206 protein-coding genes, 2 pseudogenes and 2 riboswitches (2 of these 210 running past the window's edge) are annotated in these 230,686 nt (G+C 37.0%); of the genes and pseudogenes, 169 read left to right on the plus strand and 39 right to left on the minus strand.

Translation table 11 applies throughout. The features are described 5' to 3' along the window. On the plus strand, positions 1 to 867 hold the final stretch of the coding sequence (gene lon / locus QBE53_01450; GenBank protein ID WZL81790.1) for an endopeptidase La. It extends 1,452 nt beyond the left edge of the window; only the last 867 of its 2,319 coding nucleotides appear in the window; its start codon lies beyond the left edge, outside the window; the stop codon is at positions 865 to 867. A gap of 17 nt (positions 868 to 884) precedes the next feature. Continuing rightward, positions 885 to 1,475 (plus strand): ribosome biogenesis GTP-binding protein YihA/YsxC, encoded by a 591-nt coding sequence (gene yihA, locus QBE53_01455; protein WZL81791.1) that lies wholly within the window; start codon positions 885 to 887, stop codon positions 1,473 to 1,475. Here the strand turns inward: yihA and QBE53_01460 are convergent. Next, entirely contained in the window at positions 1,446 to 1,973 is a 528-nt protein-coding gene (locus tag QBE53_01460; protein WZL81792.1) for a DUF4364 family protein, read from the minus strand. The two genes, yihA and QBE53_01460, sit on opposite strands and share 30 nt — an antisense overlap. A 32-nt stretch (positions 1,974 to 2,005) precedes the next feature. After that, positions 2,006 to 3,154 carry an NADP-dependent malic enzyme gene (locus QBE53_01465; GenBank protein WZL81793.1) on the minus strand — a complete coding sequence of 383 codons (1,149 nt, stop codon included), beginning with the start codon at positions 3,152 to 3,154 and terminating at the stop codon, positions 2,006 to 2,008. A 185-nt stretch (positions 3,155 to 3,339) separates the two neighbouring features. On the opposite strand from QBE53_01465, the gene QBE53_01470 reads away from it, so the two are divergent. Further along, complete coding sequence (locus QBE53_01470) at positions 3,340 to 4,464, plus strand: glycosyltransferase family 4 protein (GenBank protein ID WZL81794.1); 1,125 nt, start codon at positions 3,340 to 3,342, stop codon at positions 4,462 to 4,464. Positions 4,465 to 4,547: 83 nt separating this feature from the next. Here the strand turns inward: QBE53_01470 and QBE53_01475 are convergent, their stop codons facing one another. Together QBE53_01475 and QBE53_01480 are read right to left on the minus strand one after the other, a co-directional pair. Continuing rightward, a complete protein-coding gene (locus tag QBE53_01475; protein WZL81795.1) occupies positions 4,548 to 5,636 on the minus strand; it encodes an HD-GYP domain-containing protein in 1,089 nt (362 codons plus the stop codon). Between the two features lie 93 nt (positions 5,637 to 5,729). Further along, positions 5,730 to 6,284, minus strand: a complete 555-nt coding sequence (locus QBE53_01480; protein WZL81796.1) for an ECF transporter S component — start codon at positions 6,282 to 6,284, stop codon at positions 5,730 to 5,732. A 135-nt stretch (positions 6,285 to 6,419) separates the two neighbouring features. Further along, positions 6,420 to 6,535, minus strand: a riboswitch (FMN riboswitch). A 149-nt stretch (positions 6,536 to 6,684) separates the two neighbouring features. Here QBE53_01480 and QBE53_01485 point away from each other — a divergent pair. The 9 genes from QBE53_01485 (at position 6,685) to QBE53_01525 (ending at position 18,266) form a co-directional block, all read left to right on the plus strand. Continuing rightward, positions 6,685 to 9,549, plus strand: coding sequence for a phosphodiester glycosidase family protein (locus tag QBE53_01485; protein WZL81797.1), 2,865 nt, complete (start codon positions 6,685 to 6,687; stop codon positions 9,547 to 9,549). Between the two features lie 9 nt (positions 9,550 to 9,558). Further along, on the plus strand, positions 9,559 to 10,986 hold the full coding sequence (locus tag QBE53_01490; protein ID WZL81798.1) for a lipopolysaccharide biosynthesis protein: 1,428 nt from the start codon (positions 9,559 to 9,561) through the stop codon (positions 10,984 to 10,986). 14 nt (positions 10,987 to 11,000) lie between these two features. Further along, positions 11,001 to 11,519 (plus strand): DapH/DapD/GlmU-related protein, encoded by a 519-nt coding sequence (locus tag QBE53_01495; GenBank protein ID WZL81799.1) that lies wholly within the window; start codon positions 11,001 to 11,003, stop codon positions 11,517 to 11,519. Positions 11,520 to 11,584: 65 nt separating this feature from the next. After that, positions 11,585 to 12,049, plus strand: coding sequence for a DUF4330 domain-containing protein (locus QBE53_01500; protein WZL81800.1), 465 nt, complete (start codon positions 11,585 to 11,587; stop codon positions 12,047 to 12,049). 22 nt (positions 12,050 to 12,071) lie between these two features. Then, the gene (locus QBE53_01505) at positions 12,072 to 12,566 is read left to right on the plus strand and encodes a DUF4330 family protein (protein ID WZL81801.1); all 495 of its coding nucleotides are present in this window, start codon (positions 12,072 to 12,074) and stop codon (positions 12,564 to 12,566) included. 12 nt (positions 12,567 to 12,578) lie between these two features. Then, positions 12,579 to 14,084: an O-antigen ligase family protein gene (locus tag QBE53_01510; protein WZL81802.1), complete on the plus strand. Its 1,506-nt coding sequence runs from the start codon at positions 12,579 to 12,581 to the stop codon at positions 14,082 to 14,084. Continuing rightward, the gene (locus QBE53_01515; protein ID WZL81803.1) at positions 14,071 to 15,330 is read left to right on the plus strand and encodes a glycosyltransferase; all 1,260 of its coding nucleotides are present in this window, start codon (positions 14,071 to 14,073) and stop codon (positions 15,328 to 15,330) included. Before QBE53_01510 ends, QBE53_01515 begins: the two co-directional genes overlap by 14 nt. Positions 15,331 to 15,343: 13 nt before the next feature. Continuing rightward, the gene (gene csaB, locus QBE53_01520; protein ID WZL81804.1) at positions 15,344 to 16,429 is read left to right on the plus strand and encodes a polysaccharide pyruvyl transferase CsaB; all 1,086 of its coding nucleotides are present in this window, start codon (positions 15,344 to 15,346) and stop codon (positions 16,427 to 16,429) included. A gap of 28 nt (positions 16,430 to 16,457) precedes the next feature. Continuing rightward, a complete protein-coding gene (locus QBE53_01525; GenBank protein ID WZL81805.1) occupies positions 16,458 to 18,266 on the plus strand; it encodes a heme NO-binding domain-containing protein in 1,809 nt (602 codons plus the stop codon). Between the two features lie 83 nt (positions 18,267 to 18,349). On the opposite strand, the gene QBE53_01530 is transcribed toward QBE53_01525, so the two are convergent. Beyond that, positions 18,350 to 19,612, minus strand: coding sequence for an ectonucleotide pyrophosphatase/phosphodiesterase (locus QBE53_01530; GenBank protein WZL81806.1), 1,263 nt, complete (start codon positions 19,610 to 19,612; stop codon positions 18,350 to 18,352). 117 nt (positions 19,613 to 19,729) lie between these two features. On the opposite strand from QBE53_01530, the gene QBE53_01535 reads away from it, so the two are divergent. From QBE53_01535 to QBE53_01555, 5 genes are all read left to right on the plus strand, one after another. Further along, positions 19,730 to 20,605 carry a Spo0B domain-containing protein gene (locus QBE53_01535; GenBank protein WZL81807.1) on the plus strand — a complete coding sequence of 292 codons (876 nt, stop codon included), beginning with the start codon at positions 19,730 to 19,732 and terminating at the stop codon, positions 20,603 to 20,605. Between the two features lie 98 nt (positions 20,606 to 20,703). Beyond that, positions 20,704 to 21,156, plus strand: a complete 453-nt coding sequence (locus tag QBE53_01540) for an NfeD family protein (protein WZL81808.1) — start codon at positions 20,704 to 20,706, stop codon at positions 21,154 to 21,156. 11 nt (positions 21,157 to 21,167) lie between these two features. Continuing rightward, positions 21,168 to 22,166: a flotillin-like protein FloA gene (gene floA / locus QBE53_01545; GenBank protein ID WZL81809.1), complete on the plus strand. Its 999-nt coding sequence runs from the start codon at positions 21,168 to 21,170 to the stop codon at positions 22,164 to 22,166. Positions 22,167 to 22,178: 12 nt separating this feature from the next. Then, positions 22,179 to 22,343, plus strand: coding sequence for a hypothetical protein (locus QBE53_01550; GenBank protein ID WZL81810.1), 165 nt, complete (start codon positions 22,179 to 22,181; stop codon positions 22,341 to 22,343). Positions 22,344 to 22,349: 6 nt separating this feature from the next. After that, on the plus strand, positions 22,350 to 23,081 hold the full coding sequence (locus QBE53_01555) for a LytTR family DNA-binding domain-containing protein (protein WZL81811.1): 732 nt from the start codon (positions 22,350 to 22,352) through the stop codon (positions 23,079 to 23,081). Between the two features lie 131 nt (positions 23,082 to 23,212). On the opposite strand, the gene dapB is transcribed toward QBE53_01555, so the two are convergent. After that, a complete protein-coding gene (gene dapB / locus QBE53_01560) occupies positions 23,213 to 23,968 on the minus strand; it encodes a 4-hydroxy-tetrahydrodipicolinate reductase (protein WZL81812.1) in 756 nt (251 codons plus the stop codon). Further along, positions 23,965 to 24,855, minus strand: a complete 891-nt coding sequence (gene dapA, locus QBE53_01565; protein WZL81813.1) for a 4-hydroxy-tetrahydrodipicolinate synthase — start codon at positions 24,853 to 24,855, stop codon at positions 23,965 to 23,967. Before dapA ends, dapB begins: the two co-directional genes overlap by 4 nt. A 74-nt stretch (positions 24,856 to 24,929) precedes the next feature. Beyond that, positions 24,930 to 25,107, minus strand: a riboswitch (Lysine riboswitch). Positions 25,108 to 25,252: 145 nt separating this feature from the next. Between dapA and QBE53_01570 the strand changes: the two genes are divergently transcribed. Continuing rightward, positions 25,253 to 26,473 (plus strand): sensor domain-containing diguanylate cyclase, encoded by a 1,221-nt coding sequence (locus tag QBE53_01570; GenBank protein ID WZL81814.1) that lies wholly within the window; start codon positions 25,253 to 25,255, stop codon positions 26,471 to 26,473. Positions 26,474 to 26,498: 25 nt separating this feature from the next. Beyond that, positions 26,499 to 27,008 carry a lecithin retinol acyltransferase family protein gene (locus QBE53_01575; GenBank protein WZL81815.1) on the plus strand — a complete coding sequence of 170 codons (510 nt, stop codon included), beginning with the start codon at positions 26,499 to 26,501 and terminating at the stop codon, positions 27,006 to 27,008. 100 nt (positions 27,009 to 27,108) lie between these two features. On the opposite strand, the gene metH is transcribed toward QBE53_01575, so the two are convergent. Continuing rightward, complete coding sequence (gene metH, locus QBE53_01580) at positions 27,109 to 30,759, minus strand: methionine synthase (GenBank protein ID WZL81816.1); 3,651 nt, start codon at positions 30,757 to 30,759, stop codon at positions 27,109 to 27,111. Between the two features lie 192 nt (positions 30,760 to 30,951). Here metH and QBE53_01585 point away from each other — a divergent pair, with 192 nt between their 5' ends. Further along, entirely contained in the window at positions 30,952 to 31,869 is a 918-nt protein-coding gene (locus QBE53_01585; GenBank protein ID WZL81817.1) for a methylenetetrahydrofolate reductase, read from the plus strand. Positions 31,870 to 31,917: 48 nt separating this feature from the next. On the opposite strand, the gene htpG is transcribed toward QBE53_01585, so the two are convergent. Continuing rightward, positions 31,918 to 33,801 (minus strand): molecular chaperone HtpG, encoded by a 1,884-nt coding sequence (gene htpG, locus QBE53_01590; GenBank protein WZL81818.1) that lies wholly within the window; start codon positions 33,799 to 33,801, stop codon positions 31,918 to 31,920. An 80-nt stretch (positions 33,802 to 33,881) separates the two neighbouring features. Beyond that, positions 33,882 to 34,382 (minus strand): DUF5721 family protein, encoded by a 501-nt coding sequence (locus tag QBE53_01595; protein WZL81819.1) that lies wholly within the window; start codon positions 34,380 to 34,382, stop codon positions 33,882 to 33,884. Between the two features lie 364 nt (positions 34,383 to 34,746). Between QBE53_01595 and QBE53_01600 the strand changes: the two genes are divergently transcribed. The 8 genes from QBE53_01600 (at position 34,747) to QBE53_01635 (ending at position 43,472) form a co-directional block, all read left to right on the plus strand. After that, the gene (locus QBE53_01600) at positions 34,747 to 36,717 is read left to right on the plus strand and encodes an endonuclease MutS2 (GenBank protein WZL81820.1); all 1,971 of its coding nucleotides are present in this window, start codon (positions 34,747 to 34,749) and stop codon (positions 36,715 to 36,717) included. An 80-nt stretch (positions 36,718 to 36,797) separates the two neighbouring features. After that, complete coding sequence (locus QBE53_01605; protein WZL81821.1) at positions 36,798 to 37,748, plus strand: hypothetical protein; 951 nt, start codon at positions 36,798 to 36,800, stop codon at positions 37,746 to 37,748. 44 nt (positions 37,749 to 37,792) lie between these two features. After that, the gene (locus QBE53_01610) at positions 37,793 to 39,085 is read left to right on the plus strand and encodes a M18 family aminopeptidase (GenBank protein ID WZL81822.1); all 1,293 of its coding nucleotides are present in this window, start codon (positions 37,793 to 37,795) and stop codon (positions 39,083 to 39,085) included. Positions 39,086 to 39,200: 115 nt separating this feature from the next. Next, positions 39,201 to 40,040, plus strand: a complete 840-nt coding sequence (locus tag QBE53_01615) for a DegV family protein (GenBank protein WZL81823.1) — start codon at positions 39,201 to 39,203, stop codon at positions 40,038 to 40,040. Between the two features lie 229 nt (positions 40,041 to 40,269). Continuing rightward, the gene (locus QBE53_01620) at positions 40,270 to 40,986 is read left to right on the plus strand and encodes a phosphatase (protein WZL81824.1); all 717 of its coding nucleotides are present in this window, start codon (positions 40,270 to 40,272) and stop codon (positions 40,984 to 40,986) included. Between the two features lie 48 nt (positions 40,987 to 41,034). Next, positions 41,035 to 41,334, plus strand: coding sequence for a YerC/YecD family TrpR-related protein (locus QBE53_01625; GenBank protein WZL81825.1), 300 nt, complete (start codon positions 41,035 to 41,037; stop codon positions 41,332 to 41,334). An 84-nt stretch (positions 41,335 to 41,418) separates the two neighbouring features. After that, the gene (locus QBE53_01630; protein ID WZL81826.1) at positions 41,419 to 42,096 is read left to right on the plus strand and encodes a response regulator transcription factor; all 678 of its coding nucleotides are present in this window, start codon (positions 41,419 to 41,421) and stop codon (positions 42,094 to 42,096) included. Then, positions 42,093 to 43,472, plus strand: coding sequence for a HAMP domain-containing sensor histidine kinase (locus QBE53_01635; GenBank protein ID WZL81827.1), 1,380 nt, complete (start codon positions 42,093 to 42,095; stop codon positions 43,470 to 43,472). The genes QBE53_01630 and QBE53_01635 overlap by 4 nt, the downstream gene beginning before the upstream one ends. Here QBE53_01635 and QBE53_01640 read toward each other — a convergent pair. Both QBE53_01640 and QBE53_01645 read right to left on the minus strand, forming a co-directional pair. After that, on the minus strand, positions 43,469 to 43,768 hold the full coding sequence (locus tag QBE53_01640) for a hypothetical protein (protein ID WZL81828.1): 300 nt from the start codon (positions 43,766 to 43,768) through the stop codon (positions 43,469 to 43,471). The two genes, QBE53_01635 and QBE53_01640, sit on opposite strands and share 4 nt — an antisense overlap. An 80-nt stretch (positions 43,769 to 43,848) precedes the next feature. Next, positions 43,849 to 44,109, minus strand: coding sequence for a DUF1836 domain-containing protein (locus QBE53_01645; GenBank protein ID WZL81829.1), 261 nt, complete (start codon positions 44,107 to 44,109; stop codon positions 43,849 to 43,851). A 158-nt stretch (positions 44,110 to 44,267) separates the two neighbouring features. On the opposite strand from QBE53_01645, the gene pcrA reads away from it, so the two are divergent. The 17 genes and pseudogenes from pcrA to QBE53_01730 all read left to right on the plus strand — a co-directional run bounded on the left by pcrA (position 44,268) and on the right by QBE53_01730 (position 63,098). Beyond that, positions 44,268 to 46,502: a DNA helicase PcrA gene (gene pcrA, locus QBE53_01650; GenBank protein ID WZL81830.1), complete on the plus strand. Its 2,235-nt coding sequence runs from the start codon at positions 44,268 to 44,270 to the stop codon at positions 46,500 to 46,502. 106 nt (positions 46,503 to 46,608) lie between these two features. After that, a complete protein-coding gene (locus tag QBE53_01655; protein ID WZL81831.1) occupies positions 46,609 to 46,950 on the plus strand; it encodes a hypothetical protein in 342 nt (113 codons plus the stop codon). A gap of 85 nt (positions 46,951 to 47,035) precedes the next feature. After that, entirely contained in the window at positions 47,036 to 48,403 is a 1,368-nt protein-coding gene (gene rlmD, locus QBE53_01660) for a 23S rRNA (uracil(1939)-C(5))-methyltransferase RlmD (protein WZL81832.1), read from the plus strand. Positions 48,404 to 48,414: 11 nt separating this feature from the next. Next, on the plus strand, positions 48,415 to 49,170 hold the full coding sequence (locus tag QBE53_01665) for a hypothetical protein (GenBank protein ID WZL81833.1): 756 nt from the start codon (positions 48,415 to 48,417) through the stop codon (positions 49,168 to 49,170). A gap of 178 nt (positions 49,171 to 49,348) precedes the next feature. Next, positions 49,349 to 50,593, plus strand: a complete 1,245-nt coding sequence (locus tag QBE53_01670; GenBank protein ID WZL81834.1) for a recombinase family protein — start codon at positions 49,349 to 49,351, stop codon at positions 50,591 to 50,593. A gap of 289 nt (positions 50,594 to 50,882) precedes the next feature. Continuing rightward, positions 50,883 to 51,122, plus strand: coding sequence for a single-stranded DNA-binding protein (locus QBE53_01675; GenBank protein WZL81835.1), 240 nt, complete (start codon positions 50,883 to 50,885; stop codon positions 51,120 to 51,122). Between the two features lie 23 nt (positions 51,123 to 51,145). After that, a complete protein-coding gene (locus QBE53_01680) occupies positions 51,146 to 51,943 on the plus strand; it encodes an abortive infection family protein (GenBank protein WZL81836.1) in 798 nt (265 codons plus the stop codon). 4 nt (positions 51,944 to 51,947) lie between these two features. Further along, the gene (locus tag QBE53_01685) at positions 51,948 to 53,234 is read left to right on the plus strand and encodes a hypothetical protein (protein WZL81837.1); all 1,287 of its coding nucleotides are present in this window, start codon (positions 51,948 to 51,950) and stop codon (positions 53,232 to 53,234) included. 19 nt (positions 53,235 to 53,253) lie between these two features. Further along, a complete protein-coding gene (locus QBE53_01690; GenBank protein WZL81838.1) occupies positions 53,254 to 54,987 on the plus strand; it encodes an AAA family ATPase in 1,734 nt (577 codons plus the stop codon). Continuing rightward, positions 54,975 to 56,519 (plus strand): UvrD-helicase domain-containing protein, encoded by a 1,545-nt coding sequence (locus QBE53_01695; protein ID WZL81839.1) that lies wholly within the window; start codon positions 54,975 to 54,977, stop codon positions 56,517 to 56,519. The genes QBE53_01690 and QBE53_01695 overlap by 13 nt, the downstream gene beginning before the upstream one ends. 180 nt (positions 56,520 to 56,699) lie before the next feature. Further along, complete coding sequence (locus tag QBE53_01700) at positions 56,700 to 56,972, plus strand: hypothetical protein (protein ID WZL81840.1); 273 nt, start codon at positions 56,700 to 56,702, stop codon at positions 56,970 to 56,972. Between the two features lie 96 nt (positions 56,973 to 57,068). After that, a complete protein-coding gene (locus QBE53_01705) occupies positions 57,069 to 58,427 on the plus strand; it encodes a hypothetical protein (protein WZL81841.1) in 1,359 nt (452 codons plus the stop codon). Positions 58,428 to 58,772: 345 nt separating this feature from the next. Further along, a complete protein-coding gene (locus QBE53_01710) occupies positions 58,773 to 59,243 on the plus strand; it encodes an NUDIX domain-containing protein (protein ID WZL81842.1) in 471 nt (156 codons plus the stop codon). An 11-nt stretch (positions 59,244 to 59,254) separates the two neighbouring features. Beyond that, positions 59,255 to 60,067 carry a hypothetical protein gene (locus tag QBE53_01715; GenBank protein ID WZL81843.1) on the plus strand — a complete coding sequence of 271 codons (813 nt, stop codon included), beginning with the start codon at positions 59,255 to 59,257 and terminating at the stop codon, positions 60,065 to 60,067. Between the two features lie 561 nt (positions 60,068 to 60,628). Further along, a pseudogene (locus QBE53_01720) lies at positions 60,629 to 61,213 on the plus strand (UPF0236 family protein). Positions 61,214 to 61,386: 173 nt separating this feature from the next. Next, complete coding sequence (locus tag QBE53_01725; GenBank protein WZL81844.1) at positions 61,387 to 62,034, plus strand: helix-turn-helix domain containing protein; 648 nt, start codon at positions 61,387 to 61,389, stop codon at positions 62,032 to 62,034. Positions 62,035 to 62,114: 80 nt separating this feature from the next. Continuing rightward, the gene (locus QBE53_01730; GenBank protein WZL81845.1) at positions 62,115 to 63,098 is read left to right on the plus strand and encodes an alpha/beta hydrolase; all 984 of its coding nucleotides are present in this window, start codon (positions 62,115 to 62,117) and stop codon (positions 63,096 to 63,098) included. A 496-nt stretch (positions 63,099 to 63,594) separates the two neighbouring features. On the opposite strand, the gene istA is transcribed toward QBE53_01730, so the two are convergent. Next, positions 63,595 to 65,142, minus strand: coding sequence for an IS21 family transposase (gene istA, locus QBE53_01735; protein ID WZL81846.1), 1,548 nt, complete (start codon positions 65,140 to 65,142; stop codon positions 63,595 to 63,597). A 506-nt stretch (positions 65,143 to 65,648) separates the two neighbouring features. Between istA and QBE53_01740 the strand changes: the two genes are divergently transcribed. The 10 genes from QBE53_01740 to QBE53_01785 all read left to right on the plus strand — a co-directional run bounded on the left by QBE53_01740 (position 65,649) and on the right by QBE53_01785 (position 75,231). Then, positions 65,649 to 67,505, plus strand: a complete 1,857-nt coding sequence (locus tag QBE53_01740; GenBank protein WZL81847.1) for a P-loop NTPase fold protein — start codon at positions 65,649 to 65,651, stop codon at positions 67,503 to 67,505. A 202-nt stretch (positions 67,506 to 67,707) separates the two neighbouring features. Next, positions 67,708 to 68,160, plus strand: a complete 453-nt coding sequence (locus QBE53_01745) for a hypothetical protein (protein ID WZL81848.1) — start codon at positions 67,708 to 67,710, stop codon at positions 68,158 to 68,160. Positions 68,161 to 68,668: 508 nt separating this feature from the next. Continuing rightward, positions 68,669 to 68,866 (plus strand): AraC family transcriptional regulator, encoded by a 198-nt coding sequence (locus QBE53_01750; GenBank protein ID WZL81849.1) that lies wholly within the window; start codon positions 68,669 to 68,671, stop codon positions 68,864 to 68,866. Then, entirely contained in the window at positions 68,850 to 69,350 is a 501-nt protein-coding gene (locus tag QBE53_01755) for a transposase (protein WZL81850.1), read from the plus strand. The genes QBE53_01750 and QBE53_01755 overlap by 17 nt, the downstream gene beginning before the upstream one ends. Further along, a complete protein-coding gene (locus tag QBE53_01760) occupies positions 69,347 to 70,414 on the plus strand; it encodes an IS3 family transposase (GenBank protein ID WZL81851.1) in 1,068 nt (355 codons plus the stop codon). The genes QBE53_01755 and QBE53_01760 overlap by 4 nt, the downstream gene beginning before the upstream one ends. A 38-nt stretch (positions 70,415 to 70,452) precedes the next feature. Beyond that, positions 70,453 to 70,851: a hypothetical protein gene (locus QBE53_01765; protein ID WZL81852.1), complete on the plus strand. Its 399-nt coding sequence runs from the start codon at positions 70,453 to 70,455 to the stop codon at positions 70,849 to 70,851. Between the two features lie 102 nt (positions 70,852 to 70,953). Then, positions 70,954 to 72,057 carry a linear amide C-N hydrolase gene (locus QBE53_01770; GenBank protein WZL81853.1) on the plus strand — a complete coding sequence of 368 codons (1,104 nt, stop codon included), beginning with the start codon at positions 70,954 to 70,956 and terminating at the stop codon, positions 72,055 to 72,057. Positions 72,058 to 72,173: 116 nt separating this feature from the next. After that, a complete protein-coding gene (locus QBE53_01775; GenBank protein WZL81854.1) occupies positions 72,174 to 73,322 on the plus strand; it encodes an HlyD family efflux transporter periplasmic adaptor subunit in 1,149 nt (382 codons plus the stop codon). Further along, entirely contained in the window at positions 73,315 to 74,112 is a 798-nt protein-coding gene (locus QBE53_01780) for an ABC transporter ATP-binding protein (protein WZL81855.1), read from the plus strand. Before QBE53_01775 ends, QBE53_01780 begins: the two co-directional genes overlap by 8 nt. 3 nt (positions 74,113 to 74,115) lie before the next feature. Then, on the plus strand, positions 74,116 to 75,231 hold the full coding sequence (locus QBE53_01785; protein WZL81856.1) for an ABC transporter permease: 1,116 nt from the start codon (positions 74,116 to 74,118) through the stop codon (positions 75,229 to 75,231). Here the strand turns inward: QBE53_01785 and QBE53_01790 are convergent. Then, positions 75,228 to 76,079, minus strand: coding sequence for an S-layer homology domain-containing protein (locus QBE53_01790; GenBank protein ID WZL81857.1), 852 nt, complete (start codon positions 76,077 to 76,079; stop codon positions 75,228 to 75,230). The two genes, QBE53_01785 and QBE53_01790, sit on opposite strands and share 4 nt — an antisense overlap. 125 nt (positions 76,080 to 76,204) lie before the next feature. On the opposite strand from QBE53_01790, the gene ybaK reads away from it, so the two are divergent. From ybaK to QBE53_01815, 5 genes are all read left to right on the plus strand, one after another. Further along, positions 76,205 to 76,705, plus strand: a complete 501-nt coding sequence (gene ybaK, locus QBE53_01795; GenBank protein WZL81858.1) for a Cys-tRNA(Pro) deacylase — start codon at positions 76,205 to 76,207, stop codon at positions 76,703 to 76,705. After that, complete coding sequence (locus QBE53_01800; protein ID WZL81859.1) at positions 76,702 to 77,406, plus strand: alpha/beta fold hydrolase; 705 nt, start codon at positions 76,702 to 76,704, stop codon at positions 77,404 to 77,406. The genes ybaK and QBE53_01800 overlap by 4 nt, the downstream gene beginning before the upstream one ends. A gap of 16 nt (positions 77,407 to 77,422) precedes the next feature. Beyond that, positions 77,423 to 77,710 carry a DUF4491 family protein gene (locus QBE53_01805; protein ID WZL81860.1) on the plus strand — a complete coding sequence of 96 codons (288 nt, stop codon included), beginning with the start codon at positions 77,423 to 77,425 and terminating at the stop codon, positions 77,708 to 77,710. 124 nt (positions 77,711 to 77,834) lie between these two features. Continuing rightward, positions 77,835 to 79,412 (plus strand): hypothetical protein, encoded by a 1,578-nt coding sequence (locus QBE53_01810; protein ID WZL81861.1) that lies wholly within the window; start codon positions 77,835 to 77,837, stop codon positions 79,410 to 79,412. A gap of 226 nt (positions 79,413 to 79,638) precedes the next feature. Beyond that, positions 79,639 to 80,556 carry a BsuPI-related putative proteinase inhibitor gene (locus QBE53_01815; protein WZL81862.1) on the plus strand — a complete coding sequence of 306 codons (918 nt, stop codon included), beginning with the start codon at positions 79,639 to 79,641 and terminating at the stop codon, positions 80,554 to 80,556. Between the two features lie 136 nt (positions 80,557 to 80,692). Here QBE53_01815 and QBE53_01820 read toward each other — a convergent pair whose 3' ends face one another. Beyond that, positions 80,693 to 81,559: an aldo/keto reductase gene (locus tag QBE53_01820; GenBank protein ID WZL81863.1), complete on the minus strand. Its 867-nt coding sequence runs from the start codon at positions 81,557 to 81,559 to the stop codon at positions 80,693 to 80,695. 160 nt (positions 81,560 to 81,719) lie between these two features. On the opposite strand from QBE53_01820, the gene QBE53_01825 reads away from it, so the two are divergent. After that, positions 81,720 to 82,325: a Crp/Fnr family transcriptional regulator gene (locus QBE53_01825; protein ID WZL81864.1), complete on the plus strand. Its 606-nt coding sequence runs from the start codon at positions 81,720 to 81,722 to the stop codon at positions 82,323 to 82,325. Here QBE53_01825 and QBE53_01830 read toward each other — a convergent pair. After that, positions 82,300 to 82,953 carry a DUF4386 domain-containing protein gene (locus QBE53_01830; GenBank protein WZL81865.1) on the minus strand — a complete coding sequence of 218 codons (654 nt, stop codon included), beginning with the start codon at positions 82,951 to 82,953 and terminating at the stop codon, positions 82,300 to 82,302. The genes QBE53_01825 and QBE53_01830 overlap by 26 nt on opposite strands. 241 nt (positions 82,954 to 83,194) lie before the next feature. On the opposite strand from QBE53_01830, the gene QBE53_01835 reads away from it, so the two are divergent. From QBE53_01835 to QBE53_01900, 14 genes are all read left to right on the plus strand, one after another. Beyond that, positions 83,195 to 83,887, plus strand: coding sequence for an MBL fold metallo-hydrolase (locus QBE53_01835; protein WZL81866.1), 693 nt, complete (start codon positions 83,195 to 83,197; stop codon positions 83,885 to 83,887). 173 nt (positions 83,888 to 84,060) lie between these two features. After that, entirely contained in the window at positions 84,061 to 84,309 is a 249-nt protein-coding gene (locus QBE53_01840) for a helix-turn-helix transcriptional regulator (GenBank protein ID WZL81867.1), read from the plus strand. Continuing rightward, positions 84,296 to 84,763 carry a peptide deformylase gene (gene def, locus QBE53_01845; GenBank protein ID WZL81868.1) on the plus strand — a complete coding sequence of 156 codons (468 nt, stop codon included), beginning with the start codon at positions 84,296 to 84,298 and terminating at the stop codon, positions 84,761 to 84,763. Before QBE53_01840 ends, def begins: the two co-directional genes overlap by 14 nt. A gap of 22 nt (positions 84,764 to 84,785) precedes the next feature. Then, positions 84,786 to 85,427 (plus strand): lactate utilization protein, encoded by a 642-nt coding sequence (locus tag QBE53_01850; protein WZL81869.1) that lies wholly within the window; start codon positions 84,786 to 84,788, stop codon positions 85,425 to 85,427. 202 nt (positions 85,428 to 85,629) lie between these two features. Then, positions 85,630 to 85,899, plus strand: a complete 270-nt coding sequence (locus QBE53_01855; protein ID WZL81870.1) for a CD3324 family protein — start codon at positions 85,630 to 85,632, stop codon at positions 85,897 to 85,899. A gap of 138 nt (positions 85,900 to 86,037) precedes the next feature. Beyond that, positions 86,038 to 86,451, plus strand: a complete 414-nt coding sequence (locus QBE53_01860) for a RidA family protein (protein ID WZL81871.1) — start codon at positions 86,038 to 86,040, stop codon at positions 86,449 to 86,451. A gap of 187 nt (positions 86,452 to 86,638) precedes the next feature. After that, positions 86,639 to 87,229, plus strand: a complete 591-nt coding sequence (locus QBE53_01865; protein WZL81872.1) for a TetR/AcrR family transcriptional regulator — start codon at positions 86,639 to 86,641, stop codon at positions 87,227 to 87,229. A 25-nt stretch (positions 87,230 to 87,254) separates the two neighbouring features. After that, positions 87,255 to 87,872: a hypothetical protein gene (locus tag QBE53_01870; GenBank protein WZL81873.1), complete on the plus strand. Its 618-nt coding sequence runs from the start codon at positions 87,255 to 87,257 to the stop codon at positions 87,870 to 87,872. Positions 87,873 to 87,935: 63 nt separating this feature from the next. Then, on the plus strand, positions 87,936 to 89,180 hold the full coding sequence (locus QBE53_01875) for an amidohydrolase family protein (GenBank protein WZL81874.1): 1,245 nt from the start codon (positions 87,936 to 87,938) through the stop codon (positions 89,178 to 89,180). A gap of 66 nt (positions 89,181 to 89,246) precedes the next feature. Then, positions 89,247 to 91,160, plus strand: a complete 1,914-nt coding sequence (locus tag QBE53_01880) for an endonuclease NucS (protein ID WZL81875.1) — start codon at positions 89,247 to 89,249, stop codon at positions 91,158 to 91,160. A 115-nt stretch (positions 91,161 to 91,275) separates the two neighbouring features. Next, complete coding sequence (locus QBE53_01885; protein ID WZL81876.1) at positions 91,276 to 91,998, plus strand: LytTR family DNA-binding domain-containing protein; 723 nt, start codon at positions 91,276 to 91,278, stop codon at positions 91,996 to 91,998. Beyond that, complete coding sequence (locus QBE53_01890; GenBank protein WZL81877.1) at positions 91,995 to 93,341, plus strand: GHKL domain-containing protein; 1,347 nt, start codon at positions 91,995 to 91,997, stop codon at positions 93,339 to 93,341. Before QBE53_01885 ends, QBE53_01890 begins: the two co-directional genes overlap by 4 nt. Before the next feature lie 230 nt (positions 93,342 to 93,571). After that, the gene (locus tag QBE53_01895) at positions 93,572 to 98,449 is read left to right on the plus strand and encodes an S-layer homology domain-containing protein (protein ID WZL81878.1); all 4,878 of its coding nucleotides are present in this window, start codon (positions 93,572 to 93,574) and stop codon (positions 98,447 to 98,449) included. A gap of 233 nt (positions 98,450 to 98,682) precedes the next feature. Beyond that, a complete protein-coding gene (locus tag QBE53_01900) occupies positions 98,683 to 100,197 on the plus strand; it encodes a diguanylate cyclase (GenBank protein WZL81879.1) in 1,515 nt (504 codons plus the stop codon). 5 nt (positions 100,198 to 100,202) lie between these two features. On the opposite strand, the gene QBE53_01905 is transcribed toward QBE53_01900, so the two are convergent. After that, on the minus strand, positions 100,203 to 101,522 hold the full coding sequence (locus QBE53_01905; protein ID WZL81880.1) for an MATE family efflux transporter: 1,320 nt from the start codon (positions 101,520 to 101,522) through the stop codon (positions 100,203 to 100,205). A gap of 110 nt (positions 101,523 to 101,632) precedes the next feature. Between QBE53_01905 and QBE53_01910 the strand changes: the two genes are divergently transcribed. The 4 genes from QBE53_01910 (at position 101,633) to QBE53_01925 (ending at position 105,250) form a co-directional block, all read left to right on the plus strand. Further along, positions 101,633 to 102,400 carry a helix-turn-helix domain-containing protein gene (locus QBE53_01910; protein WZL81881.1) on the plus strand — a complete coding sequence of 256 codons (768 nt, stop codon included), beginning with the start codon at positions 101,633 to 101,635 and terminating at the stop codon, positions 102,398 to 102,400. Between the two features lie 53 nt (positions 102,401 to 102,453). Next, entirely contained in the window at positions 102,454 to 103,032 is a 579-nt protein-coding gene (locus tag QBE53_01915) for a hypothetical protein (GenBank protein WZL81882.1), read from the plus strand. 166 nt (positions 103,033 to 103,198) lie between these two features. Beyond that, positions 103,199 to 104,476 carry an MATE family efflux transporter gene (locus QBE53_01920; protein WZL83251.1) on the plus strand — a complete coding sequence of 426 codons (1,278 nt, stop codon included), beginning with the start codon at positions 103,199 to 103,201 and terminating at the stop codon, positions 104,474 to 104,476. Between the two features lie 123 nt (positions 104,477 to 104,599). Then, the gene (locus QBE53_01925) at positions 104,600 to 105,250 is read left to right on the plus strand and encodes an N-acetyltransferase (protein ID WZL81883.1); all 651 of its coding nucleotides are present in this window, start codon (positions 104,600 to 104,602) and stop codon (positions 105,248 to 105,250) included. Here the strand turns inward: QBE53_01925 and QBE53_01930 are convergent. Further along, positions 105,241 to 106,011: a MerR family transcriptional regulator gene (locus tag QBE53_01930; GenBank protein ID WZL81884.1), complete on the minus strand. Its 771-nt coding sequence runs from the start codon at positions 106,009 to 106,011 to the stop codon at positions 105,241 to 105,243. The two genes, QBE53_01925 and QBE53_01930, sit on opposite strands and share 10 nt — an antisense overlap. Before the next feature lie 12 nt (positions 106,012 to 106,023). Between QBE53_01930 and QBE53_01935 the strand changes: the two are divergent. From QBE53_01935 to QBE53_01975, 9 genes and pseudogenes are all read left to right on the plus strand, one after another. After that, a pseudogene (locus QBE53_01935) lies at positions 106,024 to 106,910 on the plus strand (transposase). A 306-nt stretch (positions 106,911 to 107,216) separates the two neighbouring features. Then, the gene (locus QBE53_01940; protein ID WZL81885.1) at positions 107,217 to 107,945 is read left to right on the plus strand and encodes a helix-turn-helix domain-containing protein; all 729 of its coding nucleotides are present in this window, start codon (positions 107,217 to 107,219) and stop codon (positions 107,943 to 107,945) included. 49 nt (positions 107,946 to 107,994) lie between these two features. Beyond that, entirely contained in the window at positions 107,995 to 109,557 is a 1,563-nt protein-coding gene (locus tag QBE53_01945; GenBank protein ID WZL81886.1) for a hypothetical protein, read from the plus strand. Positions 109,558 to 109,561: 4 nt separating this feature from the next. Further along, positions 109,562 to 110,749, plus strand: a complete 1,188-nt coding sequence (locus QBE53_01950) for an ABC transporter substrate-binding protein (GenBank protein ID WZL81887.1) — start codon at positions 109,562 to 109,564, stop codon at positions 110,747 to 110,749. A 214-nt stretch (positions 110,750 to 110,963) separates the two neighbouring features. Then, the gene (locus QBE53_01955; GenBank protein WZL81888.1) at positions 110,964 to 112,451 is read left to right on the plus strand and encodes a histidine kinase; all 1,488 of its coding nucleotides are present in this window, start codon (positions 110,964 to 110,966) and stop codon (positions 112,449 to 112,451) included. A 116-nt stretch (positions 112,452 to 112,567) separates the two neighbouring features. After that, entirely contained in the window at positions 112,568 to 116,977 is a 4,410-nt protein-coding gene (locus QBE53_01960) for an S-layer homology domain-containing protein (protein ID WZL81889.1), read from the plus strand. A gap of 176 nt (positions 116,978 to 117,153) precedes the next feature. Further along, a complete protein-coding gene (locus tag QBE53_01965; GenBank protein WZL81890.1) occupies positions 117,154 to 117,627 on the plus strand; it encodes a flavodoxin in 474 nt (157 codons plus the stop codon). A gap of 37 nt (positions 117,628 to 117,664) precedes the next feature. Next, positions 117,665 to 118,429: a MerR family transcriptional regulator gene (locus tag QBE53_01970; GenBank protein WZL81891.1), complete on the plus strand. Its 765-nt coding sequence runs from the start codon at positions 117,665 to 117,667 to the stop codon at positions 118,427 to 118,429. An 89-nt stretch (positions 118,430 to 118,518) separates the two neighbouring features. Then, positions 118,519 to 119,508: a MerR family transcriptional regulator gene (locus QBE53_01975; GenBank protein WZL81892.1), complete on the plus strand. Its 990-nt coding sequence runs from the start codon at positions 118,519 to 118,521 to the stop codon at positions 119,506 to 119,508. A gap of 116 nt (positions 119,509 to 119,624) precedes the next feature. Here QBE53_01975 and QBE53_01980 read toward each other — a convergent pair whose 3' ends face one another. Beyond that, positions 119,625 to 120,290, minus strand: a complete 666-nt coding sequence (locus QBE53_01980; protein ID WZL81893.1) for a DJ-1/PfpI family protein — start codon at positions 120,288 to 120,290, stop codon at positions 119,625 to 119,627. Between the two features lie 152 nt (positions 120,291 to 120,442). On the opposite strand from QBE53_01980, the gene QBE53_01985 reads away from it, so the two are divergent. Next, on the plus strand, positions 120,443 to 121,039 hold the full coding sequence (locus QBE53_01985) for a TetR/AcrR family transcriptional regulator (protein ID WZL81894.1): 597 nt from the start codon (positions 120,443 to 120,445) through the stop codon (positions 121,037 to 121,039). A 19-nt stretch (positions 121,040 to 121,058) separates the two neighbouring features. Continuing rightward, positions 121,059 to 122,405: an amidohydrolase family protein gene (locus QBE53_01990; protein ID WZL81895.1), complete on the plus strand. Its 1,347-nt coding sequence runs from the start codon at positions 121,059 to 121,061 to the stop codon at positions 122,403 to 122,405. Between the two features lie 25 nt (positions 122,406 to 122,430). Here the strand turns inward: QBE53_01990 and QBE53_01995 are convergent, their stop codons facing one another. After that, on the minus strand, positions 122,431 to 123,123 hold the full coding sequence (locus tag QBE53_01995; protein ID WZL81896.1) for a Crp/Fnr family transcriptional regulator: 693 nt from the start codon (positions 123,121 to 123,123) through the stop codon (positions 122,431 to 122,433). A gap of 156 nt (positions 123,124 to 123,279) precedes the next feature. On the opposite strand from QBE53_01995, the gene QBE53_02000 reads away from it, so the two are divergent. The 5 genes from QBE53_02000 to QBE53_02020 all read left to right on the plus strand — a co-directional run bounded on the left by QBE53_02000 (position 123,280) and on the right by QBE53_02020 (position 131,425). Continuing rightward, positions 123,280 to 127,275, plus strand: coding sequence for an acyl-CoA dehydratase activase (locus QBE53_02000; GenBank protein ID WZL81897.1), 3,996 nt, complete (start codon positions 123,280 to 123,282; stop codon positions 127,273 to 127,275). A 14-nt stretch (positions 127,276 to 127,289) separates the two neighbouring features. Then, positions 127,290 to 127,916 carry a class I SAM-dependent methyltransferase gene (locus QBE53_02005; protein WZL81898.1) on the plus strand — a complete coding sequence of 209 codons (627 nt, stop codon included), beginning with the start codon at positions 127,290 to 127,292 and terminating at the stop codon, positions 127,914 to 127,916. A gap of 205 nt (positions 127,917 to 128,121) precedes the next feature. After that, complete coding sequence (locus QBE53_02010; protein ID WZL81899.1) at positions 128,122 to 128,952, plus strand: MerR family transcriptional regulator; 831 nt, start codon at positions 128,122 to 128,124, stop codon at positions 128,950 to 128,952. A gap of 99 nt (positions 128,953 to 129,051) precedes the next feature. Beyond that, on the plus strand, positions 129,052 to 130,089 hold the full coding sequence (locus QBE53_02015; protein ID WZL83252.1) for a dihydrodipicolinate reductase: 1,038 nt from the start codon (positions 129,052 to 129,054) through the stop codon (positions 130,087 to 130,089). A gap of 85 nt (positions 130,090 to 130,174) precedes the next feature. Beyond that, a complete protein-coding gene (locus QBE53_02020) occupies positions 130,175 to 131,425 on the plus strand; it encodes a serpin family protein (GenBank protein ID WZL81900.1) in 1,251 nt (416 codons plus the stop codon). Positions 131,426 to 131,459: 34 nt separating this feature from the next. Here QBE53_02020 and QBE53_02025 read toward each other — a convergent pair whose 3' ends face one another. Beyond that, on the minus strand, positions 131,460 to 132,194 hold the full coding sequence (locus QBE53_02025; GenBank protein ID WZL81901.1) for an AraC family transcriptional regulator: 735 nt from the start codon (positions 132,192 to 132,194) through the stop codon (positions 131,460 to 131,462). Positions 132,195 to 132,408: 214 nt separating this feature from the next. Here QBE53_02025 and QBE53_02030 point away from each other — a divergent pair, with 214 nt between their 5' ends. The 30 genes from QBE53_02030 to QBE53_02175 all read left to right on the plus strand — a co-directional run bounded on the left by QBE53_02030 (position 132,409) and on the right by QBE53_02175 (position 163,738). Beyond that, a complete protein-coding gene (locus QBE53_02030) occupies positions 132,409 to 133,491 on the plus strand; it encodes a siderophore ABC transporter substrate-binding protein (GenBank protein ID WZL81902.1) in 1,083 nt (360 codons plus the stop codon). A gap of 19 nt (positions 133,492 to 133,510) precedes the next feature. Further along, a complete protein-coding gene (locus QBE53_02035; protein WZL81903.1) occupies positions 133,511 to 134,467 on the plus strand; it encodes an iron chelate uptake ABC transporter family permease subunit in 957 nt (318 codons plus the stop codon). Then, positions 134,464 to 135,495: an iron chelate uptake ABC transporter family permease subunit gene (locus tag QBE53_02040; GenBank protein ID WZL81904.1), complete on the plus strand. Its 1,032-nt coding sequence runs from the start codon at positions 134,464 to 134,466 to the stop codon at positions 135,493 to 135,495. Before QBE53_02035 ends, QBE53_02040 begins: the two co-directional genes overlap by 4 nt. Continuing rightward, complete coding sequence (locus tag QBE53_02045) at positions 135,492 to 136,244, plus strand: ATP-binding cassette domain-containing protein (protein ID WZL81905.1); 753 nt, start codon at positions 135,492 to 135,494, stop codon at positions 136,242 to 136,244. Before QBE53_02040 ends, QBE53_02045 begins: the two co-directional genes overlap by 4 nt. After that, positions 136,210 to 136,521, plus strand: coding sequence for an ABC transporter permease (locus QBE53_02050; protein WZL81906.1), 312 nt, complete (start codon positions 136,210 to 136,212; stop codon positions 136,519 to 136,521). Before QBE53_02045 ends, QBE53_02050 begins: the two co-directional genes overlap by 35 nt. A 92-nt stretch (positions 136,522 to 136,613) precedes the next feature. After that, the gene (locus tag QBE53_02055) at positions 136,614 to 137,261 is read left to right on the plus strand and encodes a TetR/AcrR family transcriptional regulator (protein WZL81907.1); all 648 of its coding nucleotides are present in this window, start codon (positions 136,614 to 136,616) and stop codon (positions 137,259 to 137,261) included. Between the two features lie 102 nt (positions 137,262 to 137,363). Next, the gene (locus tag QBE53_02060) at positions 137,364 to 137,639 is read left to right on the plus strand and encodes a hypothetical protein (protein WZL81908.1); all 276 of its coding nucleotides are present in this window, start codon (positions 137,364 to 137,366) and stop codon (positions 137,637 to 137,639) included. Positions 137,640 to 137,729: 90 nt separating this feature from the next. Beyond that, positions 137,730 to 138,323, plus strand: coding sequence for a TetR/AcrR family transcriptional regulator (locus QBE53_02065; protein ID WZL81909.1), 594 nt, complete (start codon positions 137,730 to 137,732; stop codon positions 138,321 to 138,323). Next, a complete protein-coding gene (locus QBE53_02070) occupies positions 138,323 to 139,342 on the plus strand; it encodes a serine hydrolase (protein ID WZL81910.1) in 1,020 nt (339 codons plus the stop codon). Before QBE53_02065 ends, QBE53_02070 begins: the two co-directional genes overlap by 1 nt. 113 nt (positions 139,343 to 139,455) lie before the next feature. Beyond that, positions 139,456 to 139,818 carry a BlaI/MecI/CopY family transcriptional regulator gene (locus QBE53_02075; GenBank protein ID WZL81911.1) on the plus strand — a complete coding sequence of 121 codons (363 nt, stop codon included), beginning with the start codon at positions 139,456 to 139,458 and terminating at the stop codon, positions 139,816 to 139,818. Positions 139,819 to 139,822: 4 nt separating this feature from the next. Continuing rightward, entirely contained in the window at positions 139,823 to 141,217 is a 1,395-nt protein-coding gene (locus QBE53_02080; GenBank protein WZL81912.1) for a M56 family metallopeptidase, read from the plus strand. Positions 141,218 to 141,319: 102 nt separating this feature from the next. Further along, positions 141,320 to 142,513, plus strand: a complete 1,194-nt coding sequence (locus QBE53_02085) for a GGDEF domain-containing protein (protein ID WZL81913.1) — start codon at positions 141,320 to 141,322, stop codon at positions 142,511 to 142,513. Positions 142,514 to 142,538: 25 nt separating this feature from the next. Beyond that, entirely contained in the window at positions 142,539 to 142,964 is a 426-nt protein-coding gene (locus QBE53_02090) for a GFA family protein (GenBank protein ID WZL81914.1), read from the plus strand. 2 nt (positions 142,965 to 142,966) lie between these two features. Then, positions 142,967 to 143,896 carry a cation diffusion facilitator family transporter gene (locus QBE53_02095; GenBank protein WZL81915.1) on the plus strand — a complete coding sequence of 310 codons (930 nt, stop codon included), beginning with the start codon at positions 142,967 to 142,969 and terminating at the stop codon, positions 143,894 to 143,896. A gap of 18 nt (positions 143,897 to 143,914) precedes the next feature. Continuing rightward, positions 143,915 to 144,481: a DNA-3-methyladenine glycosylase I gene (locus tag QBE53_02100; protein ID WZL81916.1), complete on the plus strand. Its 567-nt coding sequence runs from the start codon at positions 143,915 to 143,917 to the stop codon at positions 144,479 to 144,481. A gap of 202 nt (positions 144,482 to 144,683) precedes the next feature. Then, positions 144,684 to 146,696, plus strand: coding sequence for a methyl-accepting chemotaxis protein (locus QBE53_02105; protein WZL81917.1), 2,013 nt, complete (start codon positions 144,684 to 144,686; stop codon positions 146,694 to 146,696). A gap of 142 nt (positions 146,697 to 146,838) precedes the next feature. Then, positions 146,839 to 147,417: a TetR/AcrR family transcriptional regulator gene (locus tag QBE53_02110; GenBank protein WZL81918.1), complete on the plus strand. Its 579-nt coding sequence runs from the start codon at positions 146,839 to 146,841 to the stop codon at positions 147,415 to 147,417. Further along, entirely contained in the window at positions 147,414 to 147,872 is a 459-nt protein-coding gene (locus QBE53_02115) for a DUF1801 domain-containing protein (protein ID WZL81919.1), read from the plus strand. Before QBE53_02110 ends, QBE53_02115 begins: the two co-directional genes overlap by 4 nt. 172 nt (positions 147,873 to 148,044) lie before the next feature. Then, the gene (locus QBE53_02120) at positions 148,045 to 149,697 is read left to right on the plus strand and encodes a right-handed parallel beta-helix repeat-containing protein (GenBank protein WZL81920.1); all 1,653 of its coding nucleotides are present in this window, start codon (positions 148,045 to 148,047) and stop codon (positions 149,695 to 149,697) included. A 194-nt stretch (positions 149,698 to 149,891) separates the two neighbouring features. Next, positions 149,892 to 151,166 (plus strand): hypothetical protein, encoded by a 1,275-nt coding sequence (locus QBE53_02125; GenBank protein ID WZL81921.1) that lies wholly within the window; start codon positions 149,892 to 149,894, stop codon positions 151,164 to 151,166. 84 nt (positions 151,167 to 151,250) lie between these two features. Next, positions 151,251 to 152,147, plus strand: coding sequence for a sugar ABC transporter permease (locus QBE53_02130; GenBank protein ID WZL81922.1), 897 nt, complete (start codon positions 151,251 to 151,253; stop codon positions 152,145 to 152,147). Then, complete coding sequence (locus QBE53_02135) at positions 152,144 to 152,968, plus strand: carbohydrate ABC transporter permease (protein WZL81923.1); 825 nt, start codon at positions 152,144 to 152,146, stop codon at positions 152,966 to 152,968. Before QBE53_02130 ends, QBE53_02135 begins: the two co-directional genes overlap by 4 nt. Before the next feature lie 43 nt (positions 152,969 to 153,011). Beyond that, positions 153,012 to 156,056 carry a glycoside hydrolase family 2 TIM barrel-domain containing protein gene (locus QBE53_02140; GenBank protein ID WZL81924.1) on the plus strand — a complete coding sequence of 1,015 codons (3,045 nt, stop codon included), beginning with the start codon at positions 153,012 to 153,014 and terminating at the stop codon, positions 156,054 to 156,056. 9 nt (positions 156,057 to 156,065) lie between these two features. Next, positions 156,066 to 158,387, plus strand: a complete 2,322-nt coding sequence (locus tag QBE53_02145) for a glycosyl hydrolase family 65 protein (GenBank protein WZL81925.1) — start codon at positions 156,066 to 156,068, stop codon at positions 158,385 to 158,387. Beyond that, complete coding sequence (locus tag QBE53_02150) at positions 158,388 to 159,284, plus strand: DMT family transporter (protein ID WZL81926.1); 897 nt, start codon at positions 158,388 to 158,390, stop codon at positions 159,282 to 159,284. It abuts the gene before it with no gap. Position 159,285: 1 nt separating this feature from the next. Further along, on the plus strand, positions 159,286 to 160,206 hold the full coding sequence (locus tag QBE53_02155; GenBank protein ID WZL81927.1) for an AraC family transcriptional regulator: 921 nt from the start codon (positions 159,286 to 159,288) through the stop codon (positions 160,204 to 160,206). Between the two features lie 79 nt (positions 160,207 to 160,285). Next, positions 160,286 to 160,435: a hypothetical protein gene (locus tag QBE53_02160; protein ID WZL81928.1), complete on the plus strand. Its 150-nt coding sequence runs from the start codon at positions 160,286 to 160,288 to the stop codon at positions 160,433 to 160,435. 231 nt (positions 160,436 to 160,666) lie between these two features. Then, positions 160,667 to 161,983: a hemolysin family protein gene (locus tag QBE53_02165; GenBank protein ID WZL81929.1), complete on the plus strand. Its 1,317-nt coding sequence runs from the start codon at positions 160,667 to 160,669 to the stop codon at positions 161,981 to 161,983. Positions 161,984 to 162,000: 17 nt separating this feature from the next. After that, positions 162,001 to 163,140, plus strand: coding sequence for a diguanylate cyclase (locus tag QBE53_02170; protein WZL81930.1), 1,140 nt, complete (start codon positions 162,001 to 162,003; stop codon positions 163,138 to 163,140). Then, positions 163,100 to 163,738, plus strand: a complete 639-nt coding sequence (locus tag QBE53_02175) for a hypothetical protein (GenBank protein WZL81931.1) — start codon at positions 163,100 to 163,102, stop codon at positions 163,736 to 163,738. Before QBE53_02170 ends, QBE53_02175 begins: the two co-directional genes overlap by 41 nt. Here QBE53_02175 and QBE53_02180 read toward each other — a convergent pair. Genes QBE53_02180 through QBE53_02190 form a run of 3 tightly spaced genes read right to left on the minus strand, consistent with a single transcriptional unit; the run spans position 163,724 to position 166,382 of the window. Further along, complete coding sequence (locus QBE53_02180) at positions 163,724 to 165,076, minus strand: sodium:alanine symporter family protein (GenBank protein ID WZL81932.1); 1,353 nt, start codon at positions 165,074 to 165,076, stop codon at positions 163,724 to 163,726. The genes QBE53_02175 and QBE53_02180 overlap by 15 nt on opposite strands. An 11-nt stretch (positions 165,077 to 165,087) precedes the next feature. Next, positions 165,088 to 166,044: a hypothetical protein gene (locus QBE53_02185; GenBank protein ID WZL81933.1), complete on the minus strand. Its 957-nt coding sequence runs from the start codon at positions 166,042 to 166,044 to the stop codon at positions 165,088 to 165,090. After that, entirely contained in the window at positions 166,041 to 166,382 is a 342-nt protein-coding gene (locus tag QBE53_02190) for a helix-turn-helix transcriptional regulator (protein WZL81934.1), read from the minus strand. Before QBE53_02190 ends, QBE53_02185 begins: the two co-directional genes overlap by 4 nt. A gap of 264 nt (positions 166,383 to 166,646) precedes the next feature. Here QBE53_02190 and QBE53_02195 point away from each other — a divergent pair, with 264 nt between their 5' ends. Beyond that, a complete protein-coding gene (locus tag QBE53_02195; protein ID WZL81935.1) occupies positions 166,647 to 167,492 on the plus strand; it encodes a nitroreductase family protein in 846 nt (281 codons plus the stop codon). Here QBE53_02195 and QBE53_02200 read toward each other — a convergent pair. After that, positions 167,489 to 168,502 carry a YeiH family protein gene (locus tag QBE53_02200; protein ID WZL81936.1) on the minus strand — a complete coding sequence of 338 codons (1,014 nt, stop codon included), beginning with the start codon at positions 168,500 to 168,502 and terminating at the stop codon, positions 167,489 to 167,491. The genes QBE53_02195 and QBE53_02200 overlap by 4 nt on opposite strands. 134 nt (positions 168,503 to 168,636) lie before the next feature. Between QBE53_02200 and QBE53_02205 the strand changes: the two genes are divergently transcribed. After that, positions 168,637 to 169,533, plus strand: coding sequence for a LysR family transcriptional regulator (locus tag QBE53_02205; protein ID WZL81937.1), 897 nt, complete (start codon positions 168,637 to 168,639; stop codon positions 169,531 to 169,533). Here QBE53_02205 and QBE53_02210 read toward each other — a convergent pair. The 3 genes from QBE53_02210 to QBE53_02220 form a co-directional block, all read right to left on the minus strand. Further along, positions 169,508 to 170,251, minus strand: a complete 744-nt coding sequence (locus tag QBE53_02210) for an ABC transporter permease (protein ID WZL81938.1) — start codon at positions 170,249 to 170,251, stop codon at positions 169,508 to 169,510. The genes QBE53_02205 and QBE53_02210 overlap by 26 nt on opposite strands. Continuing rightward, positions 170,248 to 170,973 carry an ABC transporter ATP-binding protein gene (locus QBE53_02215; GenBank protein WZL81939.1) on the minus strand — a complete coding sequence of 242 codons (726 nt, stop codon included), beginning with the start codon at positions 170,971 to 170,973 and terminating at the stop codon, positions 170,248 to 170,250. The genes QBE53_02210 and QBE53_02215 overlap by 4 nt, the downstream gene beginning before the upstream one ends. A gap of 84 nt (positions 170,974 to 171,057) precedes the next feature. Beyond that, the gene (locus tag QBE53_02220) at positions 171,058 to 171,801 is read right to left on the minus strand and encodes a MerR family transcriptional regulator (protein ID WZL81940.1); all 744 of its coding nucleotides are present in this window, start codon (positions 171,799 to 171,801) and stop codon (positions 171,058 to 171,060) included. A gap of 108 nt (positions 171,802 to 171,909) precedes the next feature. Here QBE53_02220 and QBE53_02225 point away from each other — a divergent pair, with 108 nt between their 5' ends. The 7 genes from QBE53_02225 (at position 171,910) to QBE53_02255 (ending at position 180,739) form a co-directional block, all read left to right on the plus strand. Next, positions 171,910 to 173,490 (plus strand): response regulator, encoded by a 1,581-nt coding sequence (locus QBE53_02225; GenBank protein WZL81941.1) that lies wholly within the window; start codon positions 171,910 to 171,912, stop codon positions 173,488 to 173,490. Between the two features lie 119 nt (positions 173,491 to 173,609). Next, positions 173,610 to 174,707 (plus strand): TRAP transporter substrate-binding protein, encoded by a 1,098-nt coding sequence (locus QBE53_02230; GenBank protein WZL81942.1) that lies wholly within the window; start codon positions 173,610 to 173,612, stop codon positions 174,705 to 174,707. Between the two features lie 79 nt (positions 174,708 to 174,786). Then, positions 174,787 to 175,314 (plus strand): TRAP transporter small permease, encoded by a 528-nt coding sequence (locus QBE53_02235; protein ID WZL81943.1) that lies wholly within the window; start codon positions 174,787 to 174,789, stop codon positions 175,312 to 175,314. Further along, on the plus strand, positions 175,311 to 176,603 hold the full coding sequence (locus QBE53_02240) for a TRAP transporter large permease (protein ID WZL81944.1): 1,293 nt from the start codon (positions 175,311 to 175,313) through the stop codon (positions 176,601 to 176,603). The genes QBE53_02235 and QBE53_02240 overlap by 4 nt, the downstream gene beginning before the upstream one ends. 8 nt (positions 176,604 to 176,611) lie before the next feature. Beyond that, a complete protein-coding gene (locus tag QBE53_02245) occupies positions 176,612 to 177,079 on the plus strand; it encodes a YcxB family protein (protein WZL81945.1) in 468 nt (155 codons plus the stop codon). 117 nt (positions 177,080 to 177,196) lie between these two features. Continuing rightward, positions 177,197 to 178,624: an extracellular solute-binding protein gene (locus QBE53_02250; protein ID WZL81946.1), complete on the plus strand. Its 1,428-nt coding sequence runs from the start codon at positions 177,197 to 177,199 to the stop codon at positions 178,622 to 178,624. A 12-nt stretch (positions 178,625 to 178,636) separates the two neighbouring features. Further along, entirely contained in the window at positions 178,637 to 180,739 is a 2,103-nt protein-coding gene (locus QBE53_02255) for a diguanylate cyclase (GenBank protein WZL81947.1), read from the plus strand. A gap of 1 nt (position 180,740) precedes the next feature. Here the strand turns inward: QBE53_02255 and QBE53_02260 are convergent, their stop codons facing one another. From QBE53_02260 to QBE53_02270, 3 genes are read right to left on the minus strand one after another with little or no spacing between them, the layout of a single operon-like run. Further along, positions 180,741 to 180,995 carry an iron-only hydrogenase system regulator gene (locus QBE53_02260; protein ID WZL81948.1) on the minus strand — a complete coding sequence of 85 codons (255 nt, stop codon included), beginning with the start codon at positions 180,993 to 180,995 and terminating at the stop codon, positions 180,741 to 180,743. Between the two features lie 12 nt (positions 180,996 to 181,007). After that, a complete protein-coding gene (locus tag QBE53_02265) occupies positions 181,008 to 181,343 on the minus strand; it encodes an AzlD domain-containing protein (protein ID WZL81949.1) in 336 nt (111 codons plus the stop codon). Beyond that, complete coding sequence (locus QBE53_02270) at positions 181,334 to 182,041, minus strand: AzlC family ABC transporter permease (GenBank protein WZL81950.1); 708 nt, start codon at positions 182,039 to 182,041, stop codon at positions 181,334 to 181,336. Before QBE53_02270 ends, QBE53_02265 begins: the two co-directional genes overlap by 10 nt. Positions 182,042 to 182,227: 186 nt before the next feature. On the opposite strand from QBE53_02270, the gene QBE53_02275 reads away from it, so the two are divergent. The 7 genes from QBE53_02275 to QBE53_02305 all read left to right on the plus strand — a co-directional run bounded on the left by QBE53_02275 (position 182,228) and on the right by QBE53_02305 (position 191,451). Further along, on the plus strand, positions 182,228 to 184,018 hold the full coding sequence (locus QBE53_02275; protein ID WZL81951.1) for a DegV family protein: 1,791 nt from the start codon (positions 182,228 to 182,230) through the stop codon (positions 184,016 to 184,018). Further along, positions 184,018 to 184,785 carry a DUF1295 domain-containing protein gene (locus QBE53_02280; GenBank protein ID WZL81952.1) on the plus strand — a complete coding sequence of 256 codons (768 nt, stop codon included), beginning with the start codon at positions 184,018 to 184,020 and terminating at the stop codon, positions 184,783 to 184,785. Before QBE53_02275 ends, QBE53_02280 begins: the two co-directional genes overlap by 1 nt. A 36-nt stretch (positions 184,786 to 184,821) precedes the next feature. Then, on the plus strand, positions 184,822 to 185,082 hold the full coding sequence (locus tag QBE53_02285; GenBank protein WZL81953.1) for a hypothetical protein: 261 nt from the start codon (positions 184,822 to 184,824) through the stop codon (positions 185,080 to 185,082). Continuing rightward, positions 185,079 to 186,047, plus strand: a complete 969-nt coding sequence (locus QBE53_02290; protein ID WZL81954.1) for a DUF523 and DUF1722 domain-containing protein — start codon at positions 185,079 to 185,081, stop codon at positions 186,045 to 186,047. Before QBE53_02285 ends, QBE53_02290 begins: the two co-directional genes overlap by 4 nt. A 133-nt stretch (positions 186,048 to 186,180) precedes the next feature. Beyond that, positions 186,181 to 188,205: a glycosyl hydrolase 115 family protein gene (locus tag QBE53_02295; GenBank protein ID WZL81955.1), complete on the plus strand. Its 2,025-nt coding sequence runs from the start codon at positions 186,181 to 186,183 to the stop codon at positions 188,203 to 188,205. Next, positions 188,199 to 190,358, plus strand: a complete 2,160-nt coding sequence (gnpA, locus tag QBE53_02300) for a 1,3-beta-galactosyl-N-acetylhexosamine phosphorylase (protein ID WZL81956.1) — start codon at positions 188,199 to 188,201, stop codon at positions 190,356 to 190,358. Before QBE53_02295 ends, gnpA begins: the two co-directional genes overlap by 7 nt. Before the next feature lie 16 nt (positions 190,359 to 190,374). Then, the gene (locus QBE53_02305) at positions 190,375 to 191,451 is read left to right on the plus strand and encodes a glycoside hydrolase family 88 protein (GenBank protein WZL81957.1); all 1,077 of its coding nucleotides are present in this window, start codon (positions 190,375 to 190,377) and stop codon (positions 191,449 to 191,451) included. A 95-nt stretch (positions 191,452 to 191,546) separates the two neighbouring features. Here the strand turns inward: QBE53_02305 and QBE53_02310 are convergent, their stop codons facing one another. Beyond that, positions 191,547 to 192,923, minus strand: coding sequence for an alpha-glucosidase/alpha-galactosidase (locus QBE53_02310; GenBank protein WZL81958.1), 1,377 nt, complete (start codon positions 192,921 to 192,923; stop codon positions 191,547 to 191,549). Between the two features lie 137 nt (positions 192,924 to 193,060). Here QBE53_02310 and QBE53_02315 point away from each other — a divergent pair, with 137 nt between their 5' ends. The 3 genes from QBE53_02315 (at position 193,061) to QBE53_02325 (ending at position 194,829) form a co-directional block, all read left to right on the plus strand. Then, positions 193,061 to 193,927 (plus strand): AraC family transcriptional regulator, encoded by an 867-nt coding sequence (locus QBE53_02315; GenBank protein ID WZL81959.1) that lies wholly within the window; start codon positions 193,061 to 193,063, stop codon positions 193,925 to 193,927. A 77-nt stretch (positions 193,928 to 194,004) separates the two neighbouring features. Further along, positions 194,005 to 194,349 carry a cytochrome b5 domain-containing protein gene (locus QBE53_02320; protein WZL81960.1) on the plus strand — a complete coding sequence of 115 codons (345 nt, stop codon included), beginning with the start codon at positions 194,005 to 194,007 and terminating at the stop codon, positions 194,347 to 194,349. Between the two features lie 15 nt (positions 194,350 to 194,364). Then, a complete protein-coding gene (locus QBE53_02325; protein ID WZL81961.1) occupies positions 194,365 to 194,829 on the plus strand; it encodes a hypothetical protein in 465 nt (154 codons plus the stop codon). Between the two features lie 36 nt (positions 194,830 to 194,865). On the opposite strand, the gene QBE53_02330 is transcribed toward QBE53_02325, so the two are convergent. After that, the gene (locus QBE53_02330; GenBank protein ID WZL81962.1) at positions 194,866 to 195,513 is read right to left on the minus strand and encodes a hypothetical protein; all 648 of its coding nucleotides are present in this window, start codon (positions 195,511 to 195,513) and stop codon (positions 194,866 to 194,868) included. Positions 195,514 to 195,609: 96 nt separating this feature from the next. Between QBE53_02330 and QBE53_02335 the strand changes: the two genes are divergently transcribed. Beyond that, entirely contained in the window at positions 195,610 to 196,734 is a 1,125-nt protein-coding gene (locus tag QBE53_02335) for an aminotransferase class V-fold PLP-dependent enzyme (GenBank protein WZL81963.1), read from the plus strand. Beyond that, positions 196,727 to 197,548 (plus strand): ATP-binding protein, encoded by an 822-nt coding sequence (locus tag QBE53_02340; GenBank protein ID WZL81964.1) that lies wholly within the window; start codon positions 196,727 to 196,729, stop codon positions 197,546 to 197,548. The genes QBE53_02335 and QBE53_02340 overlap by 8 nt, the downstream gene beginning before the upstream one ends. On the opposite strand, the gene QBE53_02345 is transcribed toward QBE53_02340, so the two are convergent. Further along, positions 197,545 to 198,135 (minus strand): hypothetical protein, encoded by a 591-nt coding sequence (locus QBE53_02345; GenBank protein ID WZL81965.1) that lies wholly within the window; start codon positions 198,133 to 198,135, stop codon positions 197,545 to 197,547. The two genes, QBE53_02340 and QBE53_02345, sit on opposite strands and share 4 nt — an antisense overlap. A 115-nt stretch (positions 198,136 to 198,250) precedes the next feature. Continuing rightward, positions 198,251 to 200,089 (minus strand): ATP-dependent zinc metalloprotease FtsH, encoded by a 1,839-nt coding sequence (ftsH, locus tag QBE53_02350; protein ID WZL83253.1) that lies wholly within the window; start codon positions 200,087 to 200,089, stop codon positions 198,251 to 198,253. A 176-nt stretch (positions 200,090 to 200,265) separates the two neighbouring features. Between ftsH and QBE53_02355 the strand changes: the two genes are divergently transcribed. Beyond that, the gene (locus tag QBE53_02355; protein ID WZL81966.1) at positions 200,266 to 201,153 is read left to right on the plus strand and encodes a patatin family protein; all 888 of its coding nucleotides are present in this window, start codon (positions 200,266 to 200,268) and stop codon (positions 201,151 to 201,153) included. On the opposite strand, the gene QBE53_02360 is transcribed toward QBE53_02355, so the two are convergent. Continuing rightward, entirely contained in the window at positions 201,114 to 202,313 is a 1,200-nt protein-coding gene (locus tag QBE53_02360; GenBank protein ID WZL81967.1) for an MFS transporter, read from the minus strand. The genes QBE53_02355 and QBE53_02360 overlap by 40 nt on opposite strands. 53 nt (positions 202,314 to 202,366) lie before the next feature. Beyond that, entirely contained in the window at positions 202,367 to 203,191 is an 825-nt protein-coding gene (locus QBE53_02365) for a PHP domain-containing protein (protein ID WZL81968.1), read from the minus strand. Between the two features lie 184 nt (positions 203,192 to 203,375). Between QBE53_02365 and QBE53_02370 the strand changes: the two genes are divergently transcribed. The 4 genes from QBE53_02370 to pyk all read left to right on the plus strand — a co-directional run bounded on the left by QBE53_02370 (position 203,376) and on the right by pyk (position 207,820). Continuing rightward, the gene (locus tag QBE53_02370; GenBank protein WZL81969.1) at positions 203,376 to 204,746 is read left to right on the plus strand and encodes a PTS transporter subunit IIC; all 1,371 of its coding nucleotides are present in this window, start codon (positions 203,376 to 203,378) and stop codon (positions 204,744 to 204,746) included. A gap of 259 nt (positions 204,747 to 205,005) precedes the next feature. Further along, on the plus strand, positions 205,006 to 205,275 hold the full coding sequence (locus tag QBE53_02375) for a hypothetical protein (protein ID WZL81970.1): 270 nt from the start codon (positions 205,006 to 205,008) through the stop codon (positions 205,273 to 205,275). Positions 205,276 to 205,288: 13 nt separating this feature from the next. Continuing rightward, positions 205,289 to 206,224 (plus strand): stalk domain-containing protein, encoded by a 936-nt coding sequence (locus QBE53_02380; GenBank protein WZL81971.1) that lies wholly within the window; start codon positions 205,289 to 205,291, stop codon positions 206,222 to 206,224. Between the two features lie 165 nt (positions 206,225 to 206,389). After that, positions 206,390 to 207,820, plus strand: a complete 1,431-nt coding sequence (pyk, locus tag QBE53_02385; GenBank protein WZL81972.1) for a pyruvate kinase — start codon at positions 206,390 to 206,392, stop codon at positions 207,818 to 207,820. Between the two features lie 124 nt (positions 207,821 to 207,944). Here pyk and QBE53_02390 read toward each other — a convergent pair whose 3' ends face one another. Together QBE53_02390 and QBE53_02395 are read right to left on the minus strand one after the other, a co-directional pair. Further along, complete coding sequence (locus QBE53_02390) at positions 207,945 to 209,252, minus strand: D-alanyl-D-alanine carboxypeptidase (GenBank protein WZL81973.1); 1,308 nt, start codon at positions 209,250 to 209,252, stop codon at positions 207,945 to 207,947. A gap of 94 nt (positions 209,253 to 209,346) precedes the next feature. Next, positions 209,347 to 211,086: a DUF4153 domain-containing protein gene (locus QBE53_02395; protein ID WZL81974.1), complete on the minus strand. Its 1,740-nt coding sequence runs from the start codon at positions 211,084 to 211,086 to the stop codon at positions 209,347 to 209,349. A gap of 210 nt (positions 211,087 to 211,296) precedes the next feature. Here QBE53_02395 and QBE53_02400 point away from each other — a divergent pair, with 210 nt between their 5' ends. The 18 genes from QBE53_02400 to QBE53_02485 all read left to right on the plus strand — a co-directional run. Further along, a complete protein-coding gene (locus QBE53_02400) occupies positions 211,297 to 213,387 on the plus strand; it encodes a beta-galactosidase (protein ID WZL81975.1) in 2,091 nt (696 codons plus the stop codon). Positions 213,388 to 213,447: 60 nt separating this feature from the next. Continuing rightward, positions 213,448 to 214,017: a hypothetical protein gene (locus QBE53_02405; protein ID WZL81976.1), complete on the plus strand. Its 570-nt coding sequence runs from the start codon at positions 213,448 to 213,450 to the stop codon at positions 214,015 to 214,017. Between the two features lie 29 nt (positions 214,018 to 214,046). Then, on the plus strand, positions 214,047 to 214,988 hold the full coding sequence (locus QBE53_02410; protein WZL81977.1) for an alpha/beta hydrolase: 942 nt from the start codon (positions 214,047 to 214,049) through the stop codon (positions 214,986 to 214,988). A gap of 15 nt (positions 214,989 to 215,003) precedes the next feature. Continuing rightward, entirely contained in the window at positions 215,004 to 216,296 is a 1,293-nt protein-coding gene (locus QBE53_02415; protein ID WZL81978.1) for a hypothetical protein, read from the plus strand. Positions 216,297 to 216,316: 20 nt separating this feature from the next. Beyond that, positions 216,317 to 217,063, plus strand: coding sequence for a zinc ribbon domain-containing protein (locus QBE53_02420; protein WZL81979.1), 747 nt, complete (start codon positions 216,317 to 216,319; stop codon positions 217,061 to 217,063). A gap of 112 nt (positions 217,064 to 217,175) precedes the next feature. Next, positions 217,176 to 218,369: a tryptophan synthase subunit beta gene (trpB, locus tag QBE53_02425; protein ID WZL81980.1), complete on the plus strand. Its 1,194-nt coding sequence runs from the start codon at positions 217,176 to 217,178 to the stop codon at positions 218,367 to 218,369. Between the two features lie 46 nt (positions 218,370 to 218,415). After that, positions 218,416 to 218,985, plus strand: coding sequence for a glycerol-3-phosphate responsive antiterminator (locus QBE53_02430; GenBank protein ID WZL81981.1), 570 nt, complete (start codon positions 218,416 to 218,418; stop codon positions 218,983 to 218,985). Between the two features lie 99 nt (positions 218,986 to 219,084). Further along, a complete protein-coding gene (locus QBE53_02435) occupies positions 219,085 to 220,104 on the plus strand; it encodes a LacI family DNA-binding transcriptional regulator (GenBank protein ID WZL81982.1) in 1,020 nt (339 codons plus the stop codon). A 171-nt stretch (positions 220,105 to 220,275) separates the two neighbouring features. Further along, positions 220,276 to 221,601, plus strand: coding sequence for an ABC transporter substrate-binding protein (locus QBE53_02440; protein WZL81983.1), 1,326 nt, complete (start codon positions 220,276 to 220,278; stop codon positions 221,599 to 221,601). Positions 221,602 to 221,693: 92 nt separating this feature from the next. Further along, the gene (locus QBE53_02445) at positions 221,694 to 222,734 is read left to right on the plus strand and encodes a sugar ABC transporter permease (protein WZL81984.1); all 1,041 of its coding nucleotides are present in this window, start codon (positions 221,694 to 221,696) and stop codon (positions 222,732 to 222,734) included. Further along, complete coding sequence (locus QBE53_02450; protein WZL81985.1) at positions 222,734 to 223,591, plus strand: carbohydrate ABC transporter permease; 858 nt, start codon at positions 222,734 to 222,736, stop codon at positions 223,589 to 223,591. Before QBE53_02445 ends, QBE53_02450 begins: the two co-directional genes overlap by 1 nt. A gap of 18 nt (positions 223,592 to 223,609) precedes the next feature. After that, positions 223,610 to 225,286, plus strand: a complete 1,677-nt coding sequence (locus QBE53_02455) for an alpha-glucosidase (protein ID WZL81986.1) — start codon at positions 223,610 to 223,612, stop codon at positions 225,284 to 225,286. A gap of 78 nt (positions 225,287 to 225,364) precedes the next feature. Then, complete coding sequence (locus QBE53_02460; GenBank protein WZL81987.1) at positions 225,365 to 225,757, plus strand: DUF2177 family protein; 393 nt, start codon at positions 225,365 to 225,367, stop codon at positions 225,755 to 225,757. Positions 225,758 to 225,860: 103 nt separating this feature from the next. Beyond that, on the plus strand, positions 225,861 to 226,709 hold the full coding sequence (locus QBE53_02465; protein WZL81988.1) for a transporter substrate-binding domain-containing protein: 849 nt from the start codon (positions 225,861 to 225,863) through the stop codon (positions 226,707 to 226,709). A 9-nt stretch (positions 226,710 to 226,718) separates the two neighbouring features. Beyond that, a complete protein-coding gene (locus tag QBE53_02470; protein ID WZL81989.1) occupies positions 226,719 to 227,429 on the plus strand; it encodes an amino acid ABC transporter permease in 711 nt (236 codons plus the stop codon). Further along, positions 227,413 to 228,237, plus strand: coding sequence for an amino acid ABC transporter ATP-binding protein (locus tag QBE53_02475; protein ID WZL81990.1), 825 nt, complete (start codon positions 227,413 to 227,415; stop codon positions 228,235 to 228,237). Before QBE53_02470 ends, QBE53_02475 begins: the two co-directional genes overlap by 17 nt. 63 nt (positions 228,238 to 228,300) lie before the next feature. Further along, positions 228,301 to 230,607 (plus strand): S-layer homology domain-containing protein, encoded by a 2,307-nt coding sequence (locus QBE53_02480; protein WZL81991.1) that lies wholly within the window; start codon positions 228,301 to 228,303, stop codon positions 230,605 to 230,607. Positions 230,608 to 230,628: 21 nt separating this feature from the next. Beyond that, positions 230,629 to 230,686 carry the 5' end (the start) of an NYN domain-containing protein gene (locus QBE53_02485; GenBank protein WZL81992.1) on the plus strand. It continues 689 nt past the right edge of the window, so only the first 58 of its 747 coding nucleotides appear in the window; the start codon lies at positions 230,629 to 230,631; its stop codon lies beyond the right edge, outside the window.

Genomic DNA, 230,686 nt, shown 5'->3' on the forward strand with positions numbered 1-230,686 from the left:
GAGATTATCGAGGTATCTAGTTATACGGAAAATGAAAAATATCATATTGCCAAGCAATACCTTATTCCCAAGCAACTTGAAAAACATGGGTTAAAGAAAAGTCAGTTAAAAATAAAAGATGAAGCACTTCGTCGTGTGATTAATGAATATACTCGTGAATCGGGCGTACGACAATTGGAGCGACGCATTGGAGAAATATGTCGAAAAGCTGCAAAAATATTTTTAATGGATCAAAAAAAGTCGCTAACGGTTAGCGAAAAAAATATTGAAAATTATTTGGGGATTCCAAAATTTTCTTATGAGATGAAACTTGATGAACCGCAGATTGGGGTTGCTAGAGGACTTGCATGGACAGAAATGGGTGGTGACACGCTTTCTATTGAAGTTACAGTCATGCCGGGAAAAGGGAAGTTCCAAATTACGGGGCGTATTGGAGACGTGATGAAAGAATCGGCGTCTGCAGCGGTAAGTTATATACGTTCAAAGAGCATGGCATTTGATTTGCCAAAAGACTTTTATGAAACAAAAGATATTCATATACATATTCCCGAAGGAGCCGTACCAAAAGATGGACCTTCTGCTGGGATTACCTTGGTCACAGCGATTATTTCTGCGTTAACAAATACGCCGATTCGTAATGATATTGCTATGACAGGGGAAGTGACACTGCGTGGACGAGTTTTAGCCATTGGCGGATTAAAAGAAAAGATTCTTGCCGCAAAACGTGCGGGTATATATGAAGTGATTGTCCCGAATGATAACCGTAGAAATGTATCTGAATTGGATAAAGAAGTTATTGATAATATGACAATTCATTATGTAAAACAAGTCGATGAAGTGATTCAATTGGCATTTGCAGTTAAGTAAGAAGAGAAGGAGTTAGCATGAACGTACAAAATGTATATTTAGAAGCTGTTGGCGTGAAGTTTGAACAGTATCCAACCAGTGGTCTTCCAGAAATCGCTTTTGCAGGAAAATCCAATGTGGGTAAATCGTCATTGCTCAATGGATTGATTAACCGAAAAAAACTGGCAAGAACATCTGCACAGCCAGGTAAGACACAAACTATTAATTTTTATAATGTTGAAGAACAATTATATTTAGTTGACTTACCAGGGTATGGATATGCAAGAGTATCAAAAGCTGATCGAGAACGATGGGCGAAGGTTATTGAAGACTATCTTCATAAACGTGAGACGCTAAAGCAAGTGGTGCTATTAGTTGATGGAAGACATACCCCAAGTGCCAATGATCAGATGATGATGGATTGGATAAAAAGCTTTGGATATGAACCTTTGGTTATTGCAACAAAAATGGATAAACTTAAGCGTAGCCAACATAGCAAAGCAGTTAAAACCATAGCAAATACCCTTAATATTAAACCGGGAAATGTTTTGTCTTTTTCAGCAATAACCAAAGATGGAAAAGAAAAAATATGGGATGTTCTAAGTCAAATCATCCAAGAGAGTGTTTAGGATAATTTTGTAAAGCACATGACTTTCTTCTTTCCACTGATCACAGATTTTGACGGCATAATCCTTATCAAAGACATTCATTGTCAAATCGATAAGGGTTTTGCCGTTTTCTTTTGCCACAAGGTGGACAAGATAGTCGCCATCCTTTTCAGGGATATACTCAGAGGCAATTTCTAGATGCTCTTTGATATCGTATTTTTTTTCTTTAAAATACGCATCAATATCATCTTTAATCGACTCGGAGATGCGGTTTTCAAAAAAGCCAAGCGTTGTAATACCTTCGTTAGAGATTTCATAACTTGTTGATTTTGATGTCGTAATCGTTCGAATCAAATCGCTCTCAACAAGCTGATGTAGATATTCTTGAAAAGAAAAATAATTCGTATAACCTTTATCTATAATAAATTCTGATAACTGAGTATTCGTCAACGGAAGCTCAATTCTTTTTAGCATGTAAAGTATGATTAACTTATTTGTACTTAGTTCATGATTAATCATTGGTAACCTCCTAACTCGAATGTCATATTATCTTAAATACATTTTTTTACAGCTTCTGCAACAGCGCTTGCAACACCTTTGGCAAAGGGCTCAGGAAGAATGTTTTCTTCATGGAGTTCTTCAAGTGGAATCATATCTGCAATAGCGTTTGCGGCAGCGATTTTCATTTCTTCAGTAATTTGCTTGCCACGACCTTCAAGAATACCTTTGAATATTCCGGGGAATACAAGAACATTATTGACTTGGTTTGGATAGTCAGAACGTCCTGTTCCAATAACTCGAGCACCTGCTTCTTTTGCAAGCTCAGGCATGATTTCAGGCGTTGGATTTGCCATGGCAAATACGATGCTATCTGGACGCATGGAGCGAATCATGTCTTGGGAGACAATGCCTGGAGCGGATACACCGATAAATACATCGCTTCCATTTAAAGCGTCGGATAAAGAACCGCGTAAATTCTCAGGATTGGTGGATTGGGAGATTTCTTTTTGTGCCCAGTTAAGCCATGGTTCTTCTTTGTTGACGATTCCTTCTTTATCAACCATGATAAGATTTGTCACACCGGCACGTAACAAAAGTTTACCTATTGCAATACCAGCAGAGCCGCAGCCATTGATAACAACTTTAACTGCTGCAATATCTTTTTGAGTCAACTTTAAAGCATTTAATATTCCGGCAAGAACAACAATTGCAGTACCATGTTGATCGTCATGGAATACAGGAATATCCAATGTTTCTTTTAATCGGCGTTCGATTTCAAAGCACCTGGGAGCGCTAATATCTTCAATGTTAATACCGCCAAATGTTGGAGCAAGATATGTAATCGTTTTGACAATCTCATCCACATCCTGGGTATCCAGACAGATCGGGATAGCATTCACATTGGCAAACTCTTTAAATAAAACTGCCTTACCTTCCATAACAGGCATAGCAGCTTCGGGACCAATATTACCTAATCCTAGAACTGCAGATCCATCAGAGATTACGGCAACCGTATTGGCTTTCATAGTGTATTTGTAGGCGTTTTCTTTATTTGCATGTATTGCTTGACAAGGAGCAGCAACACCCGGAGTATACGCAACGGATAAGTCTTCTCGTGAGTTGACTTTTGACTTTGCTTGAACTTCTAACTTGCCTTGCCATTGTTCATGTAACTGAAGTGATTTTTCTTCTATAGACATATTACCCACCATTTCCTTATTTTCTTTTGTATACTGTATATTTTATCAGATAATCATATAAAAGTGAAGCGACAAAAACAGGCTTTTGTTGTCAATTCAATCGCTTGATTGACAGTCTGTTTGATGCAAGTTATAATGATAAGGCATTCTAATGATTTGAAAAAGGATATCGGAAGGAAAAAGCTATGCGCGTATTGCATTTAATCAGTGGTGGAGACACAGGTGGAGCAAAGACACATGTCATCACGTTACTTCAGGAATTAAAACAAAAGATTGATATAGAATTAGTTTGCTTGTCAGAAGGTGTTTTTTTTGAAGAAGCAAAAAAATCAGGGATTAAGGCAAAACTTTTTGAACAAAAGTCGAGACTGGACTATACGTCTATCCGTGAACTAGTACAATATCTTCAAAGTCAGAACTTTGATCTTTTGCATTGCCATGGAGCAAGGGCTAATTTTGTGAGCAATTATATCCGAAAACGCGTGGATATTCCAATTGTAACAACAATTCATAGTGATTATCGTTTGGATTTTGAAAACCAACTCTACAAAAAAATCATTTTCACATATTTGAATCGTATAAGTCTAAAAAAGATGGACTTTTTTTTAACGGTGACAGATACCTTCAAAAAAATGATGAGTTCAGAAGGTTTTTCAGAAGATAGAATGTATACCATATATAATGGTGTGAAGCCACAACATTGGATAAAATCATATTCTAAGCAGACCTCAGCAACCTTAACCTTTGGTTGTGCGACACGATTGGTACCAATCAAGGGGACGGATGTATTATTAGAGGCGGCAAATATATGCAAAGAAGAAGGATATTCCTTTAAAATATTGATTGCTGGACATGGTGAAAAAAAATATACAGAACGATTGCATAGTTATGTTGAAGAACACGAACTAAAGACACATGTCGAGTTTTTAGGATTTGTTAAGGATATGCAGTCTTTTTATGAAAAGATTGATGTCAATATTTTACCATCCTATACAGAAAGCTTTCCTTATGCCCTTTTAGAAGGGGGAGAACGCGCAATTGCTACAATTGCATCTCGAGCAGGGGGCATTGTTGAAATGATTGAAGATGACGTCACAGGTAAATTGTTTGATGTAGGAGATGCAAAGACATTGGCGACAATTATGATGGATATGATTAATCGACAATACGACTTGGAAAAATTAGGGCTACAGTTTCGGGAAAAGATTCATCAATCTTTTTCGGATGCGGCAATGGCGAACCGACATGTTGAGATTTATACCAATATATTAGAGCGAGTACATAAAAACCCTTTAAATAAAGAAGCATAAATAAAAAAGCATAATAAAAAAGCGTTAGTATATGAGTGTAGACTCAATACTGACGCTTTTATTGTATATAAGCTTCGTCCGTATTACAAAATTTCGTCGATGGTGATGTGAGGTTCAAACATCAAATCGACCATTTGATCATTGATTTGAATAATTGGACGTGATGGTGATTGATTATGTATAAACACAATGCGTGCACGTTCGCCGGTAGATAGGAGAACGTCTTTTCCCAAATAATGATGGGCGATATTTTCTAAAAAGACAAAGAGAAGATTGGTGTCAAGTAATCCATAAGATTCTTGTTCAAACATCTGAATGACTTTAAAGGGCGAATATTTATCGTGATAGGAACGCTGAGATGTCATCGCATCATAGATGTCGACAATACCTATAATCTTAGCAAACAGAGGTATTTGTTCATCTTTTAATCCAAGTGGATATCCTGAACCGTCTATTTTTTCATGATGTAGTAGGACACCATTTTTAATGTCATCATTGATATCATAGTCACGGATAATATCATACCCAAAATTCGTATGTTTCTTGATGGATTCAAACTCATCAACAGTGAGCTTGCCGGGTTTATTTAGAATATCAGGACTAATATTTAATTTACCGATATCGTGTAAAAAACCGGATATGGTCAAATCCTTAATCTCCTTATCAGACAAACCAAGCCATCCACCAAAGATATTAGCTAACATCGCCGTATTTAAGCTATGGGTAAAGGTATAGTCGTCTTCATTGCGCAAGTGATAGAGATAATTAAACAAATCACTTTTGGTACGTAAGGACTTAATTAGTGTGGTGCTAATATCATAGAGTTCATTCTCGTCAATATCTTCACCCAATAAGACATCATTTAGTTTTTCCTGTGTCAATGCCTGTTGTAATAAATACTCTGTCTTAAACTCCTGAAAGTTTTTGGTCTTGCGATAAGAGATATTTATTGGGCGATTATCCTCTGGGGGAGCTTTTTCGAGAAAGGGTTGAGCAGTATCCTCATAAATTACAATAGAAGGTAATTGATAGAGGCGTATGCGAAATAAATGCTTTTCATCAATTAAAGTATCTGCCGGGATTAACAATAATCCTTTTGGTGTATATAAGTCTTCAGCTAGAACCATACCAGGCTGTAGCTGGTTAGTTGTAAGTTGTAGTTTTGTCTTCATAATTCCCCACCTTGCATAAAGTTAGATTAACAATCATTATACTACAGACATTATAACACAAATTGGTGCAAGGTGGGACTACTTCTTAATGGATTATATAAAATGCTTATAGATAGGTTTCATAGCAAGATGTAGAAGGTAAGTCACGAGAGAGACAACAATAGCTTTGATGATATTAAATGGAAGAAAGATGGCAAGAACGGTATCCCAACGCATTGAAAAAGTCAATGAACTGCCAAAATATAAAGGTAAGATAACAAATAAGTTGGCAATACATGCAACAGCAACCATAGAAAGTGAACCGGTTACAAGACCAAAAAACAGCCCTTTATTGCTTTTAGTTTTTTTGAAAAGTATAGATGCGGGAACGACAAATGCAATACCAACAATTAGATTGGCAAGTTCACCAATACCTGCAGTTCGGGTAATGATTAAAGCCTTTAATAGGTTTTTAACCAATTGTATGGCCGCAGCTGCAAGAGGACCCATAGTAATACCGCCAATCATTGCAATAACATCACTAAAGTCCATTTTTAGATATTCAGCAAAACCAATGTAGAATTCAAGAAGCATGATAATGAAAGCCAACGCACTAAAAACGCCAATGCGCACAATGTAACGAGTTTTTTGATTTGAAAATGAGTACATAATAATTCTCCTTTAGAGGGTGGCGAATACTTCTATAAGATTTTCCTAGAGCAAAAACAATGAGGTATAGCCTCGTTAGCAATAAAAAAAACCTCGAAAAAAATTCGAGGCATCGTTAATAAAATAATCGATCTATTCTTACTTCTATCATCCAGACTGTACTGTCGGTCTTGGAATTGCACCAAGTCAACCAAAAAGGTTCGCGGACTATCACCGCCGGTCGGGAATTTCACCCTGCCCCGAAGTATTCATTTAATTGTTTACAGTTCAAGTATACAAGAGAAAAAAAAACTTGTCAATAAAATTTTAATGGTTTGTTTGGTTGATATTTTTCTAAGTTAGGTTATAATTGTACATGATATGTAAAAAGTGAGATAAATAGAGAGTTTGAGGTTAATTTATGAAGTTTAAATTTAAAATAAAAAAGATAATGAGCTATGCAGTGATTTTTTCGGCATTATTAGGTTCTGTGAGTGTTCCGATACAGGCAAATGTTCTTATTGATGAGATTGTTCAGCGCGAGACGGTGACAAAAGGATTAACATATGAATATAAATCAAAATTCACTCAAGCAGGGTGGGTTGATTTGCATGTACTTAAAATGGATTTAGCGGAGGAACAGGTTGCACTGGATATTTTGCAATCGAGTGAAGCTTTTGGAAAAAAAGAAACACTGCATGCACTAGCAACAAAAAGTGAGCAAAATGTTGTGGCAGGTATTAATGCGTCATTTTTTAATATGGCAGGATCATCGAGTGAGCCGGTAGGGGTTATCTATGAAGACGGCTATTCTTATGCGATGCATAATTATAATACCTCCAAAAAAGGTGTTGCTTCACTGCTCCAATACGAAAGCGGAAGAGTGCTTTTTGATTTTTTTGATACAAGTTTTAAGGTGACGACAGATCAAGGACAAAACCTTTATGTTGAAGGTATTAATAAAATTGTCATTGGTAAGTCGCCGGTTATCTATAACCGAAACTTTGGAGCTACGACACAACAAATTGATCAAAGTGCCAATTTATATAAAATTGTTGTACAAGACAATCAAGTCAGCCAAATTATTGGTGCAAAAGAACCCGCACAAATTCCAATGATGGAACAGGGGTATGTTATTGCAATCCCTGAAGCGCTTCTAGCCGAAGCGGAATACTTAAAAATGTTTGAAGTGGGGACAGGGGTTGAATTTATTGTACATTCTACGATTAATACAGAGGAGCTTAAATTAGCGATTAGTGGTTCGGGTAAGGTGCTTGAGAATGGTCAGTATAGTTCAGAAGGGCATATTATAAGTAAGGATGCGCGTCAACCAAGGTCGGTTCTTGGAGTGACAGCGGATGGACGCTACCTGATTGCCATGAGTATTGATGGAAGAGGTACAAGTATCGGGGCGACACATGCAGAGGTTGCCAGCTATTTAAGAGAATACAATGTTACGGATGCGATACAGCTTGATGGAGGAGGAAGTACAACCTTAGTGAGTCGAGAGGTGGGACATACAGACCTTCGAGTTAAAAACACAGTATCTGGTGGCGCGCAGCGAAAGATATTAAACGGACTTGGCTTTGTGAGTCTAGCGCAAACCGGTCCTGTAAAGTCGATTAAAATAATACAATCGGATGAACGTATCTTTAAAAACAATCCGGTACAATTAGAAGTCATAGGTTTTGATGAGAATTATAATCCAGTGGAAATCAACTATCGCAACCTGGCATGGAGCGTTGATGGAATCCAAGGAAATTGGCAGACGAATACGTTTATTCCAACCGTAGGCGGTGATGGAACGATTTCTTGTTACTACGAAGGGTTAATGGCAACGTCGGAGATTGAAAGTTTGGATGCGCCAATTGATATTGAAGTTTCCCCAAAAATTCTTTCTTTGGACCATAATCAAAGTGGCGAATTTAATGTCTATGGAACCGACAAAAGTGGTTATCAAGGGCGTATTCATAACACAGATGTAACATATACAATTGAGGATAACCAAGGCGTAGGTGAGTTTCGTGATGGAAAATTTTACACGACTTCAAAAAATGGAATTGCAAAAGTGACAGTGTCTATGGGTGAACAAAGTACAACTGCGTATATTGTTGTAGGAAATGAATATAGCTCGATAGCTGCATTTGAAAGTATGCAATATTATCCACGTAGTTATCCTGAAGAAAATGTACAGGGCGAGATATTTATAGAAACCGAGAATACGGTAGATACAGATAAAGCCTATCGTTTTAACTATAGCTTTTCAAAATCATCTCAAGCACAGGCTTTTTATATGATGATGAATAATTTCTATTTAAATAAACCAACGGAGACGATTAGTCTATGGCTAAATGGAAATAACAGTGAGCATATGTTTAGAGGAAATATTATTGACGCTGTTGGCGGGCAGTATACAATTACGTTTTCTCATGCCATTAACTGGACGGGCTGGCAAGAGGTTGAGGCAGAGATTCCAGCAGGTGTCCAGTTCCCTATCCAGTTAGATCGCTTATATGTGGTTGCATTACAATCTAGTGAACCTTATCAAGGAACCCTTGTGATAGACCAATTAAGCGCAATGACAACGGTGGATACAAGTAATCTACGCTTTGATGAAGATGGATTCATCAATGATCCACTCATGGCAAAAATCAAGCCGCAAGACAGTTTCGAAATTAAGTTGTTTGGTCCGACATCATTTAAAAACCGATTGTTAGATACGGTTATTTCGTCTAAGGTATATGAAGAGATGAATCAAGCAGATTACGGTGTCTTTGCCGGAAGCTCAGATGTGGATACATCCCGTTTGACAGGAAATTACTCCATTTGGAAAAACATGTATTCTGAAAAAGTTGTGGATAAGACAAAAATCATTACATTAGGAACAGCAAGTGGTGGATTGCGCACAACGGATTACACACAATATAGTAAATTAAAGCAAACGCTCGCAAGAACGAGTGAAAACTCCATTATTATTATTGGAAGTAAAAATCCCTTAACAAGTTTTACGGATGAAAAAGAAGGTGAATTTTTACATAATATATTCAAAGAATATATGGAAAAAACAGGCAAGCAGATTTTTTATGTCAATGCAAGTGGATATACAACCGATGTTACGATTAAAGACGGTGTGCGCTATATTGACACAAGTGGCTTGTGGTATAAAGTCCAAGACCGATATGTGGACTTGAATAAGATGTTATATCAAGTGCGCTTCTTTGTAGAAGGCAGCGATGTATCATATATGATTGAGCCGATTTTTCCGGCAGTAAAAATTAACGAGTAAGGGGATTCCATGAGATTACGGATTCAGAATTTTTTTAACTCCAGTGTGGGGTACTTACCATTTAAAATCATCGAAGGCATTTTTGGCATTGTCAGCTTGTCGCTATACTCTCATTTGCTTTTGCCACACGAATACGGGCTATACGGTATTATTAATAATACCGTTATGCTCACGTATTTGCTGGCTTTTGGATGGTTTTATTTTGTTGCTATGCGATTTATTGGAGAAATCGATAATCTGGATGAACGAAAAACATTTTTTTCCAATATGTTGTCGTTACAAGGACGCATCTATGGCCTGTTAATATTGATATACTTAGGCTTATCGATGATTTTGATTTACGGATTTTCATTTAATCCCTGGTTGCTGGTTGTATATGTGGTTTTCTTTGTGGGATATATGTTTAATCAATTTTATATTAATCTCTTATTATATGTTCACATGCGTTTTTTGAATGTTGTTCTTGTCGTATTGGCAGCAGTATTAAAACCAATGCTGGTCTATGGATTTTACAAATCAGGGATTGATACAATCTATATCTTATTTTTGGGACATGGTGTAGTCGATATTACGCTAGGACTTATCGCCTTTTACTATATTCGTCCATATCGATATTTTTCAAAAAATAGCATCAAAAAAGAGCAGTTTAAAGAGTACTTGCGATATGGTTTCCCATTAATTGGCTTAACACTAACTATGTATGTGTTAAATATTTCAGACCGATATATTCTTCGGTTTTTTTATTCGGAGTATGTAGTTGGTCTATATGTTCCTAATTATGCGATTGCTTCATCGACATTTTTAATGATTGCCTATGGACTGTCGCGAGGGTTTTATCCTAAACTTTTAACGGCATGGGGAAAAGAATCTAAAAAAGAAGCAGGACGTATTCTTTCGTTTGGTATCAAAACATATATTTTACTTGGACTTCCGGCGGCAACGGGAATGCTGCTTTTATCAAAAGATATTGGACAGATTATTATTGCCAAAGAGTATGAAGCAGGATATGCGGTCATAGGAATTGTTGCTTTTGGAATGTTTTTTCTTAATTTAGCCGACTATATGAATAAAGAATGGGAGCTGAGTAAAAACACTCGACCTATTTTTATTAACAGTTTGATTGCAGCGGTGGTGAATTTAGGATTGAACTTGATACTTATTCCAAAGTATGGGCTCATTATGGCAGCCCATACCACGCTGGTTGCTTCCATCATTTACTTTGTTGCAAGTGGTGTTCGACGCAAAAAAATTCTTGAAGTGGTGATAGAAAAAAAATATCTATTTTCTGTGATTTTTGCTAATTTAGTGATGAGTATTTGTGTTATAATAAGTGCAGTGTTGCCACTTCAAGGATATGTGCTTATTGTTGCTAAAGCGATGATTGGTATTGTAAGTTACTTTGCAGCATGGTTTTTAATGAAAAAAATACTACGATGAAAAAGGTGATAACAATGAAAACGGTAGCGCTTGTTCTGTACTATCTTGTAGGAAAGCACTTGCCAAAATCTCAAGGCAAACTTGGTGCAATCAGTCAAGCCATTCGCTATTTTTTATGCAAATATATTTTTGATCAAATAGGTGCACAGGTAAATATAGAAAAGAATGTCTTCTTTGGTTCGGGTAGAGATATCTCAATCGGAGAGCAATCGGGTATTGGGGTTAATGCTTGGGTGCAGGGACCACTACACATAGGCAAGTATGTTATGATGGGACCGGATGTACTGATTTATACTAAAAATCATGAGTATGCCCGCACAGATATTCCGATGATTCACCAAGGCGATACAGAGCCTTTACCCGTAGTGATTGAAGATGATGTATGGATTGGTGCTCGAGTAATTATTCTACCGGGGGTAACCGTTGGTACAGGAAGTATTGTCGGTGCCGGATCGGTAGTTACAAAAGACATTGAACCTTATTCCATTGTTGGTGGGGTTCCTGCAAAAGTGATAAAAAAAAGAGAGATGTAAATGAATTAGGTGTTAAAATGACCGATGTCGTTTTGGCACCTAATCCATGAATGGAAAGGGATTATATGAAAAAAAAATTGAATTACATTGATGGGTTAATTATTGTATTGGTGTTGGCAGTGATTGCAGGTGGAGTGTGGTATTTAACAAAAGACGATGCAGAAAGTGGCATTATTACACGTAAGACAGAAGTTGTCTATAAGGCAGAGGCAAAAAACCTTATTGACAGCACCGTAGAACAGATTCAGATTGGTGATAAGTTAGTGGCAATGGGCTCAGTTCAAGATGCAGAAATTATTGATATACAATATCGAGATGCCTATGTTGTGGAAGCTGTCGATGGTCAATTAGTACCCATAGTCCAAGCAGGGTTAAAAGATATCGTTGTTACCATTAAAGGAAAAGCCAATCAATATGGACCTTATATTGATTTGGGTGGTCAAGAAATAAAAGCAGGTTCAAAATATTACATAAAAACAGATGTGTTTGAGGCCTATGGTAATGTGGTCGAAGTAACATCAATCAATTAGAGAAGATAGGAAAGGCAGGCAGATGAAGATGATTAACAAACAAGGAAAAGTAGCGGGCAAAATTCATATCTTTGATATTCTTATATTACTTGTAATATTATTGGTTGGTATTACTGCATTTGAGCGTTTGACGGATAATGAATTGATTAGCTTTAGTCAGGAAGAAGACGTAAAAATTAAGTACGAGGTTGTGTTTACTGAATATAGTCAAGATTATTTTACATCTGTGGCTGTAGGCGACCAACTAGCCGAAGATAAAAAATATTTGGATGCAAAAGTGACCAATATTTTGATTGAAGACCGTATGATTACCCGTGTCGATAATGAGGGAAAAGCTATCTCAGCACCTGACCCAATCAAAAAAAAGGTGACCATTGAAGTGGAAGCAACGGCAACATATGAAAACCCTATATATAAAATAGGCAAGCAAGAACTTAGAGAAGGGTTGCCACATTTTTTCGTAACACAAAAGTGTAATCTTTCAGGAGTTATCTCTCAATTGCAACGAATAGAATAGAAGGTGTTAATCATGAATAGTATACGTAAAAAAATATATGAAAGCTATTTTTATGCCGTCATTCTAGGGATTTGCCGATGGGCGACAGCTTCAGTTTTTTTTCGTCCAACACAGTATAAAGGACATAAGAAAAAAGTGGAAGCCGTTTATAACTCTTGGTTTGCTCGAGTATTGATGAGCATAGATAGTGGATTTGAAAAAATAGCTAAACCTTTTCGTAAAGCTTTTTTCGACAGTTTTTTCATGAAAATCATTCGTCGTATTGATGCGTTTAGTCGAGAAAGTGTTCTATGGAAAGTTGCAGGACAATTTAACTTGGTCTACCTTCTTGTACTATATATTTATATAGACAAGTTTATGCGAACTTACCTCGTTGGACTGTCAAGTATTTGGGATGAAGTGCTGATGTTAGTTTTTATTGGCTGGATTCTGATACGACGGGTTTTATTTAACCAACGGTATCGCTTTAGCGATATTGACTTACCGCTTTTAAGCTTTATTGGGATATACTTGACAGTAATGTTTCTTTATTCCCCGGAACTGAATGTGGGTATAGAAGGCTTACGAGCTGTCGTTCAATACATGTTCTGGTTCTTTCTTGTATTACAGCTATTGGATAGTCAAGTGGTCATTCAGCGTACAGTGTGGCTTCTGACAGTAAGTACAGGGTTACTAGGTCTACATGGTACATATCAATATATTACAGGCGCTGAGATGCTTGGTAACTGGGTGGATAGTAGTGAAACTATTACAACACGGGCGTACTCCATAGTAGGGGGCCCTAACGCCTTGGCGAGTGTTTTGGTTCTTGGGATTCCAATTGCTATTGGCCTATTTGTAGCAGAAAAAGACGTTATAAAGAAAATAATTTTTATGTTATCGGCATTGTTTATGGGAACAGGATTGATTTTTACATTTTCCCGTGGTGCATGGATTGCAACATTTTTAGCGGTTGTACTTTTGTTTGTCTTTATTGGCAAGCGTCTTTTGGTTCCGATAATTACCTTATTATTAGCCGTAGTTTTATTAGTGGATAATGTATGGAATCGTATTAGCATGCTGTTTACAAAAGAGTATGTGAGTAAAGCGTCAGAAGGCGGACGAATATATCGATGGACAACTGGATTAGCAGAATGGTCGGAAAGTAAAATCATTGGGCTAGGAATCGGACGTTATGGTGGTGCAGTAGCGACAAATCATGGACTGGCACCATTTTATATGGACAATTATTATCTAAAGACATTAACTGAATCAGGTCTTGTGGGTTTGATATCGTTTATTTTATTGCAGATACATACAATGCTGCAGTGTTTTTGGTATATCAAAGGAATGGACAAGCCGTACAATCGTGTTGTTTCCTTAAGTATTTTTTCAGGAATGCTTGGGGTTTTGATGCATAATGGTGTCGAAAACATTTTTGAATCACCGTTTATGGTAAGCTTCTTTTGGATGTGCGCTGCCATCATTGTCGCGACATTTAAACTAGAACATAGGGGGACATCAAATGAAGAAGATTAAGACATTATTTATTGCAAATATTTTTCCGCCAATGGGTGGATCTGGCGTTCAACGCTCAACCAAATTTGTCAAATACTTTAAAGGGCTTGAGATTGAACCTATCGTTTTAACTCGAGAATGTGATCAAGAGCAAGATGTGACACTTTTTGAAGATGTGCCTAATGATACAAAAATTATACGAACAAAAGCATATGATTTTACTCAATGGCCTCAACCCTTCGCATTGTTTGGAAAAGTCATTGCACGTAAGATTTTAATCCCAGATGCAGATTATGTGTGGTACAAAAAAAGCCTTCAACGTGCAATCGAATTAATTAAAGAGGAAAAAATAGAGTGTATCTATTCAACATCGTATCCATATAGTGATCATCTCTTAGCCAGAGATATAAAGCGTCACTTTCCAAAGATTCCTTGGATTGCAGATTTTCGTGATGAATGGTCGATGAATCCATACATTATTGATAAAAAATACAGTCAATATCGTACACGTCGTGAAAAAGCCATGGAAGAAAGTGTGGCAAAAGAGTGTGATTACTTTATTGCAAATACGCGTATCATGCATGAAAACTTTTTAAGTATGTATCCATACCTTGATAAAAAATCGACGATTATCACCAATGGATTTGATGAAGAGGATTTCTCACATATTGACAAAGAGTATCAAAGACAAGAAAAATTTCGTATAGTTCATCCGGGTGTAATCTATGGTAATAGAAAAATAGATAAAATACTTAAGGCGATGAAAGAGTTAATCGATGAAAAAATTGTAGACAAAAAAGATGTTGAATTTAAGTTTATTGGTGATATAAAAAAGGATGTAATTCTTGAAGAGGGCAAACGCTTTGGACTGGACGATGTTATGATCTGTCCGGGGTATATGAGTCATAAAGAGACGATCTTGGAACTCAATAAAGCCGAAGTGTTGCTACTGATTCTTCGTGAAGGTGAAGGCGGCAGAAATATCGCTCCTGGAAAAATCTACGAATATATTAATTCAAACCGACCGATATTAGCCTTGGCGCCCAAAGATGGAGTGGCAGCGGAAATCGTTGACAAGACCAATACAGGTATTGTGTGTGCAACCACAGATGTTGCAGAGATAAAAAAAGGGCTGGAAAAGCTCTATAAAGGTTGGAAAAATAATGAATTTCATATTCGACCGAATTATGATATAATTAACAATTATAGTCGAAAAACGCTTACACAGCGACTATCAGAAGTTATTCGTACAGTTGTAGAACAATGAAAGGGTCAGTAGAATGAAAAAAGTCTTAGTAGCAGGATATTATGGATATCAAAATTCAGGAGATGATGCGATACTGCATTCAATATGTAATGATATCTTGGCGTTAGATATTGAGACATCCATCACTGTACTGTCCAATCAACCACAACTAACGATGCGCGAATATCCTGTGTTTTCGGTGAATCGTTTTAATTTTCACGATGTATTAAGAGAAATCCGTTCCTGTGATGTTCTCGTTATGGGTGGTGGAAGCTTGATTCAAGATGCGACAAGTACTCGATCGTTGTATTATTATCTTTTCCTCATTTGGAGTGCAAAGCTACATAATAAGGCAGTTATGTTATATGGCAATGGCATTGGCCCGATTCATCATTGGTATAATAAACCGGTGTCACGATATATCTTGAATAAAGTAGATATTATTACCCTTAGAGAACACCTTTCAAAAGAAGTGTTAACGAAGTTAGGCGTCAAGCGCCCCCGGATTCAAATTACAGCAGATCCGGTGTTTAACCTTGAAATTAGTCAGAATAATGGATATAAAGATATATATGATTCTGAAAAGATTCCTAAGGACAAGCCTCTTGTTGGTGTTATGTTTCGAAGCTGGATGTATGAAGAGTCCTACACAAAAAAAATGGCAAAAATATGTGATGCGATTGTTGAAAAGTATGACTATCATATTGTCTTTGTACCTATGAAGCATCCGGCGGATTTGGTCATCTCGCTTGAAATACTTAAAAAAATGAAACACCCAGGAACGGTCATAGAAAATCGTTATAACGAAGAACAAATGATTCGGTTAATGGGAGACTTGGATCTGATTTTGAGCATGCGTTTACATGCTTTGATTTATGGTGCACTTAATAATGTGCCAATGTTAGGATTCAATTACGATCCTAAGGTAGAATACTATGCAGAAGAGTTAAAAATCAGCTACGTAAAAAGTATGCGCCATATACGTGTCAATCAAGTTATGAAGCAGATTGATGACATTATTTCAAATAAGGATTCATATAAAGCGCATCTTAGTGAACAAGTTAAGAAACTCAAACTTCAGGCCAAAGAAAACCGAAAGTATTTACATGATTTATTATAATAAAGACATACAATATACGAGGTGAATTATGAAAGGAACAGTTGTAAACACATGGATCAAAACCTGTAAAAAAGTCTATGACACTGAACACGTACATGCAGCATTAAAGTCTGTTGATTTTAAAGAAGATGTTGTTTTTTCTCCTTTAGTTGACGTGGAAGATGAACGCGTCTTTAAATTTGTAGAACACATGGCAGGTAATACAGGAAAAGAAGTTGCCAATGTCTGGAACGATATTGGGGTTGATAATATCCAAGCTTTTAAAAATGATTACCCAGCTTTTTTCAGACCGGATAATGCATTTCAATTTTTAAGTTTAATGAATGATGTACATCAAATTGTTATTAAGCGTGTCTCAGGTGCAAAACCTCCAATACTCGATATGGAACCTATAGGTGGCTCAAAGGCACGATTTACGTATCGATCAAAGCGAGGAATGTTTGACTACTTTTTAGGACTCATGGAAGGGGTTCAAAAAGAGTTTGGGGAGACCATTCAGATTAAGGAGCTTAATCGAACAACAACTGAACTTGAACTTGAATTGACGTTTGAATATACCATTGAAATACGAAAAAATTATCGAATAAACACATTGTTCTCTTTTGGATTTATCCGTAGTACCAATGTAAAAAGTGCCATTTTATCAATGTTGCTTGGAGCAGCGGTGTTGTTTCCGCTTGCCGGCATCACTCAGATGATGAATATTGGCGGAGCCGGGATTGCAGTAGGTGCCATCGGAGTATTTACCTACATATCAAATAAAGTGATGAACCGACCGCTCAATCAGATGAACAAGGAGATATCCAGGTTGCAACAGCATAACTTTGGGGCGAGAACCAAAGTAAAGTCAGCAGATCAATATGATGATTTGTTTAACAGTGTTAACCAATTTAAAGACATTGTGTCCAAAGACTTTGTAGGCTTTAATAATATGGCGGATGAGATGACAACATTTACCAATGCGTTATTAGATATTTCTAATAGTATGTCCCATACTTCAGACGACATATCTGATGTTGTCGAACAGTTAGCCAATGCTGCAGGTAGCCAAGCAGAAGAGACGGAAAAATCCATTTATATGCTGAATGATAATATTCAGGAAGTGAAAAAGATTGCAGCTGAAGAAAATAAAAATAAAGATGAATTAGAAACATCTGTAGCCAAAATTGAATCAAGCTTTAAAAATGTTGAAAAGACAGCGAATGAGATTGATGATGTATTAGAGAAGTTTAAAGTCGTTAAAGAAAATGGTCTTAAACTTATGGGAAGTGCCAAAGACATCACGAATATTGTTAGTCTGGTTTCTGCGATTTCTCAACAGACAAATCTGTTGGCCCTTAATGCATCTATAGAAGCTGCTAGAGCTGGAGAAGCCGGAAAAGGTTTTGCAGTAGTTGCAGAAGAAGTTCGAAAGCTATCCGAAGAAACCAACAGTGCCGTTGAGAAGATCAACAACAGCTTAGGTGTGTTTGTCGGAGAAATTGAAGCCTTAGTAGATGATGTGGATGACCAATACGTAGTCCTTGAAAAAGAAAACGGACAATTATCAACAGCGGTCAATGAATCAAGTGATGCAAACACCACCATACAAGCCGTTGCACGAAATATGGTTCAGACATCGAAAAAACTGGAAAAAGAGACAGAATCTATTTCAGATGTATTTACCAATATTGAATCGCTTGCAGCAATTGCAGAGGAAAACTCTGCTTCGGCACAGCAAGTGAGCTCCAACGTGACGTCCTACACAGAACAGATTAAGAGCTTGTCAGATCAAATCAATGAATTCAAAGAATTGACGAAAGAATTTAGTGAAGAATTAACAACGTACCATATATAGAAAAAAATATATTCGTGATACGTCAAATGGCTGCTGCAAGTTGATTGCAACAGCCATTTCATTGTTTTTATATAGCAAAGCACTTATTTAATAAGTAATTCATCTAAAACACGTCCATCGACATCTGGAAGGGCAACTTTAAGCAACTTGGCAAATGTCGGGGCTTCATCAACAAGATGTGCATGATCCAAGACAGCGCCTGAACGAATATCTGGACCCATAGCCAAGAATAATGTTTTTAGATTCTCATGCTCAGGTAAAAATCCATGATCACTTCGATAACAATTGGGAAGCTGCTCTCTTGGCACTACAATTTGGTTGAGTGTATGATTTCTAAAGATATAACCGTCCTTTGCTTCAAGTATAAATGAATAGGGACCATCAAGATGATGGCTTGCAATAATTTCTTCACGCGTAAAAAAATGTTTGATGGGGGAATTGTTCATTTCGACAAAATCAGATAAGACTTGTTGGACACGGGAATACAAGGTCGTATTTGTCGGATTTTTAAGCTGTATCTGAACACTTCCACCAGCAGAATTTGCGTAGACATCATTTGATAAGCCTTCTTTTTTAAAGAGGGTGTTTAAAAAGATGACATGGCTAAAATCATTACCCCCGTGGTCGCCGAGAAGTACAATATTGGTCGTGTTATAAAGACCAGCAGATTTTAGCGCTTCTATGAGTCTACCAAGTCGCTGGTCCATTTTATCTAGAACATGGTACGCCTCGTCTGAAAAGACACCATGCACATGTCGGATTGAGTCAAGTTCAGTAAAATGGATACCCATTAAATGTGGCTTTTTTTGAACAATAATATCCGTACTTGTAGCTTCGATAAAGTCATCAAGTTGGGGCTGGCTTTTTCCATTGAGCAGATGTCGGTGCTTTAAGACAAGGGGTAACATCGACATGCTACCATTTTTTAGATAAAGCGAGAACATACTTTTTCCATGGTCAGACCAAATCTCAGGAATATTATAGTCAATTGCCGATTTGGCATTAGCCATCACCGGCCAAAGAACCGAAGCTGTCTTTAAGCGCTTTCGTTTTGCAGCATCAAAAAGAGTCGGGACCTGAATAGACTTTTTATGCCAATGCCATTCTTGACGTAACGGATCCTTTGGATTTGCGATTTCATTATGATAAATCCCATGGCGATAAGGATAGGTTCCTGTTATAATTGAAGTATGGCAACAATAAGTAAGCGAAGGATAAATCGATTCCACAGATTTGATATAGCTACCATGCTCCATAAAGTATTTGAAATTCGTTAAGGTACGAAGGTAGGATAAATCTTTTGCATTTAAAGCATCTAGAGATATAATTAATAAATTATTGATCATAATTTCCTCCTATACAAGTTGGGTTTCTTTAATTATACTATAGATATAGTAACGGAACAAATAACAATAAAGCATATGACACCATATATAAGTTACAGTAACAAGGAGATTAAGCCAATGATGAGAAAACGCAACCTTATTCAACAAATGAATCGGTTTATTTTATTAAGACAGATGATATACTTGATTCTTTTTTTAGGAATCATTAGTGGGTTAGTTTATTATATACTTGTACAATATCATATTATTAAGAGCCAAAAGACAATTGAACCGATTGTTATTATCAGTGCAATCTTTGTGTTGGCATTGATTAACGGGTTTTTACTCCTAAGAGATGGAAGCTTATATCGTCGCTTTATTTTTAATACGGAAAGTAGAGAGCATGCGTTTACGCATGTTGAAAAGCTCAATCAAGATTTGCGTGCACAACGCCATGATTTTCTCAATCATATTCAAGTGCTCTATAGCCTGATGGAGTTAGAAGAATATGAAGAAACACGTACGTATTTGAATCACCTCTATGGAGATATTATTAAGGTGGGCTCAAGAATTAAAACAGAAAGTGTCTCGGTGAATGCACTTTTACAAGCAAAGTCCAATGAAGCAGAAAAAAAAGGGATACAATTTCAAATCCTTCTTAAATCCCAGTTATCCAATATACCTATCGGAGAGTGGGAGCTATGCCGTATCCTTGGCAATCTTATTGACAATGCATTTGATGCATTAGATAATTCGAATAAACCCAATAAAACGGTAACGATTCAAATTTATGAGGCCATAAAATCTATTGAAATACGTGTCCGAAATAATGGACCCTTTATTCCGGAACACATGCGCCATAAGATTTTTGAGGCAGGCTTTAGCAGTAAGGGAGAAAAAGAAGAACGGGGTATGGGACTTTATATCGTTAACGATTTGTTGGAAAATCAAGGGCATAGTATTGTATTAGAACAAGAAGGAGACGTCTGTTTTCATATTTCATTAAAAAAGTGATGTTTTAATCCGGTTTTTGATGTTTTGAGGCAGGATGAGTTGTAATTTATTCTAAAAGGCGTATGATGAAGCTATAGATGTAAATTAGGAGGTGCATTATGGAGTGGATAGCAATAATTCTTATAGTTATAGGAATTCTATTATTAGTTGCAGAAATCTTTATTCCTAGTTTTGGTATTACCGGTGCATTAGGAATTGTACTAATTATCGTTGGGGTGATTATAACTGCAGAAACCTTTATGGCAGGCATCATTATATTTGCAGTGATTATTGGCGTTGCAATGGTCTTGATGATTCTGGCGTATAAATTGGTTTCAACAAAGGGAAGTCCTTTTGTGCTAACAGAAAATCTTCATGAAGATACACCAGAAAATCTTGAGTATTTTAAAGGAAAAAAAGGCGTGGCGATAACCCCGTTAAGACCTTCGGGAACAGGAGACTTTGATGGTGTACGACTCGATGTGCTAACCAAAGGCGAATTTATTGAAAAAGGCACAAGTATCCTTGTAGATGAAGTTGCAGGCAAACGTATCTTTGTTAAAAAAGTTTAGGAGGGTTTTATATGAGAATATTTACATTGGGAGTGGCTAATCTGCCTCAGGAATTAGGAACATTGGTTATTGTTGGTTTGGTTGTATTAATCCTTGCTATTTTCTTTAGTGTCATACCAATCCGTTTATGGATAGCGGCTATTGCATCCAATGCAAAAGTAGGGATTATTACACTGATTGGAATGAAGTTACGTCGTGTAAAACCATCCAATATTGTACTACCGCTTATCCGTGCAACCAAAGCAGGTTTAGATGTATCTATTAATCAATTAGAATCCCATTATCTTTCGGGAGGGAAAGTAGGGCGAGTTGTTGACGCGCTTATTGCAGCTCACCGAGCGAAGCTAGAATTAAGCTTTGAACGTGCAGCGGCCATTGACCTTGCAGGAAGAGATGTACTAGAGGCGGTACGCATGAGCGTTAAGCCAAAAATCATTGAAACACCGGCAGTTATCGCAGTGGCAAAAGATGGTATAGAAGTTAAAGCTATTGCACGAGTAACCGTTCGCGCAAACCTTGATCGCCTCGTGGGTGGTGCAGGTGAAGAGACAGTGATTGCGCGTGTTGGTGAAGGTATTGTAACAACAGTAGGTAGTGCCGAAAGTCATAAAGAAGTTTTAGAAAATCCGGATTCAATATCGGAGCGTGTTCTTAGCAAAGGACTGGATTCAGGAACGGCATTTGAGATTTTATCCATTGATATTGCAGATATTGACTTAGGTAAGAATATCGGTGCCCGCCTTCAAATCGAGCAGGCTGAAGCTGACAAGCAAATTGCACAGGCACGCGCAGAAAAACGACGCGCCATAGCTATTGCCCAAGAACAAGAAATGCGAGCACGGGTTGAAGAGATGCGTGCAAAAGTTGTCGAAGCAGAAGCAAAGATTCCGTTAGCGATTGCCAAAGCATTTGAAAATGGACAATTGGGTATCATGGATTATTATCGAATGGAGAACATTAAGTCGGATACTGCAATGCGAGAAGCCATTAGCGAAGGCAGTGAAGAATAGGTGGTGCATACCATGAAAAAAAGATCTGAGGAGTATAAGCATTATTCAGAGGTGGATTATAACCAGGAACAAAAGAAAAAAGTATTGAAGCATCCCCTTTTAAAAGGCGCTTCAAAAAAAGATCTAAAACGCGGAATAATATATAGTGAAGTATTAGGAAAGCCGAAAGGTTGGTAGTTGACAATGAAAGTATTAATTGCAGATGATGACAAAAGCATGCGCTTTGTTCTTCGAAAAGCGTTAGAAAAACATGAGGATATCAATGTTGCATGTGAAGTAGATAGTGGAAGTAAAGCTGTGGTAGCCTTTGAAAATGAAAAATTCGATGCTGTTTTTTTAGATGTAGATATGCCGGAGCTTGACGGTATTGAAGCGGCAAAAATGATATTGGATATTCAACCAAAGTGCATCATTGTTTTTGTCACCGCATATGAAAGGTATATGCAGGATGCATTTGAACTATATGCGTTCGATTATATGGTCAAACCGTTTAAGTTAGAACGGTTGACACAAACGATTAATCGAATGCGCCATTTTATTAGTGAGATGGATGAAGTAAAGCAAGAAAAAGTTGAAGCCATTAACAATGATCTACTCCTCAAAGTCCATGATGGGATGGTCGTCATACGTCCTGAAGAGATTCTCATGATTGAACGTGAGAATAGATGCTCGGTTATTGTTACAGCAAAAGAACATTATAGTATAAACAAATCCCTGGCTGAACTTGAATCTATTTTACCGGAAGATGAATTTTTACGCACGCATAAATCCTACATTGTACGTTTGGATAAAATAGAAAAATTAAATGTATATGGTCGATGGACTTATGTGGTTAAATTAAAAGGAACGAAGAAAGACGCTTTGTTGACCAAAGAAAAAGCAAAAATTCTTGAAACAATTTTTAATCCACTATAAGTTGAGTGCGTGACAAAAAGCTTTCTGTCAAAAAAATAAAAATCAAAAAAGCAGATGCATGTACAGCTTTGGCTGCAGCATCTGCTTTTAATATGGCTTTTAATATGGCATCCCATAAAATAATATGAGAATTATTCGATAACATCGCCCATGGAGTACATTCCTTTTGGTTGATGGGCAAGGTATTTGGCTGCGTTAACGGCGCCAACGGCGAAAATTTCCTTGGATTGAGCAATATGGTTAATTTCAAAAACTTCATCTTTGCCGGCAAAGATTACTTGATGCTCACCAACAATGGTCCCACCACGTAGAGCATGTATTCCGATTTCTTTTTTTGGACGCTTGATGCGTTCTTGACTACGATCATAGGTATAGCTATATTTTTCATCAAGAACTTCATTGATGGAATCAGCAATATAAAGTGCTGTGCCGCTTGGGGCATCCACCTTTTGATTATGATGCTTTTCAATAATTTCAATGTCAAAATTTGCACCTGTAAGCACCTGGGTAGCCTTCTTGACTAAGTTTGCCATTAGATTGATACCAAGGGACATATTGGCTGAAAAAAGAATAGGGATCTTTAATGCTGCTTGGTGGACAAAGGCAACCTGTTCTTCATTAAGGCCGGTAGTACAGACAACGACACCGATGTTTTTGTCAATGGCTGCAGTTAACATTGGGATGACAGCTGGAGCGACGGAAAAGTCAATCACGACATCAGCATCAACATCGCAAGCCTCTAACGAGCTAAACACCGGATAGTCAAAATGCTTTGTAGTGTCTAAATCAATTCCTGCAACAAGTTGTGTACCCGGGTCATCAGCAACGAGTTTTGAAATGGTATGCCCCATCTGTCCGTTGCATCCATGCATAATAACTTTTATCATTCTTGCACCTCAATTCCATAATCAAGGAGGGCTTGCTTTAATAAAGCTTTATTGCTTGGTGCCATTTCGTATAAGGGCAGTCGACATGGACCAACTTCCATTCCCATCATATTCATAGCTTCTTTTACGGGGATAGGATTGGTTTCGGAAAAAAGGTTGGTAATAATAGAATGTAAGGATAATTGCGTGTGTAAGCTTTCTTCTAAGCGACAATTAAGATAATGCTCTACAATATCATGTGTTTGCTTTGGCAGAATGTTGGCTACTACAGAGACAACACCTTTACCACCTAGGCTAAGAAGGGGAAGGATTTGATCGTCATTACCAGAGTATAAGTCTAGCTTGCCTTCAAGCTCGGCTACAACATTCATAACATGACCGATATCACCACTGGCCTCTTTTAGAGCCACAATATTTTCAAATTGAGTCAGTTCTTTTAGGGTGCTTGCTTCAATATTCATTCCGGTGCGGCTAGGGACATTATATAACATAATCGGAATGTTTACGCTATTGGCAATGGCCCCAAAATGTGCGACAAGTCCGCGTTGAGTTGTTTTATTATAATAAGGTGTAACTTGTAATAAACCATCAGCACCTAAACGCTCGGCTTCTTTGGATAGATAAATCCCGTGTTGGGTATCGTTGCTTCCGGTTCCTGCAATAACAGGAACACGCTTATTGGTTACCTCAACAGCAGCGCGTATACATGCGAGATGTTCCTCATCATTCATTGTAGAAGCTTCACCGGTAGTTCCACAGATAATTATGGCATCAGTACCTTCGCTGATTTGCCAATCAATAAGTTTGTGAAGCTTGTCAAAGTTAACAGAATAATCTTCATTAAAGGGTGTAACGATAGCGACCCCTGAACCTGTAAATAAAGTCATAGTATCCTCCTTCATAAAAAAAAGTCAGCATGTGCTGACTGTGCGTTACCATAATCGAATTATTGGTGTAACGATACACAGGTAGCACTCCATCTTGTGTACAAGATGACAGTTAGTAAGCTTTTAACTTAAAAACCAGGATCTAAAGTCACAGGACTATATTCCTTCGGCATATTTACCTTTCAGAAAATATCAAAAATACCTGTGTATCTCCATTATCCTACTGATTAAACATGCACCTCTACCAACAAATAGTTGATGTTCTTATATCAACAATAGAATAACACTACTAGAAATAAAAGTCAATTAGATCTTTTCTTTAATAATTATAGCATATTTCTTTGAAATATCACTAGGTATATAGTAAAATGATAGAGAAGAATTGAGGTGATATTCGATGAAGCTTAAGCGTATTTTTGGTATTATTATAATATTGATTATATGTCAACTATTATTAAGTTATTATATCTATGAATATACAATGTTTGAGCATCCGACAGGAAAATTTTTCCTCATCTTTGTGACGAATTGGATATTGATTATTTATGCGGTCGGATATATATTTAGGGATTATACCAATCTGTTTTTAACATTAAGACGATTTGATCGGAATTTGGATACAACCACAATACTCTATGAGCTTCTTAAGGAACTTGCGGGAATTGAAAATAAAGAAGAGATTTATGATAAAATACTGGAAGCGGCGTTAAAATCCATACCCTCGGGAAAGATGGGCTCAATTTTATTAAAGCATGATGAATACTATGTATTTGAAACGTCCAAAGGATTTAATCATGAATATCTTGAGCTGATTCAACTTCGAGCCGAAGAGACGGGTCTATATAAATTGACAGATGGCAAGATGGATAAAACGGTAGTGATTAAGGACATACATCAACTTAATCAAGGATATATGGATAGCGTTCAGATTGAGTTATTAAAAAAAGCCGGAACGGATAAAGTGAATTCCTCTATTACAGCGCCAATCAAATTGCGCCAGCATGTCATTGGGATGATTAGCTTGGATTCAACAGATCATAATGCTTTTGATCGTAGTGATATTGAGATATTGGAACTGTTTGCCTTTGAAGTATCCAAGTTTGTCCAAATGTATGAAACAATGGAGTTAAATCTTGTTATGTCCCGTTATGATGAACTGACCAATATATGTAATCGTAGATATGGACGTGAACAGCTAAAACGTCTAATGAAAGCAAAGACCCCATTTGTCTTGGTTTCAATTGATTTAAATAACTTGAAAGCGGTTAATGATATGTATGGTCATGATGTCGGTGATGCATTGATTCAAAGTTTTGTAAAAAACACAAAAATTTTTATTAGTAAGGATGATATTATCTCAAGATATGGTGGAGATGAATTCATTATCATTTTTCCAAAGCACACACCGCTAGAAGTAAGGGTGATACTGGATGATTTGAAGCATTATTTAAAGAATCAATCGATTATGAACGAAGGTCCGCCTATCAGTGTTAGTTTTAGCTATGGCCTTGTCGAATATCCGAGTGAGACCATTAATTATGATGAGTTGTTAAAAATAGCGGATGATCGGATGTACAATAATAAACGAGAGAAAAAAGAGTATACTAACTTACACTAGATACTTTTGACTATGAGGAGAAGACATGTTTGGTGACATAATATATGTGGAGCGTAAGCCGTTATTGTGGAAGTCTGTTGAAAAACGGGCAAATCCAAATTCGAAAAGAATCGATTATATCATTTTTCGTACAGCAAAGTATCGTCATTATGGGATTGATATTGGATATGGACGAGTAGTCCATTTTCAAGGCGATAGTTTTTGGAGCCGACATGAATGTCGGGTGATTGAAAGTTCAATGGAAGAATTTTTAAAAGATGGAACGCTAGGGCATGTGGCGAATTTAGAATATTCTTTTTCAAGAGATGAAGTTGTGCGAAGAGCGTTAAATCATGTGGGTTCAGATTTTGGCGGATACAGTATTAAGGATAATAATTGTGAACATTTTGCAAGATGGTGTGCGACGGGAGTTCGTAGTGCAAGACAGTCCATTTTATATAATTATTTTCCTGCATCAGAGATTATCTTTTTGCGAACACTTGCTGTGGGTAACTATATGGGACGTATACTTTTAAAAAATTTTTTTAATGAATAAGCATAATCTAAAACAGGTACAGTAAGGAGCTTGATTTGAATTCTCCTGACGGTACCTGTTTTTTATATAAAGGTCTATAGTATTTTATGATGGGCTTAGTTTATGCTTTTTCATAGCGAATACGTGTACGAATCTGTTTTTCAGCGTCTTCCACAGAGATGCCTTTTCTTTGTGCATAACTTGTTACTTGATCCTTGCCGATGTGGAAAAGATCATAATATCTGGAGCGTGGGTGAGCAAAGTAGAGACCGCTAACACTTGCACCAGGAACCATCATATAGCTTTCGGTTAATGTCACTTGGCTATTTTTATCTGCATGAAGCCACTCAAAAAGTGTCAGCTTTTCAGAATGATCGATAAGGGAAGGATAGCCAAAGGCTGGTCGTATTCCTTGATATTTGGCCTGTAGGAGATCTTCTTTGCTTAAAACTTCATCTGCAGCATATCCCCAATAATGCTTTCGAACGTCTTCGTGAAGCTTCTCGGCAAAGGCCTCAGCTAGGCGGTCTGCAAGAACACGAACAAGTAAGCTGTTATAATCATCGTGGTGCTCATGATAAGTCTGAACTAGTTTTTCGACACCAATACCTGCGGTGACGATAAAGCCACCGATGTAATCGGTTATACCGGCAGATGAGGGAGCGATAAAGTCCGAGAGGCAAAGATGCGCAGAATTCTCCTTTTGCTGACGATAATTATGTAAACAATAATCACCATCGGGTGTGGTGATGATGATATCATCACCTTTAGCATAGGCGGGATGAATACCTAGAACACCCTCAGCAGTTAAACTTTGGTCGATTGTTAATTGATCAAGGAGTTTTAGTGCATCATCATATAATTTTTTAGCCTCTTTCCCGATAGTTGGATCTTCGAGGATATCCGGAAAGCGCTTTTTCATTTCCCAGGCGGTAAAGAAAAATGTCCAATCAATATATGGGATTAGTTCCGGTATTGTAGCTTGTATTTTTTTGATTCCGATAAAATTAGGTTTATGTATAGTTGAGTCATCAAAGCAAAGCGCTTCTTTTAATGCTACGGCTTCATTGTAATCGAGTAATTTGGATACATGTTTTTTAGATACTTGGCTGACACGGTCGTACTCTTCATACATGGAATCTACAAAAGCTTTATGATGCTGCTGGTCCTGAAGCTTTTTAGCTGCTTCTACACCTTTGGTGGCATCTTGAGAATATACAACAGGGTGGCTATAATTGGGCGCAATTTTAAGAGCTGTATGTAGCATAGATGTCGTTGCACCACCAATTAGTAGGGGAATGGAAAAATTATTTTCTTCCATCATTTTTGCCATTGTTGCCATCTCATCAAGTGATGGGGTGATGAGTCCACTTAATCCAATCATGTCCACATTTTCTTTTATGGCTGTCGCGATGATTTGTTCAGGTGGAACCATAATGCCAAGGTCAATGACTTCAAAGTTATTGCATTCAAGTACGACGCTAACAATATTTTTTCCGATATCATGGACATCGCCTTTGACGGTTGCCATAAGTACTTTTCCGGCACTGGTTGACGCACCTTTTACATTTTCTTCTTTAATAAACGGGAGTAAATAGGCGACAGCTTTTTTCATGACACGAGCGCTTTTAACGACCTGGGGAAGGAACATTTTCCCGCTGCCAAATAAGTCGCCGACAATACTCATGCCATCCATCAAAGGTCCTTCGATGATGGAGATAGCATTGGGAAGTTCTTGCCTTGCCTGAGCCAAATCCTCATCAATATAGGTGGTAATTCCTTTGATCAAGGCAGTGCTTAAGCGTTCGGTTACGGGTAGGGTTCGCCATGTGTCAACAGCTTTTTCCTTAGTTTCAGACCCTTGTGTCGTAAGGGTGGCAGCATAATCTAGTAAAGCATCGGTAGCATCTTTTTGGCGATCAAAAAGAACATCTTCGACTTTACTTAAAAGTTGTGGATCAATATCATCATAGATTTGGATCATTCCCGGATTGAGAATAGCCATATCCAGACCCGCTTGAATGGCGTGGAATAAAAAGGCAGAGTGCATAGCTTCACGAATGACGTTATTACCTCTAAATGAAAAAGAGAGATTGCTTAGTCCACCGCTGGTTTTGGCGTAGGGGAGATTTTTTTTGATCCATCTTACGGCATCAATAAATTCAATGGCATAACGATTGTGTTCAGTAATTCCTGTAGCAATGGCCAAGATATTGACGTCAAAGATAATGTCTGCCGGGTTAAAGCCTAGACGATTAACGAGAAGGTCATAAGCGCGCTTAGCAATCTGAATCTTACGTTCAAAGCTATCGGCTTGCCCGTGTTCATCAAAAGCCATAACAACAACAGCAGCTCCAAATGCTTGAATGATACCGGCTTGATATAAAAATTCGTCTTCGCCATTTTTTAAACTGATTGAGTTGACAATGGGTTTACCTTGAATGGATTTGAGTCCTTCTTCGATGATTTCCCATTTTGATGAATCAATCATAACAGGGACACGGCTGATATCAGGTTCAGATGCAATAAGTTTGAGAAAGGTTGCCATCTCTTTTTTACCATCGAGTAGTCCATCATCAAAGTTGACGTCGATAATTTGGGCGCCGTTTTCTACTTGATGTCTGGCGATGTCTAAAGCTTCTTCATATTTTTGTTCGCGAATTAAGCGGGCAAATTTTCTTGAGCCAGCGACATTGGTACGCTCACCAATATTAATAAAGTTGAGTTGTGCATCGATAGTTAGTTCTTCTAATCCGGCGATACGGGTTTTAATGGACGGTTTTTTAGGAACTCGGGGGGCATAGTTTTTGAGCAAATCAGCAATAGCCCTAATGTGCGATGGCGTGGTTCCACAACATCCTCCAACGATGTTTAACGCATCGGCTTTAGCTAATTGATGTATAAATTCAGCTGTTTGTTCAGGCAATTCATCATAGGCCCCTAATTGATTTGGAAGTCCGGCGTTGGGGTGGATGCTGACATAGAGTGGCGTGATTTTTGCCAGTTCTTTGACATATGGAATTAAGTCTTTTGCCCCAAAGGCACAGTTTAAACCGATGCTGATAACATTTTTGTTTTGCATTGAAGCGTGAAAAGCGGATAAGGTTTGACCGGAGAGGGTACGTCCGCTTTTATCAGTTAGGGTTCCGGAGAGCATAATGGGAAGTTCAATACCTCGTGCATGAAAGACTTCATCACAGGCCATGAGTGCAGCGCGGGCATTGTGGGTGTCAAAAATCGTCTCGATAAGTAAGAGGTCTACTCCACCATCAACTAAGCCTTCGATTTGAGTGATGTAAGATTGTTTGACATCATCAAAATGAACACTTCGATAGCTAGGATCTTCAACTTTTGGGGACATGGATAAGGACTTATTCATCGGACCGATGCTTCCCGCGACAAAACAGGTTCTAGAGTTGGTTTTATAATAGGCTGTGAGGGTATCTTTTGCTAGTTTTGCGGCTTCATAATTAAGCTCATAGGCGAGTGCTTCAGTATCATAATCGCTCTGTGAGATTGAAGTTGAATTAAAGGTATTGGTCTCAATAATATCGGCACCAGCGTTAAGATAGCTTAGGTGAATGTCTTTTATAATATCGGGGCGCGTCAAGACAAGAATATCATTGTTCCCTTTTAGATTGACAGGGTGATCTATAAAACGCGCTCCGCGATAGTCGGCTTCATCAAGTTTATAGTTTTGAATTTCCGTTCCCATAGCGCCATCTAATATAAGAATACGCTGACGGAGTGTGTTTAGAAAAGTTGTCATCATATCTGCCTCCTTTGATTGTATTATATAATAAAGCATATCCACAAGAATAGCAATATTTATCCGACAAAAAGGATTCATGTTAGGCAATCGATAGAACAAATGACAAATATAGCTTGATGTTGATGTGGGTTATCATTTATACTAAGAGCAGATGTTTAGACGATAAAGTAGTTTAATTAGGAAGGGAAAGCGATGAAAAACAAAATAAACAACAAGGAATTTGGAATGTTAACCTATGGAATTACGCCGCCTAAAGCACATCATTCTCACGAAAAAATTCAAGAGATTGCCGCGCGTCAAATCAAGCGGATAGAGCAGCTGAATGTGGATGCGCTAGTTATCTATGATATACAAGACGAAAGTGATAGAACGGATGAGAAGCGAATCTTTGACTTTATCGAAACGGTTGATCCATCAATATATGCCAATGAGTATCTCAAAGTGCTTAAGATGCCAAAAATTGTCTATCGCTGTGTTGGAAACTATGACAAAAAAGATTTTGTCCGATGGCTCAATTCAGGAGAAGATCAATATAGTGTATTTGTAGGGACGGCTTCCAAAAGTCAAGCGATTACTATATCTCTTGGAGAAGCCTATGAAGAAGCTCAACAAACAGAAAAGTCCCCACTACTAGGAGGTGTAGTCATACCGGAACGTCATTTTGAACGACGTGATGAACCCAAGCGCTTGGCAAGAAAAGTAGAACAAGGGTGTGAGTATTTTATCTCACAATGTGTATATGATGCATCTATAAGCAAAGCATTTTTGCGAGATTACAAAAAGTATTTTGAGGAAAATAATTTAGATATTAAACCGATTATTTTTACACTGACGCCATGCGGCTCGCCAAAGACACTGCAATTTATAAAGTGGTTAGGGATTCGAGTGCCAAAGTGGGTTGAAGATGACTTGCTTGGGGCCAAAGATATGCTTGATCAATCCTTAAACCTTATTGAAGCTTTTTTCGCAGAATTATCAGTATATGCAAAAGAGCTAGGAATACCAGTGGGATGTAATGTAGAAAGTGTATCCATTCGTAAAGTGGAGATTGAAGCATCAATAAAATTGGCAAAAGATATTCGTGAATATATTAATCGAAAAAAAATGTAGTGCGCTTTTAAAAGCGCACTACATTTTTTTAAAAAGTATTATAACAACTTAAATAAGTTTTTCAAGGATTTTGTTGCTACGTGTGATGAATGCGGACATCTTTTCAGGATCTAATGTCTTATGGCTAATCATAGCTAAATCATAGAGTTGCTCGCAGAAAAGTTTAACATCATCGTCTTTTGTACTATCATCTTTATGTTCAAGAATATATTGAACCAAAGTATTATTTTTATTCAGTACAAGTGTCTCTTCGGTAGGTAAGTCACCCATGCCCATACCCATCATACCATACATTTTAGTCATATCCTGCATGCGTCGAGACTCTTCTGCCAGTAAAATCATGGCAGAGATGTCCTTGGACTTTAAGGTTTCGACTTGAATTTTCATATCGTCTTTGGACAAGGCTTTTTTGAAGACACCTTCAAGAGCTTCTTGAAGTTCTTTAGCTTCTTCTTCAGTATGTGTATCTTCACCTTTTAATGTATCTGTTAGGTCAGCATCTATACGTGCAAACTTAACATCTGTGTTTTTCATTTCCATCGTACTAATAAAGGGTTGATCAATGGAGTGATCCATGATAACTGCATCCATCTCATGGGATTTGAACATATTGACATATTGAGATTGGATTACTTTATCGGTGACATAATATACCTTGTTCTCATGTTTTTCTTTATTGGCTTCTAAGTATTCAGGAAGCGTAGTGAATTTATCATAGATAGTTTTGTATAGGATGATATCCTTTGTTTTTTCGTAGAATTTTTCATCGCGTAGGCAACCAAATTTGATAAATGGATGAATATCGTTCCAGTACCCTTCATAGGCTTCACGTTCTTTTTTGAAGATACTATTCAGTTTATCAGCTACTTTTTTAGCAATATAGTCGCTGATTTTCTTGACAAACCCATCGTTTTGCAAGAAGCTTCGAGAGACGTTAAGAGGAAGGTCAGGACAATCAATAACACCTTTTAACAATAGTAAGAATTCAGGAATGACTTCTTTGATATTATCTGCAATAAAGACCTGGCTGTTAAAGAGCTTAATTTGTCCTTCCATTGTGTCAAATTCATTGCCAAGACGTGGAAAATATAAAATCCCTTTGAGACGGAATGGATAGTCCATGTTTAAATGAATCCAAAACAGCGGCTCTTTGTAATCAAGAAATGTCTTACGATAAAACTCCTTATATTCTTCGTCTTCGCATTCGCTGGCTTTTTTTAGATACAGTGGTGCAGGGTCGTTTAACATTTTGGGTTCATCAGCGATAATGTTCCCATCGTCATCTTTTTTGGGCTCTTCATGGATATCAGTTAAGTAGATAGGATAAGGCATAAAAGAACAGTATTTTTCAATAGTTGTACGTAGTGTCCAGCTGTTTAAAAATTCTTTGCCTTCATCACTTATGTGAAGAACAATCTCTGTACCAATCTCAGACTTAGTTCCTTCTTCAAGTTCGAACTCTGTTCCACCATCACATGTCCAGTGAATAGGTTTTGCACCGTCTTGATAGGATAGAGAGTGGATTTCAACAGTTTGTGCAACCATAAAGGCAGAATAGAAACCAAGACCAAAGTGTCCAATAATCTGGTCTTTGTTTTCTTTGTCCTTATATGTATTAATAAAGTCTTCAGCACCGGAAAAAGCGATTTGGTTGATATACTTTTTAACTTCTTCATCCGTCATACCAATACCGGAATCTTTAATCGTAATGGTTTTTGCTTTGCTATCTAAGAGAACATCAATTTTAAAGTCGTGTCCTTCGGGAATGCTGTATTCGCCCATTCCATCAAGTTTTCTCATCTTGGTCATAGCATCACTGGCATTGGAGATGAGTTCACGCATAAAAATATCGTGATCGGAATAAAGCCATTTTTTTATAATCGGAAAAATGTTCTCACTATGAATGGATAAACTACCTTTTTCTTTGCTCATAATAACCTCCTGTAGATTAAAATTCTACATATATGATAACGCGAGAAAAACAAAAAGTCAATAGAAAATTAGCACTCGATTTAATCGAGTGCTAACAGGGTGGAGATGCCTTGCTTTTTAAAGAAGCGAAGCATTGAATCATCAAAGTACTGTTCAGCTGTTTTGTCAAGCGTGAAGGAAGCATAGTTCGTTCCGGTAATAATGCGAATCTTATTATCTTCATAATTGAGGGTAAAGATAAAACCTCCAATCGCTTGGGATTCATTAAAACGAATTCTTTCCAGTGTTGAATGGACAGCATTTGGATGTAGGGAAAAGGTGATTTTCATTGAAGTAGGAGGCTTTTGACCGCGAATCAGGTTAAAAGCGTGGGCTTTAAAATCCTTCCACCGGATATGCGTCAGTTCGTTTAATCGATCAGGGTCATCTGTATCTAAAAAGTCTTTGCGCACCTGACCGTCAACGTGCACTTTAAAAAGTTGCACAAGTTCAAAAGAGACGCATAGGAATTCGTCAAAGACCTCTTCTTTTAATAATTTTTGCATAACCTGTTTTGTATCTTCTAAAATAAAACTAATCACTTTATGACCATCCTTTATTATTTGCTTTGTTCTTACATTATAGTATGAATTTTTGGATGTGGCAATGTTATCGGAGAAAGGTTTTTCTTGACAGCGGTGCTAAAATCCGATATCCTAAGGATATAATTTAATTTAAAGAAAGTAAGAGGACTTTTTATGTATGTGTCTTATTCTTTTGAATAAGAATTGAATAATTTTTGCAACAGGTAACCAGACAGCGACAAGGTCGCTTTGTTCTTGTGTGCAAAATTACATACATATATAATTTCGGTTTTACATATACTATTTGAGGCTCGTAGATTGTATCTATGGGCCTTTGTGTGTTTTTTTGCGCGCGATTTATTTATTCGTGGAGGTAGAAAAGATGAATAAAGCAATGCTAGAAACACTTGAATTTTATAAAATACTCGAAAACATCGAAGGCTTTGCGATTGCTGATGAAGCAAAAGCTATCATTCGAAAGATTACGCCAACAACAGATTATGAGCGTATCGAGCAACAGATGGAAGAGACGACGCAGGCACGCAACATTTTAAATGCATCGACATCAATTCCTTTATTAGGCAATAATCATATTGAACAGCTTCTTATCAAGGTAGAAAAAAACGGTATTTTACAACCGGAAGAACTTGAAAGTATGTACCATATGATGGTGACAACGGACAAGATGAAGCGATTTATGCAAGAGCAACAGTTTTTGGCGCCGACGATTACAGCGTATGCTTTGAGCATGTATGAGTATAAGGAGATAAAAGAAGAAATCAATCGATGTATTTATCAACATCGTGTGGATGATAAAGCGAGTCCAAACCTTGGAAAAATCCGAAAGCAAAAGCAGATTGTCGAAGGACGTATGAAGACAAAGCTTGAGACAATGACTAGCTCAGCGAAGATAAAAAAATATCTACAAGATAATACGGTAACCATGAAAAACAATCGATATGTTCTTCAAGTAAAAGCCAATTATAAGCAGATGATTCCAGGAACAATCGTTGAAAAATCAACGACGGGATCGACTTATTTTGTTGAACCGATAGCGATTAGTCGATACCAAGAGGAGCTACAGCAGCTTGTGGTTGAAGAAGAGCAGGAGATTTATCAGATTTTAGCGTATTTAACTGCATTGATCTATGAGCAGATGGTAGGTATCAAAATCACACTTGAGACATTTATTACCTATGACGTTATTTTTGCAAAGGCAAAATATAGTCAATCCATTAATGCAAGGAGTGTAAAGTTAAATACGGATAACCGTATTCATATTGTTCAGGGACGTCATCCTCTTTTGGGACATGAAGCGGTAGCACTTGACTTTGACATTGGTGTAGGTTATCAAGGACTGGTTATCACCGGTCCAAACACAGGCGGGAAAACAGTAGCGCTAAAAACAGTAGGACTTTTTACAGCGATGGTGCAATCAGGAATTCATGTACCGGTGGATGAAGGAAGTGAATTTGCGATATACGGACAAATCCTTGTTGATATTGGTGATGGTCAAAGTATTGAGCAATCTTTGAGTACATTTTCGGCACATATTCAGCAAATCATCCGAATTCTCAAATCGGCAAATCCGTATAGCCTCGTTATCTTAGATGAGATTGGCTCAGGAACAGACCCTGTAGAAGGTGAGGGCTTAGCCATAGCTATACTAGAGAAGCTCTACGAACAAGGTGCTACTATTTTAGCAACGAGCCATTATGGCCAAGTTAAAACGTTTGCCAAAGAACATGTAGGATTTATCAATGGCAAGATGGACTTTGATGTAGTCTCTCTTCAACCGACGTATCAGTTAATTATGGGAGAGGCAGGAGAAAGTAATGCTTTTGTCATAGCGCTAAGGCTTGGCATGGAAGAACAGTTAATTCAACGTGCACACATAAAGACGTATAACAAACCATATCAACGTTTTGAAAGCCATAACATCAGTGCGCCCAAGCAAATAGTAACAGGAATAAAAGCTAAAAAACCAAAAACAATCAAAGCGATAGATGCTAAAGTGACAGAGGACGATAATAAGAGACTAGCTTCACAAGAGAATATACAAATACGTCCCTATCAGCAAGGAGATCAGGTAGAGATTGCATCTATGCATGCCAAAGGTATTGTATATGAACAAGAAAATCATAAACAAGAAGTTACCGTGTTGGTTAAGGATAAAAAAGTAACCCTGCATCGACGGATGTTAACGCTTAAAATAGCAGCAGAACAACTATACCCAGAAGGTTATGATTTTGACATTCTATTCAAGTCAAAAGCATATCGCAAAAATAATAAATTAATGAGTCGAAAATATGTAAAGAACCAAAGTTATGAAATTGACCCGAATGACTTATAGTCGAGGAACACAATTCCCATATGTACGAGAATCTGTTATGATATAGGGTATAACGAATGTATGGATATGGGAGGATTACCATGATGAATTTAGCTAAACTCAATGATAAAATCCGGACACTTCAACACGAAATTGAAGGCAACAAAGTGTTGATTGATCGGCTTCATAGTGCAAAAAAATCACTCAAAGAGCGCGAAGATGAAAAAAAACATATTGAACAACGACTGAAAAAAGAAGAAAAAGATGTAGCGATGCTAAAAGGTTTAAGCTTTGCCAATCTTTGGCATACGCTAGTCAATAACAAGACGGAGCGTATGCATGAGGAAGAAAAAGATGTTCTTAAAGTTAAACAAGAACTTGATCGTATTGATGCCGAAATCATCGCAGAGCAAGAAGAGATTCAGCGCGTAGAAGGACAAGTCCAATCCTTGGATCAGCTTGAAGATGGCTATAAAGCCCTTATTCAAGAAAAAAAGACAGCACTAGAAAATAGCGGTAGTGATGTATGGGAAAAAATAGAAATGATTGAACATCAAGTTGAAGAAATTTTACATCAGATAAAAGAACTTGGGGAGGCGCTACATGAAGGAGAAAAAGCGCTAAGTCAATCCGATGATATATTAAGTTCCTTACAATCGGCGGCAAATTGGGGAACATATGACATGTTTGGTGGCGGAATGCTTGCAACGATGGCAAAACGTAGTCACATGGATGAAGCACAGAAAAAAATATATACATTCCAAAACACCCTGCGACGCTATAATCAAGAGTTGCAAGATGTGGGAGAGGCATATTTGGAAGCGTTTTCACATGATGGATTTTTACGATTTGCCGATTGGTTTTTTGATGGATTCTTTGTGGATTGGACGGTGCAAAGTGAGATCAATCAAGCCAAAGATCAAGTAAGTCAGACCAAACAGGCAATTTGCAATCTCCAACAACAGCTGAATCAGCAATTTCAAGAGTGTGAAAAGAAAATGGAGCGGCTATTACGTGAAGAAGAAGCACTTGTTGTTAATGCAGAAGAATAATGTTAGAATAGGTGTGCATTAGTAAGATTAAGGAAGGTGGAATTATGGATAAAATACAAGATTATTTTGAATTTATGAAATCTGCGACGACAGCAGTACAAAGTATAGATACAGTAAAACAAAGGTTTAATGCCAAGGGTTTTACTGAAATTAAACTGGAAGACTTATGGATGCTAGAACCAGGCAAAAAATACTATGTGTCACCTTATCCATCCATGATGATTGCATTTACCATGGGAAAAGCTCGATTTATAACCAAAGGCTTCAACATTATTGCCGCACATACAGATAATCCGGCGCTTCGTATTAAACCTGAACCGGAAGTGGTTGAAGAAGGGATGCTTACCCTTAATGTTGAAAAGTATGGAGGTCCGATATTAAATACATGGTTTGATCGTCCCCTTTCAATTGCAGGACGAGTAGCAGTAAAAAGCGAAGAGATTTTAAAACCGAACATACTGCATGTGGACTTAAAGCGTCCGATTATGACCTTGCCTAATATTGCAATACATATGAATAAGACGGTCAACAAAGGACAAGAGATTAAGATACAAAAAGAGATGCAACCTTTACTAACGAATTTAGTTGAAGAGCAAGTAGGTAAAGATTATCTATTGAATATTATCGCAGATGAGTTAAATATTCATCCTTCTGAGATTCTGGATATGGACCTTTTTGTCTATTGTGCAGAAGAAGGCATTGTTGTAGGGGCAAATGAAGAATATATCTCATGCCCTCGTATTGATGATTTGGCCATGGTCTATGCGGCAATGGAAGCGCTTATTGAATCCGATCACCATGAAGGCATTAACATGGCTGTCTTTTTTGATCATGAAGAGATTGGAAGTATGACGAAGCAAGGCGCAGATTCTATGTTGCTTGCTACGGTTATAGAGCGTATTCGTATGGGTATGAATCGAACCCAAGAACAGTTTTCAAGACAGACCATGGAAAGCTTTGTCATATCAGCGGATGGAGCACATGGATTACATCCAAATTATAAGGAAAAAAATGATATAACCAATAAACCAATTATCAACGGAGGAATTGCCATTAAGATTAGTGGGAATAAATCGTATGCATCTGATGTAGAGTCTATTGCCGCTTTTCAACAACTATGCGACTATGCAGGCGTCAAATATCAAAAATTTATTAATCACTCAGATGAAGCCGGAGGAAAAACACTGGGACCATTATTGACACAATATATGCCGGTGCATGTTGTAGATGTTGGAGTACCTATGCTTGCAATGCACTCAACACGTGAGCTTATGGGTAGGGAAGACTTCTTAGACACCCTTGAGATTTTCAAAAGTTTTTATAAAATGCACGACTAAATATCAAATATGTATGGGAATGATAATTGCGTTGCATCACTTTGAAGCGTATGCTATAATATATGGTAATTAATACTACATCTCGATTTGCGAGAAAGAGAAGGAGATAAACTTCATGAAATACAAAATTATAGGTGATAGCTCATGTGATATAAGTGATGCAATGCGTCAAGAGATGAGTATAGAGTTGGTTCCGCTGACGCTCGAAGTGGATGGCGTACGTTATGTGGATGATGATACTTTGGATGTGGCTTATTATATGCAAAAAGCAAATGCCAGTTCCACAGTACCAAAATCTTCTTGTCCATCTCCCGATGATTACATGCAGGCGATGGCGGGGGAAGAAGATGGCGTGTTCGTTATCACTTTAAGTTCAGAATTAAGTGGAAGCTATGGCAGTGCAATGCTAGCAAAAACAATGGTTCAAGAAAAAAATCCTGAAAAGAAAATTCATATTATCAATAGTCGAAGTGCATGTTCTGGTGAGGCGCTACTCGCACTAAAGCTCTATGAATGTACTCAATCAAACATGGAGTTTGAAGATATTGTAGAGGAGATAGAAGCGTTTCGTGATGCGATGCAGACCGTTTTTGTACTTGAACGTATTGATCATTTGCAAAAAGCAGGACGTATGTCAAAAATGAAAGCAACGATTGCCAATATGCTTCATATCAAGTTGATTCTTCGTGCAACAGACAAAGGTGAGATTGACCTTGTGTCACAGGCAAGAGGAACAAAAAAAGCCATAGATAAAATGATCAAATCCATTGGAGAAATTGGAACGGTAACCAAAGATAAGGTTGTTGTCATCGCCCATTGCCAGGCTCAAGAACGTGGTGAGCAGGTTAGAGAAAAAGTCCAAGAGCTTTATGAGTTTAAGGAAGTCATTCTTGTGGCGATGCGAGGGTTAAGTTCTAATTATGCTAATATTGGTGGAATTGTAATAGCCTATTAAAAAAGAGTCAAGCAAAAGAACGTATGTGATAATAGAGAAAAAGATGTGTGCAATACATTGCATTCATCTTTTTTTGTTCTGTAATGGGGAACTTTACATGAACATTCACCTATACATTATAGGGCATATTTCCTTTCTTGCTTTCTTAAGGAAGTAAGGGTATAATGTGGGTGTGACTTTTGAGAAGTAAAGAGTTAATGTGATTATTAATAGAAAGGTAAGGAATTCATTGAAGATATATTTTGACGTACATACGCACACGACAGCAAGTGGACATGCTTATAGCTCACTTGAAGAAAACATACGTGTTGCCAAAGAAAAAGGATTGACCTACTATGGTGTGTCGGACCATGCACCGATGATGCCGGGGTCAACGCATTTGTTTTATTTTCAAAATCTAAAGGTATTGCCACGCAAGATGTATGGTGTTAATATCTTACGTGGTGTAGAAGCCAATATCATTGATGAGGATGGACGTATTGATATGCTGCCTTCTGGGTTAGAACATCTAGACTATGTTATTGCAAGTCTACATCCGCCATGCATTGATTATGGAACGATAGAAGCCAATACCAATGCCATCATTGGTGCCATTAAGAATCCAAAAGTAAATATCATCGGTCACCCGGATGATAGCCGATATCCCTTGGATTATGAAAAAATCGTTAAAGCAGCTAAAGAGTACAAAGTCATGCTTGAGATTAATAATAGCTCTTTGGTTCCGGGAAGTTTTCGTGCGGGAGCTAAGGAGAATGTACAGACCATCTTAAAGTGGGCAAAAGTATATCAGGTTCCGGTTATCTTAAGCTCAGATGCCCATGTGTCATGTGACGTAGGAAATTTTGACTATGCGTTAGAGGCGATTGAAGAAGCAGAGTTCCCAGAAGAACTTGTGATTAACACAAATGTTGACCTGTTTTTAAACTATATCGCTTTACGTTATTAATTTAATGTGATAAAATTTAGGTATAACCTTATTTAAAGGAGAATAGATATGAGCAAAAAGATAAAATCCGAGGAAGTCGATCTTCTATTTCAATCTGTCCTTGCACTAGAGACGATTGAAGAATGCTATTTGTTTTTTGAAGATGTATGCACAGTCAATGAATTACATTCATTAGCACAACGTCTTCAGGTGGCAAAAATGTTAAGAGGACAACATACATATTTAGAGATAGCAGAAAAAACCGGAGCTTCAACAGCAACAATTAGTCGAGTGAATCGCTCACTTAACTATGGGAATGACGGATATGATATGGTCTTTCAACGTATAAACATCGAAGAACAAGAGTAAGAAGGACATATTTTGACAGACTAATTCATGACGAGTTAGTCTGTTTTTGAGTTTAATGAAGAAAAAAGCGAGGAGGTCGTAAGCATGTACAGTATTAATCTCTTATTTGTAGAAGATGATGAGCGAATCCGAGAAATTGTACGCAAATATTTTGAAAAAGAGTCATTTCATCTGTATGAAGCGGGAACAGGAAAACAAGCACAGCAATTATTAGAAGAACAAGACTTTCATTTGATTATTTTAGATGTCATGTTACCGGATACAGATGGTTGGTCGCTACTTAAGGGGATTCGAAGAGAAAAAGATGTTCCTGTAATTATGCTTACGGCGCGTAGCGAGGAAGAGGACAAGCTATTTGGGTTTGAGCTTGGCGCAGATGACTATATCACAAAGCCTTTTAGTACACGCTTACTCTTAGCAAGGGTCAAAGCAGTACTTAAGCGCAATAATATTCAATCGGTTCATCATGAGATTCAGATAAATGGTATACGCATGAATAAAGACTATCGACAGGTCTATGTCGGTGATCAAAAACTGGATTTGACTCCTATTGAGTATAGTCTCTTAATGTATTTTATGGATAACTTAAATATTGCCCTAAGCCGAAATCAAATCTTAAATCATGTTTGGGGATATGATTATTTTGGTGATGAGCGCACGGTAGATACGCATGTCAAACGGTTGCGAAAAAAACTGCTTACTCAAAGCGATTGTATTGAAACGATTCGTGGACATGGATATAGGATGGTGAAGGACGAATGAAAAGATCAATAGCCAGGCAGATATTTATGGTTTTTTTAGGATTTGTTATCGCCTTATTTATTTTTTCAGGGATAGCGATACGTTTTTTTCTTCCAAACTATTACCGCAATCAAAAAATGAATGAACTGGAATCTTATACCCAGATGATTATTGAAGCCAAAGACCAGAATAAAGCGCTAGAAGAAATCATTGTTCTGTTTGATCAAATGCGCCAAGAGATTGGTGGAGAGGTATATACGATTGATGGGAAAGGGCAGGCAAGCGACATGTTTCGCCGGGGATTAGGACGCAATCGTCCAACGCTTGAACATAACTATACATGGGAAGAAGATATTCTCAGTGAAACCTATGAGAATAAGCTAGGCGTTCGCATCTATGCCTTTGGTATCATATATGATAATCAACGCCTTGTGTATGAAGTATCCATCACTTCCCTTGAAGAAGCAGTACATGTAATGATGCAGTTTTTTGTCTACTTGTTTGTCATTGGATTGATGATAAGTGTGATTGGAGCGTTTTTTATCTCAAGGCAGATCTCTAAACCCATACAAGAATTAAATGCGCTGGCACTACAAATGAAAGATAAAAAGGTGCATGATGTGATACTGTCGACGCGAGAAGATGAAATCGGTCAGCTCAATCAGTCCCTTATGCTGATGTATCAAGAACTGTTGTCCAATATTCAGCGCCTGGAGTCTGAACTGACAAAAGAACGCGCAGTAGAAAAAATGAAAAAGCAGTTTTTAGCGCAGGCAACCCATGAATTAAAAACCCCGATTTCAGTGATTCGTGGTTATGCAGAACTGGTATATGATGGAATATATAAAGACGAGGAAGAACGAGACCACTATATAACCAGTATCTATAATGAGACAGAAGCTATTAGCGGATTGATTAATGAGATTTTAGATTTTTCTAAAATGGAAAATGGATTTTTTAAGATTTATCCAAGTGCAGTGGATACAAGTGCTTGGGCAGACCATATTATAAAAACATATGAAGAATATATTAAAATCCATGGTTTAGAGGTGGTCTGTGAGATGCGCCTTAATCATGACATGATAGACATAGACACAAACCGCATGGAGCAAGTCATAAAGAACCTTATTGCAAATGCGGTTGAACATGCGAAATCAAAGGTCATTATAACATTTGCATGGGTCAATCAGCGACTCTATATTGCTGTAGAAAATGATGGTCCACCGATTGCATCTGAAGATATGCCCTATATTTTTGACAGCTTTTACAAACGTTCCGGAAAAAAATCAGGGACAGGATTAGGACTTGCAATTGTCAAACAAATTGTTCTTCTCCATCATGGAGATTATCGCGTCGAAAACACGGAAGAAGGCGTTCGATTTACTGTGGTTATCTAGGACTTTTTCTTCGTCTTTTGGGGTGCCTCTTCTTTGAGATAGTCATCAATTAATGAAGTAATCATGTGCTTTTGGGCAGAGGCCTGTATGGTAAATAGATAGGAGGTTGCAAAGATAGAGAGCAGTTTACGCTGTTTTTCATCCTTGACATCTTTAAAGAGGTCTTGTGCAACCTTGACGGTCTCTGTCGTGTGGTTTTCAAAAAGTGAAAAATGGGCAGCTTCGGTTGCTACAATCGCATCATGAAGCTCCTTCAAATTATCAAACCCTTCGGGTTTTTTTGTCTCTTCAGACATAAACATGTCTTGAATTGGAGTTAAGAGCTCCTTAATATCTCCAATAGATAAAATCGGTTTGAGGTAGTATATAAACAGCATCAAGATAATATGATCATTGGTATATTTTTTTTGTTGGTTGGTGGCAATAAGTTATACTTACTATAGTTGTTAATCATTGTCTTGGTGAGTATCTTATCTTCGGAAGAACGCTTGAATAATCCCAAGTGTTCGTTCATAAACGTGGTCACTTGATCCATATACAAATCGATATTTGGAATATCTGCAGAAGAGATACGGTCAAAATCTTGAATCATTTTTAGTTGATCTATGATATAATCATCGAAATTTTTCTTTTCCATGATGGGCCTCCCCGGATGGTCATTATAAAAATAAACGTCGTATCTCTATATTATATAGTAATAAATACTAGATGTAAACAGAAAAAGTCAGTGTAGAATATCTGTTCGTCTTATGTTATGATATGGGGTAGAATACTCCACAAAGGGAAGGTGCACTTATGGATAAATACGCAACACTGAATGAACCGCAACGTCAGGCGGTGATGCATACGGATGGTCCATTGCTTTTATTAGCAGGAGCAGGATCAGGAAAAACACGTGTATTGACACATCGTATTGCATACTTAATTGAAGAAAAACATGTATTGCCATGGAAAATTATGGCGATTACGTTTACCAATAAAGCAGCCAAAGAAATGCGAGAGCGTGTGGACCGTCTCATTGGAGAGGGCGGTCAAGACGTCTGGGTGAGCACGTTTCACTCCTCATGTGTTCGCATCCTTCGTCGATATATCGATGAGATTGATTATGATCGTAATTTTAGTATTTATGATACCGACGATGCTAAAAAATTGATTCGTGAGATTATGAAAGAATATAATATTGACCCCAAGTATTTTAAGGAGTCTATGATCTTATCAGAAATCAGTAGTGCCAAAAACCAGCTTATCGGTCCCAAGGCTTTTCAAAAACAAGCCGAAGGCGATATGCGTAAGGAAGTCATTAGTCGTGTCTATAAGGAATATCAACAACGTTTGGTAAAAAATAACGCGTTGGATTTTGATGACCTCTTGTGTAAAACCGTTGAACTTTTTGAACAGCGACCGAAAGTCTTAGAATATTACCACAACTTGTTTAGCTACATCATGGTGGATGAGTACCAAGATACTAATGGTGTTCAGTTTCGCCTCGTAAAACTACTGGCGGATAAGCATAAGAATCTTTGTGTGGTAGGAGATGATGATCAATCGATTTATCGTTTTCGAGGGGCAGATATTCGTAACATACTGGATTTTGAATCTGTATATAAAGATGCAAAAGTTATTCGCTTAGAGCAAAACTATCGATCAACCAAGAATATCTTGGAAGCAGCAAATGAAGTGATTCGTAATAATCGAAAACGTAAGGCAAAGAAGTTATGGACGGATAATCCGGACGGGGAAAGAATCCATCATGTTCAGGTTAATTCAGAATCCGAAGAAGCTAGGTTCATTACCGATACGATTGTGCATGGAATTGAAGACGAAGGACATGAGTATTATCATTATGCCATTCTCTATCGAACCAATGCTCAGTCCCGATTATTGGAGGAAGGTCTGGTGCGTTCAGGGATTCCTTATCGATTAGTTGGCGGAGTATCATTTTATCAGCGAAAAGAGATCAAAGACATTATTGCATATCTTAAAGTGTTAAATAACAGCACAGATGAAATAGCAGCAAAACGAATTATTAATGTTCCTAAGCGAGGCATCGGTAATACCACGGTTGAACGCATTCAAGAATATGTCAGTATCAGCGGTCAGTCCTTTATGGAAGGGGTTAACGATATTGAGAGTATTCCTAATATTAGTCGAGGTAAGAAAAATGTCGCAGAATTTGCCTTGATGATGCATGAACTAAAGATTTTGGCAGATCAAGGAAAGCTTAAGCGCCTAATGGAAGAGCTACTAGAGCGTACAGGATATATCGAAAGTCTTAAGGCAGATGATCCTCTAAAAGCAGAAGAACGTTCAGATAATATCGGTGAACTGGTCTCAAAGCTGTATACTTATATAGAAGAAACTGAAGCGGCAGGGGAAGAACCAACCCTTAATGCCTTCCTGGAAGATGTTGCCCTGGTTGCAGATATTGACCAAATGGAAGATGATGATAATAAAGTTATCTTAATGACCTTACATAGTGCAAAAGGACTAGAGTTTCCTATTGTGTTTATGGCGGGAATGGAAGATGGATTGTTCCCAAGTTACATGAGTATGAACTCCGGGCTTGAAGAGGATATTGAAGAAGAGCGTCGTCTATGTTATGTAGGAATTACACGTGCCCAAGATAAGCTCTATATGACCAGCGCACGTTCTAGAATGCTCTATGGAAATACCAACTATAACCCGGTCTCCCGATTTGTCGCAGAGATTCCAAAAGAACTGCTTGATAGCAATGCGGTCTCAGGTCAAAGCGACCTAGAGAGTCAAGGTATATATAATCCTATTGAAGAACGTGCTCGCCGTAAGGCAAGTTTTAAAGAGAAACCTTACAACATGGAATCTAAGATTCCGGCACCGGAAGGCGTCGTCTTAGATTATGATGCCGGAGATTTAGTTAAGCATCCAAAATACGGCATCGGCCAGGTAAAATTGATTGAAGCTGGTGGTGCAGATTATCAAGTTACGGTGAACTTTCCAAGCCATGGTAAGAAAAAGCTGATTGCTAGTTTTGCCGGTTTAAAAAAAATATAGATAAGGTCTGTTAAAAGTTTCAACTTATGATATAATAAACATATGTATGACAAAGTAAGGAAATGTTTTTGTGGAATACAAAAAATGAGAAGGGACGTGAAGAGGAATGATGGATTTTATGAAAAAAGATGACTTAGTGAGTTTAAAGCAAGTCGAAGATTTTCTACAAAGATTCGGCAAGAAGGCAGATGTTCAAGAGAAGAGAGCAAAGACTTGGTTAATCATCAGTATAGCGATCCTTGTGTTAGCGGTTGCAGCCGTAGTCGTGTATAAGGTATTCTTCTATGAGAGCGACGACTTTGATGATTTTGATGAATATGATGACGATTTTGACGACATGGATTATGATGATGATTATGACGATTTTGATGACTTTGAAGACGAAGATGACTTCGTTGATGATCTAGAAGAAGATCTAGAAGAAGCACAAGACGATGTAGAAAAGTAATCATATGAATACACAAAGAACTGCTCGAAGGAGCAGTTCTTTTAAATGTAACAGTAAGTGCTATAGAGGGAGGAATGACAATTCAATGAAAAAAAAGCAAGAATTTGTAGGTGTTGTAGAGAAAGTTGACTTTCCCAATAAAGGGTATGTCAAAGTAGATGAAGAAACGGTTATCGTAAAGAATGTAATCCCCGGACAAAAGGTGCGTGGGATTACGACAAAACGACGTAATGGCAAATTCTTGGGGAGACTTTTAGAAACGGTTCAACCAGCACCTGATGCAGTTGAGGCGCCTTGTCCGGTTTTTGGAGAATGTGGAGGATGCCTCTACCAATCCATGCCTTATGAAAAACAATTGCAACTTAAGGAGACACAAGTACGCCAGATGATTGAAAAGGTGACCGGACCTCTTGAAGAACGCTATGAAGGCATTGTGGCAAGTCCTGAGATATTTGGCTATCGTAACAAGATGGAGTACTCCTTTGGCGATACACAAAAAGACGGTCCCCTTGTCTTAGGCATGCATAAGCGTGGAAGTACCTATGATATCAGTCCTGCCGGTGAGTGCCAAATCGTACATGAAGACTTTAATAAGATTCTTAATTATACGGTTGAACGCTTCCGCCAAGATAATCTAACCTATTATCATAAGCGTAGCCATGAAGGTTACCTGCGTTACCTTCTAGTTCGACGAGGCGTCAATACACAAGAGATTATGGTAAACCTTGTCACCTCCTCCCAGCTAGATTATGACCTAAAGCCTTGGATAGACGGTCTAGTTCAATTAGCTGAAGAGGACTTAGACCATGCCTTGGTATCTGTGGTTCATACCGTATCTGATACTTTGTCCGACGCAGTAAAGCCGGAAGATGTACACTTACTCCATGGGCGAGACTTTATCTATGAAGAGCTTCTGGGACTGCGCTTTAAGATCTCTCCCTTTAGCTTTTTCCAGACGAATTCACTCGGGGCTGAGAAGCTCTATGATGTTGTCCGCCATTATATTGGTGAGACGAAGGATAAGATTGTCTTTGACCTATATTCCGGCACCGGAACCATTACGCAACTCTTAGCTCCTGTTGCTCAAAAGGCTGTCGGAGTCGAGATTGTTGAAGAAGCGGTAGAGGCTGCTAAGGAAAATGCAGAACTTAATCAACTGTCTAACTGCGAATTTATCGCAGGTGATGTCCTAGCAGCCCTTGATGACTTAACAGACAAACCGGACTTAATCGTCTTAGACCCACCAAGGGATGGCATTCATCCAAAGGCTCTTCCTAAGATTATCGACTTTGGTGTAGATACCATGGTTTATGTTAGTTGTAAACCCACATCCTTAGCTAGAGACCTTGTAGTCCTACAAGAAGCCGGATATGTGGTTCAGAAGATGACCTTAGTTGATTTATTTCCGCATACGTATCATTGTGAGGTTGTGTGCCTGTTGCAAAGACAATGAAGGAGGAAAAAATGTTTACAGAAAAAGAACACAATTTAGCAAATGAAGCATCCTTAACGGCATCTTTGTTAGGAAATGGGTTGAATGCACTAAGAAAAGCCGATTTATATAACAAGGGACTCTACTACCAGGCGTTCTTTTCACTTTCTATTGGTATTGAAAGATTGTTAAAAATTATCATCATTAATAAATATAGAGCGAATCATGATGAGGTTTTTCCTACTGATATTAATCCCCGAGTATTTGGACATGATCTTATAAAACTTTGTGAGTATATTGGTATTAAATTTGAAAGTAATCCTTTGCATATTAAAATGGTTACATTTTTAAATGATTTTGCAAAAAAATCACGTTATTATAATATAGATAGTATGATGAATACAAATGTAAAATATGATGATCCGCTTTCTGATTGGTACTTATTATCTGAGGATATTTTAAATTCTTCAAAGAAGAAAAATATTATCCAAAATAAACAGGAATTCGCAAATATAATAGACTCCGTCAGCCTTATTAGATTTAATGATTTGCAGGGTAATGAAATAACAAATGCAATGGGGCTATTAGATGAATTTGAATCAAGGAATATAATTCAATCTTATTCTGTTCAATTTATGTTTGAGATTATTACTAAACTAGTAGATGAAATTAGAATATTGGAAACCCAAAAATATATGATGCCTGTATTGTCCGAATTTTTCACATTGTACCATAAATACTGGAAACCATATGAAATCAGAAAAAAGAAAGACTGGCTTAGAGTATAGATTTTTAGCCAAGGAACTACCAGCTACATACGACATCATTATTGTCTACTCAAGGCATTGCGAGGTTGTATGCCTGTTGCAACGTTCTGAGAGATAAAATAGAATAAAAATTAGTGAAAGCCGTGAGTTGAAATCAGCTCACGGCTTTTTTGCACCCTATATTAGAAAAGGGATTGATATGAAAAAACTTAAAAGGATAGAACCTACCAAAGGAGAAAATAAAAAGTTGAAGGTTGCTGCGTATTGTAGGGTTAGTACAAAATTTGAAAGCCAGCAAAGTAGCATTGATTTACAAATATCTAATTATAAAACGATCATACAAAGTAATCCTCACTGGGAATACGCAGGAGTTTATTTTGATTATGGCAGTGGACTAAGGCAAAAAGGTCGTTCTAATTTGGAGAACATGATAAATAAGGCTTGTTCTGGTGAAATTGATTACATTCTTACCAAATCTCTCAGTAGATTATCTAGGAATGTTTTAGATACATTAATTATCATAAGAAAATTAAAAGAAAGGGGCATTAATATGTATTTTGAAAATGAAAACCTAAACTCAATTGAAGATGAAGCAGAATTTGCAATCACTCTTAGTGGCGTTCTAGCTCAGGAAGAAATCAGAAATCTTAGCGAAAATATTCAATGGGGCTATCAAAGGAAGTTTGAAAAAGGGGACATATTTACCAAGTATAAAAATTTTATGGGTTACAAATGTGAAAACGGCAATTTAGTTATTGTACCTGAGCAAGCAGAAGCCGTGAAAACAATATTTAATCTATATTTAGATGGAATGACATTACAGCAGATAAAAGAGCAGTTAGAAAGCCAGCAAATCAAAACTGCTACGGGAAAAGATATTTGGGCAACTTATGTTATCCAGAAGATGCTTAAAAATGAGAAGCATAAAGGGTGTACCATGTTTCAGAAAACTTATACTGAAGATTATATTACTGGAAAAAGAAAAGTGAATCATGGAGAGAGGGCAAAATATTATATAGAAGATACGCATCCTGCTATTGTATCAAAAGATATATTTAATAGAGTACAAGAGGAAATGAAACGTCGCGAAAGAATTGTGCGTTATGATGATGGAAGTATAGAAGTGTCAAAGAGCAAATTTAATAGCAAGTACATACTAGGCAATTTATTAGTATGTGGGGATTGTGGTGCATCCTATCGTAGAAGAACGGAACGTGGCAAAGTGTTATGGAGATGTGCTACAAGAATTGAAAAGGGCAAAGATAAGTGTGGATTATCCCCTACGATAAATGAAGAATGGTTAAAAGAACAGCTCTCAGAGCTGATTTGTGATGGCACTTATGATGAAAGTCTAGTGAAGAGTAAGGTTGATAGAATTGAAGTTTATGATGGACATATTTTAGTTAAAGGATATGCTGGGGAAAGTATAAAGGTTTGTTTATAGTGAAACAAGAAACTGGAGATAAAATTCTCAGGAATCGTGGTAAACCAAGAAGTGGACTACTATGAATAGTAAAATAGGAGTAGGGTGTCTTCCCTGCTCCTATGAACGAAAGGCCAAAACTAAAGCTGTCGATATAGTTGAGGGTTTTAGTTTTGGCATTACATTATTTTTAAACATACTGTAAAATTATGTATAAACCACTGATTTACTGTTGAATATTGTTTGGAAAAGATATACAATTATACCAACAATGTTGTTTTTATTGTTGTTCTATTTAGGAGGTATAATTGTGCTGTCAGTTAATGAATTATTAGATATTGCAAAGCGTGAAATTATAAACCTCAAGGCCGGTGAGATTTTCCTTGTTCGTGATTTATTTAAAGGTTACCAATGGAATAGAATTTCTCGTAGCGACCGACTCCTCCTGGGCACCTTATTTCTCAACTATATCAAAAGTAATGATATAAGCGTTGTCCCGATTGAAAAGACTTCATCTGGGCAGCAGAGATATAAATGTCTTTACAAATAATTGCCGTTGGGAGGAATTATAATATGTCTAAAATTACTCAAATTGAAAAAGGGATTTTTATGAAGCTGTTTAACAGAAGTGGCTATGTATTAGATTTTTCTACAAATGATTTTGATGTGTTTACATTAGAAAGTGTTGGCATTGCGTTATGCGAAACTTACAAACAATCTAAAGGTAAATCGTTAATGGCTTATATTAGTGAAGCAGCAGAAGATGATATTATAAAATTATTAAAAGATTTATTAGAATATTATGAAGCACATTTTGAATATGAAATTGAAAATGATGATGACTATTCAAAAGTATATAAGCGATGTAAAGATATAATGGAACGTCTCTTATATAATAAAAGTCCGCTTACCCCTGTTGCAGTGAATTTGAAAGAGAAATTCTCAAGTGAATATCTTTCTACACAAATTGATTTAATGTTAAAAATGCAGTCTGAAAATCCAACAGAAGCAATTGGAAAAACTAAGGAATTGGTTGAAAGCTGTTGTAAAACAATCCTCGATGAAAATGAAATTGAATGGGATAAGAACTGGGATGTAGGACAGTTGACTGGTGAAACAGTTAAGCTTCTTAAACTTATGCCTAAAGATATACCTGATACGGCACCTGCAGCTAATGAGATGAAAGCTATTTTAGGAAACTTACGTGGGATAGCTACAAACTTGGCGGCACTACGTAATCCGTATGGCAGTGGACATGGTAAAAGTGCAACTTACAAAGGTCTTGAAGAACGCCATGCCAAACTTGCTGTAGGTAGTAGTATCACTCTGGTTAGTTTCCTTTGGGATACTCATGAGAGGAGATGTATTTAAAGCAGTGGAGCGAATTAGTGAAATAACCAAACGTGATATCCTTGATTTATTTCAAAATGGAATTGAACGTGATATAGACATATTGTTTGAAACAGAAAAAGCTACCTATTGCTATTATGGACGGCTTGAAGAAATTGAATTTTTGGAAAGATTATATGATTTAAATAGTATACCTAGTTTAGATTCGAGATTTTCAGATGCAAAAGGTGATATTTGGCAACACACAGTAAATAATGACGACTATCCTTTTTGCTGGGTTTTCGAAGATGAGCGCTTTGAATTAAAAGACGGAAGTGATGAAAAATACTTGAAATTTATCTGTGAGATATTTCATCCTGCTGTTAGGTATGAAAAAGGATATTGGAAAGAATTTCTTGATGAAATTAATAAATTATTGCAAAATGACGGGTATGAAATTTATACTGAAAAAAAGATATCTAACCGTGATATCTATGGGTGGAGAGTGTTTAATCCTAAAGAAAACAAATTATTTATTCCATACTCACTGCGTAATCAAAAAGGTTTAAAAAATAAAAAAATATCTATTAAAATGATTGCAAGGAATCAAATCTATCAGTTATTAGAAAAATACAATAATACTTATCGAGAAACAAATGAAACTGGTTGGAACTATGATATTACAACTAGTGAAGAAGTTTTTAATGATATTCGTCAGTTTTATATACCTAAATGTTATAATGAAAAAAACCAGTACATAGAAACTTCCAACCTAGAAGAGTTTGTGCTCCACAGTTCCCCGTATTGTGTGATAGATATGATAGAGTTTTTCGAGAAATATAATTCTGACTCTGATTTTGAAGTGCAAGTTAATGCAATATTAAGGCTAAATAATATTGATTTAAAGCTTATCAACGGTAAATTTGAAAGTTTATTTAATAGTCAATTAGAAAGCGTTATGATAGCACCAATACAAGAAACTGGACTGAAAGAGTTAATTCAAGAATCTACAAAATATTATGATGATGGTAATGTCAAAATTGCGGTTGAAAAGCTTTGGGACGCTTTTGAAAGGTTAAAGACATATTATTTTCCGACTTTAGATAAAAAGAAATCTACAAATAAAATTATTAAGGATATTGCTGGCGATAAAAAACCATATATTGATGTATTTGAAAAAGAATTTTTTGAACTTACTGCGATAGGAAATAACTTTAGAATTCGTCATCATGAAACTAACAAAATAGATATAGAAGACAATAGGCATTATGATTATTTCTATAAGCGTTGCCTGTCGTTGGTTTCACTTGCAATTCAATATTTGTGCGATTAACTGTTTGGAGGAAAACATAATGGAACTAAAACATCTTATTATAAAGAATTTTAGAAACTTTGAAAATCTGAATATAGATTTATCAAATAGAAACATTATTTTTGGTCTTAATGATATAGGAAAAAGTAATTTTTTAGCAGCATTACGTTTCCTACTTGACCGTAATTTTCGTAAAAATGGATTTATAGATTCAGATTTTTACAATAAAGACATAACCAAAGAAATTATAATTACACTTGAAGTAAAAGTTTCTGATGAAGAAGATGACGAAGATAGCAAAAAAATATTTAAAATGATGAAGGGTGCTATTGATTCTAAATCCGATAGAGTATTTTTTCAACTTAAAACTACTTTTGATAGCGAGAAATCCGTAGGAGAACCAACGATGTTTTGGGGAATAGATGTTAATAATCTTGAGGATATTCCAAGTAGACAGTCATATTTTGAAATTGATAAGTACATCAATGTTATATATATAGATTCATCAATTAGGCTTGAAAGTACCTTTAAACAATATTCTAGGGAGATATTTAGAAAAGAATCGTCTTTAGAAGCTGATGAACGTAAAAAATTAGTTAATAATATAGATAAATTGAACTCATGTGTATCTAAACTAAATGCAATTAAAGGACTTAAATCTGATTTGGTTAAAGAGTATAAGAAATTTCGAAATGAAAAGGGGTTTAAAATAGCAATTAAATCTGAAATTGAGATTGATAATCTACATGATAAATTGACTCCATTTATATTGGATGATGAATGCAAAACATATCCTACTGCCGGTGATGGTCGAAAAAAAATATTATCTTACACATTATTAACACTTGAAAACAGAAGAAAAGAAGATGAAATGATAAATGTGTTTCTTGTTGAAGAATTGGAAAATCATTTACATAGATCTATGCAATTGTCTCTTTCATATGAAATTTTTTCGGATAATCTATTTAAGTATTTGTTTTTAACAACACATTCATCTCTTATTGTAAGTCAGATGGATCAAGTAAATCTAATTAAATTAGTTAAAGAATGTGCCGTTGTTGGTAAGTCATTTGCATACTTTGTTCCAAGTGATTATAAAAAATTAAAACAAAAACTTAATCAGAATTTAGCAGAAGCGATTTATGCTGATGTTGTTCTTTTAGTAGAAGGACCATCTGAAAAAACATTATTTGAAAGAATTTTGTACGATAAATGTGAGAGATATGAAAGCCTTGGTGGATATATTCTCGAAGTTGAAGGTATTAATTTTAAAGAGTATTATGATGTGTTAATTGCTTTAGGAATAGATGTGATTATAAGAACTGATAATGATTTGAAATTGTATGAAAAAACAAGTAAAGCAAATCTTTTAGGGGTAAATAGATGTTTGAATTTATTAGGAAAAGAAAAGAAATCTAATATTATTATAGATAATGTTTCAAATTATAAAACAAATATATCTATACAAATCGATAAAAAAAGAGAAATTTTTGACCAAAAATATCCTAATATGATTAAAAACTTTACGAAGAAGAATATTTACTTATCACGGGTAGACTTAGAAAATGATTTATACGAAGCTATACCTAATGTAATGGATAATTTGTCAAAAGAAAATAATAGTTCCATGACTGGAGTTGATTATCTTCAAACAGCCAAACTGAAAAATATGATTAAATTATGTCAAAAATTAAATAAACAAAACGTTAATTCTATATATAACCATGATAGGTTTGAGTGCTTGAGAAAGCTGGTGGAATTATGTTGCCAGTAGATAAAGAAACCAGAGAAAAAATTTTAGACTGTAAAGGTAATATTGTTATTAGTGCTAGTGCAGGAACTGGTAAAACTTATACAACAGTAGCAAGAATATTAAGGGATATAGAGAACAACAAAACCTTTAGAACCTTTGCTGCAATTACTTTTACTAGGAAAGCGGCTAAAGAAATTGCAAACCGTCTTGGAATAAATCGAGCTGATGGTTTTGTGGGTACTAATGATAATTTTGTCTGGACTGAAATCATTCAACCCTTTATGTATGATGTTTATGGCCGTGATTTTAAAAAGAAAATAAATCCAGATTATGGCGATGCAAACCAAATAGAAACTTTTGATGAAGGCATTGAGAAAATTCGTGAAACTGGCTTTATGTGTAAATTTAATGATAATCACGAGAACTTTGCCTTTCAGTTGGCATTAGATATATTAAAAAAATCCCACTCAGCTAGTAGATATATGAAATCAAAATATTTTAGGATATATATTGATGAATATCAAGATAGTGATATAGATATGCATTCATTTTTTATTTATCTAAGTGATGAATTAAAAATACCATTGTTTGTAGTAGGTGATATTAAGCAATCAATATACGGGTGGCGTGGGGCATATTGTGATGGATTTAAAAGTTTCTTTGATAAAGATGGCTTTAATTTATTTAAGCTGTGGCATAATTTTAGGTCTAATAAGGCGATACAGAATTACTCAAATATTTTTATGGAATCAGTTAGAGAACAATATACTAAAATTAACTTTAACGAGGAAGTTATTTTATATCAGTATAATAATCAAAATAATGCGTGTAGCTACATAAAAAAGTGGATCGATGCAGGTAAAAAATGTGCGATACTTAGCTTTAGTAATGCCGATGCAAAATCTTGGAGTGATTTTTTAAATCAAGCTGGGGTTAATTTTGTTTATGTTCCACAAGCGCCTCTTGATGATACAAAACTTGAAAGTGAACATATTTGGATTGCTAGAGGAATTGCCAACTATGTGATGGCAAAGAGATATAGCGAGTATGATTTCAAAGATGAAATTCCAATTCCAGATAATTATAAAATATCAATACTAAAAAGTAAATTAATGAATATTAGCGACAATATAGGAAAAAATGAGGATTTTTTCAAGGCAAGTTACGAATTGTACTCATATCTTAGCTACGATGAGGTAACAGAGAAAGTAAAAAATGAAGTAGAAAAACTTTATGAGACAGTAACCGATGAAGAATATATACCAAGCTACAATTCCGATAGTTATTTATTAACCTCCGGAACTATACATTCATCTAAAGGTTTAGAATTTAGTCAAGTAATTATAAATGCAGGTAATTACAACTTCAACAATGATGGTATAAAATATTTGCATTATGTTGCTGTGTCAAGACCTGAAGATAGACTGTTAGTTTTAGCTGAGCGAGGATATTATGCAAGAAGGTATTTAGGATACATAGATGAAGCAATTAGTGATTTAAACAAAATCGGAAATGAAGTTGTTAGAGATGACATTATAAGTTTAGTAAAATAAAAAATTTATAGCTGCAAAATAAAATTGAATCAAATAATTGTGCCGAATAAAGCTTTCAAGTAGCAATTATTTGAAAGTTTTATTGTGCACGATTTTTACCAATTATTAAAAATATACATATGAAGAATCTGAAATAATCCGTATTGCTCGTGAAGCATATGAGGAAGAAGAACGTAGAAATTGTTTGTTGAAGTTCAAAAAACAATTGAGTTAACAAACGTTGCTTCGAATTATGATACTGCATGCAAAATAAGAGCTTATATTGCTGCTGTTGAAGCAAGTATAACAAAAGAAACTTTAGATGATCAAACGGTCCAGTGGATCGATTGGGCTAAGAAAAAAGCTGATTGTTATGATCCTACTGTAGCTAGAAATGATGAGTATTTTGGAAAGCGTGAACACAAAAAAAGTGAAAATGAAAAGGCTCTGAAAAAAAGTGGCTACAGGTGGTAATACAAGTCCATATTATGTTCATTTAAGTCACACGTAGGTAAATAGTAATTGTGTGTTAAAATACAGGAAGAGATAACTTTAAGGGAGAAAAAGTTAATGAAACTACTAATTGAAGAATGGGCCGAAAATAATCTAAATGACAATGCATTTGAAATGATGAAAGAAGCAGTTATGTGTTATAAAATAGGTGTCTATAGAGCCGCATATCTAATGTCATATTTAGCCTTTAAGTTGACGATAAGAGAAAGGTTGCTTTCATCAAACTCAAAACCTGATAGCATAAGTGAGGCATCTTGGAATGATGAAGTTATATCAGTTTTAAGAAATGATGATAAATGGGAAGATTGCATTAATAAAATGGTAAACACCGCTCCTGATAACAACAAAACATGTTTAGGTAAAATTTTTAAGTTTTCAAACAGAGAAAAGGTAAAGAATAATTATGAAACATGGAAATACATACGACATAGTTGTGCACATGGAAAAGAAGAGAATATTTCATCTGCTACTGTAGAACAGTTTTGGAATTATATGCAAAATGATTTATCAGAGTATTATCTATTGGGAGGTGAAAAATATTTAGCTGATGAGTTATACCGAACTTATAAATATTTCTATTCTCTAAAGCAAATGCACTTAAATAATTTATTAAAGGATATTTCTTCTGTTTATAAGGGAGATGCAAAAAAATGTTTTAATACTTTATATACAAAAGAAAAAACATGCTTAACTACAAAACAAAATAATGTTGAGTTTTGGCATGTAGTTTTCTCTTATCCTGATGAAAATATTTCAGATGGTTTTATTGATTTATTATATGAGCATGATGAGTATTTCTTAGATTGGTATATTAAATATCCTAAATTACTTTACATAATGATAAGTAGATACAAGACATTTATTCAAGAACGATTAGCTCAAATTTTGGAAAAAGGGTATTATATTGAACAATATCAATTTTGGAATATTCTTTGTGATATCTTGCAAATTGACAATAACTTAATAGATCTATATAAAATAACTTCAGACTATAATAAATTGAAAATGATAGAAACAATTAATTCCTTAGAACAATCAAAAATTAATATTCTGGAGAAGTATAAAGTATTTAATTTATTGCTTTATAATGCTGGAAAGGATTTGTTTAATAATGATAGTACAGCACAGTGGGAGTATTATTCTTGGAGTAGTGGAAAAGATGACACTTATATTATTAAGTGCTTTGATTATATTGACTGGGATATGGATTTAATCGAAAAAATGGAGAATAGTTTTGATTATCTAAAAGAAAATGTTAAAAGCAGATCAAATTTTGATTCAAGGCATAATGGAAATATACGGATTGAAACTTATGAAAAAATCATAAAAAATAGTAAAGATAAAATAGAAGAAACATGTAAAAACAGCAATATTGAGTTAGAAAGATTTCAAAATATAAATGAGTTACTTAAATAAGCCGATAAAAACCGCACTTTCAAATATTATGAAACAAAATGTTAAATGGAAGAGGTATGAATAACTTTTTTAAAAAGAAAGGTGCCGCCAAGAAACCACCAGCTCCCCACGACATTATTATTGTCTACTCAAGGCACGTTGAAACGATAATTCTGATGACAAATTGTGGTTTGGAAGACGAAAAATAGGGTTTGACCACAACATGCTGTGGTTTTGGAGCAGTTTTCGGGCTTGAAAACGGACAAAAAAGTACCGTTTTTGAGCCTTAAAAAATGGTGAAAATATAGATGACATAGGGTGTTTTGGTTAATTAGAAAGAAATTAAGTATGATGGAGGTATATATTATGGCAAGGAAAGATTATTATAATTGTGAATTGGCTCCGGAGGTGAACTCAATTGTTGCAGCGGCATCAGCTGTATTAACAAATAAAAATGGTGATATATTGTTGCATAAACGGAGAGATAATTATCAGTGGTCTCTTATTGGAGGAGGTATGGAATATGGAGAAAGTATCAGCCAAACCATATTAAGAGAAATAGAAGAGGAAACAGGTTATAAGGCTAATATTGATAAAGTTATAGGAATATATAGCAACCCAAGACATGTAATAGCTTATTCAGATGGCGAAGTTCGCCAGCAGTTTTCAATATGCTTTCATTGTGTTATAGATGGTGGTAATAAAAAAATAAGCAATGAATCAATAGAACTTAGGTTTTTTAATAGAAATGAAATCGAAACGCTAGAAATACATGAATCTCAAAGAACTAGGATTGAAGATTATTATGAAAATAGAGAAAGAGCGTTTATTCGTTAGGGGAAATTTGGATGAATAGAAAAGTAGGAAAAGAACTGTTAGTTTATATAATCATATTTTTGCTTAGTATACTAATTTTGATATATGGAGCCAAGAACAATAACACTATAACAGGTACAGTTGCAATTAATGTAGGAACATCTATATTGGCATCAGTTTTTATATACTTTATATTAAATTTTTTTATTGGGGATCCGTTGAAACCAATTGTTAGCAGTATGAAAGAGATTAAAATGGGATTAACTGATACTATAACATTATTAGGACAAGCATCTAAAACAGGATTAGTTGGTATATGGAGCAATAGATCGGATCTAGAAACTAAATATTGGATTGAAATTTTAAAAGAATCTAAAGGTGATATTGATATTCTTTGTTATGCAATGGCATTTCTTCCAGAACATTCTGATTTTAATTCTTTGATTAGTGAAAAAATAAATCTTGGATATAGTGTTAGAATTTTATTAGGTAATCCATGTGGAAATAATATAAAATCCAGAACAATAGAAGAGAAAAATGAAGGGAGTATTTCTTCACGAATAGAAACCTCAAGACAAAGACTAAAACAGATACAAAATTTTGATAAAATACAAATCAAATATCATGATACTCCACTGTATGCTTCTATTTATAGGTTTGGGGATACTATCTTAGTAACGCCGCAATTGTATGGTACTAGAGGGGCAAAAGCACCTCTTTTGAAAGTGCAAAAAAATGATACAGACTCCTCATTATATGAATCTTACTCTACATATTTTAAATTAGTATGGGATAATGCTATTAGTGAAAATAATATACAAAATTATAATAAATCTGAAAAATAGATTTATTAATTAAAGTATTATTTTTTTATGCTCGTATTTAATAAATGAAAATTTGCAAGTAATAAACAATAATTAATAGGCTAAGCCTTAGGTCAACTTAAGACCTATAGTGACCTGACCCCAATCTTCATACCATAACTTATGTTAGTTTTTGATACTATTGAGTGGTACAAATATGGTATTCGCAATGTAGGTTCTGTTTATGAGTCTTTGATGGAGCGAGAATTTCTAACAATCAATAATAAAACTGGCAAATACGAGCTTACAAATCACGGTAAAGCTGAACTTGAAGAGATATGCCTATGTACCATATATGCATAGGCACAGCAAATATACTACATTTACCGTGTGGGATTTAAATCGATTGTTGGGTACTGATGATAAAAGTAATATTACTTTTCAGGAGTGTATAAAAAAAGTGAAGATATTTGGTTGGAAGTGCTTGAATACATCGATACTGTTTATGATGAAGACTATCTCAAAATATTTATATTATGGGAGATGGAGCTTCTTGGATAAAATCAGGAGACGATGTTTTAGGAGCAAAGTGGCTGTTTTGTATTAGACAAATTTCACTTGAATCAATCGATTATGAAAGCAGTTGGACACTTGGGAGATTCCGTGTCAGATGCAGGAACAGCAGTCTATGATGGAATTAGTATGGAGGATTTTGATGTAGTAGAAAATGTGTTTAGAATAGCTGCATTTTATGCCGAAAGTGATGCAAAAAAGGAGCAGGTTAGAAAAACAAAAGTATATATTAAAAATCATTGGGAAGCAATTATTAGGCCGAATAATGATGAGGCAGCACGAATGGGATGTAGTGCTGAAGGACAAGTGAGTCATATTTTATCGAGCAGATTGAGTAGTCGTCCATTAGGTTGGTCAGAAAAAGTAGCCTCTCAAATGGCGAGATTAAGAGCCTATTCAGCAAATAAGGGAAATATATATGATCTACTAAAATATCGTGAAGAAAAGCAAATGAGAGTTCCTCAAGAAGAAATAAGAGAAGAGTTTGATCGAAGATTCAAGAAAAAACAAAAGACATACACAGATGTATGGAATCATAATACAGCAGCTGGAAGTATAGGTAAGACGGATGGTATGTATTACTTGATGAAAAAACTAAGAGGTATCTGCGGATAAAATATGATATACAAGACCAAGATTAATTCTTATAAATCATACAGAGGGATAGTTCTATCTTTCTTTTTCCGACGATAAATTAACGCGACCAAAGATATTTGGGAAATTGACACAGTGGATAATAAATGCTAATATAGAGATAACATACATGTGTATGTATTGGAGGTGATGAAGTGCCACGCTATGATCCATGCCAAAAGACTAAGCAAGATATATTGGAAACTGCTATGCGTCTATTTTCAGAAAAAGGATTAGAAAATGTTAGTGTGGAAGATGTAGTGAAAGAACTAGGTGTCACAAGGGGTGCATTTTACCACTATTTTAAATCACGAGAAGAATTAATTGCAGGCGTTATGTATAAGTCTTTTCATGATAATAACCCATTTCATACGGTAAGCCAACGGAAAGACTTAAATGCACTTGAAAAACTACATTTTATAATTAAGTTAGACTTTCTTCCTCGCTTAGAGCAAAGCGATAGCATGAGAGCGCAAATGAAGAAGATGTCAAATAATCCTGTTGTATTTAAGAACGAAATACTCTCTCAAGTAAATATCATGTCTATATATATTGAAAGGCTATTAATCGAGGGCAATGAGGACGGCTCTATGTATGTTGCATATCCCAAACAAGCAGCACAAACGATTGCACTTTTAGTTTCTTCATGGTTAAGTCCTTATGTATTTGAGGTATCTTATGAAGAATATGTTGATAAGATTTCATTTTTTCAGCAACTTGGCGAATTGCTAGGTGTGCCTTTTATGGATGATGAAATAAAAGAACTTTTTTTAACGCTCGGTAAACAAGAGTTATTAAAATAATTTACTGCCCTTAAAAAGGCAGTAAATTTTGACACATATACATACATACGTATGTATCAAGAATGGAAAGGGAGACAAATATGAAAACATCTAGAATGCAAGATATTAATGGTAAAGTTTATTCCAATAACATTTCTGAAATCTGCCAAATACCGATAGGTGGGGTATCTCAGTATTTGATGATACGTGGTCAAGATAGTGCAAAACCTGTATTGTTATTTGTTCACGGTGGTCCAGGGCAAGCAGAAATAGGTTATATTAGAAATTACCAAAAGGATTTAGAAAAACACTTTGTCGTTGTGAGGTGGGATCAAAGAGGTGCAGGAATGTCTTATTCTAAAAAAATCTCTAAGGATACATTCAATATAGAAACATTTATCTCTGATTTGAACGAAGTCACGGATTACTTGATTGGGAAATTAAATTGTGGAAAAATCATCTTAGCAGGTCATTCATGGGGTACAATCATTGCAACTTATGCAGTAAAAAATAATCCCAACAAATATTCAGCATATATTGGAATTGGGCAGCATGTTAATTCTGAGGAAGCGGAAAAAATAGCATACCAATACACAAAAGAACAAGCGATTTATCAACATAATAAAAAAGTGATTGGTATGCTTGAACAAATAGGAAAACCACCATATTCCCCTAAAGAAATGTACATACGTGCAGTTTGTCAGGCAAAAATAGGTGGCGTTTTCAGGACGAAGCCAACTAAAAGTATGGGCATGTCATTAATCCTCTCTAAAGAGTATTCGTTGCGTCATAAAATCCACTATCAAAAGGCATGTCTATTATCAGCAAATCTGTTAGTTGATGAAATAAGCAAGGTGAATTTATTAGATATGGTGAAAAGATTGGAGGTACCAGTTCTTTTTATTGCGGGTAGATATGATTATATAACACCAACCATTTTAGTTGAGCAATTTTATAAAAAGTTAGATGCGCCTATGAAAGAACTAATAATTTTTAAAAATTCTGCACACTTACCTCAACTTGAAGAGGTTGAACAGTTTGTTGAAATTTTAGCTAATTCAAAACTAATTCATGGAGAACATTAATTGGGAGGAATTTATGAAACAAGAGTGTTGGTTATTATCAGAAGTTTAGCTTCAAATTCTTGAAACCATATATTTTACAGGTTTTCTAGTTGCTTTCAAAAATGTCACAAGTTCGGTGCATTTTCGTTTGTTTTATGCCACCATTGTATAAAACTGGAGTAATGAAAATGAGAAAGAATTATTTTGCAAAGATAGTAAAATATATGAAGAAAGCAGCGTTGTATTATCCACGATAGGTCAAGGTGTAAAATTGGTTGTGGATTACGAATAGTTAAGACTAGGTGAAGATCACGCCACTAAAGATGAAGGAGAACTAACAGCAACAAAAAGATTGATAAAAAGCGTATCAGAGAATCATAAATCATTAATAGATGTTATTTGGGGAGGGGGAAGTTCTCCCCAATTTTAGCGGAATTGATGAAGTGGAAAGTAAAAAATGATGGAAAGTAAAGATGTGTGAGATAGTAAGGTGATTTTAGTTTCAAAAGCTAAAGTTCTACTTATGTAGCTCACTTTTTTTATATTTGTAATCAACAAGGTTCCCATTGACCAATCCATACTTGCTTTGAATAATTGTATTGTCTGCGATATAGTTTTCCGTCAATCGATTTATAACGCCATTCAATAATGTCTGCAAATGAGTTCTGGATTTCTTAAGTTGTAGCAAAAAAATCATGATTGATATATATACCATAACGTGCTGCTTCATATTTTCTTTAACAACCTCATTTGCGAAGGCCATATCCTTTTCAATAAGACAATATTTGAGGAAATATAAAGCCTCACGTAAGTTATCTTTATCAAGTGTCGCTACGTAGGTTTGCCAGTGTTGTGGTAACAGCTTGTAAAAGCCACTATATTTTAAAGCCCGTAGACGTTTGGCTATGGTATTTATGAAATCTATCCAATGAGTATACTTCTTATCTTTTTCAAAGGAACGTACATGCTTCGTGATTTCACGGTAATGCAAGTCATAGATAACAAGTTCATTGGCGTAGAATTTAACAATAACGTGTTCACCAACGTGTTGGGGTGAAACAGAGTATTCATTAGAATCAACTTTGATATGACCGTTTTTATATACTCTGTATTTTACTTCCTTTGAATAATCAAAGGGAGTAAGGTTGGTATCATGCATTAGCTTTTTTTCCTGAATTAGAAGCGATGCTAATGTTGATGCATGTATTTTATAATGATAACGCTGATTATCTTTATCACAACGTTTTAAAAGATGTTGATTGTAATCATTGATATCATTAATAACCGGTTCAGGTATGAATAGATTGTTTCTGAAGTAACCGACTTTGTTTTCGACAGATCCTTTTTCATTCCCTGAATAAGGATTACAAAAGACAATGTCAAAACCATGATGAACAGCAAAGGCATGAAACCTCGGATTAGGAATAACATTTCCGTTGACATCTTTCTGCCGTAGGCAGGCAGCTGCCATCTGGTCAAACCAGATGCGTTTGGGTACTTTTCCGATATGTTCAAAGATTTTTTCCATACTTTGGCAAACGGCTTCCATGGTTTCACTGAAGGTAACTTGGCAAAACCCAGCATTGCTTGCCGGAAAAGTCATTACGAACTCGTGGGCTTTGATGAGTTTGCCGTCTTTATAGACATCAATCTCACCAAAATCAACTTGAGCTTCACCACCTGGATGATTAAGGTCTAAGAAGCATTCTTTTTCGGTATAAATATTGGCTTTTTCCTCAGCAACAATGTATCGCATGGTTCTTTCGGTTACAAGGCATAAATCAGGCACTTCTTGAATGGCTCTATCGTAGATACGTTTTGCCGTATGACGTTGTTTCTTACGTTTATTCTTGTCCTCCAGAAGAATCTGACGGACAAAGGGTCTAATCAGATCCGACTTACGCTCCTTAGTTCGTGCGTATTTTGGAGGGTTAAAATCCTCCATTTCAAGGTGTTTAGTGATGGTGTTTCTGGCATGATTTGTACGTTTATGGATTTCTTCTACAGAAAGTCCTTTATCAAAGTACAGTTTTCGTATATAATCTATTTGAGTAATTGTCAGCACGTCCTCTCGCTCTTTCCAAGTATGTGGTGTACTTAAAAGGATATTTGATTGTGAATGTACTGGCAATTACTTTTTAATTTGTTTTGCCGAAATATTCAAATCTATTTTACCAAAAACAGGCGGTGTGCTGTATACTATTAGAGATAATCAAATACAACCATATAATCAATATTTATCAGATTTATATAAAGTTAATAGACTACGAAAAAGTGGTGCGCATACTGGTGTACTTAGAAAAACTGATGCAGATGAAATAAGGGGAATCTTTTTTGATAACAGTTTACTAGATTTACTTAGATAGATTATTGTGTAAACGACTACCAAAGTGGGGCTAAAAGTTCAAGAAATGGAGCTGCCGCCAAGGAACCACCAGCTAGCTATTTGTATTAGTGGAATTTCACTATTATATAAGAAAGTCTGAAAAAGTTAAGAAGCTATTGATATGGGGCAGTATTTAAAATGTCATAATAAAAAGAACCGGTTGGATCATAGTGAAAGGTTAAATTATGAGTAAAAAGTATTCATTAAGTTCATATAGAGGTAATAATCTTATAGAACCAATAACAGAGGAGCAAACGGCTTTCTTCTTTGTGTCCGAAAGTATTAAAAAACAGATTTGTAAATTACAAAGTCTCATAAAAGAGGATGCGTATGGTTGCTATTTAATATCGGGTATGAAAGGTATTGGAAAAACAAGTTTTATTAACACTACTTTATCAAACTTAGAAAATCCAATATTCAAAAAATCTTATGTTACAATCAAATTAAAATCCACTCGTGTGACTGATGTTGATAAATTATTCTTACTACTGATTAAAGAGTTGCTACTTGTTTCAGCTAATAAAAATAGCAATATAAATGTTTTTTATAACAATATAAGAAAAATAGAACTTGTTTGTTCTGGAAACTTGCAAATTCATTTGGAAGGAGAGGTTGCAACTGTACTTAATGGAGGAGTTTCAAGTTCTTTTACAAAAGAAGAACAAGTTGGAGTTGATGTAACTGGAGCATTTAAATTCCCATTAATTGGGAAATTAATACGTGGACAAAAAAGTAACAATTTTGCTAAGACTGAATCAAAATTAAATACGAAAAGTAAAATTGAATGCGATATGCGAGAAGATCCACATGAATTATTTAGAGAATTATTAAATGAGTTTGAAAGTTTGGGTATCAGATTAATTTTTGTTTTTGATGAAGTAGACAAGTGTAGAGCAACGTTTTTAGATGAAATATTTAATGAATATAAAGATTTATTAACTAATTTCAAGATTTTCAGTATATTCCTAACAGATGAAAAAATGTATAAAGCTTACTTGCAATCAAAAGACAGTTTAATATTTACTTATTTTATAAAAGCTTTCTATTTATCAAATATGTCATATGAAGAAACACTAAGGTATTGTTTTGGACAACATTGTGAGGAAGAGTTATGTAATGCTGATGCACTTTATTATATTTCTCTTGGAAATACAAGAATAATAAATATAAATTATAAAACACATTATAAACTTGATTTACATGATTCTGCAGGTATTGCTTTATTATATAAGGCAAGATTGTTTCATCACATAGTAGAGAGCATTCGATATGAATTAGATTTTGATGATATAAAAATGTTTAAAATAGATATGCTCAAAATGGAGGTTAAACAACTTATCGAATTTCTCTTTGATATAAAAGAATGTGATATAACTACAGCTACTGATTATTTTGATAATATCAGAAAAAACAATTATCCTAGGGCAAACGAAATATTAGAATGTATTAGAAATTATAAAGATAGCTTGGAACTGAAAATGGTTAAATTCCAGAATGATAGAATAATCATAGAGTATGATAAAAGTATGCATTTACATAATTCGGGGGAGAGCCTAATTGTACATGATTATAATTCAAATAAAGAGCTAACAGAAAATAATAGAATAGGAATCAAAAGCTTTTACCCTTTTTATGAGAGATGGATGGATATTTACACAAACGGTGCAGGTGGTGAAATTCATCTGGTTAAGTTAGGGGATAATGAGCCGGCGGCATATGAAGAAGCGATGGAGCATTTAATAATTTCAAATTGTTTTAATATTAATAAAATAATTTGGCTAAAAAGAGTACGAGATGGAGGAAAAACATGGTATACAGATGAAGAGTATTCACTTTTGGTTATAATTGATTCTGGCATAGGTAGAAGATATGCTTTTTACAATGAGGCTGGGTCATACTCAAGTGAAGAAAGCAGGCGTATTACCGATTTGCTAAAAAAGATAAAGGATTTAGGCATGAATTATACTGAAAAAACTTTTTCTAATGGAGAAACTTCTGAGCAAGTTTTACAACAGATTACAGCCAGTTTAGATGAGTTTTAAGCTTTCTTTATTCCATACAACTGATAACAATTAGTTCTTAATATACCCTCCGCCAAGGAATCAACAGCTACCTATGACATCTTTATTGTCTACTCAAGGCATGTGGAATCCATAATCCTATTGAATCGGAAAAACAGCTAAGAATGACTAGAAAGTAATATGCAATAATTAAGATTTAGCAATATATAGGATGATGATGATTATGAAGATGTTTATTCGTATAATAAAAGCTTTTCTTGTATTTATACTGTTAGTAATAATCAGCAATGCTGAGATTTGGATTAAGCTGAATCCTGCGACGGTTGCGAATAAAACTTCTATTTTGATGTTTTCATTAATATCTGTACTATGTATGTTAATAGGATTTATTATTACTATTGATGCTGAAAAACTTATATCAAATAAAAGAGTTAAAATAGATAAAACAATATTAATTCTTTCAATTATTATTATAGTTATCTCTTTGATTCCAACCCCGTGGTTGTTTATTTATGTACCCTATCTTACAAGTGATGGTATTTTAAAGATTTTTTTAAAAATAATAGAAACTACAAGGGGCGTTACAGTATTGAGTGTTATTGGTGGTGTTTTATTATCTAGGTCAATACAACCAAGAATAAACAGCGAAAACTTGGATGGAAAATTGAATGACTAGCAGATTATAGGTCGTTCAAAAATTGGCAATATCTTGAACTAAGGGGGCCTGGGAAACATACAATAAAGTCACTGTATTCTTATGAGAAAAAAATTGGCCGTTATTGATCATCGCATACGTGAGACTTCTAGTGAAAAAATTGAAGGAAGTAATCTTTGAACCGAAGTTTAAATACGACTATCTGAAAAAGTTGTACGCATACTCGTGCAAGAAGAAGGCGGAATGGTTTAGAAGACCTAAAAGAATAAATACAGTTCCTACAAGAGTAAAATAGCCCCAGATGAATTTAAGGCATTGAATGTACAGAGGACATTCAATGCCTTTTATGTTCACGGAAATATGGAAAGTTGCAACGCTGTAACCTTTGATTTTAGTGAAGTTTAAGTGAATTTGTGACTGCTTTAGTTTCAGTAAAAATAGCGAAAATCAGCACAAAAAAGACAAAGGTATTGTTGTTTGATATAATGATAATGCGTTAAAAAACTTGTTATAGGAGTAGGGGGTATTTATGAATTACTTTCAACTAATTCAAAGCTTCAACCAGCAATTGATTCAGAATATTAATGAGGATATATCGATTGATGACTTGATTGCAGATCAATATATTTCAAAATATCACTTTTATAGAATATTTAAGGCTATAATGGGATTCTCAGTAGGAGATTACATATTAAGGATTCGAATCTATTATGCTGCCAAGATATAGTAAAGAGTTCAAAGACAACATCATTAAGCAAATGTTACCCCCCATTAGTAAATCCGTTTCCGATATTCATAAAGAAACCGGTGTATCAGAACAATCACTGTACAAATGGAAAAAGCAACTTAAAGCTGACGGAAAAGCCACTCCATCCGGAAAATCTACTTCCGAAGACTGGTCTTCAGAAGATAAATTCATGATTGTTCTTGAAACAGCTCGTATGAATGAGGCAGAATTAGCAGCCTATTGTCGCCAAAAAGGCTTATACATTGAGCAAATCAAAGATTGGAAAGATGCCTGTTTGAGTGCCAACGGCGGTGTTGCTCAAGAAGCTAAACAACTTAAACAAGAAGTTAGCAACTCGAAAAAAGAAATCAACAAACTCAACAAAGACCTTCGTCGTAAAGAAGCAGCTTTAGCTGAAACAGCTGCTTTATTGGTACTTAGAAAAAAGGCCGATGCGATCTGGGGGGACAAAGAGGACGAATGATTCCGGCTTCAGATCGCAAATCAGCTATTAAACTGATTGATGAAGCAATAGCAAGTGGTGCAAGACAGTATACAGCATGTGCTGAATTAAATATCCACGAGCGAACTTACACAAGATGGAAAAATCCGACTACTCCCTTAGAAGATCAACGTCCACTAACTATTCGTCCAGAACCTCATAACAAGATAGCACCAGAAGTACATCAAGAAATCTTGACGGTATCCAACTCTGATCATTATAAAGGTTTATCGCCACATCAAATCGTTCCAAAGTTACTCGATGAAGAAGAACGTTATATTGCTTCCGAATCAACGATGTACCGTGTTTTAAGAAAAGCTGATATGATTCATCATCGTGGCAGGACAAAGTCGCCGGAACGAAGAAAAGCATCAACGCACAAGGCAACCGGCCCCAACCAAGTATGGATGTGGGACATCACCTGGCTTCCGGGTGCTGTTAAAGGCTTTTATTTCTATCTCTATCTTATCTTAGACTTATATAGCCGAAAGATAGTAGGATGGGAAATCTGGCCGGAAGAATCTTCTGAAAATGCAAGTGTTCTTGTGAAGAAAACGGTACTATCAGAAGGTTGTTCGGTAAGAAGCGAACCACTCGTATTGCATTCAGACAATGGTAGCCCGATGAAAGGTGCTTCATTGCTTGAAACATTAAACAAACTGGGGATTACATCCTCAAAAAGCAGACCCAGAGTCAGCAATGATAATCCATATGCTGAGTCCGTTTTTCGAACCTGTAAATATCGTCCCGGTTATCCTTATAAAGGTTTTGAAACTATTGAAGGTGCACGTGAATGGGTACTCAAATTTGTAAGGTATTACAATCACGAACATCGCCATAGCGGAATCAAACACTTAACGCCGATTCAACGCCATAATGGATTAGAGGATCAGATTTTAAGTAAGAGAACGGCTATTTATGAAGCTATGAAACAAAAATATCCCGAACGATGGTCACGAAACATAAGAGACTGGTTTCTAGATAAAACTGTTTGGTTAAATCCATCTTCGGATGAGGAAAATGTACAATTGACCGAAGCAAAATAAATATTAGGAAAAGTGACAATAACCTTGACATCTACCGCTTGATTGAAGGTGTAAGGTTTAATTTCGATGAAGTTATTTATCGAATATGTCATATTATTGATAGCGATGTTCAACCATCTACGTTTAAAGAATTTATCGGAGTAGCTATTGATTTCCATAGTTTTAATAATGATACGATTGATTTGCCTATGGGTATGATGTGTCTAGAGATGAGGGAAGGTAATTGGATTAAATACGCCCATAAAGGTGCTATTTTGGAGGAGTCTAAGGAACATATCGTGGACACATACACTTACTATTGTAAACATCGATTTGCATTTTCTTCATTCAAATTAACGAAGAGTCGCTTCTTCGAGGTCTATGATATGAAGTATTTCTTTGGAATCAATCATCCTAAAACGCAAATAGATTTGTACTTTGAAGTAGAAAGCAAATAGCAATAGGCGTCAAAATAAAACATGATTTAGATGATAAGATAGATTCATATTTAATTGGCAATTATAAGTCATTAAGGTAGTTTTATTATAGGAGGTAGATCGATGTGCACGTCAATAAAATTAAGAAAAAATAGTGAAATTATATTAGGACAGAATTATGATTTTTATTATGGACATGGTCTTATACTGACAAATAATCCATTTGTCAGTAAAGCAGCCTTAACAGAAGAATGTTCAATAGAAAATCTATTTACCGAAGAAAATAGAGGGGGTAGGTGGAAATCAAAATACGGGAGTGTGACGTTTAATCAATTTGGAAGAGAGCTTCCAACGTGTGGCATTAATGAAGCTGGACTGAGCATAACATCGATGTGGCATAACTCAGTTCAAAAGCCAAGTGTTGCATTGGAAAAACCTTTAATTTCTGAATTACAGTGGATACAAATGCAGCTAGATCTATATGCCACTATTGAGGAAGTCGAAAGTGGGTTATCCCAATATGCCTATTTTGTATCTATGTATCCCATGCATTATCATATAGTAGATAGAACAGGCGAATCAGCAATTGTTGAAATGATAAATGGGAAACTTCAAGTGATAAAAGATACGGATATTACAGCTTGTGGGAATGCAGGAATAAATGAGTCTATTGAATACGTTAAAAGGCAGCAAATTAAAAGACCTAAAGACATTCCATTGGTAGAACCAATATTAGATCGTGTTACAAAGGCTATAGCCATGTCGAATGAATTTAATAAATCGGATACAGATAAAGATATCCGGTTAAAAGCATTTGAGATATTAGATTGCGTTGCATTGAATGTTGGATTCAATGATTTGTTTCGCTGGATTGGAAAGAGAATACCACCATCGCGAACCTTTTTACAAATAGTGTTTGATTTGACAAATATGAAGGTTATCTTTAAGTCTTTAGTCAAAAAGAATAGTACGTATAGAGAATTGTCGATAAAAGATATAAATTTTTTAGAGACAGAATCTGTACTCGTATATGATGTTGACCAATTAGGTGAAGGCTCTATTTTGAATCAAATGGAGACTTACACAAAAAAGGCAAATGAAAAAATAGTTAGGAAAACCTACATGCCGGTTATAAAAGATTTTCCTATTGAGGTACAGGAGGAAATCATATGTTTTCCAGAGTTGTATTTGAGTGAAAAAAATAAACAAAACCAAAATACTATGTAAGTAAAAGGCGTAAGATTAAATTCTATTTGGCTAATTGTACGTGTAAGCGGTATAATAAATATATAGAATACACGCATAAGAATGAAAGTTGATGAATATCTGAAAGGAGACCTGCTATGAAAAATAAGCTTCCGATACTCCTAATAATCATTGTAGGTATTGGCATCTACTATTTCTTAACCGTACTATATAGACCGGAAGATAATTCGCTGTATTATGGTGAAGCAATTGGTAACAACTATACAATTCAAGCAACAGCTAGCGGCACTTTAGAGGAATTATACATTGATGAAGGGGATAAGGTACAAGCAAGGGATTTGATTGCAATAATCAATCATGATAACTTGGACCAAGAGCTTATCCAAGCAGATACGGCTATAGCATCGGCCATGTTGACTTTAGAACAAGTCCAAGCACCTGCCAGAGAAGAGAATCTCTCAATATTAGAAGATTCTGTAGATACATATGCAACAAACAATGCCATGGTTTATCAATCTGTTCAAGCTGCAAAAGCAGCCAAAACTGCTGCAGAGCTTGCATTAGAACAAGCTCAAGTGACATATGACCGATTATATGAACAGTATGCGTCTGTACGTCAACTTTACCAAGAAGGGGTAGTGGCTAAGACAGAGTTACAGGACGTGGAATCAGAAATAGAGTATGCACAGCTTAATATTGAAAAATGGGAGCAAAATATTCAGCAGTCTCAAGCGGAAATTAACCGTTTGAGCCAACAATATGCGTTAAACCGAATCGGTGAAGATAGTGCTAAACAGAACTTATCCATAGCTCAAAACGGTGGTGATCAGTTTGCAATAGATTCTGCCCGTTTAGCTTTAGATAAAGCACTGCAAAATAAAGACGCATTAGAAATCCAGTTAAAAGATTATGCGGTTCATAGTTATCATTTTGGCCAGATAGAATCTATTAACTATGACGTGGGAGAATTTGTAACAATAGGGGCTATTCTAGCGACATATTATAATCCTAATGAACTCCACATGAACCTCTATGTGAATGAAGAAGATTTAAGTCTTATATCAGTAGGGCAATTATTGCCTTTAACCCTTACGTCTACCGGTGCAACTTACACCGGACAAATCCAAACCATTGGTCATGAAGCGATGTATACACCCATGAATATCGTAACGGAACAAGACTATCAGCGGCTTGTCTTTAGGGTCGATGTTAAAATTCTTGAGAGTGAAAGCATTCGACCGGGGATGCTCTTATCAGTAGGTTTGGAAGGTGATTTTATTGACTGATTTTATTGTTGACATTAAGGGGTTGGACAAACGATTCGGAGACATTCATGCAGTAAAAAATATTAGTTTTTCTATAAAAAAAGGAGAAATATTTGGTCTCTTAGGTCCAAACGGTTCAGGTAAATCAACGACCATTCGAATGTTATGTGGTGTTATTACTCCTAGTTCCGGACAAGGGACCCTTTTTGGTTATGATTTGAAAAAAGATATTGAAGCGATAAAAAACAATATCGGATATATGTCCCAGCAATTTGGTCTATATGGTGATTTAACGGTTAAAGAAAATTTGACTTTTTACGGTCGTATATTTGGAATGCGTAAGCAAGCGATTGCTAATGAAACCAAGCGCTTGATTCAATTAGCAGAGATAAGCGGAAAAGAAGACGCCTTGGCTAAAACCCTCTCAGGTGGGCAAAAGCAACGTTTGGCCTTATCTTGTGCCCTTATCCATCATCCAAAGCTTCTTGTTTTAGATGAGCCAACAGCCGGCGTTGATCCTGTATCGAGAAGACAGTTTTGGAAAACCATAGTAGAGTTATCCGCTCAAGGTGTAACGGTGTTTATTACCACCCATTATATGGATGAAGCAGAAGTATGTGACCGCATCGGATTCATATATGGTGGTGAGCTAATCGATATTGACACACCCAAAGCCTTCTATGAAAAGTCAGGTTTTGATAATTTAGAAGATGTTTTTATTGCCCATGAACTTTCTGACCAAGACATTAACCAATTGATGTCTTATAAAGAAATGAAATCATCACTCAGAGATAAAAAAAAGGGGGAGTAATCCATGTCCAACTTCCGATTTTATCGCATGCTCACGGTAACAAAAAAAGAGTTTATACATATAAAAAGAGATAAACCCAGTATGATTATCTCTTTTATCTTGCCGATTATGATGTTGATGATTTTTGGCTTTGCCGTTAATACGGATGTAACGGATGTTGAATTAGGTATCTATGACCCGTCAGGCACCTACGAAAGCAAGATGCTCATTGATGCGTTTATACATGCGGATTATTTTATTGATACCATGCGGTTAACATCTGTCGGTCGCTTAGAAGAAGCGATTGAAAAAGGGGATATTAAGGTCGGCTTAATTTTACCCAAAGATTTTGCTACGTCCATTTTGCGAGGAGAAGAGGCAAATATTCAAATTCTTGTCGATGGTTCAGATCCTACCATTGCAAGAACAGCCATACAATATGCCCTTCTCATTAGCAACCATTATAATCTAAATCTTAAGACGTCGATACGTCAAGCCGGTGTTAAAGCTTCCCCCATGGTTTTATATAACCCCACACTTGAAAGTGCCAAGTTTAATATCCCGGGTGTTGTCGGGCTAATTCTTCAAAATATCACCATTATTCTAACCGCCTTAGCCATGGTAAGGGAGAAGGAACTTGGAACCATTGAACAGCTTATTATGACTCCGGTGACGTCCTTTGAACTCATTATGGGAAAATTGATTCCTTATATCATCATTGGTATATATGACTTTGTCATTGTTATGATATTAAGTCGGCTGGTGTTTGGCGTCTTGGTTGCCGGAAGCTTTTTAGAACTGTCTTTATTGGGACTCATCTTTTTAATTGGGGCCTTATCCATGGGCATGCTAGTCTCGACTATAGCAAAAAACCAAGGACAAGCCATACAGGCAACTTTGGCATTTCTATTGCCTAGTGTCCTCTTATCGGGATTTATGTTTCCAAGACAATCCATGCCTCGATTTATTCAATATATCAGTGCTACATTTCCGATTACACATTTTCTGATTATTTTGCGGGGCATCATTATTAAAGGTGTTTCTATCACTTATTTATGGTCGGCAACAGTGGCTATGCTCTGCATCATTTTTGTACTTATTGGAATCACAACAGTAAGCTTTAATAAAAGATTGGATTAATCATCATCGTGCTCGTCATCGTCGTCATACATATCATCATCGTATTCGTCATACATATCGTCATCTATTACAAGATTATCAGATAAGGAATGTTCCTCATATTCCTGAACGTGGTCAAGGCTACGTTCAAGCATAATAATGGCCATTTCATCGGTAGCGACTAGTTGGGGTGAAAAATGATGTTCATCCGTTCCTTTTATGATTTGATAGTGATGTGTAAAATGAACAGCTTCTTTTGCCCAATCGGAGATGCTATCCATATCATCATAAGGCGTTTGTTCACTTTGTATGGTCATATCCCCATATACAGCGGTGAGAGTTCGATAGATAAAGGTTGCTATTTCTTGACGCGTAACAAGGCCATCCGGATTAAAATGTCCGTTACCGATACCAGAGGTTATGCCTAATGCATAGGACTTTAATACATTTTCATCTTGAGTATCCGTAAATGGGGAAGCAAAATCCAGTGGAACTATTTCGCCGGTTTCCATTTCATAGAAATGGACGGCAAGGGTAGCATATTCTAATCGGGTCAGAGGGCTACTTAAATCGCCTGTTAAAGTTTCAGGTATCAGTCCTTGTTCTAATGCGTCTTCTAGTTCAGACTCTGCCCAGGCTGAATAATTATTGAGAGAAGATATATTATCGACCACAGGGTCAGGTGTCGGAATAGGTGTTGGCTCGGGCACTGGCTCAGGAGTTGGAACAGGCTCAGGTTTTGGGGCAGGAGTTGATGTAGCAGCTGAGACCACATCAACGGAAGGAATTAGTTCAGGGACAAGTTTCGAGGGCAAAGCGCTTAATGTAAGACTAAGTATAAAAGCAAAGGTTAATAGAATTTTTTTCATAAAGAAGCCTCCTTTTCATATATTCATATTATAGCATATGTAACATTTGTACACGTAATTTATTATTTGTGATATGATACATACAGCGTTTTCTAGAAATTATACAAAATCTGGAGGAATACATAATGGCAAAAAACAATAAAACAAATGCAATGCGCATTTTAGACCGATATAAGATTCAATATGAGGTGCATGAATATACTGTTGTCGATGGTAAGACAGATGGCGTGACAGTAGCAACAACAGTAGGTATAGATCCTGCAATTGTCTTTAAGACCTTGGTTACCAAAGGCAATAGTGGAGATTATTACGTGTATGTTGTACCGGTAGGTGAATCCCTTGATTTAAAAAAAGCCGCCAAGGCAGCTGGAGAAAAAAAGGTTGAGATGATTGCGCAAAAAGACTTGCTCAAAACAACGGGTTATATCCATGGAGGGTGTTCTCCTATAGGAATGAAGAAAAGCTTTAAAACCTTTATTCATGTAAGTGCATCCCATAGTGGGCGAATTGTATGTAGTGGAGGGCGTATTGGGATGCAGGTTGATTTATTACTTGAAGACCTGATGAAAGTGGTTGAGAGTGAATTGGTGGATATAGTAAAGGAAAGAAAAGAGGAAGTGCAGTGAAAAAAAAATCGGTAAAAAAAATAGTCCTCGGGCTCATCGTATTTTTTGTTTTACTAGGCTTTGGAGCCATTATTTATGTCAATGATTATTATGCGGCTAGTGACTATGTAGAGGTTCTTATGGAAGAAAATAATTCAAGAATCACTAGACAAGGGCAATATATATCTATACAACCGCAAGGCATATCGGATGAGAAGGTGGGGATGATCTTTTATCCTGGTGGAAAAGTGGAAGCAATTGCTTATATGCCTCTTTTACTGCAATTGGCAGATCGAGGAATAAGATCAGTTTTAGTTGAAATGCCGGGAAACTTAGCTGTCTTAGATATGAATGCGGCCAATGATGTCTTTGGTATGTATGAAGATATTGACCAGTGGTATATTGCAGGTCATTCTCTTGGCGGAGCTATGGCTAGTCAATATATGGAGAAAAATCATCAAAAAGTGCAAGGAATGATTTTGCTTGGAGCGTATCCTGTCAATAATGCGCCCGTTGATTCCTTAGTAATATATGGAACCCATGACTTGCTTTTGGATCTTGAACAAATAAAAAGAGCTGATGAAATCTATGAAATAAAAGACGGTAACCATGCTTATTTTGGTGATTACGGAGAGCAAGAAGATGATGGAAAAGCAAAGATTAGTCATGAGCAACAACAAAAAGAAACCGTTAATCGTATAATGGAGTTTATTGAGAGATAGCAATTAAGGAGGCGTTATGAAATTTCAAGGTTTAGTAATTGGAGCAGTGGCTTTTCTAATTATTGGGATTTTTCATCCCATTGTTATTAAAACGGAATATTATATGGGTAAAAAAGCATGGCCACTTTTTTTAATTGTAGGTTTGGCATTAATTGTTGCTTCCTTGTTTGTGGATAGTATAGTGATAGCTTCTATTTTAGGTATTACTGGTTTTTCTTCTCTTTGGAGTATCCATGAACTTATCGAACAAGAGGAACGTGTTCGCAAGGGCTGGTTCCCGAGCAATCCAAATAATAAAAGATAAGTGCGCTAAAATAAAAGATTTATTATTTTGTTTGAAGAATAACAGGACTATGTTATAATGTGAGTTGTAATTAAAATAGAATGATGTAAAAAGACATCTAGAAAAGACAAGGGAGACTATTTTTATGAAGTTTAGAAGAATGAAAAGAATGATTAGCATTTTATTAGTTACTATTTTAACAATGAGTGTTTTTGCAGGATGTGCCAGAGAAGAATTATCTTTTTATAATTTGTACAAAGACCTGAATGAATTAGTGCTTTCAAAGCCGGTACGTAGTGAAGGAAAAGTTTCTTTTTCTTTGGATACACTTCCACAAGAAATGCTTGAAAGTGGTATGGACGATTCAGAAATAGAAGTTATTAATGCTGTTATAGCGTTTACTAATGATAATAGTTTTGTATATACTATGGACTCCGATGTTAAAAACAACAAAACGGTAGCCCAATTTGACTTGAGTTCAAATAACGCTGACGAATCTATTCCTTTAATGACAGTGATAAGAAATGTGGATACAACATATGTAAAGTTAGATGATTATATTCAGGCGATAAAGGATGTATTTTCAAGTTTTGTAACAGAAGAAGAAATGATACAATTGAATGATGAGTTTGATTCGGTGTTTGGCGGTATAGAATATATCAGTATATCCGATGAGGAATTGATTACATTTTATGCTAATTTACTTGGTTCTACTTCAGGAAGTTCAGTAGAAGGTGAGTTAATAGCTGAACAGTTCAAAGGGCAGTTAGATGCTGGTGCAAGACAAAAACAATCAGAAGCATATTCACGTTTTGTTGATCAGATGCTTGAAGAAGTATATAGCGACTATTCCATGGATATCGTTGAAAAAGAAGATGATAAATATTCCATAACGTTTGATGCGGATAATCTTGGAGATACAGTTATTGGATTTTTGGATTACAGTTTAGAAAATAGCGAAGACTTAGTCGATGCTATATCAGAATATATACTTGAATTAAGCGATGAAGAATATAGTCTCTTAGTCGGTGTGTATGCAATGGATATGATGAACAAAGAACTTTTGGTTGATGAGCTCAAAGATGCTTCAGAAGACTTTATTGATAATAAAGACCAATACAAAGATGACTTAGAAGAAGCCTTAGTTTTATATAATAGTATGATGAAAGCATATATTGAAGGGTCTATGTTGACATTTACAATAGGCGAGGAAGATGATGTTTTCACACGTGACACAATGCTTAAAGTGCAAGTGAATGATATCGTCGATGAAAGTGTGACCTTTGATGCAACGATGACAATCAATGAATCATTTGAAGAGATCGATTCATTTGATGTAGAAGTACCGACAGATAATGTAGTTACATTTACTGAGTATTTGGATCGAATGCCAAAGTCAATGCAAATCTATGTTGATTATGATATGTATGTAATGATGAATATTAGCCAAGGTCAACTTAGTGACACCGGATTAATAGATACAATTATTAAAGACGGGTCCTCATATTTACCGACACGAATGATTGCAGAAAAATTTGGTGAAACCATTGAATGGGATAATGAAGTGAAAAAACCTTATCTTCTTAGAGATGGAGAAAAGCTTTATATTAATGAATTCATAATTGAAGACGGTGTGTCTTATGTGAAGGTTAGAGAATTTGAAAACTTTGGTTATACCATTGGTTGGGATGGCGATGCAAGGTTAATAACGATTGAAAAATAAATAGTATAAAGATAGAAGCACCGCTACTTAGTTATGATCTGATGAGTAGTGGTGCTTTTTTAATCTAGTGGGAAAGTCCTGCTAATAGCAAAATTCGTTTTTTAGTTTTCGGTTTCATTTTGTAATCGGAAAACTGCCGGAAACACCTGGAACAAATCCGTTCAAGAATACGTCAAATGTATATAACAGTGATAGATAAAAGAGTGTAAACAAAGGAGGAAAGTATATGTTAACAAAAAAAATAAGTCTTCCACTTGCTTTGATGATATTATTAACAGGGATTCAGGTACCTATAAACGGACAAGAATTTTTTAGCGATATTCAGGATCACGTCTATCAAGAGGCAATCCAACAGTTATATATGGAAGGGTATGTGGAAGGTGTAGGCAATGGTATGTACAGGCCGGATGATTTCTTAACCAATGCACAGGCGATTCAACTGGCAGTGAATGTTTTTGACCTTAACTTAGACCGCTTCCGTTTTATAAAAGAGCCGTTGGCAAGCGATTATTTTTTAGAAGCGGATAATGATGCCTGGTATGCCAAAGCTTTTGTCATTATCGGAGCCAATGGTGTGGCGGTTGATAGGGCACTCAAGCCAAATGAACCGATACGTCCCATGGAGTTTGAACGATTATTTAGGCTAGAAGGTGGACCTCAAGTAGACGAGCTGATAGAGCCTGATAGTCCTTTAAAGCGTGGGGAAGCGGCGATGATTTTAGTCCAATCCTTAGATTACTTAAAAGCGGAAGGGCATATTGTGGAAAAAGAAAAAGCCTTTGATGCGTCCTTAGATGCGAAGGTGGGAAGTGATAGCGTCGAATTTATATTTGATATCCATAATCAAACTGAATCCGATCAGGTCATTACATTTAGTTCAAGTCAAACGTTTGACTTCAATGTCTATAATAGTGATGGCGACCAGGTTTATAATTGGGCAAGTGTTCGAAGCTTCTTGACGGTAATCACGGATGTGGATATTGAAAAAGAAGGGTATGTTCGCTATGAAACCCCTTGGGACTATACAGATGCTTCAGGACAAAAACTTCCTGCAGGCGCCTATAAAGTAGTCTTTACCAGTCAGTTTAAGTTTGGGGAAGAACCGATAGAACTATCGAGTGAAGTTCTTATCGATATTCCATAGATTGAAGTTAATAAAAGAAAATGCCTATAAATAAAAAAAACCGGGGATGCAGTAAGGACCATATACTGCATCTTCGGTTTTTTTTCTCTAGAAAACACTCCTGGCGTGAAGATAATCTCTCCAAGGATAATGGGGATTAGCCTTTTTGTTTTAGCGTTTCTTTATTAGGAAATAATGGGACAGTTTGGTTGGCAAGAGTTGTTAAAGCTTCAAATTCTTCATCGCTTAAGCTTAGTCCCTTGCGTTCAATTTCAACAGCCCATTTAAAAGCTTCAAAATTTCCGGGAGGGATAATAATGTCTACACCCTGGGAGACAGAATAGCTGACGGCTTTACGCGCAAGCTCAAAATCCTCGATAGGGTGATACCAAGCTTTGGGGTGATTAACATCATCGGAGGCTTTATGCTCACATAGGGCCATGGATTTGATACCGATTACGGTCATGTTTTTTTCTTTGGCCTTTCGAAGGACATGCATGCCATAGCCGTTTTTAATCATGGACACAAAATTAAAGGGAAACATAATTGAATCAAAATCATAACGGTCCATCAAGGCAAGTGCGGCTTCGGTAGAATGTGCGCTAAACCCGATACGTTTGATGACACCTTCTTTTTTAGCCTTTTCAAATACCTTAAAGGCACCAGTGGGGCCAAAGATCGTATCGACATCTTCTAAGTTATAAACGGCATGCAATTGATATAAATCAAGATAATCGGTTCGTAGATTTTTTAGCGACTGTTCAAGGAGGCGTTGAGCTCCTACTTGGGTTCGGTCTTCTGTTTTGCACGCCAAAAAAACGTCTTTTCGATAGGGTTCAAGTGCGGGGCCGAGCCGGCTTTCTGCATTGCCGTAAGTCGGGGCTACATCAAAATAATTAACGCCCATGTCTACTGCTTCGCGAACAAAGTGATTGGCCTCTTCTTGTGTTTCGTCCATAACGATGATACCGCCAAAGGCAATGCGTGATAATTCGATTCCATCAAAACCATTAATTTTTTGCATAGACTTTCCTCCTTAAAAATATGTGTATACGTTGATTATAACAGAAGCAACTTCATCACTCAATTCACCGAAAAATTTGCTATAATGAATATATGAAAAACTACTTGTTAAGAGAAGGAGAGCAATAGTAAAGGAATAGAGTGAGAAAGGTGGGGGTTAAGTGGAAAATAAAGGCTTAGATAAATTGGTGAAAGCGATTCAACAATATAGCGAACTCGATGCGAAGTTGCTACGAAAAATGGTGGACCATATTCCGGTTGAGACGTTTGCAAGGGGAACGATGCTCATAGAACAAGGCCAAATACCAAAAAGATGCTATTTTGTTCTTGACGGATGTGCTAGAAAATTTTCGATTGATGAAGAGGGAAAAGAGGTCACCTCAGAATTTTTCACAGAAAATCAAAGTATTGCCTTATTTCCAAATGATGAACATAGTCGGTCGGACTACTTTGTAGAATGTCTTGAAGAATCGGTGATGATTGTTGGGGAACTGAGTCAACAAGAAAGCGCGATGGCAAAATATCCTGAATTTGAGTCCATTGTGTTAAAAATGATGGAAGCCGGTATGGGGAACCTCCAGGATACCTTTGCAGCCTTTATACGTATGACACCAGAAGAAAGGGTCAAAGATATGATGCAAAAAAGGCCGGACTTATTGACGCGAGTCCCCCAGCATCAGCTGGCAAGTTATCTAGGGATGACGCCGGAATCTTTAAGTAGGATTAAAGGACGTCTGGGGCTTAGGCATCTAAAGGCTGTAGATTGATTATTTTACCGCCGCGAACGAGAAGCCAAACACCAAAGGAAAGTTCGCCGATGGTCATGGGTATAGCCAGTACCATTTCCAATGAAGCCGCAAGGGCTTCTGCCTGGGGGATGAAGTTCTCAAGTCCGTGAATTAAACTATATCCGCTACCGGCAAGGATAAGAAGGAGTCCAAAGACCTTGGGAATATTGGGGGCGTATAAGCTGCCAAGACCTGTTATGATCAGATGAAAACCGAGGATAAAAAGGCCCATAGACCAAAACACTAAAAAACGATCCATGGCATAAGTGAATAGAAAAATAATCGCGACAGCTAAGAACAAGGAGTAAATTAACCGTAGTAATCCGGAAGCAATGGCATAGTGCGGGTGGATGGGTTTTAAGAAACGGTAAAACCCGTAGGAAACGATAAGGTCAGAGATTAAGATAAGGCACCAGGCAGCTACACCGGAAAAAAATAGTGGTCTAAGGGCGAGAATGTTGTTGACCGTTTGGGAGAGATTGTTGGGAACATAAAAGTGGTTAAAAACAAATCCATAGGCATAGCCTGCAGCTAATGCCATGATGATTAGGGAGAGACCGGATAGCTTGCTCCAAAAACGTATAGGGTTTGTTGAATGATTTTTCATATGTGTTGCTCCTTTCATAATTAAGTATAGACACATTATGACAGAAATGATGATACGAGGCATTGATTTAAGTCAATGCCTCGCATCATTTAAAGCGCATACAAACAACAGGGAACTAGCTTTCCTTGATAGTGGGCGAATGGACGATTGACAACAGTATGCCAACAATCTATACTGAAAAAAGAAATAATGATATAAAATCTCAAATAAAGAAAAATTTATAATAAAGAGGATTTAATTAATGAATAGAATAATTGTTTTAGATATAAAATTTAAATTTGGTGATGTTGAAGACACAATTCATCCAACGGTATTAATAGATGAGCAGAATATGGTTTTAATTGATTGTGGATATACAGGGTTTCTTCCTGCTATAGAGAAGGCGATGAAAGAGCACAATCTTTATTGCGAGGATTTGACTCATGTGCTAATTACACACCAAGATCATGATCACATGGGCGCATTATATAAACTAAAACAGAAGTATCCAAACATACAGGTAGTTGCAAGTAAAAAAGAATCAAGGTATATTTCAGGTAAACAAAAATCTCTGCGGTTGGAACAAGCAGAGGCCATGCAGGCCCAATTGCCTCAAGAACAAAAAGCTTTTGGAGCGGAGTTTTGTAATATATTAAAAAATGTACAACCGGTTGAGGTGGATTTGGAAGTAGTTGATGGAGAGCTTTTTGATTGGTGTGGGGGATGTACGATAATAGGAACACCAGGCCACACGCCAGGTCACGTCTCAATCTTTGTAAATCAGAAAAAAGTTATGATTACAGGGGACGCTGCAGCTTTAGAAAATGGGACGTTGGTAATCGCAAATCCTCAATATACATTAGATATAGATGAGGCTGAGGCATCGCTACGTAAAATCCTGACATATGAAGCAAAAGAAATTATCTGCTATCATGGAGGGGTCTTAATACCTTAGACAATTCATTTTTTTAGGCTAAGTGGTGGGGCAGAAGATGCTTCACATCTTAGTCTTTTTATGTATCATAAAATGGAGTGAAAATAATGTTCGCTTGCTATTTAATGTGGTAGCTGATAGAATGAAAGTAATGTTAACCTTACTTTTGGAATAAAAAGGAGAAAAATGGACTCGTGAAAAACCGTATTAAAGAACTAAGAGAACAAAAAGGGATAACTCAAGAGCAACTTGGGCAGATAATCGGCACCTCAAGACAGGCAATCAATGCCATTGAGACAGAAAAGTTTGAGCCTTCGATCTGGATAGCATATGATATTGCAAAAGCGTTTGGATGTGCAATTGAGGACGTGTTTTTATTTGAAGAAAGCATTAAAAAATCACGTGCGGCAATAAGTAGGAGGTGTTCTAATGGCAATTCGTGAGATGCGCTTTGAGGGGGATGAAGTATTAACCAAGAGGTGTAGAGAAGTTGCGATAGTAGACGACCATATCCGTAGTATCTTGGACGATATGATGGATACACTTCACATAACGCCTAATGGTGCAGCATTAGCAGCCAATCAAGTAGGCATATTGCGTAGGCTGATCGTCATCGATTTTGATGATCAGTATCTAAAACTAGTGAATCCTAAAATTATTGGAAGCAGCGGTGTCCAAGAATGCATTGAAGGTTGCCTAAGTTATCCGGGACGTTTTGGAAAAACCATTCGACCGCAATCTGTTACGATTCAAGCACTTGATGAATATGGAGAAGAGCTGATGTTAACAGGTGAAGGAGAGATGGCAAAATGTTTTTGTCATGAAATAGAGCATTTAGATGGAAAAGTCTTTTTAGATAAGGTGATTGAGTATTATTCGAAAGAAGGTAATGAGTGACAAGGAACTATAAGGAGATCATATGGATAAAAATATTTCTTGGTTTATCAGTAAACAGATACAAAAGGCTATCGATGCATTGGAAAAAAATAATATGAAAGGGTTTTTTGTACAAGATGAACAGGAGCTATTAGAGCTCATAGACGAGCTTATTGAGGAGCATTCTGTTGTAGGAGTGGGTGATTCACTAACTTTAATAGAAACCGGAGTATTGGATTTTGTACGTAATGGAAACTATGTTTTCTTAGATAAATACGAAGAAGGAATTACAAGTGATGAGAAGAAGAAGCTTTATATACAGAACTTTTTGGCAGATACATTTTTGTGCAGTACCAATGCTTTAACCGAAGATGGAAAATTATACAATATTGATGGGAATGGAAGTAGAGTTGCCCCTATGATTTATGGACCCAAGCAAGTAATTATTGTAGCTGGTATCAACAAATTGGTGCGAAACATAGAAGATGCGGAAAAAAGAGTAAGAAACTATGCAGCGCCCATTGATGCAAAGAGATTGAACAAAGATACACCCTGTACGAAATTGGGACATTGTGTGGATTGCAAAAGTCCAAATCGTATCTGCAATGACTTTGTTACTATAACCGGGCAATTTGTAAAGGATAGGATAAAGGTTATTATCGTGGCAAAAGCATTAGGGTATTAATATTCGACAAATAGGGAGTGTGATAACATGAATGTTTTTCTCATGGATAGAAAAATGATTGATATGCTCTGTGCAAAGTCTGTAAGTATGAGGCTGGCGACAATTTGCACAGAGAAAGAGATATAGTCGCTTTTGACAGATAATTTCATACATATACAGGCTTTGTTTCCTTAGTAAAAATTAAATTAAGGAAGTGAGCTTTATGCGATATGTAAGAATCGACAAAATATTACCGGAGGATTTAGTTAAAGAGATTCAAAAATATATCCAAGGGGAATATGTGTACATCCCTTCTCCTGCTGACAAGAGAAAAAGATGGGGTGAAAAAACTAAGAGTCGAGAATATTTAAAAAAAAGAAATGAAAAGATTTTAAAGCAATATATAGCTGGGCAATCCATTCGACATCTAGCAGAAGAATTTTTTCTATCAGATAGCAGTATTAAGAAAATCGTATATAAAAAAGATAAGTAAGCAAAAGCTATCATGCATTTAATGTATGGTAGCTTTTGTATAAAAAATGATATAGAAAAAAGTATTATCTTTCTTAAAAAATCAAGAAGCCTTAATATAATAATGAAGAAATCGTATATAAAAAGGAGAAAAGATAATATGAATAAAAAAATAGCATTGATGCATTCAAAAAAATTAGCCAAAGTAGATTATGCATATGCAGGGCATACACCTTCAGGAATGGAATTGTTCTTTATGGCGGGAGCATGTCCTATTGATAAAAATGGGGAAGTACCTGACCAAAGCAATTATGAACTTCAGGCAAAGCTTTGCGTAGAGAACTTGAAGATAGCTCTAAAAGAGTGTGGAGCTAATTTGGAAGACGTAGCATATACTCGAGTTCTTGTAGCATCTGACGAACAATCAGATTTGGTAAGTGCATGGGAAACAATAAGAGCAGAATTTGGGCAACATGATGTCCCAAGCATCTTATTTGGAGTTACAGTATTAGGATATGCTAATCAATTAGTAGAAATTGAAGCTGTTGCAGCATTATCACCCAATAAAGTATAATTAGACCGTGTTCCAAAAGTTATGGTAATGGCAAGTGAAAAGGTCATTATTTTTTCAGAACTGTATTTGTTTGAAAATATGTATTGACAAAAAAGAAGTATAACCCTATAATATGAGCATACTCAATTATGAGTATACTCATATTATAGGAGGAGATATTATTTCAGGATTAAGAGAACAAAAGAAAATGATGACAAGAAAAAAAATTCTTGATGTTTCTAAAAATCTATTTGAAAAAAAAGGTTTTAAAAATGTTAAAACATCAGAAATAGCTAAACTAGCCGAGATAGGTGAAGGAACGTTGTTTAACTATTTTAAGTCAAAAAGTGAGCTTTTTATTGCTGCTTTATTTGAAGATGTAGCCTCTGTCAAATATAAAAACGATGTGGTTGACCTCAATTCAAAAGAAGAAATCATTGAAGAGATTTGTCGTATCATTGAATTTTATGTGAAAAATGCAAAAGAAATTCATCGGACATTATTACGGGAATATTATTCAATTATTTATGATGCTACAGATGTAGACTCTAAAAGTAGCCGACAAAGCTACATGGATGCAGATCAAATTATTGCGGATAATTTGGATGCTTTATTTAGAGCATTGATAGAAAAAGAAAAAATCAGTCCACAATTTGATGTTCAAACGGCCGTCAAATGTATATATGGATGCTCAATCACTGTTTTTAATGAATTTGTCTATAATGATTTAATGACATATGCGTTCATGATGAGAGAAGTGAAGAAACAAGTCGAATTTATCTTAGAGGGAAAACTATAAATGTATTGAGTAAAGGGAGAAAAAGATGAAAAATGACGTAATAATTAATTGGGAGTATTCTGGGAAAAAAGATTTTGTTAATGGCACAGGAGCCTATTTGGAAGAGAGAATACTAGGGTATGTGGGAAGTTTAATCATCCCATGTGTATTGGTCGTTCTTAATTTAAATGGTGAGCTTCAATGGAATATTTATCAGATTGTTATTGGAGTGCTACTTGGATTTGATTTGGGTGGAGGCATGATTAGTAACGCTTTGAACTCCGGGAAGCGGTTTTATCATACAGAAGCGAAACAAGACGAAGGTAAGTCGGGAAGAATCTTAAAAAACCATTTGTTATTCGCGGGTATTCATGTGCAACCTTTTGTTGTAGGTCTTGTATTTAATAATATGGATTGGTTATATGGTCTTTTATGGTATTTGATTTTTATGACGGCGGCAATCATTGTACACAAGACGCCATTATTTTTACAACGCCCCGTCTCCATGATGATGGTGTTATTAGCCGTTTTAATCAATACATTTCTCATTTTACCGATTGAAGGGTTTGGATGGTTTGTCCCTGTCCTTTTCTTAAAAATTATATATGGACACATGGTAAGAGAAGAGCCCTATCGAAAAAAATCTATAAATATGATACAATGAATCAATGCGAGAAGTAATGAATAAACACGTTTGGTGATTGAGAATAATGAGGGTGAGTAAAAAATGAAAAAGGGTCTAGGCGTATTGAGCTTAATTATCGTATGTGTATTTTTTTATGCACTTATTTTTCAAAAAGACGAAAAAATTGAATATAGTGAATTGGAATATCGAAAACTTGACATTGCTCAAAACAAAAAGTATTTGCTTAAAAATGCTACAATCATTACTATGGAAAATGAAGAGGACGTTTTTAAGGGTTCAATTCTTGTGTCTAATGGAATTATTACATTTATTGGACAAGACAAGCATATCAATTATCCCAAGGATGTTGAAATAATTGACTGCACAGATAAATATATTTTACCGGGGTTTGCAGATATGCATGTTCACGCCAATGAGGTACAGACTCACCAAAGGTTCTTGGCCTATGGAGTTACCTTAGTGAGAAATATGCAAGGATCTAAGGTACATCTTGATCGAAGAGAGAGTATAAAAAAAGGGAAGTTGCTTGGACCAGAAATGTTTGTTGGAACCCCTTTGTTTGATGGACCAGATCCTATGTGGCCTAGAGACTCTATTGTTCTAAAACAAGTCGATGAGGTGTTACCTGCTATTGAAATGGTCATCGATGAAGGTTATGACTTTATTAAAATATATAATAACTTGTCGAGAGATGTATTTGATGAAGTGATGCGTATTGCTGAAGTAAAAGGAATCTTAGTGGCAGGTCATGTTCCCTATAAAATTAGTGCAGAATATGCAGCGCAAAAAGGACTGTGGTCGAGTGAACACTTATATGGACACGGTATTGAATATAATAAGGTGGATAAGTTGATAGAGTCCATTCAGGAGATTATTGATACGGATATGTGGATTTGTCCTACACCTATGGTTCATGATACAAATGATTTTGAAAGGTATGTGGAGACGAGTATGAGTATGGAGAAGGCGCTTCAATATATGAAAGCCTTTCATAATCAAGGCGGGAAAATAGTGACAGGGACGGATGAATATTCTCATGCGATACCGGCAGGAAGTTCATTGCACGAAACAATGAAATATATGGAAGGCGCAGGGTTTACACCTTATGAAATTCTCGAAACGGTGACAATCAATCCTGCACGCATGTTAGCTATTCAAGATAGGGTGGGGACAATTAAGCTCAACAATGATGCGGACTTACTTATTGTAGATAACAATCCCTTAGACAATATTGAAAATGCGATGGAGATATATGCAGTCATGACAAAAGGGAGGTACTTAAATCAAGAATGGATAAAAAAAACAAGAAAAAAATTATTGAAGTAAAGCGTTTTCAATTATAAAATGAAAAAATAAAGTGGCAAAAAGAAGATAAATAAGGGGTGGGAACACATGACAGAAGCAACGTTAAGAGACATGATTGCAAAGGATATTGAAGTATTGGAACAAGGGTTGGTTTTGCTTAGCAAAGAACAATACATACCCCATTCATTAGGGACGAAAGGCTTCATTGACCTATATGCCAAAGATAAAAACGGGAATCATGTTATCATTGAACTAAAAAAAAGTGATGCATCCTCTCGGGAAGCCATACATGAAGTGTTTAAATATGTTGAAGGGGTAAAAGCCCACTTGGGGGCAAATGATAATGAAATTAGAGTCATTGTTGCGTCAACAAAGTGGAGAGAGCTTCTGGTTCCTTTTTCAAGATTTGTCTGTGACACAAAATTGAATGTCAAGGGAGTGCAAATTGAAGTAAGTGATTCTACAAAGATAAAGACGTGGCCAGTATCCTGGCTTCCATTAACAAATGGTCGCTTTATAGCTCCTTGGCATGATATGTGTTGGTGTGAAAATAAAGAGCGCCTAGATAGAGCCATCCAATCGATGGAACAATCATGCAAAGTCAAAGGGATAGAGGATTATATAATTATGGTAATCCACTTGCCAAACCCAATTATTTCAGAGAGAGAAATTGCGATGAAAGATGCAATTATCCAAATGGGCAACATAAGTGGACTTGAGGTAAAAAAAGACGTAGCATTGCCAACCTATGAATACATAGCATATTTTGCAATGCAAACCTTACCAAAAGAAAAATATTTAGAAATATTATCTTCTGACAAGGAGCAATATGAAGAAGCGCAAGAAGTAATTCTTATGATGCAGGATGAAAATGAAAGTTTATGTTATCTCCATGAATCCGCAGTGGCTGTGGAGCCATCGTTTTATAGTGACTGTTATGAAATTGGATATCCGGCAAAAATCAACGCATTCTTGGAAAATGCGGAATATACAATAGAAGAAATAAGACGCTATGGATTTTTTCAAAAAAACACATTGCTCTCTGATTCAACCATTATTTCGGAGCTCTTAGGTGAAGATGGTTCTACAGGACAAAAGCTTAAGAGGACAGTTGAGGTCTTTAAACAAGCAGACATGGAATCGGTCTCTAACCAAATACAATCGACACTTAAGGAGAACAGTGTTTGGAAAAATCATATCTTAAGGTGTTTAGATGAAATTAAGCAGGAGTTTCCAATGGCTAAGGTGGATGTCTCAGTATTTAATCCTGCTACAGGCGTTTTTACAATATATCTGGTAACGACAAGAGAAAATGGGTGTCTATATGTACCATCTTACTATCTTGTGGTCCATAACCCAGAGCCCGTAAGAATATACTACGGAGGGCTTCAAGATAATGGGCAAGCGTTGATGTTGAATGAAATCTTGGATAAATATTATGACGGTAGGCTGGATGCACTCTTAATGACGATGACTTGGGGCGGTTGGGAGAAGCGAGACCTTGATATAACAGAAGACCTAGGGTGTGCATATCGTTCATTTCGCTGCGATATTTTAGGTGCGAAGCGCACTTTTTTTATGTTGCGCGATGACCGGTGGAGAAAATGTGATCCAATAAATCACATTGAGTTATATTTTCAGTATCTAGAAAAAAATGAAAAACTTGTAAAGCAAATTTTTCGCAAGATATTTCCAAGAGATAATGGTGGTATGATGGATGGAAGCTCAGCCGAGCGGATGCTAGACGCTAGTGCAGATATTGACAAAGGTAAGGAACTAAAAGAGTATTATATTAATCCACCATGTGAATGCGAACTCTGTGGTAGCACACTTTCAAATGAAAAATATATGGTAGATGGCAAACTAAAAGACGCGAATGCATGGGGAATTATGTGCTCAGATTGTGCGACTTTTTGGGGAGAAGGGATTGGCTGGGGAATGGGTCAATTGTACTTAAGCAATGATAACAGATGGTTATTGGTGGGTGGTTTTGAGTGTTAAGTGTATAAGAATATATTGAATACAATAATCATAATATGCTATAATTTAACTTCTATAAATGAAAAATGTATATGGGATAACAACCTTTATATTGACCAAGGAAGGAGAGCCGATTTTGCATATTGCCCTGTGTGATGATATACCGAATATAGTAGACAGCTTAAGAAGCTATCTGAACAGTTATTGTGAATATAATCATATCAAGCCAACGTTTCACTGCTTTGACAGTGGTGAGGCTTTTCTTTCAAGCCAATTAGAATTTGACATCGTATTTATGGACATATACCTAAAAGGGATAAAAGGCACTGAAGTCGTGCGCCAATATAGAAAAGCCCAAACAAGTCAAATAATATTTATCACCACCAGCCTAGAACATGCAATAGAAGCCTTTGGACTTAATGCTACACACTATTTAGTAAAACCACTGACGCAAAAAGCAGTGACGGAAGCTATGGACCGTTGCCTTACATCTATGGAGCTGCAGATGCGGTTAAATAAAACGATTGAGGTTAAGTCAACAAAGGGTATGGTTTCGATTCCGACCAATCATATCATCTACATAGAAGTTTTTAATAGGACATCTATTATACATACAAAAGTAGAGCATGTTCAGGTACAGTGTTCGTTAGAGGTATTATTTGACATGCTAGATAAATCTTTATTTATGAGGGCACAGCGCAGTTATATTGTGAATATGAGGTGCATTGAAGAGGTTTCTAATGATCGGATTTTTTTACCAGGGAACATAGAGATTATGCTTTCACGTAAAAACAGGAAAGATCTTAAAAAGCAATATCAACAGTTTCTTTATTCTTTAGTAAGGGAAGGTAAGTTATGATTTTTTTTGAGCTGCTGTTTGGCTGTCTGTTAAAGTTAGCACCCTATTCTTTTTTTGCAATTTATCCATTTAAGGAGCATTTAAGATTTTCCAAGCGATATACGCTGTGGTTAACGGCGCTGTTTGTTTTTGCTATTTCTTTATTTTTTGCAGTAGCTTCTGTTTTACCCATTAATTTTACACAAGATACCGTATTTAATAAACCATACTCAGTTTTTTTAGTTTGCCGTTATTTGTGTGCTATATGGTATCTATATATCGTTAGAGAGGCATGGCAAAAAAAACTTTTTGTCTTTTTGCTTGGTGTAATATCTGCTAGCATCATCTATGTGATAGTAACACTGGTAGATAAGCTGGTGTTAAACGTATCACAGACAGCCCGGTTTTTACCTTTCACACCCCATGCTTTTATTCTTACAGCTATATTAACAGCTGTAGCCATTCCGCTATTGTTGCTATTAGTCAAACGGGCATACGTACCTGTTTCAGATAGTATAACAACAAAAGAAAGCAACTACTTAGCAATAATTTCTGTTTTACTCTATTCTCTCTTAAAGTCAGAAGCTATATCAATAAGTCTTGCAGAAAAAATCGGTCGTGAGCAGATATCGTTTTATTTTACTCTCGTGGTTACTGTTTTTTTAATTTATATTGTGATTTTTAAAATACTCTTTTATGCCAATGAAAGATTATTGTCACAACAAAAATATTTACAAATAGAACAACAATTTATTATCCAGGGACAACAGTATCATCATATCTATGATAATATAGAAAACTCTCAAAGAATGCGTCATGATTTAAGGCACCATATGGTTACACTAGAAGGTTTCTTAAATAATAATGAAATAAATAAGGCAAAAACATATATTAGTGAATTTATGGACTATGCAAATAGTTCTAGGTGGATAAAGATTAGTGAAAATCCAACGATTGATTTAATTGTAGGTTATTATCAAGAACTTGCCAGAGAACAAAATATTGATTTTCAAGTTCGTATTGACATTCCAAAAGACATTAATATACAAGATATTGATATGTCAGTGTTACTCGGCAATTTATTAGAAAATGCGTTGGAGGCTGCAGGAGATAGCCAGATAGATATTCCCTTTATCCGATTAAATATCATGTGCTTAAACAAGAGGCTTATTATAACGTTGGACAATAGTTTCCAGACACATCCAAATAAAATAAAAAACAGATTTTTATCGACAAAAGGAAATCACCGAGGACTTGGTATTGGTAGTATTGAACACATTGCCAAAAAGTATAACGGAAGTACACAATTTGATTATCATGATCAAGAATTCCAATCGTCGGTCACGCTTATGCTTACGTCCTAAACATCTGTAATAGATAGATTGCTAAGTAGCTGCCTTTGTAAAAAGAGGTGGCTACTTTTTTGTTGCGGCTTGAGCATGATTATGAATGAAGGGAAAGTTTTGGTGTGAAATGCTTGTTTTTGTTGTAAAGTGCAAGAAAAAAAGTGGATACCTTTGTTAAAATTAGAGTAATGAAATTCACTTTGACGTGTAGCACACACGTTGGTGATAATATAACGGAGGATATCATTATGAAAAAACGAATATTGGGGCTATTTTTAATTTTTAGCATGATGCTTGGAATAGTACCTACATCAGCAGCAAATAACTTAACTATAGAAGTGACGACGTATCAAGAGTTAACGGATGCCATAAGTCATGTGACAGAGGGGCAAACGATTCTTGTAATGAACGATATCGCATTGATGGATACGCTTACAACACCGGAAAATGCAAATGATTTTACTATTGATTTAAATGGAAACACTATTTCAGCTTCAGCAGACGCACTCATCCATAAGGGAACAGGAACGCTAACTATCGCAGGGACTGGCGGTGGTGTGCTAACATCAACAGGCGAGTTTTGCACAGTAATTCATAACGAGACCAGTGGAATACTAGAGATTGTAGGTGCTACAGTGCAGACCCAGGCAGATGGGGGTACGGCTATTTTGAATACTGGGACACTGACCGTTTCTAATGGTACGGTTCAGGTTCTGGCAGAACATGGTACGGCTATTTCAAACGAGGCGACACTGACGATTACAGGGGGAGTTGTAAAAGCGGTAGATGTAGGCGTTGCGATTGAAACCGATATAGGTTCTACAGTTACTATTTCAGGTGGTTTGGTTCAATCAGAAATGGATTTTACAATTACTGCAAGGGGAGCTAAAAAAATTACGATTAGTGGAGATGCTAAAGTAACTAGCCAAGCGCATAAATCTTCGTCTGAGTTTAAGCGTGCGACTATTCATTTGGATTCTTCCGGGAATGTAATGGAAAAAGGCGTACTAGAAATAAAAGGTGGTATAGTAGAAAATACAGCAAGTGAAGGCGAAGCGTATGCAGTCTTTTATAATATTTATTCTGGGGTGACAGAAGATAATGTCAACGACTATTATATCCATACAGGCGGAACGGTAGGTAAGGTGTTTCCTGAACCCTTGCTTCCTGTGGCGGCCATAGATGATGTTCAATACGAAACTTTACAAGAGGCAGTCGATGCAGTGCTGGAAGGACAAACCATCACCGTATTAAAAGATATTGATTATACGGGATTATCAGGTGTTGATGACGTTGTCGATACAGCTGGTAACAACAATAACTTCACTATTGATCTTAATGGTAAGGTGCTTTCATTTAACACAGATGGACAGGCAGGTATTTTCCATGCCGGTGCAGGAGAGCTGACGATTAAGGACAGTGCAGGTGAGGGAAAGATTACAAGCGATGCTGTGGGAGGAAGTGCGATTACAAATAGTAGCACAGGCGCTGTAATTATCCTCGGTGGAACGTTCGAATCTACGGCAAGCTCTTATGAGGACATGAGCTGTGCCCTTGCTAATTTGGGAACAGGTACACTAAGGCTAGAAGGAAGCGATACATTGGCAGTTGCTACAGGACATGGAAGCCTTGCCATTGCTAATGTTAATGTAGGTGATGTGCATGTTATCGGGGCGACAGTTCGCGCGACACAACCGAGTAGTCTTGCCATTGGAAATCAATCCACAGGTAAAATCACTATTCAAAATAATTCCACCATCACCAGTCAAAATGCTTCACCTTCACATGGAACAATTTATCTTATGGAAGTTCCTGATGCAAGTTCATCAGATAAGGTCGTACTATCTGTTGATGGAACCGTAGAAAATACGGCAAGTACAAAAGGATATGCTATATATTATGCAGATCCTACTGTAGATGGATTAAATATTGGTGAGTATTATAACATAGAGACGCCAAATCGTGTGGGTAAGATTTATCCAAAACCTGCAGAAGCCAAGATTGGACAGATAAGTTATGCCACATTACAAGAGGCAGTAGATGCGGCTGTTGAACAAGATACAATTGTGCTTCTATCAAATATCAACCTAACATCAACGGTTAATATCGAAGACGATATTAATTTTACTATGGATCTAGCTGGTCATACGGTTGAGGGGATTGGATTGACGTTGATTCATCACCAAGGAATGGGAAAATTGACCATTACCGATGATTCAGAAGCAGGCGATGGGCGCCTAAAAGTCTATTCTACTAGTGTTGACGCTACTACGGTATTAAACTCGGGTAATGGAGAAGTCTATATATCCGGTGGAACGATTGAAGCTGACAGTTTAGCTTTTGGCGATAACTCAGGAGAACAGATAGCCATGAAAAATCACCTGGGTATAATTACTGTGGATGGAGGTGAGGTTTTAGCAAAAGGTAAAGCCGGAGCCATTCTCAATGTGAATGAAGGAACAATTAACATTATGCGTGGAAAGGTAGAATCAGAAGGTATAGGTGTTACTCTATGGAATGATGCAACAGGTATTGTCAATATATCTGGTGGTAGCGTATTGATGACAACAACAGAAAAATACAATCATGCCATCATTAACATAGGTGGTGGAACTGTTAATATATCCGGTGGAACAGTATCTTCCACAGCTTGGGGAGGAACAGTAATTAATTGGCCTGAAGGTGTCATCCATGTATCCGGTGGTACTGTATCAAAAGTCAATCAATTTGAAGATGACAGATACTGTGCAATTGCCAGTGTGAATTCTGGAGAAAATGAAGAAGTAACAATAGGAAAGATAATCATAAGTGGTACGGCGATGGTCACCAGTGACTGTGCTGAGACTGAGCAATATCCGGGAGGCACAATCTGTTTTGAAGATTATTCAAAAGAACTACCGACTTCTTCTGTAAATTTCTTGGAAGTAAGGGGAGGAACAGTTGAAAATACTGTAGGGGGCAATGCGGTATACTTTCAACATGCAAAAATCTCAAGTGAAAATGTTAAAGACTATTACACCATTGCAGATACCGCTACAGTAGGTAAAATATATCCTTCGATTACTTATACAATCCATGGTAAAGTTATAGACAAGGACACCAAAGAAGGACTTGCTGCCACAATAAACTTGCTGAGAGAAAATTATACTAAAGTAGGTGCAGAAATTATTGCAGGAGAGGATGGTACATATATTATCCCTGACGTTCCGGAAGGAACATATATAATAGAAATAGGTTATGAAAATTATAAGACAGAAACGATTACGGGAGTTATTGTCAACAATGCAAATATAATAGACTTGAATGCGGCGTTAATTAAAGAATATGAAATCAACATAATTGATGGCGAGGCAAGTGCTTATTTTGTATCCCCAGGTGATACAATAACAATCACAGCAGATATGTTGCATGATCAATATTTTGAAAAATGGACATCAACCACAGAAGGGGTCATATTTGAAAATGCATCACGTAGTCAAACCACCTTTATCATGCCGGCAGAACATGTAACGATAGCAGCCAACTTTAAGGCGAGAGAAACAGGTACGATTAATGGGCAGGTGACAGATGAGAGTGGAAATCCAATTGAAGATGCAGCAGTAGAAATCATGAAGGTTGCTGGATTCAATTCTTACACCGTTGCAAGTGTAACAACAGATGCACAAGGGGACTATAGCATCACAGACATTCCTTATGGTGTATACAGTTTAGTCGTTAGTCAAGATACGGAAGGAAGAATGAACACCTATAGTATTACGGTTAAGAAAGCAAGTACGTCACAGAATGCTATCTTATTATCAGGTGATAGGGATACCGCAGTTGAGGTAAGATATGATGGGCGATCATTTGTACCAACCATCGCAGTTGATAATCTAGAAGATATGTTTATAGATGGAGATGGCCTGTCAAACAAAGTAGAAATTAAACTACTGGTCAAAAATATCACCCAAAGTAACCCTTCAGATCAGACGCTTGTGGAAGAAAATCTTGGGTCAAAAGAAGAAGTGGGTATCTACCTTGATGCAAAACTTATCAAAACTATTAATGGAATACCGGATGAAACAGTACAGCCTCCGGCAGGTAAGTCATTAAGTATAGTCATTGATTTACCTTCTGAACTTCAGAATAAAGGTGTATACAAAATTATTCGTGTGCATGATGGGGAGGTAGAAAAATTTGATGCTCAATATAACAGCACCTATCACACACTGACGTTTAAAGCCGATAAGTTTTCAACATATGCCATTGTGTATGCGACACAAACGGTTCCGGAGGTTCCGGATGATGGAAGCAGTTCAGGAGGAAGTAGCTATACCTATTATGACATCAAAATCATAGAAGGAGAAAATGGAAACATCACTCCTGATGGTGGTACGGATCATATTGAAAAAGTAAGAAAAGCAAGCGATAAAACCTTTACTTTTAAACCTGACCAAGGATATGAAGTTAATGATGTAATGATTGATGGTAAGAGTGTTGGAGCCAAGGATAGCTATACTTTTAAAAAAATAACAAGTAGTCATACATTAAAAGTTACGTTCAAAAAAATGGACACGGTAAAAACAGATGATGACGACGGATTTGAAGATGTAAAAACAAATGCGTGGTTTTATGAATCTGTAGTCAATGCAGTGGAAAAAGGCTGGTTTACAGGGACTTCAACAACCAAGTTTAGTCCATATCTTGGTACAACGCGTGGCATGATTGTTACGGTACTACATCGTATGGAACAATCTCCAGCGGTATCAACGGGATCAGTATTTGAAGATGTTGTGGAGAAGAGCTGGTATTATAACAGTGTAATCTGGGCACAGCAAAATGAAGTTGTTCGCGGCTATTCTAATGGAAAGTATGGACCTAATGATAATATAACCCGTGAACAAATGGCAGCTATTCTCTATCGATATGCCGGTTTCAAAGGATATGACCTATCAAAAAGGGCGACGTTAAATAATTTTACGGATGAGAGTCAGATTTCTAATTATGCGATAGAAGCTGTACAATGGGCAGTGGCAAACGAATTGATTAGTGGCAAGGATAATCATGTCTTAGATCCAAAGGGAAATGCCACAAGAGCAGAAGTGGCTACAATTTTGACAAGATTTGATCGTTTGTTTGTAGACTAAAAGTGCAGATAATGTAAAATAATCCAAAAGAAGCTGTTGCAACACGCAACAGCTTCTTTTGACTGCAAATATATATTATCACAACCTTAAGGGTACGTTGGTAATCAATGCAAATGTTTAGAGTTACAACTATTTACAAGGAAATACAATGTAGAATATAGAATTTGACAAGTCGTTACGAGAAAAAAATGGTATAATATTAGATATAAAAAGCATAAAAGGGAGGAAACACGGTGAGGCTAAGTTATGCGTATATATCGATTAGCATCATATCTTTAGTATTGATTTTTGCATCATTGATGATAGTATCGAAAAAGGAGCATTCTAAGGCAAACAGGGCACTTAGCTTGGTTATATGTTTTATTTTTTTAGGGTCAATGTTCACCTTATTTGAAATGCTAAGCACTTCATTTGAAGGGAAGTTTTTGTTTCGAAATTTATCACAAATTGGTTTGTTTTTATTACCCTCAGCATCATACAACTTTATAATGATTTATACTAATACGGAGAATAAGGTTTTAAACAAAATGCGAAGGATTAATTTTATCTTTGCGATAACCTGTGTCTTCCTGATTTTTACTAATGATTATCATGGGATTATGCGTAGTAATGTGTTGCTTGTGCCAATCGATGGCGGCTTAAAGCTTTCGGTTGAACAAACCATGTTTGGCAAGATATGCGTAAGCCTCAATACGCTTATGAATGTTATCGCGATTATTAAGCTTTGGATATATAAACGGACGACCACAAAAAGTACCCGAACCCAAGTATACCTGGTTCTTATTGGTTTTTTGATTCCTTTTTTGTTCACCTACGTTAAGACGATGTTACGTAACGTATCGGGGTTGGAAGTGCCTTCATCGATAGGGTTTTTAATAGGGGTTATATGTATCTTAGTAGGGATTTATAAATACGACTTTATGTCGATATCTCCTTTAGCTCGGGACTGGGTTATCGATGAAATCGATATAGGTATGATTTTTACAAATCCTGATGGAAGAATTGTGGATGTAAATGCTTATGCAAAAAAAATATTTTCCGAGGATCTTCACAGGATGGAGAAGATTATTTTTGGAAATTCGACATGGGAAAATGCATTACTAGGTAGAGATAACATGAGTTTTGAACTTCATCAGGAAAATCATAAGAAAATATATAAGATTAAAGTGCATGACTTATCAAAAAAACAAAAGGCCATTGGGTCGGTATCTCTTATTACAGACATAACTGCAGATAAACTTCATAAAGAATGGTTAGAGAACAAAGCACAAAAAGATAGCTTAACAAAAATCTTGAATCGAGAAAGCTTTGAACTTAAAGTCAATAAAATCATAGATTCGATTGCCGATATGAATCGATCCGGTGCGTTATTAATATTTGACATTGATAAGTTTAAAGATGTAAATGATAATTATGGGCATCAAATCGGAGATGAAGTCATTATTGAAGTTGCCAATATCATCGCATCAACATGCCGTGAAAAAGACTTAGTAGGACGGCTTGGCGGCGATGAATTTGGCATGTTTATCGTGGATACAAGTAGAGAAGATGTAGATCAACTGGTGTATAGGATTCAAGAGCGACTAGCCTCGCAAATATTTGTCAATGGTGATGTGGACATTACACTCAGTATAGGAATACATATACAAGAGCTAAAAAACTGCACGTTTAATGAACTATATAATAAATCAGACCAAGCGATGTATGCATCAAAAAAATCGGGACGTAATCAAGCGACGGTTTTTTAAGGCACCTATTGTTCACCAAAGACGATGTCAGAGGATTTTAGTGAGCCTTGGGAGCGAAGGTAGAAGGCAACTAGAGTAACAATTGCTTCTGCAACAATAATTCCTGCCCAGATAGCCTTTCTACCGAATAAAGCTGGGATTAGGAAGATGCATAATGTGTTAATGACAAAACTCCTCAAAACAGAGAGAAGTAAAGCTTGCTTGGTCCTTTTTGTAGCAAGGTAATAGATGGTGTAGACAATATTAATCGATGCAAACAAAAAGCTAATACCATATACTTGAATGTAGTCATAGGCGAGTGTGATTAGTTCAGGGTCATGGTTGAATACAGCAATAATATTTTTCCCAAATATAAGCATGATGACATACATAATAACCGCTAGAAAAATATTGAGTTTCATACCTGTAGTAAAAAAGTAATTCTCGGATATGGCATCACCTTTTCCATAGCTTTGGCTTAACAGGGGCTGAATACCTTGGGCTAAACCAATAAAGATTCCTATAACCACAACTAAGATATAGGATATAACGGAAAATGCCGAGACTCCGATTTCACCGAAAGTCTTTAATATCAAAAAGTTATAACATAAGATGACAACAGGTTGACTCATTTGGGTGACAAATTCGGGAAGGCCTGTTTTTAATATTTGCGTCAAACGATGAAGTGAGAACGTTGGAAAACCAAGTTTCAGAGCACCTTTTTTAAAAAAGAAATGGCTCAATAACATAAGACAAGCAAATATTTGTCCAAGACCGGAGGCAATGGCAGCACCTTTGATACCCATCTGTAACGGAAAGATAAACAGCCAATCAAAAAAGATATTGCTCAATGCGCCTATAATCATACCCCAAAAGGCGAGGTGTGGATTGCCATCGTTTCGTACAAACGCAGACAAAGTATTTGAGCAACTAAAAAACACACCAAACATAACAAAATACTTAATGTAATCGGCCGTATCCGTTAAGAGCAAATTGCTTGCGCCAAGTAGTGTTGCAAGATTTTTAGAAAAGAAAAAACTGATAAGAGTCATCAGCGCGGAAAAAATAAAGACCAATAGAAGACTTGATTGAAACATCGTGATGGCTTTTTGGGGCTCTTTTTTTCCAAAATGAATCGAGGCGAGTGTTGCGCCACCCATTGTAATCATCATCGTGATGGCTGATAAAATTGAGATATAGGGTACGGCGATATTGATTGCGGCTAATCCTAAGGTTCCAACGCCCCTACCGACAAAGATACCATCCACAACAAAATATAAGCCGGTAACTAGCATAGCGCCAATAGAGGGGATGACATAATTGAAAAATTGTTTTTTTAAATGCATATTCAGGTACTCCTTTGTATAATACATTGATGATTCAATGTAATAGTTTTGTATCGGATAGAGTATAAACTATACTATAATGGGAGAGTCAAGCGTTGAAGGGAGAAATAATGAAAAATTATTTATCGATAGGCGAAGTCAGTAAGATAAAAAAAGTCAGTGTAAAGTCCTTACGTTATTATGGCAAGTTAGGTATTCTTCCACCAGCATATGTTAATCCAGAGACGGGTTATCGCTATTACAGCAGTGACCAGCTTATTATTGTAGATTTAATTTCTATTTGTATTGATTTTGGCATTCCCTTAAAACGGTTTAAAAGTTATTTGACGCCGGAAGGAAGTGTAGATATTGGCACCCTGCTTAATGATGGCGAACAAATTGTTGAAGAGAAAATCAAACAATTAAATGCATCATTTCGCTTCTTAGAGGCGATGTCACAGCATATAAAACGTGCTAATGGATTAAAAGCCAGTATGGAGGAACGCTTAGAACATTTTCAGAAGCGTTGTTTTTTGACCGTTGATTGGAATGGAGATATTTTGGACTACAAAGAAATAAGTGCAAAATATTCCCAACTGTATAGGCAATGTAAAGCCTTAGATATAACGGATAAATTCAATCAAGGTGTGATTTTTTTCAACAAAAACGGACAGGTTGTTTCTAAGATTTTTATTGAGGTCCCCTCACCGCTTCCAGATGTTGATAATGCACTATATGTAGAGGAGGGGGATTATCTGTGTAAAGCGGTGAAAGAGGCAGAGCTTCTGTCGGTGTTAGAGCAAAGATTTGTAGGTACTCTTATCGTTAAAGAGCTTTTTGACTTAAAACTAGAACCTCAAGCAGGTATTGTTGAGGTTGAAAGAAGGGCTTATTATTAGACAGCAATATACCTACGTGTAATAATTAATATCACATAAAGGAGGAGTAAGACGTGATAAAAAATAAGGAATTAACAAAGCGATTCATTATAGGTGCTATTATTATAGTTGCGGTACTTGTCATACTCATGATGTACTTAAAAAATGATGCAAAAGACTATGCAAAAGATTATGCAGAAGAATTTCTTGAGATAATGACGAACCCACAGGAACTGGAATCGACAAAATATTATCGTGACCTATTTGATTCCGAAGGAATGGGCGATTATGGTTTTGAAGAATATGGTGCTGCCATGAAAAAAGACTATGGCGTTCTTATGACAGATAGGGGATTTGAAGATGCTGTAGCAAACCGCAATATACCTTGGAAGGTCTTGGTACAAGATCAAGAAGACTATGACGTAATAATTGATTCGATTGATTTAAAAAAGATGAAAGATTATGCGGATGGAAGAGTGTATTATAGCTATTTAATCTCAATGCGCATCGAGCTTCCTAGTGGAGACAATGAAGCGATGACTGTGTCAGGAGATATTGTAATGATGAAAGAAGGCTCAGGTTGGCTAGTTGATGTTTTTAGATGGAACGCAGACTATCAAGAACTGTATAAGTTAGTAAATCCTATTCAGTAAGATTTTTGCGTTATATTTTATTTGTGCTATAATACGGTATCAAAAGGATTAAGAAAATATAAGGCTCGGGGAGCGACAAATAACGGAGGAAACATTGAAGCGTGAATTAGAACATAATCTGACGACGGGAAGCATTGGAAAATCATTGGTGGTTTTTAGTTTGCCGATGATATTAGGTAATCTTATTCAACAGTTATATAATGTAGCAGATACCTTGATTGTAGGGAAAAAAATTGGACCTACTGCTCTTTCGGCAGTAGGTTCTTCATATGCCCTGATGGTCCTTTTGACATCGATTGTTTTGGGGCTTTGTATGGGAAGTGGAGTTGTCTTTGCCCAGCTTTATGGAGCAAAAAAACTAGAAGCCATGAAAATAAGTGTTTTTAACGCCTTTGTTTTTGTAGCTATTTCGTCCCTTATCATCAATCTTTTGTCCTACGTATTGTTAGAGCAATTTATTATATGGCTAAATATTCCAAAGCAAGCGGTTGAGATGACACGCCAATATCTGACCATTATTCTTGGTGGAATGTTTTTTGTGACAATCTACAATTTCATAGCAGCAATTTTTCGAAGCATTGGAAATACGATTATGCCACTGATTTTTCTTGGAGTGGCTGCGTTGACAAATATAGCGTTGGATATTGTATTTGTTATCTTTTTGAATATGGGTGTTGCAGGTGCTGCTTGGGCGACATTTATAGCTCAGGCATTATCTGCTTTGTGTATTTCTATTTATTTTTTGATGAAAGCGCGATATCTATGCCCAAATAGAAGGCACATGCATCTTGAACGAAGTATCATGCGAAGTGTCATTGATTATTCTGCACTCACAGCGATTCAACAATCGATTATGAATTTTGGCATTTTAATGGTTCAAGGTCTTGTCAATAGTTTTGGATTTTATGCCAGTGCAGCTTTTGCGGTGGTTGTAAAGATTGATGCTTTTGCCTATATGCCAGCTCAAGATTTTGGGAATGCCTTTGCAACATATGTAGCTCAAAATTATGGTGCAGAGCGGTTTGACCGAATAAAAAAAGGCGTTCTGGCAACACTTAAGATATCCGCAAGCTTTTGCTTAATGAGCTCACTTATCGTTGTTGTTTTTGCCAGAGAATTTATGTTGATTTTTGTCCAGCCAGAGCAAACGCAAATTATTGAGATAGGGGTAGATTATCTACGAATTGTCGGAGCGTCGTATATTGGAATTGGTGTGCTGTTTTTGCTCTATGGGCTGTATAGGGGACTTGGAAAGACACAAATGTCCATTGTGCTGACGATTATTTCATTAGGTTCGCGGGTTGCACTTGCCTATCTGTTATCATCTTTTCCTGGGATTGGCATGGCAGGAATATGGGTTGCAGTTCCTATTGGATGGATGCTTGCAGATGCATTTGGGATATGGCATTACAGAAAATACGCACAGGAGATGCTTCGAATTTAAGGCTATGCAAACGGGAGTTAGTCTAGAAAAAAATAGATATTCTATATTGACATTAGGTCGGTACTAAGGTTTATAATTTGCTTATCAATGTTAATAAACTCTATTAAATAGGTGGTGAATTATATGCATGTGTTACAGGAAATAGAAATAAGAAGATTTAAGGAAAAAGATGCGCAAAGTGTTTGTGAAATTTTTCTGCATGCCTTTAAAAGCAAATTGATGACGTTAACAAGCTTGAGTGATGAGAAGCTTCTGGAATTTTTAATTGACGTCAATTTTGCAGACCAAATTAATCATGAAGGTTTTTTTGTAGCTACAAAAGATGATGATGTGCTTGGTGTTATTAATATACAGTGGAAAAATCATCCGATTGAATCCAAAAAAATTAATATATCCACCTTAAGCCTTATAGAAAAGTATGGTTTGCTTAATTTGGTGAAGTGTATTATCGGAGCTACACTGTTAACCAAAAAACAAAGGCAAGATGAAGGCTATATTGATTTTGTGGGGGTGCACCCTAAGGCACGCAAGATGGGAATAGGAACAAAATTGATAAACCATTGTAAAGAATTTTGTAGCAACGATTTGAAGTTAAGCAAATGTACATTATATGTAGCAAGTTCAAACACAAAAGCTATTGCATTATACAAGAGACTTGGATTCGAAGGGGTAAATACAACAAAAAGTTTTTTGAGTAAATATCTTTTTAATGAAAAAGAGTTAATCTTTATGTGTGCAAACATAGAAAAGGCCTACTTTAGTATTCAGTCTTGAAGCACAAGAGAACGAGATGAAGCATCTTTGTTATGAGTTAATATTTGGATTTCGTAGTATATTTGACCATTATTAAAAATAGAAAGCAAAGAGCTTTCAGATATGATTAATTTACCTCTAGTTGAAATCTTATTATCGTTAATATAATTCAAAAAACTAAGAACTTGGCTTTGTACATGTGTATAATCATCGGCAAAAAAACCGAAACATAGATATTGTCCGGCTTCTAAGAGATAATCAGCGACACTGGGCTTAAGGAAGGTTGTACATACATGGAGAGAATCGTCATCACAAATGTATGTAATATCCGTATCAAAAAGGGTGGGATTTTTTATTTTTTCCAAGGCGTTGTCATAAAAAGTCTTTGTTGAAACAAAATCTGCTTGATTGACGTGATAAATTAGTTTCATAAAACGTTCATTTAAGTCGTTGATGCGGTACTTTTCTAAGGAGCTTTCCAAAGCCGAGATTTTATCCAAAACTTCAAGGCTAAGATTTTTAAGATGAACGAGATGATCTATTTGTTTGTTGATATCGAATAGGTTTTCTTGCATCATATGCACATATTCTTGATGGGAATAATCCTTGAGAGATTTTCTAATTTGGCTTACAGGTATGTTAAATTTTCTAAGAAGTAAAATATGCTCTAATTGATATACTTGCTTTATATCATATAGCCTATACCCGTTTTCATCGATTATATTTGGGCTAAATATTTTCTTTTCTTCAAAATATCTGATTTGATGTGTTGATATATTCAATAGTTTAGCTAATTCTCCAATTGTTATAAGCGTTCTTATAGCATAACACCTCACTTTCTTACTCTTCTTGAAGAGAACCTTAATCTTCGTGATTATATTCCTGTTACTTTTTATAATAAATACTATGCTTCCACTGGTAGACCCAGAGAGCATGGGCTTTTATCCATGTTATAGGCTTTGATTCTTTAACGTATTTTTTCCATTACTGAAGATACCCTTTTACTAACTTTCCTTAAGTTCTCAAAGGAACTTAGAGACTTTTGTGGTTTTTCTCGTGTTCCTGATGCCTCTAGGCTTACTCGTTTCAAACAAGATTTTCTTTCTGAAATACAAACTTTTTTTGACCATCTTGTGGATATCACAGAACCTATCTGTCAAAAGATTGATCCTAATAAAACCGCCATGACTATTTTTGATACTTCTGGTATTGAAGCATTTGTTTCTGAAAATAATCCAAAGTATGCTAATAAGATTATTAAACAGCTTAAGGCTTATAAAAAAACTAAAAAACTGGATGCTTCTTATGATCCCAACAAGGCAGCTTATGGTTCTATGCCAACGCATGCATCTTCTAATGATGTAATCAAGCAACTTTATATTAATGGACATTTTTGTTACTTAATGATTTAAAATTCGAAAAGGCTTTTATACCATTAAATGCACGTTCAAAGTTATCTTATCCTGACTGCTCTATTAATAGCGAGGGTATTCCTACATGCCCTTATGATAATACACTTCCAATGAAACATGAAGGCATTGCCAAACGCAAAACTCAGAATGAAAAAACATTACATGCCGATTTACTTCTCACAGGGATTACTCAATTATTAACCGTTGTTTTGGCTGACAAGATCAATAAACACCAATATATAAGGAGCGTAAAACCATTAATTGCTTAAACACATAACACTTACTTTTAAAATATGACGATTCTTCAATTGGTGAAGTCTGGTCTTTTTTTATTTTGAAGTTTCGCAATTACCTATCATTCTATTATAACATGAATAGGCCTTTTTTCTTTTAAACTGTGGAGGAAAGTTGTGGTATAATTATATAAAAGAGCGGAATATGCAAGAGGATTACTTAAGATTTTACTAACGAATCCTAAGATTTTATATGTTCATTACAACGAAAAACAATTAATATTGTAATTAGTGAATTTTTTAACGTTGCATATAGAACATGAATAGTGTGAGGATAGTGTTATGTATAAGGTTTTTTTACTTGATGATGATGAACTAATTCTACAAGAGTTACTTGAAAGGGTTCCATGGATGGATAACGGTTTTGAGGTTATCGGTTATGAGAGCAATCCCGTTCAGGCGTTGCGGCGTATACCACAGCTGTGCCCGGATGTTATTTTTAGTGATCTAAAAATGCCGGATATTGATGGGCATGCCTTTATGAAATCGTTGATTGATTCGAATTTGCAGTTTGAATTTGTTATGTTAAGTGCGTATGGTACTTTTGATGATGCGCGAACTTTTTTCAACCATTCCGGCTTCGACTATATTTTAAAACCAGTACAGATAGAGGAGCTGCAATTAGTTTTAGAAAGGCTAGCCAATAAACTCTCCAAAAAACGGGCATTTTCGCCCAATACATCAAAAGAAAACATCACTCCTGCATTTCTTGAGCTCACAGACTATCTAGAGAATAATTTTCAAGAAAAATTTTCATTAAATAAGCTTTCAAAGCAATTTGCACTGAGCCCAGGCTATATATGTAATCTTTTTTCAAAATATTATAATACGACGTTGACCTGTTTTCTTACAAATCTAAGAATGAAGCATGCAGCTTCACTCATTCTTCAAAGTAATCTTTCGTTTAAGGAAATAGCTATTGAATGTGGCTATGTTGACTACTATTATTTTAATAAGGTGTTTAAAGACTACTATGGAATGGCGCCAAGTAAATATATTCAACAAGATTAATATAAAAAATTATCCCGAATACAATCTATGATAGGAATGGATAGAGTCAATGGATGTTAAAAAAAAGCACAAAAAGATTGGTTTTTTAACGCTACTTCTATTAATTAGTGTACTCATTATGGTTTTTGTAGTTGAAAGACAGGCAATGAAGGCTGGGACGGATAAAAAAGTCATCACCATTGCTATTGTTCAAGATGATCGTGTACAAGATTATACGACGAATTATTATACAAACTGGCTTGAAGCGCAGACAAATTGCTCAATTGAATTTGAGTATATTCCCCATGGATACAAAAAAGAATATATAAAGGCATTGCTTACAGCAGAGCCGGGAAAAATTGATGTTGTGATTTTACCTCAAGATCAATCTATAGTCACGAATGAAGAGTTTTTAAGTTATGTGAGCAAAGGGCTAGTCTATAACCTAAATAGCTTGACCCATGACAAGACAAACTACTATAGTATTTTAAATCATCCGGGGCATCCTGGACTCAAAGAGAGCCTATTGATTGATGAGCAGCTGTATTATTTTCCTAATGCAAAAACGTCAAGAACCAGTAAGAACTTTCAGACATTTTGGATAAATGTCAAATGGTTAAAAGCCTTGGGGCTTGAAATTCCTACAACCACAAAAGAACTATATGAAGTGCTAAAAGCCTTTCATGATAGGGATCCTAACGGTAACGGTATTAGGGATGAACTGCCGCTAGTTGGATGTGAGGCCGACTACGCCCTTCAAAGCTATAACTTTCTTCTCAATGCTTTCGCGTACAACGATCCAGTTAATTTACGATTTGTAAAAAAAGATAGCGTGTCCATTTATTCTCCGACAACCGATGAGTTTCGTGAGGGATTAAAGTATTGCCATAAGCTATATTCAGAAAACTTATTGGCAGAGATTAGTTTTTCTTTTTCTCAGAATCAAATATTAGAAACGGTGTGCTCGCCGCAAGATCTTGTGGGAGCCTTTGCTAGTCAGAGTATCGTTGATAATATATATGCCAATGCACCGTCAATTTTATCGTGCTACGTCCAAGTGCCACCGTTAATAGGACCCAATGGATATCAAAATGCCATATATACGATGCCAAAACCTTCGATTGGAGCATTTATTCCGGCAAATGCTAAGAAGCCTGTGGAAGCTTTTAAAGTCCTAGATGCTATGATTTCAGAAGAAGGCGCATTAATTGGAGCTTTTGGCGAGTATGATGTCGACTGGACATTTTCCCTTGGGGAAGACCTCTCACTTTATGGAAATAAAGCAGAAATTGTGACGTTAAATTATCTTAAGAGTAAAACTCAAAATAAAAATTATGCAGGGGCAGGCGTTCGCTATGTTGATGCCACGTATATAGACGGAGTAGCTTGGAATGGGGATAATTCCTTGGTAGAATTTTTGGATGCACGTGCGGTAAAAGTCTATGAGCCCTTTTATAACAGAGGACTCCAAGAAGACATACGTTATATATCCGCCCAAGTGGATGAACCTGTGGAATTAGCCAGATATACTGATGAGATGATAACAAAATTTATTACCGGAGAATGTGATATATATTCCAAGGACCAGTGGAAAGCTTTTGTTGAGCGTAGTAACGAGCTGATGGGAGGATAATGGAGTGAAGATAAAAAACATAGGTATAGCGACATTGATTTGCACGGCATTATCCGTTTTGTTAATTGCATGTACAAGCAGCGCAAATCAACAAACCACACAACAGATGTTTTTAAAGGACTGGGAAGTAGCGGCTAATCTTGATGCAAAGCAAACACCAGATACATTATATCAGGCGGCGTTAAAAGAAGACATTTTAACCATCTATTCTGTGACAACACGCTTATTTGATACAAAAAAGTATTTTGAAGAAGCATATCCAGGATTGACAGTTGAAATAAAAGATATTCGAAGTAAAGATGCGATTAAGATGATACGCAATAACTATGAGGCGAATGCCTTTGAATGTGATATTCTTATCTGCAGTGACAGCGCGGGTAACCTTTATAATGAGCTTATTGAACCTGGATTGATTTTACCCTATGTTCCATGGGATATTGAGCCAAAAATCAAAAGCAATCATATAAATAGTAAGTTGAATTTTTTGGATGAAGTTATTTTATTTGCGTATAATAGTGCGCGTTATAATCAAAGTCCAATCTCCAATATATGGGAGATTACCCAAGAGCAATATAAAGATAAAATTGTCATGGCATCACCTTTGAGTTCATTTAGCACCTATGGTTTTTGTGCGACAGTATTAACAGAAGAAGAAAAAATGCTCGCTGCCTATAGGGCATATTTTGGACAGGAGCCTGTTTTAGACAAGGGGGTATCGATAGGTGAATATTTTTGGGAGCAGGCGGCAAAAAATATAGTTTTTGTGAATACGAGTGATGAGGTGGCAGAAGGCATCGGAAGTTCAGGGGAAAACGGATATGACTTAGGGATTATGCTGTCGAGTAAATTAAGGCTATGTGAACTTGGCTACCATTTTGAACCGATCTATGAACTGGACCCATTTGCAGCAGTGTATACGCCCAATAGTGTTATGTTAGTTGCAGGGGGCAAGAATACGAATTCGGCAAAACTTTTTGTAAGGTTTTTACTCGGTGAAACGGATGGAACAGGCAAAGGTTATATGCCTTTTTCTACACCGGGAACATGGTCATGTCGGGAAGATATTCAAGATGGCAATGATGTCAGCTTAGAAGATATGGATGTGGTAAATTACGCCAACAGTTTCATTGATAACAACACAGATTATTTGGACCATTTCTTTCAAGGGTTATTAAAGGAGAATATTAATTAATAGAATGGTTACCCATAAGAATTCACTCTTAAAAAAATTGGAACTCACCTTACTTGCTCTTGGAATTGCTGTACTTTTCATATGGTTTTTTTTCTATGTATCGATGCAAAATATTTTACAGCAGCATACGATTCATAATATGGAGCAAACATCTTTGCGCATTATCTCGCAGTTAAATCAATCCTTTCTACACTTAGAAGAGGTTTCTTTTGCGATGTCAAAAAATGACAACGTTAAAAAAATGTTGTTATCCAAAGAACATATTGAATTTTATCAGAAGGCGGAAGCGGTCAATACAGACCTTAATGCAATGATAAAAAATTCAATGTTTGCTGAAAAAGTCATTATTTTTTCTAATGACAATCGCTTTTATCGTTTTTCTGGACAATTAAATAATACCAGCATCAAACGCTTACAAGGTTTAATCAGGAACAATAAATATGAAAAGCATATTCAAATCTCACTTGATGGTGAAAGATATATTGGATATACTATATCGATTTTTGATACGGGAGAAAACCCATGTGGACATATTGTTATGCTTATTAGTGAAAAAGAGATCCAGCAACTGTTTTTGAGAGCAGAAGGGGATGAAAATATAACGATACTCTTAGGGGCTATGGATACGATTATTACATCAAATCAAACCGCGCTTCAAGGGATGCGTATTGGCGAGTTTGAAAAAAGTCAGACACATGTTATACGTAGAAACATTGGATTTACACCATTTGAGCTGATTATTTCATATACAGATACAGATAAAAGTTTACATTTGTTTTTTTTATTGGCCCTTGTGATATTGATTTTAATGCTGCTCGTTGTTTTTTGGACTTTTATTAGTGTATGGAAAAAGAATTTTTTTATACCCATTCAAAAAATTATTACGGAGGTTGAGACGTATGATAGTGAGACGCACAGCTGTTTGAAACTTACAGGATATGATTATTTGGATGGATTAATACATCGGATTAATGATATGATTAGCCGCATTGAGATTAAAGAACGGGAGCTTTATAAAGCAACCTTATCATTACATGAGGCAGAAATTGTCAAACAGCAGTCTTTAATCGTTTCCCTTAAGAAGCAAATTAGTGCACATTTTACGATAAATGTTCTTAGTATTATCAAAGCGCTTTCTAATCAAGGGGAAAATAGTAAAGCAGGATTGCTGTGTGATGGGCTATCCTCACTCTATCGATATGCGAACGAAGGGGATTCTTATATTAATGGTTTAGAAGAATTTTTTATTCTAAGAAAATATATAGGTATTATGGAAATACGCTATCCACATCGTTTTTGTGTGGAGATTGATATGGAGGATTACTTAGAGGAAATCAAATTGCCAAGAATGCTTTTACAGCCGATTGTAGAAAATAGTATTGTTCATGGATTTAATAGTAGTAAGGCAATGAACAATATTTTGGGAACGATACATATATACAGCCGATTGTATCGTGATAAAATCGATATCATTGTTGAAGATAATGGGTGTGGAATGGACAAAGACGCTTTGGAACGGCTTCAAGTACAGATTAATCATATTTCTACAGAAGAAAGTATGGAAGTTGAAGGACTGTCCCATGTAGCGCTTATCAACATTCAAAGAAGAGTTATCTCCTATTTTGGAGATACCTATGGTCTTCATATCGAATCTAAGCAACAACAAGGGACAAAAGTCATACTATCCCTTCCGATAATTTAACGCTAAAATGTGAATATTTTACCAAGAAATGTGAAGCCTCTCAATTTTTTAATTGAGGGGCTTTTTATATAATAAACGGGATGTGATTAAAATCAATTAAGGAGGAAAAAAAGATTATGAACAACAGAGTATTATCGTGGGTTATTGTTATATGTATGATAATGACCTTGTTGCAAGGGGAAGTCTTGGCGGGTACGGTTGAGGCACCACAACCGCCTGAAAATCTTAAGGTTTCAATAGGGGAGTATTATCAAACACGACCAACACTAAAATGGGATGAAAAGGATTATGACTGCAAATATGGGGTGCATTTTAGTCGAATCAACACAGTAAATATACGTTCAAATAATTGGATGGCGATAGAAGAAATCGATCTTGAACAGATCAAGAGTAAGAGCACGGAAGAATCCTGGCAATATCAGTTAAATGGCAGTAATGATGTGGTTGAACTAAAGACAATTGTATCAACAAGTGCCTATGACACAGAGTCTGAGTATGTGCGATTTCCCTATACGATGAACTTTATGTCGACAAAAAAAGCAGCTATAGATGTGACCAAATTTGTTAAAGATTCAGATGAAAATTATACGACGGTATTGTATACAATCAAAGGGTTGCCGGCAAGTAGTACAGCAAATTTGGTGTATACAGACAATCCTTCAGAAGGTTATAGAAAAAAGATACTTGAAATTAATGCAGAGGGGGTTTTAGTATTTGAAGATTTGATTGAAAATACTTCCACTGATCCGATGGAAGATGATAGCTTTGATCGCTATCTCATAGTATTTACAGATCCGGCAGTGAATGAAACCGATAAAATATATTCAGTAAATCAACAAATATATCCACTGAATAAGGCGATAACGCCTACATATCAACATTCGCAAACTTTAACATTTGATCAAAATCAATTTGATGAGTATGGTGGAGGAAATTATGAGCTTAGGATAGAACAAGGAAAATCCAAACAAATCCTTGCCACGAATTCGGCAGGAACAGAAGGGGGGTCCATACTATATTATTCTTCATTTCCAGACAGTGAGTCACCTAAAGTATTGGTACACCCAACGACCGGAGTTGTAACAGCGACGGGGGAGGTTGGAGATATATGGTGGGTACATGCGCTAGCAGGATCAACCCAAAACCCGGATGGAACAGGAAATTATGCACCGGCTTCCAATGCCTATATGGTTAGGATTGTAGCTGATGTAGGCGAGGGTACATACATGCCACCATCTGATATGAAGTTTGAATTGGATTCCCAAGACAGATATGCAACATTGCCGCTAATTTCAAGAAAAGATCTTGATGCATATTATCCGGATGCATATATTAGCTATGTTGCAGAATCAGAATATATGACGGATTGGAGTGGGTTAGCGTCTTCACCATTGGCAACGGTTGAATCGAGCATGTTTATCGATAAAAAGGTTAATGATGAATGGGTGCATTCGATCAAGCAATATACACTGTACAATGAGTTTGACGTTAATGGAGAAACAATGTATTCAGAGGAAGTTCCCTTTGACTGCGATGTGACTATAACGAACAAATATTTGGATGAATTAACAGCAACATATAATACAAATATAGAGAATATAGATGGTGAAGATAAGACAGTATATACATATACAGTTTCTGATTTGCCTTTGGAAAGAACAACAGTCTTTATGTGCACATCTGACATTGGGATGCGAACAGGGATAGATTTTTCTCATAGTGAAGACGGAACGCTTATTTTTCAAGACTATGTTACACAGCGATATCCTAGCGGACGCTTTGGATTAGCAACGGATACAAGAGATAAGGATTTGGCAGTATATGTAACGGCTTTTACAAATCCTACTATCTCAGGAACAAAGGTGAGTTTTACACAAGAAACCCATAAATTGAATTTTATACAAGATGATGGTTTGGTAGCGCAAGACATTGTATGGGATACTGGCGATGGGGGAATTGCAACAACCTATGGTACAGATATTACTGGAAAAAAAGCAACAAATTTAAGTACAGGCGGTGGAGGAATTATCTACTCAAGCAGTGATACTTCTGTAGCTACGGTTAACTCAAGTACAGGAGAACTAACCATCATTGGTGCCGGAGAGGCGAAGATTACAGCAACTGCATCAAAAGTAGAGGGAACATATAGAGAGAGCGCCATAACGTATCCATTGACGGTTCATAAGAAAAATATTACAGCAAAAGTGGATACTAAGACCAAAGTTTTTGGCGAGGCGAATCCTGAATTAACCTATACAATATCAAATACGGACTTAGTTGGTGATGATGTGAAGCAAGACTTGGGCATTAACTTATCAACAGCGGCTACAGTTACGTCTGATGTAGGAGAATATACAATTACAGGTTCGACTTCAAGCAAGAACTACTTCGTAAAAATAGAACCTGCAATCTTAACCATCACCAAGGCTTTGGCACCGAATATAAAAGATACAGTTCGAACCTTATACTATGCGATGGACTATACAAATCTTGATATCGCGATATCCACCTTGCCTCAAGATTGTGGAACAATAAGTGTTGTGGCAGGAGCTGTCACGGGGGATAAGGCGATGCTTGATGGTGATGTGCAGACGACGGACATGGGGCTAAAGCTTTCAACACATGCAGGAAGCGTTGGAGATTCTATAGCCATCCCTATTACCGTGTCAATGCAAAACTATGAAGATGTTCATACCAAAGTCATTATAACGCTGATGGATAAAACGCTTGTGACCATTGCAGGTGTTGAGGTGGAAAGTAAAAAATATGACGCCAATGCGATAGCGGCTGTGGGTAAGCCAGTGGGAACCTATAACGATGAGAATACACCTATCATCTATACAGGCGATGATTTTCATTTTATTTGGAGGTCAGGCGCAACGACGCTTTCGCAAGCACCCAAAGATACAGGAGAGTATTCGTTGACCGTTAAAATACCTGATACAAATGCTCAATATATCGGACAGCTGGGACCTATGAATTTTACAATAACACCTGCAGCATTAACCATTAAGCCAGCGGATCTAAAAATATATAATGGTGCAGACCTTCCGACGCCATCAGATATAGATTATATTGGACTTAAAGGTCAAGACACAAAAGCTGTAGTAAAGGGTTATGATTCTATGCCTGCGATAAAAATCTATCAAGCAGATGGGGTGAGTGCGTTGACCAGTAGTACAGTTAACGGAACATATCCTATTAAATTTGTGCGTACGCCATCTTCGCTTAGTGCAGATAACTACACCATAACAGTAACAAGTGGTGCCTTGACGATTACAACAAAATCTTCTGGCGGCTCAGGCGGTGGAGGCGGCAGCGTAGGAGGTGGTTCAACACCAGCTATTGGTGATGAGAAGGAAGTAAAAACAAGTGTGACCTCTACGGTGAAAAATCGACGTGCACAAGCATCGGTGGATAGCAACATGGTTACAAAAGCCTTGGAAAAGATAGCCAAGGGAGCAACAATTGCTTTTAATGTAGAGAATACAAAAAATGTAGATGCGGTGACGGTTCAGATGAAGAACCAATCAATAAAGGCGTTGGCAGATAGTAAAACAGGACTGGTAACGATTGCCTCAGAAGTGGGAATAATGGATATCGAGGATAAGACACTGGAATCGATTGCAAAGCAAGCAGGTACATCAGACATTAGCATTAATTTAGGAAAAGTAGATAAAGACAAAGAATTGAATGCAAGGCAAAAAGCGGCTATAGGTGAAGCGCCTGTATATGATATTTCGATTAAAGCGGGAGATGCATATATTTCTGATTTTGATGGAGGATTGCTCACCTTAAGTATTCCATATACATTAAAAGAAGGGGAGGAACCTTCAGGGATTGTGGTCTGGTATGTGGATGATTATGGCAATATCAAGAAGGTAACGACCATGTATGACGTAAAAACCAAGCATGTTATTTTTACAACCAATCATTTATCCCTTTATGCGATTGGCTATGACCAAACCAAAACATGGGTTAATCCATTTGATGACGTTTATAGCACCGCATGGTATTTTGAGGCGATTCGCTATGTAAATGCTAATAAGCTAATGGCTGGTGTAGCTAAGGATACATTTGACCCTGAAGGAGACATGACCCGAGCGATGATTATAACCATTCTCTATAGGTTAGAGAAAGAGCCGGCAGTTGATACAAACCGTCAGCAATTTTCTGATGTTGATAAGGATGCTTGGTATAGTTATGCGATAACCTGGGCATTTGATAATGGAATTATCAAAGGATACGATAACAATAAATTCGGACCGATGGATTGCATTACACGAGAACAGATGAGTGTGATATTAATGAATTATGCAAAATATAAAAATATAAATACTACACAATCAAGAGATATATCAAGTTTTACAGATAGTTCACAAATCAGTGATTGGGCACTTGAAGCCATGCAATGGGCTTATCAAGAGGGGCTTATTTCAGGTAAAGCCAATAATAGACTTGATGCTAGAGCAAAAGCCTCAAGGGCAGAAGCAGCCATGGTGCTTAAGCGATTTATGGAAGAATAAGTATATAAAACATCTGTTATGTGCGTAAGAGCCATTTGCTCTTACGCTTTTTTTATAGAAAAATAGAACTTTCTTGCTATATTAAAATTTTGGGGTTGACAGTTACGTTACGTTACAGATTATAATTAAGAAAAAAGTAGAAAAGCGCATTCTGTAGGATGCTGGAGGAGCTGCTTATGGCAAAAATATTGGTTGTATATTATTCTTATTCAAATACAACAAAAAATTTGGCGGAAGATATTGCAATTATTACGGATGGAGATATTCGAGAACTATGTCCTAAAGAACCGTATTCATTTACCTACCATGGAGCGACAAAGGAAGTAAGAAATGAAATTGAAAGAGGATATTGTCCAAAACTTTTATCTGGAAATGAACCTGTTGATGATTATGATTATATTTTTGTAGGAACACCGAACTGGTTTAAGTCTTTTGCACCACCACTATTAAGCTTTTTACGTAGCTTTGACTGGAAGGATAAAACGATTATTCCGTTTTGTACACATGGCGGTGGCGGATTTGGGCAGATTGTAGCGAATATAACTACAGAGTGTCCCGGGGCAATAATATTATCAGGATTTGACACAACAAGTGATTTTGATGACACAACAGTTCAAGCATGGATTGATGACATGGAGATTTTGGAATAGACAACTATGCTATAACCAAAGGCCACGAGGGGAGAAAATGAGAAAGCAGTCTTATACAGTCAAGGAGATTACGAAAATAACAGGGATTACACGTAGGACGCTACACTACTATGATGAAATAGGGTTATTAAAGGCAACACAGATATCTGCTCAAGGATATCGCTTATATACGGTGGAGGATTTTGAACGTTTGCAAATTATTCTTTTCTTGAAAGAGATGGACCTGTCATTGAAAGAAATCGCTGGTATATTACGATTATCACGGCACGAGCAAAACAAAGTACTAAAAGGTCATTACAAGATTTTATTTAAAAAAAGGCAAAAGCTTGAAAAAATGATGTCAAACTTAGAACTCTATTTGGCTGGAGAAAACATCTTGGCACTAGATATTTTTGAAGATGCAAGTGTGCTTCCATTAAAGGAGCAACATAAGCGTGAAGCAAAACTTGTTTATGGTGAAACAGAAAAATATAAAGAATATGAGGAAAATATGTCGCGATGGACCGATGCCGAAAAAGAAAAGATCTTTGAAGCATTTGGAGAAGAGATGGACAAGATATTTATGCTATTTGGAGAACATATAAAAAAATCTCCAGGATCTAACGAAGTACAAGCCATTGTAAAACAGTGGGCAGATAGCTTTCAAGATTTTTTCGAATGCGATAGGGAAATACTCAAATGTATTGCACACACATATACTTACGATAGTCGATTCAAAAAATATATAAACCAATTTAGTGATGAAGACTTGAGCGACTTCATCTATAGGGCAATTCTTAACTACTGTAGTGATGAACAATAGTTAAAGACGCAGGGCATATATTTTGCCTTGACTCTTCCTTTGGGGAAGCCTTTATACTAAGGTTAACAAATATTTTAGAAAAGAGGTAAATGATGAGCAATCTAATTAAAATCAGAGACGTGTCAAGTAAATATGATATTACAGCTCGTACACTTCGCTATTATGAAGATATGGGGCTATTATCCAGTTCAAGAAGTGCAGACTATGCATACAGAATGTATGATCAGAAAGCTGTAAAAAGATTAGAGCAAATCCTTATACTTCGCAAACTCAACATTAGTATTAAAGATATTCAGCGCGTATTTAACACATCAGGCTCAGAGATTGTTCTAGAAGTGTTGAGTAAAAAAGTAGATAATATTGATGACGAAGTGGCATTATTACATGAGTTGAAAGACATTATTCTTGATTTTATACATGAGATTGAAGCATTGAATTTTTCAGATAATTCCAATGTAAAACTTTTGTATAATAAAGCGAAAGAGATTGAGACGCAGTTAGTCAGTATTGATTATATTGGAAAACCATCCAACATCAACCGCTTGCTTGAGATAACCGAGCGATTGGATAAAAAAGTGCCCGATATCATGGTGCTTAAAATACCGCCGTTTCGGGCGGTGACTGTGGGAGAACAATCATGGGATGATATGTTCAAAAGTGGCGGATACATGTTTCAATTATGGCAATATGAGCAACTATATAAACCTGTTATTTTTGATTGTTTTGACTTTTTGTTATTTAAACAAGATAAAGCAGAATGGATTTGTGCGGTCAAAGAAGAGGTCACACTAGATCAAGTCACTCCGTTTAAGATTATAGATTATCCTGGAGGATTATATGCTATGGCGGTTAGTATTGATGAGGATAATGAAAGTATAAATAAAGTAGAGAAGAAAGTGCGCCAATGGATTGAAAATACAAATTTTGTTCTTGATACACAACGTGATGTAATGTTTAACATGCCATACTTATACGAAGAAGGTAGAGACCCAGAGTATCAAGATATTGAAAAAGGGCTAGGCTATAAACAAATGCAGCGATATTTTCCGATCAAGTTAAAGAATACAGATAAGGGCTGAGATACCACTAAAAAACCTTTCGTTTTGAAAGGTTTTTTTTAGTGGTATCTATTGTTCATCTCAAGAACCTTTCCTGTCGCGAATAATATCTCTTCGAGTAACGCGACAGAGTCGCTCTATTCTTTGGCTGTATAGTCGATGTCATCTTTTAATACTTCATATGCTTTATGGTATTCCATAATACGTGCTACTTCCATAATAAAATCTTCATCATACCCGGCACGTCGCAATAGGTGGAATCCAACTTCCATTCCGGCAGAAATGCCGCCTCCGGTTATGATTCGTCCAGCATCAACAACTCTTGCCCGATTGATTTCACATTTTGGAGCAAGTTGTGCAAGTCTTTCGATTGGGACAAGACCAAATGGACTAGCTTCAATTCGATCCGGCTCTTTTCGGCTCGTTGCGGAGAGACCATCTAAAAGTCCCATATTCGCATATATCCAAGAACCTGTACATACACTTGTCAATAGAGTGGTTTCTGGGAGAGATAATATATAATTATGTAAGGTCTTATTATAGGTCTCTTGACGTGTTCCATGGCCTCCTGGTATTAAAAAAGCATCAACAGTTGGGTTATCATTGAAAGTATAATTTGGTAGGACAGTAAGCCCTGCTTGAGTTTGGATTGGTTTATTTGCGTCAGCAATAAAAAATACATCTAAACCTGGATCTAATCTTCTTGCTGTGGAAAAAACTCCATAGGGTCCTGCATAATCAATCACTTCAGCATCCTTAAAAACATAAATTCCTAATCTAAAACCTTCTACTTTTTTATTCATAATTGTTCCTCCTTAATTTTTGGTAGAACCATCGTTCTACTTTGTAATGTTATTATATAGAACCATCGTTCTACTGTCAACGCCTATTTTGATTTTAAAGTGGAATTTATATATTAATGTTGCTATAATGTAGAAAGCAGGAGGGTTACGCCATGAAAAAAAATAATAAAAAAGATAAGATATCTGCATCAGAAAGAATAATAAATACAGCAGAAGCCTTATTTTACAGTGAAGGTATTCAGTCTGTCGGAATAGATAGAATTGTAGAAGAATCAAATGTTGCTCTAAATACAATGTATAAATATTTTAGTTCAAAGGATAAACTGGTTGAAGCATACTTAGAAGATAGAGATATAAAATGGATGAATTGGCTCAATAGCTATATTGAAAAAGAAGATGCACCTGTGAATAAAGTGCTGGCAATTTTTGATGCCCTTGAGCAATGGTTTCATGAAGATCAATTTCGAGGGTGTGCATTTATCAATGCGTCAGGCGAACTAGGACATACAAAGCCAAGTGTCTATGAAATATCCAAAAAACATAAAGAAACGCTATATAAGACGATCCTAGATATTCTTATGTCGACACACATTGAACAAAAAGAGAAAGTTGCCAAACAGCTGATGATACTTATCGAAGGTTCAATTGTGCAAGCATACCTTAATGAAGAAAAAGAGGCTGCACTATATGCAAAAGAAATAGCAAAAATACTTTTGACAAAAGATAGTGATACGAATTCGAGTGTATAGTAAGAAAAGAGGTTAGTTTATGTTTAAGCAAGTGATACAGGGCAATGGATTTTATTCCAGGGATAAAGAGAGTGTTTGCTACTTAGAACAGTGTTTGATATGTATTGATGATGACGGGATCATACAAAAAGTTGTCGGGCAAGAAGCCAGCCAGTATAATGAACTTCGTATGCAATATATGCTGGAAGGTCGATTGAAGATACTTGATAAAGATCAGATTCTTTTGCCGGGATTTGTTGATTTGCATGTACATGCATCTCAATGGCCACAGGCAGGGATGGCATTAGATAAACCACTTGAAGTATGGTTACAAGAATATACTTTCCCATTAGAATCAAAACTTGAGGATGTTGAGACGGCTTATGGCATTTATAGTGAAGTTGTTCAGACGACATTAAATAATGCAACGACTTCGGCGATGTATTTTGCAACCGTCGATCCCAAGACAACCTTGCTTTTAAGCAAACTGTGTGCAGAAAAAGGGCAACGAGGGTTTGTCGGAACGGTTGCAATGGATGAACAAGACAATGCACCATCATATTATAGAGATGCCAATGCAAGTGCATCGGCATCAAAAACAGTGGAGTTGATTAACCAGATAACAAAGGTGCAAGGACGCTATCATCAAAAGGCGTATCCGGTTGTAACACCACGATTTATACCGACATGTAGCCGTGAGGCACTGATTATGCTTGGAAAGGTTGCACAAGAGCATGATGTGTACATACAGTCTCATGTAAGTGAAAGCGATTGGGAACATGGATATGTCAAAGAAAAGACTGGGATGAATGATGCACAGGCATTAGATACCTATGGATTATTAACATCAAAAACTATTTTAGCCCATGCTAATTTTTTAGAAGAGTCAGACGGAGAATTGCTAGCTCAAAAAGGAGCAAGTATAGCCCATTGTCCGCTATCCAATAGCTACTTTGCCAATTCAGTATTACCTGTACGACGTCTGATGGAACAAGGGGTGAATATAGGTTTGGCTACGGACATCTCGGGAGGCTATAGTCCCAGCATGTATCAAGCAATCCGTCAAGCCGTGATTTCATCCAAAATGCTGCAAGATGGAGTTAATCCAAACCTTCCTAGCGACAAGAGAGGTGTTAACAATAGCGCGATTACATTGAACACGGCATTTTATATGGCAACCGTAGCCGGTGGGTTGGCGCTTAATCTAAAGCTTGGAAAATTTGAACCAGGATATATTTTTGATGCACAAGTGGTCGATATTTGTGAGAACTTGCCAAGATATAATCAGGAGAAGTCCAAGGAAGACTTGCTCCATAAAGTGCTGTTACTTGCACAAAGAGAAAATATAAAAGAGGTTTGGGTACAAGGTGTACAAGTCGTAAAGTAGCCACCACATTAATGTACCCATGTATCTATAGGGAAAGAATCTGGTTTAATCGGTTCATATCTAGGACTGTGATGGTTCGTTTATAGAAGCTAAGGATGCCTTCGGCTTCAAGTTTTCTTAATTCGCGTGACAGGGAAGTTCTAGAGACATCCATATATTCTGCCCAAGCCTTTTTTGAAAAGGGTAGAGTGATACGATAAATCTCCTTGTCATCAGCTTCATATTGAAAATAGTGGATAAGATATCCGGCGATTTTTTCTTGAATCGAGTCTAAGGACAATATTCCGATTTTGTGCTTTAGAAGAAGTGCAGCGTTGGAAGTAACTTCAAGAAAATTCAATAAAAATTGTGTGTCATGTGCGAAAAGATGGAGCAAATCAGATGTTGTTATTAACAAAACCTTTGTGGCTTTATGGGCAATAATATTATCAGGATAATAATCATATTTTGAAAACACACAAGATGCACCGATAATATCCGGTGCATTTTTTCTTTCGAGAATAACGACTTTGCCGTTTGGAAAGAGCTTTTGGACATCAACGGCACCTGAGAGGATGATTCCAATTCTATCAGCAAGTTCGATAGGAGAAAAAACAGTTTCACCCTCAGAAAAATCTTCCTCTTTCACTTGAAGTTGTGAAAGCAGTTCTTTAATTTCATCCAAGCACTTCCCCTTAAACAAAATACAATCCTCTAATCTAGATAATGTAGAGCTCATGGCAACCTCCTAAATTTTATTATAGACAGTATCTGCAGATACTCTTTGTATATAGTAATTGTACTATAATGCATGCATGGTGTAAATGATAATCAATTGCAATCTTGCTGATTTAAGCGAAATGCAAAAAAATAGATTACCACAGGAGGAAAACACATGTACAGTATTGGAGTTGACATTGGCTATTCATCAGTAAAAGTCGTATTGACAGACAAGGCCCAAAATATCAAGTTTAGTCATTACCAAATGCATAAGGGAAGCATCAAGAAGACATTGCTAAAAATTTTAAAGACATTAGTCACGCATTACCACCCGGATGATATTACTTTTGGAGCAGTGACAGGCAGTGGGACGAAGTTTTTGAGTTCAGAAAAGAGTATTACATCGGTCAATGACGTAACCGCAGTTATTGAAGGCGCAATCGCTGAGCATTCGGGCGTAGGATCGATTATTGATATTGGTGGAGAAAGTGCACGATTTATTACAGGACTGAGTGCAGATGACAACTCAGGTATTGAGATCTCCATGAATTCTAATTGTTCTTCGGGTACAGGATCGTTTTTGGAGGAACAGATGTCAAGGCTTAACCTAGACTTAGCAGATTATTCCAATCTTGCAAAAAAGGCAAAGTCTATACCAAGGATCGCAGGACGTTGTAGCGTTTTTGCAAAAACAGACATTATTCATCATCAGCAAGAAGGCGTTCCAGTAGAAGATATTCTATTAGGTTTAGCGTATGCCCTTGTAAGAAACTACAAAGGGACCGTTATAAAAAAATTGCAGCTCCAAAAGCCGATCTTATTTTCTGGAGGTGTTGCACACAATGAAGCGATTCACACGGCACTTAAGGAAGTACTGGAATTAGAAGATGAAGACTTGATTTTCCCTAAGTGTTTGGGAAATATTGGAGCGGTAGGTGTTGCCAATATTGCACGAGAAAAAAAACTACCTATCAATATCCGAGAACTCATTGAACGAACAGAACATGGGGATGAAATATTAATGCAAGACGATGATATAATCCTTCCAAAACTATCAGACTACGGGATAGGAGATAGCGAAGATAAGCATCACTGTAATGCTATAGATAAAATAAGCGGTCACGTGGAATGCTACTTGGGAATAGACATTGGCTCAACAAGTACAAATCTGGTTTTGATGGATAAAAATCAAGAGATTATCGGATGCAAATACTTACGAACACTTGGCAATTCAATGCAAGCAGTTCAAAAAGGGCTACAAGAGATACGCAGGGATTATGGGGAGAAGATTAATATTATTGGGGTAGGAACAACCGGCTCTGGTCGATATATGATTGGAAAAATGATTGGTGCAGACGTAATCAAAGACGAAATTACAGCACAGGCAAAAGCTGCGGTTCACATCTGTGAAGATGTAGACACGATCTTTGAGATTGGTGGACAAGACTCAAAATTTATCCGTATTGAAAACGGAGCCGTTGCAGATTTTCAGATGAATAAAATATGTGCGGCCGGAACAGGTTCCTTTATCGAGGAACAAGCCAAGAAGTTCAACATCGCAATCGAAGATTTTGGACAGATAGCACTTAAAAGCAATCGCCCGATTGCCTTAGGAGAACGTTGTACCGTTTTTATAGAGACAAATATTGCTTCGTGCTTAGCCGGTGGGGCAAAGCTTGATGACATTATTTCAGGATTATGCTACTCGATTGTTAAAAATTATCTTGATCGGGTTGTCGGACAAAAGAAAATAGGAAATAAAATCTTCTTGCAAGGAGGTCTTGCCTATAACCAAGGAGTTGTCAACGCTTTTAGAGCAGTAACAAAAAAAGAAATCATTGTACCTCCATTTTTTAGTGTAACCGGTGCCTATGGGGCGGCAGTTCTTGCCATGGAAGAGATGGGTGAGACTGTTAGTACTTTTAAGGGGTTTGATGTAACCCTCCAAAAAGCCCCGGAAAAAAATGCAGAGATAACGGCGGAACCCATAGCATCCACACACTATGATGAAAATGTGAATAAAATAGTATTTAACGATTATGTCTTGGAAAACTCTTCAAAAAAAGTAGTGGGCATTCCAAGGGCACTTTTTACTTATGGTATGTTCTCTATGTTTTATACTTTTTTCAAAAATTTAGGGATGGATGTTATGCTCTCCGATCCGACGGATGAAAATACATTGGCCCTTGGACAAAAATATGCTATGGATGAAACCTGCTTTCCAATCAAGTTGATTACCGGACATGTAGCTGAATTGATGTTAAAAAAAGTAGATTATATCTTTTTTCCTGATTTGGTGACGGTGGATCACCCAGGCTCTCAAAGCCGAAAAAACTATGGCTGTGCATTTATGCAGCTTTCATTTAAAGTCATGAATCGAGCAATGGAATTGGATAAAAAAGGTATTAAATTATTGTCTCCAACGATGGCCTTTCATATGGGAAAAGAATCCATTATGAAGAGCTTTTTGACAATAGGAGAGCAGTTAGGCAAAACACCGGATCAAACGCGCCAAGCACTTGATTTGGGGCTAGAAGCAGCCAACGCTTTTGAAGAACGCATGCAAGACAATAGTCAAGAAGTCATGAGTGAACTTCAACCCGATGAGATTGCCTTTGTGATGGTATCAAAAATATATGGAGTAGCTGATCCTGTACTTAACATGAATATTCCTCAAAAACTAGAACAGATGGGATATAAAGTATTTCCGTTTTATGATTTGCCAGAAGGCGATATATCAAAAGAGCATCCCAATATGTTTTGGCCTTTTGGACAGCATATTATAGAACCTGCACAGTTGATACGTGAACATCCTAATTTATATGCTATTTTTCTTACACATCACGGATGTGGACCTGACTCTATCTTAGCGCATTATTTTAGAGAAGAAATGAAGGGAAAACCCTATCTGCATATTGAAATCGATGAGCATTCATCTGGAGTGGGAATCATAACTCGTGTAGAAGCTTTTATCAATAGTATAAAAAATATAGAGATAAAAAAAGCGAGTCCGATACAAACATATGTCAACAGAATTGAACATGTAGAGACAAACGTAAAACGTGAACTTGCAGATACAAAAAAAGCAAAGACGCTTTACATACCACATATGTATCCATACAGTAACATGTATCAAGAATTACTCAGACAAAGAGGGGTAAATACCCAGACCCTTCCACCGTCATGTAAAGCATCTATAGAAATGGGGCGCAGATTTACAGTATCTGAGGAGTATTTTTCACTGACGGCATTTTTGGGAAATATTTTCACACAGTTAGCCACCTTGACACAGGAGCAAATCGATGAAGCGGCATTTGTCATTCCTCAAAATGAAGGAACAGAAACAGATGGTCAATATAGTCGGCTGCTTAGGACCATATTTGATGAAGAAGGTTATGAAAACATCGACATCATATCGCCATACTGGGAAGATCTCCTATGCGAAAAAGAGCACGTCTTTGATGAAATCATACTATGCCTACTTGCTGGGGATATAGTTTGGTGTGCCCCTCAAAGTTCGAGGCAACAATATGTAGACAAAATGCTTGAAAGTATAAAAAATCAAGAATTCAACCTAAGTCAGCTTAAGAAGATAGGGCAAGAAGTTGTAGCACAGCTTGAGCAAACACCATTTGACAAAAAGATTCTTGCTGTAGGCGAAGCCGGCATATTATTGGATGAACGCTTGAATAATAATACGTTTAAGGAGCTTGAGAAAAAAGGACATCGAATTATATACAGCCCCTTTGGAGAAACGCTATGGATGATGTGGCGTGATTATGCAGATCAAAATAAAAATGAGCAATCTGACCTCATGGAACAAAGGTTAAATCAATTCAAAACTAGAATTCAAGAGGTCGCCGATACACTATCGGGTTGGAGTCCTTACGAAGATGAGCTTGATGAACTAATTCAAGTCGCAGATAGAACACTTGGGTATTTTTCTGGGGCACATGGCAGATATAGACAAGCAAAGCAACTGTGTATATCAGATAGGGTAGATGGAGTCATTACATCGGCGTCAATTTATGAAAACACAGGTATTGTACTGGGAATGCTCCAAAAAGGATTTAAAGAAGAAAAAACAAAACCGGTGTTAAATCTGACCTTTGATGGAAATAAAAATGAGAATGACCAAACAAAAATAGATTCATTTATCTATTATTTGTAAGAAAGGAGTAACGTATGTATCATATACCCTGTAATAACAATACCGTTTGCAATAGTAATAAAAAAGATCAAGGACACCGTTGCCGGGACAAGAAAAACCGACGCGGACCGAGTAGTTTTCATATGCAAGACGCAACAAAAGTATTTGAAAAAATAGGTCTAAAATCAGGAGATACTTTTTTGGACTTGGGTTGTGGCGCAGGAGATTATTCAATGCATGCAGCCACACTGGTGGATGCAATTGGGCGTGTATATGCACTAGATTGTTGGCCTGAACTGGTCGAGACACTCGAAGAAGAGGCAAAACAACTGGGCATCTATAATCTATATCCGGTTGTTGCCGATATTCGCCGAGAAGTCCCTTTTGACAAGGGGACAATAGATGTTTGTATGATTGCTACAGTATTACATATGATGGATTTTCCTCTGCAGACAAGACGGGTATTTGAAGAAGTCAGACGCGTATTAAAGGAAGATGGGAAACTTGTGGTCCTTGAGTGCAAAAAAGAAAAAAGATTTTTTGGACCTTTGCTTGAATCGAGAATATCCCCTGAAATGCTTGAAAAAGAGTTGGTCCAATTTGGATTATACAAGGAGGACTATGTGGATTTAGGGGATAATTATATGATGATTTTTAGATAACTGTGGAAAAACGTGTTGAGCTACCGCTTGACAATTGGGTCTATATATACTAGGCTAAAGATAAGTCGATAAAGTATAGACCCAAGAGGTCTGCCATGAGTACCTATATAACCGATGTAGCTATAGCAGTAGCAACATCGGTTACATCATTATTACGACTATAAGGTTTGGAATTGATAAAAATTTAACGGAGGCGTGTGTGGTTATGGAAAAATTGTCGATTGGACAAATGGCAAAACTTAATAATGTATCGAAGCAGGCGCTGCGATATTACGACAAAATGCAACTATTAGAACCACTGATAGTAGATGAAGAAACCGGATATCGTTATTATAGCATCAAGCAAAGTGCCCGTTTGGACATGATCCAATATATGAAATCCATAGGTATGACACTTAAAGACATTAAAAAGCAATTAGACCTTAATGAACCCTCTTTTATTAAAAGCGTACTTCATAAAAATATGCATCAGATAGAAGAGCAGATTCGTGGGTTAGAATATCAAATGCGAGCGGTTGAACGTACGTTACGAAGCTATGAGCGCTATGAAACCGCGCCTCCCGACGGAACAATCATATTAGAGTATATCGAAAAACGTCAGATGTATTGTATTGATTCAGGATTGAATTTTTATGATCATGGAATTGAAATGTATGAAAAAATGCTAAGAAAATTAAAGAACAGCTTGATAGCGAATAGACTCCCACAAATCTATTTTTGCAATGCAGGCACGTTGTTAACAAAAGAAAACTTGGAAAAAAGAAAATTTTATTCAAATGAGATCTTTGTTTTTGTCGATAATGATTATGTCCCTGAAAACCTAACCATCCAAGTGCCGCCAAATATCTATCTATGTATCTATTGCGATAAATTTGAAAAAGAAAAAGCCTATATAAATCGGCTTCTGGATATGATTGCAGAGAAGGGGTATACGATAGTAGGAGACTATATATGTGAGGTCTTAGCAGAATTGCCGCTTTTAGAAGAAGCTGAACGGGGTATGTTTTTAAGACTACAGATACCTATTAAATTTTAATCTAAAATATTATTAAAAAAATAACAATCTTTCCTTGACATTATTCTAACAATAACCCTTATACTAAAATCAACAATAAAATTTTAGAAGGAGGATGTAATAATGTTTAAAGAAAAGATTCGAGTGATTCAATATGGGTGTGGAAAGATGTCTAAGTATAGTCTTCGCTATCTTTATGAAAAGGGTGCAGAGATTGTTGGGGCAATCGACATTGATCCAGCTATCGTAGGAATGGATGTAGGTGATTATGCAGAGCTGGGCGTTAAGCTAGGGGTTACTATTAGAAGTGATGCAGATGCAGTTCTTGACGAATGCGATGCAGATGTAGCACTGGTTACTTTGTTTAGCTTTATGGATGAGATGATGGTTCACTATGAAAAACTTGTAAGCCGCGGAATTAATGTTATTACAACGTGTGAAGAAGCAATCTATCCATGGACAACAGCTCCAACGATAACCAATAAGTTAGATAAGCTTGCAAAAGAAAACAACTGTACAATTACCGGTTCAGGAATGCAAGATATTTACTGGGTGAATATGATTGGCTGTGTTGCTGGAGGCGTTCATCGAATCGATAAAATAGAAGGTGCAGTGAGTTACAACGTTGAGGAGTATGGACTAGCTCTTGCCAAAGCACATGGTGCAGGACTTACGCCAGAGGAGTTTGAAGAACAAATTGCACACCCTGAAACGTTAGAACCAGCCTATGTCTGGAATTCAAATGAAGCATTATGTTCTAAAATGGGCTGGACCATTAAATCCCAGACACAAAAATGTATTCCATATTTTTATGATACGGACTTATATTCAGAAACACTAGGAAAGACGATTCCTAAGGGGAACTGTATCGGTATGAGTGCTGTTGTAACCACTGAGACATTCCAAGGCCCAATCATTGAGACGCAGTGTATTGGTAAAGTCTATGGACCGGAAGATGGAGACATGTGTGACTGGAAGATTACAGGAGAACCGGACACAACATTCTTTGTTAAAAAACCAGCAACGGTTGAGCATACATGTGCAACCATTGTGAATAGAATTCCATTGGTTCTTCAAGCACCAGCAGGATATTACACTATAGAAAAAATGGATAATGTTGAATATCTTTCCTACCCAATGCAAATGCATTTAAAATAAAAACCAAATTGAGCAAATCATATGCATAATGCGCTGGGAACATTTGTAGAAAAATACCGTCCAACTTATATAGGAGGTATTTTATATGAAATTAATAAGTTTTTTAATGGTAGCGATACTTACATTGACTGCTTGTAGTGGATCTACAGCGGTGACTGCTGACAATTTAATGTCAGGTATTAAGCGCAATGACATTGCACCAATAGTTCTTGATGATCCTCAAGAAAATCATGTGGACAAAACAACACAAGTAATGGATTTTTCTCTTAGTCTTTTTGAAGAAGCCTATGAGGAAAAAAACATGCTTATCTCACCACTATCTGTTACTTGTGCGTTATCTATGGTGGCAAATGGTGCGAAAAATGAGACCCTTGTACAGCTAGAGGAAGCTCTTGGTACAGATATAGGCAGCCTAAATGAATATTTATATGCTTATAATACTTATCTTCCTACAGCTGACAAGTATAAGGTAGGTCTTGCTAATTCAATCTGGTTTAAGGACGAAGCATCTTTGACTGTGACGAAAGAGTTTTTGCAAACAAATAAAGATTACTATGATGCAGAAATATACAAAGCTCCTTTTGATAATAACACAAAAAATGATATCAATGCTTGGGTTGATGAGAAAACGCATGGACAGATTGAAAAAATTTTGGATGAAAAAATTTCGGAAAATTCAGTTATGTATCTTATTAATGCCCTTTCTTTTGATGCTGAATGGTTGGATATTTATCAAGATAATTTTGTGAACGAAGGTGAGTTCATAACGCATGATGCTAAAAAAAGAACTGTCGATTTCATGTACAGCACAGAATACAATTATATCGAGCTCCCAACGGCTATTGGGTTTTCAAAGCCTTATGCAGATGAAAAATACTCGTTTGTGGGACTATTGCCTGATAAAGAGCTTACAATAGAAGAATTTATATCATCTTTGGATGGACAGGTACTTATTGAGGCTGTAAAAAATAAGCAGGATGAAAAGGTTCAGGTATTTATGCCTAAATTTTCTTTCGACTATGATACAGAGCTTTCGGGAATATTAAAGAAAATGGGGATAACAGATGCTTTTGACATGAATGCAGCAAATTTTAGCGCTCTAGGGCAGTCGACTAACGGTAATATTTTCATAAATCGTGTTATTCACAAGACAAAAATTGAGGTTAATGAAAAAGGGACAAAGGCAGGAGCTATTACCGCAATAGAAATGAAGTCTGGGAGCGTTGAGCTTAATGAACCGAAGATAATCAATTTGAATCGCCCATTTTTCTTCATGCTCGTTGACAATGAATTCAGTATGCCGATATTTATTGGAGTATTAAATGACATTCCGTAAAAAACACTTAATATTATAATAGGCTGATTTTTTCCTAAGAAAAGTATTTCTTTTTATATTCCAAGGGCGTCATTCCAGATAGTTTTTTAAAAGTAATATTATAATAATTTTGATTATTAAATCCAGAAGCAAGAGCGACATCCAGTATTGAAGTATGATCTTCAAGAAGGAGGCTCTTGCTTTTTTCAATACGTATTTCATTTAATATGGAGGTAAACGTTTTGCCGGTTTCTCGTTTAAGTAGCGTACAAAAATAGGATTTGCTAAGATCAAGATATGTCGCTACATCATCTAAGCTAATGTCTTCATCATACCTGGCATGCATACAATCAATTGCTTTTTTAATATGATAACTATGTTGACAATGATAATGACTGCAAGATAAGGACGTCTGCTCAAGCTCATATAAAAGGCTTAATAAATTCGGAATAAGGCATTTGGGCTTATGAACAATACCTAAGGCATGGTTTGTGCCGCAAGAATGAGGCCCGAGTATATAAATACAATTCTTAGAGCGAATACTATCAATATAACATAGGGTAAAGTGAAACTCTCCCTTATATGACTGGATACTGTATCTATGGGACTTCGAAGAAAAATCGTATTCAAGAGCCAAATCAGTCACCTTATTGTCATCAAGTAATTGTTGAAAAATAGTATTATAGCCAAAAGAACCTATAATATTCCCTTTTTTGGATAAAGCTAATATAGGTAAATTTGTGCATATGAAAAAATTTTCTAGTGTGTTATTTATCATAGATTCGTTCATTTTTTCACCCATTTCAAATAAATATAATAATAAAAGCATGAATATAATCAAATACTGTCGAAGTATCCTCTGTTATAATAACGAAAGTGATAATCAATATCAATAATAACAATGGCGTAATCTTTTGTCAATATGATTAGATGCATCTAAAGAAGCTATGTTTGATATTAGAACATCAAAAAATAATTAGAGATACCTAGATAAAGGAGAAAAAATGAAAAGAACAAAGATGATTAATATACCTATTATGCTTGCATTATTTGTCATGCTGCTGAGTGCATGTGCAAATACGAGTGAACAAACTGGAGGCAATGAAGCAACGCCATCAGAAGAAGTCGTAACATCAGAAGAAGTCGCAACATCAGAAGAAACCCCAACATCAGAAGATACGACGACCCAAGAAGCTGGGAAGGTAGTGGAAGTTACAGATATACATGGAACAGTGACAGTTCCGGTTAATCCTAAGAGGGTTGTTGCACTAGATAATCGAACGTTTGAGACGCTATCGACTTGGGGGATTGAACTGGCAGCTGTTCCTAAAGCGGTTATGCCTGGGGATATATCCTATGTTCAAGATGAAGCGGTTCAAGATATTGGAAATCACCGTGAGCCAAATCTAGAAATTATTGCAGCACTTGATCCGGAGCTTGTTATTGTTGGGCAACGTTTTTCAAGTTTTTATGCGGACATAAAAGCATTAGTGCCAAATGCAGCGGTTATTGATCTTACCTTTGATGTATCTGAGAGCGCAGGATCACCCGGAGAGAATTTGGTGAATGGATTAAAAGACTCGACAACAGTCCTAGGTCAAATCTTTGATAAGACAGAAGAAGCGACTCAATTAAATGCTGATTTTGATCAAGCAATTGAACAAGTACGATTGGCTTACAATGGAACAGATACCGTGATGAGTGTGATTGTCTCTGGAGGCGATGTGAATTTTTCGGCGCCAGGATCAGGTCGCGTGTGGGGACCGATGTATGAAATCTTTGGATGGGTGCCTGCCTTGGGACTAGACAATGCATCCTCAGACCATCAAGGAGATGACATCTCTGTAGAAGCCATTGCCCAAAGCAATCCGGACTGGATTTTTGTCCTTGATCGTGACGCGGCTATTTCTACAATAACAGATGCGCTTCCTGCTCAAGACGTTATTGATGAATCGCCGGCACTTCAAAATACAAAAGCGGTCATCGAAGACAAGATTATCTATGCACCGGCAGACACCTATACAAACGAGTCGATACATACGTATCTAGAGTTGTTTGAAGAAACGGCAAAAGCTTTTGAACAGTAATATGAAAGAGCATAGTGTAATGACAAAGCGTACAGTTTTTACAAAATCTTTTCTGTTAGCATTACTTGTTGTTGTTATCTTAGGCGGCATTTCGTTGTTTACAGGTGTGTATGACATATATGGACAATCTGATGGTATGCAGATGTTTTTTATAACACGTGTTCCTAGAACTGCGGCGTTGATGCTGACCGGAGCTGCCATGTCAATGGCAGGTCTGGTCATGCAACTCATTACGCAAAATCGTTTGGTAGAATCAACGACCACAGGAACTATTGAGTGGGCAGGGTTAGGGCTTGTCCTAGTGTATCTATTGATTCCGGCGCCGACATTAGTCCAGAGAATGACAGGGGCAATCATCTTTTCCTTTGTGGGAACGATGATTTTCTTTGTTTTTTTAAGGAAAATCAAGCTACGCTCATCGCTAATTGTTCCGATTATCGGTATGATGCTGGGTGCGGTGATTTCGGCAGTATCAACCTTCATTGGTTTATTCTTTCAGATGACACAAAATATTGAAAGTTGGTTTGTCGGATCATTTGCTTCAGTGCAAATCGGGCGTTATGAATACTTATGGCTCATTGTTGGGATTACTTTTTGCATCTATATTTTTGCAGACCGTTTAACGCTGGCAGGCCTTGGCGAAGATATTTCGACTAGCTTAGGCGTCAATTACAATCGTATCGTTTTACTGGGGACAGGGTTGATTTCATTTGCTGTGGGTATTGTTGCAGCTATTATTGGTAATCTTCCTTTTTTGGGGTTAATAGTGCCTAACATTGTATCCATGTATAGAGGTGATGACCTTAGAGGGAACCTACCTTGGGTGTGTCTTTTTGGTATGGGAACCATAACCTTGTGTGATATTATCTCTCGAACGATAATTAAACCTTTTGAAGTTCCGGTTTCTTTAATTCTTGGGACGGTAGGGGCGATTGTATTTATTATCATCTTATTGAAACAAAGGAGACAAGCATGAGTGATATTGCATATATCGATAAGGAAAATCGGTCGGCAGGAGCTTTTCGTGAAAAAAAAGAGCGAAAAAAGTACTGGATAATCTTAAGCATATTGATTATATTGGGGGTTATAGCGGCTTATGGCCTTCTCGTTTACAACAATCCGGTACCGATAGATTCGCCTTCATTTGTTCCCGTTGTCCGTCGGCGTGTAGTAGCTGTTATTGCTATGTTGATTGCAGCGATTTGTCAAAGCCTATCAACGGTGGCTTTTCAGACGATTACCAACAATCGGGTCATTACCCCGTCGCTTTTAGGATTTGAAGCACTATATTCTACGATTCATACGACGACCATATTTTTTCTTGGAGCAACGACGTTTATTCAGTTTGTAGGGATTGGTTCATTTATCTTTCAAGTAGCTATGATGGTGATTATGTGTTTGATTTTATATGGATGGCTATTGTCAGGAAAGTTTGGTGATCTACAATTAATGCTTTTAGTTGGGGTCATCTTAGGAACCGGATTACGTTCTTTGTCATCCTTTATGCGACGTTTATTAGCACCGTCAGAGTTTGATATCTTACAGGCGCGATTGTTTGGATCGGTCAACAATGCAGATGCTGCCTATTTTCCGGTAGCCATCCCAATTGTTATCGTTGTTGCCTGTCTGCTATTGGCATCATCCAATCGACTTAACGTCTTAGCGCTAGGCAAGAATATGAGTACGTCCTTAGGGATGAATCATCGCATGGGGGTCATCGTTAATCTTGTCTTGGTGTCTATATTGATGGCGGTATCAACCGCTTTAGTCGGTCCCTTGACATTTTATGGTTTTTTAGTCGCAACATTAAGCTATCAAATGGTGCCGACCTACGATCACAAATACCTGTTTCCCATGGCGCTTGCCATAGGTTTTTTAATTCTTACCGGGTCGTATTTTTTTATGTATCATATATTTAACGCTCAAGGAGTTGTGTCAATTATTATTGAGCTATTTGGCGGTCTAACATTTTTGATTGTTATATTGAGAAAGGGAACATTATGATAACGATAGAAAGCGTAAAAAAGATATATAGTGATGAAGTGGCGATAGGACCTGTGAATATAGAAATCCCTAAAGCCGGGTTGACTTCCTTAATTGGACCTAATGGAGCGGGAAAATCGACAACACTGCTTATGATTGGACGATTACTGGATAAAGATGAAGGCGTCATTAAAGTAGCCAATATGGATGTATCAACATCAAAATCCAATGATCTTGCAAAAATCTTAACCGTACTTCGACAAGAGAACCATTTTGTGACACGACTGACTGTACGTCAACTCGTTGGATTTGGACGCTTTCCTTATTCAAAAGGACGACTAACGATAGAGGACGAAAAGATTATATCGAAATACATTGATTTTTTTGCCTTAAGGGATTTGGAAGATCGATATCTTGACCAACTCTCAGGTGGTCAACGCCAGAGAGCCTATGTTGCTATGGTCTTATGCCAAGAGACAGAGTATGTCTTATTAGACGAGCCCCTAAACAACTTAGATGTTGCCCGTTCCGTTCAGATGATGGAACACTTACGCTATGCAGCTAACGAATTTGGACGAACGATTGTCACAGTCTTACACGATATTAACTTTGCGGCAAAATATTCAGATAGGATATGTGCAATGAAAGATGGTAAGATTGCAGCTTTCGGAGCGGTTGATAAGGTAATGAAGTCAAAAGTTTTGACAGAAATTTTCGAGACAAAAATTAACATCATTGAGGGTCCCCACGGTCCGTTGGCTGTGTATTAAAGATAATTTTCGTACAGAAAACAATGTAAGTATTTTATCTAATATTATTACCATGCCTTTGTTGATTAGCAGTAGCGCATTTTATTCTTTAAATGATGCTCCCGGTTTTTTACAAATAATGAGTAAGTTTAATCCTTTTCAATGGTTTGTCAGTGGATTACGTGATGCGATTGATCTATCATGGTTTAGCTATTTCACGAATTTAGGTTTGTTATTTTTACTTGCATTACTTACACTACTATTGGCATTAAGAACATTTCGATTTTCAGATGTTTAGCAATAGATATAAAAAGAATAGCCATTGACAAATATGCAAAAGAACGCTATAATTTCCTTTACAGACCAACCGTCGGTTTTAAGGAGGCTTTAATGGCAAGACATAATCATCCGGAACAAACAATTGAAAGAATAGTGGAGGCGTCTGCGAAACTATTCATTGAAAAGGGCTATGACCAAACAAGTATCCAAGATATTTTAGATACGCTTAAACTTTCCAAAGGAGGTTTATACCATCACTTCAAGTCAAAAGACGAGATACTAGAAGCAGTACTGCATAAACGTTCACAATATATTACAGATTTTCTTTATGAGACGATTCAAAGGACAAAAGCAAGTAATGGAAAAGAAAAACTTAAAAAAATTCTTTATCATCTTGGAACAGACCCAAAGACACATGCCCTAGATGGAGTGATAGCAGGTCAGATCAATAACCCGTATTTTGTAGTCAGAGGTATTCAGACATGTGTAAAACAAGATGCGACCATGATTAGTGGATTAATTAAAGAAGGAATTCACGATGGCTCGATTATGACCAAGCAGCCGGACTACTGTGCAGAAATCTTTCTATTACTTTTAAATTATTGGGCGAATCCTTCATTATTTGGACGTAATAAAGTTGAAACAAAAGAGCGCTTATATTACTTGCAGTTTGTTATGGATTCACTTGGAGTAGATATTCTTGATGACAACTTAATTGAAGCACTTTTAAATGAATATGAGACAATGCATGTGTTTTAGACAAAGGTGCAATATAGACTGTGATATACAGTCTCTTTTTTGCCAAATTAAAGACCGACGGTCGGTTTTACAATAATAAAACAAAACGATGGAGGTAGAAAAATGCGAGAAGAGCGTTTATTTGAATCAACAGGCAAGGTAACAAAAGCTTCTTTGGATCTTAGAAAGGCAATGATTGAGCGTTCAAAACAGCTAAGACACCCCTCGCCAAAAGTTAATAAAATAGGTTCGACTATTGGGGTGGTGGCAGGAGTGATTTTGTTGATTATCGGAATCGTTCATGTTATGACAGGAAATCTATTATGGGCGTTAGGGGCCGGGACAGCAGGTGTAACGACTGTTGTGTCCAATGCAATCAATTATAAACGAAGAAGATAAATAAAATATCGCTTGACCTATGAACACGCAATGAGTATAATTGAGTAAATACTCATTGAGTATTTACTCAATTAAATAGGTTGGTGAAAAATGACAAGAAAAGAACAAAAAGAACAAAGACGAATACTGATTTTGAAAAATGCTTTAGACTTATTTGTAGAAAAAGGATATGCGGCAACGACAACGAGTGAGATTGCAAAAGCGGTAGGTATGAGTGAAGGATTATTGTTTCATTATTTTGCATCCAAAGAAAAGTTATACATGGAGCTGGTTCAAAATGGTGTAAAAGGAATACAAGTTTTTTCAGATGCGATTAGTGACCCATATGAGACTCTTTATCAAGTTATCAATAACTTTATGCAAAATATTCAATCCGATCGAATTGTGGCTAAGATGTTTGTCTTGATGAACATGGCTCAAAATCCGGCGATAACACCCGTAAGTGTATATAATATGGCGACAACCATTAATATTATTCAAGAATCGGTCCCCATTATTGAGCAAGGACAGCGTCAAGGTATATTCCGTGACGGGGATGCACTTAGCTTGGCATATACATTTTGGAATGCTTTTGATGGTAATATGACAGAGATAGCAAGAAATCCTAAGATGCCATTACCGGACCCGCAATGGTTAATGGCAATTTTGGCACAGAGGCAACATGAAGGGAAGGATAGGGTTTGATGAATACAAATAAGGTGGATAAGATATTTGACAAGATGATAGACAATAAACGAATACATGAAGGGGTATTAATTATTGAGGATGCAAGTGGAGCGTATAGTTATTGTCGAGAATATAATCGAAGCATAGACTCGCCGATGCTAACGGCGAGCATTGGAAAGATGTATACGACAGCCTGTATTATGTCAATGCTACAAGAACGACACATTCAACTTGAAGATAAGATAACTAAGTTCTTTAGCCAAGAGGAGTTATCAGGACTACATATCTATAAACAACAAGAGTATTCACAGGAAATTTCAATAAAGCATTTGCTTTATCAAACCAGTGGACTTCCCGATTATTATGAGAATAGTAAGGAGACGGGGGTTGCATCGTTGATAAAACAAGATTTTTCGTTTACATTTGAACAAGAGCTTGGTTGGACAAAACAAATGAGTGCTAGATTTGCACCGGGAACGAAAGATAAAGCGTATTATGCAGATATTAATTTTGACCTGCTTGGAAAAATAATTGAACAAGTAACGAAGCTACCATTAAGTCAGGCTTATCAGCAGTTCGTTTTTGAACCTTTAGGTTTAGAAAAAACTTACTTGGCATCTAGTCAAATACAAGAGATACCCCATACCTATTACAAGTTGAAAAAACTGGAGCGACCGAAGTTCATAGCCAGCAGTTTTGCATCTGGAGGATGTGTAACAACGGCACGTGAATTGATGCTTTTTCAAAAAGGCTTTTGGCAAGGACGCTTGTTCGAACAATCCATGCTTGAAAAAATGTCAAACCCTCATCCTCTACAAATCCAATTTTACCCGATTGGTTATGATAGTGGTTATATGCGTATTAATGTATCCTATCCTTTTGGAAAAAAGCATACAGTTGTTGGACACAGTGGCTCGACAGGCTCCTTTGCCTTTTACTATCCACAGAGAGACTTGTTTTTTGCAGGAGATATACCTCAGATATGTTATCCAAATTATGGAACACAACTTTTATTTAAATCGGTGTTAGCGATTTAGTATAGATTCCATATGTCGATGCAAGAGAAACTTTTGATTTTTAACATATTGACAATTTTGTCTAATGGTGTTAGACTATATTTGTCTAATGATGTTAGACAAAGGAGGGCTATATGGAAAAATATGTGTTGGGAGATATGGAGCAGCAGTTTGCAAAGATACTATGGGAAAAGGCACCGATAACTACACGTGAGATTATAGATATAGGCGCAAAAGAGTTTAATTGGAAGCGGACAACGACCTATACGATGTTAAAACGTTTATGCGATCGGGGAATCTTTACCAATGAAAAAGGAACCGTTATGGTCGTTATGAGTCAAGAAGAGTTTTTTGCGAACAAAAGTGCATTCTTCTTAGAGGAGTCTTTTGATGGATCATTACCAAGATTTTTAACAGCGTTTTCACGACGGAAAAGACTAAGTGACAAGGAAATCAAAGCGATTGAGCGTCTTATCGACGAACATAAAGAGGGGTGAAGCGATGATGGAGAAAATGTTTATGCATATACTCAACATGAGTTTTATGGGAAGTGTGGTCATTGTCTTTATCTTAGGGTTACGCATAGCTCTACGTAAGGCGCCCAAAAAATATTCCTATATTTTATGGGGGATTGCTCTCATACGCTTAAGCATTCCACTGACACTTGAGAGTGTTTTTAGCCTTATTCCTGTTAATCCGACCCCATTTACTGAGAAGATTTTATATGATATGACGCCAAAGATTGAGACGGGCATAGCGGTTTTTGACCAGACCCTTGGAAGTGCTTTACCTGGGGCAAGACCGGCGGAGAGTGTTAATCCTATGCAAGTGTATAGCTTTTTAGGAACGATTATATGGAGTGTAGGTGTAATTGCTTTGCTTATCTATGGAATAACAACTTTTGTCAAGCTTCGACAACAGTTAAAGGGTGCATACCAAGAAAAAGACAATATCTATGTGTCAAAAGCCATACAGACGCCCTTTGTCTTAGGGATTTTATCTCCAAGAATATACTTGCCCGATACATTGGATACGGCTGAAAAACACTATGTTGTTCTTCATGAACAGATGCATATCCGGCGCTTTGACCCTATAATCCGAGTGATGAGTTATATGGTTTTATGTCTACATTGGTTTAACCCATTGGTCTGGTTAGCCTATGGATTAAGTGAAAAGGATATGGAGATGTCTTGTGATGAAATGGTTTTAAATCAGCTAGGTCCTCATATTAAAAAAGAGTATTCACAGTCGTTGCTTCACTTTGCTACAGGTCGAAGAAGGTATAATCTGTCCCTTTTAGCATTTGGAGAAGGTGAGGTTATCGGGCGAGTGAAGAATATCCTTAATTTTAAAAAGCCTAAAACCTATTTAACGATAGGTGTTACCGTCCTTGTAGTCATTGCAGTAATTAGCCTAGTCTCTAATCCAATTAATCCGATGCAGAAAAAACTTGGAGGACATGTCTATCAAGTAGAAGAAGTTATCTATGATGCACCATTATATTCATTTACATATTTTCCTGAAACGGCGCCGCGGTTTAATATCTCTTCAGACGATCAGCTTTATGTACAAAGCCAAGAAGAAATGAGGGAGTGGACATTGGTAGGAGGACTCTATGAAGCTAAGATTCAAGAGGGACAATTACTAGAGTGGGTTCAGTTTCCGGATTTTATAGAGGATACACATGAGGAAGAGATTCGTGGGATTGGAAAGATATATCGTGCACAGTCAGATATAGAGCTGGCTTCGATAAGCTCTTTGGTACAAGAATCTGCATATGATCCGGTGTATATCATCGCACAGACACAAGATGAGCGACAACTTTTATTCTACGGACATCAACGTGGAGAACAGATAGAGATTCGATGGATATTTACAATAAAAGCCACCACCTAATATTAGGATGGTGGCTTCTTTGTATCATAGCTAGCCAATAGTCAAGCAATTTGGTAGAATAGAAGGTGAGAAGATCTTATTTTGATGAGTAAAGAGGTGCGTATGAATCTTGACTTATTAACAGTAATTGATATGTATATGTTTATAAATTATATTTGTACACTAATTTTGGGGATAACTTGGAAACGCATCCGGCACAAGTATCAAGGAATTTTTTTAGTGTTTGCGGATCTTATAGTCCAATCGATAGGGCTGACATTGGCCAATTTTCATACGGACATATCGCCGATTTTTTCAATTGTTTTTGCGAATACACTTATTTATATAGGTGCGATATTGCTTTTATTTGGTGTGGCAGAATTTATGGACTTAAAGGTTCGGCTGCTACCCTATATCATATCAACGGGGATATTTATTAGTCTATATAGTTTTTATACATTATATAACCCAAATAAACAAGTGCGCCTGATGGTATTTACACTGATGATTATTCCTGTATTTGCTCATACCATCTACCTTATTGTGGTTAAAGCAGAGCCGGTGTATAGACGATGTGCAGAGCATGTGGTTATTGCCCATATATTTTTGATTCTCATTCATGGGACGAGAGCGTACATAGGATTGAATCGCTTTCAAGTTATAGAATATAGTCAACTATATCATAGTGAGGCACTGCTTATAATGAGTAGCCTGCTTGCGACGATTTATCTTACGTTTTCAATTACACAGATGGTGCATATAAAGCTTTTGCATCAATGGGACCAGATCTTTAATTATACACAGGAACTTTTAAAAAAAACACAACACTTAGCAGATACCGATAATTTAACGCAGATAAATAATCGGGGAAAAATAGAGAATATCTTAAAGGAAGAAATTAATGCCTATATGGCATGTGGACGAAGCTTTTGCTTGCTTATGATTGATATTGATCATTTTAAGCGGTTTAATGACACCTATGGACATGATGTAGGGGATCAAGTCATTATTACAGTTGCTCAGCGGTTAGCTCAAAATTTAAGGGGGACAGATACAATCGGCAGATGGGGAGGAGAAGAGTTTTTGGTGATACTACGTGATTGTGACAATCAAAAAGCAAGGCGTGTTGGTGAAAAACTTGTAGATATTGTAAGGGACGCATGCATTGATTGTACATATCCCAAAGAGCATGTAACCATCAGTATTGGTGGAGCGGTTATGGAGGCTAGTCATACCATGAAGACATTGATTAAAACCGCAGATATAGCATTATATGAGGCAAAACAAAATGGACGTAACAGAATGGAAATAAAGTAAGACGCTTTATGGAGAGGAGATTTTTATGAAATATGTAGGGAAATGTTTATGTGAAACAGTGCAGTTTGAGATTATCGGTGAGTTTGAGAATTTTTTTCTATGCCATTGTGAGCGTTGCCGAAAAGATACAGGCTCGGCGCATGCCGCTAATCTATTTTCAAACACAGCGACACTTCGCTGGATTGTTGGTGAAGAGAATATTCAAACCTTTAATTATCAATCCGATGGCCATATCAAAAGCTTTTGTAAAACATGTGGGTCGGCACTTCCAAATATACAGTTTGATGGGACTTTGCTTGTCGTTCCGGCAGGAAGTCTAGATACACAAGTACATATCAGACCACAAGGACATATTTTTTTGGCACATAAGGCCAATTGGGACAAGGAACTTAACACGGTTCCAGGATATGCTTATTTTCCAACAACAGATCGAAACCAGAAAGAGGACTAAAAATGAATAAAGATACACATCAACATACATCTAAACATACACACCAACATGCACATCATGATCACCATCACCATCATTCCCAAGGAAATATAAAAGTAGCGTTTATATTGAATTTAACATTTACGATTATTGAAATTATTGGTGGGTTTTTAACGAATAGTGTGGCCATCTTGTCGGATGCTTTACATGATTTAGGGGACTCCCTATCTCTAGGCATTGCATGGTGGCTAGAACGTTATGCACAAAAAAAACCGGATCATAGATTTTCTTTTGGATACGCGCGCTTTTCCATATTAGGCGCACTCTTAAATAGCTTTATCTTATTTGGTGGATCCATTTTGATTTTAACCAAAGCCATTCCCAGGATTTTTAATCCAGAAGCAGTTCATCCGGAAGGGATGTTTGGATTTGCCATCTTAGGAATATTAATTAATGGGATGGCGGTCCTTCGATTACAACATGGAGAGTCGATTAATGAGAAAGTAGTTTCATGGCATTTACTGGAAGACGTGTTTGGGTGGGTTGTCATCTTAATTAGCAGTATTATTCTTATGTTTTTTGATTGGCCGATTATCGACCCATTATTATCTATTGGACTGACTTTGTTTGTCCTTTACAATGTGATAAAGAATATCAAAGGGATTTTGAATATTTTATTAGAAGGTGTCCCAGAAGAATACGTGATTCAAGATGTTGAAGCTTTGATTGAAACCGTACAAGGTGTTAAGTCCGTTCATCATACCCACATTTGGTCATTGGAAGGGCAGAAGATTTTTTTGAGTACACATGTTGTGGTTGATAATGGGGCCAACAATACGGTGCTTGTACCGATGAAGCAAGCAATACGTCATGTGCTTATCCAAGAAAAGATTGAACATGCAACCATAGAAATCGAATTTGAAGATGAAGATTGTGATAATCACAGCTGTTAACGGAGAAAAGGAGAGGCGATGGGAACAATAATACGATGCTTTGGAGATAAAGCCGGGCAAGAAGACTATGCACATTATCATGATGTTGAATGGGGAGTGCCTGTTCATGATGACCAAAAGCTTTTTGAGTTTTTGATATTAGAAGGAGCACAGGCTGGTTTAAGCTGGTATACGATTTTGAAGCGACGTGAAGGATATCGAAAAGCTTTTCATCAATTTGATCCACATAAGGTTGCTTCAATGAGTGATACTGAGTTAGAACAGTTACGTGAGGATGCAGGTATTATAAGAAATCGGTTAAAAATATATTCGGCTAGAAAAAATGCGCAGGTTTTTTTAGAGATTCAAAAAGAATTTGGGAGCTTTGATTCATATCTTTGGCGCTTTGTTGATGGGCAACCAAGAATTAACCATTATCAAGATTTCAGTGAAGTTCCGGTCTCGACAAAAGAAAGTGACCAACTATCCAAAGACTTAAAAAAACGCGGTATGTCTTTTGTGGGAACGACCATCATGTATGCCTATATGCAGGCAGTAGGATTGGTTGACGATCATCTGGAAAGCTGCTTTGTACGAACAAGATAGATCCTCTTTATGGACCAATTTATTCAAAATCAAAAATAAACAAAAAGCAAAAAGTAAATATTATTGACTTTTAGAGATGATAGTGCTACTATTTGGAAGTATCAACCTAGCGAGCGCTAGCTAGACAATAAATAAAACATGTATGCATACAAAAAGTAATACTACTCATCAAAACATTTAATACACAATTAAGGAGAGACAGATGAAGTCAATAAAATTTAAAGTAGTTTTATTATTTTTTGTGGTTGTATTTTTAGTCACTACAACTATGGGAATTATTACCATTAGTATCGTCAGTAAAACGATGATGGAAGATGCACGCTATGATATGCAGCAAATCGCAGAGATAGAAGCTAAAAACCTATCATCACGTATCGATATTGATTTAACGTATATTGAAGCCTTAGCACAAAATGGGATTATCCATGACACATCCATAGCTTATGATAAAAAAGTGGACTTTTTTGTTAAAGAAGCACAGCGAACAGGTTATACCTCGTTTTCGATTGCAGACCTAAACGGAAAGACAACACCATATTATAAGGATGGACAATCTATTGATATCAGTGAACGTACCTATTTTAAAAAAGCAGCTAGTGGTGAGACGAATATGTCGGATGTATTTATCAGTAAAAATACAGAACTGACAATTTTAGTTGTAGCTACACCGATTTATAAAAATGGAAAGATAACAGGTATCTTATATGGAAGTAAGGAAGGAACTGTCCTTAGCCAAATGTCAAGTGATGTAGAATATGGAAAAAGTGGCTATGGCTACGTTCTTAATGATGCCGGGACATTTGTCGGACATTCGAATAATGCGCTTGTAATCGATCAATATAATGTTATCGAAGCGGCAAAAACAGATGACAGTAATAAAGAGCTGGCAAAATTAACTCAAGAGAAAATCCTTCTTAGAAAGACAGGATTTGGCGAATATTCCTTTGAGGGGCAGGAGCGTGTGGCTAGTTTTTCACCTGTAAAGAACACGCCATGGATTATGGTCATCGGTGCTGAGAAAAATGAGATACTCAAAGAAATCAATTTAATAAGGAGTATTCTAATTGGTGTTATATTGGGAGCATCATTCTTGGGAGTTATTATTGCAATATTTGCTAGTCGTACTATTTCAAGACCGATTTTAGATCTTGTTGAAGTGGTGCAAAAACAAGGACGTCTAGATTTTCGTTTTGATCCACAACTAAGAGCATTTAAATACCTAAAGCGTAAAGATGAGATAGGTGTTATGATCAATTCAATGAAAGAGATGGAAGCCCATGTTGCTGAAGTGATTTTACATACAGAGCAAACAGCACATCTGATGACAAGCTCTTCACAAAACTTATCGACAAACTCTCAACAAGCAGCCCTCGTATCTGATGAAGTTGCATTAACAATTGAAGAGATTGCAAAGGTCTCAACAGATCAAGCCAAAGATACAGAAAGTACAGCCAATAACGTTGATGAGCTAGGCAAACTGTTAGACGAAGATGCAAAATACATTTTAGAACTAAATAGAGCAGCAGATAAGATTGAGGCAGAAAAAGAAGAAGGATTCAAAATTCTAAGTATTCTTGTTCAAAACAGTGAGAAGTCTAATGAAGCAACAAAACATATTCATAACATTATTCTTAGTAATAATGCGAATGCAGAAAAGATTGATCAAGCAAGTACAATGATTCAAAGTATCGCAGACCAAACCAACCTATTAGCGCTAAATGCAGCTATTGAAGCTGCTAGAGCAGGGGAAGCAGGAAGAGGATTTGCTGTAGTTGCAGAAGAGATTCGCAAATTAGCAGAAGAATCCAATCGTTTTACCCAAGACATTAAAGCAGTGATTGACGAACTCAAAAATCAATCTGAACTTGCGGTTCATACTATGAACGATGTTAAAGGAACGATCGATGTTCAATCTGAGAGCGTTGTAGAGACGCAGTTGAAGTTTGAATCCATTGCACAGGCAACAGAAATGGTAAAAAAAGTTGTGTCTGAATTAAACCATTCTGTTAAAGTGATGGCCAACAATAAAGAAAACATTATTGACTTGGTCCAAAACCTATCAGCTATTGCTCAAGAAAATGCTGCCGGAACAGAAGAAGCATCAGCATCAATAGAAGAACAAGCGGCACAGATTGAAGAGATAGCTAGTGCAGGTGAACATTTAGCAAAGATTGCACAAGAGCTACAAGAGACAGTCGACGGATTTAAAATCTAAGTAAGAGCGCCTTTTATGATGGAACGTGTCTAAACTTCATCGTAAAAGGCGCATTTTTAATAGGCGTGTTTGACTTTATATAAAAAAAATGCTAGTATTTTCATCTGTTACTAACGAGTACTTGCTAGGAAAAGAGGAAAGAATGGATATGAAAGATAAAATTATTAATGCAATGATTCATGAGTTTTCAATCAAGGGATATATGGCGTCCATGTCAGATATATCAAAACATGTAGGAATAAAGGTACCTTCCATATACAGCCATTTTACAAGTAAGGATGAGATTATATACCGGGCAGTTGAGAGAGAATTAAGTGCGCATTATCAATTCTTGACAACGGTGTATGATGAACTTAAAAAGCAGCCAGCAATAGATATTTTACGAGGAATCTATTTTGGTGTGATTAAGTATTATAGCAATCAAGAAAAATTGAGATTTATACACAACATTGAATTGATTCCAAATCAGCAGCTGTATGCAAAGTGCAAAACGTTACAAAAAGAGCAAATGAAAAATATACTAAACGGCATAGAAAAGATTTTTGAGCAAGGGCATAGCCAAGGGGAAATTCGCGGTGGCATTCAAGAAGGTTACCACTATCTTTATGTTACCATGGTTCAGGGTGTATTAAGCGGATTACTCACATTTAATGGACAGACAAAACTAAGACAAGACTATGAAAAAAAAATTTGGAATGCATTTGAAAGGAGTATCCTATGATCTCAAAAGCAACAACAGTTTCTCAGTATCTTCAGAGTTTACCTGTAAATCGCCAAGAAGCAATGGCAAAAATACGAATGTGTTTAGCTGAAAATCTTCCCATGCAGTTAAAAGAGCAGATGATGTATGGAATGATTTCTTATGTTATTCCGCTAGAGATATATCCTCTAGGCTATCATGCGTCCGAAGGGGAACCACTTCCATTTGTTAGCTTGGCCTCCCAAAAAAATTATATATCGCAATATCATATGGGAATATATATGGATGAGGCTGTAAAAAAATGGTTTGTGTATGAGTATCAAAAACGATCTTCTACAAAACTTGATATAGGCAAAAGCTGTATACGGTTTAAAAAAATCGAACAAATCCCGTATGAACTAATCGCTGAATTGTGTCATAAAATATCAGTGGAGGATTATATAAAGCTGTATGAGAGTTCAATAAAAAATAGATGAACAATAAAGAGAATATAGAATAATTGCAATGTATAAATCTTATGGAAAAGACATGAAAGTCGATTCTTTATAAGTTTTATACATTTTTTTTAAGCAAGAAACCCTAAAAAAATGATAAGATGAGAAAGTATATAGAGCGCCTAGCTACAAGACCATGTGAAAGGAGAATTCGATGTATATAAACATTAAAAAAGATCAAGCAAAAATGGAAAATCTATTCGATTATATTCGAGCTAGACTTTTGGAAGCTCAAGGCAAAGAAGGGGTAGTTATTGAATTTGAAAAGGGGAATTATCTATTATCCGATACAAGTGCTAAACAGGATTTTGATGCATTAATGCGAGGGGAATTAGATTATGATACACATTGGGGAAAACATGGGATTAGCTTTAATACAGGGTTTTCTTTCAATGGAATAAAGGGCGTGACCCTTATCGGAAATGGTTCAACCCTTATTTTTGAAGGCTTGATTGCACCTTTTCATTTCTCAAAGTGCCAAGATGTAAAAATTACAGGGTTTACAATTGAATGGAAACGTCCACCCTTTAGTGTGGGTATAATCCAAGAAATCAAAGGGGAGACGATTAGAGTAAAAAGTCATGCGGATTTTAAAATCAATGGAAAAGAGCCAATATGGGCTCTAATGGACTATGATCCTTTAAAAAAAAGATTTGGTTGTGTATGGAAGTTTAGAAACATGTCACCACTAAGAAAAATAGAAGAGGATATCTATGCATTTGATGCAAATGTCGCAAAAGATTTAAATCCTGGGGATACTCTTGTGCTTAGGCACGTGGGTAATTATCGTCCGTGTATATATTTTTTGGAGACGAAGCAAGTATTAATTGAAGATACGGTTCTTTTGACAAATCCTGGGATGGGGGTAGTGGGGCATTATAGTTCAGACCTTGAGTTTAGACGATTGCAGGTACGTCCTAAAAAAAATCACCTTATGTCGACAACAACAGATGCGACCCATTTTATTAGCTGTGAAGGGGCGATTAACTTTGAGGAGTGCTATTTTGAGGGGATGGGAGATGATGCAGTCAATGTGCATGGTTTTTATAACTATATCACAAAAATCATTGATGACAAACAAGTTGAAGTTACCATTCTCAATGAAAACGGAACCCAAGATCAAATATTTGATGCCCCAAGAAGTGGCGATGAAGTAGAATTTGCAAGGGTAGAGGACTTATCGTTGATTGCACCGAACAACACGGTAAAGCAAGTCGTAGTAGATAAGGAAAAATGGCGTGCCCGCATTACATTTGCTGAGGCGATAGATCATAAGATTCAGGTGGGCGATTTACTAACCAAAACGAATGATGTAGCGTCATTACGCTTTGCTCACTGCCATATTAAATCCGTACGAGCAAGAGCGTGCTTAATACAGACGCGAAATGTCATTATTGAAAACTGCCGTATTGAAAACTGCACAGGAACGGGAATCCATGTAGATACAGCCACCGGGTGGTGGGAATCTGTACGGTGTGAAAACATTCAGATACGTCATAACACTATTATAGACTGTGGATATGGTGATGGGACATATTTAAATGCATCAGGGATTGCTGTTATGACAGAAGCAAAGCACAAAGCCGTCGGTATTCACCAAAACATTTGTATAGAAAACAACACGATCTATGGAAGTGATAAAGACCTTAATGTTGGAATTGCAGTTGAATGTGCAGATAATGTTCGCATCCTTAATAATTCGATAAAAAACTGTGCTGTAGCGATAGACATTTCAAGTAGTGATCATCTTTTAGTTCAAGGCAATGACATAGGTAATCAGGCGATTTGCTATAGACGTGGAGAGTGAAGATGTAAAAAAGATAAAAAAAAGAAAAATTGTAGAGTTTTTCATTTACACAAAAAGCATAAATGTCGATTTTTTATAAGTTTTATACAGTTTTTTTTTGAAAAAACTAAAAAGCGCATGTTAAAATATAAGAGTAAAGTACATTCGAATGTAACCATTATAAACTTATTTCATTGTAAAAGGGAGAACAGATTATGAAGAAATATATGGCGGTTTTACTAGTTATTGTAATGAGTATAGCATTTGTAGGTTGTGGAAATGATAATACACAAGGAACAGACACAGACACGCCTTCTCAAGAAGAAGCATCAGACACGCAACAAGAGCAATCAACAGGAGATAATGAAGGAACAGAAGAAATTGTTGTATGGATTCCAGGCGATGACGTCGAATATTCATTCTATTACAATATGTTCGAAAATTATAAGACAGCGATGGAAGCAGAAGGCAAAACATTCAATTATGTAATTGAGCAACAACCATGGGGTGATTACTTTACAAAACTTCCACTTGAAGTTAACAATGGACGTGGTCCTGATATATATTATACACACACCGCATATATGGATACATTAGGTCCTATTTCTAGAGAACTAAATCTTTCAGAGGATATCCTAGGTCAATTATCGACAACAGATATGTACTTGGGAGAGAATAATAAACCACTTGTAATTCCAACAGTCTTTACAAGTATGATTATGTATGCTAATGAAAAAATCGTAGGAGATATGGACAAAGCCCCAACGACATGGGAAGAATTATTTGCTGAAAGTTCAAAATATACAGATGCACAAAAGGGTATTATCGGTTACGACTATTCATTTCATATGTTATATGACTTGGCATATCAAGCAGGAGAGCGTTTAACGGATGAAAATGGAGCCGTATTTAGTGAAAAAGCATTGCAACAAGTTTTGGATTGGACAGATGCAGGGTACATGGATTATTTGACTTATGGTCAAAATAGTCCGGAAGATTCTTTGTATCAAGATTCCGCAGCTTTTATCTACGGTGCCGGCTGGATGGAATTTTGGGCACCAGAAGATGCACAGCTTTATGCTTTCCCTGTTCCGGGAACAACAACGGCTTTTGCTGAACTAACATTTGGAATCAGCAAAAATGTATCAGAAGCAAAATATGAGGTGCTTAATGATTTTGTTGAATTCATGCTAACGGATGAATCGACAGTTACAGATATTGTCAAAGGTAATTCCGGAGCGCCAAATAATACAACAGTTGATATTACATATGAAGAAGGTACAGCGGGACATGCGGTTTTACAAGCCTATAACTCCGGCGATGCGAAAGTTGTCATTGTACCAAGTAACTTGGAAAAAGTTTATAGGACAATGCTTGAAGCGGCTTTAACAGGAACTTCAGTTGAAGATGCGATTGAACAAGCTAAGATGGATGCACAATCAATTGATGTAAGCAATTTGCACCAGATGGAGCAGGTAGCTTTCCAATAAGGATAGTAAAGAAGAAAGGCAATCAAATACCGAGATGTTTAAATTGGTAGGCGTTGTCTTTCTTCATGAAAAGGAAGAAAAGTTATGATAAAAAAACTCAGATATCATTTAATCGACGATCAAAAAAAATTCATTGTATTTGTAGCCATGTTTGGTCTCATTGTTTTTAATATAATCTTCTTCTTTATACCTTTAGGATATGGTATTATTGGAAGTTTCAGCAATTGGAATCCATTGCAAAATACGATGGAATTTACAGGGATCGATAATTATATTGCAATACTTCAGTCAAGTTTATTTAAGATTTCGCTGAAAAATACATTTGTGTTTAGTGGTTCACTGATTATTTTGCGAACAGGATTAGGTCTTGTCATTGCCGCAGGTCTATATTCATTAAAAAGGCACGATGGTATTCTTCGAAGTCTTTATTTTTTACCGGTGATTATGCCGATTGTGGCAGTTTCTATGGTATGGGAATGGGTCTATCATCCACGGGTTGGACTTTTAAATATGCTGCTAGCCGCCTTTGGTTTTGCAGGAAAAAACTGGTTGATGGATAAGACGTTGGCCATGCCGGCAGTTATTGTTATGACCGCCTGGAAAGATATTGGATATGCAGTAGTAATATTTATGGCAGCCCTTATGAATATTCCCAGGAATCTATATGAGGCAGCCAGTATTGACGGAGCGAACCAATACAAGTGCTTTCGACATATTACTATACCCATGTTAAAACCAACCATTATTTTTATTGTCATTACATCGTTGATTTCGTATTTTCAATCCTTTGTACAGATTTTTGTAATGACAGAAGGTGGTCCGGGAACGGCGACATATGTTATATCGTATATGATTTATAATGAAGCTTTTGAAAATTATCGTTTTGGATATGCATCTGCGCTTTCGGTAATACTTTTTATCATTATTTTGATTATTACAGTCATTCAACTAAAAGTACTGTCGAGAGGTGGCGAATCATGAAGATAGATAAGATAGGTGCGATTACACTCAAAGTTTGTTTGGTTATCGGTGGTTTGATTATGTTTCTTCCGTTTTTTTGGTTGATGCTCTCAACGTTTAAAACGAGTCGAGAGATTACTTCCGTACCGACTACATTTTTTCCACGAGGATGGACGATTGAAAACTATGTGGATATATTTAAAAGTTTTAACATAGCAAGATACTTTCTCAATTCTGTATTTTTGGCGACAGTGAAAACGGCAATCGGCATTTATACAAGCTTGCTATGTGGATATGTGTTAGCAAAATTTGAATTTAAGGGAAAAAAAATTATTTTTTCCATGATTTTATTTACTATGATGGTTCCATACTTAATTATGGTGATTCCTCTTTATCAAATGATAAATACAGTAAATTTAATTGATTCATATTGGGCAATTATTTTACCAACGCTTTATTCGTCATTTGGAATATTTATGATGAAACAGTATATGACAAGTGGTATTCCTAATGAACTTATTGATGCCGCACGAATAGATGGGGCAAGGGAATTTACTATTTTTCATAAAATCGCTGTTCCATTATCCGTGAATATGATATCAGCATTATCCATCTTTTTGTTTTTATGGAACTGGGAAGATTTCTTGTGGCCATATCTTGTGTTAAATACAAAAGACAAGATGCCCTTAGCTGTAGCCCTAAACATGTTTAGCGGACAAAATACGGTCAATTATGGTGGTTTGTTTGCGGCGGCTGCAGTGACAATATTACCTGTGCTAATCATATACTTGTTTTTCCAAAAACGCTTTGTTGAAGGTGTATCGATGTCAGGAATAAAATAATAAAATGGATTAAGAATATATAGAGAGATATAAGGTGAATGTAATGCAAGGAATAAATATATTGAATATCAATGATTTTGATTGGAATAATTATAATGTTTTAGCGAAAAATCGCAAAGCAAGTCGGACCCATTTTTATTCATATGACAGTGAAGAAAGTGCGCTAACCTATGATAAAAATCAGTCCAAGCATATCATGATGCTAAATGGAACATGGGACTTTAAGTGGTTTGAATCTCCGCTACTGGTTGATATGGAGCGCCTAGCAGATATTAAGGACTATACAACCATTGAAGTACCCAAAAACTGGCAGTTTGAAGGGCATGGAAAGTTTGTATATACGGATATGTGGTATGATTTTCCTGTTGATGTTCCTTATGTTCCAGTCAATAATAATGAGACAGGTGTTTACCATAAGACATTTAATTTAGAGCAAGAAGTGGCTTCAATTGCTATTCGATTCGAAGGCGTTGAAAGCGCTTTTCATTTATATGTCAACGGTAAATGTATCGGATATTCTCAGGGAAGTCGCTATCCCAGTGAATTTGACATCACAAAAGCTGTGCACAAAGGCAATAACCACATACATGTTGTTGTATATCAATATTGTGATGGTTCATATTTAGAGGCTCAAGATATGTGGTGGCTTGGAGGAATTATTCGAGATGTGTATTTGATTAAGCGGCAAAAGCTTTCTATAGAAAACCTTGTGTTGGATCCGGATTTTGAGAGTCAAGAACAGGTAGGATACTTAAATACGGACATCCGATTAAGTGGAGAAGGACAAGTTGATCTTAAAGTATATGATGGAAAGAAGCTACTGACTCATCAGGAAGCTATCTCTTTAAATGGACAGATTGTTCTTGAAGGGGTTATGCCTTGGACCGCGGAAACACCAAAGCTATATACATTGATTTTTACGTTGAAAGATGCCCAAGGAAAAGTGATGGAAGTCGTTCCTCAACGTATTGGCTTTCGACATATCGAAATTGATCAAGGTGTGTTAAAAATCAATGGAAAAAGAGTGTTGCTCAAAGGAATTAATCGCCATGAATATTCAGCAAAGACGGGAAGAGCTATAACGTATGAAGAGACAAAAAGAGAGCTTCAACTCATTAAACACAATCATATGAATGCAATACGAACGTCACACTATCCCAACAATCCTTTTTTCTACGATTTATGTAATGCACTGGGGATTTATGTTATTGATGAAGCAGACCTTGAGAGTCATGGTCTTGAAGTTGTGGCGACAGATACACTTATGTGTGATGACAAAACCTATGAGGCACTTTATGTTGACCGTATTGAACGAATAGTCGAACGTGACCGAAACCATGCATGTGTTGTTATGTGGTCACTGGGCAATGAATCTGCATACGGTGTGAATTTTAATGCGATGTATCAGTGGTGCAAACAACATGAACCGTCTAGACCCATACACTATGAAAGTGATGCGCATAATGCATCAGTGGATGTATCAAGTACTATGTATTCAAGTGTAGGAAAACTTTATGAAATAGATACACAAGAGATTCAAATGCCACATATTTTATGTGAGTTTGGTCATGCTATGGGCAATGGTCCGGGTAGTCTTAAGGAATATGTCGAACTGATTGAACAATCCAAGCGAATACAGGGGATGTTTATTTGGGAATTTAAGGACCAAGGTGTGTACTCAATCGATGCACTTGGAAAAGAAAGATTCTTGTTTGGTGGAGAGTTTGGAGAAGATTTTCATAATGGAAACTTTTGCATGGATGGAATGATAATGGCTAATAACCAAGCGACACCGTCCCTAGGAGAATATGCAAAATTAATTGAAAATATTCATATTCAACAATGGGACATTGGCGAGGGCAAGCTTAGGGTAAAAAACCGATTTGACTTTATGGATACTTCCATGGTGGATGTGACATATACTTTGCGCTATAATCAACAGGTCATCACCTCTGTTACACAGCCGATGCCGGTAATCAAACCTCATCAGATAAGTCATATGCAGATTCCAACGAAAGTGTTAAACATTGATGCCATGCAATGGTGTTATCTTGAGGTAAAATTTGAATTTAGAGAGCCGATAGACGGATGGGAAGAAACCTATGTCCTTGGATATGATGTTAAGTTATTGCATGAACCTGTACAAGAACCAATCAACATCAGTGCGCAGCTTAGGGTCAATGAAAGTGGAAAAGATATTACTATTTACGGAGAAAATTTTGAACTAAGTATCTCAAAACGTGATGGATACATTTATGATTATCATGTGCAAGGGCTCAAGTTCTTTGACCAAGGTCCAAGTGTCAATTTTTTCAGAGCGTATACGGATAATGATGTCAAAAACGAAGAAAATTGGCAGGCAATGCATTTACACGCGATGACGATGAATGTCTATAACATGCAATATAGTGTGCTAGAGCATGAGGTGATTGTTCATGTTCAAGGACGTGTAGGAGCTAGAGGGCTTAACTGGGGGTGTGATACGAAACTTACATACCATATTTCCCAGGATGGATATATCCAGTTGCAATGGAGCGGTGGATTTAGCGGAAAAGCACCCAAACATTTGCCAAAGATTGGTCTGCAAATGCAGGTGCCTAAACGATATGAGCAAGTGACATACAATGGATACGGACCGCAAGAGTGCTATTGCGATAGCAAAGCAAATGCTTATGAAGGCATTCATTCGATGCACTATTCAAAAATGAGTTTTCCCTATATGGTTCCTCAGGAAAATGGGAATCGTACAGGCGTAAGATGGGCGTCCTTGGCAAATGCACAAGGAGGCATCCAGTTGGGAAGTCACCAGATGGATTTTAGCGTGCGTGATGTTTTAGATCAAGAACTGTATCAGACGATGCATCAAGTCGACCTAAAGCATGCCCCAAATCTTATCGTTAATTGTGACTTAATCAACTCCGGCTTGGGAAGTCAAAGCTGTGGACCGGATCGTATGCAACAATATAAGGCCCTTACACATGACTTTGAATTTGAGTTGTATATCAAGCCTTTTGTCAATAATGCATCAGACACTGTCGATGAAATAACACGTGCAAATAAATTATTAGCGTATAAGATTGTTAAATAGAGGTGAACTATGTTAAAGCGGGATATGTTTTCAAAGGAAATAGCAGCGTATTTATCTAAAGATGAGTGGCTGGTCGTGGAAGGTACTTACGATGCACAAAAAAATCTGGCATATGAATCGATTTTTGGACTTGCCAGCGGATATATGGGAAACAGGGCAAGTCATGAAGAAGCGGATGTGCGGCGAATGCTTCCGGCCAATTATGTTCATGGCGTATTTGACAAATCTGAAGCTTTTCAGAGGGAATTATGTAATACCCCAGATTGGGCAAAGCTTAAGATGTCCTATCAATGTGATCCTATCGGCATTGAAAGTGGTAAAAAACTAGAAGACTATATTCGTGTTCTAGATATGAAAAAAGGATTCCTAGCAAAACATTATATTACAACGGCATATGATGGACGAAAGACAAAAGTTGAGATAATCAAATTTTTAAGCCGCAGTCATAATAATGTAGGACTTTTTCGTATTTACTTGACACCATTAAATTATCAAGGTATCTTTGAATTTGAAAATATTATTGATGCCAGCGTGACAAATTTTATGGATTTTCCACGGTTTAGAGTCAAACACTTAGAGACGCTAGACATTATAGGGCTTGAAGATTTAGGATGTGGAGTACTGAGCCAAACAAGAGACTTTAAGCTTCCCATAGCAACAACAGCAGCAGTAAAAGTTTTGGATATGTCCGGACAAGATATCCTAAAAAGTCGAAAATTTAGAAAATACGGTGAGTTAGCGTCTGAATTTTTGGATGTACAAATCAAAGAAAATCAAACCATTATGATTGAAAAATATGCCAGCATACGTACCGGGCGAGATAGCTATGCGGTTTTAGAAGATGCAACAACAGATTTGCGTCAAATCATGGAACGCGGATTTGAAAAAGAATTTATGGACCACCAGCTAGCTTATGGTAAACTTTGGGAACAGGCAGATTTAATTATTCACGGAGACCCCAAAATGCAACATGCGCTCCGGTTTAATATTTTTCATTTGATGAGTACACCAAGTCTAAGCGATACACGGACTAATATTGGAGCCAAGCTGATTCATGGAGAAGAATATGGTGGGCACGCGTTTTGGGATACTGAACTTTTTATACTTCCCTTTTTCACCTATGTTTTTCCGGATATTGCGAAAAACCTAGTGACATACCGATACCATTTGTTGGATAAAGCCAGAGAAAATGCTGTAATGAATGGATATCAAGGGGCAAAATACCCTTGGGAATCTGCAGATACAGGCGATGAAGAATGTCCGGCTTGGACAGTCGAACCCGATGGAAGTTGTTATCGGTGCTATGTTGCTGATTATGAGCATCATGTAACAGCGGCAGTCGCTTTTGGCGTTGACCGATACTATCGTTTTACAAAAGATCAAGCCTTTCTAGAAGAAAAAGGGTTGGAAATTATTGTTGAAACGGCGAGGTTTTGGATATCAAGACTTGAATATAATCATGAAAAAGATGTGTATGAAATCAATAAAGTAACAGGACCCGATGAGTGGCATGAACCAGTGGACAATAACGCATACACGAATCATTTGGCAAAATGGAACATAAAAAAAGCATTGAGCTATTTAGAGCGGTATCAAGAATATGCGCCGAAAGTTTATGATAAATTACTTCAAAAAATCAAACTATCAGAAGCAGAATATAGACAATGGGAAGCTATAAGCGACAAGATATACTTAAACAATACCAGTGGTTTGATCGAACAATTTGAAGGATACTTTGACCTAAAGCATGCTGTCATTGAAGAGTATGATGCCAACAATATGCCCCTTTTACCAACGGCATTAAAAGGAATCAAACGTAGTGAGACGTGTATCTTAAAGCAGGCAGATGTTGTGATGCTTATGTTTTTACTGGAACATGATTTTGATCAGGCAACACAAAAAACCAATTATGAATATTATGAACAACGAACACTGCACCGTTCATCTTTAAGTCCAAGCATACATTGTATGATGGGATTACGTGTAGGGCACAGACAACATGCATATGAATACCTGGAAAGGTCCGCATATGTGGATTTATACAACAATCAAGGCAATACCCGTGAAGGTATCCATGCGGCATCAACAGGCGGAACATGGCAATCGGTGACCCTTGGATATGGAGGTATGTCTGTTGACCGTGACAACATCCTTACATTTAACCCACGGCTTCCAAAACACTGGGAAGGCATTGAATTTTCCATAGTATGGGAGGAGGTGCCGCTGAGCATTAAGATAACACATGAATCTGTTCAAGTGACGCCTAAGGCCAAGGGCAAACAGGTGCAAGTCAACATCAATGGAAAAATGACAACAGTCGGAGAGGTTTAGATGAAAAAAATGATAAGTAAGGCGGACCTAATGTTGCTTCTTGTAGCAATTATCTGGGGAAGCGGATTTATTGCAACAGAATATGCGATTAATGCAAATATGCAACCGATGCTGATTATGGCATTTCGATTTCCTATTGCTAGCATTGCGCTACTTATAGGTATGCGTGGACGGATAAAGACAATCAAAAAAAAAGAGTGGATTCGTGGTGGGATTGCAGGTGTCATCTTGTTTTTGGCCTTTTATTTTCAGACCATCGGTCAAAGCATGACAACAGTATCGAACAGTGCCTTTATTACAGCGACTAATGTGGTCATTGTTCCGTTTATTGTCTGGGGGCTTACAAGGAAAAAACCTCAGATAAAAACGGTAATCTTGGCAATAGTGACGTTCTTAGGTGTGGCAGTTCTTACGGTTTCACCGGAAGGCAAGGTGGCTTTAAACATAGGAGATGCTTATGTTATGGCCTGTGCAATACTCTTTGCTCTTCATATTGCATATTTAGGGATTGCTGTTCGTGAAAGCAAGGCAATGACCATTGCATTTATACAGATTACAGTAGCAGGTATTTTTTCCTTGATTGGATTAGTATTTCAAAGTCCCCAGACATTTACCCAAGTAGATTATGCAACGGGACTGCCAGCTGTCATTTACCTCGGTCTTTTTAGTACTTGCTTATGTTATTTTTTACAGACAAGTGCACAAAAACAGACGACGGCTTCAAAGGCGGGCATCATCATGTCGATGGAAAGCCTTTTTGGTACATTATTCTCTATTGCTTTTGGATTGGAACTATTAACAGGCAAGGTGGTTATCGGTGGGATGATTATCTTAACGGCAGTCATCTTAACAGAAGTTAAACTTAATAATAATGTAAAACAAGTACAAGAGGTGTAAAGTGAATAATCGAACAGAATTTTCATTTGACGAATTATGCCCATTTATTCGTGAAGCAGGACTTCAGCACAGAGATGCTTGGCGAAATAGGACGCGACGAATTTATGATCATCAGTTTATGTATTGCTTTAAAGGGACAGCCAATGCAATCATTGGCAAAGAGCAATACAAGATAAAAAAAGGGGATCTCATTATTTTTTCGCCCAATACACCGCATCAACTGTGGTTTGATGAGGACACATCGGGAGAATTTTATTGGTTCCACTGTGACTTTTTTTATTATGATGATAAGGACTGGATTTATGACTATTATCAAAATGCAGAGACGTATATTATGCTTTTTGGACATCACCTGGTTCATAGAGAACATATTAGGGCCAATCCGATCTTTAATGGGGGATATCAATTGCCAAAATATCTTCAGGTTCCCCAAGTCAATGAAATCGAATATCTGTTTAGAAAAATCGTTAAGGCGTATGTGAACCAAGAGCCTTACTGGCAGATTAATGCCAAGATATATTTTTTGGATATCATGAAGCAAATTTTAAGTTTGACGAATGTAAGTCCTCTTGAAAATGAACATTATGTTAGCGCCACAATGAAAAATTATATGCATCATAATTATTATCAGAAGCTTACAGCAGATGAGATTTGTCGCGATACCGGATTGAATACAGAATATGCTTATCGACTATTTAGAAAAGAGACAGGGCAGAAAGTGACGGATTATTTGAATCGTTATCGGATTCAGCAGGCGAAAAAATTGTTTTTGGAAATGGATCTTAATTTAATTGACATCTCAGAAATGGTAGGATTCAATAATGAAAATTACTTTTCGAGTGTGTTTAAAAAGTATGAAGGGAAAACACCTGCCAAATCGCGAGAAGATATATTAGCCGTTTTTAATGATCTAAACGCATAAAAGAAGGAATTGATAATCGTTCTCAAATGATGTATAATATAGGTAGAAGATAATTGATGAGCGATAAGGAAGTGATCATATGTTAGGAAAGTTCGCATATATATGGCGAAAATTTTTAGAACACCTTGCAAAAAAGACGGAAACTGTTTTTGGTGAAGGTGATATAACCTATCATCGCATCAATGACCTTGACTTACATTCTGTAAAAAATCCGCGTAAATCGGTTTAGGACGATAAATAAAAGGGAGCTTTCTTTATGAAACGTTCCGACAACAGTTGAAAGATAGAGGTAGTCCCTCAGCCCTTAGGCACTTGCGTGAAGTCGGGCTGAGGGACTACCTCTATCTTTCTGCCTTTTTACCTTTCACTCCTGTGTTTTAAGAGTTTATGTTGCTGTGAAGGGGAAAATGACCTATAATTGAAGTAGGTATTTAATTTTTTTGATAGACAAGAGAGGGATATGATGGCGCTAGGAACGAACTTGATTTTAATTGTAGTATTAACCTTGATTAATGCGTTTTTTGCATCGGCAGAGATGGCTATTGTCTCAATCAACAAAAACAAAATAAAGATGCTAAGTGAACAAGGCAACAAAAATGCTCAGTTGGTGGAACAACTAATTCAAGAACCGACGAAATTTTTGTCAACAATTCAAGTAGGCATAACTTTGGCGGGATTATTTTCAAGTGCGTATGCTGCAACGGGAATATCCGATGATCTAGCGAAGGTTCTAGATCTTATACACATTCCATACAGCCAAAATATTGCTTTGATTTTAGTGACGGTTTTGCTTTCGTATTTTACCCTTGTGTTTGGAGAATTGTTTCCAAAGCGCTTAGCCTTGAAAAAGTCGGAAGCCATTGCCCTTTTTTCGGTAAAACCGATTATAGGTGTGCAAAAGTTGGTTACGCCTTTTATAAAGCTATTGTCCATTTCATCGAATATTTTGTTGAAGTTATTTGGAATTCGTGAGGACGATCTAGAAGAAAAAGTATCAAGAGAAGAGATTCGCTCACTTGTTGAAGTGGCTCAAGAACACGGAGCGATTAATCAAACAGAACGTACAATGATTAATAGTATTTTTGAACTTGATGACAAACCGGCAGAAGAGATTATGACACCAAGAACGGAAGCATATGTGCTAGATATTGAAAAGGGAATTAAAGAGTATTTGCCGCAGCTTCTACAGGTTAAGCATTCAAGAATACCTGTATACCAAGGGACACGTGATAATATTATCGGCATTTTATACATGAAAGACTTTATTGAAGAAGCATATAATGTAGGGTTTGAGCAAGTCGATATCACACAGCTTCTTATACCGCCTTATTTTGTTCCGGAACGCAAAAGGATTGATGATCTTTTTAAGGAAATGCAAGATCAGAAAAAGAAGATTTCGATTTTGGTGGATGAATATGGAGGCTTTTCCGGTATTGTCACTATGGAAGACCTCATTGAAGAAATTGTTGGAGATATAGAAGATGAGTATGAAAGGATTGAAGAACCTGATATCCATAAAATAGCTGATAATACATACCTTATTCGAGGCAATGTTTTAGTTGAAGAGGTTAATGAACGTTTATTGTTAAATTTTGATACGGATACAGAAGACTATGATACAATTGCAGGCATGCTTATTCATGCGCTGGGACATATTCCAAGTGAAGAAATCACGCGCACAATTATTATTGACCATTGTGAGTTTCACATCGAAAAAATTACGAATAACCGAATTATGAAAGTAAAATTACGCGTTTTGACAGACAGTAAAAAATAGAGAGCAGGTGGGTGCGTATGGATTATATCGTACAGTTTCAGATTAACATTTTTGGATTAATGATATTGTTTGTGCTATATTTATTCATTCGTTTGACAAAAGTGCAGACATATAGCAAAAAGTTAATCAAGTTAATTGTTATGGCAACAGCAATAGCCATTGTTGTTGAACCTTTGACGTGGATATTTGATGGAATGACATTTTGGGGTGCGTATTTTTTAGAATACGCTACGAATGTTGTTCTTTTTTTAATGGGACCGATTATTGGAGGACTGTTGATTTCTTATGTGGATTTTAGAATTTTTCAATCGCCGCAGCGTATATTTAGACGCTTATATTATCAACATGTAAGTATTGCAACTTTTGGAGTACTCATCATTAATTTTTTCTACCCCATATATTTTCGGGTAGATCCGGTGACCAATGGCTATAGTAGTGGCGATTTTAAGTCTTTCCATTATTTGGCACTTGCGGGTATATATCTTTTTATGCTTTACATTATCATTAAAAATATTCGTGAACTTTTATTTTATGAAGCGTTAATCTATTTTTTGTGCTTCCTTATTCCGATTTTAGGTATGTTTATTCAAACCTTTGATTCGAAGCTATATTTTTCATGGACATCCATTGTCTTGGGCTTATTAGTGATTTATATCTTTTTGGAGACAAATCCTTCGGATGAAGATTTTCTGACCAAGATATATAATCGACGAAACTATGAGATGTATTTAAACCACCTATGCCAATCCAATAAAAATTTTGGAATTGTTATTTTTGATTTGAATGCGTTTAAAGAAATCAATGATTTTCATGGTCACAACAAAGGTGATGAAACCTTAGTTGCTTTTGCCGATATTATTAAACGGGTGTTTCTCAATATTGGATTTGCCGCTCGGTTAGGTGGGGATGAGTTTTCTGTGATTATTACCAAGGAGATGGCAGAGATAGAGTTTTTTATACATGAGATAGCAAAACAGCTTAGTCATCATGATGATCCGGTGATAAAAGGTCTAAGCTTTAGCTATGGATATGAGCGCTATCAAGAAGGGATGACCCTTGATGAACTCTATATTGCTGCAGATAACAAGATGTATATAAATAAAAAGGATGTTAAAGATGAAAATAGCAGGACTGAAGGATTCCAAACATTTCATTAAGATATGGGATAGCACGCACATATACTATGGAGCAGATCAGAAGTGGTTTGACATGAAGATTGCAAAAAAAACAGCGTGTGGAACAGTTGCAGCGGCAAATATTACGGCATATATGTCCCGAAGCAAAAGGGGAAACTACGCCAATCTATACGCATATGAGGATTTTTCTAAAGATAATTTTAAAAAGCATATGCAAGATATATATACCGTATTAGCTCCTTGGCGTATACCGGGAACACAGATTGGATTGGGAATCTGGCCGATAGATAAGATGAAAAAAGGTGTCGAGGAATTTGCTAATGCAAGAGGCGTACAGCTACAAGCTGTGAAGCATCCGCTAGCCTTTACAAAGGATAATGTTATTGACTATATTATCATGGGGCTTAATGGGGATGCTCCAATTGCCATGCTGATTGACTTTAATCGCCAGCTAGAACCCTATGAAGCGCATTGGGTTGTGATTACAGAGCTGATAAAAGATGCTGCCACCTTAAAATACTATGTCAATGTATCAACGTGGGGCAAGAGTGCTTTGATTGACATAGATGCATATATTGAGGGGGCAACCACATATCAGGGGCTATTATTTTTCAACTGATTGTTTAGGTAGATGACGATATTTTTCATAGTCTTTTAATGCATCCACAACTTTTGGTGAGAGAATTAATAATGCAATAAGGTTTGGAAAAATCATGAATCCGTTAAACAAATCGGCAAGTTCCCAAACCATATCAACATTTAGTTTTGAACCGATGATAATGCAGCCAAGAACAAGAAATTTATAGAGGGGAATTGCCTTAGCGCCAAATAGGTATCGGATATTGCTCTCGCCAAAATAGTACCATCCTACAATGGTGGTTAGTGCAAAAAAGAATATAGCAATGGCAATAAAAAGGGTTCCCAAGTGGCCAAAAGAAGTCTCAAAACCTATCTGGGTAAGTTCGACACCCGACGCACCACTATCCATGGCACCCGACGTTAAAATCACCAAGGCGGTTAACGTACATATAATCATGGTATCAAACGTGACGCCGAATAAAGCGACTAAGCCCTGTTCACCAGGATGAGAGACCTTTGCCACTGCATGGGCATGGGGGGTGGAACCCATGCCGGCTTCATTGGAAAAAAGTCCTCTGGCTACGCCATATCGAATGACGTTCATGATAGTCACTCCGAGCAAACCGCCACCAAGTGCTTGTGGAGAAAAAGCACCAATCAAGATGGAACGAAGGGCGGAAAAGAAGTTGTCAAAGTTAAGGATAATAACGCCAAAACTTCCGATAACATATAGTAGTGCCATGAGAGGAACAACTCTCTCTGTAAAAGAGGCAATGCTGGATATGCCCCCAATCAAAATGGCGCCAACGATAATAGCAACAAATATTCCGATGTAGATTGAAGGAATTTGGGTTACATTATTGGCCGCCTCAACAATGGAATTTGACTGAACAATATTCCCCATAAACCCAAGAGCTACAATGATTGCAAGGGCAAAAAAGACCGCTAGGAACTTGCTTTTGATACCGTGGCGGATATAATATGCAGGACCTCCTGTGATTTGACCGTCAACCTCAGTCTTATATAACTGTCCAAGAACAGCCTCTGCGAAGTTGGTAGCCATCCCAAAGAACGCGCTGACCCACATCCAAAAAATGGCGCCTGGACCTCCGGCGGCAAGTGCTGTTGCTACGCCGGCTAGATTACCTGTCCCAACTTGAGCGGCAATGGCAGTGGACAAAGCTTGAAACGAGCTCATGCCTTTGGCATCAGCCTTTTGACTTGGGCGCATTATATTCTTAAAGACCCTCTTGTAGGCTTGACCGGTTAAACGCTGAACAAAGTTCAGACGAATCGTATAAAAAATTCCGGTTCCTATTAAAAGGGGGATGAGGATAGGCCCCCAAAGCAAGGTGTTGATTTTTTCGATGATTTCCATGAATGTCTCCTTTATGTATGTTTTATAATCGCGCGAACATGCTTAAATATATCAATGGATGCCAAGACGATGATAACCAAAATAGCAATGCGAAAGCCGGTATTAAGGGATTGTCCAAATTCTATATGCTCACGTTCAAAGACGGTGCTTAAGAGTGGAAAATTTATCCAATCAGGTAAGATCATAAGGCGATAAAAAAGAATAATGCCTGCAACATCTAAAAAGATAGAAGCAATTCGGGTTGCTCGCTGCCAGCTTCTTTTTATAAGTAGATATACATTTAACAAAAGATTAACGCCTAGAATCAGATTGATCCAAATTAAAAAAGGTCGAAGTACACTGATATTGATAAAAGGCGTGATTTTTTCATCAATCAGGAGCATAATTTCCGGTGGTGAAGGATGATTAAAAAAGACAAGGGCAATGCAAATAAAAACAGATTCAAAGACAAGTTCTGAGATGCAAAGTGCCTGGTGGCTTTCAGGTGCTTTTTCTAAAAGGTCAAGGGACCATTCTTCATCAGCATTTATGGGTTCTTCTGGAGCATGATGGCTAATGATGACAAAAATAAGTGTTACAATCCCAAGAGTCGATAAACTTCCTTGCCAAATGTCAATGAGGATGGTGTAAATCGTCGGAAAGATATCGGTGGTATCAGATAGTGTGATAAGATGTGAGACGGTTATACCAATAGCTGTTCCGATAAGTGCAATCTTAAGTATTAACCAATAGACATCAATATATGTTGGACCGATAAGACATCTAGGTGTGCTCATATATGCCGAGGCAACTTTTTTAGGAGGACCCATTGAACGCATGGCGTCTTCATATTCAGCGTCTGTATACTCTTTTTTTCCATAATTTTCTTCAAGATAATCATATAGATTTGCTTCTATTTCAGATAAGATCTCCTCCCTTTGTTTTGGCGGCAGATATTTTCCGATGGTATATAAATAATTGGATATCATTGTACTCCTCCTACAAGTTTTGACATGGTGGCATTAATGGTATGCCAATCGTGTGTTAACTGTTCGCGAATTTCTCTTCCGATAGCACTGATTTGATAATATCGGCGGGGACGATTATCTTCGACCTGCCACAATGATTCTAAGAGCCCTTGCTTTTCGAGGCGACGAAGTAATGGATAAAGAGTGTTTTGCTCAATTGACAATCCTTGGTCATTTAAAGCTTGAATAAGGCTGTAGCCATATTGAGGCTTATCCATTTGGGTAAGGACAGCGAGGACAAGGGTGCCGCGCTTCATTTCTTGCTGTATATTTGTAAGTATTTTATTTGACGCATCCATAAGATCAACTCCTTTATTGCATTATAATGTATGACGTACAGTATTGTCAATTAAAAACATTTTATATACATAATATTGTTGCTTTGTTTTATAAAATAAATATGTTATTATAAATTTATAAAAGCCCCCTAATATTGACGTGGAGCAAAAGAGGCTGACCAAATTTTTACATGATGCAATTATAGAGTATATGCGTTAAAAGAGAAGTACAGCATCTGCTGCCGATGAAAGTATATCAAGATAGAATGAGAGGAGTGCAAGTATATGAAAGTGAATTTTTCCGTGGATGAAGCCGTTAAAAAAAGGTATAGTGTGCGTAATTATAGTGATAAGGACATAAGTGAGGAATTAAAAAAAGACATAGATGCTTTTGTTTTACAGTTGGATAATCCTTTGGGTGTAAAGGTACACTTTCATGACTTGGACTTATTGACCAATTCGAATGACCAAAAACTAGGCACGTACGGTGTCATTAAAGGTGCGCGACACTATATCGGAGCAACGGTTGAAAAGGTACCGATGGCTCTAGAAGCTTTAGGATATGCGTTTGAAACATTAATCCTTTATTTGGCACATAAGGATATAGGAACATGTTGGTTAGGCGGAACCTTTGACCGTAAAGGCTTTGCAGCGGCGATGAACCTTGGGGAAAAAACACTTTTCCCCATTGTATCGCCCTATGGATATGCGGCAAACAAGAAGCACATTAAAGAAATTGCGATGCGTAAAGTGATTAAAGCAGACCAAAGAAAGCCATGGAATGAACTGTTTTTTGACACGGACTTTTTGACGCCACTGACTAAAGAAAAAGCCGGAGAGTTTATGGGGGCATTGGAGATGGTACGTCTAGCGCCCTCAGCGTCCAACAAGCAGCCTTGGCGTATTGTATGGCGTGATGGTATCTGGCATTTTTATGAATACAAAACACCAGGATATAGTGACCGGTTTACATATGATATACAACGTATTGATATGGGAATTGCAGCGGCCCACTTTGATCTTTTGTTAAGACAAAAAGGCAAGATAGGCGCTTTTGAACTGATGGAGGGGCTAGAAAATGGATTACCTCAAAATATGGAGTATGTATTTTCTTGGAAACCTATGATTTAGATGATTCCCATAAAATATTCGACGCTAATGGCAACAATAACCACAAGAGCAGAGATAATAAATCCGTGAAGCATTGGACGTGCTCCGGATTTTTTTATTTCTTGGATATTGGTATTTAATCCAATGGCGGCAAGAGAAGCGACCATGAGGAATTTACTTAATTCTTTTAAGCTGGTGGAAAAAGCAGGTGAAAAAAGTCCGAAACTGTTGAGTATGGCCATACCGACGAACGCGAGAATAAACCATGGAAATAAATGAGTGATGCGAACAGTGTTTTGCTGATTTTGGTGCGTGTCTTTGGCACGGATACGTAAGTGAATGAGTGAAAATACAAGCACTGTGGGAATAATGGATAAGGTTCGAGTCAACTTGACCATGACGGCAAAATTGCCTGCAGCCTCGCTAAAAGCATATCCGGCGGCAACGACACTCGAGGTATCATTAACAGCAGTTCCTGCCCATAGCCCATATGCCATGTCATTTAAGTGCAACGCCTGACCCATAATCGGGAAAAGGATAATCATAACCATATCAAACAAAAAGGTTGCAGACATAGCATAAGCAATGTCTTTGTCTTTTGCATCAATGACAGGTGCTAAAGCTGCAATGGCAGAACCGCCGCAGATACCTGTACCTGCAGAGATCATATTTGACAGCTTCCAATCTAATCCAAGAGCTTTGCCAATAAAATGTCCAAGACCAAAGCAGGTTAATAAAGTAAAGAACATCACCGTAAGGGATAGTTTTCCAACACTTAAAATAGTGTGAACGTTCAACGATGCACCAAGAAGAATGATGGAGAATTTGAGGATTTTTTTTGAGGTAAACTTAAGACCGATACGCATATGCTGATTCGGACGATAAAACTGATGAAGACCCATTCCGATAAAGAGGGCAAGAACAGAACTACCGATAAGATGTATAGGGAACATAGCCTCAATCCATTGGGCAATCAAAGCGATACTAAGGGCAAGTATAAATCCGGGACATATTTGATAGATTTTTTTCATGATGAACCTCCTAATGTGTTATGCAATGATTGTAGAGGATAATAACAATAAAATCCAATGATGATTTATTATTAATCATAAAAATATGTTATGATAGAGGTAAATGTGAATATTTTAATAGGAGGTAGATACATATGCTAGATGTAAAACTACAGTCTTTTTTAAAAGTTGTTGAATTAAAGAATTACACCCAGGCAGCAAAAGCATTAAACTTAACCCAACCTGCAATTACGCAGCATATCAAAAAATTGGAGGAACATTATCAATGTAAGCTCATCCAAATTATCGGAAAATCTGTTCATCTGACAGCTCAAGGCGAAGCGCTTTACCATTATGCAAATTTGCAGATGGCGAATGAAGACTTGTTGATGAACCAACTTCAAAAGGTGGCGATGCCGATTAAGATTGGCGCAACGCTGTCGATTGCACAATATTATTTGGCAGATGAATTAAGTGCCTACATGGGGCGTAGCGATGATGCACTATCGTTGACCGTTAAAAACACACAGTCTATTATTGAAATGCTACTGAATAATACCCTGTATTGTGCCTTTGTTGAAGGGATTTTTGATAAATCATTGTTTGCCTACAAGCAATTTTGTACGACGCGATTTCTTCCGGTGGCAAGACAAAATCATCCCCTTGCAGGTAGAACTATTCAGCGCGTCGATACATACGCATATCCTTTGATTTTGAGGGAGCAAGGTTCAGGAACCCGTGAGATCTATGAAAACTATCTTTATCAAAACAATGATACGATTCATTTGGCAAAAAAAATTTATGAAATTAGCAGTTTTGGTGTTATTAAAAAAATCCTGAAGGACACGGATGCCATTTCATTTATGTATGAAAAAGTTGCCTGGCAAGAGGTGCTTGACAGACAACTGTGCTATCTTGATATTCAGGATTGTCATATCCATCGTCCATTGTATTTTATCTATCCAAAAAATAGTTTGATGAAAAATACGATTGAGACATTTTATCGACGTTTAACAGGACAAAGTCTTACTCCCACTGAAAAAAACGAATAGAAACGAAAAGGCAAATAATGGCAAGCCCGCTTATAAGGAGTAACGGTAAGAGAATGTTATCCAAAGAATATCCTAATGTAGCCGCCTTTAGAATTTTAATACCTTGGGTTAGGGGAAGGATATTGACAAATTTTTGCATGGATGCGGGCATAATCTCATACGGAAGTGTGGCACCTGAAAAAATCAACATAGGAAAGTACAAAAGGCTGGCAATGATGCCGGCTATTTTTGAGTTCTTTGCAATACCACCCACCATCATTCCAATACTAAACATGGAGATTAATACACTTAACCATCCAAACATAAATAGCATCAAACTTCCTTGCATTGTGAATGAAAAAAATACTTTGGCGATGATGAATAATGAAGCCAATGAAAGCAGAGCATAGAGGGTATAGATGGTAAGCTGAACAAGCAAAAGCTTAATCGGTTTAACCGGTGTTACATAGAAGCGCTTTAAGATTTCTTTTTCTCGGTAATCAGAGATTACAAGGGGTAAGCCCATCACACCGCCGGCAATAATGGAGATAGAGGTGATGGCTCCAAAGGACTGCTCGATAAAGGAGTATTCAGCTCCGGGATAAGCGGGGCGCTGGCCATAGATGAGTCCTAGAACGATAAGGACAACGATAGGCATGCACAGTGCAAAAATAACCATATCTAATCCACGCAGTGATAGTTTGAGTTCGATTTTTAATAACGTTAAAAATGATTTCATAAGTTTTGACCTCCTTCATCGGTAAACCAAAGATAAGCGTCTTCAAATGCTGTATAAGGACTTTTGGCAATTGCTTCTTGAACGGTTCCATAAAAAACGGTTTGACCTTTTTTTAAAATACAGATTTGATCGCAAAGCAGTTCAACTTCATCCATAAAGTGGGAGGTTAAGAGGATACTAAGCCCTTCTTTTTTTAATTGAACTAAAATATTCCACACATCACGTCGCGCACGAGGGTCAAGACCTGTCGTTAATTCATCAAGGAAAACAAGCTGAGGTTTTGGAATGAGTGCAAGAATAATAAATAGACGCTGGCGCTCACCACCGGATAAATCTTTTACATAGGTGGTGGTTTTGTCGGCTAAGGCAAATTTTTGGAGCAAAGTAGAGATGTCTTCGGGGTCTTTGTAGAGTGAAGCTGTTGCTTCACATAGCTCAAGAACTTGAATCATATGTTGATACTTGGCTTCTTGAAACTGGACGCCCACATGTTCAAAAAGTTCCTTTCGGTCTTTTCGAGGGTGCATATCCAAAATAGATATATCCCCGTTGTCGGGAATTTTGGTTCCAAGAATACATTCAATCGTTGTGGATTTTCCGGCGCCGTTTGGACCTAAAAGACCAAAGACTTGCCCTTTTTTTAGCTGAATATTCAAGTCAGTGACAGCATTGAGTGATCCATAAGATTTATGTAGTTGATGAATGTTTAGGATGTAATCCATATATGTTCCTCCTTTTTTCTTCTGTGTACAGATATCTACACAAAGAATAACACCGGAGTGAAGTCTGGTGTTATAGTGGAGGGTTTAGTATTTTGTTTTCATATCGTTTAGGTAATGGATGATTTGAAGCGCATTTTTTTTGGCGTCATTCAAAGAATGGATAAGCTTGTCGCAAACGGAGATGATATCTTCATCGGGTGAGGGGGTATTTAGTACATGATCCATACTTAAGTTTGTATCTTGTGCAAGGGCATTTAACATGCGTAAGATAGCGGCTAATGAGTAATTAGCACATCGAAGCGAGCGAATAATTTTTAAACGCTGAATATCTTCATAGGTATAGATGCGATAACCGTTTTTTTGACGTTTGACGGTGAGAAGACCATTCATTTCCCAGTTTCTTAATGTATCGGGAGTTATATCTAATAGGTCAGAAACTTCTTGACGCTTTAGGGCAGCATCGTCTTTAGATATGGGGGAAGTATATAGCGCATTGGCAATAGCCACGGCTTCGTCTGCATGTGCAATCTCGCGTTCAACAGAGGTGATATATGTATAGGTAAGCTTGAGTGCTTTATCATATTCACGGCGAGCGGTAGTTTTAATTATGGTAATCATTTGTTTTCGTAGACCGTTTTGTAGAACCTCAATTTCGAGTGCTGTTCGAGCTAAACGAAACTGGTCAATGTGCAATTGGCTAAAGACGCGGTAGCCGTTTTCTTTTCGAATTGGGGCGCTGATGAGCTGCTGGTCTTCATACATACGCACTGTATTTGGGTGTATATTAATGATTTTTGCAATTTCTCCGGTCGTATACGTACTTTTCATTTTTTTCACCTTGCTTTCATTTGCATAATATTTTATCATATTAGATAGAAAGTTTCATCACATCATTGGTTGAAATTGTACGTGTGGAAAAAGAAATGAGGTAAATATATGTATAAGTTATTGATTGTCGATGACGAGACCCTTGAAAGAGAGGCTCTAAGATATATTATCAATAATAGTGAACTTCAGATTATGGAGATTGCAGAAGCTGCGGATGGATTAAGTGCTGTTGACGTTGCGAAAAAGTTTGACCCGGATATTGCGATACTTGATATAAAGATGCCCGGTCTTGATGGCCTTGAAGTCGGACATATATTAAAAAAACAAAAACCTGAGATAAAGATTATCTTTATGACGGCTTTTGACAGTTTTGAATACGCACATGAAGCTATAAAAATAGGTGTTGAGGAGTTTATTGTTAAGCCGGCATCCAAAGACAAGACGCTAGAGATTATTGAAGTATGTATTCAAAAGCTTGAAAATGATAAGCGCCTTCAAGAACAAAAAGAAAACCTCGAAGTCAAATTAAATCAAATCTCGTTTTATCTTGAAAATGAGTTTGTCAATTCTGTAGCGAATGGAGAGATTGATGAACAAGACGCAGATGAATACCTAAAATTCATGGTTAATGAATTTATTGAAGGTTTTGGTGTGGTCGTTGAGATTGGGGTCCTAAATCAGCAAAAAGCCAATACTCTACACCGGAATATGATTAACAAACGCTTTGTCGATAAGCTGTCTACACTTTTAACCGGCAATATTAAGTTTTTGATGAGTCAGTTAAAAAACACAATCTACATCCTTGTCTTTAATTATGAACCTGACGAGCGACTCAATATTATCCGAACCATTGAAGATGAGATACATATGGTCAGTGAAGATGTGAATGAACAGTTAGATCTTCCGATATATTATGGATTTGGAGAGCCCTATAAGCAGATATCCTCTCTCTGGAAATCCTTTGCACAAGCCAAGGCATCCGCTCGCAATATGTTGATTGACTTGGTTGATAATGCAGATGATGTAAGTGTAAATATCTCGAGTACGGACTTTAAAGAACATGAGCTTTGCGTCAGTATTTTTAATGGTAATGAAGAAGAGATGATTCGTATTGCAGATTATATTCTTGAAACCATCATCTATGCCAATAATGATATGAATGCGATTCGCTTACGCCTTTATGAGTTCTTTATATTGCTTAATCGCTATTTAAACAAAGAAAGCCAGCTTAAGCATGCCGTACCGGACCATATTTTTGATGACATTAAGGATATAGAAAGTCAAGGTGAAGCCAAACGCTACATTCACCGTTATCTATATGGTATACTTGAAGAAATCGAAGCCCAAAAGGACAATAAGACAACAACAGTATTGGATAAGGCCATCGAGTACATTGAGAAAAACTATGACCAGAGCATTACCCTTGAAGACGTCGCTTTTGAGATTGGTTTTAGCACATTTTACTTTGGGAAAATGTTTAAAAAGACATATAAGTCAAGTTTTACAGATTATTTGACTCATGTCAGGATAGCTAAAGCCAAAGACCTTCTTCGTATTGGACAGCTTACGGTAAAAGACATTACCTACCGTGTAGGGTATATGGATCCCAATTATTTTACCCGTGTATTTAAAAAATCTGAAGGGATTACGCCGACGGAGTACCGGACTAAATTTTTGAGCCCTGAATAATACAATGGCAAAATTATGCTAGGATAGAACTTTTGAGTGCTATTTTCTCCAACAACATGTGTGATATACTTAACAAGTAACAAAATATAGAACTATCTTAATATCCATAGGAGGGAAACATGAAAAAGAAAATTTTATCACTATTATTTGTACTCGTAATGATGGTTTCAATTGCAGGTTGTGGATTACAATCTCCAACAGAAACAGAAGATGCGAACACAACAACTGATTCATCAACAACTGAAGAAGAGACAACAACAGATGCAGAGGCAACTGAAGATACAACAGAAGCTGTTGAACCTGAAGTGACACTTGTTTATGCAGAAGTTAACCCATTAGATACGATTGTTGGACAAACAGGTACAGCATTCAAAGAGAAAGTTGAAGAACTTTCAGGTGGAAAAATTAAAATTGATATCCAAGCAAGTGGTGTATTAGGTTCAGAAAATGACGTTCTTGATACAATGCTTGGTGGTGGTGGTACGATCGATATGTCTCGTATCTCAGCATTTGCACTTACAAGTTACGGCGGTGAAAAATCAAAATTATTATCCGTACCTTATACATTTGCAAACCGTGAGCATTTCTGGAACTTTGCAACTTCTGAATTAGCACCTGAATTCTTACTTGAGCCACACGAAAATGGTAGTGGTGTACGTGGATTATTCTACGGAGAAGAAGGATTCCGTCATTTCTTTACAACACAAGATATCAGTGGTATGGAAGACTTAGCTGGCATGAAACTTCGTGTGTCTAATGACCCAGTTATGAACGGAATGGTTAACGCTCTTGGCGCATCTCCAACAGTTGTTTCTTTTGGAGAATTATACTCAGCATTACAAACAGGTGTAGTTGACGGTGCAGAACAACCAATCGCAAACTACAAATCAAATGCATTCCCAGAAGTTGCACCAAACCTAATCCTTGATGGACATACACTTGGAGCGATTCAAGTTGTTATCACTGATGAAGCTTGGGATGGCTTAACAGCAGAGCAACAAGATATCTTAATGGAAGCTGGAGTATATGCATCTCAATTTAACAGAGAGATTTCTGAAGAAGCTGAAAATGAAGTATTAGCTGGTCTAATTGAAGATGGCGTAAATGTTGTTGAAGTAACTGACATTGCACCATGGCAAGAAGCATGTGCGGAAGTTATCGCTGAAGCAACAAAAGACAATTCTGAATTATATCAACAAATTCTTGATTTCCAATAAAATCAAAACAATCTAAAATGATAGTCAAACACAAAGGAGGTGTCCTCCTTTGTGTTTGAATGTATTAAGGAGGTAAAGCATGCCAGCAATTTTTTCTAAGATTGATAAGATTAAACCGGCATATGATTTTACATATAAAGTGGTTCTTTTTATATGTAAGATATTATTAATAATCGATATTTTAATTACCACAATGGCTGTTACAGGACGATATGTACCGTTTATTCCTGATCCAGCATGGAGTGAAGAGGTTGTATTAACATGTATGGCATATATGGCGGTTCTATCGGCAGCTCTAGCTATTCGTAGAGGTGCGCATATACGCATGACAGCATTTGATCGGTATTTGCCTAAGAGATTAATTCTTATCTTAGATCTTTTGGCAGATTTTGCAGTTTCGGCACTTGCAGTGGTTATGATTGTGGTAGGTTGGTCCTATGCAGTACAAATTGGTTCACGAGGAACCTACGTTAGTATCCCTAGCCTTTCAAGATTTTGGATGTATTTTCCAATTCCGGTTGCAGGGTTTGCGATGTTGGTTTTTGAAGTTGAATCAATATATAATCACATAAAAGGAATTTTTGTAGCGAAGGAGGATATAGCATGAGTCCGGAAAGTATAGCAATACTCATTTTACTCGGTAGTTTTTTTGTTATGGTCTTCTTAAGATTTCCTATTGCATATGCAGTGGCTATTTCATCTGTACTGACATTGCTTTATCAAGGATTACCACTGACAACTATTGGTCAACAAATGGTTAAGGGCATCAGCTCTTTTAGTCTTATGGCGGTACCTTTCTTCATTACCATGGGAGTACTTATGGGTGCGGGAGGTATTTCAGATAAACTCATCGCGCTTGCCAATGCATTTGTTGGATGGATGCGTGGTGGTATGGCTATGGTTAACATCGTGGCATCGTATTTCTTTGGCGGAATCTCAGGTTCAGCGGCAGCAGATACAGCATCTCTTGGAAGTATTTTGATTCCTATGATGGTTGAGCAAGGATATGATGATGACTTTTCAACAGCAGTTACGATTACATCTTCATGTGAAGGTCTTCTCGTTCCACCCAGTCACAACATGGTTATCTATGCAACAACGGCAGGTGGTATTTCTGTGGGAAGTCTTTTCCTCGCAGGTTATATGCCGGGGGCATTACTTGCTACAACGCTTATGATTGGTTCATATATTATCTCGGTTAAACGTAATTATCCCAAAGGTGACAAATTCAGTGTGATTAACTTATTGAAGCAATTTGGTATTTCATTCTGGGCATTAGCAGCAGTCCTTATTGTTGTTGTTGGTGTTGTTGGTGGTGTGTTTACTGCGACGGAATCTGCAGCGATTGCAGTTATCTACAGTTTGATTGTTAGTGTATTTATCTATAGGGGACTTGACTGGAAAGGTGTATGGAATGTACTGGAAAATTGTATTAATACCCTTTCAATTGTCCTGATTTTAATTTCAACATCCAGTATTTTTGGATTTTTATTAACAAGACTTCATGTGCCTGAACTAGCGGCTAACGCAATAATTAATATTACAGATAATCCAATATTATTAGCACTATTATTGAACTTAATCCTTCTTGTTTTAGGATGTATTATGGATATGGCGCCAATTATTTTGATTGCAACACCAATCTTGTTGCCAATTGCTACATCGATTGGAATTCATCCAATTCAGTTTGGTATTATGGTTATTCTTAACTGTGGTATTGGGTTATTAACGCCACCGGTTGGAGCGGTGCTCTTTATCGGTTCGGCAGTGGGGAATGTCGAGATGGAACGGGTCGTTAAGGCCACCTTGCCATTTTATATCCTCATGATTATCACATTGTTACTTGTTACCTTTATTCCTCAAGTTAGCATGTGGCTACCGAATTTATTTGCGTAATGAAGACGATGGATTATTCATTTAAGTATACAACGAAGGCTATGGATATATGGAAGTTATCGATGTATGGAACTTATGGATCGATGGTTGGATTTATTAATATTATTTTTACCATTGCAATGATACTTCTTGCGGCAAAATATTGGATGCAGGTGGGTATTATCTTAAAATTGGTATTGCTTTTAGGTGTTGGACTTTTTACTGTTATTCAGCCAGGATTGGTCTATTTAAAAGCAAAAAAACAGGTGGAAAAACTCCCGGGTCAGATGGAGATAAGCTTTAATAGTCAAGGGGTTCATGTGACATCAGATAAAGAAGCGTCCCATTTGAAATGGAAATCCATTAAGGGAATTACCCAAAAACCGGGAATGGTGATTATCATTTCCTCATCCAGACATGGATTTATTCTAACAGATGACGTCTTAGGGACGCAAAAAGAAGCGTTCTTGAAGTATGTCCAGGAAAAAATTCAATAATGTAATATAAAAAAACCGTAATTGGCATAAAGCTGATTGCGGTTTTATTATTTTTGCGCAAAAAATATGTTATAATAGTGCTTAGTATATGTTAATAAATCACAAGGAGAAAACGTGATGAAAAAATGTAAAGTGATGGTATTACTTATTGTAGTTACGTTGTTATTAATAGGGTGTCAAAAAGAGACGGGCAAAAAAAGTCCTCTGGATCCGAATAATCCAACGACAGTAGTTGTGTGGCATTATTATAATGGAAATATAAAAAATAAATTTGACGCGTTAATTGCAGAGTTCAATGAAACCGTGGGTATGGATATGGGCATTGTTGTAGATGCTCAAAGTCAAGGAGATGTTAATCAACTGGCTATGGCTGTGTATGAGTCAGCCAATGCAACCATTGGAGCTCCACCTATGCCAGATATTTTTGCGGCGTATCCGGATAATGCAATTCGCATTCATGATGTAGCAGACTTAGTTCCTTTAGAAACGTATTTTTCGCAGGAAGAATTAGGAATGTTTCGAGAAGAGTTTTTAGAAGAGGGGCGTTTTTTGGCGGATGAAAAACTCTATATTATGCCGATAGCAAAATCGTCTGAAAACCTTTATGTGAATAAGACTTACTGGGAGCAGTTTGCCAAGGACAATAACTTGCAGCAAGATGAACTTGCGACTTGGGAAGGTCTGTTAAGGGTCGCAAAGTTGTACTATGAAAAAACCGGCAAAGGTTTTTTTGGCATTGATTCCAATGCAAATTACATGCTTGTATCGGCGATGCAATTGGGACAAGAAATGTTTGTATATACGTCCGATAATTCAGTGGAATTTAATCTAAGTGAAGAAATTGCACGTAAGATGTGGGAGCAGTTTTATATTCCCTATATTCGAGGATATTTTGTTAAGACCGGACGTTTTAGTTCAGATGATGCGAAGACCGGAACAGTACTTGCCTATACAGGATCAACCGCAGGAGCTTCATATTTTCCTTCGGAAGTTACATTTAGCCAAGCAAACGTCGAAGCGATTGAACCATTAGTGCTACCTTATCCATATTATGAAGAGGGGGATGCGTATACGATGCAGCAGGGGGCAGGGATGTGTATGACAAAAAGTAATTACACACATGAATATGCTGCAGCACAATTCCTACGTTGGTTTACAGAGGTTGAACAAAACACCCGATTTGCCATTTCAACAGGATATATTCCTGTTAAAAAAGAAGCCCTTGATGAAGCGCTCATGTTAAAGGTGATGCAAGAAGAAGGCATACAAAATCCAACCATCGAAGCGTCGATTCGTTCGACGGTAAAAATGATTGATACCTATCATTTTTATAACAATAAACCATTTAAAGGAAGTTATGAGATGAGGATTTTGCTTGAGACGCATTTAGTCGATAAAGTGCATAAGGACTTAGCTCAACTTGAAGCATCTAATCTTGAAGAGGATGCGCGAGAAGCAAAAGTTCAGGAACTTATTTCAGAGGAAGCATTTAAACGGTGGTATCAATCACTTTTTGAAGAGGCAGAGCGAATTTTAGAATCGTAAGGATGGAATTATATGCGTAATCGTCATACTCAAAAGAATTCAATTATTGTTAAGTTACCTGCGTTTGCAGTGACAATTATTATTCTCCAATCGATTTTTATATTGGCGGCGCTTATTTTTGGCGGCGTATTAAAGCAGGCGCGCTTAAATGCATATGAAACTTTCCAAAGTAAAGTGGAAGGGCGAAAAGCCTATTTAGAACTCGAAATGAAAAACCGATGGATGAATATCGATCCGTATTTAAAACAGATTTCGGATGAGTTATCCAAACCCTATGAGAATGACTATATGTTGCTAGATAGCCTTTCGACCAATATCATCGACATGCTTCGTGCGTCACAAGGAACAGGGGCATTTATGATCTTGGTGGATGCACCTATGGATGCATCGAGCCAAGAATATCCGGCACTTCACATTCGAGACTATGATCCACTGGCCAATGATTATGATAACAAAGATTTATATATGGTCACAGGACCTTCTGAAATTGCCAAAGCTTATAAGATTCCTCTAGATCAGACATGGAGTTATGATTTAGAACTGAATGATTCCAATAATGCCTTTGTTAAGCGACCTTTGGAAAAGGCTGATTTGAGTTATGATTCCAAGCTACTAGGCTATTGGAGCAACCCTTTTAAGCTTACGGAAAAGGACTTGGAGATTATCACGTATTCAATGCCTATTTTTGATGAACAAAGACAATTGCGTGGAATTGTTGGTATTGAGATAACGATTAATTATTTAACGCAGTTTTTACCGGCAACTGATTTGAAGTTAAAAGATTCCTTGGGATATATGTTGGTATATCAGGCGGATGAAGCATCACAACATGAGCCTATTATCATGGCAGGAGCGCTTCAAAAGCGCTATATTGACCAAGACGAAGAACTTGAGCTTGAACCTATAGTGGATGATGCGACCATATATCGACTAAAAAATACTGATAACAATGATGATATTTATTTAAGCCTTGATAAGATGAACCTATATCGGCCACATACTCCTTTTGAGCAAGAATCCTGGTACTTGGTGGGGATGATGCATGAAAAAGATTTATTTGCATATGTTTATCAAGTTCAGATGATTTTGCTGATTGCATTTTTGGTTTCTTTGGTGTTTGGTATTTTGGGAGCCTATATTTTTAGCTATCGCTTTGCCAAGCCAATTGTTAACTTATCAAAAAGTGTCAGAGAAAATAGAATGACCCAGTGGCTACGCTTTGAAAAAACCGGTGTCGCAGAAGTGGATGAGCTGGCGCTTGCTATGGAAGAAGTCAGTCAGGAGCGAATCGATGTGGCATCACGACTCTCAAGGATTATTAGTCTGTTGGATATGCCCATTGGCGCATTTGAAATAAGGGATAGTAGCGATCAAGTTCTTATGACAGAACAATTTATTGGTATCGTTGGAAAAAAAATCACCAATAAGGAACGCTTTAAAGAATTTTTAGAGGAAATAACCCAAGAACCACTAGAAGGAGAACAAGATGTATATTATATCCATGAAAGTAAGCAGTGGATTCGCCTAAAAAAAGTGGAGATGGGACATGTCCATATTGGGATTATTCAAGATGTAACACCGGATATTCAACAAAAATTGGCAATACAAAGGGAACGTGATATTGACGGACTGACCCATGTCCTCAATCATCGTGCATTCAAAACGTACATGCATAAAATATTAGATGCCAAGCCACTAAAGACTTCGGCATTGTTAATGTTTGATTTGGACAACTTAAAAAAAATCAATGATTCCTATGGACATAAGTGGGGAGACCACTATATTCGAGAAAGCGCCAATCGACTTCAAAAAATTGCAGATAGAGATCAAATGTTGCTTGGTCGACGTTCAGGTGATGAGTTTGTCGTTTTGCTCCATGGATTTAAAGATAAGAAAGAAATACGCGAAGTGATAAAGCGTTTTTATGAAGATATGAAAAAATCGCCTTTGGTTTTCCCGGATCAGACGATTCGACAAATATATTTTTCAGGAGGTCTTGTATGGATCCCGATATGGCCTAATGATTACGAGGCGTTGTTGCACCATGCCGACCAGGCGCTTTATATATCCAAGTATGAGAACAAAGGGACATTATCTGAATACGTAGAGAACTAGGCTATAGAATTTCTTTTTTGGATATGGAGGTCTTAACCTGAATATCGGGTATTTTTCCAAGCTTCCCGGTGAGGCTATTAATCTCATTAAGATCACCAACCACTGTAATACAAATGACAGAAAGACTTTCGTCGCTTAGGGGAAGGCCCATGCGACCACGGATGAGGTGCTTATAACTGGCAACTGTTTTATTAAATAAAAGTTGTGTTTCTTCGGGTTTTTCCAGGATAGCGCTAATGACAGCGACACGTTTCATAAGTTAATCTCCTTATATAAAGACATATTGAACAAGTAACATGTATAACAGGGTTCCGGTTCCAATGCTGAGCAGAACATTTTCCTTCCATGTGTGAATGAGCACGATATAGATGATGGCGATACTCTCAGGAAGCCAAGAAGCAACGCTATCAAAGCGAATGCCTTTTAAGCAGTATATGACAAGAAGGCTGGTTGCAGCATAGGGAAGCACTTGCCCTAAATAGTGGATATAGGCAGTCTTACGCTTTGGATTTGAAAAAAGGATAAAGGGCAAAAAGCGTGTAATCATTGTACCTAAGGCCACCATAAGTATAGTGATAAATATTTGCATAGGTGTTAATCGCATAGGTCCTCCTTTAATGGTGGAGTGCTTGTCTTGTTGATAGATAGTGCAATGAGTATCACAAGCATGGATGGCAGGATAAAATGATCAGAACCAAAGATTAATAGGCAAATAACAGAGCTTATTATTCCAATTAAGGCAGGTCTTCGGTTGACTGCCTTTTTCCAATGGGTCACAAAAATAACAACAAAAAGTGCGGTTAAGACAAAATCTAGCCCAGCGGTGTTAATGGGAAGCATATTACCGATTAATCCGCCGACAACAGAACCGATAACCCAGTAGCTATGATTAAGTAAAGTCACATAAAAATATATCCATTTTCGATCGACGGTCTGGGGAGGATTGATGGTACAAAGGATTGAAAAAGTTTCATCACAAAGACCAAAAATCAGATAAGGCTTTAATCGACCGGTATGTTCAAATTTATCTAAAAAAGACAAGCCGTAAAAAAGATGGCGTGCGTTGACCATTAATGTCATGATGAGAGCATATATTGGATTAAAGGCACTGGTTAAAAACAATATAGCGACGTATTGCGCCGAACCGGCAAAGGCAATAAAGCTCATTAAAAAAGTCCAGCCAACACCAAAGCCTTTGGATGTCATTAAAATCCCATAAGCGATACCTAAAAAACTAAAGCCTGTCAGTACAGGTATAGTATGGGGAAAAGCCGTTTTTATTCGATTAAAGTGTTGTCTCATAATAGTCACCCGTTCTTTTTGCAGATAGTAGAATCTATTACATTGTATGGTAATCAAAAGATTAGATTTTGTCAATAATACAGTTGAATTTTTGCTTGTTGCACGTATAAAAAAATGCTATGATTATAGTATCTATTGATAGTTGCTATTAATAAAGACTAACTACAAAGTGCAGGAGGGGTGTACATGGTTATTACAAGTAAACAGGTATTTGATCTATTTATTCATGGTGCACATAAAGTTATTGATAATAAAGAAATGCTTAATAAAATCAATGTGTTTCCGGTACAAGATGGAGATACAGGCAGCAATTTGGCATCAATGATGCGGGCAATTATTCATCAATCAGAAGAAAAAGCGACCGTTAAAGCAACGCTTGAGTCTGTGGCAGATGCAGCATTATATGGGGCGAGGGGCAATTCAGGAATCATCTTTGCACAATATCTTACAGGTCTTAGTGAATCCGTAATGGACAAAGAGGTGATTTCAATTCAAGAATATGCACAGGCGAGTAACGATGCAGTAATGTATGCCTATAATTCCATCGAAAATCCTGTTGAAGGAACGATGATATCGGTTATGCGTGAATGGGGTGTGGCACTTATGCATGCCACAAGGAGTAAAGAGATTGTAGCGGAGATTTTTGAATATGCCTATGAACACACTCAACAGGCATTAAAAAAGACTAAGGAACAGTTAGAGGTACTTAGAAAAGCAGATGTCGTTGATTCCGGTGCCCAAGGCTTTACTTTTTTTATTGAGGGGGCCCTATATTTTTTGAAAAAAGATAAACATCACGAACCAACGATGATTATCGACAAAATTCAAGATAGTCCCTATTTTGTTGGGAAGCTTAATCATGAGAGAAGCGATGGAGGTCGATATTGTACGGAATGTCTAATTGAAGGTTCAGATATTGAACATAATGAGCTAAAGCAGCGCTTAAAAACATTAGGTGCGTCGGTAGTGGTTGCAGGCAATGCAAGAAAACTACGCATCCACATTCATACGGATACTCCGGCACAAGTTTTTGAAGAACTTTATCCACTGGGAACCATTGTTTTTCAAAAAATTGATGATATGCTTAAGCAAGAGGCTGTCGTAAAGGCGCGAAAAAGTTCAATTGCTCTTGTGACCGACAGCATTGCTGATCTTCCTCAAGCATTCATTGATAAGGAACAAATCCATGTGGTTCATTTGGATATCTTGTATAAAGATGTGTCATATAAAGATAAACTCACCATACGCGCAAAGACGTTATTAGACATGTCAAAAGATGATCAGGTCTTGCCAACATCATCACAACCGGGACCGCGAGAAATAGAAAACATCATGGACTATCTTGCGTCGTATTATGATTCGATTATTGTGTTGACCGTGTCAAAAGCATTAAGTGGAACGTATAACAGTTTTGTAAAAGCTGCGCAGAAGTTTGACCCGGAAAAAACTAGAATCAGTGTTGTGGATACAAAGCAAAACTCTGGAGCTCAAGGTTTATTGGTCAAAAAATGCGCACAATATATAGCCAAAGGTATGGAACATGAGGCAATTCTACGTCAAATTCAATCGGACATTACAAAAAGCAAGATTTTAGTTCAAATCCGAACACTTGATAATATGATTAAATCCGGGAGACTTAGCATGCGAGCCGGAACAATAGCTCGAGGTGTTGGTATGACGCCGATTATTACCCTAGACCATGAAGGGCAAGGCGGTGTTGAGGCGATTGCTTTTTCTCAAGAAGGAAGTAATCGTAAACTTGATAAACATATGCGACGTTTGATGAAAGCCAACAAAGTGTTGGAATATAGTGTTGTGCATGTCAATAATGTGCAAGGTGCTAAAGACTTAGCTAAACGTATGACAACGCTTATCGGTAAGCCACCGGAGTATATTATGGAGACATCATCCATTATAGCTATAGGTGCAGGAGAAGGGGCTGTGGCCTTGTCGTATATCTTGGAGGAGGATGTATAATGTATTTAGAAACATTAGGCGTATTGGTGGCATTTTTTACTATTGTTTTTATTATAGGGCAAATCCTACATGATAACTCCATTGTCGATATTGGATGGGGAGCTGGATTTGTTGTCTCAGCTTTATATACTTTTTGGCGTAATCCAGAGGCAGGACTAAAAGCAAGTATCATCACTTTGGCAGTTACCATTTGGGGACTTCGCTTAGCTATACACATCGCAAAACGTAACATCGGTAAGCCGGAAGATTATCGATATGTGAATATGCGTAAGCGTTGGGGAGATAAATATGTACTTGTAAAAGCATTTGTCAATGTGTATCTGCTGCAGTGCATCATTCAGTTTATTGTGACCTTGCCTGTAATCTATGGTAATACAACGATGCAACAAGAACTTTATTGGTTCAATATAGTCGGCATCGGCATATGGGGCATTGGTTTTTTCTTTGAAGCCTATGGAGATTATCAGTTAAAAGTTTTTAAAAATAATCCTGAGAATAAAGGTCGTCTCATGACGACGGGGTTATGGGCGTTAACCCGACATCCCAATTATTTTGGGGATGCTGCCATGTGGTTTGGGATCTTTTTCATTGCCATATCTTCGCAAAACGGTCTTTGGATTATTGTTGGTCCGGCGTTGATGACCTTTTTTTTAAGGTATGTGTCCGGCGTTCGTTTACTCGAAAAAAAGTATGCTAATCGACCGGATTATGCAGCATATAAAAAAAGAACGAATAGTTTTCTGCCTTGGTTTCCAAAAAAATCCTAAGGCAGATGGAATCAATAAAACATAAGGAGGCAATACATGAATCACTTTGACATATATGAAGACATATATAATGACCAGTTTGATAAAACTTATCGCTTTACCAAAGCCGGACTTACGGGGCACCTAGAAGAAGATATTAAGACACTAGAGACAACGATACAGACACTCTTTGATTATCAAGGGCAAGACTGGATCGGGCGAGGCGATGTGTTTTTAGCTAGAAGCAATGCGACGATTGCGGCAACTGAAATGGTTTTAACACAGCTGAAGGAAAAGTTAGGGGAGAATGTAAGTTGAAAAAAAAGCCTACAGTATTTTTAAGTCGATGTATTGAACATGGGTATTGTCGTTATGATGGTAGCCAAATCAGTAGCGTATTCATTAAGAAGTTAGAGCCGTATGTAAACTATATCACTGCCTGTCCGGAGGTGGAGATTGGCTTACCTATTCCACGAGAGGCCATACGTATCATTAAGCCGGAAGCGACGGAGATTTTAGTCTCTTCACAAACAGGGGTAGATGTAACTGAAAAGATGCAGCGTTATGCAGCCCGGCGAGTGGAGCAGTTAAAGGGAGAAAGAATCCATGGATTTATTCTTAAGAGTCGATCGCCATCGTGTGGAATCAAAGATGTAAAAACTTATAAAACCTTTGGTAAGGCACCTTCAACAGGCGATAAAACAACCGGTTTTTTTGGACGAGCCGTTTTAGAGGGATTTGAAGATTATCCGATTGAGGATGAAGGGCGCTTGATGAATTATCATCTTCGCGAACATTTTTTAACCCAGATTTATACCTTTTTAGCTTTTGATGAGGTCCGCGACAAGATGACCATGAAGGCTCTGATTGATTTTCATACCAAAAACAAATACCTACTTATGGCGTATCATCAAATGCATCAAAAAACGCTTGGAAAAATTGTTGCAAACCATGAAAATAAAAAAACACATGAGGTGATTGAGGCTTATGAGACCTTGTTGCGAAAAAGTCTTGAAAAGCCTTTGCGTCGAGGGACCAACATTAATATGTTGATGCACCTTTTTGGCTACTTTAAAAAAGAATTAACATCAACGGAAAAAGCATATTTTCTAGATACGTTAGAAAAATATCATATGAAGAAAATTCCTTTTAGCGTTCCTATTGCCATCATTCATGCATGGGTGGTTCGCTTTGATGAAAAATATTTAAAATATCAGACGATTTTTGAGCCTTATCCGGCAGAAATTCTCGATGTAAGTGATTCAGGCAAGGGAATTGATTAATATAGGGATAAAAACATATCAAAATCAACAAGATAGACACTTTATTAACTGTTTTTTCCAGTCCTTTTTTATTAGAATAAGATAAGAAGCACGTCAATGTACGTTTATTTATTCAATGAAAAAGGAATGGGTTATGAAAAAGTCAGTGTTTATATTAACAAGCAATACGCGTCTAGTAAGTGATAGTGATGATGCGGTTATTTTGCGAAGTGTTAAGCGTATGTATCGCGACATGCAATTTATTCTTTCAAAGACGGATGGTACAACATCGACCATTCGTCTTATTCATGAAGCTGCAATTTCGCAAGAAGGATATTGTATTGAGTTTCCTAATGAGAAGACGATGCATATTAAAGCAAGGGATTCACTAGGATTTACTTATGCCTTACTCTTTCTGAGTGAACAGTTTCTTCAGATTACCCCTTTTTGGTTTTGGAACGATCAACAATTTCATAAAAAGACATCCGTAGATATTCCAATAATGACCTATACGAACCCAAGGTACAATGTAGCTTATCGGGGTTGGTTTATTAATGATGAAGTTCTATTAGACACGTGGAAGGTGAATGGATGTAATGACTATCCTTGGGAGATGGTTTTTGAGGCACTCCTTCGCTGTGGTGGAAATATGACAATTCCAGGGACCGATAAGACATCGATAAAGTATAGATGTCTAGCATCTGACATGGGGCTTTGGATTTCCCAACATCACGCAGAACCTTTGGGAGGCGAGATGTTTTCACGGGTTTATCCAGAGCTTAATCCATCATTTGATGAACACCCGGAGCTATTTCGTAAACTTTGGAGAGAAGCAATTGCATCACAAAAAAATATGAAGGTGATTTGGAATTTAGGATTTCGAGGGCAAGGTGATTGTCCTTTTTGGGCAAATGACCCTAAATATGCCAATGATAAAGATCGAGGTGAATTGATAAGTCGCTTAATCCAAGAACAATATGAACTTGTCAAAGCCGAACAACCGGATGCAATCTGTTGTGTGAATTTATATGGTGAGACGATGGAGCTATATCGAGAGGGATGGATTGATCTTGCCCAAGAGATAATAAAAATATGGGCGGATAATGGATATGGCAAGATGGTTTCTAGGCGCCAAGGGCTACACAATCCACGTGTTAATGCTGAACCTAAAAAAGGTTTGGGGCGCCAAGGCATCTACTACCATGTATCCTTTTATGACCTTCAAGCGGCCAATCATATTACCATGGCAACCAATGCGCCAACCTTTTATCAAGAAGAATTAAAAAATGTCTTAGCCAATGATGGGAATAGCTATTGGATGATTAACGCATCGAATATTAAACCGCACATCTACTACTTAGACTTTATTGCTCGTATGTGGAGAGAGGGCGATATCGATGTGCATCAGCACCGAATGGCCTATGCAAACACATATTATGGAAAAGCAGCGGCAAAGACTATTGCAGATAGTCTTAAGGCGTACGGGGATGCGGCAGTTTTTTTTGGAGAGCATACCGATGAGCATATCGGAGAACAATACATCAATCACAATACTCGGATTTTGGCATCGCAGTGGTGGTCAGGTACCGACCAAGCGGCAAGGGAGTTTTTGTGGGCATCTAAGGCCCAAACTCTGGAAGAACAGATAGCTTTTTATAAACAAATTGCAAAAAAAGGTGTGGATAATTATACGGCATTTGAACGCCGCTGTGAATATTATCGACTGGATCTAGAAGAAAGTGCGAAGCAATTATTTGAAGATAGTCTTATGCTTCATGGACGCATCTATGCAAAATGTTTTCAAGGAGCTTATGCGTTTTGCATTGCTTATGAAAAATACAGTCAGAAAGCATATCAAGAAGCCTTTTATTTTCTTGGACGTGCCGCAGAGTTTTATGGTCAGGCGTATGAAGCGATGACCGATTGCGAACATGATAAGTGGATTGGATTTTATGCCAATGATTGCTTGACGGATATACGTCAAACCGCATGGATACTTAAAGAACTAATGGGATATGTTCGAAACCTAGGCGATGGCCCCCACTTTTACAAGTGGAAAAGAGAGTTTATGTACTCGGAGCAAGATCGTAACATTATGTTGTTACTTGTACATGAACGCCACATCGATAATGGGACATTATATCAATTTATGAAAGCAAGAGGAGGATTTACATGGTAAACAAGGAATCAGGAAGCTTTACCCTTCCGGGAGAAGCAGGATATGAAAAATTAACATTGGAGCTTGCAAATAAATGGGGTGCAGATGTTATACGTGATAGTGACGGAACCAAACTTTCAGATGAGATTATTCAAGCAGGGCATGGTATCTACTCAACAATATGTATTATACGTAATCATAATGCCTGGGCAAAAGAAAACCAAGATAAACTTCAACAGTGCTTTTTAATGAGCGATCCGGTTGTTGCTACCAAAGATTATGTGCGTATCCCTTTGATGGATGTATACTTTGATGAACAGTTTCGCATTAATGATTCGATAGAAGCGATGAAGTATTGGCAGGTATATGATCGAACGACCAATCAAGAAATTAAGCGAGAGCAGTGGAGTTATGACAAAAAAAGTGGTGAAGTACAGATAAAAGATATAACAATGTGGCATCGCTATACCGTTAGTTTTATGGCATATCGTATATGGGAAGAGATCTCCATGTATAACCATACCACCAATAACTGGGAGCAAGAACACTTAATGCAGATCGATCCCATATATCCAAAGACCCAAGAGTATCTGCTTGATTGGATGCAAACTTGGTGCGAAGAGCATCCAGAGACCACAGTGGTACGCTTTACATCGATGTTCTATAATTTTGTATGGATATGGGGAAAGGATCTTAAGAATCGTCATCGTTTTACTGATTGGGGATCTTATGATTTTACAGTGAGTGTCAAAGCCTTGGAACTTTTTGAAGAAAAATATGGTTATGCCATGTGTGCAGAAGATTTTATTAATGGAGGAAAGCTTCATGTCAGCCATATGCCAAGCACCCAACGTAAAAAAGATTGGATTGCCTTTATCAATGACTTTGTCATTGAGTTTGGAAAAAAACTGATAGATATTGTACATGGCTATGATAAATTAGCCTATATGTTTTATGATGATAGCTGGGTTGGAACAGAACCCTATAATGCTCGATTTAAAGAGTTTGGTTTTGATGGGATGATTAAGTGTGTCTTTTCGGGCTATGAAGCGCGTCTGTGTTCAGGAGTAGATGTTAAGACACATGAGATTCGCCTGCATCCATATCTGTTCCCCGTAGGTCTTGGAGGTAAGCCCACATTTATGGAGGGTGGAGACCCAACACTGGATGCGAAAAATTATTGGATTAGTATTCGTCGAGCGCTATTGCGGGAAAAAATCGATCGCATGGGTCTTGGAGGTTATTTGCATTTGGTAGAACCCTATCCGGATTTTTGCGATTACATTGAAAAAATTGCCGATGAATTTCGTGAGATTAAAAAGCTGCATCATGCAGGAAAGCCTTATGCTATCAAACCCAAAGTGGCAATACTTCATAGCTGGGGAAAAGAGCGGTCTTGGACTCTTTCAGGACATTTTCATGAGACGGATACCCATGACCTGATTCACATTAATGAGGCCTTATCCGGTCTGGCAATCGATGTTAAGTTTATTGATTTTGAAGATATAAAACAAGGTGCACTTAAGACGGTAGATGTTGTCATCAATGCGGGTTACGCAGGGTCAGCATGGAGTGGTGGAAAACACTGGGAAGATGATACCATTGTAGAAATCCTCACGCAGTGGGTCTATGAAGGCGGAGCGTTTATTGGAGTCAATGAACCCTCGGCAGTTCAAGGTTATGATCAAGTATTTCGTATGGGACATGTCCTGGGAGTCTATCAAGACCTTGGAGATTATGTGAGCCATGGGAAGTGGTCTTTTGAGATAGAACCCGTTCAAGGACTCATTCCAGAAGGAGCAACCATTCAAACCAAAGATAACATTTATTTATCCGATGGACAGGCAAAAGTCCTTAAAGCAGAAGGAGACAAACTGCAATATACAGTAAACCGCTTTGGGCAAGGGATTGGAATCTATATGCCATCGTTTAGACTGAGTATGGAAAACACACGAATGTTATTTAATAGTATTCGCTATGCCGGTGACAGTTGGGAAGATACAAAATATATGACGGATAATTTATATACAGAATGTGCGTATTATCCAGACAGTCGTATTTTAGTGGCTATCAATAATAGTGACCAGCATCAGACAACGATGATTCAAACGGCTGATGGTGTGGAACGATTTGAGCTAGAAGCCTTTGATACCTTAATTCGAAAACTTGATTAAATGAAGGAGAATAATAATGAAACTATATGTGGAAAGAGAACAAATATTACAAAAAATTGATGCCATTGTCGATAAGACGTTTCAGATGGATATGGAATGGGACTGGCCTTGTGGTGTTGCTTTTTATGGCGTTGCAAGAGCGTATGAGATTACAAAAAAACAATCCTATATTGATCGATTAAAAGCTTGGTTTGATGAATATATCGAACTTGGAACACCTGTGTGGACAGTGAATACATGTGCAATGGGACATGCGCTCATTACCTTATATGAGGCGACGGGCGATGAGCGGTATATGGAGATTATTCAAAGTAAAGTGGATTATCTTACCCATGATGCGCTGCGCTTTGGAGATCAAGTGCTTCAACATACTGTATCGGCCAACAATGATTTTCCTGAACAGGCGTGGGCAGATACCCTGTTTATGGCAGGATTTTTCTTGTTGAGGGTTGGTATTATGCGAAAGGATCAAGCCTTGATTGAAGATGCACTTAATCAATACTATTGGCATATTAAATATTTGATGGATGATGTGGACGGGCTATGGTATCACGGGTATAACAACATCCATCAAGATCACATGTCCGGTTTTTACTGGGGACGAGCAAATGCATGGGCGGCATATACTATGTCACAAGTACTTAAACGTCTTCCGGAGTGGTATCTATATCCAAAGTGTATGGATGTCCAATGCGCAGTTCGTGATCAACTGGCTGCATTAAAATTATATCAAACAGAGAATGGGTTATGGCGCACCATCATTAATGATCCTTCTTCATATGAGGAAATATCTGCATCATGTGGTATTGCAGCCGCTATGCTTGATAATGGAAACCCTTTACACATCAAGTATGTGAACAAAGCCTTAAAAGGAATTCTAGAAAGTATTACAGAAGATGGCAGAGTGATTAATGTATCTGGTGGAACAGCAGTTATGCGAGACAGCGAAGGATATCAATCCATTACAAAAGACTGGATACAAGGGTGGGGACAAGGATTGGCATTAAGCTTTTTAACGGCTTGTCTAGAAAAAACAGAGTCCCCCAAAATAGATGAGAGTAACACAGAGCAAAAACCAGAAGAAGAAAAATAAAGCCATCGCTTAGAAGGTAAAAAATAGCTGTTGCCATCGCATATATGCGATGGCAACAGCCGTTTTTATATAAAATTTATAGGGGTATCACGATATTAGTCAATCGAAGCCACACGATCATACATATAGTCAAAGCAGGCTTTAGCATCATCTAAAGATAAGTTCACCAGTGGGTCATTTAAAAATGCTTGGAAAGCCAGTTCTCGATTTCGGGTTAAACCAGCTTCGACAATCATTTCTTGGTTAGATGAATGGGTTGATATCATAGAAGTTACAGCCGGATTAGGTTGTCCGCCATTGATTGGGCAGATGCTATTGTAGCGAAGCATCGCATTACTCTCAACAACTACATCTGTTGGAAGATAAGGTACTTGCCCTTGATTTGGAAGGTTAACATTTGTAGCTAAATCCTTTAATCCGAGTAAAGCTTTCATTTGAAGAACACCTTCTTCGCCGGTTTCTTTAATTTCAAAAGGTTTCTTTCCTGCAACCAAATCGTTAGATTGCTGAATACGATCTTGTTCATTTTCTTTTCGCCAAGATACAGGTGTTAAACTAAACTTCCATGATTGGATGGTTTCAGGATCTTTAAGATACCATTTATTTGGACAAAATTCGGCAAGATGACGATCACCTGCAGCAGCGATGGAACCATAACGTAAAAACAAGTCGAACTTGATGCGCTGTGCGCTTGAGAAAAAGTCATTGAGCCAATTGCCGGTTTTTTTGCCTTCATATCCGCTTTCATAGTATTTGGTTACAAAGTCTCGATAGACAGGAAAGAGATCAATGTCCTTGTATGAAGCAGAGGTCAGCCAAGTAAAGTGATTGATACCGGTAACAGATACTTTGATGTCTTCACGAGCTACATCGGTGATTCCCTTGATATCAGCAAGTGCTTCAACCAAAAGTTTTTGAGTGCCAAAGACTTCGTGGCAATTCCCAAAAGCTTTAATTTGTGGGAAGACCCGATACAAAGTACGTGTACAGATGGTCATCGGATTCGTATAGTTTAAAACCCAAGCATTAGGAGAATAATCTTTTATGGCATTTGCGATGGTTTCGAACATAGGGATTGTTCTTAGCGCACGCATTAAGCCTCCCGGACCGGCGGTGTCGCCAACAGATTGATAGATGCCGTATTTTTCGGGATGATGCACATCGATTTCCATGTGATCAAAAGTACCCGGCAAAATAGAGATAATGACAAAATCTGCACCAGTAAGTGCTTCTTGAAGGCTTGTAGCCATGGAATACTTCCATTTTGCCAATGTAGGGTCAGACGCTGTTAATTGGTTACCGATGGTTTCATTTGCTTTTGCTGCGTTGTGATCAATATCATATAAACGGATATGTCCGCTTAATTGCTTATCAGTAGCAAGGTCGCTCATAAGACCCCAAGCCCATCCTTTAGAGCCACCGCCGATATATGCTATTTGAAGATCAGAGACAGTGTTGTCTGTACGAATCATAAAAATCCTCCTTGTAAAAAGTAATCCATTCTTTTGTTTTATATGATACTATAGTATAATTAAATTATGTTGAAAACAACAACATTAATTGCTAAAATACGACTTTATTCTACATTTTTTGCGAAAAGGAAGGGTATATGATGCAACGTTATGATTTTATAGAAAATCAGCGGCCGATGCTCGTTGAATATACAAAAAGAGGGCATATGACCAAAAGTATGCCGCTACCGCATGTTCATAATAGCTATGAAATATATTACCTGTTGGAAGGTGAACGTTATTATTTTATTCACAACACAACCTATCATGTAAAAAAAGGGATGCTAGTTTTGATTGAACCATCGGTTATTCATCGAACGATTTCTACGGGACGCCCGGAGCATGAACGCTTATTGATTAATATTCAAGAAGAGGAACTGAAGCGGTTTGCCTCGGGATTTGGTCGGTTTGATTGGTTTCAAGGATTTGACAGCAAGCGGCCGGTGATTACACTTGACATTCGCCAACAAAGTGAATTACGTGAGATGATGTTTGCGATTTATCATTGGTATCACGACAGTCCGGAAGAAAATATTCAACGGATTATGTTAAAAATTATGGAAGTGCTTATATATATTCGTGAAGTCTCTAATGGAGTTGATAGCGTAGGCGAGCCTATGCTAGAAGTTAATGATCCGATGTTTAACCGTATAAGTCAAGTCGTGCAATATATTAATGAACATTATGGTGATACGTTATCGTTAGAGCTTTTGGCAAAAAAATTCTTTTTTAGTCCTTATTACTTAAGCCGAAATTTTAAAAAAACAACAGGATTTAACCTTAAGGAGTATATTAATCAAGTCCGTATTCTTGAAGCAGAACGTCTGTTGACCCAGGAACAAAATTCGATATCCGGGATTGCTCAAAAGGTTGGATTTGAAAGTCAAACGCACTTTGGACGGGTTTTTAAACAGTATAAAGGCATTTCGCCAAGCATATACCGTAAAAAACATAACAATACATAATTGATAATGAATATCAATTATGTTATAATGTCTATGTATATAAATTTACTCCAGGCACTATAATTAGGAGGTAAGATATGAAAAGGACAAATCAATGGATTTTAGCGTTATTTGTAATAAGTTTTATCTTTTCAGCATGTGCACCCTCAAATGATAACGGACAACCAGAGGATACTTCAATGGATGAAATCACATTAACTATTGAGGAATTGGCAATGTATGATGGAACCAATGGTAATCCAGCATATGTGGCGGTTGATGGTATGATATATGATGTGTCAGATTCTGATTTTTGGAAAGAAGGAGCGCATAACGGGTTCCAAGCAGGGCGTGATTTGACCGATGCCATTAAAAATGAATCACCCCATGGGGTCAAAAACCTCGAACGTGTACCTAAAGTTGGACGGATTGTAACCGAGTAGATTGAGGTGAAAGCAATGAGTAGAGTATTGCGCAATGATTTCTTAAAATGGCACTTTAGCTTTATTACGCTGTATATAGCGACGTTCATTGTGGGATGGCTACGTGCTACGCACATCGTTTTTTATACTCTACATCCATGGTTGGGACTGTCAACAGTCATCGTACCGCTAGGTGTTTACCTTTTTTCAAAAAACAAACGCCTTATACGTCAGATGATAAAAAGTAACTTTAATATTAAAGGGAAACCACTTGTAAAGGTAGCTAAAATATCCACACAAGTGATTCTTATCTATTACGCCTTTAGTATTGTGAGTGGAATAATCATGAATTACGGTTGGTACACATCCGCGGATATGTATGGAGGCTTACAGGTTATTCATGGTTTGGCACGCTTTATAGTTCCAGCTGCAGTAGTTACCCATGTAACGGCGCGACTTTTAATTAAAGCAAAGAAAAAAAAGCCCAATAAAGACTTATAGTTGAGCTTTTGGAAAGATAGCGTTATAATAGACATATTATTCAATATGTGCATGTTTGCCATATCTTAAAGGTATGGCAATTTTTATGTTAAAGATGGCAATTACCGGTCCCATAAAAAATGCGGTAATGACGGTTCCGATACCGACAGTAGCGCCAAAAATAAAGCCTATTAATGTACACAAAAGATCTGTTGATATACGACAGTACTGAAATTTTGCAATTTTTTTCTCAGACATAATCAGCGCAACAGCATCATAGGTCGAGACACCCATATCTGCAGTAAAGTAAAGGGCAGACCCGAAGCACAATATGACTAAACCAAGGATTAGAAGAAGGCTTCGATTAAAAAGTGTAGGGACGGGCAAGAGCATTGTAAACATCCAGGAAGAAAACTGGACAATATACCCAAGAAGAAAGATATTAATTATCGTTCCAAGGCCAATTTTTGATCGGTCAATAAAAAAAATGAAGATAAGCATAAGTAGATTAAGTAAAGTATAAAAATGACCGAATCCGATAGGGATATGATAAGAGATTCCATGTGCAAAGACTTGGAAGGGATCCATACCAAAGGTAGAATAGTTGAACATGCCAACAGAAAAACCGCAAATCAATACACCAAGGATTGTCATCCATATTCGACGTTTATATTCAGGGGTAAAATCAAGTTTTGCTTTCATCATAAGCTCCATTTCTACTGAGATATTTGTATTATACATGGGAACGATATAAAAGTATAGTATGAGAAAAAAATAAAAAGAAAGAAGGAATTCATTGTTATGATATATTTAGATTATGCTGCAAATACACCTGCATGTGAAGCGGTTATTCAAAACTTTGGCGAATGCGAACGGCAGTTTATCATGAATCCAAATGCAAATAATCCGTTGGCTATAGAGGCAAAACAGCGATTGGATGAGGCGAAAAATCGCCTTGCCGACATATTGAAAATCAAGCCCAACGAGTTGATTTTTACATCGTCTGGAACCGAATCCAACAATTTAGCCATTAAAGGGATTGCAGGAGAGCATGGTGCACGTAAAAAACATATCATTACAAGCTTTTTGGAGCATTCTTCGATGTTGGGTCCGATTGGAGAACTTGAAAAACAAGGATATACGATTGACTATGTTAATCTTCAAGCAGATGGACGCTTTGACCTTGAACATCTACAATCCCTACTTCGAGAAGATACCCTTGTTGTCGCTCTTTGCGAAGTCGATAGCGAAGTAGGTATCCATCAAGACATTCGAGGAATTGCTAAATGTGTTCGCGAGCATTCAGATGCTTTTATTCACATTGATGGAACACAGGCTGTGGGTAAAGTACCGGTTTTCGTAGAATATGTGGATAGTTATACGTTTTCAGGACATAAACTTTATGGATTTAATGGCAGTGCTGCGCTGGTGCTCAAGGAATCAGTGATTATTGAACCGCTTCATCACGGGGGATTAAGCATATCACCTTATCGAAGCGGGACGCCTTCCCTAAGCCTTATTGATTCTTTGGCAACAGCACTGGAAGGGCTTGCACAAAAACAAGAACAACACTATGCCTATGTAAAAGAGCTGCAGGGGCAACTGCTTGAATTTTTTGGACCCTATGAGGGGATACGGATTAATTCGACGCAGAGGAGTGTCCCATATATTATGAACATCACGTTAACGTGCGTTAAAGCAGAAGTATTAAAGAACCGCTTAGCTGAGCATGGGATTTTTGTCTCGACCAAATCGGCATGCTCATCGCCTTATGCACCATCACGCTCAGTCTATGCATTGACGAAGGACAAAAAAGGAGCCAGGTCGACACTGCGTATAAGTTTAAGCCATTTAACGACACAAGAGGAAATAGAAGCCTTTAAAAAAATCTTTGATATAGAATTGAGGAAGTTAAAAGATGAATAGAGCAAGAGAAGTTGAACGAAGTATTAATAAGACCTTTAAAAAATCCATATGGTCAAAGTTTGTGAAAGGAATAAAAACTTATGACCTGATTCAAGAGGGAGATAAAGTTGCTGTATGTATTTCTGGAGGCAAGGATTCCATGTTACTTGCAAAATGTATGCAGTTGATTCATAAGTATTCCATTTTTCCTTTTGATGTAGAGTATATTGTCATGGACCCGGGGTACAATGCCATTAATCGTAAACGTATTGAAGACAATGCGGCAATGCTTGAGATTCCCATAAAGATATATGATTCAACGATTTTTGAAGCGGTGGCGGACATGGATGATAATCCATGCTACATGTGTGCAAAAATGCGTCGAGGACATCTCTACAAATACGCTCAAGACTTAGGATGCAATAAGATCGCCCTTGGTCATCACTTTGATGATGTGATTGAGACGACGGTAATGAGTATGTTTTACGGTGCTGAAATCAAGACCATGATGCCAAAGCTGCATAGCTTGAATTTTGAGGGGATGCAATTAATTCGTCCGATGTATTTGATTCGCGAAGATACCATCAAAGAGTGGATGAAACTCAATGATTTAAAATTCATTCAATGTGCGTGTCGTTTTACAGAAAATTGTGTTCTTGATGGCCAGGGTGGTGGTTCAAAGCGCGCAGAAATGAAACGGCTTATCCAAAAACTTCAAAAAGATAACCCCTATGTAGAGATGAATATTTTTAATGCAACACATAATGTGAATATGGATACAATTCAGGGATATAGAAAAGATGGGAAAAAGCATAGCTTTTTAGAAGAGTATTAAGAGATGGCTTGAGAATTGGTGGCAAAATGTTGAATCAAGGCGTTGATTTCTGGCCAAGAGTAGACACGGGTAATCAACGATTCATAATGTGAAGGAATATTTTGATTATAGTGTGTATCAAGTAAGAGTACGTTAAATCCGCCATTTGCAAGTTCTATAGCATTAGATAGACTGTCTTCAATAAATATATCGCAGTCCAGTAACTTTGCATGATGGACTTTGTTGGGAGAGCCGATGACATGTAGGCTGTTATAAGAAATTTTGTGGCGTCGAAGATACATATAGGACAATGCTTCAAGTTCTTGTTCTCTAGCAGTTACAAAGTGAATACGGTGCATATGATTTAGAGTATTAATGACTGTTTTGGCATCTTCGCGTAAGGTTGGGTTTGCATGTAAACGGAATTTATACTTAGCATAAAAATCCTCGTAGTCTTTTTTTTCGATACCCATAACTTTGTATATTGCATAGTCCGTTACGTTGTGAATACCTACATCTTTTTTAAAAAATTCATTGCATGGCTTAAGCCAATAATATGGATCGGTTATAGTTCCGTCAATATCAATACATATGTTTAGTGGTCGCATTTTTTTCACCTCCTATCTTATATAGAGTATACATCCACAATATAAATACTGGATGATGTGGATGTCAAGTTTATGTAAAAAAGCCTGTCTCAATGTCTGAGGCAGGCTTTTTTGTTTATGCAACATCGGGTTGAGCGTTGAGAATTTCCATGAATTCTTCTCCGGTGATGGTTTCTTTTTCATAGAGATATTTTGACAATTCATGTAACTTGTCTAAATTATCTTTAAGAAGTTGTTCCGCTTTGTTGTATTGTGTTTGAACCACATTGATAATCATGCTATCAATTTTTGCGGAAGTGGTTGGGGAGCAGGCTAGGGAAGAATCTCCGCCCAAGTATTGATTGGATACGGTTTCAAAGGCAACCATACCGAATTCATCATCCATACCAAAGCGTGTAATCATGTTCCTAGCAAGCTTGGTTGCTTGTTCAATATCATTTGATGCACCGGTGGTAATGGAATTAAAGATAAGCTTTTCAGCGACACGACCACCTGTATATGTAGCGATTTTGTTTTCTATTTCTTCTTTGGACATCAAGTTTTTATCTTCTTCATCTGCTTGCATGGTGTAACCGAGAGCACCGGATGTACGAGGGATAATCGTAATCTTGGTTACAGGAGCAGTTTGAGTTTGTAATGCAGCAACAAGTGCATGTCCAACTTCATGGTAAGCAACAATAAGTTTTTCTTTTGAAGAAAGAATCTTATTCTTCTTTTGATGTCCGGCGATAACGATTTCAATACTCTCTTCCAAATCGGCTTGAGTCACAAATTGTCGATCATGCTGAACTGCACGAATAGCCCCTTCATTGATGATGTTGGCAAGCTCGGCACCGGATGCACCTGGCGATAATCTTGCAAGTTTTGTAAAGTCTACATCGTCACCTAGTTTAACTTTCTTACCATGAACACGTAGGATGGACTCACGTCCTTTAAGGTCCGGTAATTCAACAGGGACTCTTCGGTCAAAGCGTCCGGGACGAAGAAGTGCAGGGTCTAATGTTTCAGGACGGTTGGTTGCAGCAAGGATAACAACACCTTTAGAAGAATCAAAGCCATCCATCTCAGCAAGAAGTTGGTTAAGTGTTTGTTCACGTTCGTCATTACCTGAGATTCCGTTGCTGTCACGCTTTTTACCGATGGTATCAATCTCATCGATAAACACAATACAAGGCGCCTTTTCATTGGCTTGCTTAAAGAGGTCACGTACCTTTGAAGCACCAACACCGACAAACATTTCAACGAATTCTGAGCCGGATATGGAAAAGAAGGGAACGCCAGCTTCCCCGGCAACGGCTTTAGCTAACAAGGTCTTTCCGGTTCCGGGAGGTCCGACAAGGAGTGCTCCTTTTGGCATGTTGGCTCCGATTGTGGTATATTTTTCAGGGTTATTCAAGTAATCAACGATTTCTGTTAATGAATCTTTAGCTTCATCTTCGCCTGCGACATCTTCAAATCGTACGCGATTATCGGAGTCTTGATAAATCTTGGCATTACTTTTTCCAAATTGCATTGGATTACCCATGGACTGCCCCATGCCTTTCATCAGCTTTTTACCGATATAGCGATAGATAAAAAAGAGAAGGGCAAATGGTAAAATCCATGATAAGAGGAATCCCATAAGTGGGGAAATCTCTTTTTCAACGACTTTTCCAAATTCAATATTGGCTTGGTGTAAACGCTCGACAAGATTTGGGTCTTCAAATCGAACCGTTTTATACGCAAGGTTCTCAGAATCGGATAGTGAATAGTAGACATAGTTTTTTTCTACCTGAACCATATCGATTTGTCCGGATTCGAGGGTGTTTAAAAACGTTCCGTAATCAACTTCTTCAAACTGTGCGTTTAATAGAGCTGGCATTACAAAAATGTTTAGAAAAAAGAATGTTGAAATCATAATAACAATGTATAAAATTTTTGGATTATTTTTTGGTTTATTAATTTGCATAGTCATCATCTCCTTACGTCATTCTACCACAGTTTTCTAGGAAAAGAGGCTTTTATATGTATATTTAACGATGTTTTTATCAGGTGTTAATAGGGTCTTTATAGAATTTTAAAAATTGATAAAATTAATAGAATTATTTGTCATTTATGATAAAATATAGACACAGGAAGTGAGGGAATTAGATGAAAAATGAAGCTATGGTTACGAATAATATAAAAAATACAGCACTCATTTTTGAAGGTGGTGGAATGCGTGCAAGTTATACAGCGGGATTTGCAACAACATTATTAGAAAACGGATTGTACTTTGATTATGTGACGGGAATATCGGCAGGATCAAGCCATACAGTCAACTATTTATCAAGAGACATTGAGCGGACGAAAAAATCTTTTGTGGATACGGTTTTAGATCCAAAGTTTGGAGGATGGAAGTATTTTTTTAAAGGGGAAGGCTTTTTTCGTGCAGAATACATCTATGAACAGACGCCGTATCCAGATGCAGCACTTCCTTTTGATTATGAGACATTTAGGAAAAATACGGCGAAATTAAGAATTGGAGCATTTAACTGTGCACAAGGGCATATGGAATATTTTAGTAAGGATGATATGAAAGAAATGTTGGATGTTCTTAAAATTGTTCGTGCGTCGTCATCGATGCCCTTTTTTATGCCACCGACAATCTATAACGGACAAATGTATGTTGATGGTGGTATTAGTGGGGGGATTCCCCTTGATATTGCTAAGCATGATGGATATGATAAATTTTTTGTTGTGCTGACACGTGAACGAGGATATCGAAAAAAACCGATAAAATTTCAAGGGCTGATTAAAGCCTATTATCGCAAATATCCTAAGGTGGTTGAGGCGATGCTAAGCCGCCACATTGAATATAACCGTACGTTAGAAGAGTTGGAACAATTAGAACGGGAAAACAAGGCGTATTTGGTCTACCCAAATACAATGCCCATATCAAACAAAGAGACCAACCATAAACGGTTGGCCGATTGTTATGAAATGGGCTATCATCAAGGTCAAATGGAACTTTCGCTTTGGAGAGAGTTTCTTTTGTGAATCACGTTGATAATAACAAAAAGAATCATTAGGGCAATGGCACCAACGATTGCACTCATACCGGCTAAGATACCAAATTGATCGGAAAGAGCGCCTGTGATGATTGGCATGGCAATGGCGCCGACCCCACCTAACATCAGCAAGACACCCATAGCCATAGGATACGCTTTAATCGTATTACCGACAGTGGCCACAGTTGTTGGGTAGATACCTGCCATTGAAAATCCTAGACCCATAATAGCTACAGTAATTAGACCAAGATTTTGGGTGGATAAAAGCAAGGTATAAAAAATAACGGTTCCAACACTTGTAGAGACGAGAATAAGTTCCTTCGAAATACGATCGCCGATAAAAGTCGTTGTCAAACGTCCTGCAAGGATAACGACCCAGAGTAATGAGTTAAGCATTTGAGCATATTGAGTAGTCATAATCTGGGTATCAACAAAATACTTAACCAACCAGCCAGTAATTGCAGCTTCGGCACATAAGTAGAAGAATAAAATTCCGGTTCCAACCCAAAAGTACTTATCCTTTAAGAAAACATAGGAAAGTGCTTTTTGTTTTTTTCGCGCTTCATCATCAATTTTCATGCGAGAAAATAAAAGCATGGAGATGAGTGCAAGAACAATAATGACACCTGTGGCAATACGCCATCCTTCATTGCCTCCAATGGATGTAGATAATATAACTAAAAACGGAGCAATAAGAGCACCAACAGCAAAGATACTATGTAAAAAACTTAAAGCAGCAGGGCTACTGTTAGAGACTTCATTAACCACGGTATTATTGAAGTTTGAAATACTTCCGCGACTTAAACCTGTAAATAAAAAGCCTAGAATCAAAAGAACGGGATTGCCTGTAATCATCATAATGAAAAATCCCATTACAACAAAGCTGCATAAGAAAATAATGGCTTTTTTACGTCCGAGATAGACAGGTAATATTCCGGCGATAAAACCTGCAATGAGGTTACCGGCTTGGTGTGCAGAGATTAATCCGCCACTAATGGTATTATTTAAATTGTATTCGCTACTGATTAAAGGAAGTAAAGAACCTAAAATCATGGCATATAAACCGTTAACAGCAAATACAAAGAAACAACAAATCAAGATATAACGTTGATCTTTATTAAGTTTTGAATAAAATGATGTGTTTGACATAGTATGTCCTCCGTAAAATTATAGTCATATGGCACATCTACAGTCGATGTGTCTTACAAAGTAGTTTTGGTGCTTAGTTGTCCCAAGCTAATCTCAGGGCGGTTAGAACCATGGAAGTCCGAGCCGCCGGATTGCATGAGGTTAAACGTAGTAACACAGCGTTGGATAAATCGTCGGTCTTCATCGCTATATGTAGGATAAAAAGCTTCAATGCCATCCAAACCTTGCTGCTTGAGTTTTTCAAGTCGAAAAAGTTTGTCGTCGTCGCTAAATCCCTTAAGACCAATAGGTTTATGAATATGAGCGATAAAAGCTTTCCCATGACCGGCATGAATCATGTCAAAAGCGCCTTGGACGTCAATGATTTCTTCAGGCATGTAGGCAATCCCATCGAGGATTTGCACCCAAGCACGGGGAATAGACGAGGCATAATTATTGGCATGAAGCCATTTTGCAACGGTTTGGCGATCAAGATAGTTTCCCGTTCGATATATCTCTAAATCAGCGATACGTAGGGCAATGCCCATTTTTTGAAGTTCGCTGACGACATAAGACAGTGCTTGCTCGCGATGCCTTCTAAATACTTTGTATTTTGTCATAAAATCGGATTGGTCCAAATCGATACCTAATCCTAAAATATGAATCAATCGATGCTGATCATAGCGCGTGCTTAACTCAATTCCATTGATAAAATCTATATCTAACAAAGTAGCTTCTTTTTGTGCTTCTCTTAGTCCGTCGATGGTATCGTGGTCTGTTAAAGCAAGAACATCTAGTCCCTGCTGTTTGGCTTGCCAAATGAGGGATTGGGGGCTTTCGCTACCATCGGAATATTTTGAATGGGTGTGAAAATCATAACGGGTATGTGTACGTATCATAATAGCTCCTGTCTTTTTATTGCCTAGGTATTCTGGTAATTTACCATGAACCACATACATTCTAATGCTTTTTATCAGGATAGTCAAATATAAAAAAAAGAAAAAAGAAACCCTTGACTTCAAGCAAGCTTAAGGGTGTATAATCAGGAACATGATGTTTTTTAGGAGGCTATTAGGAGGATATATGAAACATATAATGGATGTGATTGACTACATTTTAAGCTTTGAAGTATATGTATTGCTACCTATACTTATGTTTAGCATTTGCATGATTGTTAAAATGCCTTTTTTTGATGCATTAAAGCATAGCTTAACATTGGGAATCGGATTTTTTGGGATTTTTATGGTGTTTGATGCGTTTGTGATGAAAATGGGACCGGTTATTGAACTTATTGCAAGAAAAAATGGACAACAACAAGCGATACTTGATGTGGGGTGGCCGCCATTAGCAGCCGCTTCATGGACTTTTGGACTGGTACCTATTCTTATCGTACTGTTTATCGCTATCAATGCCCTAATGCTTGTATTTAAATGGACGAACACCATTAATATTGATATATGGAATTTTTGGCACTTTATTTTCCTGGGACAGATGGTGCATTTTACAACCGGGAATTTATGGTTGGCAGCAGCAGCGGCGATTGTAAGTATGATTTTAGTCATTAAGCTGGGTGACTGGAGTGCCCCAAGGACGGAGATGATGAGTAAGATTCCCGGTATTGCGATAACAACATTGTCAGGTGTGTGTTATTATCCTTATGCGCTTTGTATGGATTGGCTTATTGACAAAATACCGAGGGTCAAAAACATTAATGGGAATCCGGAACATATTCGAGAGCGATTTGGCTTTTTTGGCGATCCGATGTTTATAGGTCTTGTGATTGGACTGGGATTAGGGGTTGCAGCAGACTATGAGTTTAAAGAGATCGCCAATCTGGGAATTAGTGTGATGGCCGTTGTTTTTTTACTTCCAAGAATGGCAACGATACTTGGAGAAGGGTTGATGCCGATTTCAGAAGCAACAAAAAAACAATTATTAAAAAAATTTCCTTCAATGCATGATGCTAGAATCGGCATGGATTTGGCCGTTGTTATAGGACATCCAGCCAACATTGCGACGGGAATATTAGTCATGCCCATAACATTAATTTTGGCGATTATCTTGCCGGGGGTAGGTTTTATTCCGGTGGGAGACTTAGTTAACTTGATTCCGGCAGGTGCCTTGATTGTTATTGCTATGCGTGGAAATATTTTTCGCTCAGTCATAAGCTTTATTCCTATTCTTATTGGGCATCTTTATTTGGCGACACATTTATCCGGTTTTTTTACTCAGATTACCTTGGAAAGTCAGATTGAGATACCAAACTTTCGTGGGAATATCACATCATTTTTAGATGGAGGGAATTTGCTTCGTAATTATTTCTATGGAGTTTTTTCAGGTGTCGGATGGACGATTGCACTGATGCCGATTATCGTATTTATGCTATGGGTGACGTATCGGACGTACAAAAAAGATGAACAGAAAATAATGGAAAGTAAAAAGACCGTTTATTAAACGGTCTTTTTGATGAGGGGAGTATAAATAATTAATAAGGGTATAGTTTTGTCATAAGTGGCTTTGGGCCAAGAAATGATGACAAACTATGTAATTATAATAATATATATATTAAAAAAAAGCAACCCCTTTTTTCAAAAAACGTTATTTTTTTTGCATTTTTTTTAAAAAGGAATATGTTATAATATAAAGTAAGAGATGCTTAGGATGCATTCTCTTAAAAAAAACAGATGAAGGATAGGAAAAAGGAGGTTTTTAAATGGAGTTATGCAAAGAAATAGTTAAACAAATTACGGACACTGCAGATGCTTACATGAAAGACTCAGATTGGACTGACCTAGTATTACTTAAGTTTTGTATGGTTTCTTTTGGGGCAATCGTCGGCGTTTTAATGGCTCGAAAAAAAAGAACGCCAATGTTGATTATCAGTTCAATTATCTTTATAGCTACATTCATCCCCATTATGATTCGCTTTTTACCGACTTTTTTTGAAGATGCAAAAAAAGTGTATGAAAATAATTTTAAATAAAGGAGAGGATACAATGTTTGGAAAAAAAAGAATAGCTGTTGTATTAATGACAGCACTTATCATAAGCCAATTCAGTATTGTTAGTGCCGCGCAGGAGAAAATGGCGAAGGCATATTTTGGAACGTTTACCGGAGTTATACAAGAAATCAATCTTCATGGAGCGGACCAAAGTATGCAATTAGTTTTGGTAAAAAATGCAGAGGAGGCAATTGCTAATTTAGTTGTCACGGAAGGGACGTATATGATTGGCGGACAAGAATTGGAGGTAGGCCAAGAAGTCACAGGATATTATGTGGCAGATGCACCGATGATCATGATTTATCCACCTCAATATCCAGCCAAAGTTATTCGTATAGAAAATGATGAACAGCAGATAAAGATTGACCGATTTAATGAAGAGCTTATCAGTGATGACCATATGCTCAAATTAAATGATGTGTCTGAGACGGTTATTGTTGATGAAAATGAAGAACCTTTTATGAAAAAGCTTTCTGGACGTCAGTTAATCGTATACTATGATATGGCAACAAAAAGTATACCTGCACAGACAAATCCAACCCGTATTGTTGTCCTTGATCGGGAGCAAGAGATTATGGAGATGGACATTGTTGTCCAAGGTGCGGTTATTGAAGGACCACAGGCGTTTGAGAATCCGGATGGAACAATAATGGTTCCTATTCGAGCCATTGCAGAGGCCCTTGGATATGAAGTGCAGTGGGAGAATGCAACCCGAAAAGTGTTGGTGGGTAATGTCAGTTCGTTTCAAATCGATGTCAATGCCTATGCTTTTGCTAAGATGATGCCAATGGAATTAGCAGCAGCTCCGGTGATTGTCAATGACCGAAGTTACATACCGTTGGAATATTTTACAAAAGTACTTAACCTTTCAGAAGCGTATGTAGGCGAATATGAGATTATCATTCATGACGCAGTACTTTTTAATGAATAATAACAAACCATCTCCCCAATATTTATGCTTCTTTGACAATACAGAAGTTGTTCGATAAAAATGTTGCGAAACGTCGCATCTTTCTATATAATAAGTAATGCTGACAAAATCAGTTATGTAAGGGCGTTAGTAACTTTAGGGAAAAGAACAAACAAGGAGATGAATATGAGAAAAACAAAAATCATATGTACAATGGGACCTGCAACTGAAGGTATCTATGAAGAAATGATTAAAAATGGAATGGATGCAGCACGTTTTAATTTCTCCCACGAAAATCATGAAGTACATGGACACAGAATTCGAACAATGCAAGCGGCTAGAGAAAAGCTGAACCGACCAATTCCGCTTATCGCAGATACAAAAGGACCAGAGATTCGTATTGGCGTACTGAAGGAAAAAGTTAAGCTTGTTAATGGAGAGACAATACGTCTTATTGTGGAAGATATTGAAGGTGATGCACAAAGAGTTTCCTTGACATTCAAAGAGCTATATAAAAACGTGACTGTTGGACAAGATATATACATTGATGATGGGCGGATTAATCTTGCAGTTGAAGCGATTGAAGGAACAGACATTGTTTGTACAATCGTTGCTGGCGGAGTATTAAGCAGCCGAAAAGGTGTTAATGTACCGGGATGTTCTACAGGTCTACCGTTTATGACTGAAAAAGACCAAGCTGATATAGAGTTTGCTGTTGATCAAGGGATTGATTTTCTTGCATTGTCCTTTGTAAGTAGTGCAGCAGATATTCAAATTGTAAGAGATATTTTAAAGAAAAAAGGGCGCGAAGAGGTTAAGTTGATTGCAAAAATCGAAAACCGAGAAGCCATTGACAACATTGACGAAATCATTGAAGCCGCAGACAGTATTATGATTGCAAGAGGAGACTTAGGGATTGAAATGCCTATTCGTTCTGTTCCGGTTGTGCAAAAGCGGATGATTAAAAAATGCTACAGCAGTTCAAAGCCTGTTATTGTAGCAACACAAATGCTTGAAAGTATGACGGACAATCCAATGCCAACGCGTGCAGAGGTATCAGATATTGCTAATGCCATTTATGACGGAACAAGTGTTGTTATGCTATCTGGTGAAACGGCAGCAGGAAAATACCCGGTTGAGACACTGCGCATGATGAATACGGTTATTGAAGAGACGGAAGAAGACATTGACTATCAATCTAAACTCGATGAAGGTGTTTGGAAAGTCATCGATAAAAATGTCATCAATGCGATTAGTGAAGTTGCAGTTATCGCTGCTGCAAAACTAGATGCAAAAGCTATTGTTGTTCCCACAAAGACAGGTAATGCAGTGCGAATGATTTCAAGCTTTAGACCGGCATGTACAATTATTGCTAGTACGTTGGATGAGACAATGCAACGTCAATTGAATCTGTCTTGGGGAATCTATCCGATTTTAAATAAATTTATCGGAGATCAAAAAGACTTTTTCGAAAATGTTATTAAAGAAGCCGTTGCAACGGATTTAATTCATAACGGCGACCAAATCATTATTGCAGCAGGAATTCCTGCTGGACACCAAGGATCAACAAACATGATAAAAATGCATGTTGTTGGAGAAGATGTTATCGGCAACTAGATAATTAAAAACCAAAGGGTCTATGTATCCGCCAGCAAGTCTGGCGATACATAGACCCTTTATTATGTGCTTTTTAATCATGGGATTGAAAAGTTTACCTCGGAGACGATAATGTCAAAATGCATTAAACAATTTTTATGACAAGACCGATAATTGCAAATACGCCGATAAATACAAATAAAATAAGAGGTTTCCATGGATTTTTTCCTATAGCTTCATGGGTGGCGTTTGAGTCACTGCCTGAATCAGCGGTTTCAGATAGTGCACCGTCAGATAACGCATCGTCAATACTGTCTTGAACCTGATAGGAGACGGTCTTAATTCGAAGAGGTACTTGCATGAGCTCTTGGGCACCAATGGAGAGAACAACGCTTCCAAATAAATCATTGGCTGATAATGCATATTCAGGAAAACTGGGGAGCTCTAATGAATATACAAGATGTTCGCGTTCTGCACTGACAGGTATACAAAGTTCAATATCTTCATTAAGCATTAAATCCATAGTTCCAATGGACATGCCGTTATCTTGGATAGGCTGTGTTTGTAAAAAATCTGATGCTAGAAGTGGTACGTGCTTATATTCTTCAAAGCCATAATCTAAAAGTTTGGCAGTATCAGCATAGAGATCGTTATATTCTGTACGCATAATCACAGCGATTAGGGTACGAGACCCCTGTCGAGCAACGGTTACGAGTGTATTTTTGGATTGACTTGTATAGCCGACTTTACCTGCAATTACATCGTCGCGATAAATAGACAGGTCATTTTTGGTGTTGAGCATTTTATGTTGTTGATATAATAAACGTGTTTCGTCAGATTTATTGGTTATAGGTATTTCATAGGTGCTGTCAGCCATAATTTCTAAAAAATAAGGGTGACGTATAAGCTCTCTGGTTATAAGTGCCATGTCGTAAGCTGTGGTTTGATGGGCTACATTAAAGAGGCCGTGGGGATTGGTAAAGTTCGTATTTATTGCACCTAAATCCTTGGCACGAGTGTTCATATCCTGAACAAAATTATCGATGCTTTGACTCGTTTTTTCAGCTAAGCCATTGGCAACTTCATTGGCGGACATAAGTAATAAGCCATGTAGGGCATCATTGACTGTCAAGACTTCACCTGGATGAATACCAATACGGCTTCCACCACTATCTACGCTGTCAATTGCGGTTTCGCTAAAGGTAATGGTGTCATCAGGGTCCAAAGCTTCAATGGCTAACAAAGCTGTCATCAGCTTAGTGATACTGGCAGGGTACATGGATTTATCTGCTTGCTTTTCAAATAGGACTTGACCGGTATCTCCGTCAATAAGCACGGCAGTCTCAGAACCTAAGACAGGCTCGCTGGCAGTGACATGTGTAGCAAATACAAAGGACCAAAGGCTAATGCAAAAAGAAAACAAGATAAAGGTAGTGCGGGTATACTTTGACATGAGAAACTCCTATAGTATAAGTTTTGAGTGTAGTGTGTGACGCGTAAATAATAATATGGGTTATTTTATCATATTGTTGCTATAGACACCATAGTTATTTCATATCTATAAGAAGAATCATATCTGCCGTTAAAGAATTTAACTGATCATCTTCATAATAAAGGTTGATGTTATTAGGTATAATTTTTAGACGTGCAGATGTGTTTTCACTCTCATAGGAAGGTGCATCATAGGAAGCGGTATCGATAGAGATTAACAATGTATTTTGGTCATTGTATAGGTCATACTTCCCAAGATGTTCATTTGGCGACCATGACAAATGGTAGGAGGTATTATTAATAACAAAGGAAGTTGGGGTTATGGATGTATCCTCATCCAAAAAGTATGTAATAGAAAAATGTGTAAGATAGCTATAACCATCGAGTTCGAGAATTTTATCATATTCACGGTTGTAGTTATAATAAAAACCGTTACCCGCTTTGTTAACTAACGGACGCTCATATGAACTAAATCCAAAAACCGTCTCAAAATCTTTATAATATACGAAATTTGCATCAATCCAAGAGAATTCATTCAAAAAACCCATGCGATATGCATATCTGGATAATGCAATAATTTGCATTTTTGAAGTTTCATCTAAATCTGGATTAGGTAGAACGTTATCATCCACAAGCATACCGTTTTCAAGGAGTATATCTTCTAATAGATTCATTTGGGTATATTTGCTCACGGTAAAAGCGTCAAAAGGCGGAAGGGAAGAGATCAAGGCGGATAACATAAAGCAAATAGCAATTATTCCCAAGTGCTTGGGTTGAAAAAAGCTAAAGATAATTCCGGTAACTAAGGCGAAAATACCATAGAGAATGACAAAATAGCGGCCATGTGTAATGCCAAGCTCATGAATTTTCATAATAGAAGCGATAAACTGAAGTAAAACCAAAGGGATAAGGAGTTTAGGAAAAATACGATGGAATTGTCGGGCAAAGCCATTTTCAAAACTTACACTTAAAAGCAATACGCTAATGCCAACGATAGAATAGCTTACCAGCATAGGCTCGAGGAGGTTCTCAGTCCAAAAATCCCCTCGAATATTTAAGCCAATATATATGAATAAGATAAATGTAAAAATAACAGTCAAAGGAATAATGATATATGATAATAAAGTTTCTAAAAAACGGGTGCCTTGAATAGCTTTTTCTAGAGGTTTTGGCAAAGTAGTGCCATAGTTTGGAATCAGTGAAAGGACAAAAAGTGGAGCGAAAAATAAGAAAACAAAGGTAGTAAAATGCATATAGAGATTTTCGTCAATGCTAAAAAGAAGAGTATCAATAGCTGCGATAATTAAAGCGAGGCCTAAAAACAACACGCCAGAAAAAAACAAAGACATTGCCAGTGCTTTAAAACCATTCATAAAGGATTGATAAAAATAGGGCGCTTGCTTTGAGAGGGTTGCAATCCAAAGAAAGCAGATATATAATCCAAAGGATAAAACAGCTGTACGAATCCAATCAGAAGATGGCAAGTGATCTTGGCTACGGATCATAAGATAGTAGCCAAAGGTAAGAAACATTCCCAAGACATAGAGTAACCAAGGTTTAAAATATGTCGGTAGCGAAAAGGTTTCGCTGAGTCTACGAATATTGATAGATAGGAAAAAACCAATAATGAGTGCTGCAAAAAGCTGGTCGTATAGGATGCGTTGATCGTTAATGTTTTCGATAGCTAAAAAGCGGATGAGTACAATAGCAATTAAATATATCGTTGAAATAGGATATCTTGTAACCGTATCTGTTAGGGCGGTTAAATGTTCTTTGATAATAGTGTATAGTTTCATAGATATCATCCTTTCCCAAACAATCAAATCATAATGAACGTATAATATAGATTATATCTTTATAATAGCACAAAAAGAGAGGACCGTTAATTTTATTTTCTGAAGTTGTTTGACAATACTGCATAGATTTTATATGATGTTTTGATACTAAGGTTTGATATTAAGTTATAAAATAATACATGGACAAATGCAAAAAGAGAGGATAGGCTAATGATTAATTATGGATATACATCAAAATACTTTACTCGAGATAATCAACCATGGTTTCCGATCATGGGGGAATTTCATTATTCAAGATATCCAAAGCAATATTGGAAAGAATCCCTATATAAGATGAAAGCTGGCGGTGTGGATGTTGTGTCTACTTATACGTTTTGGATTCATCATGAAGAAGTTCAAGGGGAGTATGAATTTTTTGGGAACAAAGACTTGCGTAGCTTTGTTAAAGCGTGTAAGGAATGCGATATAAAATTGTTCTTGCGCATTGGCCCATGGTGTCATGGAGAAGTGCGTAATGGTGGTTTTCCTGATTGGATGCTTGAACAAGGGTTTGAGCCAAGAACCAATGATTCGAATTATTTTGCACAAGTACATCGTTTTTATTCAAAAATTTACGAACAAGTGCAGGGGCTTTTTCATCAAGATGGAGGACCGATTATCGGCGTACAAATTGAAAATGAATATGGGCACTGTAACGGACTCACAGGAGAAGCAGGAGAAAATCACATGAAAACCCTGACAACGATGGCAAAAGACATTGGGTTTGTTGTGCCTTATTATACGGCAACAGGTTGGGGTGGTGCGGTAACTGGAGGTTTGATTCCGGTGATGGGTGGCTATTGTGAAGCTCCATGGGATCAACGTTTAACCAAGATAGAGCCTAGTGGAAACTATATATTTACACATGAACGCAACGACCAAAATATCGGTAGCGATTTTGGGTTTGGGACAGGGATTACCTTTGATATCCATAAGTTTCCTTATCTAACTGCGGAGCTTGGCGGAGGGTTGCAAGTGACACACCATCGGCGCCCGGTGGCCTTAGCAAAAGACATCGGAGCGATGTCGCTGACTAAGTTGGGCAGTGGAGTCAATCTCCTAGGATACTACATGTATCATGGAGGTACAAATCCCAAAGGGAAGCTTAGTTCCTTGCAAGAATCTAGAGCGAATGGGGAGGTCAATGATTATCCGGAATTAAACTATGATTTTCACACTGCGATCCGCGAGTATGGGCAGATGTCAGACACGTTAAAGGAATTGAAGCTATATACGATGTTCATTAAAGATTTTGGAGAAGCGTTTTGTCATTTGCCAGCGGTTATTCCTGAAGATAACCCGTTATATCCTACTAATTACGAAGCGTTGCGTTATTCTTATCGACATGATGGCAACACAGGCTATGTCTTTGTAAATAATTACCAGAGAAGTTATACGATGGCTACGCACCAAGACGTTCGATTAAAGGTTCAGTTGGATCAAGAGACCATTGAATTTCCAAAGATTCAGGTTGCGGATGGAGCATATTTTTTCTATCCGTTTAATATGGTACTGGATAAGGAAAAAAATATTGTGCTTAAAAGTGCAACGGTATCACCACTTAGTAAGTTGGATAATGCAAAAACGATGTACATATTTTATGGGGATGCAGAACCTAATTATTGCTTGAATCAAGAAAGTGCAGAGGTGGATTTAGTCACATTAACACGAGAGGAAGCGCTTAATGCATGGAAAGTTCACCTTGACCAGGAGTATTTGATTATTACTGAGGCGAATGTTGTTCCAATGGATGATGGTATACATTTATTTGGTGAAAATGTCGTTGAATTTACATGCTATCCTGCGCTATCCAAAGTACCTCAAGGTTTTATAGAGGTACAAAGTGAAAAAAACCATAGTGTCTATCAAAAAAACACGTTGGAATCAGCAAAGCTTCCCTTAGTCAACATAGTTGATTTAGAAAAAACAAGTGAAACATGCGAATATAAAATCACTTTAGAATATGAAAAAAACAGCTCAGAACTTGAAGACTACTTTTTACAACTAACATATGATGGGGACCAAGCAGCCATTTATCTTGAGGGTGAAAAAGTAGCGGATCATTATTATATGGGTGAACCAATGGAAATAAGTTTACGACGCTTTGGTTTTCCTAGAGAGATTGTTATGAAAGTCACTGCACTAAGCGCGGATGCCAAAGTCTATCTTGAGCACTGGCCGCCGATGGTCGAAGGTCAAGCCTGTCAACTACGCAAGGTAGATATACAGATGGAATTTAACCATATTTTGTCTTTTTCTTAAGTTGTAAGTCATGCTATAATATAAGGAGAATATAATATCCTCTGAGGATAGGTGATGGCGATGAAAGAGAAGGAGTTAAAAGAGTTATATCGATATAATGAAGCCACGTCAAGTTATCATGTAGATATAACTCTTGATTTGTATAGAGATGTCTATAGTGAGTGGGATTATTCACCTTTTACAAATCGAGATTTAGATGATGATTTATTAGACTATCTTATGGAATGTTCCTATGAGATTGGATTATCGCGTCGACTGGTGGTATCGTTTCACTTGCCTTATGCACTCATTGACGCTAAAAAAGAAGCGCGTAGTATTGAAGGGTTTCATCATTATTTTTCATACAGGATTCGAAAATTAAAAGGCGAGCAAATGCGCCAAATTCGCAATACACTTATGCTCACCGTTATTGGTGTAGCCTTACTTGTATTTGCGTATTTCTTGGAAGGTACATTTCCTGTGGATTTTTTCTCGAAAACGCTTGTAGAAGGATTATATATCGGAGCATGGGTGGCTTTGTGGGAAATCTTTACGATATGGTTTTTTAGTATTACGAAGTTAAATTACATGTTAAGGCATTATCGACGATTACAAAGTGTTGTTATTGAATATGTGTATCAGGATATCTAATTCCAACGACAGAAAGCTAGAGGGTAACCATGAAAAAAATTTATGACGTACATAAGGATTTTCGTTCAGCATTGTTTTTGACAACACCCACAAATTGGATTGCAGTCTGCTGGATTCGAATGTTGTATAAGTTGGGATGGTATTTTTATAACAAGCATAAAGAAGTCCGGGTTACAGGGTATAAGATTGCCAGTACAGATGGAAAAAAAATAAAAGTACATGTCTATGAGCCGCCGGTTACGGTTAAAGAAAATCCGTGCCTGATTTATTATCATGGTGGTGGGTTTATGTTGTCGATATCGCCAAGAATGCGCCGAAGAATGGAAGAGTATGCCATAGAAGCCGGATGTATCGTTGTCCTTGTTGATTATCGAGTGATGCCTTTGCATAGGTATCCAAAAGCCATTGAAGATGCATATTCAGCACTAACATGGGTTGAAGAACATGCCCAGATGTTAAAGGTTGATATGGATAAGTTGGCTTTGGCAGGAGACAGCGCAGGTGGATTTTTAACAAGTATGACTACCCATAGAGCTGTAAAAAATGGAGGACCAAAGATAATAACACAACTTTTGATTTATCCTGTTATCGATAATAAGATGACAAGCGAATCTATGCGGGAGTACATAGACACACCGATTTGGAATGCCAAAAAAAACAAGGAAATGTGGAGAAAATATCTAAAAACGCTGAACAAAGGAGAGTATTTTGTGACGCCCTTGGACTATGAGGTGAATGCAGATTTTCCAAAGACGTATATTGAAGTTGCCCAATATGACTGCTTAAAAGATGAAGCAGTTGAATATGGACAAAAATTGAAAGCATCAGGAATACATGTAATAACAAAAGAAGTTAAAGGTGGAATTCATGGATATGATAACTTTGAGTTTAGCCCGGTCATACAAGAGTTAATGAAAGAGCGTGTGTTATATTTAAGAAAGATATATAATCATGCGGATACGATAGATTAGGAAATGAGTGAGTATATGCGAAAGAAAAAGAAAAAGGCATGGTATAAACTGGATAATGCAGGAAAATTATATCCATCAATAGCCTCGACCCGAAGGTCAACGGTTTTTCGCCTTTCAGCCAAATTAAGCGAGGATATATCTCCTGAGAGTTTACAAATAGCCCTTGAGAACACGATTGAACGCTTTCCATATTACAAGGTGAATTTAAAAAAAGGAATGTTTTGGTATTACTTTGAAGAAGTGCGCCATGTGCCAAAGATACAAAAGGAGACCCACTATCCGTGTATGTTCTTAAAGTTTACGAAGAAAAAAACATTCCCTTTTCGTGTACTTTATTATAAACACTATATACACTTTGAGATATCCCATAGTGTTGCTGATGGAACCGGGGCTATGAGTTTTTTTAAAACCCTTCTGATACAGTATATGAAAGTGCATTATGGAATTTATTGTAAGCGGCTGGAGGGAGCCAAGGATGTTCATAAAAAGCCGCATCCTCAAGAAAGTGAAGATGCGTTTAAACGCTATTATGATCCGAGTATTCCGGTGCCAAGTCGCAATAAAAAAGCTATGCATTTTCCGTTTCCGCTTGTTGAAAAAGGGCGCTATATCTTTTTGACAGGAATTGTTCCGGTAAAAAAATTAAAAGAATTGTCCAAAGCATATTCGTGTACCATTACGCAGTTTATTACAGCGTTGTATTTTGAAGCGATTCAAGACTATGTAAATCAGACAAAAACATTGCAAAAACACCAAAAAGATAAGCGGATTGTGATTAATATTCCAGTCGATTTGCGCCAGCTATTTCCTTCGCAATCAATGAAAAATTTTTTTGTCAGTTTAACGCCGGAGATTGATTTGCGACTGGGAACATATACTTTAGAAGAGCTCATTGCTTATCTAAAAGGATATATGCAATTACATTATACGAAAAAAAATGTGAGTCGATATATTACTCGAAATGTAAAAAATGAACGGATATTATTTGTCCGTGCATTACCTTTATATTTTAAAAATTTGATTATGCCATATATCTATGTAAAATATGGTGAAAAAGGATATACGACCAGTGTGTCAAATCTTGGCTTAGTGCGCTTACCTGACGAAATTCAACCTTATGTCGAAGCGATTGAATTTTATCCGGCGCCCAGCGAGGTCAATAAGATCAAGATGTGTCTTTGTTCATACAAAGACCATTGCTATATTAGTTTTGGCAAGACAATCAATTCGACAGAAATAGAAAAAATATTCTTTAGAAAATTACGTAAGCTAGGTGTGCCGATTCGTATTGAGACAAATCAAGACTAAAAATGTGAAGGAGTGAGAATATGGCCTATTGTCCAAAGTGTGGTGTGGAAGTCGATGACACGGTAAAAAGCTGTCCATTGTGTCAGTTTCCAATTCCAGATGTCCATGCCTTTGATGAACAAAGTCCCTATAAAAAAGATGAAACCTTGGAAATTCTAAAAAAATATCCTCAGGCATATAACATATATCAAGATTATCGTTTAAAAGTCAAAAACCAAATCTTTTTTGCAGTATTGATTGTTTTTGTCAGTGCAATTGTCATTATGTCAATGATCAAATTTTTCTATCCGGTGAGTGAACCTATATTACGGGTTGTGTTGGTTATTACTATATCACTGGTATTTTACGTGTTTTTCCTTTTTGGATATTTACGTCCCTTTTTAAACATTACAGGGGTCTTTATGACGACGTTATATCTTTCCTATGCATTAGCAAGACTCAGCGGAGGTCAGGCATGGTTTTTAGATTATGCATTGCCCCTGAATGTTTTAGCGTATATCAGTGTTCTCTCTGCATATTATATGTATAAAAAATCGAAAAATAAACGCCATTTTGGATTTTTCCCAACCTTTATTATTCTAACCATTGCTATCTTATGTATAGGAATTGATGCAGTCGTATCCATGAATATCCACGAGACAATTCGCTTATCATGGTCGATCATTGTAGCTGTCGGATGCTTGTCCGTGGCTATAATCCTACGCATTGTGACAAGAAGCTTAACAGAGAATATGAAAGAGGTCATTCGAAGGCGTCTACATTTATAAATGCGGTAAAAGTGCAGAGGTTGATTGGTTTATGGAATGAACCTTTTATTGAATATAACGCGGTGATGTGATAAAATGAAGAAAAAATTTAACGATGTAGGAGGATCAGCTTATGCCACATGAATTTGGAAGGTTCGGAGGACAATATGTTCCTGAACCGGTTATACAAGCACTTAAAGAACTGGAAGTAGCATATGATGAAGCAATCCAAGATGTTGAGTTCATCAAAGAATATAAGTACTATATGAAAGACTATGTTGGACGAGAAAACCCACTCTATTATGCACAAAACCTAACGAAGCGCTTAGGTGGAGCTAAGATATATCTAAAACGAGAAGATCTAAATCATACAGGCGCACATAAGATTAATAACGCTATCGGGCAGATTCTCCTAGCCAAACGTATGGGCAAGAAAAAAGTCATCGCAGAGACCGGTGCCGGACAACATGGAGTAGCAACGGCGACAGCTGCGGCATTGTTTGATATGGAATGTGAGATTTTTATGGGCGCAGAAGATATGCAACGACAAGCGCTTAACGTCTTTCGTATGGAGCTTTTAGGTGCAAAAGTTGTATCGGTAACTTCGGGAACGCAGACGTTAAGTGATGCAGTAGATGCTGCCATAACATATTGGGTTGAAAATGTTGAAGATACATTTTACTTGTTAGGATCAGCAGTTGGCCCACATCCCTACCCGACCATGGTGCGTGAATTCCAAAAAATAATTGGAGAAGAAGCATTGGAACAAATTCAACAAAAAGAAGGGCGCTTGCCGGATTACTGTATAGCTTGTGTTGGCGGAGGAAGTAATGCCATTGGGTTGTTTAGCGCATTTGTTCCACATGCATCGGTAAAACTTATTGGGGTAGAAGCTGCTGGCTTAGGTGTAGATACAGATAAACATGCTGCGACTATGGCAAAGGGAAAAGAAGGTGTTATTCATGGAATGAACACCATATTTATTCAAGATGAAAATGGTGGAATTAGTCCGGTGTATTCGATTTCAGCAGGATTGGACTATCCTGGCGTAGGACCGGAACATGCCTATCTAAAAGATCAAGGGCGTGCAGAGTATGTTTCAGTCACAGACGAAGAAGCGGTCAAGGCTTTGTTGTATCTATCACAGGTAGAAGGAATTATTCCTGCAATCGAAAGTTCCCATGCAATTGCACATGTTATAAAATTTGCGCCAACGCTTGGACAAGAGCAAGTTATTATTGTCAATGTGTCAGGACGTGGAGACAAAGATGTTCAAGCTGTTGAGCAATATATTCAAAAACATCATTTAGCAATTCGTCAAAAATAGATATTTGCGAAAAGATGTAAAACATAAGGAAGGCCGGGGTTAATAGGTGGAAAAAACAACCGAAGTGAATAAGATCCTTGATAATCCAATTATCGCAGCAGTATCAGATGGTGAGGGCATACAAGCGGCGATACAATCGCCATGTGATGTGGTTTTTTTACTTGAATGCAATATTTTTAATGTGGGAAAGTGGGTAAGCCAGCTTCAAAGTGCAGGTAAAATTGTGTGCTTACATGTGGATCTGATTAAGGGGATTGCACATGATAGCATTGGATTAGAATATATAAAAGAAGTCGTCGGTGCAGATGGAATCATTACAACTAAAGCATCCATGATTCGACGGGCAAAAGACTTGGCGTTGATTACGGTGCAACGCGTGTTTGTGCTGGATTCTAAATCCATTGATATGGGGGTTCGTACCATAAAAGAAAATAAACCCGATATCGTTGAAATTATGCCAGGTGTTATGCCAAAAGCCATTCGTCGAATGGCTCAGACTGTGTCGGCGCCTATCATTGCCGGCGGCTTGATTGATCAAAAAGAGGAGATTATTCAGTTGTTAGATGCAGGAGCCATGGCGGTATCAACAAGTTGTGAGAAACTATGGTATCAATAAAGGGTTGAATGAACATCGTATGACCTTAATGCTGTAACGGGTTGCCTGAAAAGGAATGATACGTTATGATATTAACGATAAAATGAATGAGGTGATCGGTTGATTACAATAAAAGAAATGGCGCAAATCATTGGCGTAAGCCCGACAACGGTTTCAAACGTTATCCGTGGAAAAACGAAAGAAGTGTCACCAGAATTAGCAAAAAAAATACAAAAAGTCGTTGAAGAACACAATTATGTACCGAATCGTTCAGCGATCAATTTGGCAAAAAATAACTCAAATGTTATTGGTTTTGTCATGAGTACAAAATCCGTTCTCTACAACAATATGGTACAGGACTTTTTTACCGGGGAGCTCATTGGAGCTCTTGAGATTGGTGTGCGCAAACATGGGTATTTTTTGATGATTTACAGTTCGGATGATATGGAAGAGATTCGCAGTTTTGTATCGTCTTGGAATATTGATGGAATTGTTGCTCTAGGTTTTAGTTATGAAAAAGCGCAAATACTCAAAGATGTCTATAAAAAACCACTGGTATTTATTGATGGCTATTTTTTAAATGATCAACATCAATATACCAATGTCGGTATAGAAGACTATCAAGGGGCTTTTGATATGACCAGCTATCTTATTAAAGAAGGACACCAGAAGTTTGCTTTTTTTTCAGACAATTATACAGGTGGAGATTACGCCAGATATATGGGGTTTTTGGATGCGATTAAAGCAGGGGGACTCCCTGCGGACTCAGGATATAAATATAAAGTCGAAAGAAGATTAGATGCAATCAAAAAGAGTGTGACGGATGCGGTAAGTGAACATCCGGAAGCTACAGCTTTGGTTTTTTGTTCGGACAATTATGCAGTAGCAGCAATGGGGACACTATCAGACCTTGGGTATAATATACCAAAAGATATATCGGTGGTTGGTTATGATGATGCGATAGTAGCCTCTTTTGTACGTCCAAAGCTTACGACGGTCAGACAAAGTACCGGAGATAAGGCGGATATAGCAATCAATAAACTCATCAAGATGATTAAAAATACATCAGAGAAACCAGAAAAAATTATTTTGCCAGTTACATTGCAGATAAGAGATTCTGTCAAAAAAATAGAAGCTTAGCCAAGCTTTTATTTTTTTTGAAGAAACCTTTTGCGAAAAAGTTACATACAAAAGTAAAAAAATAGAAAAAATACTTGTGCATTTAATATAAAAGTGCTAAAATCATAACTGTAGATATAACTTATGCGCAAAAGTTAATAACGAAATCAATTTATTTAGGGAGGATTCACCATGAAAAGATTAATGTCAGTACTATTACTTGTATCTATGCTTGTTGTTATGGCAGGATGTGGAAGTGATACAACACAATCAAACAACGAGGATACTTCAGGACAGGAACAAACAGCAGAGAAAGATAATGATACCGATGAACAAAGTAGTAAGGATGCATCGATTCGAATTATTAATGGAAAAATCGAGATTGATGGTGCTCTACAAAAATATGCGAAGGCATATGAAGAACAAACTGGGGTAGAGGTTATTATTGAGTCAATTGGTGGAGGTGCAGATATTGGTGCAACCATTAAGGGATATTTTGCGGCAGGTAATATGCCGGACATTTTTGTGTTTGGTGGCGAAGGTGAGTTTTTAACTTGGGAAGAACATATGGAAGATTTGAGCAATGAAACTTGGGCAGAAGATACGGCTGTTGCTTATAAAACTCCAGATGGTAAAGTTGTAGGATTCCCATATGCAGTAGAAGGATATGGGTTAACATACAACAAAGATATCCTTGAAGCAGCAGGAGTTGATCCAAGCAGTTTGACAAATATCAACGCATATCAAGAAGCTTTTGAAAAAATCGAAGGGATGAAAGACGAGCTTGGATTGACAGCAGTTGTTTCGATGGCAGCTGAAGCCGGTCAGATGTACTGGTCAACAGGAAACCATAACTTTGGAACTTATTTATCTACAGGATTAGAACAAGGCGATACAACATATATTGATATGTTGAAAAATGGTGAAATTGATACAGAGCGAATGACTCAATATGGAAAATTCGTAAAAATGCTTTTTGACTATTCAGATAAAAGCACATTACTTAGTGGAACATATGATGATCAATTAGCATTGTGGGCACAAGGTAAAACAGCCTTTGTACATCAAGGGAACTGGATTGATCCTTCTCTACCAGATTATGGTGTTGAATTTGCAATGGGAATTTCACCATTAGCATTTATGGAAGAAGATACCGATGGTATTTTGGCGGATGCTCCATCTTGGTGGGCTGTCTATAATAACGGTGAGTATGTTCAAGAAGCAAAAGATTTCCTTGAAAGCCTTGCAACAACAGAAGCAGGTGCACAGTGTCTTGTCGTTGATGCTGGAATGATTTCTCCATTCCAATCAACAACAATTGAACCGGTATCTCCGCTTGCTATTAACTTAATGGGATGGGTTCAAGAAGGAAAAACTTATTCATGGCAATGGGCAAAAATGCCTGAAGGATTTGCTATGAATGATTTAGGACCCGTGTTCGAAGCGTATGCACGAGGCGATGTTGATGTAGATGGTTTTGTAGAATTAATGGAAAGCGCCATTGGAACTTTAAAATAAACGTTATAATATAAAAGGAACATCTCCGATGATATTGTAAAACAATGTTGTGGAGATTTTCCTTTATATAAAAGAATGAAAGGAAGTTTTTCATGGATATCAATATACAAAGACGCAGTTCTATCGCAATAATTGCTTTGGGCATTGTAAGTGTTGTGGTGGCAATGATTCTCAACTTTGGTGGTGGGCAAGAAGACTATCGAGGGTATCTACTTATAGGAGGTCTGTTGCTATGTATGGGAGGATTATATGTTTTGCCAACCAGAAAACATAGACAAATTATCAATGTTTTATTTCTCCTACCTCTTTTATTTGCATTTACATTTACAGTGATTATCCCGTTTGTTTTTGGAGTGTTCTATTCGTTTACAGATTGGAATGGTATCAAATTTGATCAGTTTGTGGGATTAGAAAACTATATTACAATGTTCACGTCTCAAGACTATGTTTATTCTTTGCTCATTACGATCGTATTTGCAACGATTAATATATTGTTGGTCAATTTTGTGGCGTTGTCATTGGCACTGCTATGTACTTCAAAAATAAAAGGAAGAAATTTTTATCGAGCGGCATTTTTTGTGCCGAATCTAATCGGTGGAATTGTGCTTGGTTATGTTTGGCAGTTTATTTTCAATAAAGTATTTACATCATTAATTGAAGGAAGTATGTCAATGTTAACAGATCCAAATCTTGCCATTTTAGCCATTATTCTAGTGAGCAGTTGGCAATATGCAGGATACATTATGATGATTTATGTGACAGGACTTCAAGGCGTTCCACGAGATGTGCTAGAAGCCTCGAGTGTTGATGGAGCCAATAGTTTGGTTACTTTATTTAAGATTAAGATTCCGATGATTGCTAATACGTTCACTGTATCTATCTTTTTAACGTTAGTCAATTCGTTTAAACAGTTTGACTTGAACCTGGCAATTACCAATGGAGGGCCCAGTCGAATATTAAATGGTTTTTCGATTTTATCAACGGAGTTTTTGGCGCTCAATATTTATAAAACAGCCATTTCTAAAAATCAATATGCCTTGGGGCAAACCAAAGCGGTTGTATTTTTTATTCTTTTGGCCATAGTGTCGTTAACCCAAGTGGTGATTAGTAAAAAAAGAGAGGTGGAAATGTAATGCGTTCACAGATAATCAAACGAAATATCATGGAAGTGTTGACCATCGTCTTAATGCTGGTTTTCTTGTTTCCCTTTGTGCTTGTTGTCATTAATTCAGCTAAAAAAAGTAGTGAAATTGTTATTAGTCCGATTAGCCTTCCTACGCAATGGGGCCAACTCTTTGTGAATATGGGCAATGTGATTAACAATCAAAATTTTAACTATTGGAATTCATTTTTTAGTTCAGTATTGATTACATTGGTTTCTTTATTCGTCATTACTTTATTTTCCAGTATGGCAGCATGGATTTTAGTGCGCAATAAAACAAAATGGTCGGATACAATTTTCCTCATCCTCGTTGCTGCGATGATTATTCCGTTTCAGGTGGTTATGCTTCCTCTCTTATCTACATTTCGTGAGATTTCAGATTTTACAGGGATACGATTACTTCAAAGTTATAAAGGGATTGTATTTGCATATTTAGGGTTTGGTGGATCGATGTCGGTATTTATTTTGCATGGTTTTATCAAAAGCATTCCATATTCCCTGGAAGAAGCAGCGCGTATTGATGGGTGTAAGCCGGAGCAAACATTTTTTCATGTTATTATGCCTTTATTAAAGCCGATTCAGATGACAGTACTTATTTTAAATGGGATTTGGATATGGAATGACTTTTTACTTCCTTCGCTTATGCTTGGACTCAATGGAAAAATAAAAACATTGCCTGTCGCGGTGACAAGCTTTGTAGGATCATATGTTAAACAATGGGATCTTATATTGACAGCTGCTTTTTTAGCTATGATTCCCATTATCATACTTTTCTTATTTGCACAAAAACAGATTATTCAGGGAATGGTAGAAGGTGCTATTAAGTAAACTGAAGGAGACATAATAATGAAGAACATTAATAGAGCATGGTGGAAAGAAGCGGTGGTATATCAAATTTATCCGAGAAGTTTTATGGATAGTGATGGGGATGGAATTGGAGATTTACAGGGGATTATACATCGGCTGGATTATTTGTGTGACTTAGGTGTTGATGTCCTTTGGCTATCGCCGGTATATGATTCACCCAATGCGGATAATGGATATGATATACGTGATTATAAAAAAATCATGCAAGAGTTTGGAACCATGGATGACTTTGACATGTTGTTGGAAAAAGCACATCAAAAAGGGTTGAAAATTATGATGGATTTAGTGGTAAACCATACATCAGATGAACATGCATGGTTTACGCAAAGCCGAGAAAGTCGAGAAAATAAGTATCGAGAATACTATATTTGGAGACAAGGTCAACCCAGTGGATTAGAGCCTAATAATTGGGGGTCTTGTTTTAGTGGATCGGCGTGGCAATATGACGAAAAGACAGAAATGTTTTATTTGCATTTATTTTCTAAAAAGCAGCCGGACCTTAATTGGGAAAATGCACAATTGCGTCAGTCGATATATGAGATGATGCGTTGGTGGTGCGAAAAAGGTGTTGACGGATTTCGTATGGATGTGATTAATATGATTTCTAAAGATACAGAGTTTCCTGATGGAGAAACCAAGCAGGGATTATTTGGTGATTTTTCGCCTTATGCAATCAATGGACCAAGAGTGCATGAATATTTACAAGAAATGCATGAAAATGTTTTAGCGCACTATGATATAATGACAGTTGGAGAGACACCGAATGTAACGGTTGAAGAAGCAAAAAAATATGCGGGAGAAACCGCGAAAGAGCTTAATATGATTTTTCAGTTTGAACATGTTGAATATGGTGGAGAGATTGGAAAATGGACCGACAAAAAAATTGCGCTTCCAAAGTTAAAGCAGATATTATCAAAGTGGCAAGTTGCCTTAGAAAATCAGGCGTGGAATAGTCTATATTGGAATAATCATGATCAACCAAGAGCGGTTTCGCGCTTTGGAGATGACAGACCACAATTTCGAGCAGTTTCAGCCAAAATGTTAGCTACATGCTTGCATTTTATGAAAGGGACACCTTATATCTATCAAGGTGAGGAAATAGGAATGACAAATTATCCGTTTTCCCGCATTGATCAATTTGAAGATATCGAAAGTATCAACGCCTATAAGGAAATCGTAGGTAATGGCTTGCTTGAACATGATCAAATGATGGCATACCTTCGATTTAAAAGTCGCGACAATGCTCGAACACCTATGCAGTGGGATGGAAGTAAATATGGTGGTTTTTCTACAAAAAAACCATGGTTACCTGTAAACCCAAATAAAGATACGGTTAATGTTGACAGAGAATCTAATAACCAGGATTCGGTGTATCATTATTATAAGAAAATATTAAAGCTGAGAAAATGTCATGATATTATAGTGTATGGAACATATATATTGTTGGAAGAAATGCATGAACAGCTTTATGTATATAAAAGACAGTGGGAGGACGAGGAATTATTGGTAATCTGCAATTTTTCAGAAGAAAACCTTGAATATGCCTTGCCCAAACCCTTTGAAAAAGGTGAAATTCTTCTAGCAAATTATAATCGAACTCAATTAGAGCAAACACTTAAACTAGATTCCTTTGAGGCGATGGTTATTAAGGTTTAAGCAGGTTGTGAAAAATAAAAAAAAGAGGTACAATAAACACAAGACAATTAAAGTCGGCAAAGCGAATGGAGGGGAATTATGATTCGTAATTTTTTTATTACCTTTGCAGTGTTTATGGTTATTGATTTGATTTGGCTTGGCATTATTGCAAAAGACTTATATAGTCGACATTTAGGTTACATCATGCGCACACCACCTAATTGGATAGCAGCCATCGGATTTTATATTATATTTATCCTTGGATTAATGTTTTTCGCATTGTATCCGGCATTGGATAAAGAGGCGATACGCTATGCGTTTTTGTATGGAGCTTTTTTCGGATTTGTTGCATATGCTACATATGACTTGACAAACCTGGCGACACTAAAAGATTGGCCGATTCTTATTACAGTGATTGACTTGACTTGGGGAACGGTATTGGGTGGTATGACAACAGCGCTTTCCTTTCTGATTATACGATTTTTCAATTAGCGTAAATGTCTGATTGACAAAGACATAAATATGCTATATTATGTATTTATGCATTAAAATATATATTTATGCATAAATATTAATACAAGAGGAGAAAAAATCGATGAAGAAAATGATGATGTTTATAAGTGTATTGGCACTTGCAATTGTTGCAATGGCAGGTTGCGGTGGAGAAGAAAAAAACAATAAAGTAAAGATAATAGACATTCCTTTAACACAAGAAGAGTACGCATTTGGTGTGGATAAAGAACAACCAGAGCTATATGATGAAGTGAATGCCTTTATTGAACAAATTCAAACAGACGGAACCTATGATGAAATTTATAATAACTACTTTGGTGACGGCGAACCGGTTGCTGTAAAGTCAGCACAAATGGATGCAAGTAAAGACCAACTTATTGTTGCTACGAATGCAGCATTTGAGCCTTTTGAATATACTAAAGGTGAGAACTACTATGGAATCGACATGGAAATAGCAGCTTTACTTGCAGAGCATTTAGGAAAAGAACTTGTCATTAGCAATATGGACTTTGACGCTGTATGTTTATCTGTTGGTGAAAGCAAGGCAGACATTGCCATGGCAGGTTTAACGATTAATGAAGACCGAAAAGAATATGTTAACTTTACTATTCCATATTATAATGCGGCGCAAACACTAGTGACGATGGAAGCGGATGCAACATTTGCTGAAGCAACAACTGTTGAAGCGTTGGAAGAAGCCCTTAATGCCCTTGGTTCCGATACAAAAATCGGAGTGCAACAAGGTACAACAGCCCAATTTTACCTTGAAGGTGATGCGGACTGGGGATTTGACGGATACGATGTGGAAGTCGTGACATATAAGTCAGGAACTTTAGCCGTACAAGATATGATTAATGGCAATATTCAATACGTTGTGATTGATGAAGCGCCAGCAGGATATATTGTCGGATCTATAAATGAGTTAAATTAAGGACAGGTTATGGGAAATTTTAGTAGCAGAGTTGAAAGATTTTGGGAAATATTTTACTATAATAATGGCTATGTTAAAGTTTTAGAAGGTTTACAAAACACCGTATATATTGCGGTGGTAGGCCTTCTATTAGGTACGCTTATCGGTACGATTATTGCCAGTGTCGAAGTGTTTCCGGGTTACAGTCGTACAACACGGTTTTTCCAAAGGCTTGGAAAGTTCTATGTTGCGATGTTTCGTGGAACACCGATTGTTGTCCAATTACTTGTGTCCTATTACGTATTGCTGCCGATTCTAGGTCTAAACATTCCTTCAATTAATGTATGTGTTTTGGTGTTTGGATTTAACAGTGGGGCATATGTGTCAGAAATCATGCGCGGCGGAATTATGTCGGTTGATTCGGGGCAAATGGAAGCAGGACGAGCGGTAGGTCTAAGCTACAGCGTCACATTGGTTAAGATTGTTGTACCTCAGGCGATTAAAAACATTTTGCCGACACTTGGAAATGAGTTCATTTCACTCATTAAAGAGACTTCTGTAGTAAGTTTTGTTGGTGCAGCAGACTTATATGTTGCATTTAACTATATTGGAACAAATAGCTATGAATTTATGGTTCCTTATCTAGTTATGGCTTTGATTTATATTACCTTAGTCATGATGATTGCATTTTTAATTAAACTTATGGAAAGGAGCCTTGGAAAAAGTGATCGACGTAATTAATTTAAAGAAAAACTATGGAAACTTGGAAGTATTAAAAGATATTAGTATCACCATTGAAGAAGGCGAAAAAATAGCTATTGTCGGACCATCGGGAAGTGGAAAAAGTACTTTTTTAAGATGCTTAAACTGTATGGAGGATCCGACAGCTGGGTCGATTATTTTTGAAGGTGTTGATATCGCGGATATGAAGGTGGATATTAATATCCATAGACGACATATGGGTATGGTGTTCCAACAATTTAACTTATTCAATAATAAAACAGTTATAGATAATATTATGCTGGCACCTTTATATGTTGCCAATCATGAGTTGCGAAGCCAGAAGATAAAAAATGTTGGAATTGGCATAAAGAATATTTTCCGTAAAGAGAAAATTCAACCATATAACATTACAAAAACCAAAGCACAGATTAAGAATGAAATTCGTGAGCGTGCTATGGAACTATTAAAAACTATTGGACTTGAAGACAAGGCGAATGTATACCCGTCGACGCTTTCAGGCGGACAAAAGCAAAGAATTGCCATTGTTAGAGCCTTGGCAATGAACCCAAAGGTGATTTTGTTTGATGAGCCAACATCTGCACTAGATCCAGAGATGGTTGGAGAAGTTCTTGAATTGATAAAAAAACTTGCAGATAGTGGTATGACGATGGTTATTGTAACCCATGAAATGGGATTTGCACGTGAAGTAGCAACAAAAATTCTGTTCATGGATGAAGGACAAATTAAAGAGCAAAGCCCACCGGATCAGTTCTTCTCAAACCCAACACATCCTAGAGCAAAAGAGTTTTTATCAAAAGTATTATAAAACGATTACAAATTTCGTTCTGCCTTGTTTAGCATTTGAACTAATGATATAATGGGGATAATAATGACAAATCAGAAAGGAATGGACAAAAGGATGAATGGATTAAAACGATTATTAACATTGTTGCTTGTCGTTAGTTTGACTATATCAAGTTTGACAACTTCTTTTGGTGCGACGTCGACGCCAAACATTAGTATAGAAGGAAAAGCGCAAATATTAAATACACTAGGAATACTTCGAGGAACAGGGACGGGGTATAACCTGGAAGGTAAACTTAAACGTAGTGAAGCGGCTACGTTTATTGTGCGTTTTTTAGGTGTTGAAAAAGAGGTACTTGCAGAAAGAACAGAATACAGTAATACCAACTATAGTGATGTTGCAGCAACTCAATGGTATGCTCCATATGTGGGATATTGTGATGAAGAAGGTATTATTAATGGGTACTCTGATGGAAGCTTTAAACCGGAAGCTTACTTAAGCGAAAAAGCCTTTTTGAAAATGATACTGGTAGTTTTAGGTTATGAATATGATAAGGACTTTGACTGGAATAGTGTCTATTATATGGCCTATACAAAAGGGGTTGTCCTTGATGATGACTATCGATATCGTGCAACGGACAATACGAATTATACGCGTGGTGATGTTGTTGAAACACTACATAGATCTATGCAGATTGAACACAAAAGAACTGGCGATCAGATGATTGAAACCTTTATTGAAAAAGAACTTATCAGTGAAGAACAAGCTAAAAAATTATTGTTAATGAAAGATACAGTAGATACAGAAATCGAGAAAATTGTTGCTCAAGAAGATGATGAAATTTTGGTGACGTTTAATGAACCCATCAAAGATCTTGAAGAAGATCAGATTACAATTTATCTGTCGGATGATGATGAAAAGCATCTCGAAGTTGACTCGGTTTCAGATCGTGGTGATAACACATATCGTATTCGATTAAAAGATTTACAAGAAATTGAAGAAGAATATACACTTGTGATTGCAGAAGTTTTTGATGCATATGGTAATCGTAATAACTATAGCTTGAAAAAAGAATTCCTGGGACATCGTCCAGATAATCTAGAGTCCGATTTCTTTAGAATTAGTAAAGTTGAGCAAGTAAGTAACAATGTTATTTATGTGTATTTTACGCATCCGATTAATAGTAATGCCTATCAGCCAAAGTATTATAACATCTATGAAGGAACAAAGCTTTTAATTGAAGGTGACGTAACAACAATGCAAATCAACCAATTAGCGGGAGCTAAAAATGGTGTGTCCATTTACTTGAAAAACTATATCTTTAAAGAAGAAGATATGTTTAAATTAAGTATTGATAGTGGCTTGACAAGTAGCTATGGGGTTCAACTCAATGATGGAAAAGGCGATTCAGTTACTTTTGAATCCGAAGTCGATGAAAATGAGCGCTTTGAACTTAAAGATATCGAAACCCTAAATGACTATACCATTATGCTTGAGTTTAACAAGGTACTTAATCCTGTAATTGCAGAGCAAGTATTTAGTTACTACTTAATGTTTGACGATGAATATCCAATTCGTATCACAAAAGCAGAAGTGGTTGAAAATGGGAATGTAGTATACTTAACCACTCAAGAGCGTATGTTTGATAACGATGAATTCACACTGATGATTAATCATATTACAGACACGACAAAGCAATTTGCAATTACTGAACGTGAATATGATTTTAAAGCGGATATTGATTTTGATGATGATCTTGATATCAAGAGTGTTAGTATTATTGATGGCAATACCATCAAAGTAAAATTTGACCGTGTTCTTGGACATGAATCTGCATCTGACCCAGATAACTATGTAATATGGGGAACGACGGAGACAGACTATACCGGACGTCCAATTGCGGCATATCATGAAGTCGGTAGTCAGGAAGTCAAGTTGTTCTTAGATGAAGATGACGCACTTGAAGATAGAGACCGATATGAGCTTGTTATTGTTGGAACGCTTAAAGATGCGGTGGGCAATAGTTATAAACGTGTTGATGATTATAATTTCAGACACAATCGAAGTGACGTAACAGCAACCTATATCTCAAAGGCGACAACGATTGGAAGCGATTCCATTAAAGTTGAATTCAATAAAGAGATTGCATTGGATATACCCAATATTTTGAATACAAACTATACATTATACTATTATGACAATGGTATAAAGATTGAAAAAGTTCCGACGCATGTAACATACTCCAATCCATTAACAATGGTTATGAAATTCGATTCTCTTGATTTAGATAATGAATATGAACTTACATTTGACGAGTTGGTCAATTATGGAGGCATCCGTACGACGAATAAGAATGATGGATATTCAGTAGAAGTTGAAATTGGTAAGTAAAGGGTATCGAGAGGAGAAGTTATGACCGAAAAAGATCAAAAGATCGCAGTGCTTATTGACGCAGATAATGTGTCAGATA

Source organism: Vallitaleaceae bacterium 9-2, assembly GCA_038396585.1.
GTDB lineage: Bacteria > Bacillota > Clostridia > Lachnospirales > Vallitaleaceae > UBA1351.

What these genes read in the sequence shown, in the direction of transcription:
- yihA (WZL81791.1), top strand. Translation starts at nt 885, where the DNA reads ATGAACGTACAAAATGTATATTTAGAAGCTGTTGGCGTGAAGTTTGAA.
- QBE53_01460 (WZL81792.1), bottom strand. Translation starts at nt 1,973, where the DNA reads ATGATTAATCATGAACTAAGTACAAATAAGTTAATCATACTTTACATG.
- QBE53_01465 (WZL81793.1), bottom strand. Translation starts at nt 3,154, where the DNA reads ATGTCTATAGAAGAAAAATCACTTCAGTTACATGAACAATGGCAAGGC.
- QBE53_01470 (WZL81794.1), top strand. Translation starts at nt 3,340, where the DNA reads ATGCGCGTATTGCATTTAATCAGTGGTGGAGACACAGGTGGAGCAAAG.
- QBE53_01475 (WZL81795.1), bottom strand. Translation starts at nt 5,636, where the DNA reads ATGAAGACAAAACTACAACTTACAACTAACCAGCTACAGCCTGGTATG.
- QBE53_01480 (WZL81796.1), bottom strand. Translation starts at nt 6,284, where the DNA reads ATGTACTCATTTTCAAATCAAAAAACTCGTTACATTGTGCGCATTGGC.
- QBE53_01485 (WZL81797.1), top strand. Translation starts at nt 6,685, where the DNA reads ATGAAGTTTAAATTTAAAATAAAAAAGATAATGAGCTATGCAGTGATT.
- QBE53_01490 (WZL81798.1), top strand. Translation starts at nt 9,559, where the DNA reads ATGAGATTACGGATTCAGAATTTTTTTAACTCCAGTGTGGGGTACTTA.
- QBE53_01495 (WZL81799.1), top strand. Translation starts at nt 11,001, where the DNA reads ATGAAAACGGTAGCGCTTGTTCTGTACTATCTTGTAGGAAAGCACTTG.
- QBE53_01500 (WZL81800.1), top strand. Translation starts at nt 11,585, where the DNA reads ATGAAAAAAAAATTGAATTACATTGATGGGTTAATTATTGTATTGGTG.
- QBE53_01505 (WZL81801.1), top strand. Translation starts at nt 12,072, where the DNA reads ATGAAGATGATTAACAAACAAGGAAAAGTAGCGGGCAAAATTCATATC.
- QBE53_01510 (WZL81802.1), top strand. Translation starts at nt 12,579, where the DNA reads ATGAATAGTATACGTAAAAAAATATATGAAAGCTATTTTTATGCCGTC.
- QBE53_01515 (WZL81803.1), top strand. Translation starts at nt 14,071, where the DNA reads ATGAAGAAGATTAAGACATTATTTATTGCAAATATTTTTCCGCCAATG.
- csaB (WZL81804.1), top strand. Translation starts at nt 15,344, where the DNA reads ATGAAAAAAGTCTTAGTAGCAGGATATTATGGATATCAAAATTCAGGA.
- QBE53_01525 (WZL81805.1), top strand. Translation starts at nt 16,458, where the DNA reads ATGAAAGGAACAGTTGTAAACACATGGATCAAAACCTGTAAAAAAGTC.
- QBE53_01530 (WZL81806.1), bottom strand. Translation starts at nt 19,612, where the DNA reads ATGATCAATAATTTATTAATTATATCTCTAGATGCTTTAAATGCAAAA.
- QBE53_01535 (WZL81807.1), top strand. Translation starts at nt 19,730, where the DNA reads ATGATGAGAAAACGCAACCTTATTCAACAAATGAATCGGTTTATTTTA.
- QBE53_01540 (WZL81808.1), top strand. Translation starts at nt 20,704, where the DNA reads ATGGAGTGGATAGCAATAATTCTTATAGTTATAGGAATTCTATTATTA.
- floA (WZL81809.1), top strand. Translation starts at nt 21,168, where the DNA reads ATGAGAATATTTACATTGGGAGTGGCTAATCTGCCTCAGGAATTAGGA.
- QBE53_01550 (WZL81810.1), top strand. Translation starts at nt 22,179, where the DNA reads ATGAAAAAAAGATCTGAGGAGTATAAGCATTATTCAGAGGTGGATTAT.
- QBE53_01555 (WZL81811.1), top strand. Translation starts at nt 22,350, where the DNA reads ATGAAAGTATTAATTGCAGATGATGACAAAAGCATGCGCTTTGTTCTT.
- dapB (WZL81812.1), bottom strand. Translation starts at nt 23,968, where the DNA reads ATGATAAAAGTTATTATGCATGGATGCAACGGACAGATGGGGCATACC.
- dapA (WZL81813.1), bottom strand. Translation starts at nt 24,855, where the DNA reads ATGACTTTATTTACAGGTTCAGGGGTCGCTATCGTTACACCCTTTAAT.
- QBE53_01570 (WZL81814.1), top strand. Translation starts at nt 25,253, where the DNA reads ATGAAGCTTAAGCGTATTTTTGGTATTATTATAATATTGATTATATGT.
- QBE53_01575 (WZL81815.1), top strand. Translation starts at nt 26,499, where the DNA reads ATGTTTGGTGACATAATATATGTGGAGCGTAAGCCGTTATTGTGGAAG.
- metH (WZL81816.1), bottom strand. Translation starts at nt 30,759, where the DNA reads ATGATGACAACTTTTCTAAACACACTCCGTCAGCGTATTCTTATATTA.
- QBE53_01585 (WZL81817.1), top strand. Translation starts at nt 30,952, where the DNA reads ATGAAAAACAAAATAAACAACAAGGAATTTGGAATGTTAACCTATGGA.
- htpG (WZL81818.1), bottom strand. Translation starts at nt 33,801, where the DNA reads ATGAGCAAAGAAAAAGGTAGTTTATCCATTCATAGTGAGAACATTTTT.
- QBE53_01600 (WZL81820.1), top strand. Translation starts at nt 34,747, where the DNA reads ATGAATAAAGCAATGCTAGAAACACTTGAATTTTATAAAATACTCGAA.
- QBE53_01605 (WZL81821.1), top strand. Translation starts at nt 36,798, where the DNA reads ATGATGAATTTAGCTAAACTCAATGATAAAATCCGGACACTTCAACAC.
- QBE53_01610 (WZL81822.1), top strand. Translation starts at nt 37,793, where the DNA reads ATGGATAAAATACAAGATTATTTTGAATTTATGAAATCTGCGACGACA.
- QBE53_01615 (WZL81823.1), top strand. Translation starts at nt 39,201, where the DNA reads ATGAAATACAAAATTATAGGTGATAGCTCATGTGATATAAGTGATGCA.
- QBE53_01625 (WZL81825.1), top strand. Translation starts at nt 41,035, where the DNA reads ATGAGCAAAAAGATAAAATCCGAGGAAGTCGATCTTCTATTTCAATCT.
- QBE53_01630 (WZL81826.1), top strand. Translation starts at nt 41,419, where the DNA reads ATGTACAGTATTAATCTCTTATTTGTAGAAGATGATGAGCGAATCCGA.
- QBE53_01635 (WZL81827.1), top strand. Translation starts at nt 42,093, where the DNA reads ATGAAAAGATCAATAGCCAGGCAGATATTTATGGTTTTTTTAGGATTT.
- QBE53_01640 (WZL81828.1), bottom strand. Translation starts at nt 43,768, where the DNA reads ATGTCTGAAGAGACAAAAAAACCCGAAGGGTTTGATAATTTGAAGGAG.
- QBE53_01645 (WZL81829.1), bottom strand. Translation starts at nt 44,109, where the DNA reads ATGGAAAAGAAAAATTTCGATGATTATATCATAGATCAACTAAAAATG.
- pcrA (WZL81830.1), top strand. Translation starts at nt 44,268, where the DNA reads ATGGATAAATACGCAACACTGAATGAACCGCAACGTCAGGCGGTGATG.
- QBE53_01655 (WZL81831.1), top strand. Translation starts at nt 46,609, where the DNA reads ATGATGGATTTTATGAAAAAAGATGACTTAGTGAGTTTAAAGCAAGTC.
- rlmD (WZL81832.1), top strand. Translation starts at nt 47,036, where the DNA reads ATGAAAAAAAAGCAAGAATTTGTAGGTGTTGTAGAGAAAGTTGACTTT.
- QBE53_01665 (WZL81833.1), top strand. Translation starts at nt 48,415, where the DNA reads ATGTTTACAGAAAAAGAACACAATTTAGCAAATGAAGCATCCTTAACG.
- QBE53_01670 (WZL81834.1), top strand. Translation starts at nt 49,349, where the DNA reads ATGAAAAAACTTAAAAGGATAGAACCTACCAAAGGAGAAAATAAAAAG.
- QBE53_01680 (WZL81836.1), top strand. Translation starts at nt 51,146, where the DNA reads ATGTCTAAAATTACTCAAATTGAAAAAGGGATTTTTATGAAGCTGTTT.
- QBE53_01690 (WZL81838.1), top strand. Translation starts at nt 53,254, where the DNA reads ATGGAACTAAAACATCTTATTATAAAGAATTTTAGAAACTTTGAAAAT.
- QBE53_01695 (WZL81839.1), top strand. Translation starts at nt 54,975, where the DNA reads ATGTTGCCAGTAGATAAAGAAACCAGAGAAAAAATTTTAGACTGTAAA.
- QBE53_01705 (WZL81841.1), top strand. Translation starts at nt 57,069, where the DNA reads ATGAAACTACTAATTGAAGAATGGGCCGAAAATAATCTAAATGACAAT.
- QBE53_01710 (WZL81842.1), top strand. Translation starts at nt 58,773, where the DNA reads ATGGCAAGGAAAGATTATTATAATTGTGAATTGGCTCCGGAGGTGAAC.
- QBE53_01715 (WZL81843.1), top strand. Translation starts at nt 59,255, where the DNA reads ATGAATAGAAAAGTAGGAAAAGAACTGTTAGTTTATATAATCATATTT.
- QBE53_01730 (WZL81845.1), top strand. Translation starts at nt 62,115, where the DNA reads ATGAAAACATCTAGAATGCAAGATATTAATGGTAAAGTTTATTCCAAT.
- QBE53_01740 (WZL81847.1), top strand. Translation starts at nt 65,649, where the DNA reads ATGAGTAAAAAGTATTCATTAAGTTCATATAGAGGTAATAATCTTATA.
- QBE53_01745 (WZL81848.1), top strand. Translation starts at nt 67,708, where the DNA reads ATGAAGATGTTTATTCGTATAATAAAAGCTTTTCTTGTATTTATACTG.
- QBE53_01750 (WZL81849.1), top strand. Translation starts at nt 68,669, where the DNA reads ATGAATTACTTTCAACTAATTCAAAGCTTCAACCAGCAATTGATTCAG.
- QBE53_01755 (WZL81850.1), top strand. Translation starts at nt 68,850, where the DNA reads ATGCTGCCAAGATATAGTAAAGAGTTCAAAGACAACATCATTAAGCAA.
- QBE53_01760 (WZL81851.1), top strand. Translation starts at nt 69,347, where the DNA reads ATGATTCCGGCTTCAGATCGCAAATCAGCTATTAAACTGATTGATGAA.
- QBE53_01770 (WZL81853.1), top strand. Translation starts at nt 70,954, where the DNA reads ATGTGCACGTCAATAAAATTAAGAAAAAATAGTGAAATTATATTAGGA.
- QBE53_01775 (WZL81854.1), top strand. Translation starts at nt 72,174, where the DNA reads ATGAAAAATAAGCTTCCGATACTCCTAATAATCATTGTAGGTATTGGC.
- QBE53_01785 (WZL81856.1), top strand. Translation starts at nt 74,116, where the DNA reads ATGTCCAACTTCCGATTTTATCGCATGCTCACGGTAACAAAAAAAGAG.
- QBE53_01790 (WZL81857.1), bottom strand. Translation starts at nt 76,079, where the DNA reads ATGAAAAAAATTCTATTAACCTTTGCTTTTATACTTAGTCTTACATTA.
- ybaK (WZL81858.1), top strand. Translation starts at nt 76,205, where the DNA reads ATGGCAAAAAACAATAAAACAAATGCAATGCGCATTTTAGACCGATAT.
- QBE53_01805 (WZL81860.1), top strand. Translation starts at nt 77,423, where the DNA reads ATGAAATTTCAAGGTTTAGTAATTGGAGCAGTGGCTTTTCTAATTATT.
- QBE53_01810 (WZL81861.1), top strand. Translation starts at nt 77,835, where the DNA reads ATGAAGTTTAGAAGAATGAAAAGAATGATTAGCATTTTATTAGTTACT.
- QBE53_01815 (WZL81862.1), top strand. Translation starts at nt 79,639, where the DNA reads ATGTTAACAAAAAAAATAAGTCTTCCACTTGCTTTGATGATATTATTA.
- QBE53_01820 (WZL81863.1), bottom strand. Translation starts at nt 81,559, where the DNA reads ATGCAAAAAATTAATGGTTTTGATGGAATCGAATTATCACGCATTGCC.
- QBE53_01830 (WZL81865.1), bottom strand. Translation starts at nt 82,953, where the DNA reads ATGAAAAATCATTCAACAAACCCTATACGTTTTTGGAGCAAGCTATCC.
- QBE53_01835 (WZL81866.1), top strand. Translation starts at nt 83,195, where the DNA reads ATGAATAGAATAATTGTTTTAGATATAAAATTTAAATTTGGTGATGTT.
- def (WZL81868.1), top strand. Translation starts at nt 84,296, where the DNA reads ATGGCAATTCGTGAGATGCGCTTTGAGGGGGATGAAGTATTAACCAAG.
- QBE53_01850 (WZL81869.1), top strand. Translation starts at nt 84,786, where the DNA reads ATGGATAAAAATATTTCTTGGTTTATCAGTAAACAGATACAAAAGGCT.
- QBE53_01855 (WZL81870.1), top strand. Translation starts at nt 85,630, where the DNA reads ATGCGATATGTAAGAATCGACAAAATATTACCGGAGGATTTAGTTAAA.
- QBE53_01860 (WZL81871.1), top strand. Translation starts at nt 86,038, where the DNA reads ATGAATAAAAAAATAGCATTGATGCATTCAAAAAAATTAGCCAAAGTA.
- QBE53_01865 (WZL81872.1), top strand. Translation starts at nt 86,639, where the DNA reads ATGATGACAAGAAAAAAAATTCTTGATGTTTCTAAAAATCTATTTGAA.
- QBE53_01870 (WZL81873.1), top strand. Translation starts at nt 87,255, where the DNA reads ATGAAAAATGACGTAATAATTAATTGGGAGTATTCTGGGAAAAAAGAT.
- QBE53_01875 (WZL81874.1), top strand. Translation starts at nt 87,936, where the DNA reads ATGAAAAAGGGTCTAGGCGTATTGAGCTTAATTATCGTATGTGTATTT.
- QBE53_01880 (WZL81875.1), top strand. Translation starts at nt 89,247, where the DNA reads ATGACAGAAGCAACGTTAAGAGACATGATTGCAAAGGATATTGAAGTA.
- QBE53_01890 (WZL81877.1), top strand. Translation starts at nt 91,995, where the DNA reads ATGATTTTTTTTGAGCTGCTGTTTGGCTGTCTGTTAAAGTTAGCACCC.
- QBE53_01895 (WZL81878.1), top strand. Translation starts at nt 93,572, where the DNA reads ATGAAAAAACGAATATTGGGGCTATTTTTAATTTTTAGCATGATGCTT.
- QBE53_01905 (WZL81880.1), bottom strand. Translation starts at nt 101,522, where the DNA reads ATGCATTTAAAAAAACAATTTTTCAATTATGTCATCCCCTCTATTGGC.
- QBE53_01910 (WZL81881.1), top strand. Translation starts at nt 101,633, where the DNA reads ATGAAAAATTATTTATCGATAGGCGAAGTCAGTAAGATAAAAAAAGTC.
- QBE53_01920 (WZL83251.1), top strand. Translation starts at nt 103,199, where the DNA reads ATGATATTAGGTAATCTTATTCAACAGTTATATAATGTAGCAGATACC.
- QBE53_01925 (WZL81883.1), top strand. Translation starts at nt 104,600, where the DNA reads ATGCATGTGTTACAGGAAATAGAAATAAGAAGATTTAAGGAAAAAGAT.
- QBE53_01940 (WZL81885.1), top strand. Translation starts at nt 107,217, where the DNA reads ATGTATAAGGTTTTTTTACTTGATGATGATGAACTAATTCTACAAGAG.
- QBE53_01945 (WZL81886.1), top strand. Translation starts at nt 107,995, where the DNA reads ATGGATGTTAAAAAAAAGCACAAAAAGATTGGTTTTTTAACGCTACTT.
- QBE53_01955 (WZL81888.1), top strand. Translation starts at nt 110,964, where the DNA reads ATGTCAAAAAATGACAACGTTAAAAAAATGTTGTTATCCAAAGAACAT.
- QBE53_01960 (WZL81889.1), top strand. Translation starts at nt 112,568, where the DNA reads ATGAACAACAGAGTATTATCGTGGGTTATTGTTATATGTATGATAATG.
- QBE53_01965 (WZL81890.1), top strand. Translation starts at nt 117,154, where the DNA reads ATGGCAAAAATATTGGTTGTATATTATTCTTATTCAAATACAACAAAA.
- QBE53_01970 (WZL81891.1), top strand. Translation starts at nt 117,665, where the DNA reads ATGAGAAAGCAGTCTTATACAGTCAAGGAGATTACGAAAATAACAGGG.
- QBE53_01975 (WZL81892.1), top strand. Translation starts at nt 118,519, where the DNA reads ATGATGAGCAATCTAATTAAAATCAGAGACGTGTCAAGTAAATATGAT.
- QBE53_01980 (WZL81893.1), bottom strand. Translation starts at nt 120,290, where the DNA reads ATGAATAAAAAAGTAGAAGGTTTTAGATTAGGAATTTATGTTTTTAAG.
- QBE53_01985 (WZL81894.1), top strand. Translation starts at nt 120,443, where the DNA reads ATGAAAAAAAATAATAAAAAAGATAAGATATCTGCATCAGAAAGAATA.
- QBE53_01990 (WZL81895.1), top strand. Translation starts at nt 121,059, where the DNA reads ATGTTTAAGCAAGTGATACAGGGCAATGGATTTTATTCCAGGGATAAA.
- QBE53_01995 (WZL81896.1), bottom strand. Translation starts at nt 123,123, where the DNA reads ATGAGCTCTACATTATCTAGATTAGAGGATTGTATTTTGTTTAAGGGG.
- QBE53_02000 (WZL81897.1), top strand. Translation starts at nt 123,280, where the DNA reads ATGTACAGTATTGGAGTTGACATTGGCTATTCATCAGTAAAAGTCGTA.
- QBE53_02005 (WZL81898.1), top strand. Translation starts at nt 127,290, where the DNA reads ATGTATCATATACCCTGTAATAACAATACCGTTTGCAATAGTAATAAA.
- QBE53_02010 (WZL81899.1), top strand. Translation starts at nt 128,122, where the DNA reads ATGGAAAAATTGTCGATTGGACAAATGGCAAAACTTAATAATGTATCG.
- QBE53_02020 (WZL81900.1), top strand. Translation starts at nt 130,175, where the DNA reads ATGAAATTAATAAGTTTTTTAATGGTAGCGATACTTACATTGACTGCT.
- QBE53_02025 (WZL81901.1), bottom strand. Translation starts at nt 132,194, where the DNA reads ATGAACGAATCTATGATAAATAACACACTAGAAAATTTTTTCATATGC.
- QBE53_02030 (WZL81902.1), top strand. Translation starts at nt 132,409, where the DNA reads ATGAAAAGAACAAAGATGATTAATATACCTATTATGCTTGCATTATTT.
- QBE53_02035 (WZL81903.1), top strand. Translation starts at nt 133,511, where the DNA reads ATGACAAAGCGTACAGTTTTTACAAAATCTTTTCTGTTAGCATTACTT.
- QBE53_02040 (WZL81904.1), top strand. Translation starts at nt 134,464, where the DNA reads ATGAGTGATATTGCATATATCGATAAGGAAAATCGGTCGGCAGGAGCT.
- QBE53_02045 (WZL81905.1), top strand. Translation starts at nt 135,492, where the DNA reads ATGATAACGATAGAAAGCGTAAAAAAGATATATAGTGATGAAGTGGCG.
- QBE53_02055 (WZL81907.1), top strand. Translation starts at nt 136,614, where the DNA reads ATGGCAAGACATAATCATCCGGAACAAACAATTGAAAGAATAGTGGAG.
- QBE53_02060 (WZL81908.1), top strand. Translation starts at nt 137,364, where the DNA reads ATGCGAGAAGAGCGTTTATTTGAATCAACAGGCAAGGTAACAAAAGCT.
- QBE53_02065 (WZL81909.1), top strand. Translation starts at nt 137,730, where the DNA reads ATGACAAGAAAAGAACAAAAAGAACAAAGACGAATACTGATTTTGAAA.
- QBE53_02070 (WZL81910.1), top strand. Translation starts at nt 138,323, where the DNA reads ATGAATACAAATAAGGTGGATAAGATATTTGACAAGATGATAGACAAT.
- QBE53_02075 (WZL81911.1), top strand. Translation starts at nt 139,456, where the DNA reads ATGGAAAAATATGTGTTGGGAGATATGGAGCAGCAGTTTGCAAAGATA.
- QBE53_02080 (WZL81912.1), top strand. Translation starts at nt 139,823, where the DNA reads ATGATGGAGAAAATGTTTATGCATATACTCAACATGAGTTTTATGGGA.
- QBE53_02085 (WZL81913.1), top strand. Translation starts at nt 141,320, where the DNA reads ATGAATCTTGACTTATTAACAGTAATTGATATGTATATGTTTATAAAT.
- QBE53_02090 (WZL81914.1), top strand. Translation starts at nt 142,539, where the DNA reads ATGAAATATGTAGGGAAATGTTTATGTGAAACAGTGCAGTTTGAGATT.
- QBE53_02095 (WZL81915.1), top strand. Translation starts at nt 142,967, where the DNA reads ATGAATAAAGATACACATCAACATACATCTAAACATACACACCAACAT.
- QBE53_02100 (WZL81916.1), top strand. Translation starts at nt 143,915, where the DNA reads ATGGGAACAATAATACGATGCTTTGGAGATAAAGCCGGGCAAGAAGAC.
- QBE53_02105 (WZL81917.1), top strand. Translation starts at nt 144,684, where the DNA reads ATGAAGTCAATAAAATTTAAAGTAGTTTTATTATTTTTTGTGGTTGTA.
- QBE53_02110 (WZL81918.1), top strand. Translation starts at nt 146,839, where the DNA reads ATGGATATGAAAGATAAAATTATTAATGCAATGATTCATGAGTTTTCA.
- QBE53_02115 (WZL81919.1), top strand. Translation starts at nt 147,414, where the DNA reads ATGATCTCAAAAGCAACAACAGTTTCTCAGTATCTTCAGAGTTTACCT.
- QBE53_02120 (WZL81920.1), top strand. Translation starts at nt 148,045, where the DNA reads ATGTATATAAACATTAAAAAAGATCAAGCAAAAATGGAAAATCTATTC.
- QBE53_02125 (WZL81921.1), top strand. Translation starts at nt 149,892, where the DNA reads ATGAAGAAATATATGGCGGTTTTACTAGTTATTGTAATGAGTATAGCA.
- QBE53_02130 (WZL81922.1), top strand. Translation starts at nt 151,251, where the DNA reads ATGATAAAAAAACTCAGATATCATTTAATCGACGATCAAAAAAAATTC.
- QBE53_02135 (WZL81923.1), top strand. Translation starts at nt 152,144, where the DNA reads ATGAAGATAGATAAGATAGGTGCGATTACACTCAAAGTTTGTTTGGTT.
- QBE53_02140 (WZL81924.1), top strand. Translation starts at nt 153,012, where the DNA reads ATGCAAGGAATAAATATATTGAATATCAATGATTTTGATTGGAATAAT.
- QBE53_02145 (WZL81925.1), top strand. Translation starts at nt 156,066, where the DNA reads ATGTTAAAGCGGGATATGTTTTCAAAGGAAATAGCAGCGTATTTATCT.
- QBE53_02150 (WZL81926.1), top strand. Translation starts at nt 158,388, where the DNA reads ATGAAAAAAATGATAAGTAAGGCGGACCTAATGTTGCTTCTTGTAGCA.
- QBE53_02160 (WZL81928.1), top strand. Translation starts at nt 160,286, where the DNA reads ATGTTAGGAAAGTTCGCATATATATGGCGAAAATTTTTAGAACACCTT.
- QBE53_02165 (WZL81929.1), top strand. Translation starts at nt 160,667, where the DNA reads ATGATGGCGCTAGGAACGAACTTGATTTTAATTGTAGTATTAACCTTG.
- QBE53_02170 (WZL81930.1), top strand. Translation starts at nt 162,001, where the DNA reads ATGGATTATATCGTACAGTTTCAGATTAACATTTTTGGATTAATGATA.
- QBE53_02175 (WZL81931.1), top strand. Translation starts at nt 163,100, where the DNA reads ATGAAAATAGCAGGACTGAAGGATTCCAAACATTTCATTAAGATATGG.
- QBE53_02180 (WZL81932.1), bottom strand. Translation starts at nt 165,076, where the DNA reads ATGGAAATCATCGAAAAAATCAACACCTTGCTTTGGGGGCCTATCCTC.
- QBE53_02185 (WZL81933.1), bottom strand. Translation starts at nt 166,044, where the DNA reads ATGATATCCAATTATTTATATACCATCGGAAAATATCTGCCGCCAAAA.
- QBE53_02190 (WZL81934.1), bottom strand. Translation starts at nt 166,382, where the DNA reads ATGGATGCGTCAAATAAAATACTTACAAATATACAGCAAGAAATGAAG.
- QBE53_02195 (WZL81935.1), top strand. Translation starts at nt 166,647, where the DNA reads ATGAAAGTGAATTTTTCCGTGGATGAAGCCGTTAAAAAAAGGTATAGT.
- QBE53_02200 (WZL81936.1), bottom strand. Translation starts at nt 168,502, where the DNA reads ATGAAAAAAATCTATCAAATATGTCCCGGATTTATACTTGCCCTTAGT.
- QBE53_02205 (WZL81937.1), top strand. Translation starts at nt 168,637, where the DNA reads ATGCTAGATGTAAAACTACAGTCTTTTTTAAAAGTTGTTGAATTAAAG.
- QBE53_02210 (WZL81938.1), bottom strand. Translation starts at nt 170,251, where the DNA reads ATGAAATCATTTTTAACGTTATTAAAAATCGAACTCAAACTATCACTG.
- QBE53_02215 (WZL81939.1), bottom strand. Translation starts at nt 170,973, where the DNA reads ATGGATTACATCCTAAACATTCATCAACTACATAAATCTTATGGATCA.
- QBE53_02220 (WZL81940.1), bottom strand. Translation starts at nt 171,801, where the DNA reads ATGAAAAGTACGTATACGACCGGAGAAATTGCAAAAATCATTAATATA.
- QBE53_02225 (WZL81941.1), top strand. Translation starts at nt 171,910, where the DNA reads ATGTATAAGTTATTGATTGTCGATGACGAGACCCTTGAAAGAGAGGCT.
- QBE53_02230 (WZL81942.1), top strand. Translation starts at nt 173,610, where the DNA reads ATGAAAAAGAAAATTTTATCACTATTATTTGTACTCGTAATGATGGTT.
- QBE53_02235 (WZL81943.1), top strand. Translation starts at nt 174,787, where the DNA reads ATGCCAGCAATTTTTTCTAAGATTGATAAGATTAAACCGGCATATGAT.
- QBE53_02240 (WZL81944.1), top strand. Translation starts at nt 175,311, where the DNA reads ATGAGTCCGGAAAGTATAGCAATACTCATTTTACTCGGTAGTTTTTTT.
- QBE53_02245 (WZL81945.1), top strand. Translation starts at nt 176,612, where the DNA reads ATGGATTATTCATTTAAGTATACAACGAAGGCTATGGATATATGGAAG.
- QBE53_02250 (WZL81946.1), top strand. Translation starts at nt 177,197, where the DNA reads ATGAAAAAATGTAAAGTGATGGTATTACTTATTGTAGTTACGTTGTTA.
- QBE53_02255 (WZL81947.1), top strand. Translation starts at nt 178,637, where the DNA reads ATGCGTAATCGTCATACTCAAAAGAATTCAATTATTGTTAAGTTACCT.
- QBE53_02260 (WZL81948.1), bottom strand. Translation starts at nt 180,995, where the DNA reads ATGAAACGTGTCGCTGTCATTAGCGCTATCCTGGAAAAACCCGAAGAA.
- QBE53_02265 (WZL81949.1), bottom strand. Translation starts at nt 181,343, where the DNA reads ATGCGATTAACACCTATGCAAATATTTATCACTATACTTATGGTGGCC.
- QBE53_02270 (WZL81950.1), bottom strand. Translation starts at nt 182,041, where the DNA reads ATGAGACAACACTTTAATCGAATAAAAACGGCTTTTCCCCATACTATA.
- QBE53_02275 (WZL81951.1), top strand. Translation starts at nt 182,228, where the DNA reads ATGGTTATTACAAGTAAACAGGTATTTGATCTATTTATTCATGGTGCA.
- QBE53_02280 (WZL81952.1), top strand. Translation starts at nt 184,018, where the DNA reads ATGTATTTAGAAACATTAGGCGTATTGGTGGCATTTTTTACTATTGTT.
- QBE53_02285 (WZL81953.1), top strand. Translation starts at nt 184,822, where the DNA reads ATGAATCACTTTGACATATATGAAGACATATATAATGACCAGTTTGAT.
- QBE53_02295 (WZL81955.1), top strand. Translation starts at nt 186,181, where the DNA reads ATGAAAAAGTCAGTGTTTATATTAACAAGCAATACGCGTCTAGTAAGT.
- gnpA (WZL81956.1), top strand. Translation starts at nt 188,199, where the DNA reads ATGGTAAACAAGGAATCAGGAAGCTTTACCCTTCCGGGAGAAGCAGGA.
- QBE53_02305 (WZL81957.1), top strand. Translation starts at nt 190,375, where the DNA reads ATGAAACTATATGTGGAAAGAGAACAAATATTACAAAAAATTGATGCC.
- QBE53_02310 (WZL81958.1), bottom strand. Translation starts at nt 192,923, where the DNA reads ATGATTCGTACAGACAACACTGTCTCTGATCTTCAAATAGCATATATC.
- QBE53_02315 (WZL81959.1), top strand. Translation starts at nt 193,061, where the DNA reads ATGATGCAACGTTATGATTTTATAGAAAATCAGCGGCCGATGCTCGTT.
- QBE53_02320 (WZL81960.1), top strand. Translation starts at nt 194,005, where the DNA reads ATGAAAAGGACAAATCAATGGATTTTAGCGTTATTTGTAATAAGTTTT.
- QBE53_02325 (WZL81961.1), top strand. Translation starts at nt 194,365, where the DNA reads ATGAGTAGAGTATTGCGCAATGATTTCTTAAAATGGCACTTTAGCTTT.
- QBE53_02330 (WZL81962.1), bottom strand. Translation starts at nt 195,513, where the DNA reads ATGATGAAAGCAAAACTTGATTTTACCCCTGAATATAAACGTCGAATA.
- QBE53_02335 (WZL81963.1), top strand. Translation starts at nt 195,610, where the DNA reads ATGATATATTTAGATTATGCTGCAAATACACCTGCATGTGAAGCGGTT.
- QBE53_02340 (WZL81964.1), top strand. Translation starts at nt 196,727, where the DNA reads ATGAATAGAGCAAGAGAAGTTGAACGAAGTATTAATAAGACCTTTAAA.
- QBE53_02345 (WZL81965.1), bottom strand. Translation starts at nt 198,135, where the DNA reads ATGCGACCACTAAACATATGTATTGATATTGACGGAACTATAACCGAT.
- ftsH (WZL83253.1), bottom strand. Translation starts at nt 200,089, where the DNA reads ATGACTATGCAAATTAATAAACCAAAAAATAATCCAAAAATTTTATAC.
- QBE53_02355 (WZL81966.1), top strand. Translation starts at nt 200,266, where the DNA reads ATGAAAAATGAAGCTATGGTTACGAATAATATAAAAAATACAGCACTC.
- QBE53_02360 (WZL81967.1), bottom strand. Translation starts at nt 202,313, where the DNA reads ATGTCAAACACATCATTTTATTCAAAACTTAATAAAGATCAACGTTAT.
- QBE53_02365 (WZL81968.1), bottom strand. Translation starts at nt 203,191, where the DNA reads ATGATACGTACACATACCCGTTATGATTTTCACACCCATTCAAAATAT.
- QBE53_02370 (WZL81969.1), top strand. Translation starts at nt 203,376, where the DNA reads ATGAAACATATAATGGATGTGATTGACTACATTTTAAGCTTTGAAGTA.
- QBE53_02375 (WZL81970.1), top strand. Translation starts at nt 205,006, where the DNA reads ATGGAGTTATGCAAAGAAATAGTTAAACAAATTACGGACACTGCAGAT.
- QBE53_02380 (WZL81971.1), top strand. Translation starts at nt 205,289, where the DNA reads ATGTTTGGAAAAAAAAGAATAGCTGTTGTATTAATGACAGCACTTATC.
- pyk (WZL81972.1), top strand. Translation starts at nt 206,390, where the DNA reads ATGAGAAAAACAAAAATCATATGTACAATGGGACCTGCAACTGAAGGT.
- QBE53_02390 (WZL81973.1), bottom strand. Translation starts at nt 209,252, where the DNA reads ATGTCAAAGTATACCCGCACTACCTTTATCTTGTTTTCTTTTTGCATT.
- QBE53_02395 (WZL81974.1), bottom strand. Translation starts at nt 211,086, where the DNA reads ATGAAACTATACACTATTATCAAAGAACATTTAACCGCCCTAACAGAT.
- QBE53_02400 (WZL81975.1), top strand. Translation starts at nt 211,297, where the DNA reads ATGATTAATTATGGATATACATCAAAATACTTTACTCGAGATAATCAA.
- QBE53_02405 (WZL81976.1), top strand. Translation starts at nt 213,448, where the DNA reads ATGAAAGAGAAGGAGTTAAAAGAGTTATATCGATATAATGAAGCCACG.
- QBE53_02410 (WZL81977.1), top strand. Translation starts at nt 214,047, where the DNA reads ATGAAAAAAATTTATGACGTACATAAGGATTTTCGTTCAGCATTGTTT.
- QBE53_02415 (WZL81978.1), top strand. Translation starts at nt 215,004, where the DNA reads ATGCGAAAGAAAAAGAAAAAGGCATGGTATAAACTGGATAATGCAGGA.
- QBE53_02420 (WZL81979.1), top strand. Translation starts at nt 216,317, where the DNA reads ATGGCCTATTGTCCAAAGTGTGGTGTGGAAGTCGATGACACGGTAAAA.
- trpB (WZL81980.1), top strand. Translation starts at nt 217,176, where the DNA reads ATGCCACATGAATTTGGAAGGTTCGGAGGACAATATGTTCCTGAACCG.
- QBE53_02440 (WZL81983.1), top strand. Translation starts at nt 220,276, where the DNA reads ATGAAAAGATTAATGTCAGTACTATTACTTGTATCTATGCTTGTTGTT.
- QBE53_02445 (WZL81984.1), top strand. Translation starts at nt 221,694, where the DNA reads ATGGATATCAATATACAAAGACGCAGTTCTATCGCAATAATTGCTTTG.
- QBE53_02450 (WZL81985.1), top strand. Translation starts at nt 222,734, where the DNA reads ATGCGTTCACAGATAATCAAACGAAATATCATGGAAGTGTTGACCATC.
- QBE53_02455 (WZL81986.1), top strand. Translation starts at nt 223,610, where the DNA reads ATGAAGAACATTAATAGAGCATGGTGGAAAGAAGCGGTGGTATATCAA.
- QBE53_02460 (WZL81987.1), top strand. Translation starts at nt 225,365, where the DNA reads ATGATTCGTAATTTTTTTATTACCTTTGCAGTGTTTATGGTTATTGAT.
- QBE53_02465 (WZL81988.1), top strand. Translation starts at nt 225,861, where the DNA reads ATGAAGAAAATGATGATGTTTATAAGTGTATTGGCACTTGCAATTGTT.
- QBE53_02470 (WZL81989.1), top strand. Translation starts at nt 226,719, where the DNA reads ATGGGAAATTTTAGTAGCAGAGTTGAAAGATTTTGGGAAATATTTTAC.
- QBE53_02480 (WZL81991.1), top strand. Translation starts at nt 228,301, where the DNA reads ATGACAAATCAGAAAGGAATGGACAAAAGGATGAATGGATTAAAACGA.